Origin of the sequence: Mucilaginibacter glaciei, assembly GCF_014773245.1 — a bacterium.
Taxonomy (GTDB): Bacteria; Bacteroidota; Bacteroidia; order Sphingobacteriales; family Sphingobacteriaceae; genus Mucilaginibacter; species Mucilaginibacter glaciei.
The window spans coordinates 1-188,964 of sequence record NZ_JACWMX010000008.1; the positions used below are offsets into that span (position 1 = coordinate 1).

General features: G+C 43.9%; 177 protein-coding genes and 1 tRNA gene. 82 read left to right on the forward strand and 96 right to left on the reverse strand.

The window, feature by feature from the left end:
* Positions 1-169 precede the first annotated feature (169 nt).
* Positions 170-2,239, reverse strand: coding sequence for a M13 family metallopeptidase (locus tag IDJ76_RS17205; RefSeq protein ID WP_191164887.1), 2,070 nt, complete (start codon positions 2,237-2,239; stop codon positions 170-172).
* Positions 2,240-2,551: 312 nt separating this feature from the next.
* Between IDJ76_RS17205 and IDJ76_RS17210 the strand changes: the two genes are divergently transcribed.
* The 6 genes from IDJ76_RS17210 (at position 2,552) to IDJ76_RS17235 (ending at position 9,005) form a co-directional block, all read left to right on the forward strand.
* Complete coding sequence (locus tag IDJ76_RS17210) at positions 2,552-3,055, forward strand: hypothetical protein (protein ID WP_191164889.1); 504 nt, start codon at positions 2,552-2,554, stop codon at positions 3,053-3,055.
* A gap of 112 nt (positions 3,056-3,167) precedes the next feature.
* Complete coding sequence (gene gldG, locus IDJ76_RS17215) at positions 3,168-5,570, forward strand: gliding motility-associated ABC transporter substrate-binding protein GldG (RefSeq protein WP_191164891.1); 2,403 nt, start codon at positions 3,168-3,170, stop codon at positions 5,568-5,570.
* 35 nt (positions 5,571-5,605) lie between these two features.
* Positions 5,606-6,730 (forward strand): DNA polymerase III subunit beta, encoded by a 1,125-nt coding sequence (gene dnaN, locus IDJ76_RS17220; RefSeq protein WP_191164893.1) that lies wholly within the window; start codon positions 5,606-5,608, stop codon positions 6,728-6,730.
* A gap of 155 nt (positions 6,731-6,885) precedes the next feature.
* Positions 6,886-7,554 carry a DUF4397 domain-containing protein gene (locus tag IDJ76_RS17225; RefSeq protein WP_191164895.1) on the forward strand — a complete coding sequence of 223 codons (669 nt, stop codon included), beginning with the start codon at positions 6,886-6,888 and terminating at the stop codon, positions 7,552-7,554.
* Positions 7,555-7,559: 5 nt separating this feature from the next.
* Positions 7,560-8,312, forward strand: a complete 753-nt coding sequence (locus IDJ76_RS17230) for a DUF4397 domain-containing protein (protein WP_191164897.1) — start codon at positions 7,560-7,562, stop codon at positions 8,310-8,312.
* 45 nt (positions 8,313-8,357) lie between these two features.
* Positions 8,358-9,005: a DedA family protein gene (locus IDJ76_RS17235; RefSeq protein ID WP_191164899.1), complete on the forward strand. Its 648-nt coding sequence runs from the start codon at positions 8,358-8,360 to the stop codon at positions 9,003-9,005.
* A 7-nt stretch (positions 9,006-9,012) separates the two neighbouring features.
* On the opposite strand, the gene IDJ76_RS17240 is transcribed toward IDJ76_RS17235, so the two are convergent.
* Positions 9,013-9,987: a zinc dependent phospholipase C family protein gene (locus IDJ76_RS17240; protein ID WP_191164901.1), complete on the reverse strand. Its 975-nt coding sequence runs from the start codon at positions 9,985-9,987 to the stop codon at positions 9,013-9,015.
* 169 nt (positions 9,988-10,156) lie between these two features.
* On the opposite strand from IDJ76_RS17240, the gene IDJ76_RS17245 reads away from it, so the two are divergent.
* Positions 10,157-11,503, forward strand: coding sequence for a Gfo/Idh/MocA family protein (locus IDJ76_RS17245; protein ID WP_191164903.1), 1,347 nt, complete (start codon positions 10,157-10,159; stop codon positions 11,501-11,503).
* 113 nt (positions 11,504-11,616) lie between these two features.
* Here the strand turns inward: IDJ76_RS17245 and IDJ76_RS17250 are convergent, their stop codons facing one another.
* The 9 genes from IDJ76_RS17250 to IDJ76_RS17290 all read right to left on the reverse strand — a co-directional run bounded on the left by IDJ76_RS17250 (position 11,617) and on the right by IDJ76_RS17290 (position 21,015).
* Positions 11,617-12,153: an Mpo1 family 2-hydroxy fatty acid dioxygenase gene (locus IDJ76_RS17250; protein WP_191164905.1), complete on the reverse strand. Its 537-nt coding sequence runs from the start codon at positions 12,151-12,153 to the stop codon at positions 11,617-11,619.
* A 59-nt stretch (positions 12,154-12,212) separates the two neighbouring features.
* Positions 12,213-13,778 carry a ribonuclease Y gene (gene rny, locus IDJ76_RS17255; protein WP_191164907.1) on the reverse strand — a complete coding sequence of 522 codons (1,566 nt, stop codon included), beginning with the start codon at positions 13,776-13,778 and terminating at the stop codon, positions 12,213-12,215.
* Positions 13,779-14,072: 294 nt separating this feature from the next.
* Positions 14,073-14,366, reverse strand: a complete 294-nt coding sequence (locus IDJ76_RS17260; RefSeq protein WP_121246295.1) for a cell division protein ZapA — start codon at positions 14,364-14,366, stop codon at positions 14,073-14,075.
* Positions 14,367-14,387: 21 nt separating this feature from the next.
* Positions 14,388-14,678, reverse strand: coding sequence for a hypothetical protein (locus IDJ76_RS17265; RefSeq protein WP_191164909.1), 291 nt, complete (start codon positions 14,676-14,678; stop codon positions 14,388-14,390).
* 111 nt (positions 14,679-14,789) lie between these two features.
* Positions 14,790-17,189 carry a phenylalanine--tRNA ligase subunit beta gene (pheT, locus tag IDJ76_RS17270; RefSeq protein ID WP_191164911.1) on the reverse strand — a complete coding sequence of 800 codons (2,400 nt, stop codon included), beginning with the start codon at positions 17,187-17,189 and terminating at the stop codon, positions 14,790-14,792.
* 139 nt (positions 17,190-17,328) lie between these two features.
* Positions 17,329-17,568, reverse strand: a complete 240-nt coding sequence (locus tag IDJ76_RS17275) for a hypothetical protein (protein ID WP_191164913.1) — start codon at positions 17,566-17,568, stop codon at positions 17,329-17,331.
* A 256-nt stretch (positions 17,569-17,824) separates the two neighbouring features.
* Positions 17,825-18,523, reverse strand: a complete 699-nt coding sequence (gene radC, locus IDJ76_RS17280; RefSeq protein WP_191164916.1) for a RadC family protein — start codon at positions 18,521-18,523, stop codon at positions 17,825-17,827.
* 304 nt (positions 18,524-18,827) lie between these two features.
* Entirely contained in the window at positions 18,828-19,082 is a 255-nt protein-coding gene (gene rpsT, locus IDJ76_RS17285; protein WP_067190882.1) for a 30S ribosomal protein S20, read from the reverse strand.
* Between the two features lie 175 nt (positions 19,083-19,257).
* A complete protein-coding gene (locus IDJ76_RS17290; protein WP_191164918.1) occupies positions 19,258-21,015 on the reverse strand; it encodes a lysophospholipid acyltransferase family protein in 1,758 nt (585 codons plus the stop codon).
* Positions 21,016-21,079: 64 nt separating this feature from the next.
* On the opposite strand from IDJ76_RS17290, the gene IDJ76_RS17295 reads away from it, so the two are divergent.
* The 8 genes from IDJ76_RS17295 (at position 21,080) to IDJ76_RS17330 (ending at position 38,772) form a co-directional block, all read left to right on the forward strand.
* Positions 21,080-21,919: a ComEA family DNA-binding protein gene (locus tag IDJ76_RS17295; protein WP_191164920.1), complete on the forward strand. Its 840-nt coding sequence runs from the start codon at positions 21,080-21,082 to the stop codon at positions 21,917-21,919.
* Positions 21,916-22,443 carry an adenine phosphoribosyltransferase gene (locus tag IDJ76_RS17300; protein WP_191164922.1) on the forward strand — a complete coding sequence of 176 codons (528 nt, stop codon included), beginning with the start codon at positions 21,916-21,918 and terminating at the stop codon, positions 22,441-22,443. Before IDJ76_RS17295 ends, IDJ76_RS17300 begins: the two co-directional genes overlap by 4 nt.
* Before the next feature lie 222 nt (positions 22,444-22,665).
* Positions 22,666-25,125 carry a glycoside hydrolase family 31 protein gene (locus IDJ76_RS17305; RefSeq protein WP_191164924.1) on the forward strand — a complete coding sequence of 820 codons (2,460 nt, stop codon included), beginning with the start codon at positions 22,666-22,668 and terminating at the stop codon, positions 25,123-25,125.
* A gap of 268 nt (positions 25,126-25,393) precedes the next feature.
* The gene (locus IDJ76_RS17310) at positions 25,394-27,010 is read left to right on the forward strand and encodes a DUF6377 domain-containing protein (RefSeq protein ID WP_191164926.1); all 1,617 of its coding nucleotides are present in this window, start codon (positions 25,394-25,396) and stop codon (positions 27,008-27,010) included.
* A 498-nt stretch (positions 27,011-27,508) separates the two neighbouring features.
* Complete coding sequence (locus IDJ76_RS17315; RefSeq protein WP_224746389.1) at positions 27,509-30,493, forward strand: SusC/RagA family TonB-linked outer membrane protein; 2,985 nt, start codon at positions 27,509-27,511, stop codon at positions 30,491-30,493.
* Positions 30,494-30,506: 13 nt separating this feature from the next.
* Positions 30,507-32,051: a RagB/SusD family nutrient uptake outer membrane protein gene (locus tag IDJ76_RS17320; protein ID WP_191164930.1), complete on the forward strand. Its 1,545-nt coding sequence runs from the start codon at positions 30,507-30,509 to the stop codon at positions 32,049-32,051.
* Positions 32,052-32,135: 84 nt separating this feature from the next.
* Positions 32,136-35,429, forward strand: a complete 3,294-nt coding sequence (locus IDJ76_RS17325; RefSeq protein WP_191164932.1) for a VCBS repeat-containing protein — start codon at positions 32,136-32,138, stop codon at positions 35,427-35,429.
* A 7-nt stretch (positions 35,430-35,436) separates the two neighbouring features.
* Complete coding sequence (locus tag IDJ76_RS17330; RefSeq protein ID WP_191164934.1) at positions 35,437-38,772, forward strand: FG-GAP repeat domain-containing protein; 3,336 nt, start codon at positions 35,437-35,439, stop codon at positions 38,770-38,772.
* Positions 38,773-38,777: 5 nt separating this feature from the next.
* Here the strand turns inward: IDJ76_RS17330 and IDJ76_RS17335 are convergent, their stop codons facing one another.
* Entirely contained in the window at positions 38,778-39,716 is a 939-nt protein-coding gene (locus IDJ76_RS17335; RefSeq protein ID WP_191164936.1) for a hypothetical protein, read from the reverse strand.
* Positions 39,717-39,920: 204 nt separating this feature from the next.
* Here IDJ76_RS17335 and IDJ76_RS17340 point away from each other — a divergent pair, with 204 nt between their 5' ends.
* From IDJ76_RS17340 to IDJ76_RS17355, 4 genes are all read left to right on the forward strand, one after another.
* Positions 39,921-41,252, forward strand: a complete 1,332-nt coding sequence (locus IDJ76_RS17340) for a vanadium-dependent haloperoxidase (protein ID WP_224746390.1) — start codon at positions 39,921-39,923, stop codon at positions 41,250-41,252.
* A gap of 10 nt (positions 41,253-41,262) precedes the next feature.
* A complete protein-coding gene (locus IDJ76_RS17345; RefSeq protein WP_191164938.1) occupies positions 41,263-43,302 on the forward strand; it encodes a glycoside hydrolase family 65 protein in 2,040 nt (679 codons plus the stop codon).
* 500 nt (positions 43,303-43,802) lie between these two features.
* On the forward strand, positions 43,803-44,096 hold the full coding sequence (locus IDJ76_RS17350) for a TIGR03643 family protein (protein WP_191164940.1): 294 nt from the start codon (positions 43,803-43,805) through the stop codon (positions 44,094-44,096).
* 350 nt (positions 44,097-44,446) lie between these two features.
* Entirely contained in the window at positions 44,447-44,731 is a 285-nt protein-coding gene (locus IDJ76_RS17355) for a hypothetical protein (RefSeq protein ID WP_191164942.1), read from the forward strand.
* A gap of 41 nt (positions 44,732-44,772) precedes the next feature.
* Here the strand turns inward: IDJ76_RS17355 and IDJ76_RS17360 are convergent, their stop codons facing one another.
* The 3 genes from IDJ76_RS17360 to ychF form a co-directional block, all read right to left on the reverse strand.
* On the reverse strand, positions 44,773-45,132 hold the full coding sequence (locus IDJ76_RS17360) for a hypothetical protein (protein WP_191164944.1): 360 nt from the start codon (positions 45,130-45,132) through the stop codon (positions 44,773-44,775).
* 100 nt (positions 45,133-45,232) lie between these two features.
* Positions 45,233-45,304, reverse strand: a tRNA-Arg gene (locus tag IDJ76_RS17365).
* A gap of 114 nt (positions 45,305-45,418) precedes the next feature.
* Entirely contained in the window at positions 45,419-46,522 is a 1,104-nt protein-coding gene (gene ychF, locus IDJ76_RS17370; protein WP_191164946.1) for a redox-regulated ATPase YchF, read from the reverse strand.
* A gap of 199 nt (positions 46,523-46,721) precedes the next feature.
* On the opposite strand from ychF, the gene mgtE reads away from it, so the two are divergent.
* Together mgtE and IDJ76_RS17380 are read left to right on the forward strand one after the other, a co-directional pair.
* The gene (mgtE, locus tag IDJ76_RS17375) at positions 46,722-48,092 is read left to right on the forward strand and encodes a magnesium transporter (RefSeq protein WP_191164948.1); all 1,371 of its coding nucleotides are present in this window, start codon (positions 46,722-46,724) and stop codon (positions 48,090-48,092) included.
* Between the two features lie 77 nt (positions 48,093-48,169).
* The gene (locus IDJ76_RS17380; protein WP_191164950.1) at positions 48,170-48,670 is read left to right on the forward strand and encodes a DUF5362 family protein; all 501 of its coding nucleotides are present in this window, start codon (positions 48,170-48,172) and stop codon (positions 48,668-48,670) included.
* Positions 48,671-48,738: 68 nt separating this feature from the next.
* Here IDJ76_RS17380 and IDJ76_RS17385 read toward each other — a convergent pair whose 3' ends face one another.
* Both IDJ76_RS17385 and IDJ76_RS17390 read right to left on the reverse strand, forming a co-directional pair.
* Entirely contained in the window at positions 48,739-49,059 is a 321-nt protein-coding gene (locus tag IDJ76_RS17385) for a DUF3276 family protein (protein ID WP_191164952.1), read from the reverse strand.
* A 126-nt stretch (positions 49,060-49,185) separates the two neighbouring features.
* On the reverse strand, positions 49,186-50,973 hold the full coding sequence (locus IDJ76_RS17390; RefSeq protein WP_191164955.1) for an ABC transporter ATP-binding protein: 1,788 nt from the start codon (positions 50,971-50,973) through the stop codon (positions 49,186-49,188).
* A gap of 502 nt (positions 50,974-51,475) precedes the next feature.
* On the opposite strand from IDJ76_RS17390, the gene IDJ76_RS17395 reads away from it, so the two are divergent.
* From IDJ76_RS17395 to IDJ76_RS17435, 9 genes are all read left to right on the forward strand, one after another.
* Entirely contained in the window at positions 51,476-52,561 is a 1,086-nt protein-coding gene (locus IDJ76_RS17395; protein ID WP_191164957.1) for a Glu/Leu/Phe/Val family dehydrogenase, read from the forward strand.
* A 48-nt stretch (positions 52,562-52,609) separates the two neighbouring features.
* The gene (gene nusB, locus IDJ76_RS17400; RefSeq protein ID WP_191164959.1) at positions 52,610-53,560 is read left to right on the forward strand and encodes a transcription antitermination factor NusB; all 951 of its coding nucleotides are present in this window, start codon (positions 52,610-52,612) and stop codon (positions 53,558-53,560) included.
* 7 nt (positions 53,561-53,567) lie between these two features.
* Positions 53,568-54,005, forward strand: coding sequence for a DUF1573 domain-containing protein (locus IDJ76_RS17405; RefSeq protein WP_191164961.1), 438 nt, complete (start codon positions 53,568-53,570; stop codon positions 54,003-54,005).
* A 16-nt stretch (positions 54,006-54,021) separates the two neighbouring features.
* Positions 54,022-54,342, forward strand: a complete 321-nt coding sequence (gene yajC / locus IDJ76_RS17410; protein ID WP_191164963.1) for a preprotein translocase subunit YajC — start codon at positions 54,022-54,024, stop codon at positions 54,340-54,342.
* A gap of 100 nt (positions 54,343-54,442) precedes the next feature.
* Positions 54,443-55,390, forward strand: coding sequence for a CdaR family protein (locus tag IDJ76_RS17415; RefSeq protein ID WP_191164965.1), 948 nt, complete (start codon positions 54,443-54,445; stop codon positions 55,388-55,390).
* The gene (coaE, locus tag IDJ76_RS17420) at positions 55,391-55,993 is read left to right on the forward strand and encodes a dephospho-CoA kinase (protein ID WP_191164967.1); all 603 of its coding nucleotides are present in this window, start codon (positions 55,391-55,393) and stop codon (positions 55,991-55,993) included. It begins immediately after the preceding gene.
* Positions 55,990-56,928, forward strand: a complete 939-nt coding sequence (locus IDJ76_RS17425) for an MBL fold metallo-hydrolase (RefSeq protein ID WP_191164969.1) — start codon at positions 55,990-55,992, stop codon at positions 56,926-56,928. Before coaE ends, IDJ76_RS17425 begins: the two co-directional genes overlap by 4 nt.
* Positions 56,928-57,089 (forward strand): DUF5522 domain-containing protein, encoded by a 162-nt coding sequence (locus IDJ76_RS17430; RefSeq protein WP_191164971.1) that lies wholly within the window; start codon positions 56,928-56,930, stop codon positions 57,087-57,089. Before IDJ76_RS17425 ends, IDJ76_RS17430 begins: the two co-directional genes overlap by 1 nt.
* A 28-nt stretch (positions 57,090-57,117) precedes the next feature.
* Positions 57,118-57,567: a MarR family winged helix-turn-helix transcriptional regulator gene (locus IDJ76_RS17435; RefSeq protein WP_191164973.1), complete on the forward strand. Its 450-nt coding sequence runs from the start codon at positions 57,118-57,120 to the stop codon at positions 57,565-57,567.
* Positions 57,568-57,691: 124 nt separating this feature from the next.
* On the opposite strand, the gene IDJ76_RS17440 is transcribed toward IDJ76_RS17435, so the two are convergent.
* Positions 57,692-58,231 (reverse strand): hypothetical protein, encoded by a 540-nt coding sequence (locus IDJ76_RS17440; RefSeq protein ID WP_191164975.1) that lies wholly within the window; start codon positions 58,229-58,231, stop codon positions 57,692-57,694.
* Positions 58,232-58,421: 190 nt separating this feature from the next.
* Positions 58,422-58,991: a phosphatase PAP2 family protein gene (locus tag IDJ76_RS17445; RefSeq protein ID WP_191164977.1), complete on the reverse strand. Its 570-nt coding sequence runs from the start codon at positions 58,989-58,991 to the stop codon at positions 58,422-58,424.
* A 129-nt stretch (positions 58,992-59,120) separates the two neighbouring features.
* On the opposite strand from IDJ76_RS17445, the gene glmM reads away from it, so the two are divergent.
* From glmM to IDJ76_RS17465, 4 genes are all read left to right on the forward strand, one after another.
* The gene (gene glmM / locus IDJ76_RS17450; RefSeq protein ID WP_191164979.1) at positions 59,121-60,512 is read left to right on the forward strand and encodes a phosphoglucosamine mutase; all 1,392 of its coding nucleotides are present in this window, start codon (positions 59,121-59,123) and stop codon (positions 60,510-60,512) included.
* A gap of 79 nt (positions 60,513-60,591) precedes the next feature.
* Complete coding sequence (locus IDJ76_RS17455) at positions 60,592-61,728, forward strand: cysteine desulfurase family protein (protein ID WP_191164981.1); 1,137 nt, start codon at positions 60,592-60,594, stop codon at positions 61,726-61,728.
* Positions 61,729-61,809: 81 nt separating this feature from the next.
* Positions 61,810-62,178, forward strand: a complete 369-nt coding sequence (locus IDJ76_RS17460; RefSeq protein WP_191164983.1) for a hypothetical protein — start codon at positions 61,810-61,812, stop codon at positions 62,176-62,178.
* A gap of 245 nt (positions 62,179-62,423) precedes the next feature.
* A complete protein-coding gene (locus IDJ76_RS17465) occupies positions 62,424-62,717 on the forward strand; it encodes a hypothetical protein (RefSeq protein WP_191164984.1) in 294 nt (97 codons plus the stop codon).
* A 313-nt stretch (positions 62,718-63,030) separates the two neighbouring features.
* Here the strand turns inward: IDJ76_RS17465 and accD are convergent, their stop codons facing one another.
* Positions 63,031-63,915 carry an acetyl-CoA carboxylase, carboxyltransferase subunit beta gene (accD, locus tag IDJ76_RS17470; protein WP_191165223.1) on the reverse strand — a complete coding sequence of 295 codons (885 nt, stop codon included), beginning with the start codon at positions 63,913-63,915 and terminating at the stop codon, positions 63,031-63,033.
* Between the two features lie 327 nt (positions 63,916-64,242).
* Here accD and fbaA point away from each other — a divergent pair, with 327 nt between their 5' ends.
* The 3 genes from fbaA to IDJ76_RS17485 all read left to right on the forward strand — a co-directional run bounded on the left by fbaA (position 64,243) and on the right by IDJ76_RS17485 (position 66,300).
* Positions 64,243-65,322: a class II fructose-bisphosphate aldolase gene (gene fbaA, locus IDJ76_RS17475; protein WP_191164986.1), complete on the forward strand. Its 1,080-nt coding sequence runs from the start codon at positions 64,243-64,245 to the stop codon at positions 65,320-65,322.
* 89 nt (positions 65,323-65,411) lie between these two features.
* Entirely contained in the window at positions 65,412-65,909 is a 498-nt protein-coding gene (locus IDJ76_RS17480) for a low affinity iron permease family protein (RefSeq protein WP_191164987.1), read from the forward strand.
* Positions 65,878-66,300 (forward strand): GNAT family N-acetyltransferase, encoded by a 423-nt coding sequence (locus IDJ76_RS17485; RefSeq protein ID WP_191164989.1) that lies wholly within the window; start codon positions 65,878-65,880, stop codon positions 66,298-66,300. Before IDJ76_RS17480 ends, IDJ76_RS17485 begins: the two co-directional genes overlap by 32 nt.
* A gap of 13 nt (positions 66,301-66,313) precedes the next feature.
* Here IDJ76_RS17485 and IDJ76_RS17490 read toward each other — a convergent pair whose 3' ends face one another.
* The 8 genes from IDJ76_RS17490 to IDJ76_RS17525 all read right to left on the reverse strand — a co-directional run bounded on the left by IDJ76_RS17490 (position 66,314) and on the right by IDJ76_RS17525 (position 74,097).
* Positions 66,314-67,174, reverse strand: a complete 861-nt coding sequence (locus tag IDJ76_RS17490; RefSeq protein ID WP_191164991.1) for a hydroxymethylglutaryl-CoA lyase — start codon at positions 67,172-67,174, stop codon at positions 66,314-66,316.
* 3 nt (positions 67,175-67,177) lie between these two features.
* Positions 67,178-68,491, reverse strand: coding sequence for an NAD(P)/FAD-dependent oxidoreductase (locus tag IDJ76_RS17495; RefSeq protein WP_191164993.1), 1,314 nt, complete (start codon positions 68,489-68,491; stop codon positions 67,178-67,180).
* Positions 68,492-68,590: 99 nt separating this feature from the next.
* A complete protein-coding gene (gene secDF / locus IDJ76_RS17500) occupies positions 68,591-71,560 on the reverse strand; it encodes a protein translocase subunit SecDF (RefSeq protein WP_191164995.1) in 2,970 nt (989 codons plus the stop codon).
* Between the two features lie 114 nt (positions 71,561-71,674).
* A complete protein-coding gene (locus IDJ76_RS17505) occupies positions 71,675-72,157 on the reverse strand; it encodes a dihydrofolate reductase (protein ID WP_191164997.1) in 483 nt (160 codons plus the stop codon).
* An 8-nt stretch (positions 72,158-72,165) separates the two neighbouring features.
* Positions 72,166-72,552, reverse strand: coding sequence for a type II toxin-antitoxin system death-on-curing family toxin (locus tag IDJ76_RS17510; RefSeq protein ID WP_191164999.1), 387 nt, complete (start codon positions 72,550-72,552; stop codon positions 72,166-72,168).
* Positions 72,549-72,740, reverse strand: coding sequence for a hypothetical protein (locus tag IDJ76_RS17515; RefSeq protein WP_191165001.1), 192 nt, complete (start codon positions 72,738-72,740; stop codon positions 72,549-72,551). Before IDJ76_RS17515 ends, IDJ76_RS17510 begins: the two co-directional genes overlap by 4 nt.
* Before the next feature lie 22 nt (positions 72,741-72,762).
* On the reverse strand, positions 72,763-73,584 hold the full coding sequence (locus tag IDJ76_RS17520; protein WP_191165003.1) for a thymidylate synthase: 822 nt from the start codon (positions 73,582-73,584) through the stop codon (positions 72,763-72,765).
* Between the two features lie 93 nt (positions 73,585-73,677).
* Positions 73,678-74,097: a four helix bundle protein gene (locus IDJ76_RS17525; protein ID WP_224746391.1), complete on the reverse strand. Its 420-nt coding sequence runs from the start codon at positions 74,095-74,097 to the stop codon at positions 73,678-73,680.
* A 56-nt stretch (positions 74,098-74,153) separates the two neighbouring features.
* On the opposite strand from IDJ76_RS17525, the gene ispE reads away from it, so the two are divergent.
* Complete coding sequence (ispE, locus tag IDJ76_RS17530; RefSeq protein ID WP_317173976.1) at positions 74,154-74,978, forward strand: 4-(cytidine 5'-diphospho)-2-C-methyl-D-erythritol kinase; 825 nt, start codon at positions 74,154-74,156, stop codon at positions 74,976-74,978.
* 74 nt (positions 74,979-75,052) lie between these two features.
* Here ispE and IDJ76_RS17535 read toward each other — a convergent pair whose 3' ends face one another.
* From IDJ76_RS17535 to tgt, 4 genes are all read right to left on the reverse strand, one after another.
* Positions 75,053-75,331, reverse strand: a complete 279-nt coding sequence (locus tag IDJ76_RS17535; RefSeq protein ID WP_191165006.1) for a hypothetical protein — start codon at positions 75,329-75,331, stop codon at positions 75,053-75,055.
* A gap of 852 nt (positions 75,332-76,183) precedes the next feature.
* Positions 76,184-77,089, reverse strand: a complete 906-nt coding sequence (locus IDJ76_RS17540; protein WP_191165008.1) for a DMT family transporter — start codon at positions 77,087-77,089, stop codon at positions 76,184-76,186.
* Positions 77,089-78,204: an LptF/LptG family permease gene (locus tag IDJ76_RS17545; protein ID WP_191165010.1), complete on the reverse strand. Its 1,116-nt coding sequence runs from the start codon at positions 78,202-78,204 to the stop codon at positions 77,089-77,091. Before IDJ76_RS17545 ends, IDJ76_RS17540 begins: the two co-directional genes overlap by 1 nt.
* A complete protein-coding gene (tgt, locus tag IDJ76_RS17550; RefSeq protein WP_191165012.1) occupies positions 78,204-79,334 on the reverse strand; it encodes a tRNA guanosine(34) transglycosylase Tgt in 1,131 nt (376 codons plus the stop codon). Before tgt ends, IDJ76_RS17545 begins: the two co-directional genes overlap by 1 nt.
* Before the next feature lie 289 nt (positions 79,335-79,623).
* Between tgt and IDJ76_RS17555 the strand changes: the two genes are divergently transcribed.
* Genes IDJ76_RS17555 through rsmG form a run of 3 tightly spaced genes read left to right on the forward strand, consistent with a single transcriptional unit; the run spans position 79,624 to position 81,882 of the window.
* Positions 79,624-80,670: a glycosyltransferase gene (locus IDJ76_RS17555; RefSeq protein WP_224746392.1), complete on the forward strand. Its 1,047-nt coding sequence runs from the start codon at positions 79,624-79,626 to the stop codon at positions 80,668-80,670.
* A complete protein-coding gene (locus tag IDJ76_RS17560; RefSeq protein ID WP_191165016.1) occupies positions 80,661-81,266 on the forward strand; it encodes an RNA polymerase sigma factor in 606 nt (201 codons plus the stop codon). The genes IDJ76_RS17555 and IDJ76_RS17560 overlap by 10 nt, the downstream gene beginning before the upstream one ends.
* Positions 81,256-81,882, forward strand: a complete 627-nt coding sequence (gene rsmG, locus IDJ76_RS17565; RefSeq protein ID WP_191165018.1) for a 16S rRNA (guanine(527)-N(7))-methyltransferase RsmG — start codon at positions 81,256-81,258, stop codon at positions 81,880-81,882. Before IDJ76_RS17560 ends, rsmG begins: the two co-directional genes overlap by 11 nt.
* A gap of 12 nt (positions 81,883-81,894) precedes the next feature.
* Here rsmG and IDJ76_RS17570 read toward each other — a convergent pair whose 3' ends face one another.
* The 3 genes from IDJ76_RS17570 to IDJ76_RS17580 form a co-directional block, all read right to left on the reverse strand.
* Positions 81,895-82,242 (reverse strand): TonB family protein, encoded by a 348-nt coding sequence (locus IDJ76_RS17570; protein ID WP_191165020.1) that lies wholly within the window; start codon positions 82,240-82,242, stop codon positions 81,895-81,897.
* A gap of 335 nt (positions 82,243-82,577) precedes the next feature.
* Positions 82,578-85,148 (reverse strand): energy transducer TonB, encoded by a 2,571-nt coding sequence (locus IDJ76_RS17575; RefSeq protein ID WP_191165022.1) that lies wholly within the window; start codon positions 85,146-85,148, stop codon positions 82,578-82,580.
* Positions 85,145-85,522, reverse strand: coding sequence for a BlaI/MecI/CopY family transcriptional regulator (locus tag IDJ76_RS17580; RefSeq protein WP_191165024.1), 378 nt, complete (start codon positions 85,520-85,522; stop codon positions 85,145-85,147). The genes IDJ76_RS17575 and IDJ76_RS17580 overlap by 4 nt, the downstream gene beginning before the upstream one ends.
* Positions 85,523-85,689: 167 nt before the next feature.
* On the opposite strand from IDJ76_RS17580, the gene dprA reads away from it, so the two are divergent.
* Complete coding sequence (dprA, locus tag IDJ76_RS17585) at positions 85,690-86,790, forward strand: DNA-processing protein DprA (protein ID WP_191165026.1); 1,101 nt, start codon at positions 85,690-85,692, stop codon at positions 86,788-86,790.
* Here dprA and IDJ76_RS17590 read toward each other — a convergent pair.
* From IDJ76_RS17590 to IDJ76_RS17610, 5 genes are read right to left on the reverse strand one after another with little or no spacing between them, the layout of a single operon-like run.
* Positions 86,787-87,266, reverse strand: coding sequence for a SixA phosphatase family protein (locus IDJ76_RS17590; RefSeq protein ID WP_191165028.1), 480 nt, complete (start codon positions 87,264-87,266; stop codon positions 86,787-86,789). The two genes, dprA and IDJ76_RS17590, sit on opposite strands and share 4 nt — an antisense overlap.
* A gap of 16 nt (positions 87,267-87,282) precedes the next feature.
* Positions 87,283-88,254, reverse strand: coding sequence for a glycosyltransferase family 9 protein (locus tag IDJ76_RS17595; protein ID WP_224746393.1), 972 nt, complete (start codon positions 88,252-88,254; stop codon positions 87,283-87,285).
* 58 nt (positions 88,255-88,312) lie between these two features.
* A complete protein-coding gene (gene rfaE2 / locus IDJ76_RS17600) occupies positions 88,313-88,822 on the reverse strand; it encodes a D-glycero-beta-D-manno-heptose 1-phosphate adenylyltransferase (protein ID WP_191165030.1) in 510 nt (169 codons plus the stop codon).
* A 10-nt stretch (positions 88,823-88,832) separates the two neighbouring features.
* Positions 88,833-89,387 (reverse strand): D-sedoheptulose 7-phosphate isomerase, encoded by a 555-nt coding sequence (locus tag IDJ76_RS17605; protein WP_191165032.1) that lies wholly within the window; start codon positions 89,385-89,387, stop codon positions 88,833-88,835.
* Positions 89,388-89,400: 13 nt separating this feature from the next.
* Entirely contained in the window at positions 89,401-91,086 is a 1,686-nt protein-coding gene (locus IDJ76_RS17610) for a DNA polymerase/3'-5' exonuclease PolX (protein WP_191165035.1), read from the reverse strand.
* Between the two features lie 95 nt (positions 91,087-91,181).
* Here IDJ76_RS17610 and IDJ76_RS17615 point away from each other — a divergent pair, with 95 nt between their 5' ends.
* Complete coding sequence (locus IDJ76_RS17615; protein WP_191165037.1) at positions 91,182-91,823, forward strand: hypothetical protein; 642 nt, start codon at positions 91,182-91,184, stop codon at positions 91,821-91,823.
* A gap of 64 nt (positions 91,824-91,887) precedes the next feature.
* On the opposite strand, the gene sppA is transcribed toward IDJ76_RS17615, so the two are convergent.
* On the reverse strand, positions 91,888-93,660 hold the full coding sequence (sppA, locus tag IDJ76_RS17620; protein WP_191165039.1) for a signal peptide peptidase SppA: 1,773 nt from the start codon (positions 93,658-93,660) through the stop codon (positions 91,888-91,890).
* 86 nt (positions 93,661-93,746) lie between these two features.
* On the opposite strand from sppA, the gene folK reads away from it, so the two are divergent.
* Both folK and IDJ76_RS17630 read left to right on the forward strand, forming a co-directional pair.
* Positions 93,747-94,226: a 2-amino-4-hydroxy-6-hydroxymethyldihydropteridine diphosphokinase gene (gene folK / locus IDJ76_RS17625; protein ID WP_191165041.1), complete on the forward strand. Its 480-nt coding sequence runs from the start codon at positions 93,747-93,749 to the stop codon at positions 94,224-94,226.
* A 22-nt stretch (positions 94,227-94,248) separates the two neighbouring features.
* Entirely contained in the window at positions 94,249-94,626 is a 378-nt protein-coding gene (locus IDJ76_RS17630; protein ID WP_191165044.1) for an Hpt domain-containing protein, read from the forward strand.
* A 118-nt stretch (positions 94,627-94,744) separates the two neighbouring features.
* On the opposite strand, the gene purS is transcribed toward IDJ76_RS17630, so the two are convergent.
* The 3 genes from purS to rho all read right to left on the reverse strand — a co-directional run bounded on the left by purS (position 94,745) and on the right by rho (position 97,434).
* Positions 94,745-95,002 (reverse strand): phosphoribosylformylglycinamidine synthase subunit PurS, encoded by a 258-nt coding sequence (purS, locus tag IDJ76_RS17635; protein ID WP_191165046.1) that lies wholly within the window; start codon positions 95,000-95,002, stop codon positions 94,745-94,747.
* Positions 94,983-95,705, reverse strand: a complete 723-nt coding sequence (pssA, locus tag IDJ76_RS17640) for a CDP-diacylglycerol--serine O-phosphatidyltransferase (protein ID WP_191165048.1) — start codon at positions 95,703-95,705, stop codon at positions 94,983-94,985. Before pssA ends, purS begins: the two co-directional genes overlap by 20 nt.
* Positions 95,706-95,793: 88 nt before the next feature.
* The gene (rho, locus tag IDJ76_RS17645; protein WP_191165050.1) at positions 95,794-97,434 is read right to left on the reverse strand and encodes a transcription termination factor Rho; all 1,641 of its coding nucleotides are present in this window, start codon (positions 97,432-97,434) and stop codon (positions 95,794-95,796) included.
* A 253-nt stretch (positions 97,435-97,687) separates the two neighbouring features.
* On the opposite strand from rho, the gene pyrF reads away from it, so the two are divergent.
* The 3 genes from pyrF to IDJ76_RS17655 are packed head-to-tail and all read left to right on the forward strand — an operon-like array spanning position 97,688 to position 98,968.
* Positions 97,688-98,518: an orotidine-5'-phosphate decarboxylase gene (pyrF, locus tag IDJ76_RS17650; protein WP_191165232.1), complete on the forward strand. Its 831-nt coding sequence runs from the start codon at positions 97,688-97,690 to the stop codon at positions 98,516-98,518.
* Between the two features lie 7 nt (positions 98,519-98,525).
* Positions 98,526-98,720: a hypothetical protein gene (locus IDJ76_RS20870; protein WP_224746395.1), complete on the forward strand. Its 195-nt coding sequence runs from the start codon at positions 98,526-98,528 to the stop codon at positions 98,718-98,720.
* A gap of 11 nt (positions 98,721-98,731) precedes the next feature.
* Positions 98,732-98,968 carry a hypothetical protein gene (locus IDJ76_RS17655; protein ID WP_191165052.1) on the forward strand — a complete coding sequence of 79 codons (237 nt, stop codon included), beginning with the start codon at positions 98,732-98,734 and terminating at the stop codon, positions 98,966-98,968.
* 74 nt (positions 98,969-99,042) lie between these two features.
* Here IDJ76_RS17655 and IDJ76_RS17660 read toward each other — a convergent pair whose 3' ends face one another.
* From IDJ76_RS17660 to IDJ76_RS17675, 4 genes are all read right to left on the reverse strand, one after another.
* Complete coding sequence (locus IDJ76_RS17660; RefSeq protein WP_191165054.1) at positions 99,043-99,576, reverse strand: pyridoxamine 5'-phosphate oxidase family protein; 534 nt, start codon at positions 99,574-99,576, stop codon at positions 99,043-99,045.
* 190 nt (positions 99,577-99,766) lie between these two features.
* A complete protein-coding gene (locus tag IDJ76_RS17665; RefSeq protein WP_191165056.1) occupies positions 99,767-101,131 on the reverse strand; it encodes an exonuclease domain-containing protein in 1,365 nt (454 codons plus the stop codon).
* A gap of 253 nt (positions 101,132-101,384) precedes the next feature.
* Entirely contained in the window at positions 101,385-103,223 is a 1,839-nt protein-coding gene (yidC, locus tag IDJ76_RS17670; RefSeq protein WP_191165058.1) for a membrane protein insertase YidC, read from the reverse strand.
* A gap of 91 nt (positions 103,224-103,314) precedes the next feature.
* Entirely contained in the window at positions 103,315-104,925 is a 1,611-nt protein-coding gene (locus IDJ76_RS17675) for a CTP synthase (protein WP_191165060.1), read from the reverse strand.
* A gap of 294 nt (positions 104,926-105,219) precedes the next feature.
* Between IDJ76_RS17675 and IDJ76_RS17680 the strand changes: the two genes are divergently transcribed.
* The gene (locus IDJ76_RS17680; RefSeq protein ID WP_191165062.1) at positions 105,220-106,230 is read left to right on the forward strand and encodes an aldo/keto reductase; all 1,011 of its coding nucleotides are present in this window, start codon (positions 105,220-105,222) and stop codon (positions 106,228-106,230) included.
* A gap of 75 nt (positions 106,231-106,305) precedes the next feature.
* Complete coding sequence (locus IDJ76_RS17685; protein WP_191165064.1) at positions 106,306-107,220, forward strand: helix-turn-helix domain-containing protein; 915 nt, start codon at positions 106,306-106,308, stop codon at positions 107,218-107,220.
* 409 nt (positions 107,221-107,629) lie between these two features.
* Here IDJ76_RS17685 and IDJ76_RS17690 read toward each other — a convergent pair whose 3' ends face one another.
* The 4 genes from IDJ76_RS17690 to trpS all read right to left on the reverse strand — a co-directional run bounded on the left by IDJ76_RS17690 (position 107,630) and on the right by trpS (position 111,480).
* Positions 107,630-108,382 (reverse strand): HEPN domain-containing protein, encoded by a 753-nt coding sequence (locus IDJ76_RS17690; protein WP_191165066.1) that lies wholly within the window; start codon positions 108,380-108,382, stop codon positions 107,630-107,632.
* Positions 108,379-109,539, reverse strand: coding sequence for a DUF262 domain-containing protein (locus tag IDJ76_RS17695; RefSeq protein WP_191165068.1), 1,161 nt, complete (start codon positions 109,537-109,539; stop codon positions 108,379-108,381). The genes IDJ76_RS17690 and IDJ76_RS17695 overlap by 4 nt, the downstream gene beginning before the upstream one ends.
* Positions 109,540-109,753: 214 nt before the next feature.
* Entirely contained in the window at positions 109,754-110,368 is a 615-nt protein-coding gene (locus IDJ76_RS17700; RefSeq protein WP_191165070.1) for a deoxynucleoside kinase, read from the reverse strand.
* Between the two features lie 116 nt (positions 110,369-110,484).
* Positions 110,485-111,480 carry a tryptophan--tRNA ligase gene (trpS, locus tag IDJ76_RS17705; RefSeq protein ID WP_191165072.1) on the reverse strand — a complete coding sequence of 332 codons (996 nt, stop codon included), beginning with the start codon at positions 111,478-111,480 and terminating at the stop codon, positions 110,485-110,487.
* 47 nt (positions 111,481-111,527) lie between these two features.
* Between trpS and IDJ76_RS17710 the strand changes: the two genes are divergently transcribed.
* From IDJ76_RS17710 to IDJ76_RS17720, 3 genes are all read left to right on the forward strand, one after another.
* On the forward strand, positions 111,528-112,256 hold the full coding sequence (locus tag IDJ76_RS17710) for a lysophospholipid acyltransferase family protein (protein ID WP_224746396.1): 729 nt from the start codon (positions 111,528-111,530) through the stop codon (positions 112,254-112,256).
* Positions 112,253-112,540: an Asp-tRNA(Asn)/Glu-tRNA(Gln) amidotransferase subunit GatC gene (gene gatC, locus IDJ76_RS17715; RefSeq protein ID WP_191165076.1), complete on the forward strand. Its 288-nt coding sequence runs from the start codon at positions 112,253-112,255 to the stop codon at positions 112,538-112,540. The genes IDJ76_RS17710 and gatC overlap by 4 nt, the downstream gene beginning before the upstream one ends.
* Positions 112,541-112,684: 144 nt before the next feature.
* Complete coding sequence (locus IDJ76_RS17720) at positions 112,685-113,449, forward strand: ABC transporter ATP-binding protein (RefSeq protein WP_191165078.1); 765 nt, start codon at positions 112,685-112,687, stop codon at positions 113,447-113,449.
* Between the two features lie 479 nt (positions 113,450-113,928).
* On the opposite strand, the gene IDJ76_RS17725 is transcribed toward IDJ76_RS17720, so the two are convergent.
* Positions 113,929-114,549 carry a hypothetical protein gene (locus IDJ76_RS17725; RefSeq protein ID WP_191165080.1) on the reverse strand — a complete coding sequence of 207 codons (621 nt, stop codon included), beginning with the start codon at positions 114,547-114,549 and terminating at the stop codon, positions 113,929-113,931.
* A 94-nt stretch (positions 114,550-114,643) separates the two neighbouring features.
* Positions 114,644-115,654 (reverse strand): chitinase, encoded by a 1,011-nt coding sequence (locus IDJ76_RS17730; protein ID WP_191165082.1) that lies wholly within the window; start codon positions 115,652-115,654, stop codon positions 114,644-114,646.
* A 107-nt stretch (positions 115,655-115,761) separates the two neighbouring features.
* Between IDJ76_RS17730 and IDJ76_RS17735 the strand changes: the two genes are divergently transcribed.
* The 4 genes from IDJ76_RS17735 to IDJ76_RS17750 all read left to right on the forward strand — a co-directional run bounded on the left by IDJ76_RS17735 (position 115,762) and on the right by IDJ76_RS17750 (position 117,246).
* Positions 115,762-116,310 (forward strand): cob(I)yrinic acid a,c-diamide adenosyltransferase, encoded by a 549-nt coding sequence (locus tag IDJ76_RS17735; RefSeq protein WP_191165084.1) that lies wholly within the window; start codon positions 115,762-115,764, stop codon positions 116,308-116,310.
* 83 nt (positions 116,311-116,393) lie between these two features.
* The gene (locus IDJ76_RS17740; RefSeq protein WP_002996718.1) at positions 116,394-116,615 is read left to right on the forward strand and encodes a DUF2795 domain-containing protein; all 222 of its coding nucleotides are present in this window, start codon (positions 116,394-116,396) and stop codon (positions 116,613-116,615) included.
* A 205-nt stretch (positions 116,616-116,820) separates the two neighbouring features.
* A complete protein-coding gene (locus IDJ76_RS17745) occupies positions 116,821-116,970 on the forward strand; it encodes a lmo0937 family membrane protein (RefSeq protein WP_191165086.1) in 150 nt (49 codons plus the stop codon).
* A 129-nt stretch (positions 116,971-117,099) separates the two neighbouring features.
* Positions 117,100-117,246: a lmo0937 family membrane protein gene (locus IDJ76_RS17750; protein ID WP_191165088.1), complete on the forward strand. Its 147-nt coding sequence runs from the start codon at positions 117,100-117,102 to the stop codon at positions 117,244-117,246.
* A gap of 29 nt (positions 117,247-117,275) precedes the next feature.
* Here the strand turns inward: IDJ76_RS17750 and IDJ76_RS17755 are convergent, their stop codons facing one another.
* The gene (locus tag IDJ76_RS17755) at positions 117,276-117,995 is read right to left on the reverse strand and encodes a 2-C-methyl-D-erythritol 4-phosphate cytidylyltransferase (RefSeq protein ID WP_191165091.1); all 720 of its coding nucleotides are present in this window, start codon (positions 117,993-117,995) and stop codon (positions 117,276-117,278) included.
* Between the two features lie 98 nt (positions 117,996-118,093).
* Positions 118,094-119,143, reverse strand: a complete 1,050-nt coding sequence (queA, locus tag IDJ76_RS17760) for a tRNA preQ1(34) S-adenosylmethionine ribosyltransferase-isomerase QueA (protein WP_191165093.1) — start codon at positions 119,141-119,143, stop codon at positions 118,094-118,096.
* Positions 119,144-119,336: 193 nt separating this feature from the next.
* Between queA and IDJ76_RS17765 the strand changes: the two genes are divergently transcribed.
* Positions 119,337-120,584, forward strand: coding sequence for an ABC transporter permease (locus IDJ76_RS17765; RefSeq protein ID WP_191165095.1), 1,248 nt, complete (start codon positions 119,337-119,339; stop codon positions 120,582-120,584).
* Positions 120,585-120,590: 6 nt separating this feature from the next.
* On the opposite strand, the gene IDJ76_RS17770 is transcribed toward IDJ76_RS17765, so the two are convergent.
* Both IDJ76_RS17770 and IDJ76_RS17775 read right to left on the reverse strand, forming a co-directional pair.
* Positions 120,591-122,483, reverse strand: coding sequence for a RecQ family ATP-dependent DNA helicase (locus tag IDJ76_RS17770; protein ID WP_191165097.1), 1,893 nt, complete (start codon positions 122,481-122,483; stop codon positions 120,591-120,593).
* 180 nt (positions 122,484-122,663) lie between these two features.
* Complete coding sequence (locus IDJ76_RS17775; protein WP_191165099.1) at positions 122,664-123,950, reverse strand: citrate synthase; 1,287 nt, start codon at positions 123,948-123,950, stop codon at positions 122,664-122,666.
* A gap of 147 nt (positions 123,951-124,097) precedes the next feature.
* On the opposite strand from IDJ76_RS17775, the gene IDJ76_RS17780 reads away from it, so the two are divergent.
* From IDJ76_RS17780 to IDJ76_RS17825, 10 genes are all read left to right on the forward strand, one after another.
* A complete protein-coding gene (locus tag IDJ76_RS17780) occupies positions 124,098-127,352 on the forward strand; it encodes a PAS domain-containing hybrid sensor histidine kinase/response regulator (RefSeq protein ID WP_191165101.1) in 3,255 nt (1,084 codons plus the stop codon).
* 77 nt (positions 127,353-127,429) lie between these two features.
* Positions 127,430-127,606, forward strand: coding sequence for a hypothetical protein (locus IDJ76_RS17785; protein WP_191165103.1), 177 nt, complete (start codon positions 127,430-127,432; stop codon positions 127,604-127,606).
* 398 nt (positions 127,607-128,004) lie between these two features.
* Entirely contained in the window at positions 128,005-128,616 is a 612-nt protein-coding gene (locus IDJ76_RS17790; RefSeq protein ID WP_191165105.1) for a GIN domain-containing protein, read from the forward strand.
* A 640-nt stretch (positions 128,617-129,256) separates the two neighbouring features.
* Positions 129,257-129,862, forward strand: coding sequence for a GIN domain-containing protein (locus IDJ76_RS17795; protein WP_191165108.1), 606 nt, complete (start codon positions 129,257-129,259; stop codon positions 129,860-129,862).
* Positions 129,863-129,978: 116 nt separating this feature from the next.
* Positions 129,979-130,701 carry a head GIN domain-containing protein gene (locus IDJ76_RS17800; RefSeq protein WP_191165110.1) on the forward strand — a complete coding sequence of 241 codons (723 nt, stop codon included), beginning with the start codon at positions 129,979-129,981 and terminating at the stop codon, positions 130,699-130,701.
* Positions 130,702-130,904: 203 nt separating this feature from the next.
* Entirely contained in the window at positions 130,905-132,254 is a 1,350-nt protein-coding gene (gene tig, locus IDJ76_RS17805) for a trigger factor (protein WP_191165112.1), read from the forward strand.
* Positions 132,255-132,468: 214 nt separating this feature from the next.
* Entirely contained in the window at positions 132,469-133,191 is a 723-nt protein-coding gene (locus IDJ76_RS17810; protein ID WP_262892235.1) for an ATP-dependent Clp protease proteolytic subunit, read from the forward strand.
* Between the two features lie 90 nt (positions 133,192-133,281).
* The gene (gene clpX, locus IDJ76_RS17815) at positions 133,282-134,520 is read left to right on the forward strand and encodes an ATP-dependent Clp protease ATP-binding subunit ClpX (RefSeq protein ID WP_191165114.1); all 1,239 of its coding nucleotides are present in this window, start codon (positions 133,282-133,284) and stop codon (positions 134,518-134,520) included.
* Between the two features lie 129 nt (positions 134,521-134,649).
* Positions 134,650-135,510, forward strand: coding sequence for an AMP nucleosidase (locus tag IDJ76_RS17820; RefSeq protein WP_191165116.1), 861 nt, complete (start codon positions 134,650-134,652; stop codon positions 135,508-135,510).
* 250 nt (positions 135,511-135,760) lie between these two features.
* On the forward strand, positions 135,761-137,122 hold the full coding sequence (locus IDJ76_RS17825) for a pyridoxal-phosphate dependent enzyme (protein ID WP_191165118.1): 1,362 nt from the start codon (positions 135,761-135,763) through the stop codon (positions 137,120-137,122).
* A 134-nt stretch (positions 137,123-137,256) separates the two neighbouring features.
* Here the strand turns inward: IDJ76_RS17825 and IDJ76_RS17830 are convergent, their stop codons facing one another.
* From IDJ76_RS17830 to IDJ76_RS17840, 3 genes are all read right to left on the reverse strand, one after another.
* Entirely contained in the window at positions 137,257-138,813 is a 1,557-nt protein-coding gene (locus IDJ76_RS17830) for an ArnT family glycosyltransferase (RefSeq protein ID WP_191165121.1), read from the reverse strand.
* 123 nt (positions 138,814-138,936) lie between these two features.
* Positions 138,937-140,244 (reverse strand): UDP-N-acetylglucosamine 1-carboxyvinyltransferase, encoded by a 1,308-nt coding sequence (gene murA, locus IDJ76_RS17835; protein WP_191165123.1) that lies wholly within the window; start codon positions 140,242-140,244, stop codon positions 138,937-138,939.
* Between the two features lie 160 nt (positions 140,245-140,404).
* Positions 140,405-141,163 carry a DUF4290 domain-containing protein gene (locus tag IDJ76_RS17840; RefSeq protein WP_191165125.1) on the reverse strand — a complete coding sequence of 253 codons (759 nt, stop codon included), beginning with the start codon at positions 141,161-141,163 and terminating at the stop codon, positions 140,405-140,407.
* Positions 141,164-141,517: 354 nt separating this feature from the next.
* Here IDJ76_RS17840 and IDJ76_RS17845 point away from each other — a divergent pair, with 354 nt between their 5' ends.
* Positions 141,518-142,630, forward strand: coding sequence for a mandelate racemase/muconate lactonizing enzyme family protein (locus IDJ76_RS17845; protein WP_191165127.1), 1,113 nt, complete (start codon positions 141,518-141,520; stop codon positions 142,628-142,630).
* A gap of 124 nt (positions 142,631-142,754) precedes the next feature.
* Here the strand turns inward: IDJ76_RS17845 and IDJ76_RS17850 are convergent, their stop codons facing one another.
* The 3 genes from IDJ76_RS17850 to IDJ76_RS17860 form a co-directional block, all read right to left on the reverse strand.
* On the reverse strand, positions 142,755-144,125 hold the full coding sequence (locus IDJ76_RS17850; protein WP_191165129.1) for a dipeptidase: 1,371 nt from the start codon (positions 144,123-144,125) through the stop codon (positions 142,755-142,757).
* 186 nt (positions 144,126-144,311) lie between these two features.
* Positions 144,312-144,647: a YbjQ family protein gene (locus tag IDJ76_RS17855; RefSeq protein ID WP_191165131.1), complete on the reverse strand. Its 336-nt coding sequence runs from the start codon at positions 144,645-144,647 to the stop codon at positions 144,312-144,314.
* Positions 144,648-144,678: 31 nt separating this feature from the next.
* The gene (locus IDJ76_RS17860; RefSeq protein WP_191165133.1) at positions 144,679-145,599 is read right to left on the reverse strand and encodes an alpha/beta fold hydrolase; all 921 of its coding nucleotides are present in this window, start codon (positions 145,597-145,599) and stop codon (positions 144,679-144,681) included.
* An 83-nt stretch (positions 145,600-145,682) separates the two neighbouring features.
* On the opposite strand from IDJ76_RS17860, the gene IDJ76_RS17865 reads away from it, so the two are divergent.
* The 5 genes from IDJ76_RS17865 to IDJ76_RS17885 all read left to right on the forward strand — a co-directional run bounded on the left by IDJ76_RS17865 (position 145,683) and on the right by IDJ76_RS17885 (position 148,409).
* Complete coding sequence (locus tag IDJ76_RS17865; protein WP_191165135.1) at positions 145,683-146,465, forward strand: Rossmann-like and DUF2520 domain-containing protein; 783 nt, start codon at positions 145,683-145,685, stop codon at positions 146,463-146,465.
* 19 nt (positions 146,466-146,484) lie between these two features.
* Positions 146,485-146,817: a 2Fe-2S iron-sulfur cluster-binding protein gene (locus IDJ76_RS17870; RefSeq protein ID WP_191165136.1), complete on the forward strand. Its 333-nt coding sequence runs from the start codon at positions 146,485-146,487 to the stop codon at positions 146,815-146,817.
* Between the two features lie 84 nt (positions 146,818-146,901).
* Entirely contained in the window at positions 146,902-147,144 is a 243-nt protein-coding gene (gene iscX, locus IDJ76_RS17875; RefSeq protein ID WP_191165138.1) for a Fe-S cluster assembly protein IscX, read from the forward strand.
* Positions 147,145-147,229: 85 nt separating this feature from the next.
* Positions 147,230-147,751 (forward strand): KdsC family phosphatase, encoded by a 522-nt coding sequence (locus IDJ76_RS17880; RefSeq protein ID WP_191165140.1) that lies wholly within the window; start codon positions 147,230-147,232, stop codon positions 147,749-147,751.
* An 85-nt stretch (positions 147,752-147,836) separates the two neighbouring features.
* Positions 147,837-148,409, forward strand: coding sequence for a Maf family nucleotide pyrophosphatase (locus IDJ76_RS17885; RefSeq protein WP_191165236.1), 573 nt, complete (start codon positions 147,837-147,839; stop codon positions 148,407-148,409).
* A gap of 479 nt (positions 148,410-148,888) precedes the next feature.
* Here the strand turns inward: IDJ76_RS17885 and IDJ76_RS17890 are convergent, their stop codons facing one another.
* The 10 genes from IDJ76_RS17890 to IDJ76_RS17935 form a co-directional block, all read right to left on the reverse strand.
* A complete protein-coding gene (locus tag IDJ76_RS17890) occupies positions 148,889-150,868 on the reverse strand; it encodes a M1 family metallopeptidase (RefSeq protein WP_191165143.1) in 1,980 nt (659 codons plus the stop codon).
* 69 nt (positions 150,869-150,937) lie between these two features.
* Positions 150,938-151,888, reverse strand: a complete 951-nt coding sequence (locus tag IDJ76_RS17895; protein WP_191165145.1) for a Ppx/GppA phosphatase family protein — start codon at positions 151,886-151,888, stop codon at positions 150,938-150,940.
* 75 nt (positions 151,889-151,963) lie between these two features.
* Complete coding sequence (locus tag IDJ76_RS17900) at positions 151,964-153,217, reverse strand: ABC transporter permease (protein ID WP_191165147.1); 1,254 nt, start codon at positions 153,215-153,217, stop codon at positions 151,964-151,966.
* Positions 153,218-153,221: 4 nt separating this feature from the next.
* Positions 153,222-154,130 (reverse strand): ABC transporter ATP-binding protein, encoded by a 909-nt coding sequence (locus tag IDJ76_RS17905; protein WP_191165149.1) that lies wholly within the window; start codon positions 154,128-154,130, stop codon positions 153,222-153,224.
* Positions 154,131-154,189: 59 nt separating this feature from the next.
* Positions 154,190-155,335 (reverse strand): exo-alpha-sialidase, encoded by a 1,146-nt coding sequence (locus IDJ76_RS17910; RefSeq protein WP_191165151.1) that lies wholly within the window; start codon positions 155,333-155,335, stop codon positions 154,190-154,192.
* A gap of 118 nt (positions 155,336-155,453) precedes the next feature.
* Positions 155,454-156,620, reverse strand: coding sequence for a molecular chaperone DnaJ (gene dnaJ / locus IDJ76_RS17915; RefSeq protein ID WP_191165153.1), 1,167 nt, complete (start codon positions 156,618-156,620; stop codon positions 155,454-155,456).
* A gap of 119 nt (positions 156,621-156,739) precedes the next feature.
* Positions 156,740-157,330, reverse strand: coding sequence for a nucleotide exchange factor GrpE (locus IDJ76_RS17920; protein WP_224746397.1), 591 nt, complete (start codon positions 157,328-157,330; stop codon positions 156,740-156,742).
* A 165-nt stretch (positions 157,331-157,495) separates the two neighbouring features.
* A complete protein-coding gene (locus tag IDJ76_RS17925; protein WP_191165156.1) occupies positions 157,496-158,179 on the reverse strand; it encodes a cell division ATP-binding protein FtsE in 684 nt (227 codons plus the stop codon).
* Positions 158,180-158,183: 4 nt separating this feature from the next.
* Complete coding sequence (locus IDJ76_RS17930) at positions 158,184-158,387, reverse strand: fructose-6-phosphate aldolase (protein WP_191165158.1); 204 nt, start codon at positions 158,385-158,387, stop codon at positions 158,184-158,186.
* A gap of 86 nt (positions 158,388-158,473) precedes the next feature.
* Positions 158,474-159,499, reverse strand: coding sequence for an acyl-CoA reductase (locus IDJ76_RS17935; RefSeq protein ID WP_191165159.1), 1,026 nt, complete (start codon positions 159,497-159,499; stop codon positions 158,474-158,476).
* A 103-nt stretch (positions 159,500-159,602) separates the two neighbouring features.
* Between IDJ76_RS17935 and IDJ76_RS17940 the strand changes: the two genes are divergently transcribed.
* Together IDJ76_RS17940 and IDJ76_RS17945 are read left to right on the forward strand one after the other, a co-directional pair.
* Entirely contained in the window at positions 159,603-159,956 is a 354-nt protein-coding gene (locus tag IDJ76_RS17940) for a 4Fe-4S dicluster domain-containing protein (protein ID WP_191165161.1), read from the forward strand.
* Positions 159,957-160,057: 101 nt separating this feature from the next.
* Positions 160,058-160,819, forward strand: coding sequence for a C40 family peptidase (locus IDJ76_RS17945; protein ID WP_191165163.1), 762 nt, complete (start codon positions 160,058-160,060; stop codon positions 160,817-160,819).
* On the opposite strand, the gene IDJ76_RS17950 is transcribed toward IDJ76_RS17945, so the two are convergent.
* From IDJ76_RS17950 to IDJ76_RS17995, 10 genes are all read right to left on the reverse strand, one after another.
* Positions 160,816-161,721, reverse strand: coding sequence for a WD40 repeat domain-containing protein (locus tag IDJ76_RS17950; protein WP_191165165.1), 906 nt, complete (start codon positions 161,719-161,721; stop codon positions 160,816-160,818). The two genes, IDJ76_RS17945 and IDJ76_RS17950, sit on opposite strands and share 4 nt — an antisense overlap.
* A 56-nt stretch (positions 161,722-161,777) precedes the next feature.
* Entirely contained in the window at positions 161,778-162,368 is a 591-nt protein-coding gene (hisIE, locus tag IDJ76_RS17955; RefSeq protein WP_191165167.1) for a bifunctional phosphoribosyl-AMP cyclohydrolase/phosphoribosyl-ATP diphosphatase HisIE, read from the reverse strand.
* Between the two features lie 98 nt (positions 162,369-162,466).
* A complete protein-coding gene (hisF, locus tag IDJ76_RS17960; protein WP_191165169.1) occupies positions 162,467-163,222 on the reverse strand; it encodes an imidazole glycerol phosphate synthase subunit HisF in 756 nt (251 codons plus the stop codon).
* Positions 163,223-163,345: 123 nt separating this feature from the next.
* Positions 163,346-164,095: a 1-(5-phosphoribosyl)-5-[(5-phosphoribosylamino)methylideneamino]imidazole-4-carboxamide isomerase gene (locus IDJ76_RS17965; protein WP_191165171.1), complete on the reverse strand. Its 750-nt coding sequence runs from the start codon at positions 164,093-164,095 to the stop codon at positions 163,346-163,348.
* 5 nt (positions 164,096-164,100) lie between these two features.
* Complete coding sequence (gene hisH, locus IDJ76_RS17970; RefSeq protein WP_191165173.1) at positions 164,101-164,691, reverse strand: imidazole glycerol phosphate synthase subunit HisH; 591 nt, start codon at positions 164,689-164,691, stop codon at positions 164,101-164,103.
* Between the two features lie 78 nt (positions 164,692-164,769).
* Positions 164,770-165,918, reverse strand: a complete 1,149-nt coding sequence (gene hisB / locus IDJ76_RS17975) for a bifunctional histidinol-phosphatase/imidazoleglycerol-phosphate dehydratase HisB (RefSeq protein ID WP_224746398.1) — start codon at positions 165,916-165,918, stop codon at positions 164,770-164,772.
* Positions 165,918-166,964, reverse strand: a complete 1,047-nt coding sequence (hisC, locus tag IDJ76_RS17980; protein ID WP_191165176.1) for a histidinol-phosphate transaminase — start codon at positions 166,962-166,964, stop codon at positions 165,918-165,920. The genes hisB and hisC overlap by 1 nt, the downstream gene beginning before the upstream one ends.
* A gap of 143 nt (positions 166,965-167,107) precedes the next feature.
* Complete coding sequence (gene hisD / locus IDJ76_RS17985; RefSeq protein ID WP_191165178.1) at positions 167,108-168,403, reverse strand: histidinol dehydrogenase; 1,296 nt, start codon at positions 168,401-168,403, stop codon at positions 167,108-167,110.
* A 96-nt stretch (positions 168,404-168,499) separates the two neighbouring features.
* Entirely contained in the window at positions 168,500-169,351 is an 852-nt protein-coding gene (gene hisG, locus IDJ76_RS17990; protein WP_191165180.1) for an ATP phosphoribosyltransferase, read from the reverse strand.
* A gap of 273 nt (positions 169,352-169,624) precedes the next feature.
* On the reverse strand, positions 169,625-171,139 hold the full coding sequence (locus tag IDJ76_RS17995) for a hypothetical protein (protein ID WP_191165182.1): 1,515 nt from the start codon (positions 171,137-171,139) through the stop codon (positions 169,625-169,627).
* 83 nt (positions 171,140-171,222) lie between these two features.
* On the opposite strand from IDJ76_RS17995, the gene IDJ76_RS18000 reads away from it, so the two are divergent.
* Positions 171,223-171,582 (forward strand): hypothetical protein, encoded by a 360-nt coding sequence (locus IDJ76_RS18000; RefSeq protein WP_191165184.1) that lies wholly within the window; start codon positions 171,223-171,225, stop codon positions 171,580-171,582.
* A gap of 1 nt (position 171,583) precedes the next feature.
* On the opposite strand, the gene IDJ76_RS18005 is transcribed toward IDJ76_RS18000, so the two are convergent.
* The gene (locus tag IDJ76_RS18005) at positions 171,584-172,075 is read right to left on the reverse strand and encodes a D-glycero-alpha-D-manno-heptose-1,7-bisphosphate 7-phosphatase (protein ID WP_191165186.1); all 492 of its coding nucleotides are present in this window, start codon (positions 172,073-172,075) and stop codon (positions 171,584-171,586) included.
* Between the two features lie 248 nt (positions 172,076-172,323).
* Here IDJ76_RS18005 and gltB point away from each other — a divergent pair, with 248 nt between their 5' ends.
* Both gltB and IDJ76_RS18015 read left to right on the forward strand, forming a co-directional pair.
* Complete coding sequence (gltB, locus tag IDJ76_RS18010) at positions 172,324-176,850, forward strand: glutamate synthase large subunit (protein WP_191165187.1); 4,527 nt, start codon at positions 172,324-172,326, stop codon at positions 176,848-176,850.
* A 5-nt stretch (positions 176,851-176,855) separates the two neighbouring features.
* Positions 176,856-178,337 (forward strand): glutamate synthase subunit beta, encoded by a 1,482-nt coding sequence (locus IDJ76_RS18015; protein ID WP_191165189.1) that lies wholly within the window; start codon positions 176,856-176,858, stop codon positions 178,335-178,337.
* Positions 178,338-178,500: 163 nt separating this feature from the next.
* On the opposite strand, the gene IDJ76_RS18020 is transcribed toward IDJ76_RS18015, so the two are convergent.
* The 4 genes from IDJ76_RS18020 to IDJ76_RS18035 are packed head-to-tail and all read right to left on the reverse strand — an operon-like array spanning position 178,501 to position 181,153.
* Positions 178,501-179,160: a YdeI/OmpD-associated family protein gene (locus tag IDJ76_RS18020; protein ID WP_191165191.1), complete on the reverse strand. Its 660-nt coding sequence runs from the start codon at positions 179,158-179,160 to the stop codon at positions 178,501-178,503.
* A gap of 8 nt (positions 179,161-179,168) precedes the next feature.
* Entirely contained in the window at positions 179,169-179,702 is a 534-nt protein-coding gene (locus tag IDJ76_RS18025; RefSeq protein ID WP_191165194.1) for an RNA methyltransferase, read from the reverse strand.
* A 36-nt stretch (positions 179,703-179,738) separates the two neighbouring features.
* Positions 179,739-179,996, reverse strand: a complete 258-nt coding sequence (locus tag IDJ76_RS21285) for a DUF7683 domain-containing protein (protein WP_191165196.1) — start codon at positions 179,994-179,996, stop codon at positions 179,739-179,741.
* Positions 179,993-181,153, reverse strand: a complete 1,161-nt coding sequence (locus IDJ76_RS18035) for a galactokinase (RefSeq protein ID WP_191165198.1) — start codon at positions 181,151-181,153, stop codon at positions 179,993-179,995. The genes IDJ76_RS21285 and IDJ76_RS18035 overlap by 4 nt, the downstream gene beginning before the upstream one ends.
* Before the next feature lie 137 nt (positions 181,154-181,290).
* On the opposite strand from IDJ76_RS18035, the gene IDJ76_RS18040 reads away from it, so the two are divergent.
* A complete protein-coding gene (locus IDJ76_RS18040; protein ID WP_191165200.1) occupies positions 181,291-181,581 on the forward strand; it encodes a YciI family protein in 291 nt (96 codons plus the stop codon).
* 43 nt (positions 181,582-181,624) lie between these two features.
* Here IDJ76_RS18040 and IDJ76_RS18045 read toward each other — a convergent pair whose 3' ends face one another.
* The 4 genes from IDJ76_RS18045 to IDJ76_RS18060 all read right to left on the reverse strand — a co-directional run bounded on the left by IDJ76_RS18045 (position 181,625) and on the right by IDJ76_RS18060 (position 186,238).
* The gene (locus tag IDJ76_RS18045) at positions 181,625-182,011 is read right to left on the reverse strand and encodes a hypothetical protein (protein WP_191165202.1); all 387 of its coding nucleotides are present in this window, start codon (positions 182,009-182,011) and stop codon (positions 181,625-181,627) included.
* Between the two features lie 74 nt (positions 182,012-182,085).
* Positions 182,086-182,955, reverse strand: a complete 870-nt coding sequence (locus IDJ76_RS18050) for an aldo/keto reductase (RefSeq protein WP_191165204.1) — start codon at positions 182,953-182,955, stop codon at positions 182,086-182,088.
* 85 nt (positions 182,956-183,040) lie between these two features.
* Complete coding sequence (locus tag IDJ76_RS18055) at positions 183,041-183,445, reverse strand: DUF1761 domain-containing protein (RefSeq protein WP_191165206.1); 405 nt, start codon at positions 183,443-183,445, stop codon at positions 183,041-183,043.
* Between the two features lie 75 nt (positions 183,446-183,520).
* Positions 183,521-186,238, reverse strand: coding sequence for a carboxypeptidase regulatory-like domain-containing protein (locus tag IDJ76_RS18060; protein ID WP_191165208.1), 2,718 nt, complete (start codon positions 186,236-186,238; stop codon positions 183,521-183,523).
* A 104-nt stretch (positions 186,239-186,342) separates the two neighbouring features.
* On the opposite strand from IDJ76_RS18060, the gene IDJ76_RS18065 reads away from it, so the two are divergent.
* Positions 186,343-186,813: a CYTH domain-containing protein gene (locus tag IDJ76_RS18065; RefSeq protein ID WP_191165210.1), complete on the forward strand. Its 471-nt coding sequence runs from the start codon at positions 186,343-186,345 to the stop codon at positions 186,811-186,813.
* Positions 186,814-186,859: 46 nt separating this feature from the next.
* On the opposite strand, the gene IDJ76_RS18070 is transcribed toward IDJ76_RS18065, so the two are convergent.
* A complete protein-coding gene (locus IDJ76_RS18070; protein WP_191165212.1) occupies positions 186,860-187,075 on the reverse strand; it encodes a hypothetical protein in 216 nt (71 codons plus the stop codon).
* Positions 187,076-187,658: 583 nt separating this feature from the next.
* Between IDJ76_RS18070 and IDJ76_RS18075 the strand changes: the two genes are divergently transcribed.
* On the forward strand, positions 187,659-188,159 hold the full coding sequence (locus IDJ76_RS18075) for a hypothetical protein (RefSeq protein WP_191165214.1): 501 nt from the start codon (positions 187,659-187,661) through the stop codon (positions 188,157-188,159).
* Between the two features lie 131 nt (positions 188,160-188,290).
* On the opposite strand, the gene IDJ76_RS18080 is transcribed toward IDJ76_RS18075, so the two are convergent.
* On the reverse strand, positions 188,291-188,464 hold the full coding sequence (locus tag IDJ76_RS18080) for a hypothetical protein (protein WP_191165216.1): 174 nt from the start codon (positions 188,462-188,464) through the stop codon (positions 188,291-188,293).
* A gap of 61 nt (positions 188,465-188,525) precedes the next feature.
* Positions 188,526-188,732: a hypothetical protein gene (locus IDJ76_RS18085; protein WP_191159433.1), complete on the reverse strand. Its 207-nt coding sequence runs from the start codon at positions 188,730-188,732 to the stop codon at positions 188,526-188,528.
* Between the last annotated feature and the right edge of the window lie 232 nt (positions 188,733-188,964).

Sequence of the window (188,964 nt, forward strand, 5' to 3'; positions counted from 1 at the left end):
AGAGCGTCTGAATGCCTCGCTGTACCTTAACTGCGAGGCTTCACCCTTTACTTTAATTACCTTATAACTCATTTTGTTGACTATTTATTAGTCAACTTTTTTCAGGACAAGACACTTAACAAAAAAAGCCCCGGTCTCTCAACCGGGCTTTCGTTTCATATCTAAAAAATTACCACACCCTTATCCGGTCTTCAGGCTTTTTGTAAAGCTTGTCGCCGGGTTGAATATTGAAGGCGTTGTACCAGGCATCTATGTTGGTGATAGGCGCGTTGGTGCGAAATTCTTCAGGTGAGTGCGGGTCTGTCAGGATGCGTTGCGCAGCAGCCTCGGGGCGTTGCGATCCTCTCCAAACCTGTGCCCATGACAGGAAGAACCTTTGATCAGGCGTAAAGCCATCTATCTTTGTGGTCGATTGGCCTTGTTTGGTTTTCTTGAAGGCAGCGTAAGCTACGTTCAGCCCGCCTAAGTCTGCAAGGTTTTCACCCAGGGTTAATTTGCCATTTACGTGCACGGTATCTAAAACGGTAAAACCGTTGTATTGGTTTACAACCTGGTCCGCACGGCTTTTAAATTTGTCCGCATCATCTTTGGTCCACCAATCGCGCAGGGTGCCATCAGCATCATACTGACGGCCCTGGTCGTCAAAGCCGTGGGTCATTTCGTGACCGATAACAGCACCTATGCCGCCATAATTTACAGCATCATCTGCACCAAAATCAAAGAACGGGAACTGCAGGATGCCCGCAGGGAACATGATCTCGTTATTAGTTGGGCTGTAAGAGGCATTTACCGTTGGCGGGCTCATGCCAAAGCGGGTGCGATCTACCGGTTTGCCCAAACGGGTAACGTTAAAGTTGTATCTCCATTTCGAGATGCGTTTTACGTTACCGTAGTAATCGTTACGGTCAATAGTTAAACCACTATAGGTTTCCCATTTATCCGGGTAGCCGATCTTCACACTGAAGGCCGCCAGTTTTTTCAAAGCGCGTGCCTTGGTTACGTCGCTCATCCAGGTAAGATTCTTGATGCGGTCGCCCAGGGTGATCTTCAGGTTATTTACAAGATTGACCATATATTGCTTGGCTGCAGGGGTGAAGTACTTTTCCACATAAAGCTGGCCAAGCAATTCACCTAACGAACCATCTATCTGGCCGCTCAGGCGTTCGCTGCGCGGGGTTTGAGTTTGCTGGCCGCTTAATGCGCTGTTGTAAGCAAAGCTTGCCTTTACAAATGGTGAGCTTAACAATGAAGCCGACCCTTGCAAAATATTCCATTTTAAATAAGTTTTCCAGTCCTCAACCGGGGTTGCGGCTAATAAAGCATCAGCATCTTTAAAAAAGGCAGGCTGGCCAACCAACAAAGTGTCCTGGCCGGTTACCTGTAATGCAGGCAGCAATTTAACCCAGTTTAAATGCGGTGTTTGTTTGCTGAAATCGGCAACAGAGAATTTGTTATAGGTAGCATTCGGATCGCGTTGGGCTACACGGCTTAATTGCGATTTGGCTAACGATTTTTCCAGATTGTAAACCGTGGCAGCATTTTTTGCGGCGGCATCTGCGCTGGTACCCGTTAATGTAAACAACGTAGTAATGTAGTTTTTTAAGGCGTCCTGGATCTTTTTAGACCGGGCATCTTCCTTCAGGTAGTTATCCCTGTCGGGCAGGCTGGTGCCCCCTTGCCTTAGGCTTACAATATACTTATCAACGTGTTTAGAATCCTGGCCAACGCCAAAGCCAAACAATGGACCGCCGATGCCGTTTACACGCTCGTAAACCATTTCATTAATCACACCATCCAGTGTTGTGATCTTGTCAATGCGCTGCAGCTCTGGTAAAATAGGGGTGTACCCTTTTTTATCTATAGCAACACTGTCCATGCCGCTGGCATACATATCTCCAACGCGCTGTTTTAAGCTTCCTTTAGGCTGGCCGGCGGTTGCGCTTACGTCTTTCAGTAAACCTAAAAGTTTATCCGTATTGTTTTGGCGAAGGATGTTAAAGCTGCCCCAACGCGTTTCTTTCGCGGGGATGGCATTGGTTTTTATCCAGTTGCCGTTGGCGTAATCAAAAAAGTTATCGCCTGGCTTAACAGAGGGATTCATGTTGGCAGGGTCGATGTATTTTTTTGGGGGATCGTTTGGCGAAGTGCCTTTTGCAGGCTTGCCGCCTTCTGTTGCAAACGCGTTAGCCGATAAGCTTAGGGCGCCAATCAGCATTAAGTTAGTGAACTTTAGTTTCATGTAATGTAGTTAAAGCTTAAAGTTAACTAATTATACATGAAAAGGACAAGCGTCAGGCAGCGTGCAGGCTACTTGTTAAACCAATTGATAATAATGGTTAACCTCGATAACCGAAGCATTGTAGCTAAAAAGCGATTTATAGGCACCGTTTTCATAACCGTTTTGGGTGTTAATTTAATATAAACGCCCTATTGTAAAATTATTGTTGCCAAGTAGTTATGTTATTCTATTTATAACCATTCTGCGGAAATTGTATAGCTGTGTACACTATAAAGTAAATTGCAAAGGGTAATCTTGTATTTTAGCCGCATTATGAAAAAGCTGATCTTCATTATTTTCACCATAGCAACGTTCGCCGCACATGCCCAAACTGACCCAACTAAAACCCTTAGTCTGGGCTTTGACGTGGGCGCACCTTCCCAAAGTATCTACAGTATAGGCGTAGGTGGGTCGGCTAAGTTAGAGATCCCGATAGTAACGCCGGTAGTATTGAGTATTACGGCAGGCTATAATAGTTTTAGCTATAAAAGTTCATTAACAGGCAGCAATACATCGCAACCGGCGGCGGGCTTTATCCCGATAAAGGCTGGGGGTAAGTTTTATTTTGGCCCCGGCATATACTTGGAGGCCGAAGCAGGCAGCGCTATAGAAACCAATTACGCAAAAGACAAGCTATTTGCCTATGCGCTTGGCCCCGGGTTTATTTTCGCTACGGGTAAACATACCGGGATCGACCTCAGCATCAATTACGAAAACTGGGGCGGTGGCCGCTTGCGCCAAACTGCCATAAGGGTGGCGTATCGTTTAGGTTGGTAGCGGTTGGTTGATAGGTTAGAGGGCTTGTAATAGTTATAAAGGTTGGGAAAAGCAGCTTTGCTTTGGCACATTATTATCGTAATTTCGGCGTTTAACACACAAACTTTACACCGTGTTCCCCATCTTTAAAAAAGAAATTACAACTTACTTCAGCTCGTTGGTAGCCTATGTTACTATTGGTGTTTTTTTGCTTGTTTTAGGATTGTTTTTATGGGTATTCCCCTATACCAGTATCCTGGCCTACGGTTACGCCGGGTTGGACAGCTTGTTTAGCACCGCGCCTTACCTGTTTATGTTTTTGGTACCCGCCATCACTATGCGCTCGCTGGCCGAGGAGCGGAGGGAAGGCACCTTTGAAATTTTGCTTACCCGCCCGCTTACTCATTTGCAGATAGTTTTGGGCAAATACTTTGCCGGGGTAGCCATCGTGCTTTTCGCGCTGGTGCCTACACTGGTTTACTATTACTCAGTTTATACCCTGGGCACGCCGCAGGGTAATATAGATACAGGTGCGGTCATCGGTTCATACATCGGCTTGTTTTTATTAGGTGCGGCTTTTACCGCAATCGGGTTATTTGCATCGTCGGTAAGTAAAAACCAGGTTATCGCCTTTACCATCGCCGTTTTTCTGTGCTTTTTCTTTTATAGCGGGTTCAATTCGTTGAATAGTATTCTTTCCCTGCAAAGCTGGGGGCTGTCGTCATTAGGTATCACCGAGCATTACGAATCTATCAGTCGTGGGGTATTGGATACCCGCGATCTGGTTTATTTTATCGTCCTCTCCACCTTATTTATATGGCTTACACTTTTTGTGATCCATCGCCAGTTAAAAAAGAAATTTGTCAATACCGCGTTCCTAACCACGCTCGGGTTGATGCTATCTGTCAGCTTGATATCAGTTAAAATATTTACAAGGTTCGATTTCACTACCGAGAAGCGCTTTACCCTTTCGCCGGTTAGCCGCCATCTGGTAGATAACCTGCAGCAAAATGTGATTGTGACCGTTTATCTGCAAGGCGACAACTTCCCCGGCGGAATGAAGCGGCTGCAATCGGCCACTAAGGATATGCTGAGTGATTTGCAGGCTTACAGTCACAGCAAACTCACCTTCGCCTTTATAGATCCGCTGAAAGGCGTGGCCGAAGATCAGCAAAAACCGGTGTTTGACGACCTGGAAGCAAAGGGCATCCTGGCGCAAAACCTGAGTGTTAAAACGGACGACGGCGTATCGCAAAAGGTGATCTTCCCTTTCGCGCTGGTAAACTACGGCGATAAAAGCATCGCCGTAAAGCTATTGGAAACCCAAAGTAGCGTAAACGTAACGCCCGACGAAGTGCTGAACAATTCCATCCAAAACCTGGAATATGCCTTTGCATCGGCCATTAAAAAACTGACCCACGGGGGTAAAGAACGGATCGGTTTTACCGAAGGCCACGGCGAGTTGACCGATCTGCAACTGAACGATGCCATGCGGTCTTTAAGCGATGGTTTTTTGGTGGGCAGGGTTGATCTGAAAACTATTGCATTCGACAGCCTCAGAAAAATAAGCCTGCTGATTGTGCCCAAACCGGATAAGGCTTTTACCGAGTTAGAGAAGTTTAAGGTAGACCAGTTTCTGATGCGCGGCGGCAGGGTACTTTGGGCGCTTGACCAGGTAACTGCCGAGCTGGACAGCATGCATAATCACGGTAATGAACAGTTGGCATTTAACAAGCAATTGAACCTGGATGACCAGCTGTTTGGATACGGCGTACGCATTAACTACGACCTGATTGCCGATATGAACGCCATGCAGATCCCGGTAACTACGGGTGACGTGGGCGGCCAGCCGCAGATACAGCTGCTGCCCTGGTTATTTTACCCTGTTTATGTGCCCCTGGCCAAACACCCCATCGTTAAAAATCTGGATGGGATCAGCAGTCAGTTTGCCAGTACTATCGACCTGATAGATGTAAAGAATATTAAAAAGACGGTACTGCTTGCATCGTCGCCGTTTAATAAGGTGATCAAAACGCCTCATATGCTGTCGTTACAGGCCCTGCAGCAGCAACCCGACCCTAAGGAGTTTCAAAGCCAGCCAAAAAATACGGCCGTTTTGTTAGAAGGGCGGTTTGCATCAGATTATAAGGACCGTGCCGTGCCGGAAGGCCTGACCGATCAAGTGCCCATTATCGCTCAAAGCAAGCCTACAAAAATGGTAGTATTGAGTGACGGCGACATGTTAAAGAACCAGGTAAGCCCGGATGGGTCGCCCTTCCCGTTAGGGTATGACCGTTACAGCCGCCAAAGCTATGCCAACAAGAATTTTTTACTGAACATAGCCGACTACATGACGGATGATTCGGGACTGATCTCCCTGCGGTCGAAAGAGATCAAGATCCGCCTGCTGAGCCGCGCCCGCATCCGCAGCGAAAAGTTGTACTGGCAATTAGTTAATAACATTGTGCCGATAGGGATGGTGTTAATATTTGCTATTTTTCAACATTATATCCGCAAGCGAAAGTATGCTCATTAAATTTTATACTTTTGATAGATAAACGTTAAACACACATGAGATTTATAGTTTCCACTTCAACCTTACTAAAGCAATTGCAGTCTGTAAGCGGCGCGTTAAGCAATAGCACGGTATTGCCTATTCTGGAAAACTTTTTGTTCGAGATAAAAGACGGAAACCTAACCATTTCTGCAACCGACCTGCAAACCAGCATGACCACTTCTTTATCTGTAGAAGCTAAAGAAAATGGCCGCATAGCTATACCGTCACGGATCTTATTAGATACCTTGAAATCTTTACCGGAACAGCCTGTAGCCTTTTCTGTGGACGATAAAACGTTTGCTATTGAGATAAGCGCAGGCGATGGTAAATACAAACTGAGCGGCGAAAACGGCGAGGACTTCCCGAAGATCCCGGTGGTGGAGAATGCATCATCAGTAAACCTGCCGGCATCCGTACTGGGCGAGGCGATCAATAAAACCATTTTCGCGGTAAGTAACGATGAGTTGCGCCCCGCTATGACGGGTGTTTACTGCCAGTTAAGCAGCCAACATTTAACCTTTGTAGCTACCGATGCCCACAAGCTGGTACGCTACCGCCGTAAGGATGCCAAAGCCGATAGCACAACCTCATTCATATTACCTAAAAAGGCATTAACGCTGTTGAAGTCAGCCTTACCGGCCGACGATGTGAATGTTTCTGTTGAATACAACAGCACCAGTGCTTTTTTTAAATTTGGTAACATCAACCTGGTTTGTCGTTTAATTGACGAGCGCTACCCGGATTATGAGGCCGTGATCCCTAAAGAGAACCCGAACAAATTGGCTATCGACCGCTTATCGTTCTTAGGCTCATTAAGCCGTGTGGCTATCTACGCCAATAAAACCACGCACCAGGTAAGGTTAAAAATAACCGGCAGCGAGTTAAATATTTCATCAGAAGATATTGACTTTGCTAACGAAGCGCATGAGCGATTAAGCTGCCAGTACGAAGGTGAAGACCTGGAGATTGGTTTCAACGCCCGTTTCCTTATAGAGATGCTGAAGAATTTAAGCTGCGAAGAGGTGTCGTTAGAAATGTCGACCCCTAACCGTGCCGGCTTATTGCTGCCACAAGGCGGCGACGAGAACGAAGACGTACTAATGCTGGTGATGCCGGTAATGCTGAATAGCTACGCGTAATTAGTTTTGAGTGGTGAGTGATGAGTTAAATAGAACTAACTGACAACTTCGACACACATAACTTCACAAAAAAGTCCGGGATATTTCCCGGACTTTTTTGTTGACCGGATAACAAAACCTATAATTGCACAGTTATATAGCATCTGCCCGTTTATATGAATATGAAGTTACCCGTTTTAGTTGTTGTGCTATTGGCTGTTGCACTTGCATCCTGCAAAAAAACAGATGATGCCCCTACGGTGGTACAAACCACTAACTTAAACGTAGTGAATGCCTTTACAGATACCCTTAACTATTACGTGAATGGTACCAGGGTTAACGTGTCATCAAGCTTATATCCTTTAGGTTCATCGGGATATATAGGCGTGGCGGTAGGGCAGCAGAATTATGATTTTAAGCGACCGTTGAGCCCTGTAGTATTGTTTAATAGGTCGCTTGCATTAGATAGCGGTAAAACCTATACGCTTTACGTGGCCGGCCGCAGTACCGATCTTACTTTTACTACCTTAGATACTTTACAGGCGGATACTGCAAATAGGGCCCGCATCAGGTTTGTGAATGCTGCACCCGATGCCGGGAATTTGGATGTGATGGTTGGCGATACGGTTAAGTTTAAGGTGCGGGCTTTTAAAACGGCTACAGTATTTTTGCCGGTAAATGCCGGGCTCAAGCGGATAAGGGTTTACCAGTCGGGTAGTACAATAGCTAAAATCGACGAGACCCGCACATTAATTGCCGGGCGGGTTTATACTTTATTTACTAAAGGTAAATTAAACGGCGCGGGCGATGCCGTATTAGGTACCGGTTTAGTAGTTAACAGATAATTGAAATGACCAAAAATAACAGGAGCTATATATCGGTTTGCCTTTGCTTGTTTATCATCGGTGTAATGGTGTTGCCTATGCTATCATCGTGCGGTAAAAGCGGTGTGAGTGTGAGTACCGCCAATGCGCAGATCAACCTGATCAATGTAAGCCCGGACGTACGGCCTTTTAACCTGTATAGCCGCATCAACAATACGTATATTTTGTTCGGTACAACCAACTACACCTACCCAACTCCGTCGGGCTACTTTTTGTTAAATACAGTAGATTCGCCTTATCTGTTGCGCCCCACTGTAATTAACAATGTCGATATTACTAATTTACTACCCCCGCAAGGAGGCTTCAAGCCCAATGTAAGATACACCTGGTTGGTTACCGGTTTACGTTCTGACAGTTCTCTTACCTCATTGATAGTTGCTGATACAGGCAGTGCACCTGCAATTGGCCGGGGTAAGGTGCGGTTTATTAATGCATCTACCAATGCGCCGCTGCTTAATATGACATTGAATGATACAACCGCTTTTAGCCGGATAGGTTACAAAGGTGTAACCAAGTACTTAGAAGTTACTGCGGGTAACTATAATATTAATGTAAGCGCATCATCTGCCCCGGGCGTAGCTTTAAAAACGCTCACCAACGTAACCATATTGGATGGCAGCCTATATACCATTTATGCCTACGGCTTAACCGGCAGGGCTGATACCGCCGCCTTTAATACTAACGTTATCCTCAATACCATCCCGCTGAAATATAATTAAGGGTTTCCGCTTAATCTTTATATTTTTGGCTAAAATTTAAACACCTTGGAATTAATACACAGCCTGATAGATTTTATCCTGCATATTGATAAGCACCTTGCGCAGATAACCAGCCAATACCAAAGCTGGACATACCTTATCCTGTTCCTGATCATTTTTGCCGAGACCGGTTTTGTGGTTACCCCATTCCTGCCGGGCGATTCGTTACTGTTTGCGGCAGGTGCCCTTATCGCAGGTGGCAAAACCGGACTGGATATTTATGTGTTGGGGATTATTTTAGTGATAGCAGCTTTTACAGGCAACACGGTAAACTACCTATTAGGTAATTACCTTGGCCCCAAAGTTTTTAAACCCGAGAACAAGATTCTGAAACTGGAATATTACCTCAAAACCAAAGAGTTTTTTGATAAGTATGGCGGCAAAGCTGTTATCTTCAGCCGGTTTTTACCGATCATCCGTACCGTCGCACCTTTTGTTGCAGGGGTAGGGGCTATGCCTTTGGGCAAATATAGTTTGTACAATATTGTAGGTGGCTTGGCCTGGGTACTGAGCTTTTTAGTATTGGGATATTTCTTCGGTAATATCGAAGTGGTAAAACGCAATTTTACTTTGGTGGTAGTTGCTATAATTGTTCTGTCTATTATCCCGCCTATTTATGCTGCAATTACCAGTAAAAAAACTCAAAAATCTTAAATAATAACTAAAAATCAGTAATTTTTGGTGCGATGTACACTTTGCCGGCCCGGTAGAGCGCTTCTTCTTTATCTATTTGATGTTGTTGGTTTCTTGTCAGTTTTCGCTCAATCAGCTTATTCATATCGGGCTGCCCGGCATCCACCCATGCCGAAAACCAAAAGCTGCCCACGCTTAATATGGATGAGCGCATACGCCGTTGCACCATACCTTTCAACATTCTGTTATAGGCCCTGCTGTAAGCTACCGAGTAGACCTTCACCTTGCGGTTGCCACGCTGCTCCATCGCATATTTGGTGCTATCGGTAAACTGTTTGTTCAGCATCCGTTCGAAACGCAAAACGGTATCTACACTTTTATAGGAAGAGCGGCAGATGCGAAAAGCTTCCGCCAATGGGCTGGCTATGTAGCGTGCCTTACCCACATTGTAGTTATAATTATTACTGAACAGCTCCGGCAGGCGGCTTTCCCAAAGGGCATGCAGGCCGGTTTGGTTAGTCAGCTGACCATCGTAGTTTTGGGTGAGGTGTAACGGTACATGTGCGTCCGAAACATAATGCCCCAGGTTAGCCGATAGGGTGAGTATTGCCGTAGTATCATGGGCTTTAAAAGCCTTAACCAACCAGTAATAGTTACTTGTAATAGCCCATGGAACGGTGCCGTATTTATTTAATGTATCGCTGGAGTACTTGGCTGCCGCGTCTATCCAGTGCTGGGGGATATCGCGAAAGGGCTGCTTGCCGTAATGGTCGGCATCTAAAAAGTGGTGTGGAGCTTCAGTGCTATCTACGTACCGCTTTTTATCGGCACTGACGGCGTGTTCGGTGATGAATTCGATGTTACTTTTGTAGAACCCCGCTATCGCCTTTGGCAACGTGAAAACCGCCAGCCGGTGAATGCGGTAATGCGCAAAGAAACCCCATGATGAGCAAAAAGTGATGATTACAATGCCTGTTAACAGGATGAGGATGGAGCGCTTCATTTTAAAGGTAAATATATAAATTTTGTCCGCCTGCTCCCCGACATAGCATGACGGGCAAGCGCTTTTATGAAAAAATCCAACAATCTAATTAATCCGATTAATCATCGTGTCAGAATAATTCCCTTAATTTGAAAAGTAAACTTTTACACCACTTACATCAACATTAATTATGGATCGCAGAGAATTTATCACCTCGGGTACACTACTGGCTGCCGGTATTAGTATCCTGCCATCGGCAACAGTTTTTGGTAAAAACATGGATAAGGTTCGCCTTGGTTATATTGGCGTAGGCCTGCGTGGCCGCAACCATATAGACGAGGGTTTGCTGCGCGATGATGTAGAGATAGTGGCAATTTGCGATACGCAGGAGCAATCACTTGCAGAGTGCCGCAAACAGTTTGTTGAGAAAGGTAAAAAGCTTCCAGCCGAATACACCGGTGGGTTAGACGCTTATAAAAAACTATTGGCCCGCAAAGATATCGACGCGGTGATCATCGCTACGCCGTGGCAGTTTCATAAAGACCAGGCGGTGCATGCCATGCAAGCCGGTAAATATGTGGGCTGCGAGGTAATTGCAGGTTTAACGGTAGAAGATCACTGGGAAATAGTGCGTACATCAGAAGCGACCAAAATGCCTTACATGACCTTGGAGAATGTTTGCTATCGCCGCGATGTAATGGCCGTACTAAATATGACCCGCCAGGGCCTGCTCGGCGAAATGATCCATTTGGAAGGGGGCTATCAGCACAACCTACGCAGTGTGTTGTTTAACGATGGTAAGCAATATTACGGCGGCGGGGTTGAGTTTGGCCCCAAAGCCATTAGCGAGGCGCAATGGCGTACCCAATATAATATTGATACCAATGGCGATATATACCCCACACATGGTGTTGGCCCGCTGATGCACTATGCCGATATTAATTATGGCAACAGGTTTACCAACCTCGTTTCCTTCGCATCCAAAGCGCGCGGGTTGGCCGCTTATGTGGAAGATAAAGCACCGGGTAGCCCTAATGCGAAAATTAATTATAAAAACGGCGACGTGGTCACTACCATGATCAACTGTGCCAATGGCGAAACGGTGATGCTGTCGCACGATACGCATTTACCGCGACCATACTCGTTAGGTTTTAGGGTACAGGGGACTAAGGGCTTATGGATGGATGTGAACCACTCGGTTTACATTGAAGGGAAATCGAAAAAAGATGACGTTTGGGACCCGGCTAAAGACTGGCTGGATAAATATGACCACCCGCTTTGGCAAAAATATGCCAAGACAGCCGAAGGTGCCGGTCACGGCGGGATGGATTTCTTCGTGTTCCAGGCGTTTATAGAATCGGTTAAGCGGAAGGTACAAACACCTATCGATGTCTATGATTCGGTAACCATGAGCGTGATCTTGCCGCTATCGGGTAAATCTATCGCAGAAGGTAACATGCCGCAGCCGTTCCCCGATTTTACCAAAGGTAAATGGAAAGATAGAAAGAGCGCCTTTGCTTTGAACGACGATTATTAGTGGGGCAGCGCAGGGTTTTCTTTAAAAGATATTAAAACGATAGATTGGCTTTGGCAATTTTAAAAAGTTGTCAAAGCCATTTCTTTTATAGGAAGATGTGAGCAAACAGAATACTAATATTTCAAACCTATTCTTTTGGCTAAAAAGTGCAGTACCCAAATCGGGGTATAAAGCACCAATTTTTTATCTTCCTGAAAAGAAATTTCCCTGCCTTCTATTTTACCTCCGATGTACTGGCCAAACCAGGCAATGGCTAAAATAGCTGTACCTACCCATATTAACGGCGGGCCTCCGGCTATATCCCAGGCTGCCAGTTTCGATACGCCGTAGCTTAAGGCAAAAAGTACCAGCAATAGTGTATAAGACAGGTTCGGGGAGATCTTCAACGTGTAATAAACGCTGAAAGCGATAACAAACGATGCCCAGTTAAACATAACATTGTATCGGCCTAAAAACTTCAAATAGGGAAAGGGAATAGCCCAGGTTATGGCCAATATGCCTAATAACATTAGCGGTACACAAACAAAGTGCAGCAGCAAGTTAGTTGGATTTTGATGACTGGCGTTTAGCCTGCTAAAATAAACCTCGACCGGGCGCAGGTTTTCCGGTATGCGGATAGTTTTTTTAGTATTGAGATGTTGCTTCGCCATAATAAAAAAGCCCTCTCTCCTGATGAACACCGGGAAAAAGGGCTCAAATTTAAGGTTAATTATTTTGCGAATGCTACCGAACGGGTTTCCCTTATCACGGTAACTTTTATCTGACCCGGATAGGTCATTTCTGTCTGGATCCGGTTAGATATATCAGCAGCCAATACTTCTGATTGTGCATCTGAGATCTTTTCGCTCTCTACCACAACACGCAATTCACGGCCTGCCTGTATCGCAAATGTTTTCTCAACGCCAGGATATGATAATGCAAGCTCCTCCAGCTCTTTTAAACGCTTGATGTAACTTTCTACCACTTCGCGGCGTGCACCCGGCCTTGCGCCTGATATAGCATCACACACCTGAATGATAGGTGATAACATGGAGGTCATCTCTACCTCGTCGTGGTGGGCGCCAATAGCATTACACACTTCCGGGTGTTCTTTATATTTTTCGGCCAGTTGCATACCTAAAATTGCGTGTGGCAATTCCGGGTTATCATCAGGTACCTTACCAATATCATGCAGTAAGCCTGCGCGTTTCGCCATTTTTACATTCAGCCCAAGTTCTGCCGCCATCGTAGCGCAGAAGTTAGCAACCTCGCGTGAGTGCTGTAGCAGGTTTTGCCCATATGAAGAGCGGTAACGCATACGGCCCACCATTCTGATCAGTTCCGGGTGTAAGCCGGTAATACCTAAATCGATCACGGTACGCTCGCCTATCTCAACAATTTCTTCTTCTATCTGCTTTTTTGTTTTGGCAACAACTTCCTCAATACGTGCCGGGTGGATCCGTCCGTCAGTCACCAAACGGTGCATGGCCAGGCGGGCAATCTCCCTGCGTACCGGGTCGAAGCCTGATAGGATGATCGCCTCGGGGGTATCATCTACGATGATCTCGATACCGGTTGCCGCTTCCAGCGCACGGATATTACGACCTTCGCGACCGATGATACGACCCTTGATCTCATCATTTTCGATATTGAAGATCGATACCGTGTTCTCGATAGCACTTTCTGTAGCGGTACGTTGAATGGTTTGGATAACTATCTTTTTAGCTTCTTTGGTAGCGGTAAGCTTGGCTTCGTCAACAATATCCTTGATCTGGGCCATTGCCTTGCTGCGGGCCTCTTCGCGCAGGTTATCAATCAGCTGATTTTTGGCATCTTCTGCGCTTAAACCGGCAATGGTTTCTAACTGCTCCACGTGCTGGTTCTTCAACACTTCTACTTCTTCCTGTTTTTTGATAAGGTTATCGGTTTGGGCTTCCAGTTTTTTACGAACGCCATCTATTTCGTTTTCTTTACGGGTAAGGTTGTCCAGTTTCTGGTTAAACGATTGTTCTTTTTGTTTGATGCCGTTTTCGCGCTGGTTCAACACATTGTTTTTGGCATTTACTTCCTGCTCATGCTCGGCCTTGAGTTGTAAAAATTTCTCTTTTGCTTCTAACTGACGGTTCTTTTTCAAGATCTCGGCGTTGTTTTCCGCATCCTTTAAAATCTTCTTTACCTTATTCTGGGCATTTACTTCCTGGTCTTTGAAAAGTTTGCGTAACAGGAAACGGCCTATGACAATGCCGGTAGGGACCCCGATGAGGAGCCCGATTATTAAGTACAAAAATGTGTTCATTACTTTAGGTTATATAAATAAAAAAAACCGCAACTAAACTTCTAAGTGTCATGTATTGTAAAAACCTCTCTCAGGATGTTGTGAATCACGGGTTACCGTTAAATACACGATCAACGCATGCCTCTTTGATCCGTAGATATTGAAGCGTTAAGTTTTTAATAGTGAAACTTAAAATTTAACTGCGGTTAAATCTTAATGTGCTCGTTTTAGTTAAAAGCTTAAAGTTAAAAGCCGAAAGCCGTTTATCGCTTTGTACTTTACACTTTTTAACTTCTTACTTATTTTTAAAGAACGTTATTGTTTCGAAAAAAAATCGTTCAGCAAATGATCTAACTGGTAAACTTTCTCGGCTACTTCGGTATCATCCGTAGTAACTTTCTTATCCGCTTTTAATGACGATGTTGCGTAATGCAGCACACACATTGAAAGCAGATCCTGTTTATCCCTAACCGCGTAATTCTCCTGGTACTCTTTTATACGGTCGTTGATCAGCTTAGCTGCCCTTCTTATAATCTCTTCTTCTTCCATGTTTACCTTTAAGGGGTAAACTCTGTCAGCAATATTTATTTTTATTGAGATTTCTCCCATCTGAGCTTTTCACTTTCTGCGTTACTTTTTCAGCAACACAATACACTTATCTATTTCCTGCACAAAGTCGTTAATTTTTTGCTTAATGTCAACACTTTTTTCATTTGTTTCTGAAAAAGATTTTGCCAGTTTCAATACACGAAGCTTCTCTTCCAGGTCTTTTGTTTTATTAGTGCTGGCTTTTATCGCCACGTTTAACGCCTCGCTCTCCAATTTAAGCAGGTCATTCTCTTCCTGCAAAGCAGCACAAAGCTCAATTAACCGCTCTGTTTTTTCTACAACTTTATTTAATTGTTCTGCTACTGAGGCCATTTCTTAATTAGTGATTTATTGAATTAGCGAGTTGTTCAATTAGTGATTTAGCGAATTAGTGATTTAGTGAATATTCCAAATCACTAATTCATTCCCTCACTAATTCACTAATTATTTCCTTATTTCTGCTCCTGCTTCTTTGCCTAAATTATAAATTAATTTTTGCATCAGGGCATCAATCGCTTTATCTGTTAAAGTTTTCTCGGTGTCTTGCAGTACAAAGCTCAGCGCGTATGATTTTTTACCGGCAGGCAATTTATCGCCCTGGTAAACATCAAACACGTTCACTTCCTTCAGCAGTTTTTTGTCCGTCCGCGTTGCTATTTGCTTTAACTGTCCAAAGGTTATGGCTTTATCTATCAGCATGCTCAAATCCCTGCGTACTGCCGGGAATTTACTTACCTCCTGGTAAATAATCGCATTCTTACGCACCAGGTTCAACACCAGGTCAAAGTTAAAGTCGGCGTAAAACACTTCCTTATCCACATCAACCTTTTTTAAGGCCGCCGGTGCTACCGAACCTAATGCAACCAGTACTTTATTGCCGCGCAGGTATTGCAGGCCGTAGGCCAGATTATTTGCGGCGGTGTCTTCTACCGTAAAATCCGTAACGTTTAGCTTTTTAAGGATGCCGTCTACAATTGCCTTCAGGTTGTAAAAGCTGGCCGCAGTTTGTTTGCGGTTCCATTGCTCGCCTGTGTTGGCTCCCGTTAAAAAGATGCTGAAACGTTGTGCCTCCACATATTTTTCATCTACAAAGCTGTAGATCTTGCCAAACTCGTACAGTTTCAGATCGGCCACCCTGCGGTTTTGGTTGTACGCTACGGCCTCTAAGCCCGAGAACAGCATACTTTGGCGCATTACATCCAGGTCGCTGCTTAAGGGGTTCAATATCTTTACGGCATGCTCAATATCGTCCGAATAGCTTGATTTGGTGAGCGAGTTACCCATGATCTCGTTAAAACCGTTAGCGGTTAACAGGTCAGATATCGCATTCTGCACGGTATCACGCTCGGGCCTGTTAGAGGTGTTGAGCGATGCACGGATCTGTACAGGGATCTCAATATTGTTGTACCCGTAGATCCGTAAGATCTCTTCTACCACATCCACTTCGCGGGTTACATCCACACGGTAAGGGGGTACTTTAAGGGATAAGCCTTCGGCGGTTTCATTTACAATGGCTATATCCAGCGCAGTGATAATGCCTTTGATGGTATCATTACCAATGGCTTTGCCGATCAGCCGGTCGATATTCTTATAGCTCACCTCCACTTCAAACGGTGCTATAGGTGCAGGATAATGGTCAAAAATGTCCGTCGATACCTTACCACCCGCAACTTCCTGTATCAGCAGGGCTGCACGTTTGAGGGCAAACACCGTCATATCCGGATCGGTACCCCTTTCAAAACGGAACGAAGCATCGGTTTTTAAACCGAACCTTTTTGAGGTTTTACGTACCGCTACCGAATTGAAGTAAGCACTCTCTAAAAAGATGCTGGTGGTGCTTTCGCTTACGCCGCTTTTTGCACCGCCAAATACACCGGCAATACACATCGGCTCATCGGCGTTGCAGATCATCAGGTCATCGGCATGCAGCTTGCGCTCTACATCATCTAAAGTTTTAAAAACGGTGCCCTCTGTTACGTTTTTTACAATCACCTTATTACCGGTAATGGCAGCGGCATCAAAAGCATGCAGGGGCTGGCCCAGTTCATGCAGTACGTAATTAGTAACATCAACCACGTTGTTAATGCTGCGTACACCAATAACGGCCAAACGCTCTTTTAACCAAGCTGGCGAATCTTTTACCTCGACCCCCGTAATAGTCAAACCCGAGTAGCGCGGGGCCGATTGCTCGTTCTCTACAACTACCTCTATTTTGCTCGCTGTATTGTCTACTTTAAACGCAGATACATCAGGCTTTTTGATGCCCAGTTTCAGGAAGGCTGCAATATCGCGCGCCGTACCCAGGTGCGATGCCGCATCGGCACGATTGGGGGTAAGGCCAATCTCGTACATGTAGTCGTCGTTCAGCTTAAAGTAGTCTTTAGCTAACGTGCCTACGGCGGTATCGGCATCCAGCACCATAATACCGGCATGATCGGTACCCAGGCCTATCTCATCCTCGGCACATATCATCCCTTCAGATACTTCGCCGCGGATCTTTGATTTATTGATCTTAAAAGGCTCGCCAACAGTGGGGTATATCATGGTGCCCACAGTAGCTACAACTACCTTTTGGCCTGCGGCAACGTTATGCGCACCGCAAACTATCTGCAAAGGCTCCACACCGCCTACATCAACTTTTGTAATATGCAGGTGATCGCTGTTAGGGTGGTCAATACAATCCTGCACATAGCCGATAATGAGGCCCTCAAGCCCGCCTGGGATAGCCTGCACTTTCTCCAGGCTTTCTACCTCCAAACCGGTACCCGTTAGTATTTTAGATAATTCTTCGGGGCTTTTATCCGTCTCGATGAATTCTTTAAGCCAATTGTACGATATCTTCATTATAACGGCAAAGATACAATTTAGGCAGAAAGGTAAAAGGATGAAAGGTGAAAGGTTTTTGATGTGGAATGATTAGTAAACAAAACGCGTCATTGCTGTGAAGCAATGACGCGTAGGAATGTTTGATGACGATTATAGACTATTTGTCTTCGTCTTTTTCTGTTTTAATATCATCCAGGTTGAGGGTGTATGATGGTTCTGCTGCCTCGTACGCCTGGTTTGCCTGGTCGGTTTCATCCGTTTCGCCAATTGGTTCATTGGTTTCTTCAAAACCATTGCTATGAATATCCTGCTGGCTCATCTGGTCATCATTTTCTGTTTGCGCTAACTGATCGTCCTGTTGCAGCATATCGTCTTGTTCTTCGGGTTGGTTTATCATGGTGTGTTAGTTTTTGATTTGTTAAAGTAGAACGCTGTAATGTCTGCCTTGTTTGCGGTAGCCACGATTTAGGTGACGGTGGTTTCTTGTCCGGTCTGTTCGCAATGTCCGCACAGGGAGCGGACGGACAAGGTAGCAATACTTTACCAATATGTCATTGCGAGCGATAGCGTGGCAATCTCAGCATATCCGCATGTCCTATGAGATTGCCGCATCGCTGCGCTCTTCGCAATGACATAGTGGTTAAGATCTGACATCATAGCAACCCTTCGTCCCCAAAGCTAAAATACCCGCTATCTGTAATGATCAAATGATCGAGCACATTGATATCCAGCATGCGGCCTGCATCGGCAATCTTTTTGGTAAGTACCAAATCTTCGCGGCTGGGTTTAAGGTTGCCTGATGGGTGGTTGTGTACCATGATAATACCGCTTGCCTGGTGCTGCAACGCCATATGGAAGATGATCTTAGGGTCGGCAACGGTGCCGCTAAGGCCGCCCTTGCTTACCAGTTCTTTAGCCAGTACCTTGCTGGAGCGGCCTATTAGTAACAGCCAAAATTCCTCGTGGTTAAGATCGACCAAATGGCGGCGCATAATATTGTAACCGTCGCGACTGCTCTTAACCTCATCCAAAACCTTTATTTCGGTATCGCCCCGGCGGCGGCCAATTTCAAGCGCGGCAATAATAGAGATCGCTTTGGCTTCGCCGATGCCTTTAAATTTACATAACTCGCTGATAGAAGCCTTGCCCAGCTTGTTCAGGTCGTTCTCGTAATGGTGCAGGATGCGTTTGCTGAGTTCTACGGCACTTTCATCGCGGCTGCCGCTGCCTATCAGGATGGCGATCAATTCCGCATCAGTTAAGGCACGGCGGCCCTGCCCGCTTAACTTTTCGCGTGGGCGGTCTTCTTCGGCCCATGATTTTATGCTGATCTTGTTTTGGTACTCTTCCACAAGCGGTTAGGTTTATCAGCCTAAAATAGGAAAAAATTACTAAGCCTGCGGTACTGTGTAATAAGCAATGTCGGGGTGAGTTGGATGAGCGCCGAGCACTCACCCCGCGGCACTCTGTGCGCGACCCTCTCTTCGCCTGCGGTGGAAAGAGGGTGAGGAGTTAGATTTTTTTAACCTTCGTTTCGCTTTAGCGAAGAGAGGGTCGACGAGCGAAGCAATGTCGGGGTGAGTTGCAATCAGGCTCAAAACAAAAAAAGGGATAATGCTTACGCAATATCCCTTTTCAATATGATTAATTAAGCGGTTAGCTTAAAGCATTAACAAACTTGGTAAGCTTTGATTTGTTGTTCGAAGCTTTGTTTTTGTGAATCACGTTCTTTTTAGCTAAACGATCTAACATAGAGATCACTTTAGACAATAAAGGAGTAGCATCAACTTTAGTTGTAGTACCTCTTAATTTTTTAATAGCGTTTCTGGTTGTTTTAGCCTGATACCTATTGCGCAGACGCTTCGCAGCGTTTGACCTGATTCTTTTTAAGGATGATTTATGATTTGCCATCGTATAGCTTTGTTATTCTTTTTCTTTATTTTTAGAGGTGCAAATATAGGGTGATAAAATTTAATTTGCAAACCCTTTTTTAATTTTGTTAATAAATGATTATGTACACGTGCTGAACGAGGCAAGCTTGTCCGGCCTTGTCCGCAAGTTCCGCACAGGAAACGGACGGACAAACCTACAGGTTCTTGCCCAGTTTTTCCAGTATATCTGCCGGCACCTTCTCCAGATCAAGCACCAGGAAACCGTCCAGGCAATCGGCAAATTTAGGGTCGATGTTAAAGCTGATGATCTTGGCATTAAGCTGAATGTACTGGCGTAACAGCACCGGCACTTTCATATTGTGCGTTTCTACTTCCGATATCAGGTTATCCAGGCCCTTAAAGGTGTCCTCGTTTGCAGAGCGCAGCAGGTCGGTATCTATATTTTCGAAGTTTACCTTGAATTTCTTTCTTGGCTTAACAAATTGTGCCAGGTCGTGGTCAAAGTGGTTGCGGTTAATATAATCTACTATCAACGATTTAGAGAACTGCGAGAACGAATTGCTGATGCTTACCGGGCCAATCAGGTATCGGTACCGTGGGTTATCTATCAAAAACTTCAGGATGCCCTTCCATAGTAAAAAGAGGGGTAAGGGCTTGGTTTGGTATTCCTTACGGATAAACGAGCGGCCAAGCTCCAGGCTTTTTTTCAATATCGGGGTAAACTGCTCCCTGATCTTAAAAAGTTCGTTAATATAAAAACCCTGCTTGCCCACGCTATAAAAAATCTCGTCGCCCAGGCCAATGCGGTAAGCCCCTACAATTAACCTGGCTTCTATATCCCAAATAAACAGGTGGTGGTAGTAAATGTCATAGCCGTCAAGGTCGGTAGCTTTATTGGTGCCCTCGCCCACCTCACGGAAGGTGACCTCGCGCAGGCGGCCTATCTCCCGGATCACATTAGGGATCAGGTTAGTAGGGGTGATGAATACCTCGTAGTTCTTTTCTGTCCAAACCTTATAATGCTCGCGCAGTGGGGCTATCTCGTTTTCCAGCTTTTCGGCAGGTGTTTCTTCCACAATAGCTTCGGGCAGGCTTTTTACCTTAAACAGGTTACGTGGGTTAAATAATTTCTTTTCCTCGTCTAAGCCTGCGCCCAGGGCGTATGTTTTGGCACGCAGGTAATTAAGTAGTTTGGCGCTATTGGCATTATCGGGGATATCGGCCACCTTAATAGGTTTACCAATGCGTAGTTTAATGGTTTGGCCCTGCTTGTTAAACAGTTCAGACGGGAGCTTGGCTGTACGTAACGCAGGCGATATCATGCTCAGCAGGTTAAAGAGCAACCCGTTGTTACCGTGAAAATATATAGGCACCACCGGCACCTTAGCTTTGGCGATAATCTTACCTACTACCGGGTGCCAAAGGCGGTCAGTAACCTCTTTTTTCTCTATTTTAAAGGTGGATACCTCGCCAGCCGGGAAAATGCCTATCGGTGTGCCGTTGGCCAGCAATTCCAACGTGTTTTTTAACCCGCTGATGCTTGACGAATGCTCTACATTCTCAAAAGGGTTTACCGCAACAAAATAGTTGGCCAGGTTAGGGATCTTTTTGAGCAGAAAGTTAGCCATCAGCTTGGCATCGGGCCTTACGGTGCAAAGTATCTTTAATAGTATCATTCCTTCGATACCGCCGTAAGGGTGGTTGGCAATGGCAATAAATGCGCCTTCTTTGGGGATGTTCTTTAGTTCGGCTTCGTCAAAATCTATTTCTATACCACAACCTTTTAAAATGGCGTCAACAAAGTCGGGCCCTTCTTTGGGTTGTGCCTGGGCAAAGAGGTCGTTCACCTGGTTTATCTTCATTAATTCCATCAGCAGAGAGGCCAACCCGGGCATTTTAAGTGCATCCAGTTTTGTGGCTTTAGCGAACTCTTCGGTGGTGATAACTTTCATGGTAGGAAGTAGCGGAATAAATTTGTTGTAAGTTATTTAATTTAACCCTTATTTAGGCCATTGGATGAAAACGCACGTTAAAAATTACTTGTCCCTTACCAAACGGGACTGGAACGGCATTACCGTGCTGCTTGTATTGATAGCTGTGGCATTGGCTGCGCCGTTCGTTTATCAATGGTTTACCAAAGATAACACAATTAACCCAAACGAGTTTAACTTAGCGATAGCGCAGCTTAACAAAAGCAACCCGGCGTTTACATCAAAAGACAGTAAAACATCTGCAAACGTTGCACCTTTTAAATTCGACCCTAACACTATAACGGCAAGCCAATGGCAGCAGTTGGGGCTAACTGCGGGGCAGGCAAACACTATTATTAATTACAGAAGCAAAGGCGGCAAATTTTACAAGGATGACGATCTGAAAAAGATCTATGGCATTACACCCGTCGACTATAAACGGTTAGCGCCCTATATTAGCGTTAATAGCGAAACAATTAAACCAAAGATTATGGTCGAACTTAACTCGTCCGACTCGTCTAAACTAACCTCGGTAGAGGGGATCGGCCCTGCATTCGCCATGCGCATCATTAACTATCGCGAGCGGTTGGGCGGTTTTATAGCCAAAGAACAACTGAAAGAGGTTTTTGGGGTGAATGAGCTGAAATATAAAGAGATTGCCCCACAAGTTAGGGTAAATGTCCGGCGCATTCGCAAAATCGCTATCAATACGATCACTTTTGATAAGCTACGTTTAATGCCCTATTTAAACTATAAACAAGTGAATGCCCTGATAGAATACCGTAAGCAGCATGGCGACTATCAGTCGATGGACGATTTGAGGAATATTGCCATTATCGACGAACAAATTTTGCGTAAAATTGAACCATATATAATTTTTGAATGATACAACAGCAAATTAAGGCAGCTATCCGCGATATTCACGATTTCCCAAAACCAGGAATTATCTTTAAAGATATCACCCCGATATTAAAGGACCCCGTTTTATGCGAGGGAATAAGCGATGCCTTTTTAGAAAAATTAAAGGGCGCACAGATAGATGGCATTGCCGGGATAGAAAGCCGTGGCTTTTTATTCGGGTTAACGCTGGCAACTCAGTTGGGTGTGCCGTTCATCCCGGTGCGTAAAGCAGGCAAATTACCTTTTAAGGTTAACCAAAAGGTTTATGAACTGGAGTATGGCACCGCTACTATCGAGATCCATACGGACGCATTTACCCCCGGCGACCGCATCCTGATCCATGACGACCTGCTGGCGACCGGCGGCACGGTTACCGCAACCAGCCAACTGATACAAGAAATGGGCGGCACCGTTGCCGGTTTTAGCTTTGTAGTGGGCCTGAGTTTTTTAAACGGGATAGAGAAAATTACACCCATAAGCGATAATATCATTATTTTGGCAGATTATTAGCCAATATTCGGATATAAATAAAACTGCGAAAACCCTCTGATTTTAATAATTAGGGGGTTTTTTGTTATAAAATAATATCGGGGGGCTTAAACGGCGCGGCTTACCACAAATGTGTTTTAATTTCATCCCATAATTAAAAAGGTGCCGATTACCATTGAGCGCCGGTTTAAATGAAACCTAACCTCATTTAAATACCCATTAATAAACCGTTTAAGATAAAGAATGAAGATTTTTAATAGCTGTTTTGTGGCAGTAGCACTATTTGCTGCATGCGTGCAATCGACATCCGCCCAGAACCCTGTCAGGCAGGTGGGCAATGTAAAAAGTGTTACTATAGATAACCAAACCATAGATATTGGCACCGATGGCGCCTTTGTGCGTGTGATGGTTTATAGCCCCAACATCATTAGGGTGCGGATGGATAAGCAAAAGCTTGCCGAAGATTTCTCGTACGCGGTGATCTCTAAACCTGTTACCACGAAAGTAAACATCACCCAAAACGATACCGAGATCAACATCATTACCGATTCGTTAAAGGTAAATATCAAAAAAAGCCCATACAATATTACGTTCAGCAATGCAGCGGGAGAGGTAATCAATCAGGACGAAGCCGGCTTAAGCACCTCATGGGTGAACGAGAGCGTTACCACCTACAAAAAAATGCAGGAAGGCGAGCACTTCATCGGCCTGGGCGAAAAAACAGGCGGGTTGGACCGTAAGGGCAATGCCTACACTAACTGGAACAGCGATACCTACGCCTACAGCACCAGTCAGGATCCTATTTATAGCACTATACCTTTTTATATAGGTATACACCACAACGTTAACTACGGGATATTTTTTGATAATACCTGGCAAAGCGATTTCAACTTCGGTGCCAGCAATGACAGGTTCTCGTCGTTCGGTGCCAAGGGCGGCGAAATGAATTATTACTTTATCGCGCATACCAAAGTTGCCGATATAATTAAATCATACAGCAGCCTCACCGGTTTGATGAAGATGCCGCCACTGTGGAGCTTAGGTTATCAGCAAAACCGATACAGTTACTACCCTGAGGCAGAGGTAATGCGCATAGCCAATACCCTGCGCGAAAAGAAGATCCCAGCGGATGGTATCACGCTGGATATCCACTATATGGATAAATACAAAGTGTTTAGCTGGGATAAAGACCGTTTCCCTGACCCTGCCGCGATGATCAAAAAGCTAAAGGATATGGCTTTTAAAGTTACCCTGATTGTTGACCCGGGGATTAAGGCCGAAAAAGGCTACGGCGTTTACGACCGCGGATTAAAGGAAGATATATTTGCCAAATATCCCGACGGCAGCAACTACACGGGCCAGGTTTGGCCGGGTTGGTGCAACTTTCCCGATTTTACCAACCCTAAAGGGCGTGCCTGGTGGGGCAGCGAGTTAAAGAAATATGCCGACGAAGGCGTAAGCGGTATCTGGAATGATATGAACGAGTTTAGCACCTGGGGACAGAAGGCACCGGATAACATTTTGTTCAATTTTGAAGGGAGGATCGCTTCACACCCGCAGATACACAATGTATACGGGTTGGAGATGATCCGCTCCAGCTATGAGGGTTACAAAGCCGCGCGGGAAAACAAAAGGCCGTTTATTCTTACCAGATCGGGTTACGCAGGTTTGCAACGCTACGCCGCTATGTGGACGGGTGATAACCGCGCCGAGAACGACCACATGCTGTTAGGTGTTAGGTTGATGAACAGCCTGGGCTTAAGCGGTGTACCTTTTACAGGTATGGATGTGGGCGGTTTTACTGGTGGCGCGTCGCCATCATTATACGCCCGCTGGATGCAGATAGGCGCGTTTAACCCCTACTTTCGTAACCATACGGGTATCAACTCCAAATCATCGGAGCCCTGGGCTTATGGTGAGGAGGTGTTAGAGATCACCCGAAACTATATTAACCTGCGTTACCGTTTATTACCTTATTTATACTCCACGTTTTATGAGGCCAGCCAAACAGGTAAACCCGTTATGCGCTCGTTAACTATTGACTATACCCATGATGAGAACGTTTATAATGGTATGTATGAGAACCAGTATATGTTTGGTCACGGGTTTTTAGTGTTCCCTTTTGACGGGGTAACCAATTACGGTAAACTATATTTCCCGGCAGGGAAATGGTATAACCTGTACAACGGCGAAGTGCAGCAGGGTAATGCGAAGATCGCTTTAGACCTGGGCATATCTAAATTGCCGGTTTATGTGAAAGAGAGCAGCATTATCCCGATGCAAACACAGATCCAGAACACCACCGAAAAGCCGTCAGACACCCTTTATGTACATGTTTATAAAGGTGATGTAAATAACAAATTTGTTTATTACGAAGATGATGGTGAAACGTTCGACTATGAGAAAGGCGAATATTTCCGCAAAGCGATCACTTACGATGCCGCTAAAAAGACCATTACTTTTGCAAAGGCAGAAGGAGCGGGTAAATCAAAGTTTAGTATGATCAAGGTGATGCTGCACGGTTTCGGTACTACCGCCATTAAATTAAACGGAAAGGCATCCCAGGCTAAAGATGATTTCCAGGCACTGATGTTACCGATATCGCGATTTGACCCCACAGGTTTTTCAAACCCGGTAGAGGGTGAAAAGATAAGGAGCATGGTGTTTAAAAATGTTAATGACCAGTTTACAGTTAGCTACTAATAAACTCTTGAGTTCATCCTAAAAAGGGCCTGCAAAGATAGTTTGCAGGCCCTTTTTTAGGGTACATAGTGTATTTAAGTAACTGATCACACTACCCTAAATCCACATAAAAATTATCAAAAATGAATTTGTAACTAAATACTTAATGATAGTATCCAATTAAAAATAATGATTAGCTGTCATAATAGTAAAAACGTTTGATGTGCCTAAAAGCGTGTAGGGTTTAATTTTTAGTTATTAACTTTAATGTGTTTTGGCACCCAGTTGTATGAGGATATTTTTACGGATAGCTTTTGCCTTGTTTGTTGCGTTTCCTATGGTATCGTTTGCCGGTACGGATAGCCTGTTAAACGCGCTAAAAACAGAGATAAGCCGTAAAGATACCTATGACGCGGTAAAGCAAGCCCGCATACAAAAGCTCAAAAAATTTCAGCACAGTCTTTCGCCTTATAATTATGATGCGCAATATGACGTAAGCCTTAAACTATACGAAGAGTATAAATCCTACCAGTATGATTCGGCTTATGTTTATGTAAACAAGCTCAAAAACATCAGTATAGGTATGAATGATTTATCGCGCACCTATTACAGCCAGATTAAGCTTGGTTTTATACTGCTTTCATCGGGAATGTTTAAAGAGACCTTTGATTGTATGAAAGGCATCAATCCCAAACTGTTGGTAGACTCTATGAAGGTGGAGTATTATTTTATTATGTATCGCTGTAATACCGATCTGGCTAAGTACAACAACGATAAATATTTTAGTCCCGAGTACATGAAAGCGGGTTATGCCTATATAGATTCTGCTATAGCGCTTACCCCAAAAGGATCAATCAACTGGATGCATTATACCGGTTTAAAAGATGCCCAATTAAATAATGATATCAGCAGCACAAACGAACTGAGTAAATTATTATATTCGGGTAAGCCCATATCCATGCATTTACGGGCAATGATCAATTGCTCATTGGCAATCAAATATTTAAATTCCAATAGGCGCGATGAGGCTTTGATGCTGCTAACCCAATCCGCCATTGCCGATATTAAATCATCTACAAAGGAAACCGTTGCTCTATGGATGCTCGCCGAGCAGCTTTATAAAAACCAGAATATTAAGGATGCCTATAACTTTATACAATTAGCAAAGGCTGATGCCGATTTTTACGGAGCCAGGCAACGCAAAATCCAGATAGGGGCGATACTACCCCTCGTTGCTGCCGAGGAGCTTAACCACTCCGAAAAGGAAAAGAACAGGATACTGATGTACCTGCTTGCAATTACCGGCCTGGCATCGTTGGTTATTTTGTTTTTGTTTATGATTTACAAGCAGTTAGGTAAACTTAAGCATAAAGAACGCATTATTGAAGATCAAAATATCCAGCTGAAGGACATTAATCACAAACTGGAAGAAGACGCGCATATTAAAGAGGAGTACATCGGCCAGTTTTTTAAAATCATCTCCGGCTATATCTTAAAACTCGAAAAGCTAAAAATGTCGGTAGATACCAAGCTGTCGATCAAAAAGTACGATGATATCCGGTTGATCATCAATAACATCAACATCAAGAAGGAGCGTGAGGTGCTGTACTACAGCTTCGATCATATCTTTTTAAAGATCTTCCCGAATTTTATCCCCACGTTTAATTCCCTGTTCGAGGAAAAAGACCAGATATGGCCACAAGAACATGAAGTGCTTAATACCGATCTTCGCATTTTCGCGCTGATCCGGATGGGGATCAATGACAATGATACCATCGCTAAAATACTGGAGTATTCGGTAAATACCATTTACGTTTACAAAATGAGGATCAAAGCGAAGGCTAAAAATCCGGAGCAATTTGAGCAAAGGATAATGGACATCAAAGCAGTGGACTCGGTAGCTTAACGCCGGAAGGCGAATATGAGATAGGGAGTTTTAAAAACTATATAAAGCCTTTTTGAGCATTTAAAATGCTCAAAAACCTTAAAAATCAGTTATATTTTTCGATGGTTTTTATTTGTTAAATACTTTATAATGAGGTTTTTAATCTTTAAATTTCTTATAAATTTTTATAAATAAGCTAAAGCAGTAGTTAATTAGCAGTAAGACATACATCTTTGTATAGGTAAATAATACTTTAATAAGTTTACAAGCCAAAACCAATAGCCTGATGAGGGCTGAATTATAAACCAATTTAATACCGTTCAAGATTTTATTTTTTGTTAACTGATAGTGTTATTACGCTTGAAGTTTTGCAGGGCTTTTACGACTGACAGTTTTTAGTCGGCCTTTGCAACGAAATGGAAACCATGTACTAAAATTTTATATAACCAATTTTTAATTAAACCACAAACTATGCAATTTAAACAGTTACTCACATTATGTTTTTTTGCTTTAACCTGCTTGTTCGTACAGCCCGCTTTGGCGCAGAACAAGGTTGTTACAGGTAAAGTAACAGACAAGAAAGACGGATCGCCTTTAATAGGTGTATCTGTGGGTGCAGGTGCCGGCACAGGCACATTAACAAGCGTTGACGGTACCTTCAGATTATCTGTACCGGCAAGCACAACAAGCCTTTCATTAAGCTACATCGGCTATAAAGCAACAACTGTTGCGCTTAACGGCCAAACATCTGTAAACGTGTCAATGGAATCGTCCAGTACATCTTTAAACGAGGTTGTAGTAATTGGTTACGGTACCCAGCGTGTACGTGATGCGACGGGTTCTGTTGCTTCGATTGGTACAAAGGATTTTAATAAAGGTGTTATTGCAACACCCGATCAGTTATTACAGGGCCGTATTGCAGGTGTGCAGGTTACGCCTTCAAGTGGTGAGCCTGGCGCAGGTGCAACTATCGCCATCCGTGGTGCAGGTTCTATCCGCTCTGGCGACGGGCCGCTTTACGTTGTAGATGGTATCCCTATCGATAACGGTGGTGGTAGCTCTGGCGGTTATGGTGTAGGTGCAGGTAGCTCATCAGCACGTAACCCATTATCATTTATCAACCCTAACGATATCGAGAACATCTCTATATTAAAGGATGCATCATCTGCTGCTATCTACGGTTCACGTGGTGCAAACGGTGTTATCTTAATCACAACCCGTAAAGGCCGTAAGGGACAAGGTATCCAGTTCTCTGCTAATACAAGTGTTGCCAGCGTTGCAAAACGTTATGACATTTTAGGCCGCGATGAGTTTTTGAAAGCAGTTACAAGTGTTGGTGCAAATGCTGGCCCGGTAGCAGCCGGAGGTGTTGATTACGGAGGTAATACAGATTGGCAGAAAGAAATTTTCCGCACAGCGATATCTCAAAACTACAACTTAGGTTTTGGTGGTGCTAACAATTCGGGTGGTACTTACCGTGCAACCTTAGGTTATGATAACCAACAAGGTACTGTTAAAAATTCAGCGTTGAAACGTCTTAATGCACGTATCAACGCGTCTCAAACTTTCTTTAAGGATGTTGTGAGGTTCGATTTACAATCTTCCTACTCAAACGTGAAAGATCAGTTTGCGCCTATTACTAATAACGCCGGCTTTAACGGTAGTTTAGTAGGTGCTGCTATCCAGTTAAACCCAACTATCCCGGTGTTTGACGCTCAAGGCAGGTATTTTGATATCAATGGTTACAACAGCGATGGTTTCCCTAACGGTAACGGTTTCCGTAACCCAGTATCATTGTTAAATCAAATTGACGACCGTGATAACATCAACCGTTATTTGAACAACCTCTCATTAACTATCAAGTTATTTGAAGGCTTATCATACAAAGGCAACTTTGGCGCCGATATCTCAAGAGGCTTAAGAAAAACCTTCTACGATCCTAAAGTTGTTGGTTATACCGATGCGATCGGTATCAGGGAGCAAAACTTCCCATCGCCAACAGGTAATGGTACAGCAATTTTACAACACAGCGAGTTAACTAACTACACTACTGAGCATACCTTAAACTATGACAAGAAATGGGCCGATAACAGTTCATTAACTGTTTTAGCTGGTTACTCATACCAAACGTTCAAAAACTTTAACCGTAACGATTTCGGCTTCGGTACTTCACAGCCGGGTGTTTTGGTAAAAGATTATAACAATTTTAAAACACACTTAGCTTACCCTGTGGGTGATAGCTCGAGCTACAGGTTACAATCGTACTTTGCACGTGTTAACTACTCTTACAAAGATCGTTACATCTTGACAGGAACTATCCGTCGTGACGGTTCAACCCGTTTTGGTGCTAACAACAAATACGGTAACTTCCCTGCATTGGCAGCTAAATGGCGTATCAGCAATGAAAGCTTCATGCCAAAAGGTGGTTTCTTTGAAGACCTGAGCTTAAGGTTAAACTATGGCCAAACAGGTAACCAGGAGATCCCTTCATACGCTTCTCTGGCTATCAGACAGTTAAACTATAACGGTAACTCAAACCCGCAGCAATACTTACCTAACCCTGATTTGAAATGGCAAACCAACACCACTTACGGTGCAGGTTTAGATTTCACGGTACTTAAGGGCAGGTTAAGCGGTAGTGTTGATTACTTTAACAAATCAATTAAAGACCTTTTATTCTTCCAGGATATTGCGCAACCGGCGTTTTCATCAAGGATCTATGTTAACTTACCAGGTAACGTAAGGAGTACTGGTGTTGAGCTTGGTTTAAACTTTGCTGCTGTACAAGGCACCAAATTTACCTGGGACATTGCCTACAACATGACTTTGTTGAAAAACAAAGTTGAGAACTTTGTGGGCCGTAACATCGTAACCGGTAACATTGATGGCCAGGGCTTATCTGGTGCATACGCACAGATCATTGCTAACGGCTACCCGTTATACAGCTTTAACGTACCTAATTACGCTGGTTTAGATGCTAACGGTTTTGGTATTTACCCACAAGGTATTGATGCTTCAACCATTCAAGGCAGCCCTAACCCTAAATTTACTGCGGGTTTAACCAACAACTTTAATTACGGTAAATGGAATCTGAGCTTCTTCCTGAATGCTGCAACCGGTTTCCAGATCTACAACAATACTGCAAATGCTTTCTTCTACAAAGGCAACCTTGTAAGTGGTCGTAACGTAACTAAAGCAGTAGCTGCATCTAACGAGAATGCACTTAACTCTGGCGAGGTATCAACCCGTTTCTTAGAGAAAGGTGATTTCTTAAGATTAAGCAACGCATCATTGGGTTACACCTTTGGTTTAACTGGCAGCGTATTCAAATCATTAAGATTATCAGTTACAGGCCAAAACTTATTCCTGATCACCAGCTACACTGGCTTAGATCCGGAAGTTAACACAGATAAACAAAGAAACGACGTTGCATCAAGAGGTATAGATTATACATCTTATCCAAAGTCACGTATATTCACATTAGGATTAAATGCAAGTTTCTAAAAAAAATATTAGTATGAAAAAAATAGCTACAAGAGCGGTATTGTGCGGTATAGTATTGATGACTGCCGCCAGCTGCGCAAAATTAGATGAGAAGCTTTATGGCTCGAGATCGTTGGTTGATCCCAATGCAGCAGCCAGCAGCACAGACCTTGGTGGTGTTTACTCACAACTTTATGGTCAAACAGATCAGGCAAACACTTACGCTTTACAAGAGCACTCAACAGATGAAATGATGGGCCCGACACGCGGTACCGACTGGGGAGATTTTGGTACATGGCGCAAGCTGCACACCCATACATGGACAGCAACACACAATCAGGTAAATGATACCTGGGATCAGTTAAACATCGGTGTGTTTCGTGCAAGCCAGGTTATTTCAAAGGCAACTGATGCAAACATTAAGGGCCAGGCAAGTTTTTTACGTGCCTACTTTATGTTCCAGATCATTGATCTTTATGGCCAGGCCCCATTCCGTGACCCGGCAGGTGCAACAACGGCTATCCCTACGGTAATGAGCCGCAGCGAGGGTACTGATTTCATCATCAAAGATTTGGAATTTGCTGAAGCTAACTTGCCTGTAACGTCTGCAAACATTGGTATTGCCAATAAAGCAGCAGCACAAGCATTATTAGCTAAAGTTTATTTGAACAAAGCTGTTTACAAATCAACCGCAGTTGGTGGCCCGTTCACCTTTGTTAAGGCTGATATGGATAAGGTAATTGAGTATGCTAACAAAATTACGGCATCTGGTTACTCTTTAGAGCCTGCAGGTAAGTATTTTCAGGATTTTGCCTGGGATAACTCAACCCAATCAAAAGGTAACATTTTTGGTTTTTACAACACAACAACCAACGCGCCGGCATCAGCCAAAAACCGTTGGAGAATGGGCTTACACTACAACCAGACACCAGATGGCTGGAATGGCTTTACTACCCTTGCCGATTTCTACAAATCGTTTGAGGCTACAGATGAGCGCCGTGGTGTTGCATATCCGGGTTTAACTGATAAAATTGGTTTACGTGCCGGTTTTGCAGTAGGCCAGCAATTTGGTCCCGGTGGTAAGGCGTTAACACAACGCGGTGGTGCACCGTTGGTGTTCACACCAGAAGTTAACTTAAACTTTTCTACCGAAGCACAGGGTATCCGTGTATTCAAGTACTTCCCGCAGCCATCTGCAAACAATACCGTTAATGATGATAACTCTGATAACGATTACGTTATTTTACGTTACGCCGATGTATTGTTAATGAAAGCCGAAGCAATTATGCGTGGCGGTACAGATCCTAACGGCCAGAGCGCTTTAACAATTGTTAACTTAATACGTACCCTGCGTGGTGCAACTGCTGTTGGCAGTGTTGATGCGACAGTAATGTTGGCAGAACGCGGCCGCGAGTTGTACTGGGAAGGCTGGAGAAGAAATGACCAGATCCGTTTCGAGAAATTTAACGATCCGGTTGATCAGCGCCCATTGGCTTCTGCTAAAACTTACACCGTGTATCCAATTCCACAACGTGCAGTTGATACCAACCCTAACTTGAAACAAAACGCAGGTTATTAATTTTAACAACCTGTTTTTAATTAGTTATATTTGATTTAAACGTAGCGAAGAAATTCGCTACGTTTGTTTTTTCTGCACATTTCGATGTATAAAAAGTTAATCCTTCCCCTGATTTTTATCTTTGCGTCGTTGGCGTCATGCAAAAAAGGCGGTGTCGAAAACCCGTTGTTCTCCATCCAGGATAACAGCACGCTTGGTATCAATTTTACCAATACGTTAAATGAGCAAAGTAAAACCAATGTATTCACTTTTCGCAACTATTATAACGGCGGCGGGGTTGCCATTGGCGATATCAATAACGATGGGCTGAACGATGTTTACCTTACCTCTAACCAGGGGGGCAATAAGCTCTATCTGAATAAGGGCAACTGGAAATTTGATGACATTACCGACAAGGCCGGGGTAAAGGGCACTAAATATTGGAGCACCGGTGTAACCATGGTCGATATCGATGGCGATGGCTGGTTGGATATTTATGTTTGCCACAGCGGCAATATTATCGACCGCAAAGGGAACGAACTTTTCATCAATCAACATAATGGCACCTTTAAAGAAGAGGCCGCGAAATATGGGCTGGTTGATAATGGCCTGTCCACCCAATCCATTTTCTTTGACTATGATAATGACGGCGACCTGGATTGCTTTATCCTGAACAACTCTTTCCGCCCTATCGGCTCATTTGATTTTAGCAAAAACCTGCGCGCGGTGGTCGACGAGTTGGGCGGCGCACGCCTTTACCGCAACGATGGCGGGCATTTTACAAACGTTACCAAACAGGCTGGCATCTTCTCGAGCGATATCGGTTTTGGCCTGGGCGTATCTGTAGCCGATGTAAATAACGACGGCTACCCGGATATTTACGTATCTAACGATTTTTTTGAACGCGATTACTTATACATCAACCAAAAGAACGGAACTTTTAAAGAAGACATACAGGAAGAAACAGGCCACCTGAGCCTGGCTTCGATGGGATCAGACATTGCCGATATTAATAACGATGGCAATCTGGATATCTTTACCACAGAAATGCTGCCCGAGGGGGATAAGCGCTTAAAGAAAATGACCTCGTTCGAATCATTCGACGTGATCAAACTAAAACAGCACGATGGTTATTTTAACCAGTACATGCAAAACTGCCTGCAACTGAACAATGGCGACGGCACCTTCTCTGAGGTGGCCTTTAAAGCAGGCGTAAGCGCAACCGACTGGAGTTGGGGCGCTCTATTTTTTGATATGGATAACGACGGCTGGAAGGATATTTTTGTATCTAACGGCATCTATAAAGATTTGACCGACCAGGACTATATAGAGTTTTTGGGTAACAGGGAAAACATGGCGAAGATTGCCGAGAAGCGCAAATTCGATTATAAGAACTTTACGGATAAGATGGTCTCTACCCCGCTGGTCAATTACGCCTTCTCTAACAATCACGACCTTACCTTTACTAATAAGGTTAAAGAGTTCGGGTTAGATCAGCCATCATTCAGCAACGGTGCAGCCTACGGGGACCTGGATGGCGATGGGGATAATGACCTGATCGTAAATAATGTCAACATGCCATTATTCATTTATAAGAGCAATGCAGAAAAACTGCGTAATAATTTCGTTCAGATAAAGTTACAGGGCGAAGGGAAGAATACTTTCGCAGTGGGTACAACGATAAAAGCTTTTGCAAAGGGCAAAGAGTTTACTTATTACCACCAGCCAACACGGGGTTTTGAAAGCAGCACATCGCCTAATTTACTGACAATTGGTTTAGGCAAGGTAAAACAGGTAGACTCCCTGCAGATCATTTGGCCGGGCGGCAAATATCAGGTGGCTAAAAGCCTGCCAGCAAATAAGGTTTATACCTACAAAATGGCCGATGCACGGCTAACCTACAATTTTACCAAACCGTCGGTAAAGCAACTATTTGTAGAAACGGAGAAAACATTGTTTGATTCGGTGCCCAAACATACTGAAGATGGCTTTATCGACTTTGATAACGAGCGGCTGATGCTGCAAATGTTATCTACCGAAAACCCTTACATGGCTAAAGGTGATCTTAACAAAGATGGCCTGGCCGATTTTTATTTCGGCAGCTCGAAGGATAACCCGGCATCAATTTATATCCAGCAACAAAACGGGCGGTTTAAACTTTACCGGCCAAAAGACCTGGAAACCCAAACCTACCTGGAAAATGCAGGCGCTGTTTTTGGCGATTTTGATGGTGATGGGGATGAAGACCTGATCATTGGCGTTGGCGGTAACGAAGATGAGGCCGGCACCATCGTTTATTTCCCCCGGTTTTACGAGAACGACGGCAAGGGTAACCTGCATCGTAATCCGCAAAAGTCTGTGCACGCGGCAACTAATGCGTCGGTCATCACCGCGGTAGATTATGATAAAGACGGCTACCTGGATCTTTTCATCGGCGGGCGCAGTGTACCGGGCACGTACGGCGCATCGCCGGAGTCTTACGTGTTGCATAACGATGGGAAAGGCAACTTTACCGATGTTTCTAAGCAAGTATTGGGCAACAATAGGCCGGGTATGGTTACGGCAGCACAATGGGCTGATATTGACGGCAACGGTTACCCGGATTTAGTAATAGCCGGTAATTGGATGGGCATCAAGATCTTTAAAAACAACAAAGGCAAATTTACCGAAGATAAGCAGCTGGACAATTACAAAGGCTGGTGGGGGAGCCTGCAGGTAGCTGATATTAATGGTGATGGCAAGTTAGATATCCTTGCCGGCAATATTGGGCTCAACTCTAAATTCCACGCTACGGCTACCGAGCCGATGAAGATCTACATTAAGGATTTTGACAGCAATGGTACCAGAGAGTGTGTTACAGAAATGTACCGGAGCGACCATGTGCCGTATGTATTCCACATGAAACCCGACCTGGTTGGGCAGATGCCGCTGCTTAAAAAGAAGTATTTGAAATATGCCGATTACGCGGGTAAACCGTTCAGCGAGATCTTTAATGACGAGGCCCTGCAAGGTGCCGAAGTGCACGAAATGAATTACCTGGCATCGGCTGCATTTATTAACGAGGGCGGCAAGTTTGCTGTTAAACCGTTTCCGTACAATGCACAGCTATCAAACATAGGCACCATTTTAGTTGATGATATAGATAATAGCGGCGCGCCCGCTATTATGCTGGCCGGTAACTTTTATGGTTTTAAGCCCGAGGTTGGCCGTTTAGACGCCAGTTACGGCCAGATTTATAAATATACCAAAAGCGGTTTTCAGTATATTCCACCGGCCAAAAGTGGTATTAAATTAACCGGGCAGGTGCGGTCGTCATTAATGATCAAAAACAGCCGTGGCGAAAAATATTATTTGTTCGGTATTAATGATGATAAGCTAAAAGCATATAAATTACGTTAGTGTACCCATGCTGAAATCTAATCTATTCAGATCGTCTATTTACTTTGGCTTTACTTTACTGGCTGTGCTTTGTGCGTTTAGTTCGTGCAAAAAGAAGTCGGCAGGAGAGGGGATCTTTAAACTGGTTTCGGCTGATAAAAGCCATGTAGATTTTATAAACAAGAACATTGAGTCAGATTCGGTCAATATACTCGACTATCTGTATTTCTATAACGGCGCGGGCGTAGCATCTGCCGATTTTAATAACGACGGGCTGGAAGATCTTTACTTTTCATCCAATCAGGGCACTAGTAAACTCTACCTGAATAAAGGCGGGTTAAAGTTTGAAGATGTTACTGCCAAAGCAGGCTTGGCCGGTACCGGCAGCTGGAAAACGGGTGTAACGGTTGTAGATATCAACGGCGATGGGTTAAAGGATATTTACGTTTGCGTAGTAGCTAACTTCAAGAACTTTAAGGGTAAAAATCAACTTTACATCAATAACGGCGACATGACCTTCACCGAGTCGGCCGCTAAATACGGGCTTGATTTTGCAGGCTTTTCTACCCAGGCATCATTTTTTGATTACGATAAAGACGGCGACCTGGATATGTTCCTGCTAACCTCATCGGTGCATAGTAACGATACCTACGGCGATTCTACCCAGCGCTTAAAGGTGAGCCATGATGCCGGCGACCATTTGTTCAAAAATGATAACGGAAAATTTATCGATGTAACGGCAGGCTCCGGCATTTACTCAGCTCCCATTGGCTATGGCCTTGGGGTAAGCGTAGGCGACTTAAACAACGATGGTTGGGACGATATTTACGTGAGTAACGATTTTTTTGAACAGGATTATTACTACATCAACCAAAAAAACGGAGCGTTTAAAGAGGAGTTGAAAAATGCGTTCGGGCACACCAGTCTGTTCTCGATGGGGAACGCGCTAAGTGATGTGAACAAAGATGGCCACCTGGATGTGATCAGTACGGATATGCTGCCCGAAGAAATAAAGGCGCTCAAATCCACTATAAACGACGAGCCCCTTGATATTTATAACCAGGAGGTAAACGCGGGTTATTATTACCAGTATTCCAAAAATTCGTTACAGCTGAATGTAGGTAACGGCAAAAAGTTTGTCGATATCAGCCTGTACTCGGGCATGTCGGCAACCGACTGGACGTGGTCGCCGCTGGTGCAGGATTTTGATATGGACGGGCGCAAGGATATGTTTTTCTCTAACGGGATCAAAAAGCGCCTTAACGATATGGATTACCTGAAATACCTGGGCGACCCTAACGTGATCAAAGATTTTAAGACCAGCCGTTTCTTCGACCGCGAAAAGATCAACCTGATGCCCGACGGGCAGGTGCATAATTACCTGTACCATGGGGCCGATGAACTGAAATTTAACGATGTGAGTGCCGGCAACGATATGGAAAAGGCGTCTATCTCCTGCGGATCTGTAGCGGTTGATCTGGATAACGACGGCGACCTTGAACTGGTAACCAATAACATGGATGAGCCCGCTTCCATCTATCAGAACATGACGATGGAAAAGGCCGATAAAGACAAGAAGCCCGCATTCCTGAAATTGAGCGTAAAATATACTAAAGCCAACCCCGATGGTATTGGCGCCAAGTTATTCATGCGCTCCAAAACGCAGGTAGATCACCAGGAAATTCAAACAAGCACGGCTTACGAAAGTACACAAGGTAATAATTTGCTTTTCACCTTTTTACCCGGCGATAAACCGGCTGAGCTGATGATTTTGTGGCCCGATAACTCTTACCAGCTGATCAATAACTTCGGCCTGAATAAGAAAACTGTTATTACATACAACAAAGCACAAACGCAAACCGCTGCAGATGTGTCATTACTAATAGCAAATTATTTAAAGGCAGACGAGCAGTTTAACAGCGTGCCGGTAAATGCTAAAATACTGGCTAACCAGCAAACCTTTGAAACTCCCGATTTTAACTATTACAATCTTTTACCACATACCTATTTGCCTCATAACGCCGCGGTTGCCGTAGCCGATGCCAATAACGACGGGATAGATGATATTTACGTTGGCGGTATAGCCGGCGAAGAAAAGTATATTTTAGCCGGATCAAAAAGCGGGGCCTTTACTAAAGTGGCCATAACCGGGTTTGACGGATTTAAGCAATATGGCGATACCGGCGCACAATGGGTGGATGTTAATAACGACGGCCTGCCGGACTTAATCGTGCTGAGTGCTAACCACCCGTTCCTGGAACCGGGCAAGCGCATGCAACCGCGATTGTATATGAACAAGGGCAACTTTAAGTTCGAATATGAGGCCCTGCCCGTAGTGGCCGACCTGGTGTCAAAGATTTTTATGTATGATTTTGATGGCGACGGGCTTAAAGACATTTTATTGGCAGGTAGTATTTCTTTTACCAATTATACAGCACCTGCGGCTTCGGTCGTATTGCTGAATAAAAAGGATGGCAACTTTGCCATCGCGCCCAAGAACCAGTTTGCAGCAGTAACAAATATTCGTTTCATAACAGAAATTACCGCTGCCGATGTGGATAAGGATGGAGTGGCGGATGTTATCGTATCGTCGGAGTGGCAGCCCATCCAGATCTTCCTGAACAAGAACAAAAAACTGGTTAAATTTTCAACGCCTTTACTGGACGATGCGAAGGGCTGGTGGCAGTCTGCCGCTATTGCAGATCTTGATGGTGACGGCAAAGCCGATTTGATAGGCGGTAACTGGGGTACCAATAACAAGTATAACGTCACAGATAAGCAGCCGCTGTACGCCTACAATAACGATGTAGATAACGATGGCAAGAATGACCTAATCTTGTCTTATTTCTACAAGGGAAAATACTACCCCTTCCGCCCCAAGAATGATCTGGAGCAGGAATTGCCGTTCCTAAAAAAGGAGTTCTTAAGCTTCCAGAAAATGGCTGATAAGACAACTGAGGAGATCTTTAAGGATAAATTAACCGATAGCGGCCGCTTGGTAGCCAACCAGTTCAGGAGTGTTTACATCAGCGATATCATGAACGCGAAGAAGGTAAGCGAGCTGCCGTACCTGTATCAGCAGGCACCTATCCGCGCAATTATCCCGCTTAATAACAAGCAACGTGATGTATTATTGAGCGGTAATTTTTGGGGTGTGGTACCTTACGAGGGTAAATATGATGCGTTAGGCTTGGTTACCATGCACTACGATGCCAGCAGTAAACGCCTTGCTACACCGCAATACTGGCTCAATCCATTATTAAACGCTCAGGAGATCAATAGCCTGCAACCTATCAAAACAACTGCGGGGAGCGCATTTATAGCTACCACCTATGATGGTAAACTGGTATTGATCACAAAGTAATTAACCTAAAATATAGGATAATAAATTTTGGTGATCCATTTGGCGGTATCTGTTTGGGCCTGCCTGTCGGTTATGATCAATTCATAGGGCATTGCCGGTGGGGTAAGGTGATGGTCGCGGGTGTAGTTCTTTAGCTGCGCCATGGCGTTATCTATCGTTTTACGGCCCCCCTTAACCTCGGCCTCTAAAATATTCCCCCCCTTAAGCATGTGGTTTACCACATAACCGGCATCGGGCATAATCGCTTTGTTAATAGGGATAGCCACCATTACCTGGTATTCATTGTTATCAACCTTAAAAATATTCAGCATGGGCTGGTTGCTTTCTTTAACACCTTTGGCCGCTATCTGCTTTTTAACGTTGGCTATTAAGCTGTAAACGTTTGCTGTGGTAGGGTAGGTTTTGGTAGTGGTGTTGGTAGCCAGCATGGTCTCATCGGTCACCTTTTTCAAGTTAACCTTCATGCCGTATACGTTTACATCCTTTTGCATAAACTGTTTGAAATGGCTAAGCAAGCTGCTCATCTCCGTTTGGATCTCTTTTATCTTTACAAAACCGGCAATACGGCCAAAAATATTGAGGCTGCTTTGCTGCGACGCATACCAGGTAACCTGCGTTTCGCCATCGGCCACAGCAAGGTAGGTAATGTGGCTGTCTAAAATCTTGTCGCCTTTTTTTATCTGAACCTGGATATCGCCGTTGGTGCTTTTTAAAAGTTTATAGATGACGCCGTTGTTGGTATAAACGGTGCTGTCGTCGCCGTTATGGCTGCCCGGCCACCATTTTTTCCATGACCGCTGCTCAATAATGAATTTGGCAACGTTAGCATCTGTACCGTCTATATTCACCACACTTTTGGCGATAATATTTTGCGGGATGATGTAATAAATACTTATAAAAGCCAGTAACAGTAAACCCAATATAATCAGAGCCGGTTTTTTCATAGAAGTTGGTCGGTAAAAAGCAAATAGAAGGCGGGTTTATACGCCTTTAAGCAACGCAAAAGTAACTAAATAGCCCGGTTAAAATCAAACAGTTTTTATGGCCGCCATCTTCTATAAAAACCCTATATTAGCCTGTAAACAAAGAAAAAGCCAATAGATCCTTTACGTTAAAGTAAAGGGATTTCTTTAAACCAATTGATTGTTATGAACCGTTTCCTGTTTTTGATTGCGGGCATGTTGATACTTTTTGCATCCTGTAAGAAAGCTGATTACCAAAAGGTTACCCACGACCCAGAACTGTACCGCGTTACCGTTAAAAAGCTCAACGACGTAGTGTTAGAAAACAACTTTCCGCCCGTTATTGCTTCACGTAATTATGCCTATGCTAATATTGCCGCCTATGAGGTGATCGCCGCCGGCGACCCGAAGCATTTCCGCTCCTTAGCCGGGCAGATCAAACACCTCACCGCAACACCCAAACCGAATAAGGATAAAGAGATTGATTTTCAGTTTGCGTCGTTGCTATCCTTCTGTTTTGTAGGCAATGCGGTAACGTTTCCGGAAGGCAGCTTAACCACATACGTAGATGAGCTGAAACAAAAGGCGAAAGACGCGGGTATGCCATCAGACGTTTTCGAAAACTCTGTTGCTTATTCTGATGCTGTGGCCAAACACATAATGGCCTGGAGCAAAAAAGACAACTATGCGCAAACCCGCAGTGCCAGCAAATATACCGTAAACCGTACCGATGGCCGCTGGATCCCTACGCCGCCCATGTATGCACAGGCGCTGGAGCCACATTGGGGCGAGATCCGACCGATGGTGCTGGATTCGGCCTCGCAGATCCCGGCCCCCGAACCACCACCTTATAACATGACGGATAAGAACGGCAAATTTTATAAGGCCGTTATCGAGGTTGAAAAAATGGTCGACAGCCTCACTACAGATCAACGCCACATGGCCGATTTTTGGGATGATAACCCATTTAAGCTGAATGTTATCGGTCATGCATCGTTCGCAACTAAAAAGTTTTCGCCGGGGGGGCATTGGATGAATATAGCAGGCATAGGTACAAAAATAGCAAAGTCGGATTTTGGTTCGACCGTTGCCGCCTACACCGAAACTTCCATTGCCTTATTTGATGCCTTTATCAATTGTTGGTACGTAAAATACAAAGCCAACAGCGTGCGCCCCGAAACGGTGATCACCAAAATGATCAACCCGGATTGGCGGCCATATATCCAAACCCCGCCATTCCCGGAATATATTAGCGGACACGCGGTCATCTCAGCTGCCGCGGCAGAGGTTTTAACGCACGATTTTGGTAATGAAGTGGCCTATACCGATTCGTCCGAATCTGAATTCGGCATTGCGCCACGCAAGTTCCCATCCTTTAGGGCGGCGGCAGAAGAGGCGGCCCTGTCGCGTGTTTACGGCGGTATCCATTATAAAAATGCCTGTATTGTAGGCACCATGACGGGCCGAAAAATAGGTGTGTTAGTTAACCAAAAATTGCAGTTAAAGATCAAAAAATAAAGATTTATAAATGAAAAGGATCCTGTCCCTCACCACGATATTATCAATTTACGCAGTAGTAAGGCTATCGGCACAAACGGTTAGTCCCTGGGTTATCAAGGCTGATAAAATAGATCCCGCAAATTATTACGGTATTACCGCCGCCAACGGGATGATTGGGATCGTATCATCGCCCGAGCCTTTTAAAGTGAAGAATGTAGTACTGGCCGGTGCGTATGATCTGTACGGCCGTGGCCGCGTAAGCAACTTTCTAAACAGCTTCAACCTGCTTAACATGTACCTGGAGATAGATGGCAAACGCCTGGATGCTAAAATGGTAAGCAATATGCGCCAGGAACTGGATATGCACCATGCTGCGTTTACCACCACGTTTGATTACCAGGACAAGGCCACTATCAGCTATACCTATTATTCGCTGCGCCAGTTACCTTTTACGGTATTGATGGATGTGGCAGTTACCGCTAAAAAGCCGATCAACATAACTGCCGCCAGTGTAATGGAGGCCCCCGATGCCCTAAAACAGGTAGAGAATTATTATAACGAGATTGACAGGCCGCATGTAACCATCAGCCTGCTCACCTCCACGGCTAAAAGCCCTACGGGTAAATTACAGCTTTGTGCATCCACCTCGTTTTTGTTTAACGAAGAGCATGGTAAAGAGCCGCGCGTGATCCATGAGATGTGGGACAATAACATGCACCTCATGAAGTTTAGCCGGGCTATCGCTGCGGGCGAAACCTATAAATATGGAGTCACCGGATCTTCTATCACGTCAGCCCATCATGCCGACCCGCTGAATGAGGCCGAGCGTTTAACCATTTTTGCTAAACTGGAGGGCCGCGACAGGCTGATCCAATTTCATAATAAAGCCTGGGACGAGCTTTGGAAGAGCGATATACAGATAGAAGGCGACGCACAGGCACAGCAGGACGTACACAGTATGTTGTATCACCTTTATTCGTTTTCGCGAGAGGGTACTGCTCTCTCGCCATCGCCAATGGGTTTGTCGGGTCTGGGTTACAATGGCCACGTATTTTGGGATACCGATCTGTGGATGTTCCCGGCTATGCTGGTGCTGCACCCCGAGATCGCTAAATCTATGGTGGATTACCGTTTCGAAAGACTGGAAAACGCGCGCAAAAATGCCTTTTCGCATGGTTACAAAGGCGCAATGTTTCCCTGGGAAAGTGCCGATAGCGGGGTGGAAGAAACGCCTGTATGGGCTTTAAGCGGCCCGTTCGAGCATCATATCACCGCCGATGTGGCCAACGCCGCCTGGAGCTACTATTGCGTAACGCAGGACAAACAATGGCTGCGCGAACGTGGCTGGCCGATGCTGCAAGCCACTGCCGATTTTTGGGTGAGCCGTGTTGAACGCAATGGCCCCGGCCATTATGATATCAAAAACGTAGTAGCTGCCGATGAGTGGGCCGAAAATATTGACAACAATGCTTTCACCAACGCTGCCGCACAGGTTAACCTGCGCAATGCCACCGCCGCCGCCAGGATCCTTGGCATGACGGCGAACCCCGATTGGGAGTACGTGGCACAAAATATCCCGATATTAAAAATGGCCAACGGCGTAACCAGCGAGTTTGCCACCTATAAAGGTGAGGGTATTAAGCAAGCCGACGTTAACCTGTTGGCCTACCCGTTAAAAACCATTACCGACCCGGCGCAGATCAAAAAAGACCTGGAGTATTACGAAACCCGCGTACCTGATGAAGGCACACCTGCCATGACACAGGGTGTATTTGCCCTGCTATATGCCCGTTTAGGTAATGGCGAAAAGGCCTATCGTTGGTTTAAGGAAGCTTACGAGCCCAACCTGAACCCGCCGTTCCGGGTAATTGCAGAAACCAAGGGCGGTACCAACCCCTACTTTGCAACCGGGGCAGGTGGTATTATCCAGGCCATGCTTATGGGTTTCGGCGGGTTGGATATTACCCCAACCGGCATCACACAGATCAAAAGCAAGCTGCCTGCCAACTGGAAATCGTTAAAAATTACCGGCGCAGGTGTCAATAAAGTAACGTATACGGTCAAATAATTAAAGATTTTTAGAAGTTTTTCTGAAAAAATATGGTAATTCAAGACTTTCGCAGTCGCTCGGCTCCTGCCTTTTGAATTTTATTATTAGGCCTTTTTACAGTCGCTCGGCTCGTGCGGAGTGAAATTTCGCAGTCGCTCGGCTCCTGCCGAGTGACCGTTATTATGAGGCCTCCGGCCTACAATCCGGCGGCGGCACGCCGCAAAATAGTCGTCACTCGGCAGGAGCCGAGCGACTACAAAAAGGCCTCTTGGCAGTCGCTCGGCTCCTGCCGAGTGACATTTATTATTAGGCCTCCGGCCGACAACCCTGTGGCGGGACGCCGCAAAATAGTCATCACCCGGCAGGAGCCGAGCGACTGCATAAAAGGGAAAAAGTAGATAATCCTCTTTCCGCTTGCGGAGAGAGGGTGGTCGAGCGAAGCAACGACCGGATGAGTTGAATGCGACGAATGCTTCAAAACCCACTAACAAAATCGATCTTTAAGCGTTTAATAGCCAATGAGCATACCTGCAATTATTAAAAATCTTTCTGTTATAGATACTGACCGCATCATAGAAATGGCCTGGGAAGACCGTACACCGTTCGACGCGATAAAAGCGCAGTTTGGCCTTACCGAACAAAATGTAATTGACCTGATGCGCAGGCAGATGAAGCTATCCAGCTTTAAAATGTGGCGGGCAAGGGTGCAGGGCAGGCAAACCAAACACACCAAACTGCAGGTTGATGGTACCGATAGGTTTAAATGCAACCTGCAACGCCAAATAACGCTGAACAAGATCAGTAAACGGTAAATTGCCTTGTCGAGATGGCCGTCGCTTTGCAATTTGCGGGGTGCCAAATTACTGGTGTTAAACCGTAAAACACCCGTTGCCAATCAGTTATGATTATTACTCTACTGTAAACCGAGTAATTTCTTAATTGTCTTATTATTAGTTACTTATGTTTATATTTTATTGAATTATGTAAACCTTTGTAAACCCAATTAGAGTTAGCAGATCGCTTACTATCATCGCCACAGGCACCGCCCGGTAATTGCGCTATTTTTATTACCATTGTAAAAACATCCAAAAAAAATGTAAACGCTATCTATCTCGCGGTGGTCGCTTTTGTATTAAGCAGTTGCAGCTACACTGTTTATGACATGAACCGCGGCGAACTCAAAATCGCTAAAAAGGCAACCTATACAGTTAACTACACCACGCTGATTCCTAACGGTACGCCTGCCGAAATCAGTTATACCGATAAAGACGGCGCGCAACATACCGATAAGTATGCTACCGGCGGGCGTTGGGAAAAAGTGATAGAAATGCCTTCTGGCACGGCTATTAAATTCCATGTAGATGTAACCCTGCCAAAAACCGAACCGGCAGGCAGGTTAGTAACCACTATAAAAGTTGATAACAAAGTAGTATCAGAACAGATCTAAACCGGCAAAAAGGTTATGTACAGGTTTGCCTTTAAACTGCCTTAACCGGCAGTTTCTTCTGGCTTAAAAGATGATATGTGCGTAGTTTTAATGCTGAACACAAAAGATTTACCAACACTTATTTTGATGGCCTTATCCTGGATCATCGATTTGATAGTTTCGTCGGTTTTTAAGGCCTCGTATAGGTCGCGCGCAACGGCAGAGCCGCTAATGTTATTAATAACCTTACCATTTTCCATCTGCAGGCTAAAGGTATAGCCTGATTTACCGCGATCGCCGGCAGATTCAAAATCAGTGATATTCAATTTGAAACTTTGCTCTTCAGTAAGGCTTCTCTTCAGGTGAAGGCGAATAACCGGGATATATTTTCTCCAGGTTGTAAGGTATTTTCTTTCTTCCATGTGAGGGTAAAGGTATCAATATAATACGATTAGCCCGCTAAATTGGCAATAAAGCGCAAAAAAAAGCGGGTAACTGTGTAGTTACCCGCCATATAGATTGTGTTCACGATGAGATTCGAACTCATATCGACGGCTTCGGAGGCCATAATTCTATCCATTGAACTACGCGAACGGTTGCTGCTGCAAATATACTATTAGATTTAAGAGTTAAGAACCAAGATTCAAGCCGCAGCGAATAAATGAAGTTTTCTTTATTCTTTACTCTTGATTTCTTGCATCTCTTAACCTACACGTTAAACCTGAAGTGCATAATGTCGCCATCGGCCACTACATAGCTTTTGCCTTCTACAGACATTTTGCCGTTTTCTTTGATCACCGCTTCAGAACCGTTAAATTTTACAAAGTCATCATATTTGATCACTTCTGCACGGATAAAACCCTTTTCAAAGTCGGTGTGAATAACACCGGCTGCCTGCGGTGCTGTAAAACCCTGGGTGATGGTCCAGGCACGTACTTCCTGCACACCTGCCGTGAAGTAGGTGGCCAGATTAAGCAGGCGGTAAGCCGCTTTGATCAATTTATTTACGCCCGATTCTGTCAGGCCCAGGTCGCCTAAAAATTCCTGGCGCTCTTCGTATGATTCCAGTTCGGCTATCTCGGCCTCTATCTGTGCAGATATCACTAATACCTCGGCACCTTCTTCTTTAGCTACCGCTTTTACCTTTTCTACATAGGCATTCCCGGTAACTACAGAGCCTTCGTCCACATTACAAACGTACATTACCGGTTTAGCGGTAAGCAGCCAGATATCTTCAATGTATTCTTTATCTTCTTCTTCAACGGGGGCAGTACGCGCGCTTTTGCCTTGCAGCAAGTGATTTTTGTAGATGGTGAGCACGTCGTAAGTTTTTTTTGCTTCCTTATCGCCGCCTGTTTTGGCCATCTTCTCCACCTTCTGGATCTTCTTTTCAATCGATTCCAGGTCTTTCAGCTGCAATTCGGTGTCGATGATCTCCTTATCGCGGATAGGGTCTACAGAGCCATCCACGTGGATCACGTTATCGTTATCAAAGCAGCGTAAAACGTGCAAAATAGCATTAGTAGCGCGGATGTTGGCTAAAAACTGGTTACCTAATCCTTCGCCTTTGCTGGCTCCTTTTACTAAACCGGCAATGTCGACAATTTCAATAACATTGGGTACAATGCTCTTAGGGTTAACTATTTCGGTTAGTTTGGTCAGGCGCTCATCCGGCACGGTGATCACACCCACATTTGGTTCGATAGTACAAAACGGAAAGTTTGCAGCCTGTGCCTTTGCGTTTGATAAACAGTTAAAAAGTGTCGACTTACCTACGTTCGGCAAACCTACTATACCACATTGTAAACCCATATTGTTTTTAAATCAAGATTATAAGACGCAGGAATTAAGAAAAGAATCTTGTCTCTTGGATTCTTGTTTTCCTGCCTCTTTTAAAGCCGCAAAGATAACAGAAAAAACTACCTTGTAATTTGAAAAAATAAACGACTTTTGCCAGCAGTACCAATTGGTATAAAACAAGGCATAAACATGTAAATAAGAGGGTTTTTTTATGGAAGAAATGGTTGAGCAAATAGAATTGTTACTGGAGCAGGAGGATACCACACAGCTACAGGAATATCTGAATAACCTCAACATATCTGACGTAGAGGAACTTATAGATGAACTGCCCGAACATGGCCCTAAGTTTATAGAAATATTGTCTATCAACCGCGCGGTGAATGTTTTCCGTATCCTGGATTTCCCTACACAGGAGCGTATCATTAAAAAACTATCGGGTAAAAAGGTTAGCGAGATCATAAACGAGTTACCGCCGGATGACCGCACCGCTTTTTTTAGCGAATTACATGGCGATGCGGTTACTAAACTGATCCTGCACCTGTCGCCTGACGACCGCAAGGAGGCGCTTTCCCTATTAGGTTACAAAGAGGACAGCGTTGGCCGTTTAATGACACCCGATTATATTGCGGTGAAAAAAAGCTGGGACGTTACGAGGGTACTATCGCACATTAGGCGTTACGGCAAAAACTCCGAAACCATTGATGTTATTTATGTAATTGGCGATAATGGTATTTTGCTTGACGATATCCGGATCCGCGAGATACTGTTAGTTGCGCCCGAAACAAAGGTAAGCGACCTGATGGATGGCCGCCTGATAGCCCTAAGTGCTAATGACCCGCAGGAAGACGCTATAAATGTATTCAGGATGAATAACCGTACGGCCTTGCCGGTGACCGATGACGACGATATTTTATTAGGCATCGTAACGGTTGATGATATCCTGTGGATAGCCAACGAAGAATATACAGAAGATATCCAAAAGATAGGTGGTACCGAAGCTTTGGACGAGCCTTACCTGGATATTAACCTGTTCCGCCTTGTAAAAAAGCGGGTAGGCTGGCTTGTAGTTTTGTTTTTGGGCGAGATGCTTACCGCCACGGCAATGGGCTTTTTTGAGCATGCGATTGAACAGGCCGTTGTGCTGGCGTTGTTTATCCCGCTTATCATATCCAGCGGGGGTAACAGCGGTTCGCAGGCATCCACATTAATTATACAGGCCATGGCCTTGGGAGAGGTAACTATTGGCGATTGGTGGCGCGTAATGCGCCGCGAGATCTTATCCGGCTTGATGCTGGGCGTAACCTTAGGTTTGATCGGCTTTTTCCGTATCGCCATCTTCAGCGCGTTTAGTGATCTGTACGGGCCGCATTGGGCGTTGGTAGGTATCACCATCGGCTTCTCGCTTGTCGGTGTGGTGTTATGGGGATCTTTGGCGGGTTCCATGTTACCTTTATTGCTTAAAAAACTGGGTGCCGACCCTGCAACTTCCTCCGCACCATTTGTAGCTACATTGGTAGATGTTACCGGCCTTATCATCTATTTTAGCATAGCGGTGCTGATATTGAAGGGCACACTTTTATAAATTTATTTTACAGTTGATATTTTGTTTGTTTGAGCATATTTAGTTAGTTTTAAAGAAACTAAACTTTAACTCAACCAATGGAAACACCAGAACACCCATTCGAACACACAAAAGATCAAAACATCTTATTATCAGAAGAAGCGCAATACTATCTTCAAAAGGCCGGGCAATGGGCTAATTTTTTGTCAATTATTGGCTTTATTGTAACCGGTTTTACGGTAATAGGTGCGCTATTTGTGGGTACCGTATTCACCAATGCCGCTAAAATAAACCCGATGATGCCTTACCCTGCCATGATGGGGTCTATAATGAGTGGCTTTTATCTGTCATTTGCGGTATTCAACTTTTTCTTTTCGCTTTACCTTTACCAGTTTGGCAGCAAGGTAAAAGAGGGCATCCTTTACAGCAATACCGGGCAGATGACCGTTGCATTCGGTAAGCTTAAATCCTTTTTTAAGCTCTGGGGGATAGCTACTATCGTTATCATTATCTTATATATTCTCATATTTATAGGGGCTATCGTTTTCGCGGCCAGTATAGGGTCGGCTATGCACACAGGCGGAGGCAGCGCCCTATAAAACAAAACACCCTGCCTTTATGGGGCAGGGTGTTTTATATAATTTAAGGTGTTTGCTGTTGCGTTTATTTAGTACGAAAAATCTTCGCCGGCTTTAGCCACCTCCGGATTTTCGCCGTATTCATAGCGTTTTTCTACTACTTCCTGGTGGTCTCTAATATACTCAACCGTTTCTTTTAGGCCCTCGGCAAATTTTTCGAAATCCTCTTTATATAAAAAGATCTTATGCTTCACAAAAACGCCGTCTTCTAAACGTTTTTTACTTTCGGTAATGGTCACATAGTAATCGTTTGACCGGGTTGCCTTTACATCAAAAAAATAAGTTCTCTTGCCGGCTCTAACCTTCTTGGAGTGTACTTCTTCGCGCTCTCTGTTATCAAAATCTCCCATAAAATTCTGTATCGTAATAGTTTTGGTTGGCTAAATATAATTATTTTTTTAAATCGCAAGTGGCAAATGCGATATAATTAAGCAATTACATAAACTTTTACGCATTTAGATTGTAAATGTTGGAAATTAAATCTGCTCTTCTTCTTCCAATAATTGTTTTTCGTACAATTCAAAGTAGGCGGTCTTCAGGTCCATCAATTCGTTATGGGTGCCTTGTTCAATAATTTCACCATTATCCAGTACCAGTATCTTATCGGCATTTTTAATCGTGGAGATACGGTGCGATATGATCACACTCGTTTTGCCCTGCATCACGCGGCCCAGGTTGTTCAATATCTCTTCTTCGGTGCGGGTGTCGACTGCCGAGAGGCAATCGTCAAAGATCAATACCTGCGGTTGTTTTACAATGGCTCTTGCTATACTCACCCGCTGCTTTTGACCGCCGCTTAAGGTAACGCCACGCTCGCCTATCAAGGTATCGAAGCCTTTATCCAGTTCGATAATGTTATTGTACACGGCAGCATCCCTGGCGGCCTGCTCTACGCGCGGCATATCCAGTTTATCTGCACTAAAGGCGATGTTATGCGAAATGATATCCGAAAAAAGGAAAACCTCCTGCGGTACAAAGCCAATTTGCGCGCGGTAGCTATCCAGGTTTAGGCTGGTTAACGGTTCGTTGTCTATCAGGATCTGCCCGCCTGTAGTATCATACATGCGCATGATCAAATTACCCATGGTAGATTTTCCTGAACCTGTACGGCCGATAATGGCCACCATTTCGCCGGGGTTAGCTATAAACGACACATTCTTTAATGCCTCGATACCCGTGTCGGGGTAAACGAATGATACGTTTTTAAATTCAATCTTTCCGTTCAGATGTTTGGCAGGCACATCAGGTGATATGATCTCTGGCACCTCATGTAAAAACTCGTTGATCCGTTTTTGCGATGCTGCTGCACGTTGCACCAACGAGGTAACCCAGCCTAAAGATATCACCGGGAAGGCCAGCATATTCAGGTACACAATAAACTCGGCGATGTTACCCGCGGTAATGTTGCCCTTCATAACTTCTACGCCGCCAATGTATATCGTAATCACATTGCTTAGCCCGATCAGCAGCAGCATCGCCGGGAAAAACATGGCCTGTACTTTGGCTAAAGCCATGCTTTGGGTTTTATAGTCTTCGCTCTCATCGGCAAATTTACCGCGTACAAAGCCCTCGCGTACGTATGATTTGATGACCCTGATGCCCGAAAAGTTCTCCTGCACAAAGCTGGACAAGCCCGATAAGCGTTTTTGGATCTGCTCGCTCCTGAACTCGATAATCGTGTTCACGTAAAAAATGATCACCGCTAAAACGGGGAGTGGTAAAATAGAAAATACAGTCAACCGTACATTTACCGTAACCATGGCGTAGATCACCAATATAAAAAGTACCACGGTGTTAATGCTGTACATAATGCCTGGCCCCAGGTACATACGTACACGGCTTACATCTTCGGTAACGCGGTTCATCAGGTCGCCGGTGTTGTGGCGGCGGTAAAAGGCCAGCGAAAGGCGCTGGTAATGGCTGTAGATCTCGTTCTTTTGATCGTACTCGATATGGCGCGACATCAGGATAATGGTTTGCCGCATAAAAAACAGGAATAAGCCCCTCAGCAAGGCCAATATCAGCACCAGTACGCCAAATAGTAACAGGCTCGAGCCAAATATATCGTAGATCACTTCCTGGCGGTTAAAGCCCTCAAACAGTTGGTAAACGCCGATATTTTCGGTAACCAGGTCAAACGCTACGCGGATAACCTGCGCCGGGAGTACACCAAATATGTTAGAGATGACTACAAACAAGATCCCCGGGATGAGCCGCCAGCGGTATTTGTAAAAGAATTTATTGAGGTGTGCGAGTTCTTTCATGCTTGTTTTTGTCCGAAAGTCGGGACGACCGAAAGTCCGGAAGACGGACAACTGCTTTCAAACATTCAAAAGTACAGTAAGTGGAGTTGAAATCAAAGTTTGCCAACAACTCACTCCGACATTGCTTTGCTCGGTCGCCCTCTCTGCGCAAGCGCAAAGAGGGTGAAGAAATAAGTCTGACGCTTTGCGCTTTAGACGCGGGTGCAATTGGCCGCGTTAGGGATAGGAGCGGATACCGGCCTTGTAGCTAAAGCCTGCAGGCGTATGAGCGGATGAGCCCGGCCGCAGGCAACGCCACGATCAGTAAACGTTAAAGCCCTTCAAAATTTCTTATTGCATTGGTTGCTATCCGTCCATGATCTTTTTCATCTCCCTCTTGCTAAGTTTTTCTTTCCAACTTTCAGACATCCTTACTTTCCGACTACAACTAAACTTTGCCACAATAAAAAAAACTCCTACTTTTGCAGCACCAAGAGAAACATTATTACTTGTCGTTATTACAATGCCTGCCCAAACCAACACCGATAGTATTTTTAACCAGCTGGAAGCATATGGTCATAAAAAGGTTGTGTTTTGCAGCGACCCCGATACCGGCTTAAAGGCAATCATCGCTATTCATGACACTACATTGGGCCCCGCTTTGGGTGGTACCCGTATGTGGGCCTATAAAACCGAGAAGGAAGCCTTGCAGGATGTGTTGCGCTTATCTAAAAACATGACCTATAAAGCTGCTATTGCAGGCTTAAATATGGGCGGTGGTATGGCGGTGATCATCGGCGACTCCCGTAAGGACAAAACCGAAGCTTTATTACGCAAGTTTGGCCGTTTTATTAAAAACCAGAACGGCGAATTTATTACTGCCGAAGATGTTGGTACCAATCCGCGCGATATGGAATATATCCGTATGGAAACCCAGCATGTTGTTGGCGTACCCGAAACAATGGGTGGCAGCGGCGACCCGGGCCCCGTTGCGGCAATGGGCGTTTACATGGGCATGCGGGCCGCATTAAAAGAACTTTACGGATCTGACTCCATAACCGGCCGCAGCGTTATAGTACAGGGTATAGGCCATGTAGGCGAGCAATTGGTTAAACTATTGACAGAGGCTAACGCCAAAGTTTATGTAAGCGATATCAACGACGAGCGTAAGCGCCAGGTATCTAAAAAATACGGTGCCGAGGCCATATCCAACAATACCATTTTTGATATCAATGCCGATATCTACGCGCCATGTGCAATGGGTGCTACTGTTAATACGCAAACCATTAATAAGTTACAGTGTGCCATTATAGCCGGGTCGGCAAATAACCAACTGGCAGATGAGGCCGAACATGGCCAGATGCTGCTGGATAAAGGCATCCTGTTTGCGCCCGATTATGTGATCAGCGCGGGTGGTATCATCAACGGTTATTCGGAGCTGATGGGCTACAGTAAAAAACGTACCATGCAGCTTACCGAAAATATTTATGACGCAACACGAAATGTTTTAAAACTTTCTAAGGCCGAAAACATTTCTACTATTGACGCGGCGAATAAAATTGCTGAGAAACGCATTGCGGATATTAAAAAAGTAAAATCAACCTATTAGTAATTTATCAGGGCCGGGCATTGTAGCCCGCCATTATCGTTCTTACAAATGTTAAACAGAAGGCACCTTAGGGTAAAAGTGTTACAATCGCTGTATGCGTACCACCAATCGAATACCAAAGACGTTAAAGCATACGAAAAATTCCTGCTGGGTAGTATAGACCAGGTTTTTGAAATGTATATCTGGATGCTATCCTTAATTAACGAGGTAGCAGAATACACCTCTCGCGATGCAGAAGAACGCGCCAACAAGCACTTGCCCACGGCCGACGATCTGAACGCCAACCTGAAACTGTTGAGCAACAAATTTATTTTAACGCTTGCGCAAAGCAACGAATACTCAATCGCTGCAAAAAAGTATAAAGCAGAGTGGTCGTTTGACCCGGAACTGGCCAAATCACTTTTCGATACCTTAAAGGCTTCGCCCGAGTATGCCGAATACCTGGCTAAAGAGGACAACAGCATCCATTCAGACAAAGACATTATCAAGTTTATTTTTAAGAAGGTTATCCTTAAATCGTCATTAGCCGAACAGGTTTTTGAAGATAAGTTTATTTTTTGGCCGGTAGACCGTGAGGTGCTGCAGGCATTGATAGCCAAAACTTTCAAGAACTTTGCTGATGACGAAGATCTTAAAAAGAACAAATTGGCCGAAATAAGCGGCAACTGGGCCGAAGACAAGGAGTTTGTGGTGAATTTATTTGAGCAAACCATCCGCCATGATGCGGCTTACCAGGAGCTGATTGCTGAAAAAACCCAAAACTGGGAGCCCGACCGTATTGCGATGATGGATACTTTATTAATGAAGATGGCTATTGTAGAATTTATTAATTTCACCTCCATCCCGGTTAAGGTTACTATTAACGAGTATTTGGAGATCTCGAAGGAGTTTAGTACGCCAAAAAGTAATTCGTTTATAAACGGTATATTAGACAAGATTTTAGCTGAGCTGAAAGCCCAGAATAAAGTAAGAAAAATTGGCAGAGGATTAATAGAATAAAATAGAAATGAAAAGACTGATCTTAAGTGCAGTTATTGCCGGTATGTTATTTACAGCCTGCAATTCGGCAACATCTAACACAAACGCAACATCAGCTTCAACTACTGCTGATGCTACCAGTGCAACCAACGCACCGGCCATGAAATTTGAAAAGGAAACCCACGATTTTGGGAAGCTTAAAACCGGCGATAAGGTTACTTATGCCTTTAAGTTTACCAATACGGGTAAATCGCCGTTGATCATTAAGGATGCGGTTGCAACTTGTGGCTGTACCAAGCCCGAGTGGCCTACTACCCCCATAGCACCCGGTGCCGATGGTGAAATTAAAGTAACCTTTAACAGCGCAGGCAAAATGGGCCTGCAGGATAAACAAATTACCGTAACCGCCAATACCAACCCTGCACAAAACATGGTGCACTTAATTGGCGAGGTAACTACTAAATAATCATATAAATTAAAAAATGACAACAGCTATTTTATTGCAAGCCGGCGGAGGCTTAGGTTACCAGCAACTGATCATGTTCGGATTAATTGCCGTGGTATTTTATTTTTTCATGATCCGCCCGCAGATGAAGAAACAAAAGGATCAAAAGAAATATGCCGAAGAGCTTAAAAAAGGCGATAAAGTGGTAACCACTGCCGGCATCCACGGTAAGGTTTATGAAATAGCTGATACTACTTTTTTATTGGAAGTAGAGAATGGCGGCCGCATCCGTTTCAACAAATCGGCTATCTCTTTAGATGAATCAAAGGCACTGAATACACCCGTAGTTACTAAGTAATTTAAGGTTAAAGGCTAAGGGTAAAAGGCGAAAGGTTTTCTTTCGCTTTTTCTTTTATAACCATTTACCTTTAGCCTTTTAGCTTTTACCTCAAAATAAAATGGCCATCATCAAACTATCAGCAATCGAGCGCAGGCGCCTTTCGGCGTTTGTTACCTGTTTGGTAATTGCTGTATTTGCCTGGCTGTTCACTTCGCTGTCAAACCCTTACCGTTACACGGTTAAGCAGGTCATTACCTTCAGGAACGCGCCGTTAAGGCGGGCTTTTCATCCCCTGCAGTCAGACACCATAGATGCGGTGGTACAAGGCACCGGCTGGCAAATGCTGGTCAATAAAATGAATGATGAGCAAAGGCCCGTAAGCATTGATCTGCACACGCTGGATAATAAGAGCTTTATTGTATTAAACACGCAACTGAAGCAGATTAACCTGGCTAAAGACCTTAACCACCAAATCATCGCCTTTACGCCCGATACGCTTTTCTTCGACTTCTCTAACCGGATGACCAAGCGTGTGCCCGTACAGCTGGTGAGTAAGATCAACTATCAAAAGCAGTTTGCCCAGTCAGACAATGTAAAAATTCAACCCGATTACGTGACCATAAGCGGCCCTGCCGAAGTTTTAGCCCGGATCAATAGCTGGAAAACAGATTCGGTGAAGCTAACGGGCGTTAATGAAAGCTACAGCTCCCGGGTTGCCCTGCTGCCTGCCAGGGAGGGTAATTTGGATATACTGCCCAAAACCGTTATCGTAAACATCCCGATTGATGAGTTTACCGAAAAAACAATGGAAATTCCGGTACGGTTGATCAATAACCATAATTATTATGATGTGAAGGTGTTCCCCCAGAAAGTTAAGGTTACATTTACCACATCATTAACCAATTACCCCGATGCCAGCGAAGATGATTTTGAAGCCGTTGCCGATCTGGACAAATGGCGGATTAACGGTTACAATGCGCTGCCTGTTAAAATTACACGGTTACCATCGTACGGGAAAGTGGTTAAAATAGAGCCGCAGAATATTGACTTCATCGTTAAAAAATAAATGTTAAAAATAGGCATCACCGGTAACATCGGCAGCGGTAAAACCACCATTTGCAAAGTATTTGAAGTATTGGGCGTGCCTGTATTTTATGCTGATGACGAAGCCAAAAAAGTAATGACGGATGATACGGAATTGATAGCAGGCATCAAACAAACCTTTGGCGATACGTCATACCTGGAAGATGGAACCTTGAACCGTAAACATATTGCCGGCATTGTGTTTAATAACCCTGCCGAGCTCACCAAACTGAATGCCCTGGTACATCCCGCTGTTTTCCGTGCTTTTGATAAATGGGTGCTGCAGTTTGATACTACTGTACCTTATATTATGAAGGAGGCCGCCCTGCTTTTTGAAAGCGATTCGTACAAAATGTGCGATAGGTCGGTGATGGTATCGGCCCCGTTAGGCCTGAGGATTAAACGCGTTACCCGTCGCGACGGCATTACTGCCGCTGAAGTAAAAGGCCGTAACGACCGCCAGTTTAGCGAAGAGGAAAAACGCGAAATGGCTAATGACCTGATTATAAATGATGATACGCAACTGGTGATACCGCAGGTTTTAGCCTTGCATCAATTGTACCTATCCCTTGCCCATACTAAATGATAATTGACGATTTTGTTGTTATTGATGCCAACGGCCTGTACTGTAAATATGGCGACTTTTACCTCGACCCTAAACAACCCGTAAACCAGGCCGTAATAACCCATGCCCATGCAGATCATGCGGTAAGTGGCAACCACCAAATTTATACTACCGCCACCACTTGGGCCTTTATGCAATTGCGCTACGGTAAAAATGCGGGTAAAGTGATATACACGGCTCAATATAACGCGCCGTTCAGCATAGGCGATGTACAGTTGACCTTTATTCCGGCCGGCCACATGCCCGGCTCCGCACAAATCCTGATGGAGTACCTTGGCGTACGGTACCTGTACACCGGCGACTACAAGCTCCAACCCGATGCCACCTGCGAACCTTATCAGTTTGCAAAGGCCGACGTACTGATTACCGAAAGCACCTTTGCCGACCCTGCCGTGCTGCACCCCGACCCGGTAACAGAGATCAAAAAGCTGAATGATATAAAGATCAATATCCTTTTAGGGGCCTATAGTTTGGGTAAGAGCCAGCGGCTCATCCGGATGATAAACGACTACGCCCCGCGGAAGAAGATCCTGGTACATCACCGCATAATGCCCATAAATGCCATTTATCAGCAGATGGGCTTTGAGATAGGTAACCACCAGATCTATGGCCGTAAATTGATGAAAACACAGGAAGAGTGGGTGTACGTTGTACCGCCGTTTACCTTTGACAGTTACTTTAGGGCAACGGGGGTAAAGCGGCTGTTTGCTTCGGGCTGGAAAAACCTGCAGGTAAACGCACAGGATACCTTGTTTGTATCTGACCATGCCGACTGGAACGACATTATCGAAACCATTAAACAAAGCCAGCCTACACAGGTTTGGACTCTACACGGTAATGGCTCACACCTGAAAGAGCATTTTAAGGACGATATTTTCGTGAAATTATTAAACTAATGCTGCTGGAAGGGATAGACTATTATATCAACACGGATGGTAACTTTGTATTCACCGAAGCGTACCACCTTAAGCGCGGTTACTGCTGCAAAAACAAGTGCCTGCATTGCCCCTGGGGCTATGGCCGCGAAAAGCAGGACAATAAATCAAAAGATAAATAATTATATTTGCTGGCATTTCATTTCAATAATGGGGATAGAAGAAGATATCAGGAGCACTAATTTTGAAGATAATTACCATAAGGCGGTTATCAACCTCAGCTATACATACGGCTGGATCAATAATTACATGCGCCCTGAATTTGAAAAGTATAAACTAACCCAGCAGCAGTTTAACATCCTGCGCATCCTCCGCGGCCAGTACCCCAAACCAGCCACCGTAAACTTGCTTAAAGAACGGATGATAGATAAAATGTCTGATGCATCGCGCATTGTCGACAGGCTGGTGCAAAAGGGTTTGGTATCCCGCTGCACCAATAACCGCGACCGTCGGGCCGTAGATATCCGCATCAGCGAACAGGGTTTAGAGACCCTTACAAAAATGGATGTGAGCTTTAAAACCAAAGATCTGGTCAAGCAAAACCTTACCGAAAAAGAGGCCCTGCAATTAAGCGATCTGCTTGATAAAATGCGGGGATAATTAGAGATTTTTAGAGGTGGTGTTTAAATTTACACGTGGTGCTTGATGAGTGCCTTTTTTATTTCCAGGTAATTCCCTCGTCCGTGAGGGCTGGAAGGGTAAAACTGCAGCCCCATTGGCCAAATCAATTGATCTTAAATTTAATGGTTGGTAGTATCTCTGCCAATGCCCTTTGGGCCTCATCCTCGTAAGGCTTTTTAAATTGGATAATGCCATTAAAATTAACCCCATTTTCTTTTGTTTCTGATGAAAAGCGTAAAAAGACTTCGTCATCCATCTGATATTCCAATATAAGATATCTTGTGCCGTTAACGGTAATGATCTTTGATATCGTGATTTTAGTGCCTTTTAACGAAACCTCACTGTTGGTCAATAAATTAACCATGCTTTTTTGGATTTGCTCCAATGATTTTCTGAATTCCACATTTGTAAAAAGGTCCCAGTAAGAGATCAGTAAATGATTTGATTGGTAAACAAGTTCATTTTTTGAAATAATTTGCGAATGTTTATAATCGTTAGTTATAAAATTTGCTATTTCGGCTTTAGTTAGCTTTTTTGCTGCCTGCGGTGCAATAGTATAAACACCATGATTCAGTTTGAAATATTGACTTTTTGCCGTTAAACTAAAAAACAAAGCGAAGATGATTAAAAGGATAGTTTTCATATGTTAAATTAATTGGGGCAGATTATAATTTCAGAGGAAGTGTTATCACTGTTTATTTTTACGGGGATTTAGCAAACAAATAAAACAAACGGCATTCATTTATCGGTCTGTTCCGCTTAGTGTTCCGTTTTTATCAGCAAGTGTTCCGCTGTGTTCCGCACTGTTCCGTTTTAAACGGAACGCTAATTGTTTAAGCCACAAATCCGGGTTGCAACTTCCTGAACCCTAATGCAAATAACCATCCTATCAAACTCCCATATATTGCACCGCTTACCACATCTACCGGGAAATGTACCCCAACATAAACCTGCGCAAAACAAATCAGGGCTGCCCAAAACAATAGCACTGGCACCACCCGGGGCCATTTTTTATAGAACAGGCAGCTTAAAAATACGGCTATAGCAAAATGGTCGGTAGCGTGGGTGGAGGGGAAGCTATAACCCGTACCGCAGGGCACCCGGCTAATCACCGTGGCGCTGGTCACCGCATCCCGGCAGGGGCGTACCCGCTGCTCTTGTTTTTTGATAAGGGTGGCGCTGGTGAAATCGGCAAAACCGGCAGCTAAGGCCAGCATCGCTATAAGTAGGGCACCTTGTTTACGGTATCGCCAGATGCAGAAAATGATGATGAACAAATAAAGCGGGATCCAGAGTGCAGGGTTACGCATCTGCGGCATCAGCCAGTCGAAAATAGAATTGGACAGGCTATTGTTAATGTAGTGAAAGAGTTGCCTGTCTAAGTGTAAAAGCTGGTCGGGCATCGGGTTTTATCTGTACAAATCTGTGTAAAAGTGTAAAGATAGCTAATATCATCACCTTTAAACGATTGTAATTTTACATTGCTATCGCTTAAATATTTATATTTTTGTAGCCTAACAGCTATTTGAATTTTGACACTTATAAAATCAATTTCAGGAATCAGAGGGACCATTGGTGGCGCAGCCGACGAAGGTTTAACCCCTTTGGATATTGTAAAGTTCACCTCGGCCTTTGGTAGCTGGGCGGTAAAACGCTCCGGCTTAAAAAAGATCGTATTGGGCCGTGATGCGCGTTTATCGGGCACTATGGTCAACAACCTGGTTATCGGTACCTTACAGGGTTTGGGCATTGATGTGATAGACCTGGGTTTATCCACCACCCCAACTGTTGAAATAGCCGTTCCCGACGAGCAGGCAGCAGGGGGTATCATCCTCACAGCCAGCCACAATCCAAAGCAATGGAACGCCCTTAAATTGTTGAACGAGAAAGGCGAATTCATTAGCGATACCGATGGTAAAGAAGTTTTAGATATTGCCGAAAGCAGCGATTTTTTATATGCAGAAGTAAATGATCTGGGTAAGGTAACCAACGATGATACCTACCTGCAAAAACACATCGACAAGATATTGGCTTTGCCTTTAGTTGATGTTGATGCGATAAGAAAGGCTGATTTTAACGTAGTTATCGATTGCGTAAACTCTACAGGAGGCATTTTTGTACCTGCATTGCTGAAAGCAATGGGCGTTAACACCGTTCATGAACTGTATTGTGAGCCTGATGGTAATTTCCCGCATAACCCCGAGCCATTGCCCGAGAACTTGATCGCGTTATCGCAGGAAGTTTTGAAAAAGAAAGCCGATCTGGGTATAGCCGTCGACCCGGATGTTGACCGCCTTTGTTTTGTAAACGAAGATGGCAGCATGTTTGGCGAAGAATACACCTTAGTTGCCGTTGCAGATTATGTATTGAAAAATACAAAAGGCAACACGGTATCAAACCTATCGTCTACCCGTGCGCTGCGGGATGTTACCGAGAGCGCCGGTGGCGAATACCATGCAGCAGCCGTAGGTGAGGTAAACGTGGTAAACAAAATGAAGGAAGTTAACGCCATTATCGGCGGCGAAGGTAATGGCGGGGTGATCTATCCCGAACTGCACTATGGCCGTGATGCTTTGGTGGGTATCGCATTGTTCTTAACGCACCTGGCTAAATTTGGCAAGCCGGTATCGGTTTTAAAAAGCTCGTACCCTAATTATTTCATCTCAAAAAATAAGATCACGCTGACACCAGAAATGGATATCGACGCATTGTTATTGAAAGTAGAGGAGAAATATCAAAAGCAACCTCACTCTACCATCGACGGCCTCAAGATCGAGTTTGACAAAGAATGGGTACATTTGCGCAAATCGAATACCGAGCCCATTATCCGCATCTATTCTGAAGGTAATTCAGAAACTGTAGCGAATGGATTGGCTAATAAGATTATAACAGATATAAAAGAAATTTTGAATTTAAACGAATAGTTAAGCAGATGTCGGGACGACGGAAAGTCCGAAAGAAAGTAACTAATCTCTATTCAACTACTCACTAATAACTACCCCCATGCGTGTTTACTTAGATAATGCAGCCACTACCGCCCTTGATCCTGATGTTTTAAAGGAAATGTACAAAGTGATGGAAACCCAGTTTGGTAACCCGTCGTCTATACATGCTCATGGCCGCGAGGTACGCACGCTTATCGAGCGCTCACGCAAAACCATAGCAAACTTACTGCATACATCGCCTGCCGAGATCTTTTTTACAAGTGGTGGTACCGAGGCCGATAATATGGCTATCCGCTGCGGTATTATCGACCATAAACTTACCCACGCCATTACTTCTAAATTGGAGCATCATGCGGTGATCCATACCCTGCAATCGATGGAAAAGGCGGGCGTGATCAAGTTGAGCTATGTAAACGTTGATAAAAAGGGTAATATAGATTATGACCATTTAGAAACCTTGCTAAAGGATAACGAACGCAGCTTTGTCTCCCTCATGCACGCCAATAACGAATTAGGGACACTCACAGATATTGAACGTGTAGGAGAGCTTTGCGAGGCCCACAACGCGTTATTTCATAGCGATACGGTACAGACTGTCGGCCATTATAAACATGACTTGAGCAAGCTTAAAGTGCACTTTATGGTTTGCGCGGCGCATAAGCTGCACGGACCGAAGGGTGTAGGGTTTTTACACATCAACCACAAGGTAAAGATCAACCCGATGATCTATGGAGGATCGCAGGAGCGGAACATGCGCGGCGGTACCGAAAATATTTACGGTATTGTTGGTTTGGCTAAAGCCATTGAAGCAGCCTATGCTGAAATGGACGAGCATCAAGCCTACATCCAGGAGTTGAAATCATACATGAAAGCCCAGTTAGAGCAGGATGTGCCAGGCGTTCAGTTTAACGGCGAGACTGACCCGGCTAAAAGTTTATATACGGTACTGAACGTTTCTTTCCCGGAAATGGAAATGGCCGACATGCTTCTGTTTAATTTGGATATCGCCGGTATCTCGGCATCCGGCGGCAGCGCTTGCAGCTCGGGTACCGATATTGGGTCGCATGTGTTAACGGCAATAGGCGCCAGCCCCGACAGGCCGTCGGTGCGGTTCTCCTTTTCGAAACATAATACAAAGGAAGAGATCGATTTTACCGTGGCTAAACTGAAAAGCCTTTGCATGGTAAATGCATAGTAGTTAAATTATTCTCTTATTTTGAAAAACAATTGTGCCTCTTGGTAAGTTAACTTAGTAAACAAACAAAAAACTACTACCATGACAACTATTGCAGAAAACACACAAGAGAACGGTTTTGAAAATCAATCCCAGCCTAATGGTTCAACTTCGTTTGATTTATCGAATAATGGCAGCGCGACTACTACAGACGGAGCCGACGATGAATTGGGCACAGATGATGAATTAGCAACTACAGATGATGAGTTGGACACGGATGATGAATTAGCCGATACAGACGACGAATTGGGTACCGACGATGAATTGATTGTTGCTGACGATGAGCTGGACACAGATGACCAATCTACCGTTGCTGATACTGAACTGAACGAAGATTATGAAACAAACGCCGACGATACGGAAGGCGGTGGTAATGTAGACAACGGCGGCGGTGCCGAAACCCGGAATTAACGTTGCCGAGCACGGCCTGAATAGCAGGCATAAAAGCCACTTGTAAAACTAACAAGTGGCTTTTTTATGATACAATACCGGGTTTTGTCAACTATCATCGCTTTTAACGGCAATAGAGTTAATCTGCTAATTATTAATTAATTGAAACGTAACGCTACAATTTTAACAGAGGTTTATTTACAAAATAGTTAATTTTTGGCAGCATTTTTGATACTTTATTAAGTAACAATTAAAAACTAATAACGATGGAAAGCAACGAAAAAAATCCGGAATACACACCGAATAACAACCCGAATGAAAATCCTGAAGAACAACAGTCTCACAACGAGGACGGCGCGCAATACCACCGCCAGCCGGAGCAGGAGCAACAGCAGGAAGGCGCAGATACCTCATACAGTGAGTCTAACGATGTAACGCCACCAAACCAACATGAGTTCCCGTCAGTTGGTGTAGCTACAAAAACAGATTTTGCCAGCCGCCCGCATGGCCGTACAACCGGCAGGATGGTAGGGCACGAGCCGGGTACAGAAGGTATCTAAGATCTTTTTCAAATTTTAATTTACAGAAAAAGCCATTCGTTAAACTGACGAATGGCTTTTTTGGTTGTGGTGTCACCCTCAATATGTTTGTCGTCGACCTTTCCATTGGGGATCGCTTTGTCGCTATCGCTCCGTGCAATGACGTGTGGTATTAAAACTCATGTCCTTGCGAGCGATAGCGTGGCAATCTCAGAGGACAAGCGGATAGGCTGAGATTGCCGCGTTGCTATCACTCCTCGCAATGACAATAGTTTTTGAGCACAAAAAAAGCCATCCTCACAGACAGCTTCTTCATTATAAAATATTGTTTAATCTAACCCTTCGGCTCAATTACTTTTTCTTCTTTAGGTGTAACCGGTGTCAGCATTTTTAAGAATGAGGCCAGTTTTTCCTTCATTTCGCGGCGGTCTACGATAAAATCAAGGAAACCATGTTCCTGCACAAACTCTGCAGTCTGGAAGCCCTTAGGTAAATCTTTTTTGATGGTTTCTTTAATAACACGCGGGCCGGCAAAGCCGATAAGTGAACCCGGCTCGGCAATATTAATGTCGCCCAGCATCGCGTACGAAGCGGTTACACCACCTGTAGTAGGGTCGGTTAGTAAAGATACGTACGGTACCTTAGCCTGGCTCAATAAAGCCAGTTTAGCTGAAGTTTTAGCCATCTGCATGAGTGAAAACGCCGCTTCCATCATCCTGGCACCGCCTGATTTGGAGATCATGATGAAGGGTACTTTATTTGCGATGCTGTAATCTATCGAGCGGGCAATCTTTTCGCCTACTACAGACCCCATAGAACCACCTATAAAGTTAAAGTCCATACAGGCAATCATTACTTCCTGGCCGTTCATTTTACCATGTGCGGCGCGGATAGCATCCTGCAGGCCGGTCTTTTTTTGCGTTTCGGCAACGCGGTCGGTGTATTTTTTACTGTCGGTAAAGTTTAGGGGGTCGCCGCTGTGCAGGTTGTTAAACAGTTCGGTAAACTGGTTATCATCAAACAAAACAGAAAAATATTCTTTAGAGCCAATGCGCAAATGGAAACCGCAATAGTGGCAAACGTATTGGTTCTCTACCTGTTCTGAGTAATGCAACGGTTTTTTACAATTAGGGCATTTGTTCCAGATGCCGTCGGGCGCTTCCTTCTTTTCCTCAGTAGTCGTAATTATCCCTTTGATCTCTCTCTTAAACCAGGCCATATCTATTTCTAAGTCTTTCAAGTATTGCAAAGAAACGAAAAAAGGTTTGTAATTATTGGGAGTGGTTGTAAAAGTTTAAGGGTTAGAGCGGTTTATAAGGAGATAAAGGTTGGGGGTAAAGGAAAAGGTTTGCAAATGTAAAGCCGTTGATAGCGGCTTTACATAACTTATTATTACCGTCAAACTTATTTGGCAGCAATTCAAACCGTTACAAACGGTAAATTGGCGATAACCAAGGCAACTTTTATAACTTTTCCAACTTTTACCATCCTTTCCATCTTTAACTTTTCAACTATTTTTATAACTTCGAAGCCCAAACAAACGCACATGGATTTAAAAAATATAAAAGGCGTACTGCACGGCGATCAGGTGCAGGAGCTATTTGAAGCAGCTAAAAAACATCAGTTTGCATTGCCTGCCGTAAACGTGATCGGTACCAATACAATTAATGCCGTTATGGAAACAGCCGCGGCTGTTAACTCTCCTGTAATTATTCAATTATCAAATGGTGGCGCGCAATTTTATGCGGGTAAATCATTAGATAACTCAAAATTACAGGCCTGCATTTTGGGCGGTGTATCTGCCGCTAAACACGTTCATTTATTAGCCGAGCATTATGGTGTTGCGGTTATTTTACATACCGACCACGCCGCTAAAAAGTTGTTACCGTGGATTGACGGCTTATTAGAGCATGGCGAGAAATTCTTTGCCGAAACAGGCAAACCCTTATTCTCATCACACATGCTGGATCTTTCTGAAGAGCCGATTGAAGAGAATATTGAAATATCTGCCAAATACTTAGAGCGCATGGCCAAAATGGGCATGACCGTTGAAATTGAGTTAGGTGTTACAGGCGGTGAAGAGGACGGTGTTGATAACAGCGATGTTGACAGCTCACGTTTATATACCCAGCCAGAAGAGGTTGCTTATGCTTATGAAGAACTTTCTAAAGTGAGCCATCGTTTTACTATTGCAGCTGCATTTGGTAATGTGCACGGTGTATACAAACCGGGTAACGTTAAATTACAGCCGGTTATTTTGCATAACTCACAGGAGTTTTTGAAAGAGAAACACAGCCTAACTGCCGAAAAGCCGATCAACTTTGTATTCCACGGTGGGTCTGGTTCAAGCCAGGAAGAAATTCGCGAAGCGATCTCTTACGGTGCTATCAAAATGAACATCGATACCGATATGCAGTTTGCATTTTGGGAAGGTATAAGGGATTACTATCAGGCAAAAGAAGGCTATTTGCAAACACAAATTGGCAGCCCTGATGGTGACGATTCTCCAAACAAGAAATTTTACGACCCGCGCGTTTGGTTGCGTAAAGCCGAAGAAACCTTCGTAGCAAGGTTAAAAGTGGCTTTTGCCGATCTGAACTGTATAGACGTGAACAGCAAGCTATAAGCTTGTAGAGCCAATAAGAATAAAAAGCGCTAATGGATATAACATTAGCGCTTTTTTTAGGTTATAGATAATAATTTTACCCCACTGAAATGGCAAAAAAGAACAAGAATTTATTTGAGCGGTTTGCCAACTGGGCCACCGCTGCAACAGGCAGCTCGGCTGCGTTTATCATCGCCATTTTGACAATTGTTGTCTGGTTGATAACTGGTCCTATATTTAAATATTCTGATACCTGGCAGCTCATCATCAATACGGGCACTACTATTATTACCTTTTTAATGGTGTTCCTGATCCAAAAATCGCAAAACAAAGATTCAAAGGCTATCCACCTAAAGCTGAACGAATTGCTTGCCTCGCACCAGGGCGCCAGTAACCGAATGGTGGATATTGAAGACTTGACCGAAAAGGAATTGGATCAACTGCATAAATTTTATGTGAAGCTGTCCGACCTGGCCGAGAACGAAGATGATATCACCTGTACACACTCTATTGATGCTGCAGAAGAGAACCATAATAAAAAAATAACCAACTTTAAAACTCAAACGCATTACTCTAATGCCCTCAAAAATAGAAGTAAAAAAGGTTGATAACGCCGCCGATCTGCAAACGGCATTCGCTGTACGCCACCAGGTTTTTGTTATAGAGGGTATTTGCCCGCCCGAATTAGAGCGGGAGAACGAAGAGGTTTCCCATCACTTTTTAGCTACTGTTGATGGGCAGCCAGCCGGTGCTGCCCGCTGGCGCAAAACCGATAATGGCTACAAACTGGAGCGTTTTGCCGTATTGTCGCAATTTAGGGGTGGGGTAGGGTCGGCATTGGTTAAAGCCGTTTTGGATGATTTGCCCGCCGATGCCGGTTATGTTTACCTGCATGCCCAAACACCTGCTGTGGGTCTTTACAAAAAATTCGGATTTATAACGGAAGGAGCAGAATTTGAAGAGGCGGGTATAAAGCATTATAAAATGGTTATGAGTTAGCTCAATCCCAAACTTATTTCGTAAAAATCCTGCTCGAGTAATCCATCGCTTCCTGCAGTTTATCCAGATCAAGGCCTAATTCGATGTTTTGATGCAGCAGGTAGGCAATCACGTTTTCGGTAGCGATGTTGCCGGTCAAGTTATCTGCCGCCATCGGGCAGCCACCGTAACCCTTCAGGGCAGTATCAAACCTGGTGCAACCGCTTTCGTGTGCGGCGGCTATCTTATCCAGCCAGGTATCGGGTGTAGAATGCAGGTGAACACCAAACTGTACGCCTAAAAATTCTTTTGCCAGGGCAGGGTAGAGGCTGCTGATCTGTTCGGGTGTGGCAATGCCGATGGTATCTGAAAGGGCAATGTTGTAAATCCCCTCTTTCACCAGCTTTTCCGTCCATTCTTTTGCAATATCTGTGCTCCATATATCCCCATAAGGGTTGCCAAAACCCATGGACAGGTATATCAATGGTATTTTGTTTTTAGTAGCGCACAGGGCAGCGATTTGCTTTACATTGTCGAATGACTGGTCAATAGTTGTGTTGGTATTACGCAACTGGAAGGTTTCTGAAATAGAAAAAGGGTAACCCAGGTAGGTGATTTCTTCGTGGCTGGCAGCATCTTCGGCGCCGCGGTAATTAGCTACAATAGCTAATAGTTTTGACCTGGTCGCGCTTAGATCCAGTTTGCTTAACACCTCAGCAGTATCGCGCATTTGCGGTATTGCCTTTGGTGATACAAAGCTACCGAAATCGATCGTATCAAAACCTACCTGTAAAAGGAGATTTATGTAGGCAGCCTTTACATCGGTAGGCACAAAATCATGCAGGCCTTGCATGGCATCGCGCGGACACTCGGTTATCTTTAAAGCTTCGGCCATGATTTAATCGGGTTTGCTCACCTGTTCGTCTTTTTGAACCAGCTCTTCGCGTTTAAAGTTACGGATAATCAGCCTGCTGCCACCGTTATAGCTGATATAACTTGATACCCAGTTAATAAATACGATAACCCTGTTGCGACCGCCCATTAATGATATCAAGTGTACAAACATCCATATCAGCCAGGCAAAAAAGCCCTGAGTTTTAAACTTACCAATATCGGCAATGGCCTTATTGCGGCCAATGGTTGCTAACGAGCCCTTATCATTATACTTAAATGGTAAGGGTTGCTCTGCACGAAGCATCCGCACAATATTTTTACCCGTGGTTTCGCCCATCTGGATAGCTACCTGCGCAACACCCGGGTGTCCCTTTGGTGTTTCGTCTGTAATCATCGCAGCCACATCGCCAATAGCAAATATGTTTTCGGTGCCTATCATGCGGCAAATGGTATCCACCTTGATGCGGTTTCCGCGCTCAATGGCGTCTTTTGATACTCCCTCCGGCACAACACCCTGTACCCCTGCAGACCAGATCACGTTTTTGGTTTTGATACTTTTACCGCCCTCGAATTTGATCTCGTTGCCGTCATAGCTTTCCACCTTAACATTCAGCAACAGCTCGACTCCCATTTTATGCAAAAAATCGTCTGCGGCTTTAGATCCCTCGTCAGAAAACGGTCCCAAAACTTTCGGAAGGAAATCGACCAGGTAAACCTTCATTTCATCTTTAGACAGTTCGGCGTAATCCTTGTTCAACACGTGATTGCGCAGCTCGGCCAAGGCGCCTGCAAGCTCTACACCGGTAGGCCCTGCACCAACCAGTACAAATGATAAATAGGCTGCGCGTTCTTCCTTAGACGGCCTTAAAATAGCCTCTTCCAGGTTCTGTAATACCATGTACCGAAGGTTTAAAGCTTCCGGAATAGATTTCATTGGCATAGCGTAGTGCTCTATCTCTTTATTGCCAAAGAAATTGGTAGTTGAGCCCGTTGCGATAACCAGATAATCGTATTTGATGGGGCCAATGGTAGTTTCGACCGTATTGTTTTCCCTGTCTATCCGGGAAACTTCGGTATGGCGGAAACGTAAGTTCTTTTGTCCCTCAAAGTTTTTCCGGAGCGAGAATGCGATTGATTCTGACTCTAAACTACCGGTAGCTACTTGGTAAAGTAACGGCTGGAATGTGTGGTAGTTATGCTTGTCGATCAGGATAACTTCTACAGGCTTATCGGCCAGTTGTTTAGCCACCTGTATACCGCCGAAGCCGCCGCCTATGATCACTACTGTTGGAAATTTAGAACTATCTGTATTGCTCATTTGAGTACATTTTGGGTATTGAAACTTATGCGTTTGCATAGTAAACAAAAAAGGCTCCAAATGTTCTTTGGAGCCTTTTAAAATATATGAGATGGATTATTATCTCAGGTCTTTTTTTCCAAAGTCGATGATAACGGGTGTAGCCACGCAGATTGACGAGTACGTACCGAAGATAACGCCGATCAATAATGCGAATGAGAACCCACGGATCACATCACCACCGAATGCGAACAAGATCACCAAAATCATAATAACCGTTAAAGCAGTAATAATGGTACGGCTTAAAGTATTATTGATGGCATGGTTAATAACCTCTTTAGGGTCGTCAGTTTTGGAATGGTGCAGTTCCAGGAATTCACGGATCCGGTCAAATACAACTACGGTATCATTGATGGAGTAACCGATAACGGTAAGCAACGCAGCGATAAAGGCCTGGTCGATATCTAACGAAAACGGAAGTATATCCTTAAACAGTGAGAAGAACGATAATACTAACAGCGAATCATGCGCGGTAGCGATCATTGCGCCCAGGCTGAACTGCCATTTGCGGAAACGGATCAGTATGTAAGCCGAAATCACTAAAATAGCGATGATAATGGTCCACTTTGCAGAGGCTTTAACCTCGTTTGCAATGGTAGCCTCTACCTTTTGATGACTCAAGATCTGGCTCGCATTAATTTTAGTAGCTGGTGTTGATGATAACGCCTGCAACAATGCTGCCTGTACCTTATCGTCAGCATCGGCTTTGTTATCGTCTATTAAATAGTTGGTGTTAATACTGATCTTATCCGCGCCAAAAGTTTTCACTTCAGTACCGCGGCCTAAAGTAGCATCAACAGCATTGTGCACCTGCTCTGTAGTAACCTTGCCGTTAAACTTAATGATGTAAGTGTGGCCGCCACCAAAGTCAACACCGTAGTTAAAACCGCGTGTTACCATTGATATTAAACCGGCGATGATGAAAACACCAGAGAAGGCATAGAATTTAAAACGGTTTTTAACAAAGCCGTAGTTTGCGTTCTTGAAAGTATGTGAACTCCATGGACGTGAGAATTTGATATCCCAGCCTTTTTCTAACATAAATTCAAAGATCAACCTCGAGATCAGTAATGAACAGAACAAAGTAGTAACGATACCGATCATTAGCGTGGTTGCGAAACCCTGGATTGGGCCCGATCCGAACAAGAACAAGATAACACCTGTTAAAAAAGTACTGATGTTGGCATCTAAGATAGATGGTAGGGCATGTTTAAAACCATCGGCAATGGCAATCCGGATTGATTTGCCTAAAGCCAGCTCTTCACGCACGCGCTCATAAACCAATACGTTCGCATCGACCGCTACACCTAATATCAGGATGATACCTGCTATACCCGGTAAGGTTAATACGGCACGTAAGCTGATGAGGATACCCATCAAAAAGAATACGTTTACTAATACCGCAACAACGGCTACGGTGCCTGCACGGTTGTAGTAAGCGATCATAAAGATCAAAATCACTACTAAACCTAATACACATGACAGTAAACCTGCGCTGATTGCTTCCTGGCCTAATGACGGGCCAACAACATCCTCGCCAATGATACGGGCGGGAGCTGGTAAGCGGCCTGCTTTTAACACGTTGGCTAAATCCTTAGTATCCTCTAAAGTGAAGTTACCGCCAGATATGGAAGATACACCACCAGAAATTTCGTTCTGTACGTTTGGTGCCGAGTAAACGTTATCATCTAACACAATAGCAATTGCTCTTTTTTGTGCACCTGCAGAAGCTTCGGCAGTAACGGTTTTCCATTTCTGCGCGCCTTGCGAGTTCATGTACATGGTAACTTCGTAACCGCCCTTTGTCTGGTCGATATCGTTACGGGCATCATTGATCACATCACCTGTCAATACCGGTCCGTTTTCTGCACCCGATAATTTGATGGCGTATAATTCAAAAACCTTAGTTTTTTCGATCGGCTTAACGCCCCAAAGTAATTTAAGGTTTTGTGGCAATACTGCTTTAACATCAGCGCTGCGCAAATAAGCGTTAACCTTGGCGGTATCCTTTACAGCCGAGTAACCTACAATAGGGCCCGGGTTTAATTGCTGCTGACCGTTTGCATCTTGATAAGTAACTAAAGACATTACCGAGAATAGCGGGTTTTGCGAAGCCAACTGGCTTTTGTTTAAGCCAGATGAATCTTTACCGGTAGTGGTTTTTAATTTGGCAAGTAATGAATTAGCAGAATCTTTTACCGAGGTAGCAGTTTTACCTGCGGTTACAGCAGCCCTAGTGGTATCTTTAGGCGCAGCAGCTTTGTTTTTAGCGGCTAAAATGCCGTTAACATTTACAAAAAGCTGGTAAACCTCGCTGTTATCATAAGTTTGATAGAACTCTAACTTAGCGGATCCGGATAATAACTTGCGTACACGCTCCGGCTCTTTAACACCCGGTAACTCAATTAAAATACGGTTGGTGCTTTTTTGCAGTTGGATGTTTGGCTGCGTTACGCCAAACTGATCGATACGGGTATGCAATACCGTGTATGATTGTTGAACGGCAACATCTGCCTGATCCTTCAGGTATTTTTCAACATCACTGTTTGATGAGTTGAACTTTAGTTTTTCCTGGTTATTGCTGTTAGCAAATATCGATGCCAGTTTAGCGTTAGGTGCCAGTTTTTCATACTCATCAACAAAAAGGGTAATGTAATCCTTTTGCTCGGTAACGCTTCTCTTTTGCGCGTTGGCCAATGCCTGGTTGAAAACAACATCAGGGTTGTTATTGGCTAACGACTGTACCAACTCACGTAACGAAATTTGCATCGTAACGTTCATACCGCCTTTTAAGTCTAACCCAAGGGCGAGCTCTCTTTCTAAACAATACTGGTAGGTATGGTTAAAAAGCGGATATACCGGTTGAGTTGACATCGAATCCAAATAAGCCTTTTCCTTATCGGTATTGCCCTTTGAATACACTTTGGCATCATTCTCAACCTTATGGGCCACCCATGTAAAAGAAAGCTGGTATAAGCATACTACAGCCAGCAGAATGGCGAAAAATTTAATAACCCCTTTTCCTTGCATCGCGAATTAAAATATGTAATTAATTAGTTTATAAGCTTTTTAAATAAGACGGCAAATCTAATAAAATTTCAGTAGCATGAAATTTTTAATTGAAACAAAATAAATAGGGTTTTGTTAAGCGCGGTTTAGTGTGATAAACGAATAAGGGAGCGGGTTTTTCTCGTCCGGCTCAAAATCTTCGCGGCTTACTTCCGTCCATTGCAGATAGTCAATCTCCGGAAAAAAGGTATCGGCATCAAAATCTTTATGGATGATGGTTAGGTAGATTCTGTCGGTTTTAGCCATAGCTTGCCGGTAGATCTCGGCCCCGCCGACAATAAATACTTCTTCGTCATGCGCGCATAGCGATAAGCCCTCGTCAATAGATTTTACCACCTCGCATCCGGGGATTTGGATCTCCTGCCGGGTAACCACAATATTGCGGCGGTTAGGCAACGGTTTACCAACTGACTCATAGGTTTTGCGGCCCATGATGATGGTGCCGCCCGATGTTACCTGTTTAAAATGTTTAAGGTCGTTAGGCATGTGCCAAAGCAACTGGTTGTTTTTACCAATGGCGTGGTTTTGGGCAATGGCTACTATTATGGATATGGTCATTACTGGATTTATAGATTGCCGTTTTTTTTAGATTTAGCCTCGATCCAATTTTTGATCTCATCGAATCTAAATACCCCAGTGCTAGCGTTAATTACCAACTCATATTTTTCATCTTCGCTGGCCGCTAAAACCAAGCCCCCATGGCGTAGTACAACCTCCATAAGTGCATAAGCAATTCTTTTATTGCCATCCATGAAAGGATGATTAATAATTAAACTTTCAAATACGGCGGTAGCTTTTTCTGCAATGGTAGAATAGAGATCTATGCCATCGAAGGTGGCAAAAGGACGGTTTAAGGCAGATTCTAACAAACTATTGTCGCGTACCCCTTTACTACCTCCAAATTCATCAATTAACCTGCTGTGGATACGAACAACAGATTGCAAACCTATCATTGTGCTAATCTTTGAAGTAGACCCCGGTTTTCTGAGATAATAGCATCCATGTATTTATCTAATGTTTTATCATCGATGCTATTCTTGCCCTGTTTTTTATTGATCAGATCCCACACTTCTTTCAGATCGCTTTCCGGCATTTGGTTAATAGCCTTTTGTATTTCTTCTTTTAATTCAGCAGTGCTCATAATTTCAAATTTACAAAATTTATTAAACCGCAACAACTCCCTTAATGTGTGGATGCGGCTCGTAATTCTCCAGCGTAAAATCTTCAAACTTAAAACTGAAGATGTCTTTCACCGCAGGATTGATCTTCATCGTCGGTAGTGGCTTCGGCTCGCGGCTTAACTGTAGTTTGGTTTGCTCGATATGGTTGTTGTACAAATGTGCATCGCCAAAGGTGTGAATGAAGTCGCCGTAATCCAGGTCGCACACCTGCGCCATCATCATGGTAAGTAAAGCGTATGATGCAATGTTGAATGGTACGCCCAAAAATATATCGGCACTGCGCTGGTAAAGTTGGCAGGACAGCTTGCCCCGTATTTCGCCTTTTGCGGTATCTGCCGGCTGCACATAAAACTGGAACAGGCTATGGCAGGGGGGGAGCGCCATCTGGTTAACATCGGCTACGTTCCAGGCCGATACCATGATGCGGCGCGAATCCGGATTGTTCTTGAGTTGGTTTACCACTTGGGTGATCTGGTCGATGTGCCCGCCATCGGGCATTGGCCATGACCGCCATTGGTAGCCGTACACCGGGCCCAGGTTGCCGTTCTCGTCGGCCCAGTCGTCCCAAATGCGTACGCCATTATCTTTTAAATATTGGATATTAGTATCGCCGCTCAAAAACCAGATCAACTCGTGGATGATAGATTTTAAGTGCAGCTTTTTGGTGGTCACCATCGGGAACCCATCCTGCAGGTTAAAACGCATTTGGTAGCCAAACACGCTGATGGTACCGGTGCCGGTACGGTCATGCTTTTGCGCGCCGTTGTCAAGCACGTGCTGCATCAGGTCGAGGTATTGTTTCATGTGAGTTATTAAAAGTTTTAAAAGTTAGAGAGGTTATAAAAGTTAGAAAGCACTAATCATGACTTTTCTTAATTAACCTGTTGTTTGAGTCAATCATGTTTTTAAATAAGCTATGTAACCATTAAGCAGCCTAAAACAATTCTCGTAACTTAACCTAAATTCATTCAATTTATCCTGGGTGATTATATTTTCGTCGTGGGCGCAAATCAAATGATCCAGCGTTTCATTTAAAGAGCCACGCGCATTTCTGCAAAACTTTATATTGTCACCGTAATGATATCTGCCATGTCCCTCAGCAATGTTCGCCGTAACTGATCTTGAGCATCTTTTAAGTTGGTCAACCAATCGAAATTTTTCATCAGAAGGGAATTGTTTTAAGAGGTCGTTAATGCTTATTCGATAATCCCGGCACTGTTTCCAAACTTCAAGATCTTCAAAACTTTTCATCTGCCGGTTAACGCTTTTAACTTTTCCAACCCTTACAACTCCTCTAACCCTTACAACTACTTCCAAACACAAAGAAAAATAATCTAATTTTGGTATCCTACTGATGTGTATAAATACATACGGTGTTAATCAAAATCAAAATGATCGTATTCCCTAACGCTAAAATAAATATCGGACTAAATATCACTGCGCGCCGCCCGGATGGTTACCATGATTTGGAGACTGTTTTTTACCCGCTAAAAATTAATGACGTGCTGGAAGTGATAGAAGCGAACGAGCTGAGTTTTGAATCGACCGGCCTCGAGATCCCGGGCGACATGGACGACAACCTTTGCGTGGAAGGATACCACCTGCTGAAAAAGGATTTCCCCAAATTACCGCCGGTAAAAATTCACCTGCACAAAAATATCCCGATAGGTGCGGGGTTGGGGGGAGGCTCATCCGACGCGGCATTTTTTATCAAATTGATGAACGATAAATTTAGCCTTGAGTTATCGTCAGATGCAATGATGGAATATGCTCGCAAACTGGGTGCCGACTGCGCGTTCTTTATTGAGAACAAACCGGTGTTCGCATTTGAGAAGGGGGATGAGTTTGAAGAAGTGAAATTAGACCTCTCCGGCTATCATATTGCTTTGGTAATGCCTGATGAGCACGTATCGACCGCAGAGGCGTACAGAGGAGTAAAACCAGCCCCGGTTTCTGAAACTTTATACGACCTCATAAAAACGCCCATAGCTAATTGGAAACGCACTATTAAGAATGACTTTGAGGGCCATATCTTCCGTGACAGACCTGCTATACGTGGCGTAAAAGCAGAACTATATGAACATGGTGCGCTGTATGCCAGTATGAGCGGGTCTGGCGCATCGGTTTTTGGCATTTTTGAGGCCGAGCCGGATCTGAAGAACATGGAAGAAAACTACCAGGTTTTTTATAACGTCTAAAACAACAGACCTCTTTCACTAATTTTCACTACTCACTACTCACTACTCACTACTCACTACTCACTACTCACTACTCAGCTGATGTAATCCCGGTCTTCGTCACTTAGTGTTTTGGGATCTTCCTTCCCGTAGATGTCTTCATGATGTTTGGCGATATCGTATTTCTTGTTTTTTGGCCTGCCTACCAGCACACCCAGTACAAATGCAGACACGGCGATAGCTGTCATTACCGGCACTTTTGATAAATAGGTGGTGGTAAATAAAATGGTGAATTTCACCTCGTCGGTGTTTTGCATGATCACAATTGTGAGTAGCACAACGATCACCAGGGCAACGATATTTTTAAAGCTCATGAATTTCTTGTGGTTACAGTTTTTACAAGATGCGGATTTTTAATCTCTTTTAAAAATCAGGTTTGCCTCAACGCCGGCAGATGACAATAATTACGATTTCAAAAATAGGTGGGAGGCTGGGATTAGTCTGTCAAAACCTCCACATAGTTTTTCAAGGGGGTATTTGATTTTAAACTTCAGCGCGATCAAAGTCCATCCAGGTCGAAGGTGTATTTCCTTATTGCATTCTGGCACGGTTATAGTATTTTGTAATTAGTCAATGATTGAATTTTAAGCGATGATTTTCCGTTAAGAAGTTGAATCTGTATACGATTTCTCCTCTTCCCCTGATTTTTATAAATTCTCATATTTTAGTTTCGGTACACTTTGTACATCACATATCTCTGAAATCACAGTAGGTATATCTATCTTAATTAACTCATTGTAATATACTGACTTTTAATCATCTAAGCAAAAATTTTATAAGTTCATGAAGTCAATGCTAATATATTTAGTAATTTAATCTTTTCAAAATCGATTTTGTATAATTTATAATATTAGGTAAACTATATAAATATCTGATTTTCATAATAATATTTTAATTATTTAAACCGTGATATTTTCTTATTTTTTTGATTTATACTGAGTTTTTTCCGTTAAGATAGAGTAACGGCCAATCGAGGTGTAAATACACTATCTGAATCTTGGATTTGGCACCTGCTGATACTTAAAGTAATTGTTGAGGACAAGGGCTCACCCGAAAATATAATTGCTTACAGACGCTTAAAAGATGCTGTTTTGTGAGGCATACTTTGCCCCTACCCTGATAGAATCTTGGAGGAATAATTGAACGATCATGAAAAAACAGAATAATTAAACCTTTGTGCGGCGGCGCACCACCTGCTTTTGCACAAGCGGAAATAGAAAGATAGTGGAGAGAATGATGAGCGCCCCGGCCCAGAAACCGGCTGTCATTTTATTCATATCGCCGAAGAAAATAAACGCCATAATAATACCGTAAACCGGTTCAAGATTGGTGATCAGCGCTACCTTAAATGCAGACAGCTGTCGCATTACAGATACCCCGGCAACGTACGCAACCGATGTGCAGAGTGTTCCCAACACCAGTAGATAGGAAATGTCGGCGTGGTTAGGTACCTGGTCTTTACTAAAGCCATGTGTGGCTATAAGATATAAAGTGATCCAAACCAATGCGCCCGATAGCTCATAAAACGCGATAACCGGGGGAGTGATTTTTTGTACAAAACGTGCATTAATGATTGAAAAAAGGCTGGCAAGTACTGCGCTCGCAAGACCTGCAATAATACCCTTAGTGTATTGCGTTTCAAATTTGAAGATCAATGTAATGCCCGTAACTATTAAAATTCCGGCAATGATTTCCATTTTTGAAATGGATTTTTTGTTGATTAGGGGCTCCAGAATTGCTGTGAAAAGCGTGATAGAAGAGAGGCATACGAGAGTGACCGGAACGGTAGAAAGTTTGATGGAAGCGAAAAAAAGGATCCAGTGCCCGCCTACTAATGCCCCTGTTAAGGCCATTTTAAGGTAAGTTTTTGGTTCTATTTTTCTCTCATTTTTACTGAATATCACGTAAAAAAACAGGGAAATTACTGCAATTAGCACACGATACCATACCAGATTTACTGCAGAAATTGTAATCAACTGACCCAAAATCCCGGTGAAACCCCAAACAAAAACAGTTATATGAAGGATGATAAGGTTCTTGGTAAGGCCGGTATTTTCGGGTGTTTGGGTCATTATTTTGGAGCGCGAATGAGTAAAATATAACCCAATAAACCGAAGATAATGTTAGGTATAAACACAGCGATTAGCGGCGGGAAGCCCCCCTTTATGGCAAAAACCAGTGCGAATTTATTGACTACGATATAGGTAAAACAGATGAAAATCCCTATCCCCAGGGGTAAACCAACCCCCCCGCGAACCTTGCGCGACGAGATAGCAACCCCTATACAGCAGAGTACAAATGACGATAAAGGCTCTACAAAACGCCGGTATTTTTCGAATTGCATATCAACTATTACCCCCGTGCTTCGGATCTTTTCTTTCTCTATTCCCTCGTTTAAAAGGCGCAATGACATGGCGCCATATATGTTACTTGCAACGTTATCGTGGGCTTCAAAATCAACCGGGCGCATATCTAAAACGGTGTCAATCAAAGGGCCGCTGGTGATAAATTTTTCCTTTAACCCGTTCACATATCTGATAGAAGGACTAATGATTTTCCACCTGTTTTTAACGGTATCGTAAGCAATACTGGGGGCGGTCAGGCGCTCTTTTAACTCGTCGCCATCGTATTTTTCCATCATAAACTGGTAGCCCGTTTTTGCTTCTGTGTTGAAAGATTGCATAAAAACGTAGGTGTTTTTGTCAAGTTGGATGTGTACTTCGTTCTTTGAGGGGTCGTCGCTATTGAAAAAATGCTTACCCTCAAAGCTAACTTTTAGCTTATTTGTATAGGGTAAAAGGTACAAATTGGCAAATAACGACACGATAAATATGAGCGTTGCTGATAGCGCATAAGGCCTTAAATAACGGTAAAAGCTGGCGCGGCTGGTTAGTATAGGTACGATCTCGGTTTGGTTGGCCATTTTAGCAGTGAAGAAAATCACCGCTAAAAAGTTGATCAGCGGCGATAGCAGCATCATATAAAAGGGGACGAACCCGGCATAATAAACAAATACGATATCATGCAACGTACTTTCTTCACCCAAGAAATTATCCAGGTGTTCAGATATATCAAATACTACAGAGATCACCAGGAAGATACCGAGGGTGAACATAAACGTCCCCAAGTACTTTTTAATGATATACCGGTCAATAACCGTTAAAAATCTGTGGGTGAATTTCCTCATTATAGTCTGGTGCCCAGGCGCGTTACCATCTTGTTTTTCCAATCGTAAAACTCACCGGTAATTATCTTTTCGCGTGCTTCCTTAACCAGCCACAGGTAAAAATGGAGGTTGTGCAGCGTAGCAATTTGCGCGCCCAGCATCTCGCCGCTATGTATCAGGTGGCGTAAATAGGCCTTGGAATAGCACGTATCGGCAAAAAGGTCACTGTCGGCTTCAATAGGGCTAAAGTCGTTCTTCCACTTTTCGTTACGCATATTCATAATGCCGTTTTTGGTAAAAAGCATGCCATTACGGGCGTTACGGGTGGGCATCACGCAGTCAAACATATCAATACCTAAAGCAATGTTTTCCAAAATGTTAATAGGCGTACCTACGCCCATTAAGTAACGTGGTTTTTGCTCCGGTAATATATTGCACACAATTTCTGTCATTGCGTACATTTCTTCGGCAGGTTCACCTACCGATAAGCCGCCAATAGCATTCCCTTCACGCTCAAAAGAGGCAATAACTTCGGCCGAGCGCATTCGCAGATCTTTGTAAACAGAGCCTTGTACTATGGGGAAAAGCGTTTGGTTATACCCATACTTTGGCTCGGTAGTGTCAAATCGCTGGCAACACCGTTTAAGCCAGCGGTGTGTCATCTCTATAGAACGGCGGGCGTAATTATATTCGCAGGGGTAGGGGGTGCACTCATCAAAGGCCATAATGATATCGGCACCGATGGTACGCTGAATATCCATTACATTCTCGGGCGTAAACAAGTGTTTTGAGCCGTCCACATGGGAGCGGAAAGTAACGCCCTCCTCTTTAATTTTACGAACTTCACTTAGCGAGTATACCTGGTAACCGCCGCTATCTGTTAAGATAGGGCCGTCCCAGCCATTGAATTTATGCAGGCCGCCTGCCTGTTCAATGGTATCTAAACCGGGGCGAAGGTATAAATGGTAAGTGTTTCCCAGTATAATATCGGCTTTGATATCATCCTTCAGTTCGCGCTGGTGTACCGCTTTTACGGTACCTGCGGTGCCAACAGGCATAAAAATTGGCGTTTGTATAACCCCATGGTCTGTAACCAGTTCGCCTGCGCGGGCCTTTGAAAGGGGGTCTTGTGCTGTTAAAGTAAATTTCATTTAGTAGCGCAAAATTAGTGATTTAGGTTGAGAAAGGTTATAACGAATAGTCAATGATAAAGCCGCAATACCAGCTTAACTTTTATGGAATACGGTAATTATATATTAAAGGGAATTAAGCACCTGTTTTAAGCTTAATAACCTTTACAACTTCTATAACATTTCTACCATATTATCAACCTTTTTTAACAAATTTGCACCTTATATTATAGGGGCATTGGAAGTTTATATCAAAGACGCGTTATTTGTTTTATTACAGCTTTGTTTCATCGTTCAGCTGTATTATTTATTGAGTAACCACAGTAAACTGGCCGGCTACAAACCGGGTGAAACGCTACCCGGGCCGTCTGTACCTATATCCGTCATCATCAGTGCCCGCAACGAGGCGCGCAACCTTACCGCAAACCTACCTTATATATTACAGCAAAATTACCCGGATTATGAGGTAGTGGTGATCAATGATTGCTCGACAGATGGCTCGGCAGAGGTTTTACTGGAGATCCAGGAAGAATTTAAACACCTTAAAGTTGTTACCATTACCGAGCACGCCCGCTACAAAACAGGTAAAAAGTTTGCCCTTACCTTGGGGATCAAGGCTGCCAAACACGAGCATCTTTTATTCACCGATGCCGATTGTAAACCTGCAACTTTAAACTGGGTAACCCGGATGGCCGCAAATTTTACGGGTGCCACCCAGATAGTTTTGGGGTACTCGCCCTATACTAAAACCGGTAATTTTTTAAATCCTTTTATCAGGTTCGAGACGCTTAAAACAGGCATTAATTATCTTTCATTTGCCCTTAGCGGCGACCCATATATGGGTATTGGCCGTAACCTGGCCTATACCAAATCGCTGTTTTTTGGGGTAAAAGGCTTTGCCGCACATATGCACGTAATGGGCGGCGATGACGACCTTTTTGTGAACCAGAATGGAACCCGTGATAATACGGCCATAGAGATACACCCCGATACCTTTACCTATACTGATGCCAAAACAACCCTAAGTGGCTGGTACAGGCAAAAAAAGCGCCACATGGGGGTGGGGAAACTGTACAAAAACAACCACAGGCGCATGCTGAGTTTTGATGCGGTGAGCGGCTTTTTGTTTTATATTCTATTTATTTTGTGCCTTGTATTTAAGTTTGAACCGCTTTGGGCAGTCGGTTTAGTAGTTTTTAGGCTGATTTTACAAATTTTCATCTATTGTAAAGTATTTAAAAAATTGGATTGTAACGACTTGGTATGGTACTTGCCCTTTTTTGATATCATGTATTACACATACTTAAATGTGTTTGGATTGATTGGTACATTTATAAAAACCACCCGATGGAAGTAAACGCCAATTTTACCGAGAACGCCCGGAACGATTTTCACTTGGTGGTAAAGGCAAGGCAGGGTAACCAAAAGGCTTATGCCGATCTGATGCACCGCTATAAAGATTCGATATACTTTATGGTGCTAAAGATGGTGAACAATAAAGAAGATGCTAATGACCTTACGGTAGAAACCTTCGCCAAAGCTTTTGAAAAGTTAGATAAATACCAGCCCGAGTATGCCTTTAGTACCTGGCTTTTTAGGGTGGCCACCAATAACTGTATCGATTTTATTCGTAAGAAAAAACTGAATACTCAATCGATACATGGCATGATGGATGAGGATGGCGACGAAAAGCCATTGCAGATCAAATCTGACGGGTTGAATCCGGAAGAAACATCCATCAAAAAACAACAAACCGAAGAGCTAAAATTATTGATAGAAAGCCTGCCTATACGGTACCGTAATTTGATCACGCTGAGGTATTTCGACGAGCTATCATACGAAGAGATTGCTCAGCAGCTTGATTTGCCGTTGGGTACGGTTAAGGCTCAGCTATTTAGGGCACGATACCTTTTAGGTAACATTATTACCAGACATAATAAGGATGACATCTGATTTGCTCCTCAAATACTTCCCGGATATTACCCCACAGCAGCAGGAGCAATTTGCCCGCCTCCAGGAATTGTACACGTTTTGGAACAGCCAGATCAACGTGATCTCGCGTAAGGATATCGACCTGCTGTACGAGCGCCATGTGCTGCATTCTTTAGGCATAGCAAAAGTGATGGGATTTGTACCCGGTTCAAACGTGCTTGACGTGGGTACCGGTGGAGGCTTCCCGGGTATACCGCTGGCGATATTATTCCCGGATACCAACTTTCACCTAGTTGATTCTATCGGCAAAAAAATTAAGGTAGTTAATGAGGTGGCCTCGGCTTTGGGCTTGCCAAATGTAAAGGGCACCCATGCCCGCGCCGAAGATATTAAAGAGAAATTTGATTTTGTGGTGTCGCGCGCGGTAACGCAGTTGAAGGATTTTTACCCTTGGGTAAAAGGTAAGTTCAGCAAGACGAGTAATAATAAATTACCTAACGGGATCTTGTATTTAAAAGGCGGGGACCTTACACAAGAAATTGCCGACGCGGGTTTAACCGTTCAGCAATATCATCTCAAAGACTACTTTGAGGAGGAGTTTTTTGAAACCAAGCAAGTTATCTACGTAAAGGGATAATTACTTTTACTATTATCGTGAATACCCAGAGATAACAATTTGATTTAAAAATGTGGGGTCTTTTTTAAGCTCGGCGGGTAGCGGTTCATTAAACGCTTTTCCGGCCAAATCAAAATCAACGCATAATTTGTAATCTCCTGTTTTTAAATTATGTTTTTCGTCCCGGAAAGATAACAGTGCGTTTGTAACAGCTTCATCGCAGCCATCTGCTACGCTACTAATAATTGTAACATTGGTAATACGCCCAGTTGGTGAAAACATAAAGCCGACAATTACCCTCCCTGTTGTATACTTAGCGCGGGCGGCATTAGGGTAACGTACAGTCCGGGCCACAAATTTAGCCAATTCATTAAAAGCCATCTGGTCGCTTTTGGTAAGGCTATCTGCGGTCAGATGGTTGTTTGTGTAATTATTATACCGATGGTTTGCATAAGTAGAGTAGCTGCAACCAATTAGTAATAAGCATAATAACGCTAATTTTAATATAAGGGAATTGGTTGATCTGCCGGATCTTTTAATTGGTTGCATTTTTGTTGATGTTATAGCTAAAAGTACAAACCTTTTTTTAACATTAGCAACCTTATACAAGAAATTGCCGACGCGGGTTTAACCGTTCAGCAATATCATCTCAAACACTACTTTGAGGAGGAGTTTTTTGAAATCAGGCAGGTTATCTACGTAAAGGGATAAATGATTTAATTAAAGGAAACAGACGTTTCTCCGAATAACTCAATTACGCCATTTTTACTTTTATCGCCCCATTTATTCATTGCGAATATTTCGGTAGCAGTGTGCGTTATTGTTGAATCGGTTGCTGTAACAACAAGATGTTTTATGGTTAAAGGCTGGTTTTTGAAAACAGCTTCTTTTCCATTCACTATAATAAGAGGGAATTTCGGGAGGTTTTTTGCGTAATAGTAATCAAGCTTTTTAATACGCGGAGCTAACAACCTTACAGCCTTATCATTTGTTAAAGTTGCGTTCTTGCGATATGTTTCATTTTGAACTGACGCATTCGTTTTATTTATTGAGGGCAAACCAATTGTAGCTTTCTGTAATTTATTTGACGATACAATTTTTGGATATCCCATAATAATAATTGTGCCTGCATAATTGGGTTTAAACCTGATATCGCCTATCGGCTCAAACTTCTTGGTATAACCTTGTAAAGCAAAAATAGTGGTCATATAATATTGGCCGGGTGTTTTAGTTACCACACCCGTAAAAGACTTCATTGCACGGATGGTTTCCTCGTCGCATCCCGAACCGATTCCATTCAATACTTTTATATTAGTTATTTTATGGTTGGCATCTAATAAATATGATAGTATTACGTTGCCGGTTACCTGATATGCAAAGGCGGCTTGTGGGTATCGCACCGCCCGGGCCATGTAGTTGTATAAGGCTACATAAGCAGGGTCATACGGAGCGGGCGGGGTAAGTTTGGCTTCCTTATTACTACCCGGTAATGGCGGTGCGATTGCTAAGCCGCCTTGTGTTTTGTCGGATTTGAAAATAGACGTTACCCTTTTCTCAGCTTTAATTTTTGGCGGAGCTGGCGGCGAAGACGGCGGCCTTTTTGTTATTTGTTTTGGGGTAACAGGCGTATCGATCACAATATTTACGTCGCCAGATTTTTGATTGAAATTTTGCTTGGAAGATAAACGTTTAGCACTGGTTGCAATATATCCGGCAATTCTTACCTGTCCTACAAAGTCATTACGGCTTGCAATTTTGTACTCAATCTGTTTAGGCTCATTAATAGGGTGATCATCACCATCCACCAACATATAAGTCACCATCATTTTATAAGAGCCAGCAGCTTTTGGAAGTGCAGCTGCATAACTCTTAAGTGTTCTTACAGCTTCTTCGTCACAACCGGAGCCAATACCGTTTTCTACTTTTACGTCGGTTACTTTGTGCGTTTTATCTAATTTAAAGCTAAGCAAGATATTGCCGGTTACATTTTTATTACGGGCTACAGCCGGATAGCGGACATGTTTACCCATATAAGTAATCAGATTTAAATTATCCTGAGCTGTTGGTGGCGGGGGAAGCAACGGTACTTCTTTAACAACCGTTTTTGGTGGGGCTGGCGGTGGCGGAGGTAATTTATGTTTAATGGTATCAGGGAAAACCACCGATGGGTTAGCCCGGTTAGCTGCGCTATCTACTTCAATTATAACCACTATTAGTTTATGTTCTGTTAGCAGATAGCTGATATCCGTGGGTGTAATTGTGCCGACCAGATATTTTTTACGGCTCCCGTCTTTTTCTTTGACGGAAATATTATCTGAATAAAACGTCATATCTCCGTCTTTGATTTTCAGCCGTTTAACTTTGGGTTTTTCGGCGATGGCTTTCTTTGGCGTTAGGTCTACCCAGCCATAATCTTTAGCGAACGCGAGTGTGGACGCACAGAGCATCCCGCCGCAAAGCGGCAGCATTGCAAGGTATTTTAGCCTGGCTAACTTACCTGATCGGTTTTTGTTTAACATGATAATTCTCTTTTTTAAAAGGTTATAATTGAAAAATGAATGTGCAATTGTTGAACCTTGTATGCCATAGGCATTGTTCAATAAAAAAGAAGAGTAGGTGAGTGCATCACGCTCGTAGGCTGCCGTTTGCTCGTCGGCTATATATTCATGCACCGTTTTCAAGCTGCGTTGGGTAAGATAAATGAAAGGGTTAAACCAGTTGATCACCTTCAGCACCTCCAGCAGCATAATATCCCAGGAGTGCCTTTGACGGATGTGCACCAGTTCGTGCGCGATGATCGTATCCGACTGCGCAATATTGGTACCGATAAAAAGGTAATTAAAGAAAGAAAAGGCGGTGTTATCATTGGGCAGATGGATGATTTGACAGCTATTATCCAGCACTTGCTTGTCACTCCTCGATAGGCGGTAAAGTTGATATAATCTAAATGCGAATACTATTAATGCGATAGCCGCGCCAGCGAGGTACATATAAAACAAACCATCCTGCCAGGTAAAAGCGGGTGGTTCTGGCGGCGGCGGTGGTGGGGTAAGTCGCATCGTTGCAGCGGTATTAACATAAGCTGCCGACTGGTCAAATTCCAGATTTTCAGAAGGTTTTAGGACGCTCAGTTGCGTAACCGGAAGCACAAAAGCTATTACAGAGCTAAACAGCAAATAAATGCGGCTTAAGGTATAATGCGTTTCATTAGTTAAGAATAAGCAATAGCACAAATAAAATACCCCCAGGTAAATATTTGCCTCAGCAAGGTAGTGCAGCCAATTCATTTCTTTTTGTTTTTTAGTTTGTTGAGCAGCTCGGTCAGTTCGTCCAGTTCCTTTAGGCCCAGGTCCTTATCATCTGCAATGAACGATACCAGGCTTTTGTAAGAGTTATCAAAGTAATTGTTCATAAGCTTATCAAAAGTGAACTTCTTGTAGGCATCCTCGCTAACCAGCGGGAAGTACACGTGTGAGTTACCGTAGGCTTTGTGGTCGATAAAGCCTTTGCCTTCCAGCACCCGTACCACGGTCGATACCGTGTTGTAGGCGGGTTTTGGGTCAGGAATCTTGTCCAGGATATCCTTAACAATGGCTTCGTTCAATTGCCACAGTATCTGCATGATCTGCTCTTCGGCTTTGGTGAGTTCTTTAAGTGTCATAGCAAACTATTTTTATAGTTAGACTAGGGTAGAACTATTTTTATAGTTTGCAAACTATTTTTATAGTTTTTTTATTTTACATCAAACTCTATCCAAAAAAGTGGGAGCTTTTTAAATAAAATGCTAATTATTTTAGGATTATTTTTTACTTTAGGGCACACAATATCATGTCGTTACAACACCAACTTGCATTAACTTTTGTTCATAAAATAGGGCCTGTGCTGGCAAAATCGATGATCAGTCATTTCGGTGGCGAAGAAGCGATCTTCCGGCAATCTAAGGCAGTATTGGCGCAGGCACGCGGACTTGGCGCTAAACGGCTGGAACTTGCCGATTTTGATGAGGCTTTGCGCAGGGCCGAAACAGAAATGCAATTCATCGAAAAGAATAACATTGACGTTATTTACTATGCTGATGCCCGCTACCCCAAGCGCTTAAAAAATTGTAACGATTCGCCATTAGTGCTTTACGCTAAAGGGAACGCTAACCTAAACATGCACCGCGTTATTAGCATTGTAGGTACCCGCAATGCTACAGATTACGGACGAAACCTATGTAAGCAGCTGGTAGAGGAACTGCAGGAATATAATATACTGATAGTTAGCGGGCTGGCTTTAGGGATTGATACCGCCGCCCATCGCGAAAGTTTGCAAATGAACGTGCCTACTTTAGGTGTTTTAGGCCATGGTTACGATAAAATGTACCCGAGCCAAAACCGGGGTTTAGCACAAAAGATGCTGGAGAATGGCGGTTTGCTTACCGAATACCCATCCGGCACTGTTCCTAACCGCGAAAACTTTCCGGCCCGTAACCGGATTGTAGCCGGCATGGCTGATGCTACCGTGGTGGTTGAGGCCGGTTTGAAGGGTGGTGCTTTGATCACTGCAGAAATTGCTAACTCTTATAATCGGGATGTATTCGCATTCCCGGGCAGGTTGGGCGATGATTACTCGGAAGGGTGTAACTTCCTGATCCGTAATAATAAAGCTTCATTGCTTACCTGCGTAGCAGATCTGGCCTACAGCATGGGATGGGAAAAGAATAGTGATATGAAGGCCGCGCCTGAGCAATTGATGTTGCCAATAGACCTCTCGGCGCCCGAGAAAGCTATTTATGATATCATTCAGCAGCACAAAGCTCCTCTGGCTATTGATGACCTTTCGATAAAGGCGAATATGCCGGTTAGTCAGTTAGCGATGACCTTATTGGATATGGAGTTACAGGGTTTTATCCGGTCGTTGCCGGGTAAGGCGTATTGTATCAGTTAGCTGTTTTCGGGCGTGGAGTACCAGTCCAGGTCGCCGGTGTTGGCGCTGATGGTTTCCCACTCGTCAAACTCAAAGCTTATAGATGCGACGGTACAGGTGGGTACATCACGCATTTGCCCGGTAAGTAAAAGGAGCAGGTTGCTGATATCGGGGTTGTGACCAACCAGGGCAATATTGTCAAACCCGTCCGGGAATTTATTGATAATACGCAGTAGCTTTTGTTCGTTACCCTCATAAATAGCTGCGTTAGTCTTCGGTTTATCCAAGCCGAAAGTATCAGCGAAGATGGTGGCTGTAGTAAGCGCCCTTGCTGCTTCGCTACTGATGATCAGCTGCGGTACATGCCCCGTTTCCTTTACGGTAACAGCCATTTGTTTGGCTTCATCTAATCCTTTAGCACTTAAATGGCGGTAAAAATCGCCCTTTACAGATTCATGCAGGGCATTGGCGTGGCGTACAAGTAAAAGCGTTTTCATAATTGAATAAGGTAAATCAGGCGCGATTGTTTACAAATTCTGTTATCGGCCCCTCGGGAATTTCTTTCATACACTTAAAATGCCCCAGCGGGCACTTTTCCAACCCGAATTTTGAGCAGGGGCGGCAGCTCAGGTCAATCCCGGCAACAAAAACATCTTTTGCCATATAGGGTTGTACGCCCAATAATTCGGGCACGGTGCCTCCCCAAACAGATACGATGGGCTTCTTAAAAGCTTCGGCAATGTGGGTAAGCCCGGTATCAAAACCAATAATGGTTTGCGCTTTCGACACCAAAAACACCGACTCATCCAGCGAAGTTTTACCGCAGGCGTTAAAGATAGTTAGGCCGATAGCCGCCGCAATTTGATCGCCATTTGCTTTCACATCATCGCCACCCAGCAATACAACGGGCTGGTTAATTTCCTTGCAAATGCTAATGATTTTTTCATTAGGCATGCGCTTGGTAAAGTGGGTTGCCCCTATTACAAATGCTACAAAGCCGCTTTGGTGGGTGGTGGGGAGCAGGCTGGCCAGCTGATGATTGGCCTTGATATAGTAATCTATCGGTTGGCCATCGTTCGTAACGCCTAAAAACTTAACCGTTTCCATATAGCGATCGACCAAATGAGTAGGGGGCACCAGTTTTAAATGGAACTTTAAACTAAGCCATTTACGGATAGTTTGCTTTTTATAGGTGGACGATTCAATGCCTGTGCGTAATTTTATTAGGGTAGTGCGCAGGTTATTATGCAGATCGATTAGGTAATCGTAACCTTCCGCTTTGATTTCTGCAATCGTTTCTGCCAGTGTAGGTTTTAACAGCAGCAGTTTGTCAACGTAAGGGTTATTATCGTAAATGTATTTGAATGCAGGCTTGGTTATAAAATGTATTTCGGCATCAAGCAACTGCTTTTTAAGGCAACGTACAACGGGCGTTGTATAAATAATATCACCCATCGAACTGAAGCGGATAACCAGGATCTTCAAAATAATTAGTGAATTAGTGAGTTGGTGAATTAGTGAGTTAACCTTTGGCCCTTTACTTTTAACCTTCTTTTCTCTGTGCTTTGATCTTATTGATAATATTGGTTGAAGAGTGCCCTTCTACTAATGTTATGGTCTTCACCTCACCGCCGTTGGCTAAAACTTCTTTGGCTCCTGCTATATTTTCTACGGTATAATCAGCACCTTTTACCAACACATCGGGCAACACAGCAGTAATTAAATTCAGGGGAGTATCTTCTTCAAACACAACTACTGCATCTATAAAAAACATCGCGGCAAGCAGTGCCGCGCGGTTGGCCTGGTCATTTACCGGGCGGTTAGGTCCTTTCAATCGTTTTACAGATGAATCTGCATTTAAGCCGATGATCAGTTTATCACCTAATTCAGCCGCATTAGCCATGTAGGTGATGTGCCCCAAGTGTAACAAGTCAAACACGCCATTGGTAAACACTATTTTTTTACCCTCGTTTTTCCAGTCGCTTACTTTTGCAAGCAACGTGGGCAGGTCGGTAATTTTACTTAAAAGTGTTTGCTCCAGTTGGCTTTGCATCAATTGATTATTAAAATAAGTCGTCTACCGCCTTGCAAAGTATATGCCCAATCAGGATATGCATTTCCTGTATGCGCGCGGTAACATCAGAAGGGATAACGATATTCAGATGGCAAAGGCCGTTCATTTTGCCGCCATCGCGGCCACTTAAACCTAAGGTTTTGCAACCGATAACAGTTGCCGCTTCAAATGCATTTAATATACCCTGGCTGTTGCCGCTTGTAGAAATACCGATGAACAAGTCGCCGGGACGGGCCAAAGCCTCCACCTGGCGGGCAAATACGTGGTTATAGCCGTAATCATTCGCAATGGCCGTCAATGCAGATGTATCAACAGTTAACGCTATGCCCGGCAACGCTTTACGATCCTTTACAAAACGGCCGCTTAATTCGGCTGCGATGTGCTGTGCATCGGCAGCACTGCCGCCATTCCCCGCAGTAAGTACTTTGTTACCGCTGTTTATGGTGTCGGTAATCAATTTGCATGCCGCTTCTATATCGGCACCAAGTGTATCAATTACTTTTTGTATTAATTCCTGGTGTGCCTTTAATTCTTCAGTAACCATTAACCTTTTTGGTTTAAGCCTTCACTTTAGGCTTTTTAAATTCAAATACCTTTTTAATTTCATCCAAAGATAGCGCATTTAAGCACATTTCTTTATAAAGGCCGCCTTTACGCCCGGCAAGCACGCCAAACTTCATATCATGAAAGCCGCTTATCCGGTGGGCATCGGGGTTGATAGATAGTTTGACCCCTTTGCTTAGTGCATACGATTGCCAGCGCCAGTCCAGATCTAAACGTACCGGGTTAGCGTTTATTTCGATAACCACGTTATTGGCGGCACAGGCATCTATTACCTTTACGTAGTCAATATCGTATCCTTTGCGGCTTAATAATAACCTGCCGGTAGGATGGCCTAATATGGTAGTGTAAGGGTTTTCGATAGCTTTTATCAACCGCTCGGTAGCTTTGGCTTCGCTCATTTTAAGATTAGAGTGCACAGAGGCAACAATAAAATCAAAACGCTGCAGAATCTCTTCCGGATAATCCAGCGAGCCGTCATTTAAAATATCCGACTCGATACCTTTAAAGATATGAAACCCACTCAGCTTTTTATTCAGGTGGTCAATCTCCTCCTGTTGTTGTAATACGCGTTCGATACTCAAACCCTTTGCGTAAAATGCGCTTTTGCTATGGTCGCACATGCCCAGGTATTCCAGTTTCAGTACATCGCGACAGTATAGGGCCATTTCTTCGAGCGTGTTTACGCCGTCACTCCATGTACTGTGGTTGTGCAACGTTCCTTTCAGATCGTTTAAAACGATCAGGGTTGGGAGCGTATTGCTTTCGGCCTGTTCCATAAAGTTCTGGCCTTCACGTAATTCAGATGGCATCCATTGCAGGCCTGCCTTGTGGTATATCAATTCCTCGCTTTCAGGTTGCTCTAATCCGCCGGTAATTCTATCCATCACCAACGCAACATGCTCATCGCTGCCGGTGTTGATGAAAAGTTCTTTATAATACTCTGATTTATCTACGCAGATGATATCTACCAATAATCCGTTACTTAGTTCGCCGCCAATATGGTCGCCGTTTAAGGTTACGTTTTTTAAGATCTGTGATTTTGCCAGTGCATCGTACGCTATTTGCTGGTTAAGGCTACCCACTACGATCACCAATTCGCTGATGATCTCGCAACGCCTGCGCACCTCGCCAGCCACATGCTTTAATGCTTCCGGGAAGATGCCTTTAATCTCTTCTAACAACTGGTAAGCCTCAGCTTCTACCTGAGCGTATAAGAATTTGCCATTCCCGGCCATGCGGAATTCGATCACATTTTTGATCTCCTCCTGCGTTTTCAGGCCGAAGCCTTTGGCTTCGATCAGGCGGTTCTCATTACAGGCGTAGTAGAGTTCCCCTACATTTTCGATACCCAGGTCTTTCCAGATAATAGCCACCTTTTTAGCACCGATGCCCTTGATGCCCATCATTTCTACCACACCCTCCGGCGTTTGTGCAAGGATATCCTGCAACTCGGTCATGGTGCCGGTTTCCAGCAGTTCAGCTATTTTGGCCGCCAGGCTTTTGCCTATGCCATCAATTTTTTCCAGTTCTTCAACAGATTTACCGGCGATAGGGAAGGGCAGTTTATCTACCTTAAATGCAGCGTTTGCAATTGATTTGATCTTGAAAGGGTTTACCTCGTGCAATTCCATCAATTGCGACAGTAATCGAAGCGTACGCGCTATGGTTTTGTTTTCCATAATTTGGTTTGGCCGTAAAAATACAAATTGAGGTTTGAATAATTTTTTAATTATAAAAGCCGAATACAGTATATTTATAACAATTGACTGGCAAAATGTTAGATATCGACCAAAAAATATTCGACGAGAATTTATTGATAACAAAACAATATTGTGAGAAGCAATTACAGTTGCCTGTAAAAAATAACGCATCAGTGTTACGCTCTTTTAACCCGGAATATAATGGAAAGCCGCTTTTTTCTTTCGGCGTTGCAAGCCATAAACAGTATAGTTGGAATGAAACCGAATGGAGCATTGATCCGATTTTAGGTGGAAATGAGAATTTTTATGATGAACTTTTTAAAAAACAAAACGATTATAAGCGAACAGCTTTAAGCGAGAGCTTCAGCAATAAAGAAATATTAGGCAGGATATTGGTTGCTGAAATAGATAAGACTGTAATAGATGGAGCTTCGGAATCATGTTCAGATGGCTTTTTTGATGTTAACGATTGCCCTCCAATTGACACATGGTTTTACCTATTTAAAGATAAGAATGGGCTTGTTTTATTTGCATGGATCCCCTTACAGTTTATCGAATTAACGCAAAAAGCAATTGATGTAAATCCGATTGATTGCTTTAATTGGTTTGAAGGTGAGACTTATTTTTCGGAGCGAAATGCCGGTTATGAAAGAGCTTTAAATTATCGAAACGAAAATGCAGGGTGGTTTAAAAAATTAATTAAAAGGATTTTTTAGCTTTTGTTAGCTACAAAAAAAGCCACCCTAACAGGCAGCTTTTCCATTCAATATCTTACGAAACTTATTTGATCACCACATCATAAGGCATACGGGCCTGCGGGGTACGCATCATTTGGGTTACGCCTTTTATCTGCTCGTAGTAGCGGTAATTTTCGCCCAGTTCAGCCTTTACAAAATGGGCCTTTACTTCGGTACTTAAGCCTTCGCCAAATTTGTTAAGGATGCTTTTTTGCTCGGGGTAGGTTACCAGTTTGTATTCTTTCAGGTTAGCTTTTTTAGCTGCCGATTTTACAGCATCGTTAATATTGCCCAATTTATCTACGAGGCCAATCTTTAACGCCTGGCTGCCCGTCCATACGCGGCCTTGTCCAATACTGTTGATGTAGGCTTGTGTTTTGCCACGGCCGTCGGCTACTGCTTTGGTAAAGGCGTCATAACCGTGGTTAACGCTCTTTTGCAAAATAGCGCGCTCTTCAGGTGTTAACGGGCGACTCACATCTCCCAGGTCGGCAAATTTGCCGGTCTTTACACCATCAAAGGTGATACCCAGCTTATCGTTAAATAGTTTTTGCAGGTTAGGCAACACCGCGAAGATGCCGATAGAACCAGTAATGGTATTGGGCTCGGCGTAAATAGAATCGGCAGCACAGGCAATATAATAACCACCAGATGCAGCCACATCGCCCATAGAAACGATAACTGGTTTAACTTTTTTAGTGAGCATTACCTCGCGCCAGATCACATCTGATGCCAGCGAACTTCCTCCCGGCGAGTTTACGCGTAATACTACCGCTTTCACTTTATCATCAAGTCGCACTTTGCGGATCGCTTTTGAAATAGCTTCAGAGCCGATACTGTTATCGTCGCCGTCGCCACCATTGATCTCGCCCGATGCATAAACTACAGCGATGCGGTTTTTTGTGGTGCCCGCTTCTTCATTGTCTTTTTTTGCGTCACTTTTCATATAATCGGCCAGTTCAACACTGTGCAGATCTTTTTTTTCAGTTATGCCGGTACGGGTCTTCAGATCGGCTAGTATCTCATCCTTGTATTTAAGGCCGTCTACCAGTTTGTATTTTAAAGCGTCTTCCGGCTCCTGAATGGTGCCGTTGTTGGCTAAGTTGAATAACGAATCTTTGTTGATGTTACGGTTTTTGCTGATGCCGGTAAGGAAGTGATCATACATCGATCCTAAGTACGATGTTACCTGCAAACGGTTGGCATCGCTCATTTTGGTTAAAAAGTAAGGCTCGACCGCGCTTTTGTAGGTGCCTACTTTGATGATCTGCGCTTCGATGCCTAATTTATCCAGCGCGCCTTTCAAAAAGGTGATCTCGGAAGCAAAGCCGCGAAACTCGAAAATCCCTTTCGGGTTAATGTAAACTTTATCGGCAACGGATGCCAGGTAATAAAATCCCTGTGTATAAATTTCAGAATAGGCTACCACAAATTTACCCGACTTTTTGAAGTCGATAAGTCCATTACGGATCTCTTCGGTAGTGGCCTGGCCGCTCATCATGTAGCTTTCATCCAGGAAAATACCTTTTATATTATCGTCTTTTTTAGCTTTTTTGATCGAAGCAAGGATGTCATTCAGGCCGATAGCTTTCTCGCCGTCGAGCCCTAAAAAACTTAAACCGGCAAAAGGGTTATTGGGTGTGCGCTCGTTAACGGGGTAAGCGATCTTGATATGTAGGATGGAGTTGGCGTCTACCTCAACAGCTTTATCGCTGCTGGCAACAGATATGATGCCTATGATCACAATTATGGGGATAATGCTGGCTATGATGATACCAACAACGGTAGCGAATACAAATTTGAAGAATTGTTTCATTAACTATTATAAATCGTTATATATGCAAACTTAGTAATTACGCACGGGATAATGTTAAGAGCCTCATTCATAATATTTGTTACAACATGATTGATGTTTTTTTATTGTTGGGTAGTAACCTTGGCAACCGTATTGAATATCTTGAAAAGGCTGTTGAACTGATAGCGCGGGACGTAGCGCCCATAAGCAGATCATCGGCGTTATACGAAACGCAATCATGGGGTAAAACAGATGAACCCGACTATCTTAACCAGGTTGTTGAATTGCAAACCGGGCTATCAGCGCAAGCCTTACTGCAAAAGGTTTTAGCAATTGAGATAGCGATAGGCCGCACGCGCCACATCAAATGGGGCTCGCGGGTGATAGATATCGATATTTTGTTTTATGGCGATGCTGTTATTAACGAGCCGGGCCTGGTTGTACCGCACCCGGAACTGCACAACCGCCGGTTTACTTTAGAGCCATTAGTGGAGTTGGTGCCGCATTTAATACACCCTTTGTTAAAAAAGAATATTTTGCAGTTAAAAAGCGAACTAAAAGACGACTTGATTGTAAATAAATTATAATTTTGAATTATAAACCCTTACGATGTCTGATAGCTTACCAAACCCCGATCTTGATCTTTCATTCTTGTACGAAATTGCCGATGGAAGCGACGAATTCATCGTTGATTCTATCACCATGTTTTTAGATCAAACCCCACAATTGTTAGATACGATTAATAGTGCAATAGCTGCGCAAGATTGGGCTACGGCGGCTTCGGCATCACATAAATTAAAACCCAACCTGGGCTTTTTTGGTATGCCGCAAAGCCAGGCCAATATACAAGAGGTGGAAATACTTTGTAAAGCCGGCGGGGCAGATCCTACAGATATTACTGCAAAGTTTAACAATGTTAAAAGCGTGGTTACATCAAACCTGGGCGAATTGGAGAAGATAAAAGCAGAAAAAGAAGCGAACCTGTAGCATATAAAACACTGTTTGATAAAGGACAAAAGATAGAATTAAAAGAGAAAGGCAACCGTTTTGGTTGCCTTTCTCTTTTATATGAAAATGTCTTTATAAGTCTTTACTCGTAGTGCAATTAAACTAATGGCTCTAACTTAAAGCTATAGCTCTCCATAATAAGGTTGGCTAACAGGTTTTTGCAGGCCTCGTCAACTTTGGCAGTGGCAGCAGCTTCACTATCCGCCTCGATTTCTAACGTGATATGCTTGCCGATGCGGATGTTCTGAATTTCTGACAAGCCCAGGTTTTTCATGCTACCGGTAACTGCTTTTCCTTGCGGGTCAAGAATTTCTTTTTTAGGCATTACGTCTATTTCAGCCAGGAACTTTGTCATTTGCGAATTTTAGTTGAATTAAAGATAGGGTGATGTACATAATGATAACCACCGGAACTGCCGCAAATTTAAAAAATAGAATGAGTATTGCCGAAAATAACAGCAAGATATAGCGATAAAAGTTTTTGTTGAAATCGCGGTTCTTGAACTTGAGCGACATCAAGGGCAGTTCGGCAACTAACAGTGTACACATTACAACAATAAATACTGTTAAACCGTAGGGGTTTAAAATGTAGGGGGCCACGCTTTGGTGCTGTTCCAGGATGAGCGGGAAGGATGCGATCAATATGGCGTTAGCTGGCGTAGGCAAGCCGATAAAACTGTCGGACTGGCGTACATCTGTATTGAATTTAGCCAGCCTCAATGCCGAGAACACCGGCAGTAAAAAGGCAATGTAATTTAACCAGGGGCTAACGGCAGGGATCTGCGGACCCTGGCTAAGCAATTCATACATGATTACTGATGGTAAAACGCCGAAACTTACCATATCTGCCAGTGAATCCAGATCTTTACCAATGCCTGAGAAAGATTGCAGCACACGGGAGGCAAAGCCGTCAAAAAAATCAAATATGGCAGCTAAAAAGATGGCGTAAGCTGCAAAAATAAGGTTTTCCTGAAAGGCGAATACAATGCCTATACATCCGCTGAATAAGTTAGCACACGTTATGGCATTAGGAACATGTTTTCTTACACGTGTCTTCATCTGTTTATGAAGGTATCATATTTTCTTGAAAAATGCATGAAGTTATACATAACATCGTGTTAAATATAACTCCACATTCATTAAGATATTATGAATTCATCGATATCAAAAATTCCTCGTTTGTTTTGGTGCCCCTGATCTGCGCCTGTAAAAACTCCATTGATTCCTGCGAGTTCATATCTGCCAGGTGGTTACGCAATATCCAGATGCGTTGTAGCGTATCGCGGTCAAGTAACAAGTCGTCGCGACGGGTGCTCGATGCGGTAATATCAATAGCAGGGAAGATGCGTTTATTAGATAGTTTTCTATCCAGTTGCAGCTCCATGTTACCGGTACCTTTAAACTCTTCAAAGATAACTTCGTCCATTTTAGAGCCGGTTTCTGTTAACGCAGTTGCGATAATGGTTAACGAGCCGCCATCCTCAATGTTACGGGCAGCACCAAAGAAACGTTTAGGCTTGTGCAATGCATTTGCATCCACACCACCTGATAAGATCTTACCGGATGCCGGGGCAACGGTGTTATAAGCGCGGGCAAGGCGGGTGATGGAATCCAACAGGATAACCACATCATGACCACATTCTACCATACGTTTAGCTTTCTCTAAAACGATATTGGCAATTTTTACGTGGCGTTCTGCCGGCTCATCAAAAGTTGACGATACTACTTCGGCACGTACGCTGCGGGCCATATCGGTAACCTCTTCCGGGCGCTCATCTATCAAAAGGATAATAAGGTAAACTTCCGGGTGATTTTTAGCAATTGCGTTAGCCACATCTTTTAACAACATGGTTTTACCCGTTTTAGGCTGCGCTACGATCAAGCCACGCTGACCCTTACCAATAGGGGAGAACAGATCCATGATACGGGTAGAATAATTACCGGCGTCGGTGAACAGGTTCAACTTCTCTGACGGGAAAAGTGGCGTTAAGTGATCGAAGGGAACACGGTCGCGCACTTCGGCGGGTATGCGGCCGTTAATGGCCTCAACGCGTACCAACGGGAAATATTTTTCGCCTTCCTTTGGCGGGCGGATGCTGCCGCGAACGGTATCGCCGGTTTTTAAACCGAATAGCTTTATCTGGCTCTGTGATACGTAAATATCATCGGGAGAGGTTAAATAGTTATAATCTGAAGAGCGCAGGAAACCGTAACCATCGGGCATTATTTCTAACACGCCTTCGTTTACAATTACGTTATCAAAATCAAGGTTGATCGCTTCCTGGTTTTTTTGCTGGCCATTTGCACGGCGGTCAAATTTTTGAGGGCGGGTTTCTGTTGATGCGGGCTGGTCGGCCTGCTCTGTCCTAACCGGTTCAGTGCTCTCTGTGGTAGATTCCTGTGCAGCAACGGGTTGGGTAGCAAAATTCTGAGGCGGGTTATTCTGCAGCTCTTCTTCAGCATCTGCTTCCTGCTCAAAAAGGTTTGTGTCATTTAAAGGCACCTCTACACGGGGCTGGTCTTTAGTTTTTACAACGCGTGTTCTTTTACGGGTTTTTTCGCCGCTATCTTGTGTTTCGGCAGCAGGTGCGTCAGCAGTTTTTTCAGAGTAGTTATTATTAACAACATCGTTTTGATTTCTGGCGGCTTCTATGAGTTGTTGTTGTCCAACAATCGCGGTTATCAGTGCGGCTTTTCTCAGCTCGTCTGCTTCAGCAATTCCTAAACTTTTGGCAATATCACGCAACTCAGAAACGAGTTTGTCGTTCAATTCGATTGTATCAGACATGTTATGAAATGTAGTTCAAAAGGAAATTTAAATTTGAAAAAGAAATTGTTGTTGTCCCTGTAATGCAAAATTAGCCCAGGCAAGTATTAGAAATTGTAATAAAGTTGGATCAAATTGTTTCTTTAGTGCAAGAAATGCAAGGGAAAACATTGCAATTTTACATAAATATTCTTGAATTGCAAATTTATTAAAAAATAATAAGCTATTCGCCCTATTTTTTTGATTTTTGCCACCAACTAAAGTATACCTTATGATATCACGCCACCAGCTTATAGAACAGATCAAACTCAAGAAATCATTTTTGTGTGTGGGGCTGGATACCGACATAGATAAGATCCCTGAATTTTTAAAACAATACCCCGACCCGGTTTTTGAATTCAATAAGCGCATTATTGATGCTACAAAAGATCTTTGTATCTCCTACAAGCCAAACGCCGCCTTTTATGAAAGCCGTGGTTTAAAAGGTTTGCAAAGTTTGATCTCCACCTATGAATATTTGCCTAAAGATTGCCTTTCTATTATAGATGCCAAGCGGGGCGATATCGGCAATACATCTGATAATTATGCCAAGGCATTTTTTGATGAGGAGGCATCCGGTATGGGTTTTGATGCCATTACTGTTACGCCTTATATGGGTAATGATAGCGTAACGCCCTATTTAAAGTACGATGGTAAGTGGGTAATTATCCTGGCCCTTACCTCATCTGTAGGGAGTAAAGATTTCCAATACCTGCCAACCGAAGGGGGCTACCTTTTTGAGCAGGTAATTCAAAAGGCCAACACCTGGGCAGGTGCTGATAGGCTGATGTTTGTTGTTGGGGCAACCAAAAGCACAGAGTTTACTAATATCCGTAAGTACGCCCCTGATAATTTTTTACTGGTGCCTGGTGTAGGTGCACAGGGTGGCAGTTTAGAAGAGGTATGCAAATACGGCATGACCAAAGATTGCGGACTGATTGTAAATGCGTCCCGATCTATTATTTATGCAAGCGGTGGCGAAGATTTTGCCGATGCCGCAAGGGCTGAGGCTTTAAGTTTACAACAGCAAATGCAGGTGGAGTTGGAGAAAGCCGGAATAATTTAGATTACATATGATATCAGAAATTGAACAACAGTCATTTGATTTCGACTGGTTTTTTACCGACGGAACCAATATTGAATTTGCTGCCTCTGGTGGAGGCAAACTTCCATTGACCATATCAGTTTCACGACTAGATTTCGATATTGTTTCAACATATTTCAATACCAGAACTCGTATCTGCGATGCGGTTATCAATCCGAAATAAGTACATTATATATGGATGATGAAACGTATTTGAAGTGTTTTATTGAATTTGCAGAAAAAGGTTTGTTTGCTTTCGATAAAACAATGCTTAATAATTTTTCTGACACGGACTTTCATTTGGTGGCGATTCCAACGAATCCGTTGACAATTGAGGATCTTCCTATTGATATTCACAAAATCCTAATTAAAACTCATTTCAAACAGCCTATAAACTTAGATTTTGATCTTCGTCAGTTAGGCATGATTTAATAAAAAGTCGAAATAAAACACAAAGCCCTGCAAATTGTATGCAAGACTTTGTATATGAGTTTACTAATCACTATTTATGGCCTTAGCTTGCCTTCAATAGAATCATCTAAAGTTTTACCGAGGGCCGCACCTACTAATTGTTTAGCGAAGGCTACGGCGTTACCGTGTTTGTTATCCCAATAGTAACCTTCGGTAGGCGATACTTTAATAACCGAGATACGTGGATCATCTACACCTTCCGTAAACCAGGTTTTTAACAGGGGCTCCCATAACTCTTTGATTTTTTCTTTGTCCTCGCTAATTTCTGCTATGCCGTAAACGTTCAAAAAGTCGGAATACTTGGAGCCTTGAAATAATAACTGTACCATAGGGTCGCGTTTTATTTCTTCGTTCTTGTGGCTGTCATTAGCACTCAGGAACCATAAGTCGCCGTTATCATCTACCTTTTGCGGCGACATTGGGCGGGTAGAGAAAGGTAAACCCGTTTTGATGTTACTGCAAAAAAAGCAGCTTACGCCCTCGGCCATTTCCTTTAATTTTTTCCAGGCGGCGTTGCCTTCCAGGTTCTCGAAATTGTCTTCGGGTTGTTGTTGATTTATGCTGTCCATAATGGTTAGTTTATATTATTAAAATGATAATATATTAACCAGAAGGAAAAGGATTTGTTTTGGGTATGTTGAAAAGTTATAGAGGTTGGGAAGGTTGAAAAGGTTTGAAATGTTTGTGAGGTTAACGAATAGAGCGGTAATTTAATTTCTATAATTTCAACCTTTACACCCCCTCAAACCCTTACATAACTTAACAGAAACTTACCTTCCGCTCGGGGAAACGGGTGGCATAGCCGGTTACAATGTTTTTGATATAATCGTTGCCCGGATACGGGGTTAGGTAATTCTTTAACGCCTGTATGTTATCGGCATCGTAGTAGTGGGATATATAGCCCATACCATAAAAACGGCCTTCTTCTATCAGGATGCAGCTATGTTCATCATCGGTACGGCCCTCATCACGAATAGCGAATGTAGGAAGTGCTTTCTTCAATTCATCTATAGCGGCAGTTACTTTTTGGTTGTAATCATCAGGCGTTTTGTTGCCCTCGCAGGCACATGCGCCGGTATGGCTACCACTGCAGGGCCCATTGTTTTTTTGTATAAAACACAGCTTAGGGCAAAGTTCAAAAGTGTCGATCAGTTGCAGCAGCAGGTTATGCCCCTCCAGGAACGAGTTGCAGGCATATACCGCCGGCATATGTTTACGGTGCTTATCAACTGCTAAACGCAGGTATCCGCGCTGGTCTTCATAAGCATAAAGGCCAAAGGTGTTTTCGAAACGTTTGAGCGAACGGTTATATTTAGGCCACAGGCGTTTGATCTCTACCGCCTCCAGCACAAAGGCGATCAGCTCGGTACCGCATACCTGGTGGCTGATACGATAGATGTTCTTTAAAAACTCCTGCCGTTGCATGTTGGGGTTGTTACCCGTAAAATGGCTGCAAACTCTTTTGCGGATGTTTTTTGCTTTGCCTACGTAAACCACTTTACCTTTTTGGTCGTGGAAGTAATAAACACCCGGCGCGTTTGGTAATGCCTCTATATCTGTTTTGGGTAGGTTAGCAGGCAGCACCTGTTCTTTTGAGTTTTGCTTTAGCGCCTGGCCGATATGGTTGGCTGTATCACTTTTTAGATATAAGCCAAATAGCTGGGCAGTTGCTTCTGCATCGCCCATAGCACGGTGGCGGCTGTTGTTGGCAATGCCGAGGTGCGTACAGAGTTTACCCAGGCTGTAAGATAGCAGCCCCGGCATGATCTTTCTGCCCAACCTTACCGTACATAGCTTGTTGGCATTCAGTTCGTAACCTGCTGCGTTGAGGTGGTATCGTAGGAAAGAATAGTCGAAATTAACATTATGGGCTACAAAGATCTGTCCTTTAAGCATGTGGTAGATCTCGTGTGCAACATCTTCAAAAAGCGGAGCAGTCTGCACCATTTCGTTGGTGATGCCTGTTAAAGCACGGATATAAACGGGGATGTCGCGCTGCGGGTTCACCAAAGTCTCGAACCGGCGGGTGATCTTTTTACCGTCATAGATACATATAGCAATCTCTGTGATGCCATTAGCACTGGCATGCCCCCCCGTCGTCTCAATATCTACAATTGCATACATAGTTCTTATACGTATACAAATGTAAAATATTTTGCTAATTATTTTAGTTATACGACGGATTTATTTACGCCATTGATGTTGGTAATAAGAAATCTAACCACAGTCGACCATATAAATCATTTTTCGCGAGCGTAGACGCTCTCTGTGGCATATCGTAAAGCGTGGACGCTTTACGATGCACAATAGCAATAAAAAAACCCACAGCTAAAAGCTGTGGGTTTGATATTCTTTAGTCAACTAATCTCTAATCAACTTATTTCTTCTTCGCCTGTACTTGTTGTTGCTGGCGCATCATTTCTTCCAATTTAGCACCGAAGCCTGATTTTTTCTTTTTAGGGTCTTCCGGTTTCTTTTTGTTTTCCTGGATCTGAGCATGAATCTTTTTATCATCAACCATAAACTTAATTAAGTATTGCTGTAAAAAGGTAAGCATATTGGCCAGGAAGTAGTAATAGTTCAAACCTGCAGGGTAGCCGTTTAGCGCGCCAAAGAAAATGATAGGGGTGATGTAACCTATATATTTCATCTGGCCGGTAGCGCCTGAGATCTGGTTATTAAAGTACGTGTAGATCAGCGTCGAGATCGTCATCAATAAACACATTAAACTGATGTGTGTCCACCCGATGATCGGCAGCGGCGCAAAGGTTAGCAGCGAGTCGTAAGTCGACAGGTCATGCATCCACAAAAAGCTTTGGCCCCGTAGCTCAAATAAGCTTGGGAAAAAGCGGAAGAACGCGATCACGATAGGCATTTGTATAACCAGCGGCAAACAGCCTCCTAATGGATTTACACCAGCTTTTTTATAAAGTTTTAAATATTCCTGCTGTAAAAGGGTAGGGTTATCTTCACCAACTTTACCTTTAATCTCGTCCATCTCCGGCTTCAGTACGCGCATTTTAGCCATTGAGAGGTATGATTTATATGTAAGCGGCGATAATACCAACTTCAGTATAATGGTTAGTGCCAGGATGATGATACCGTAGTTCCAGCCAAATTGCTGCAAAAAGTTAAATACGGGCAATACCGCAAAACGGTTAATGTATTTTAACGGCCCCCAGCCCATGCCGATCTGTTTTTGCAGATCGTAATTGCCTTGGTCTTTTAACAGGCTGTATTTGTTAGGGCCAAAGTAAAAGGTAAGCGGGTAGCTGCCATCTGCACTGCGAGATAATGCCGCATTAACTTTCATGTGTTTAATTACGGCGTGCTCGCTGGTATCATGTGCAACAGATAAGTTAGCTTTGGTAAAACCTTCCTTGCTGATCAATACCGACGAGAAAAAGTGCTGTTTGAAGGATAACCACTGGGTTTTGCCCTCGGTTAATGATTTGTCCTGATCTTTGGTGTCCCCAATTTCGCCGTTCTCGCCATCAAAATTATTGTAATAGATGGATGAATACTGGCGCTCCAGGTTCATGTCTTTTTCTTGTTTCAAAGGCTCGCTGGCCCAGTTAACTGTAACAGCGCCATTGTTGGCCATTATTTGTTCTAAGCCAACTGGTTTTACAGTTAAGCCTACTTTATAGCCCGTGCCTTTTAACGAGTAAATATAATCTACATATTGGGTAGGGCTGTAGCTTAAACGCATAGTAACCGACGATGAATCGGCACCCGCAACTACTGCATTGGTAGTGCTTGGCGTAAAGAAAAGATCGTCAGTATTAATGTTTCGGCCTGCTGCGCTAAAGTTTAAACCAAAGTGGTTGTCTTCACCGTTAAAAAGTATCAGCGGTTTTTTATCCCATGTTTTAAATTCTTTAAGCTCGGCACTGTAAACACGCCCGCCTTTTGTAGAAAGTTTAAGGCGGAGATCCTTATTTTCTAACGTTACAAACTGCTCGCTGCCAGCAGTTGCAGCACCAAATGGTGTTTTTAAAATAGCAGAGTCGGTTACAACGGTTGCTTTTTTTGTGGTATCAAACTTGGCGGTATTGGCTGCTGCCGGGGCTGGTAAACCAGCTTTTTTAAGTGAATCGGCATGTGCCCTTTCCTGCTCTTTTTTTATGGCCGCCGCATCAGGCTTCATAAAGTATATCGAGGCGCCCATGATGAGCATGATCAGGAATAATCCTGTAAACGTATTTTTATCCATTATCTAATATATCGTATGACCACCTTTCGCCGCTTTTGTTACAGGCGCAGTACCAGCCAATACACTGTTTTACTTACTCTTTAAAAAACAATTACTTCTTGCGGGCATAAGCCAGCGAAGCGGCGACAAAGTTAATAAAAAGTGGATGCGGATTAGCAACTGTTGATTTTAATTCCGGGTGAAATTGTGCGCCTATAAAAAACGGGTGGTTTTTAAGCTCTACCACCTCTACCAGGTTGTTTTCGGGGTTAATGCCCGATGGGGTTAAACCGGCTGCTTCGTAGTCTTTCAGATATTTATTGTTAAACTCGTAACGGTGGCGGTGGCGTTCACTAATGTGCGTTGCGCCGTATGCCAGGGCCGCTTTACTACCTTTCTTTAAATCGCAGGGGTATGCGCCTAAACGCATGGTGCCACCTTTGTTTACAATAGTTTTCTGGTCTTCCATCATCGCGATGACCGGGTTAGGGGTATCGGGGTTCATTTCGGTACTGCTGGCATCTTTAAGGCCCAAAACGTGGCGGCCAAACTCAACAACAGCACATTGCATCCCTAAACAGATGCCGAAGAACGGGATATTGTTTTCGCGTACGTAACGGATGGCCTCAATCTTGCCTTCAAAACCACGCTCGCCAAAGCCCGGTGCGACCAATACACCATGCAGGCCGCGCAGCTTATCAACCGCGTTCTCGATAGTCAAATGTTCTGACGGGATGTATTGCACCTTTACCTTGCATTCGTTTTTAGCACCGGCATGGATGAACGATTCGATGATGGATTTATAGGCATCCGGCAGTTCCACATATTTACCTACCAGGCCAATCCTTACTTCAGATGTTGGGTTTTTGAGGCGGCCCAAAAATGCTTTCCAGTTATCCAGGTTAGGCTCGTTCTTTAACGACAGTTTCAACTTGGTCAGTACGGTTTTATCCAGTTGCTCTTTCAGCATCAGCAAAGGCACATCATAAATAGTTGATGCATCCATCGATTCGATAACGGCGTTTATATTTACGTTACAGAACAGGGCTATCTTTTTACGGATATCCATATTGATGTGGTGCTCGGTACGGCAAACTAATATATCCGGCTGGATGCCATACTCCAACAGCATTTTAACCGAGTGCTGTGTAGGCTTGGTTTTCAACTCGCCCGCAGCAGCCAGGAAGGGGATAAGTGTTAAGTGGATCACCAGGGCATTGCTGGAGCCTACTTCCCATTTAAACTGGCGCACGGCCTCAACAAATGGTAATGATTCGATATCGCCCACGGTACCGCCAATTTCGGTGATCACAATATCGTAGTCGCCGCTTTCGCCCAGTATACGCATGTTGCGTTTGATCTCGTCGGTAATGTGGGGTACCACCTGTACAGTTTTACCTAAAAAGGCACCTTCGCGTTCGCGGTTAATTACATTCTGGTAAATACGGCCGGTAGTAATATTGTTGGCTTTTGAGGTGGGCGTGTTTAGGAAACGCTCGTAGTGGCCCAGGTCAAGATCGGTTTCGGCACCATCTTCGGTCACATAGCATTCGCCATGCTCGTAAGGGTTTAAAGTACCCGGATCAATGTTAATATAAGGATCGAATTTTTGGATGGTTACGCGGTAGCCACGTGCCTGGAGTAGTTTAGCTAATGAGGCGGATATAATGCCTTTCCCTAATGACGAGGTAACGCCACCCGTAACAAAGATGTATTTAGTCATGATTTTTTTGAAATCCTGGCAGCAGAATTAAGCCTTTGCCAATTGTTTGTGTACGGGATACAAAATTAAGAAAATTTGCGGGATTGGGGCGCTAAAATTGCAATTGTTGGGAAGTTATAGGTTGTCGGCAGTAACGTATTGAAAATGTTTGCAGAAGGGAAATTGACGGTTGACGGATAGGTGCCCCGGTTGTTGTAAAAGCTAAAATCCTTTTTGTATACAAATACGTCCGCTTTGTATAATTTACTGCGTTAGGCGATCGGCACCTTTGTACTTCATTTAATAAACTAAACAATGGATATGATAAAAAAAGTAAAGTTAGGCAGTAAAGGTTTCATGGTGCCGGCCCAAGGGTTGGGCTGTATGGGTATGACCACACTTGCCGGGGCAGACGTTTATGGAAAAGCAGACGAAAAGGACGCCATAAAAACCATTCACCGGGCATTGGAATTGGGTATTAGCTTACTGGATACTGCCGACTTATACGGCCCGATATTAAATGAGCGATTGCTGGCAAAAGCTATAAGTGGTAACAGAAATGCTTACCAAATAGCAACTAAATTTGGTTATGAAATTGATGATAACGAACAACTGACCTGGGCAATTAACGGCAAACCAGATTACGTTCGTAAATCGATCGAGCGATCATTAAAAAATTTAAATACAGATCACATCGATCTTTATTATCTGCACCGTGTAGATCCAGCCACGCCTATTGAAGACACAGTTGGCGCTATGGCCGATCTGGTTAAGGAAGGTAAGATCAGCTATATCGGCTTGTCAGAAGCTTCGGCAGCAACTATAAGAAAAGCGCATGCTGTTCACGAGATAACGGCTGTACAGAGCGAGTATTCGCTATTTGAACGCGAGCCCGAGGTAAATGGTGTAATGGATACATTGGCCGAACTGGGGATAGGTTTTGTTGCTTACTCGCCATTAGGCAGAGGGTTTATTACCGGCGAGATCAAGAGCCCTGATGATTTTGCCGCGGACGATTTTCGCAGGCAGATCCCAAGGTACCAGGGAGAAAACTTTTATAAGAATATGGAGTTGCTTGAACAAATTCAACAAATGGCCGCGCAAAAAAACATAACGCCCTCGCAACTGGCTTTGGCATGGGTGCTTTCAAAAGGCGCAATAGCTATACCCGGTACAAAGCGTATCAAATACATAGAAGAAAATGCTGCGGCAACCAATCTCACGCTAAGTGCCGAAGAGCAAATTGCGTTGGAATCGATCATTCCGGCTGGTATCGCCGCCGGTAATAGGTATGATGAATATTCGATGAATGGTGTAAATATATAGCACAATTAACAATTACGGTACAATAAAGCAGCTACCTTTGAAACGGTAGCCGCTTTTAACAACGTATTGATTTTAATGATGAAAAAAGAATCAGAACCATTGGTTATTAATTCAATTACAGAATTTTGCAAGGTGTTAGGGCATCCAAAGCCCAAGAACCCGCTGCTTACTGTATTAGAGATTAAATGTAATTCAGACTACCCGGAGTTGGCCAGTAATAAACTCATTTATGATTTTTACAGCGTTTTTATTAAAAGAAATATAAAGAGGCCGATAAGATATGGCCGTCGGTTTTATGATTTTAGTGAAGGCACGATGGGCTTTTCGGCACCTAAACAGGTTTTTACACTGGATAGCCCCGAAGATGTTGCCGAGGTTACCGGCTGGTACCTTGTATTTCATGCCGATTTGATACGTAAATATCAGTTGGGGAAAAGGATCAACGATTATAACTTTTTTTCGTACAGTGCCAACGAAGCCCTCCACCTCTCTGATGATGAGGAGCAAACCATTGAGAAGATCATGAGGGATATCCGTAAAGAGTATGAGCAACCTATTGATCTTTTTAGCCAGGATGTTATCGTATCCTATCTGGAAGTATTACTTAATTACAGCAACCGTTTTTATAACCGCCAGTTTATAACGCGTAAACAGGCAGAGGAAGATTTGCTGGCTACTTTTACCACTTACATTCGTAACTATTTTGAACAGCCAAATATTGCACAACTGCCAAACGTGAATGATGTGGCTGCACAAATGAACGTGTCTGCTCATTATTTAAGCGATATGTTAAGATCGGTAACAGGCCAAAGTGCCCAGCAACATATTCACGATTTTTTGATTGAGAAGGCCAAACAGTTATTGCTAACTACCAACTTATCTGTCAACGAAACTGCGTACCGGCTTGGGTTTGAATATCCTCAATATTTTAACCGGCTGTTCAAAAATAAAACTGGGATAACACCTGCGACTTTTAGAGGAAACAACTAACCGTAATTTCCGCAAGTTATTGTAGAAGAGTTAGCATTAGCTTTGTTCCTTAATCCTTAAATAGACCTATTTAGCCTCTATCCATCCTATTTCCCCATCAGCATTTACCAATAAATAATTACGGTAAGCCGCCAGTAGATTTACCTTTTGCACTGATGCGATAGGCTTTTTACTTGGCGCATTACACTATCGGGCGCATTGTAAAGGGGCTGTTCTGTTTTCAGCGTAATGCTGCGCATGGAATTTGCTTCGCTAATATTTTTACTGCTGATGTAGCCGCTTTGCCCGTTGGGCAGCAATACTTTGTATCAGCCACCGGTTGCAGCTGCTACCGTGAGCGCTACAAATTTTGCCGGCCGATCAAACTGTTTTGAAAATGAATTTTATTATAACTGACACCAGTGCGTTATTACGCTATATAAGATTGAAATTTATTGATACTGCCGTCAATCAATTTACAAAGCTCAAATGCGTCGGCAACATATTTCACTATATCAGAAGCGCTTAATATTACGGTAACATCACCTTTAGTATGTGCGTAAGTACCTCGATATTTTGCTACCTTTTGCAGTGAATTTAGTAAAGATAAATCTTGTGGTATATCTATTCCAACAGGAATTAAAAGTTTAAGAAGATATTTTAACGATGCTCCATGATTGGCTTCAATGTTTCCTCTGAAAAACCTAACAACTTCTTTTAAAATTTCTTTTGTGTAAGAATCGGTTTTTTTTGTTAATTCAGAGATGTTTTCAAGAGTTAAATCAATGCCATTTTTTTGTAATTGAGATGCTAATTCAAGTTTTGATTTATGAGTCTTTAATGTATCTGAATTGCTGTTGGAAAATATAGTAAATGCGTTGGCAAGTATTAACGTTTTTAACAATTGAGATATATTGTCATTAAATTGATCCACCTCAGCCTGAGTTGAAGGAATACTTGTAACAAACGCCTTTGTTTTATATTTTTTGTAAGAGTTTTCAATGGTCTTAATAGTGAGTTTTTCGAAATATTCTTCAAAAGCTGCATGTGCTAAAACGCAAAAAGCTTTTACGCTGTCCTCTTCTTGGGCCGTAGGAAGTAGTGTTGTTGATTGAATATACGGCTTTAAAAATCCCCTGTACAATCTATAGCAGTGATTTTTTAACTCAGACAACTCCGTCATTCTAAAGGAAGGAGGTTTTTAAAATCTTTATTATAGGAGCTATTAATTAATTGCCTAAATAAATCAAACCGGATTGCAACACTTTTTTTAGTGTTTGTAGAAGAAACCATTGATTTCCTAAACGCATTATCTTGCTTTGATAATTCCTCAAATCCCTTTAAATATTTTGCGTTGTTAATTTGATTTATGTCGTTTTCGCTTAACTGAGAAAAAAAATGTATTTGAACATCAAATAGATTTCGATTAAATCTATTTTCGTTATAATATTTCCCGATATTATCCATACCCGTTATTTGGGAGAGAAGTTCGATCCCTAAATCTAATTCTAAATAAAGCCTGCTTACGATCGAATGAGTAGTCTCCCACTCTTTATTTAATACAACTAATGTATCATCTAAGAATTTTTTCAAATTACCATTATACTTACTTAAATACATTCTATAAGAAATAAACTTCAATAATATTTCTGCATCAAGAAGCCTTTTATCAGGCTGGTCTATTCCTAACACCCTGTGTAATGGGCCAATTTTTTCAGTAGACTCCATTAGGAAATCTGAAAACTCTCCTTTTCTTAAGGATTGTCTTAACTCTTGCATCGATAACGGTACTGCGCCGGAATTTAAACGGTAGAAAATTTCGTACAATATATCATCTGTTGTTTGATTAAAAACAACAGTACACCTAATATCTGAATTTTGAAAAGCTCTGTATGACTCTCTATTTATATCTTGAGATAAAAGTTCTATGCTCATATTATTGAGCTTAGGTTTAAGCTTTAAATCTCTTAAAATAGGTTTGTCCCAATATTTATAAGTTTCATGTTCAATGAATCCAGCTATTGTTAATAATCTTTGCTTTCCATCTAATACAATGAATTTATTCTTTTCTTCATGACTTTCGGCTAATACAATTTCTGGAACAGGAAGTTTAAGGATTAAAGATTCAATTAATCTACTTCGTTTCTCATCAGTCCAAGCATTTCTTCTTTGAAATTTTGGATTTAATTCAATATTCCCCTGTTTAATTTGATTATATATAGTTTCTACTGTCCAGTCTCTGGAATATGTTTTGATATTTTCTGATAAAATTAAAGTTATGTTATCGACAATCTCCTTATTCGATTCAATAATTTCTTCATCAATCTCGTTATATTCCATAGAGGTTCTTTTAAGTTTTAAATATATTATTTTTTTATACTTGCTGTAACACTCTATTTAACAATTAATGAAAAATAAACTTTGCAATATTTGTAGTTTCCTAACTGTTTACGGCAGATTCACAAGCAAATAATCGTGATACAAGTATTAGAAGTTATGCCTGACAACAAAGCCTCCCGAAATTCGACAGGCTTAAATAATTATTAAGTTATCATTAAAACAACCCGTTTATTTCGCGTTCTATCTGGTTAATGATGGTACCCATATCTTCGGGGTTGTTGGCAAAATCAAGGTTGTCTTTATCCAGTATCAGTAGTTTGCCCAGCTTATAGCCTTTGATCCACTTATCGTACTTCTCGTTCAGTTTGGACAGGTAATCTATCCGGATGCCTATTTCATACTCGCGGCCCCGGCGTTGGATGTTGTTTACCAGGGTAGGTACAGATGCTTTTAGGTACACCAGCAAATCGGGCGGTTTGATGAATTCGCAAATGTTATTGAACATAGCCTCGTAGTTCTCATAATCGCGGGTGGTCATCAGGCCCATATCGTGCAGGTTTTCTGCAAAAATGTAAGCATCCTCGTATATGGTGCGGTCCTGGATAATGTTGCGGCCACTTTTCTGGATCTCTACGATCTGGCGGTAACGGCTATTCAGGAAATAGATTTGCAGGTTAAAGCTCCAGCGTTTCATCTCGTTATAGAAATCTTCCAGGTAGGGATTGTTATCAACAGCCTCGTACATGGGCTCCCAACCGTAATTTTTCGCTAACATTTCGGTCAAAGTGGTTTTACCCGCGCCGATATTTCCTACAATAGCTATGTGCATATAATCTGAATCAGAATTTTCCGAATTTACTGAATTAAGATAATGTTTTTGTCCGGCTATATCTGAATTCTGAAAATTTTCTAATTCTGAAAATTCCGATTCAGACAGTGAACTACCTAGAACTTCCTGAAACCTATTATTTCGCGTACTTCCCTGATTGTTTTTGAAGCGCTTTCGCGTGCTTTGGCAGCACCGTATATGGCTACCTGCCTCAAATACGGGGCATCGCTTGCAATGTCATTAATTTTTTCGCGAATGGGTGCAGTAGCGATGATCATATCCTCGGCCAGTTGTTTCTTGAGGTCGCCGTAGCGGATGGCGCAGGTATTGTAAAGATTATCGAAGTGCTCCAGCGTATCGGGTGTAGAAACCACCTTCAGCAGGTCGAACAAATTCTGGATCTCCTGCGGTTTAGGCTGGTTATCTGCCGTAGGCCCGGCATCGGTAACGGCGCGCATCACTTTTTTGCGGATCGCTTCGGGCGTGTCTGATAAGAAAATGGCGTTGCCTTCGCTTTCGCTTTTGCCCATTTTGCCTTTACCATCCAACCCGGGGATCTTTACCAGGCTCTCGCCCATGCTAAAGGCATACGGCTCGGGGAAATACTCGTTATTATATAAACGGTTAAAGCGGTTACCAAACGTGCGCGACATCTCGAGGTGCTGCTCCTGGTCTTTACCCACGGGTACTTTGGTGGCTTTATGGATCAGGATATCCGCGGCCATTAAAACAGGGTAGGTCAATAAACCGGCGTTAACGTTATCGGGGTTAGCGCGTACTTTATCTTTAAAGGAAGTGCTGCGTTCCAGCTCGCCAGTGTAGGCGTTCATGTTCAGGTACAAGTATAGTTCCGACACCTCGGGCACATCACTTTGTACATATATAGTAGCCTTTTCCGGGTCGATTCCTGCAGCTAAATATTCTACCAGTACCTGTTTTACCGCGCCGTGTAAATTGGCAGGAGTAGGGTGGGTAGTTAACGAATGCAGATCGGCAATAAAAAAATAGCAATTATATTCATGCTGCATTTTTACGAAGTTTTGTATCGCTCCGTAATAGTTTCCTAAATGCAGGTTTCCGGTTGAGCGGATGCCACTAACAACAGTTTCCATATAGGGGGCGAAAGTAAGGATTTTTTCTATTTTTGAGGGCGATGAAAATGATATTGAAGAAAGTGCACCTATACCTTTACCAGGGCGCCGTTGCATTTTTTTATTTTTTGTTCTGGCCGTTTTTATACTATTTTTCGTTAAAGCCGGATAGGTACCGGCACATGAACAGCGTGCGCCGCGTGTGGGGTTATATCAGCTCGTTAACCGTTGGTATCCGCTATAAATTTACCTACGAGGTGCCTATCGACTGGACTAAAACCTATATCGTTGCCCCCAACCATACCTCAAACCTGGATATTACTGTGATGAGTTTGCTGGTAAAAAGCAATTGCTGCTTTATGGGTAAGCAGGAACTGGTAGACGGACTGGTGACCGGCCTGTTTTTCCGTACGGTGGATATCCCTGTTAACCGCGAAAGCAAGATGGCATCCTTTCGCGCGTTTAAAACGGCTATGGGCAGGCTGGAGCAGGGCATAACGGTGATCATCTTCCCGGAGGCTACTATACCGGATACTTATCCTCCGCAATTACACAGTTTTAAGAACGGGCCTTTCCGCATGGCCATCGAGCTGAAGATCCCCATAATCCCCGTTACTTCATTAAATACCTGGAAAGTTTTGTGGGATAATGGTAAAATGCACGGCTCAAAACCGGGGGTATGTGATATATTTGTACATAAGCCGATAGAAACGGCACATTTAACTATTGAAGATGCCGATGCCCTGCGCGACCAGGTATACGGCATCATCAGCAAAAAATTAGAAGAAGTAAAATGATCATAGACGAACAAACGGTTGATAAGGTAGCCCACTTGGCAAGGCTGGAACTGCGCGCAGACGAAAAGGCCGAAATGATAAAGGACATGAACAAAATACTGGGATTTATGGATAAGCTAAACGAAGTAGATACCACCGGTGTCGAGCCCCTGGTTTACATGATCTCCGAAAACAACCCGCTGCGCGAAGATGTAGTAAAACAGGTAATCACTACTGAAGGAGCCCTGCTCAACGCCCCCGATCATGATAGCAGCCATTTTTTGGTGCAGAAAGTGATTAAGTAGAGCGTCAAGACAATTAGAATCAAGAGTCAGGACAAAGAAGAAATTGCAGCGTTCTTGATTCTTGTATCTCATCTCTTGATTCTTTTTCAAATAGTGTAACATTTTGCACCCCCACGCTGTCCAAACACCAAAAAAAAACGGAACATGCCAGTATTGACCAAGCAAGAGCCTCTTATTACCATTAAAGATATCGGCCGTAAATATGTTATTGGTGCGGAGATTATCCATGCTATAAAGTCGGTTTCGTTAACTATCAATAAGGGCGAGTTTGTAGCACTGATGGGCCCGTCGGGTTCTGGAAAATCGACCCTGATGAATATCCTTGGTTGTTTAGATACCCCAACCAAAGGCGAATACATACTGAATGGCATCAACGTAAGCCACATGACGGATAATGATTTGGCCGAAGTTCGGAACACCGAGATCGGTTTCGTTTTCCAGACGTTTAACCTGCTGCCGCGTAACAGCGCTTTAGATAATGTGGCCCTGCCATTAGTTTACGCAGGCATCAGCAAAGAAAAACGGAACGAGCGTGCCCGCAAAGCTTTAGAAAATGTGGGACTGGGCAACCGTACAGATCACCGCCCTAACGAACTTTCGGGCGGGCAGCGCCAGCGTGTGGCGGTTGCCAGGGCGCTGATCAATGATCCGTCTATCATCCTGGCCGATGAGCCAACCGGTAACCTGGATACCAAAACGTCTATAGAAATTATGGGCCTGATGGAAGATATCCACGCCAAGGGCAACACCATTATATTAGTTACCCACGAAGAAGATATTGCCATGCACGCCCACCGTATTGTACGGATGCGCGATGGTTTGGTGGAGAAGGATTATATGAACGAAAATATCCAGACGGTGGACAGGCGCGTACCCGAGGCAGCTGAAGGAATCAAATTAGAAAAGTAAGTTAATAAGTGTTGAGTTTTCGGAAAGCCCTTTTGCAAAGCAGAGAGGGCTTTTTTGTATGACAAGTTTTTCTAAAATTTCAACTACTTTGTCATCCTGAGCGATAGCGAAGGATCTTACAGGTTGTAAACGAGCGGAAGGATACTTCACTCCGTTCAGTATGACAGATTTTTCTAAAAATTAAACCAGCTTGTCATCCTGAGCGATAGCGAAGGATCTTGCAGGTTGTAAACGAGCGGAAGGATACTTCACTTCATTCAGTATGACAAGTTTTTCTAAAATTAAACCACCATGTCACCCTGAGCGATAGCGAAGGATCTTGCAGATTGTGGACAGACGGAAGGATACTTCACTCCGTTTAGTATGACAAGTTTTTCTAAAATTTCAACCACTCTGTCATCCTGAGCGATAGCGAAGGATCTCCCCGGTTGTAAACGAGCGGAAGAATACTTCACTCCGTTCAGTATGACAAGTTATTTTTAGCTAAGATTCGCCAGCCGTGATACAAACTCCGCCAGATAACAGGCATGCTCCGGCGCTACCGGTTTGCGGTTGCCTATGATAAGGGTATGCTCAAAGATCTCTACCACAAAATCTGTCTCCTTGATCAGCATCATGGCATCACGGAACTGCTGCGTCATCGCCTTGTGCGCTTTTTCCTTGTCGTCGGTAAGTACATAAAAACGGTCACTGAAGGGTTTGTCTTCCCTGAAATCTAATTCAATGGGGAAGACGATCTCGCGGATCTTGTCTAGCAAGGTCTCCGTGCGGATAAACACCCGGCCAAAATCTTGTTTCAGATAAGTTAAGGCCCAGGGCTGATAGTTGTGATGGTGTTTCAACTCAGCCCTGGTGCTTTTTGCATTTGGGTTCATCTCTAAAAACAGCATGTAGCTATCGGCCCCGATATGTTTTATGGCGTAAGTATCCCTGATGTTCAGGTCTTTGTAATGATTAAAGGTTTCGAACTGTTCCAGCTGAAAATCGATATCGCCCGGTACCTCCACGCGGTAGTTTTCGCGCAGGTGGTTACACGTGGCGTCAAACGCATCTATATCAACAGGCGTTAACCCTGCGACATCAAAAGAAAGCTTATTCATAAATTGGGGACTAAACAGGCTAAATATAGCAATTCCCCAAAACTTTTATGAGTAAAGTAATTTTCCACACACCACACACCACACACCACTCACCTTACTGATACGGCTCCATCTTGCCACAACTACAAGCACAATTAGGGTCGGTAGTGCCCATTTTGGTCAGGAATGCCTGGTAAAATCCCATCCGGTCCTTCATATTATACATATCGTCGCCTTTGTTGCATTCCAGTTCGCCGTTCACAATGTTAATGGTCATGCCAAATCCCGGGGTGCGGCCTTTTGCCTTATCGGCGGCACTGGGCTGCCATTTACCAACCATCACATCATGTGCCGATGGTTTGTGCGTTTGCGGCGTCATCCAAAAATACACGGCGGTTTTAAAGGCAACTACCGGGTCAGTCTCTACCAGGCCGGGATTATTGAGCAAAATCTTTTCATCGCCAAAAATACAGTCAGATGCATAGCCGTAGTTACCGTTGTAACTGATCTGCATCGGCCCGCGGCCATAATACTTTTGCCCCTTAAATGGCGGGTATTCGTCGCTGTCGCCAAAATAGTTTAACGTAGTATTTTCTTCATGCAAAGCCATCAGGCCGTCGGTATAACTTCCGTTTTGGCCGTGGCGGGTTTCGTGGGCTATCTGGGCAAAAAAGGCAGCCAGCTCGCGTTTATTGGTGGCTGCATCTTTATCACTGCAAAAACCGCCGTAATCGATGCTGTAGGTGCTGTCGGGTTTTACTTTTGCCCAGGCCTCATTCCAGTCCTCGTCCTGGCGTACAATGGCGGGCTTGCCGGTACGTTTATCGGTACGGATGAGCTGGTATACCGAAACCGCCCTGCGTGTAACCTTCACGTTAATATTGGCCAACTCATCTACCGCTTTGATAAAGGCCTGATAGGTGTAAAATTTATTACGCTCGGGGAACAAGTCGTTAAACTGCTTTTGGGTTAAGAATTTAGCGAATGATGGTTTCGGGGCCGGGGCAGCCTCAGCTGATATAGTGGCAGTTTTTTTATCAGGCGTATCGCCGCAGCTAAAGCTTAGCAGCGATATGGTAAACAAAGTGGTAATAGCAAGCCAGGCCGATGATATAATGCGTTTCATAATTGCAGATGATATATATTTGGAACAAAACATGAAGTACACAATTAAGTTTAAAAACGTTTAGTTTTTACACAGTCTTAAAACGATACCAAGATAGTTTAATTGCTATGAAAATATACACCAAAACCGGGGATAAGGGCTACACATCATTAATTGGCGGTACGCGGGTACCCAAGCATCACCTGCGGATAGAAAGTTACGGAACAGTAGATGAGCTGAACTCTTACATCGGGCTGATTCGCGATCAGGAATTAACCGGGCACGATAAAGACATCTTAAAGCAGATACAAGACAGGCTGTTTACCATTGGATCATCGCTTGCCGCCGATCCGGAAAAGAGCAAAATGGTGATACCCGACCTGCACCCCGAAGACATTGAACTACTGGAGCAGGAAATGGACCGTATGAACGAAGTATTGCCGCAGTTGCGCCACTTTATTTTGCCGGGTGGTAATAATGCAGTATCTTACTGCCATATAGCGCGTTGTGTTTGCCGACGTGCCGAAAGATTAAGCGTGCATTTGGCAGAAGAAAGCACGGTTGATGAGAAAGTGAATATTTATTTAAACAGATTAAGCGACTACCTGTTTACCCTTGCAAGATTGATTGGGCATGATGCAAAAATCCCTGAAAACCAGTGGATACCGCGGCTTTAAAAAAATTACAAAAAAATATTGATAATCAATTTAAAAATATTATACTTTTGCGAAAAAGGAAATTTACCACATAATATAAAAACATGTATTGGACACTCGAATTAGCATCACACCTGGAAGATGCACCATGGCCTGCAACAAAGGATGAATTAATTGATTACGCTATACGCTCCGGAGCGCCGGTAGAGGTTATTGAAAACCTGCAGGCACTGGAAGATGATGGTGAGCCTTATGAGAACATTGAGGAGATTTGGCCGGATTACCCTACCAAAGACGATTTCTTTTTCAACGAAGACGAATATTAACATCTGTTTAATTACGATATAGAGCCCTTTTTACGAAGGGCTTTTTTCGTCAATGGTATTTTATTGGCAAATAATCACTTTATAACCTATTTGTTGGTGTATTTATGCTGCTATAAGGGCTTTTTTTCTTTTAGAGTATTTTGGAATAATATTTGGTAGGGTGTAAATACATTAAAACAAATATTAACACTTAAAAACATTTACCATGAGAAGTCTACTTTACCTTGTTGCTGTTATTTTAGTTATCGCCTGGATCTTTGGCGCATTCGTAACTCCGTTTGGCGGTAATATCATCCACGTATTATTAGTTATTGCTATTATAGCTGTAATATTAGGTGTGATCCGCAGGGCATAATCTTAGCCGATATAAATACAAAAAAAGCACCATATGGTGCTTTTTTTAGTTAACAGCCTTTTGGAATAGATTTTGGTATAACGAGGCGATATTCAACGTAAATCTTTAACATATAAAAACACACACACTATGAGAGGCTTATTATACATAATCGCTGTTATACTGGTAATAGGATGGTTATTCGGATTCTTTTTTATCCATGCCGGTGGCATCATTCACATCTTATTGGTAATTGCGGTTATCGCATTACTACTTGGCGTTATCAGGAGAGCCTGATCGTAGCAGATAAAAGCACAGCCATCAGCTCAACGCTGGTGGCTTTTTTTGTTTATAAGCGCTTCGGCAATGGTTATATCCTCGGGGAAAGTAATCTTTATATTGCTGTAACTACCTGCTATCAGTGTTATTTGCCCGCCAGCCTGCTCTACTACCGAGGCATCATCTGTAAAGTTTTCACTGTAAGGCTGCATGTAAGCCTCTTTCAATAAAGCCGATTTAAAGGTTTGAGGTGTTTGTACCAGGTAGATCTCGTCCCTATTTAAACAAGTGGAACCTTCACCATTTTGCTGACGGATCGAATCACGGCTTTTTACCGCGGTAACTGCCGTTCCATTTGCCTCCGCACAACGGAAACTCTCGTCAATTATTGCGCTGCTAATCAATGGGCGCACTGCATCATGTACAGCAATTAGCACATTAATGTCATAAATCAGGTCAACCGCATTTTTTACCGAGTGGAAACGGGTTTCGCCGCCTGCAATTAATTTATGATTTATGCTAAAATTATGCACATTGCATAACTCTTTCCACAAGTCGTGATAAGTTGCGTGTAACACCAGTATTATTTCTGGCGACGTTTGGCTGTTATGAAACGCCTCCATAGTGTGCATCAATACCGGCTTCCCGCAAAGCTCGATAAACTGCTTGGGCAATGCCGACTGCATCCGGCTGCCCGAGCCGCCGGCAACGATGATTGCGTAGGTTTTAGATTTTGGATTTAGGATTTCGGATTTCGGATGTAGCATGTGTGGCTAATTTACGATTTTGGAGAATTAAAAAAGCCATTCTGTAAGGAATGACTTTTTTAATGATAAATCCGAAATCAAAAGTTCGAAATCCGAAATTAGATGATCAGCATGGCATCGCCGTAGCTGTAGAAACGGTATTTTTCTTTCACAGCAACCTCGTAGGCATGCATTACGTGCTCGTAACCGCCAAAAGCACTTACCATCATCAATAAGGTCGACTCTGGTGTGTGGAAGTTAGTGATCATCGAATTAGCAATACTGAATTCGTATGGCGGGAAGATGAATTTGCTGGTCCAGTCGTTAGCCGATTTGAGGGTTTTCCCTGCAGATACAGCAGATTCGATTGTACGCATTGATGTGGTTCCTACCGCACAGATGCGTTTTTTGCGCTCGATACCGCGGTTTACTATCCGTGCTTGTTTCTCTTCGATAATGAATTGCTCAGAATCCATTTTGTGTTTAGTCAGATCCTCTACCTCAACCGGGCGGAAGGTACCTAAGCCAACGTGTAAAGTGACTTCGGCAAATTCAACGCCTTTCAGTTCAAGGCGTTTCATTAGTTCGCGGCTAAAGTGCAAGCCTGCAGTTGGTGCTGCAACAGCGCCTTCATGCTTGGCAAATATAGTTTGGTAACGTTCTTTATCTTCGGCAGTAGCCTTACGCTTAATGTATTTAGGCAGTGGTGTTTCGCCCAGGATCTCCACATTACGGCGGAACTCCTCGTCGGTACCATCAAAAAGGAAACGGATGGTACGGCCACGTGACGTAGTATTATCAACAACCTCGGCAATTAACAGGTCGTCATCACCAAAGTAAAGTTTGTTACCTACGCGGATCTTACGGGCAGGATCAACCAAAACATCCCAAAGGCGTAATTCTTTGTTCAATTCGCGTAGCAGGAAAACTTCGATGGTTGCACCGGTTTTTTCCTTATTACCATACATACGCGCAGGAAATACTTTGGTGTTATTCAGGATCATTACATCCTGATCGTCAAAATAATCCAAAACATCCTTAAATATTTTATGCTCAATCTTGCCAGAATCGCGATGTAAAACCATCAGGCGCGATTCGTCACGCGTATCTGAAGGGGTATGTGCAATTAATGATTCTGGTAAATCGAATTTAAATTGAGATAATTTCATGCTAATATATATGAATTTTCAGGGCGCAAATGTACGGAATTTTTGTTATTTTTTCGCGGTTATTCTGATTTAGCGGAATTTAGGTTCAAATACTTAAATCTAAATTAGGTGTAACTTAAGTGCATTAACACCGTCTAACAAATGTTGTTTTAAAACGCAAGGTTAAATACACCCGCCAATATTAATATTCGATATGATAATACTTAAACTTATCCGCGAAAGCTTTCTGTTTGCCTTTGATGCATTACGGCAAAATAAGCTGCGTACCATCTTATCATTACTGGGGGTAACCATTGGTATCTTTACCATTATCGCGGTGTTTTCGGGCGTGGATACGTTGCGTAACAACCTGCAAAAAAGCGTGAACAAGCTGGGAAGCAACAGTATTTACATTCAAAAATGGCCCTGGGTGGGCGAGGATAACTTCCCCTGGTGGAAATACATGCAGCGCCCGGTTCCAAAACTGCGCGATTTTGAGCAGCTGCGCCGCCGCAGTCAAACCGCCAAAGCAACATCATACGAGATCAGCATCGATAACCGCACCGTTAAATACGGCAGCAACACGGTTGATGGCGCGCAGATAGATGCCGTATCGCACGATCATGATAAGACCTGGAACTTTGATTTCCAGGACGGGCGTTACTTTACCGACATTGAATCGCGCACGGGCGCGCCGGTCACCATTATAGGTGCTGATATCGCTGATGCACTGTTCCCCGGTGGTACAGGAGTAGGCAAACAGATCAAAATAATGGGCCGTAAGGTTACCATTATAGGCGTTTTTACCAAAGAGGGTAAAGATATTTTGGGCATCAGCAGCGACAACGAGATATTGCTGCCGCTTAACTTCGCTAAAAACGTTATTGATATCGAAAACGAAAAATACAACCCGCAGATAGTGGTACGCGGCCAGGATAATTTAACCGATTTAGAGGTGGAGAGTGAAGTGCGCGGTTTAATGCGCTCTATCCGCAGCATTGCACCGGGTAAGGAAGACAATTTTGCGCTGAACAAATCAAACATCCTGTCTAACCAGTTAGATCAGCTTTTTGGTATCGTAAACATTGCCGGCTGGATCATAGGAGGGTTCTCGATATTAGTGGGCGGCTTTGGCATCGCCAACATCATGTTTGTATCGGTTAAAGAGCGTACCAATATCATAGGGATCCAGAAGTCACTCGGTGCCAAAAATTACTTTATTTTGCTACAGTTCCTGATAGAGTCTATCGTGCTTTGTTTGATGGGAGGGGGGATGGGGCTACTTTTGGTGTACCTTGGTACCCTTGGCGTAAAGGCCGCCGCCGACCTGGAGATCGTACTGGATATGAACAACATTATCTTCGGCTTGGGCATTTCGGTAACAATCGGCATCATATCGGGTATTGTACCGGCATGGTTCGCCTCCAAACTCGACCCTGTGGAAGCGATAAGGACGAATTAAAAACCGCTATAAATAATAATTCTCCCCATCGGTTTTAACTTTCCCCGCATCAAGCAGCAGGCGGATGGTGGCAATTTTTTCTTTTTCGGTGCCTATTTTAATACCCGCTATCAACGAGCCAATGTTTTGATTAGCCGCGGTAAGTAACTGTACGATCTCGTTAGTAATATCGTCAAAAATTTCATCGGCATTTTTTTGGCGGCGCTCTTCCAGGCAAATATCACATACGCCGCATTTTTGCGCATGGGGTTCATCAAAGTAGGCTAAAAGCATTTGGCTGCGGCAGCGTTTATGTTCGGCATAGGCAAACACGGCCTCCATTTTAATGCGGTAGTTTAGCTTACGCTGTTCGATGTAAGCCTTATTAATGTACAGGTTATTATTGTGCTGTCTTGCCTTTAGCCAGGTTATCTGTGGCTTGTCTGTTTGGGGCAGGTAACTTACCAGGTTAAAATCCTGCAATTGCTTTAGTCCGTCAATTACTTGCTGCGTGTTTAAGCCGGTACGGCGGGCCAGGTCAAATTCCTTTAAACGAACATAATTTTCAAACGAACCGCCATAACTGCGCAGCAGGGTTTTTATAAAAGCGTCCCAACCCGGGTTTTGGATCTGGAAATTGTAAAGCTCTTCATTCAATACCTCGAACCTGAACCGCGAGGGCAAATAAACACTTTCGTTGAATGACAGGTATTCGTCCTGCTCTAAAAACTTTAAGGCGTTCAGCGTTTTAATGGCATCCAGCTTATACCGGCTGCAAAATTCGCCCAGGTCAAGGTCAAAGCTGGTACCTTCGCCGGCATCATAGGCTACCTGGCAGTAATTGCCCAAATAATGATAGATCTGCTTGATCTCATTAACCGACGGGAAATTAAGCAGGAATTTCTTCTCCTCTTTAACCCTGTCTGCCTGATTGTAAAGCAATACGCCGTAAGCGCGTTTCTCATCCCGACCGCCACGGCCCGCTTCCTGATAGTAGGCCTCCAGGCTTTCGGGGATATCTTTATGGATCACAAACCTCACATCTGGTTTATCTATCCCCATCCCGAAGGCATTGGTAGCCACGATAATGCGTGTGCTGTTATTTTTCCATGCCTCCTGCTTGGCCGACCGTTCATCAACAGGCAGGCCCGCATGGTAATAATCGGCCTTAATAGCGTTATCGTTGTAAAACTTGGCAATCTCGAAGGTTTCTTTACGGCTGCGCACATACACGATACCACTACCGCTGATTCCGTTGGCTACATCGAGCAGTTTCTTGAGTTTATTCTCGCTGTTTTGCACTACATAACGCAGGTTACGGCGCTCGAAGCTCTTTTGATAAACTACCTGGTTTTTAAAAAGCAGTTTTTCCTGGATATCCTCCCGCACCTTGGCAGTTGCTGTAGCGGTAAGCGCGATAACAGGGACCATAGGGTGCAACTCCCGCAGATCGGCTATCTTTAAATATGATGGGCGGAAATCGTAACCCCATTGCGAGATACAGTGAGCTTCATCTACCGCGAAGAGGTTTACGTTCATGTATTTGATCCGTTCGCGCACCAGGTCAGACGCCAGCCGCTCGGGCGAAATATAAAGGAATTTGGTTACTCCGTAGACGCAATTGTCTAACGCGATATCCACCTCGCGCCGGCCCATGCCCGATACGATGGCCATCGCCTCGATACCTTTTGCCTTCAGGTTTTCTACCTGGTCTTTCATCAGGGCGATGAGCGGTGATACTACAACACAAATACCTTCTTTAACCAATGCCGGCACCTGGAAACAAACCGATTTGCCGCCGCCGGTAGGCAGCAAGGCCAGCACATCACAACCCTCCAATACGGATGTGATGATCTCCTCCTGCATCGGCCGGAAGTCGTCATGTCCCCAGTATTGTTTAAGTATTTCGCGTGGTGTCATTAGCGGTTATGAAAAAAGCCCGTGTTAGCGGGCTTTGGTTTTATTTGCTGGCGATTCGACTCACCCGGTCGTTGCTTCACTCGACCACCCTCTCTGCTTCGCAAAGAGGGTCAATTTCATGATTCACCCTCTTTCCGCTTGCGGAGAGAGGGTCGACCAGCGTAGCGTAGTCGGGGTGAGTTACCTACTCTTTATATCTGTATAATCCCTGTCAACTGCGCCTACGTATATTTGGCGCGGGCGGCCGATAGGCTCTTTGTTGGCTTTCATTTCTTTCCATTGCGCAATCCATCCCGGCAAACGGCCCAATGCAAACAGCACGGTAAACATTTCGGTAGGGAAGCCCAGGGCGGTGTAGATGATACCCGAGTAAAAATCTACGTTAGGGTAAAGCTTACGCTCCACAAAGTAAGGGTCGCTCAGGGCAACTTCTTCCAGTTTCTTAGCTATTTCTAAAGTTTCGTCGTTGATGCCTAATTTCTCCAGGATATCGTCGCAGGCCTTTTTAATAATCTTGGCACGCGGGTCGAAGTTCTTGTAAACACGGTGACCAAAGCCCATCAGGCGGAACGGGTCATTCTTATCCTTTGCTTTAGCAACCCATTTATCCACATCGCCGCCGTCTTCCTTGATCTGCTGTAGCATTTCTATCACCGCCTGGTTAGCGCCACCATGAAGCGGTCCCCATAAGGCAGAGATTCCTGCAGATATGGATGCATATAAGTTAGCATCAGACGAGCCTACGATACGCACGGTTGATGTAGAGCAGTTTTGCTCATGATCTGCATGCAGGATCAGTAATTTGTTCATCGCGTCAACAACAACCGGCTCTATAGTTATTTCTTCTGTACGCTGGCCAAACGTCATGTGCATAAAGTTGGTTACATAATCAAACCTGTTTTGCGGGTAAATAACCGGGTGGCCCAAAGACTTTTTATAGATCCATGATACGATGGTGCTCATCTTAGCGATCAGTTTAATGATCTCTAAATTCACCTCTTCGGCAGATAAGCCCGGTTTAAGGGATGCCGGGTTAAAGGCAGCCAACGCACCAATTAATGAAGATAACTGCCCCATCGGGTGCGAACCCGACGGGAAGCCGTCAAAAAACTTCTTCATGTCCTCGTGTACAAGGGTATGGCGGCTAATTTCCAGTTCAAAGTCTTTCAGTTGTTCTGCAGTAGGCAGTTCGCCGTATATTAATAGGTAAGCAACCTCTGTAAAGGTTGATTTTTCGGCCAGTTGCTCAATCGGGTAACCACGATATTTAAGGATGCCCACCTCACCGTCAAGAAACGTTATGGCACTTTTAGTTGCACCGGTATTTTTGTATCCAATGTCTAAAGTCACATAACCACTCTGGTCGCGCAGTTTCGAAATATCGATCGCTTTTTCGCCTTCGGTACCTTCTATTACAGGAAGTTCGTACGTGTTATCACCAATTTTTAATTGTGCAGTAGCAGCCATAGAAATAATACTATTTGCAACAAATGTAAATAAATCTGCGTATTAATGCTCTTTAAGATGTATTTACTATTTGTAAAATTCTTATTAACTCAAGATACTTTTTTACCGTATATTGTTTGGCGAAAATAAAAAAATACATTTTTAGGCATGTCATTTAAAGAGAAGGCCCTGCAGTTGATTGAGAATGACAATACTATTCACCGGTTGCTATTAATTGGCTTGTTTATAGCCGCCCCGTCGCTGCATTACCTGTGCAGCAATAATTCATCGTTCGATCCGCTTTGGCTGCGGGTTGTTACTTGCGCTTTATGCGCAATCACGTTGGGTGTCTCATTCGGCAGCAATAAAAACTTATATAATTACGCGTGTTACTTAACCATTGCAGCATACTCGCTCATTAATAACGGGGTCTTATTATCTGTAAATGGTTTTGCCCATGTGTACATATTTGGCGCCGTCACTATTTTTATAGCACTTACCTTATTTTGCAAAAAGAAATGGGAATTTATTGCGGTAACGCTTTTAAATTTAAGCGTAGTGCTTACCGCTTACTTTGCCGCGCCGGTTTTATTTATAGCGCCTAAAGTTTTGATAGTACTGTTGTTCGTGTTTGTGCTGATAGCCTATGTATCCTACCTGGTGATGACCAGTTACCAGGTGCAATTTAAAAAGGCTATTAACCGGGTGTTGCAACTTAACGAGTCGTTACGTAACAGCCAGGACCAGCTGCATGCGCTCATCAGCTCGGTAAACGATACCATTTTTGAATTTGATGAGAATCGTATTTGTGTAAACGTTTGGTTTGGCCCGCACACACCGGCCCACCTCACGCGAGAAACCTTTTTGAACAAAACGCTGATAGATGCCATAGGCCCTGACAGGGCTGCGCCATTTAATAAAGTATATGATTTTGTTTTAGCAAACAGGCAATCATCAACTATTGAGTTCCCCTCAATTTACGGCGAACCGGGATGGTTTTTGGCCAAGTCATCACCGGTGATTGATGTTAATGGAAACTATACAAAGCGTATTTCTGTAACCGTTACCGATATTACCCGGCAAAAGGCTTACGACGATGCGCTGATTGAAAATAAAAACCTTTTGCAGCAAGCGCAGGCAATTGCAAAAACGGGCAACTGGTGGTATGATAATATCACTAAGGAAACTTTTTGGTCAGATAACCTGTATTCTGTATTGGAGATAGACGCAGTGCCCGGGGGGATGTCGAAATTTGAATACTATCTGCAGCTGGTTCACCCCGATGATGCAGCGTTTACCGCCAGGTATTTCACCAATATTCAAAACGAGGCCGAGAACAGTATCGAGCATAAATTCATCACCCCAAAAGGCAACACTAAATATTTAAAGATATTACGCGGCGACCTGCATTTGAATGCCGACGGAAAGTTACAGCGGGTGGTAGGCATTACACAGGATGTTACCGACGCCCGCCTGGCCGAAAAGGCAGTAAAGAAAAGCCAGAAAGAACTGCTTGAGGCACAGGCAATAGCCAAAATTGGTAACTGGAAATGGGATAGCGGCACCAATATACTGAGCTGGAGTGATGAGATTAATTCGATATATGAGGTAGACAGTACGAATTCGGTACAATCGCGAAACGGTAAACTGCTGATCAAATACATTCATCCGGATGACCGGTACATTATCAAATACTTTTTGCACGGTCCCGAAGCGATGGGGCAGTCCTATGAATATCGGATCATCACCCCCCTGGGTAATGTAAAGCACATCAGTGTAATATGGGGGAAAATAATGAAACGCGAGGATGGATCGGTGCGTAGAATTATAGGTACCCTGCAGGATATCACCCAGCGTAAACAGGCCGAAATTGATTATAAAACTACCGAAAATAAATACCGGTTGGTTTTAGAGACCATTAAACTTGCGGCGGTATCGTTAGATGCCACTGGGAATGTGATCTTCTGTAATAAATACCTGGCCAATTTGTTGGGTTATAGCCAATTGGAGATACTGGGGATGAACTGGATGCAAAACTTTGTACCAAAAGATTTGCGCGAGTTTTTGAAAAGCTGGTTTGTTGATAATACCGTGGAGGCCCATTATATTAACCCGGTAATATGCCGTAACGGCGACCTCCGCACCATCAGCTGGCAAAATACCATCACTTACGATGATTATGGCAACCTTAAAGGTACTACCAGCATTGGAGAAGACATTACACTGCAGCAGAAAGCCCGCCAGGAACTGATTACAGCTAAGGAAAAAGCAGAGCGTTCGTCGCACTTTAAATCGGAGTTCCTATCCATCATGAGCCACGAGATCCGTACGCCAATGAATGCAGTTATCGGCACCACCAATTTGCTCTTGTCGGAAAACCCGCGCCCGGAGCAACTGGAATACCTGAACACGCTAAAATTCAGCAGCGAGAACCTACTGGCTATCATCAACGATATTTTAGATTATAATAAGATAGAAGCTGGCAAGCTGCTGTTAAATCATGCGCCCTTCAACATCCACCAATTGGTGCAGAATGTGCGCCAGTCGTTTTACGCTAAAGCGCTGGAAAAAAACCTGGAGATAGAGCTGCATACAGACAGTAGCATCCCCGAGTATGTAATGGGCGACCAAACCCGTTTGGGACAGATACTCATCAACCTGGTGAATAATGCTGTTAAGTTCACGTCGGTGGGTAAGGTTAGCATTGTGCTGGAACAGGAACAAATTAACGACGCAGAAGTACTGATCAATTTTAAGGTGATCGATACAGGTATTGGGATCTCCGCCGAGAGCCTGGAAGTGATATTTGATCCCTTTATACAGGAAGAACAGGTAATTAATCATGAATACGGCGGCACCGGCCTGGGCCTTGCTATTACCAAACGCTTGATTGAGTTGTACCAAAGCAGCATTAAGGTAATAAGCGATTTGGGCAAAGGCACGCAGTTTAGCTTCGCGATATTGTTTGACCTGGCCGAGGTAGCCCTGCCGGCAACGATGAACCCAATTATAGTTAATGTGCCGATGAACTTATCGGGCATGAATATTTTGGTGGTTGATGATAACCGGATGAATATTATGATAGCCTCCAAATTCCTAAAAAAATGGCAGGCTAATGTTGATGAAGCACTTAACGGGCAAATAGCGGTGAACATGGCCACCAATAAGGTGTATGATATGATTATTATGGACCTGCAAATGCCGGTGATGGATGGCTTTGAAGCATCGAGGCAGATAAAGAAACTTTATCCCGATATGCCGATCATCGCTTTTACCGCCGATGCCATGCCCGAAACGCATAACAAGGCTTTTGAGGCGGGCATGTGCGACTATCTGACCAAACCCTTTGTACCCGAGGCCCTTTTTGAAAAAATTACTCAACATCGTAAGGAGGCCAATCCGCTTGGTAAACTGGGTGTGTAGCTGTGAATCAACTCACCCCGGATTCGCTACGCTATCCGCCCCTCTCTTTGCTAAAGCGAAAAGAGGGGAGAAATAAGATGAAAAGAATGCAGCTGCACCCTCTTTCCGCCGCAGGCGAAGAGAAGGTGCAGCACGGAGTGCCGCGGGGTGAGTTATTTGCGCTATTTCAACTCACCCCGGATTCGCTACGCTTTCCGGCCCTCGCTTTGATGAAGAGAAATGAGGGGAGACGTAAAAAAGAACAAAGCAGTTAAACCGCTTTACTCTTAGCTGGTTGCTTTACAAATCAACTCACCCCGACGACGCTACGCTGGTGGACTCTCTCTGCTCCGCGGCAGCCGGTGAGGAAAGTAATCTCCCCTCTTTACACATAGTGTAGAGAGGGTGGTCGAGCGAAGCAATGACCGAGTGAGTTACAAGCGCGACGGCACTACTGAACCTTCTGAACACCCGCTAATTGTCTGTCAATACGCGCTGTTACAAAAAAATATTCCCTTTTCGCCGACGTATTTTCGCCGTTCGCCGATGTAAACCCGCCATACATCTATTTGCCCTAAATCTGCTGTAACGTTTTGAATTTGAAGCTGTCATATAGGTGTATTTAAAAACAATAAAAAAACACAAACAACTCAAATTCAAAATAATAAATATCATGAAAACTCAATTCTTAACAATAGCAACCATCTTTACATTAGCATTAGGCACTGTAACTTCATCATTTGCTGCCGATAAAAAAAACACTGCCGACGACAACAACAGCACTATATTGACTAACGTAAGCAAGATAAACAAGATAGAAATTCACGGAAACGTGGAACTGTTCGTATCTGACGGTACTGCCGACCAGGTAAAGGTTTATAATAAATACTACGAGCAAAGCGCTTTGGTGCAAAGCCAAAACGGCGTGTTACGCATCTCCTCATACGCCGACCAGAAATTAGTGGTGTGGGTAACCGCAAATGATTTGAACGCCATTACAGCTTATGACAATGCCGAGGTAAAATCATTCGGTAACTTGTCAAAGATTAACCTTGACGTTATCTTAAACAATAACGCATCAGCTAAATTAAACCTGGATGCCTATAAAGCCAGCATCACCGTGAACGACCGTGCTAAAGCCGACCTGACCGGTAATGTAACCGACTATACCATGGTTAAGGAGCAATCTGCAACCGTTAACCACAGCACTTTGGTTGCCGAAAACGTAAGCACCAAGACCAACCCGATAGCTGTTCAGCCTAAAACTGAATTAGCCAACTTGTAAGCACTACTTTTGCAAAAGTTCAATATATATTTTGAAAGCCTCCCGGTAACGGGGGGCTTTTTTGTGATTATGCGCCGGGTGAGCAACGGTTAATAATTTGTCATGCTGAACGATAGTGAAGCATCTTTTCGCTTGGTCACTACCCGGAAGATCCTTCGCTATCGCTCAGGATGACAAGGTTACAATGAAGCGTTTTTATATTCATGCTTCCGTGAGCGTGGACGCTCACACAGCATGTCGTGAAAGCGTCCACGCTTTACGATGCGGAACATTACTGACAATGTCTTGTCAGTACCCCAAAAATCAAATAACTGATTATCAATTGATAACGAAATGTTCACGGCGTTCACGGTGTTCATGAACACGCGTGAACAGTAATTTTTAGAAATTATTAAAGATCTGCTTTATCGGTATGCCAGGATTTTTATGTCTTGCTTCTTGATCCCTGCTACTTATTTCTCGCCCTTCTGGTTCTATTCCTAACCCTTTTCGCCGACTGTTTTCTGCCATTTACCGAGGTTATCCCGCCATACATCTAATACACCCAAAACTGCTGTAACGTTTCCCTTTTGGGGAGGTCTTATAGATGTATTTAAAAATAACAACTTACAATTACTTGAAAATCAAAATATTAATCATCATGAAAACATCAATCATCACCATGTTCGCTATCGTAGCCTTAGCAGTGGTAACCGGCAATTCAGCATCAGCAACTACAACCAACAACGGTAAAGAAGTAAGCACCGTTTTAACCAACATCAGTAAGATCAACAAAATAGAGATCCACGGAAACGTTGAACTTTATGTATCGGACGGCAGCGCAGAACAGGTTAAGGTTTACAACAAATATTATTCAGAAAGTGCATTGGTGCAAAGCAAAGATGGCGTTCTACGCATCACTTCCTATACCGACAAAAAATTAGTGGTTTGGGTTACTGCAAATGATCTGCGCGCCATCGACGCATATGATAATGCCGAAGTAAAATCGTTTGGTAACTTATCTAAAATAGAGTTTGATGTTAACCTTTACAACAATGCAACTGCTACCTTAAATTTAGATGCTTACCGAGCTAATGTAAATGTTAACGATAGTGCAAAGGCCACCTTAACCGGCACGGCTAACGATTATACCTTAAAATACGCGTCACAGGCTAACATAAACATTAAAGATTTCGCAGCGGTTAATTCAACAACAACCCTCATCAGCAGCCCAGAATATAAAGTTACAGCGTTAGCTAACTTATAATTGCAACCTTACCAACCCTATCATAATTCAAAAGCCGCCAAAAGTTTGACGGCTTTTTTCATTTTAAGTGTAACTTCATAACTTTAATAGTAGTCAAACAAAAAAACAACCTCATCATGAAAAAATCCTACCTACTCTTATCAATAATAGCATTGCTCAGTATCGGCACGTTATCGTCATGCAGACGTTTTAGATGCGTGCATGGGTCCGGCAAAGTGATATCCAAAAGCCAAAAAATGCCCGATTTCAGTAAGATCGATATCTCTGGCGGGTTTAAAGTAAAACTGGTGCAGGATAGCTCGTTGAATGTTACTATCAAAATGGACGATAATCTATTTAAATACATCAACACGGATGTAGAAGGGGATAAGCTGGTTATTAAAAGCCGCCGTAACCTATGCGCAAGCGGCGAGATTATGATCGTTATCGGTGTAAAAAACCTGGAAGAAGTTGATGCCTCCGGAGCGATAGATGTGAGCTCGAGCGGGCGTATTGTTACTAAGGACCTGCATTTCGACCTTTCAGGCTCAACCAGTATCGATATGGATATTGCTGCGGCTAATGTACATACCGAGGGAAGTGGCTCTACCGATATGATCTTGAAGGGCCAGGCAGCATCACATAATGTGGATATGAGTGGCAGCAGCAAGATTGATGCCTTTGACTTTGTGGTAGGCAAATACAATATCGAAACATCGGGCGCAAGCGAAGCAAAAATAAACGTTTTGAACAGCTTGAGTGTACACAGCAGCGGGGCATCGGATATAGAGTATCGCGGCACGCCAGGCAACGTGAATATTGATAAATCGGGCGCATCATCAGTAAAAAAGGTAAATTAAATAAGCCTGATACAGGCAATACAAAAGCACCGGTGTTAAAACACCGGTGCTTTTGTATTTACAGATACACCACTTTGGAGTTAAATTTCAAAAGGACGTAACTGTAAAATAAATAAAAAAAGATTTTGTACTTTTGCCCCTCCAAAATGCTCGGTATGTGTGTACATACCGGGCATTGTTACAATTAAAATACGCGGTAAAAAATGAATATATCACAGGAAAAAATTGATAACCTGAATTCAGTTGTTAAGATCAATATCAGCCCGGAGGATTATCAGCCTAAGGTTGAAAAAGCAATGAAAGACCAAGCCAAGAAGGCTAAAATACCGGGGTTTCGCCCGGGCATGGTTCCGGTTGCGCATATCAAGAAAATGTATGGTAAAAGCATCCTGGTTGACGAGATCAACCATATGTTATCAGATACGCTTACAAAATATTTGGAAGAGCAAAAGCTGGAAATTTTAGGTCAGCCTTTACCTAAGCATGATGACAAACCGGAATTTAACTGGGATTTTACCGACAACTTTGAGTTTAATTACGAAGTTGGACTGGCGCCTGAGTTTGATATCGAGTTTACTTCAAAAGATAAACTGACCCAATATGAGATTAAGGTTGATGACGAAACGTTAGCCTCTCGGATCAAAAACATCCGCAGGAGCTATGGCAAGATGACAAATCCTGACGTATCGGCAGATGACGATGTGCTTTACGCCGAATTAACCCAGCTTTCGCCTGATGGTTCTGTTTTTGAGGACGGTATCAGTAATACAACATCTGTACGTTTAGATCAGATCCAGGATGAAACCGTGAAGGCTTCATTGATCGGATTGAAAAAGGGTGATGAGTTAGTTTTTGATATTAACAAAGCTTTTAATAACGATGCAGCTAAAGTTGCCGGTTTATTAAAAGTTGAAGAATCGGAAGCGGCTGATTTAAAATCTAACTTCAAATTAACGGTTAAAAATGTTAACCGCTTAGAAGAAGGTGATTTGAACGAGGAGTTCTTTGACAAATTATTTGGTGAAGGTGTAGTTACTACTGAAGAAGGTTTCAGGGAGAAGATTACCGAAGAGCTGGAAACCATGATGAAACAGGATGCAGAACGTAAACTGCAGAACGACATCTACAACTACAGCTTAAGCAAGGTTGATTTTCAATTACCTGATGAATTTCTAAAACGTTGGTTAAAGGCAACTAACGAGAAACTGACTGAAGAAGAGTTAGCCGGCGGTTATGCCGATTTTGCTAAAAACCTTAAATGGACTTTGATCGAGAACAAACTGATCAAACAAGCAAATATCGATATTAAGTATGACGAAGTATTTGCTTATGCAAAAATGAGCTTAGACCAGCAGTTTAAAATGTACAGCCAGCAGGCGCTTAGCGATGAGCAACTGGGCCAGTACACCGTGCAATACCTGCAAAATAAAGAGAACGCAAACAAGATCTTTGAAGAAGTAAAAGCCGTTAAGGTGTTTGATTATGTTAAAAGCGTTGTTACTTTAGATAAAAAAGAGATCCTGTTTACAGACTTTAATAAACTGGAAGACTAAGTCCGGTTTTTTTAAAAATATCTTTTACCAAAAGCACCCGCCCCGTGGGTGCTTTTGTTTTATAATAACTTCACCAAATACGGGCTGTTGGGCTGGGCTGCCCGGTAGTTCTTTTTTTACTTTAGGCAAACTAAATAGTTAAAAAACTATTCAACTTAAAACTATATTAGTTGCCGTTACCTGAATGCATTACACATTATAAAAAACACATATCATGAGTAGTAATATCGATAAAAATGAATTCCGTAAATATGCCGTTAAGCATCACCGCTTAAACAGCTTACATGTAGATAAATACCTTTCAAACTTTGATCGTAGCCGTATGCCAAATGGTATTTATACCCCAACAACTGGTATGACGCCTTACATCATCGAAGAGCGCCAGTTAAACGTGGCCCAGATGGACGTGTTCTCGCGTTTGATGATGGACCGTATCATCTTTTTAGGTGATGCCATTTATGAAAATATAGCTAACATTATCCAGGCGCAATTGCTTTTCCTGCAATCGGCCGATGCCAAACGCGATATCCAGATCTATATCAACTCGCCTGGTGGTTCTGTATATGCAGGTTTAGGGATCTATGATACCATGCAGTTCATATCTAACGATGTAGCAACAATCTGTACCGGTATGGCAGCATCAATGGGTGCCGTTTTGTTGGTAGCAGGAGCAAAGGGTAAACGCGCTGCATTGCCACACTCACGTGTGATGATCCACCAGCCATCGGGCGGTGCGCAGGGCCAGCAATCTGATATCGAGATCACTTATCACGAGATTACTAAGCTGAAAAAAGAGCTTTACCAGATCATTGCAGACCATAGCGGTACCGATTACCAGCGCGTTTGGGATGCATCAGACCGTGACCATTGGATGATTGCTGAAGAAGCAAAAGAATTTGGTATGGTTGACGAAATTTTAAGAGGAAACAAACAATAAATAGTTATGGTGTTATACCATGGTACGGTAAACAGTTGAGGTACTTTGTTATATCCCGGTAAATAATTATTTTAGACAAACAATAAGCAGATGAACAAAAACAGCAAGGAGATCAGGTGCTCATTTTGTGGGGCAGGTAAACAGGATTCCCTGATGTTGATAGCAGGGCTTGATGCGCACATTTGTGATAAATGTGTAAACCAGGCCAATGAAATACTTGCCGAAGAACTGAAGGTACGTAAAGTAAAGGCAGCCCCGGCTACGCCTGCTATGCTTAAACCGTCGGAAATTAAGACCCACCTGGATCAATATATTATTGGCCAGGATGACGCAAAAAAGGTGCTTGCTGTTGCAGTATACAATCACTATAAACGTTTAAACCAACGGGTTGACAAAGACGAAGTAGAGATTGAAAAATCGAACATCATTATGGTGGGCGAAACGGGTACAGGTAAAACCTTACTGGCTAAAACTTTAGCAAAAGTGCTTAACGTTCCGTTTTGTATTTGCGATGCCACCGTTTTAACCGAGGCTGGTTACGTAGGCGAAGATGTGGAAAGCATCCTGACCCGCTTGTTGCAATCTGCAGATTACGATGTGAACACCGCCGAGCGCGGTATTGTGTATATAGACGAGGTTGACAAAATTGCCCGTAAAAGCGATAATGCATCTATCACTCGTGATGTGAGCGGCGAAGGTGTACAGCAGGCTTTGTTGAAGATCTTAGAGGGTACAATGGTTAACGTACCACCTCAGGGTGGCCGTAAACATCCTGATCAAAAAATGATCACGGTGAATACCAGCAATATCCTGTTTATATGCGGTGGCGCGTTTGACGGTATCGACCGGAAGATAGCAAACCGTTTACGTACGCAGACAGTTGGTTACAAGCTTAAGGGCAACGACGGCGAGGTTGATATGAAAAACCTTTACAAATACATTACCCCGCAGGATCTGAAATCTTTTGGTTTGATCCCGGAGCTGATTGGCCGTTTGCCGGTTTTAACTTACCTGAACCCCCTGGATAGAGAGGCTTTACACAACATCCTAACCGAGCCTAAAAATTCTCTGTTAAAGCAATACAAAAAACTCTTTGAATACGAGGGGGTAAAGCTCGACTTTGATAACGATGTTTTAGATTTTATAGTTGATAAGGCCATGGAGTTTAAATTGGGCGCGCGTGGTCTGCGTTCAATCTGCGAAGCGATCATGATCGATGCGATGTTTGAGTTCCCGTCTCAAAAAGATGTGAAGCGTTTAACCGTAAATTTAGATTACGCGCAAGAGAAATTTGAAAAGAGCGATCTTAAAAAATTAAAGGTGGCTTAACATTAATTTGGTACTTTAAATTTATTTTTGCATATTACATCCTAACCCTGGTGAAACGCTCACCGGGGTTTGCTGTATAAAAGGGTTTTTATAATCACACGCGGCGAAAGCTGCTTAAATAACAAGCATATGAACGAACAATTAGATATAAAAAAAGACGACAACGTCAATGAAGGAAAAAAAGTAAAAGAAGTAACATCACCTGTAAAATCGGGTTTGAAAACAAAGGAAGCTATTGTAGCCAACTGGCTGCCGCGTTACACAGGCCGCCCGCTTGATGATTTTGGCGAGTACATTATCCTCACCAATTTCTCCAAATACCTGCAATTATTTTCGGACTGGAATGATGGCGCCCCCATCATGGGTTTAGACAAGCCGATGCAAAGTGTTACGGCTAATGGCATCACCATTATCAACTTTGGTATGGGTAGCTCGGTAGCGGCAACGGTAATGGATCTGCTTACGGCAATCCACCCAAAGGCAGTGATATTTTTAGGTAAATGCGGCGGCTTAAAAAAGAAAAACCAGGTAGGCGACCTGATCCTGCCGATAGCCGCCATAAGGGGAGAGGGTACATCTAACGATTACCTGCCTGCCGAAGTGCCTGCACTGCCATCATTCGCGCTGCAGAAGGCCATCTCGACAACTATCCGCGAGCAGGCAAGGGATTACTGGACAGGTACCTGTTACACCACCAACCGCCGCGTTTGGGAGCATGATAAGGAATTCAAAAAATATTTAAAGGAATTGCGTGCCATGGCCGTAGATATGGAAACAGCAACCATCTTTACTACCGGTTTTGCCAACAAGATCCCTACCGGTGCATTGCTGCTGGTATCAGACCAGCCAATGATCCCTGAAGGTGTGAAGACTGCCGAGAGTGACTCGAATGTGACCTCCCAATATGTGGAGACCCACCTGCGTGTAGGTATCGAATCGCTAAAGCAATTGATCAACAATGGCTTAACGGTTAAGCATTTGAAATTTTAAGGAGCGGATATCGATTTCATTTAGTCGTCCCGAATTTATTTCGGGATCTCAACTGCTAAGTCCACTACCTTGTTTGTGAATTACTGAAACAAGTTCAGCACGACAGCATTTATAAAAAGCGCCCGGTTATTCCGGGCGCTTTTCTTTTTTCCTGACAATTCTTAAATGTTTTAACATCAGCTACTCAAATAATAATTACTAATTTTGACCCGTACCCTGTTTTATATACAGGCTTAGTAGATTATAAACTATGTGGCATAATAACATACTGGATACCATTGGCAATACGCCTATGGTAAAGCTAAATAAGATCGTAAAAGACATCCCGGCAACAGTGCTGGCTAAGATAGAAACTACCAATCCCGGTAACTCTATTAAAGACCGCATGGCCCTTAAAATGATAGAGGATGCGGAGAAAAGTGGCAAGCTTAAACCCGGCGGTACCATCATTGAAGGTACATCCGGTAACACCGGTATGGGCCTGGCTATTGCTGCTGTTATTAAGGGTTACAAATGTATTTTCACCAGTACGGATAAGCAGTCGAAAGAAAAATTTGATGCCCTGCGCGCCTTTGGTGCCGAGGTAATCGTTTGTCCAACCAACATAGAGCCGGAAGACCCACGGTCATACTATTCAGTTTCTTCGCGGTTGGAGAAAGAGGTTCCCAATTCATGGAAACCTAACCAATACGATAACCTGTCTAACTCGCAGGCACATTATGAATCTACCGGTCCCGAAATTTGGGAGCAAACCGAAGGTAAGATCACGCATTTAGTAGTTGGTGTAGGTACGGGCGGCACCATATCAGGCACGGCACGTTTTCTAAAAGAACAAAACCCCTCCATTAAAGTATTGGGTATAGATACCTATGGATCTGTATTTAAAAAGTATAAGGAAACCGGCGAGTTCGATAAAAACGAGATCTATCCTTACATCACTGAAGGTATTGGCGAAGACTTTTTACCGCAAAACGTTGATTTTAGCCTGATAGACCACTTTGAAAAGGTAACTGACGAAGCGGCGGCGTTGATGACCCGCGAAATTGCACGTAAAGAAGGTATTTTTGCCGGTAATTCAACAGGCTCTGCCGTGGCGGGTGTGCTGCAGATGAAGGATATGTTTAAAGAGGGCGACGTGGTGGTGATCATCTTCCCTGATCATGGTACACGTTACTTAGGCAAAATGTACAACGACGATTGGCTGCGCGACCGCGGTTTCCTGAAGGAAGAAAAATTGACGGCGCGCCACATCATCAGCAAGAAGGAAAGCCAGGAAATTGTTACGATCGACTGCGAGAAAACTGTACTGGAAGCTATCAATACTATTAAATCGCTAAACATCAGCCAGATCCCTGTTACGCAAAAGGGCATGGTGATTGGTAAGATAACGGAGAGCGATATCCTGGATTCGTTAATGGAAAACCCGGGCATTAAATCGCAGCCGGTAAAAAGTATCTCTACCGCGCCATTCCCGTTTATCGATCTGAATACGCCAATTGATAAGATCTCTGGCATGATCAACAGGGATAACATTGCGGTATTAGTAGAGGATGATAATGGTAATATCGAGATCATTACTCAGTACGATATCATTAATGCGATATCGGCTTAGTTTTTAGCTAAAGGACAAAAGATAAAATGATATTTAGAGACGCGATAGTTCGCGTCTCTTTTTTTTGAAATGTTCTAATACGGGCGCGAGCATGCAGCGTTGGGTTTGAGGTTAGTGTACTCAGTTCTGACAGTCTACTCCAGCCTCTTCTTTGCTAATTCCGCCTTGTAAACCTCATTGAGCTTAGGCGATGGGTTAGTTAAGATATAGATCCTCGTGCCTTTTTCACGGGCCAGTGGGGTTAACACTTCGCCTGTTTGGCGATAACTTTCTATTAAGGGTTTTAAGCGGGCCTCTACATTAACATCGTCATCTACGTAGACAATGTATTTACCGTCGAGGTTATCAGGGGCCCAAAGTGCAAAACTGCTGTTCAGGCTCACAACATCCGGCATATTGTATTTATTATGAAAATGATGCAGGGCACCGGCCTCGCCGTAATTATCCGCAAAGATCTGCGCGTGTTTCTGCTGTTCGGGTGTCAGGCTATGGTAGGCCTGCGCAGCCTTTTGGGCCATTTCTTCCCAGCCCAGCATGTCGGCATAATCCTGCGTTAAAGAGTGCTGTTTTTGGTCTTCCCAACGGGTTACAAAGTTAAAAAGCGAAAGGTGCTCTTTTGTGTAGGCAAAAAACCTAATAGTCGTATCAAAAGGTAGGATAGGGAGCAATAACGGGAGCAATAAAATATTAGGCAGAATAAAAAGCAGTATCACCGCGGTACGCAGCACGTAGTAACTCCTTTTCAGCATCCGCTCAAAGGCAAAACCGCCCGCGGCAAAAAGCATAGGGTAAGCGCCAAATAAGTAATAACTCTTACCGTTCATTTCTAATAAGAACAGAAAAATAAGGATATAAGCGATAGCTAAATATCTAAACCGGCGCAGCTTGAACGACAATAGCAGCCAGGCAAAGCCCATCAGCCATATAAAAATGGTAAGGCCATTAACCAAGAACTGCTGTTTAATAAAATCTAAAGGCTTTACATGATCCAGCTGGGTTTCGCGCAATTCCTTCATGTGCGTAATAAAGGGCAGGTGGTGCGCAAATTGCCAGATGATGTTGGGCAAAAATATGATCACGGCTATTAAAGCGGAGATAATTACATGGCGATTAAACAGTAATTTACGTTCTTTACTGATCAGGATGCCGATGATGAGCGAGAAGGTGAAGAACGCCATGGTATACTTAGTCAGCATACCCAGGCCAACAGTTGCGCCTAACCAGTACAGGTAGCGCACATCTGCAGTGTTGAGATACTTAGTGAATAGCCAAACGGTTAATACCCACCATAACTGATCAAACACCACCGGCTGGAAAAGATAGTCGCTTGCGGCAAAGGCAGGGGAGAAGATCATGGCCAAACACGCCACAGTAATGGCAAACCTGCGCCCACCCAACTCGACAGTTATACGCCCGGTAAGCCAGATAATAATGCCCGCTGCTATGGTAGGGAAAACTCTTGCCGCTGCAACAGAATCGCCAAAAACAGATAGTGTGACTTTGGCCAGTATGGCGATAAAGGGCGGCACTTCTTTATAACCCCAGTCTAAATGATCGGCCAGTACCAGGTGTAAAAACTCGTCCCGGTGAAATCCGAACCGGCTGATAGCCAAAGCGTTTAACAAAACCTTTAGCGCAACAAATATCAATATAAACGTAGAATACGAAGATCTGCGGTTTTTATAGGGCATTTATTGGTTTAAGTTTGGTTAAAGCAGGAGGGAGCTTAAGCACAACGTAAAGCTATTGAAAATAGGTTAAAGGTCAAAGGCAAAAGGTTTTTAACCTTTTACCTACAACCTTTCCCTTAAAAGTTATACTCTCGTAATATCGGCACCCAATGCCTTGAGGCGCTCGTCGATATTTTGATAACCGCGTTCTATTTGTTCGATGTTGTAAATGGTTGATTTGCCTTGCGCGGATAAAGCCGCTATGAGTAAGGAAACCCCTGCACGGATATCCGGCGAGGTCATGGAGATACCACGCAGCTGCACTTGCTTATCCAAACCGATAACAGTAGCGCGGTGCGGATCGCAAAGAATGATGTTTGCGCCCATATCCAGCAACTTATCTACGAAGAACAACCGGCTCTCAAACATTTTTTGATGGATCAATACCGAGCCTTTTGCTTGTGTGGCCACTACTAATACAATGCTCAACAGATCGGGCGTAAAGCCCGGCCATGGCGAATCGGCAACGGTTAATAAAGATCCGTCGATAAACGTATCTATCTCGTAATGATCTTGTGACGGGATGTAAATATCGTCACCGCGGCGCTCCAGCTGGATGCCCAGGCGTTTGAATACATCAGGGATCATACCAAGTTCATCATACATTACATCCTTGATAGTGATCTCTGATCCGGTCATGGCAGCAAGGCCAATGAATGAGCCTATCTCTATCATATCCGGCAGCATCCGGTGCTCGGTACCGCCTAATTCGGTTACACCTTCAATAGTTAACCTGTTTGATGCGATGCCGCTGATTTTGGCACCCATGCGGTTAAGCATCTTACATAATTGCTGTAAGTAAGGCTCACAGGCTGCGTTGTAAATAGTAGTAGTGCCTTTTGCCAATACAGCTGCCATCACAATGTTAGCGGTGCCGGTAACAGATGCTTCATCAAGCAGGATATAAGTTCCCTGCAGGTTGGATGCATCTACGTTGTAAAAGCCGTTATCTGGGTTGTAATCAAAGCGTGCGCCTAATTTTTCAAAGCCGAGGAAATGGGTATCTAAACGGCGGCGGCCAATTTTATCGCCACCCGGTTTGGGAATAGATGCTTTGCCGAAACGGGCCAATAGCGGGCCCAGTATCATGATAGAGCCGCGTAACCCGCCGCCCTTTGTTTTAAAAGCTTCGGATGTAAAGAAATCCTGATCGATCTCCTTTGCCTCGAAAGTGCAGGTATCGCGTGAGATACGGTCAATCACTACCCCCATATCGCCCAACAGCTCTATTAACTTATTTACATCCTGTATATCGGGGATGTTGGTGATTGTCATTTTTTCGCTGGTAAGCAATACAGCGGATATGATCTGTAAGGCTTCGTTCTTGGCCCCCTGCGGGATGATCTCGCCCTTCAATTTTTTTCCGCCCTGTATCTCGAATGCGTTTCTCATATAGTGTGTGTTCGTGGGTTGATGGTCTGTAATAACAGTTCAAGCTTCAATGTTTAAAATTGTTCATGAACTACGGCAAAGATTAAAAAATAAATGGAAATATCGCAGGCGGCTGCCTTTACATATTTCCATTGCACTGTAAACCATTGGCAAACGCCGGTTAGTATTTTTTTGCGCCGCCATTGGTACGGCCGCGGTTATTTTGGTTATTGTTATTACGCGGGTTGTTGTTATTATTGGTACGGCCACCGCCTGCACCACCGCCGCTGCCTCCGCGGCTGTTTTGGTTGTTATTAGTACGGCCGCCACGGTTATTGTTATTGTTTTGCGTGCCAAAGTTAGCCGGGCGGAATTCAACCTTGTTCAGGTTAATGTTCTCTTCAATCCTCAACTCGCCGTTGCTCATGGCGTATAGGTCGGCCAGGATGGTTTCGTCGGCAACAGAATCTTTGTTCCACTGCACGTAGGCCATTTTCATAAAGTTGGCAACAGCCTGCACCATATGGCGACGGCGATCAGGCTCTTCTATGCTCTTGGCCTTTTCTATCATCATTTCGATAGTTTTACCGTAGTGCTTGTACTTGATACGCTGATGCGGGTATTTAAGCGGCTCGGGTTTCATGTGTATAGCCTCGGGGCTGGGCTTAGGGTACGGCGAATCAACATCCAGCTGAAAATCTGAGATCATGTGCAGGTGATCCCAAAGCTTGTGTTTAAAATCGGCCACATCGCGCAGGTGCGGGTTTAAAAAGCCCATCAGGTCAATCACCACCTGTGCATATTTGTTGCGCTCGTCTTTAGTAGGTAACGCCACAATGTATTTCACCATGTTTTGCACGTTACGGCCGTATTCGGTAAGTAAAAGTTTATTCCTGGTTGAGTTATAATCAAACCCACCAGGCAAATTTGTTAATGCCATGTATATTTTTTAATTAAATAAGATCTCTTGAAGTGGTTTTCGGCTCATGGACAGTTTCTGATACCACAAGGGCGAGAAACCGGAGAACAGAAATGAAGTAGTACGATGTACTAATGCAAATATAAGGTAAATGTGTTAGGATGCAAATTATAAAGAGGCAATTATGGCCGATCTAAAAATGCTTTGAAGGAGATTTGTATGGTGACAAAGTGTAAACCCTGCTTTTTTGCAACTAATTGATTTTTTGTTATTTAAGCGATTTTTTAACTGAAACGTGTAAACTTTTGTAAACCCATTTTATCATTTTTAGGTATTGGGACTACTATCAAACGGTAATATGCTATTTTAGCAATTATGAGTGTAAAACCAGTTACCATCACCTCCGTAGATATTTACCGCTTCAGCATACCGATGGAACCGTTTACCATTGCCACGGGTACTATGCACCATGCACAGAACGTGTTCATCCGTATACATACCGATGTCGGCTTTTATGGCGTGGGCGAGTGCTCGGCCTTCCCGATGATTGTTGGCGAAACCCAGGATACCTGCCTGGTGATGGCGCGCTACTTTGCTAAGCTTTGGAAAGAGCAGGATGCATTGGACATACCTGCCCGGATGCAGCAGCTTCATGATGCGGCAGCAGGTAATACCACCATTAAAAGCGCTTTCGATATGGCCCTTTATGACATTGCCGCCAAACATGCCCGTTTGCCGCTTTACCAATTTTTAGGGGGAGCCAAACGCGTGGTAGAAAGCGATATCACGATAGGTATAGGCACGCCTGAGGCAATGGCGGCGAAGGCAATCGAATTCAAAAAATCAGGAGCAAACATCCTGAAGGTAAAACTGGGTAAAGATGCCAAAAGCGATGTGGAACGGATCAGACAGATTCGCCAGGCGGTAGGCCCGGAAATGAGGATAAGGGTAGATGCCAACCAGGGCTGGAGTTTTGACGACGCTGTTTTTACATTGCAGGCAATCGGCCCGTACGATATTGAATTTTGTGAACAACCGATGCGGACATGGTATGACGACCGCTTGCCCGCGTTGATGAAACTATCGCCGGCAAAGATCATGGCCGACGAGAGCGTGTATAACCACCATGATGCCCGCAAGCAAATTGAAAGCAATAGCTGCCATTACATCAATATCAAAATGGCCAAATCGGGCGGGCTACTGGAAGCTAAAAAGATTCATGACATTGCTGCCCAACACGGCATCCCCTGTATGATGGGTGGGATGCTGGAAAGCCGGATTGCCCTAAGTGCCAAGTTGCATTTTGTATATGCCAGCCCCAATATTCAATTTTATGATATGGATACCTGCATGTTAGGCCACCTGGCCGACCCCTGCGTTGGCGGCGTAACCTACGACGGTTACAAACTGAATATCAGCGATGCTGTTGGGATAGGAGCGGATGCGGATGAAGCGTTTTTGGAAGGGTGCGAGAAGTGGAGTGTGTAGCCAAAGCAACCCTGTCATTTCGAAAGAGCGATAGCGAGGAGAAATCTTCTAAAAGCTTCAGGCGCACTTACATGGTCGCGATGCAGTTGTAGAAGATTTCTCACTATCGTTCGAAATGACAACGCTATCTACTCAACTCCGCAAAGTATTTATGAAACAATGGAATAGTTTCAATCCCTTTGTAATAGTTAAATATATCGTATTTTTCGTTTGGCGAATGCAGGGCATCGCTGTCTAAACCAAAACCCATTAACACCGTTTTTAATCCCAGCTCGGCTTCAAATAAGGCTACGATAGGGATGCTGCCGCCGCCACGTGTTGGTATAGGATCTCTACCGAAAGATTCTGCAATGGCCTTTTGGGCGGCCTTGTAAGCCACGCTATCTGTAGGAGTAACTACCGGTTCGCCGCCATGGTGCGGGGTTACCTTCACTTTTACAGCTTTCGGGGCAATTTTCAGAAAATGATCTGTAAACAATTGCGTAATCTTTTCTGAAGTTTGGTTAGGCACCAGTCGCATCGAGATCTTCGCATTAGCTTTTGAAGGCAACACCGTTTTGGCACCTTCGCCAATGTAACCACCCCAGATGCCATTTACCTCTAAGGTTGGGCGGGTGCCGGTGCGCTCAAATGTGGTGTAACCCTTTTCGCCCCAAACTTCGGCAATATCCAGGTCGGTTTTATATTCAGCTTCGTCATACGGCGCGGCGTTTAGTTCGTTGCGTTCGGTTTCTGTCAGTTCGGTAACGTCGTCATAAAAACCGGGGATGGTGATGTGGTTGTTCTCGTCGTGCAATGAAGCGATCATCTTAGCCAGAATAGTTGCCGGGTTAGCCACTGCACCACCATAAACGCCGGAGTGCAGGTCGCGGTTAGGGCCGGTAACTTCCACTTCCAGGTATGATAAACCACGCAGGCCTGTTTCCAGCGACGGGTTCTCCATACTGATCATCGAGGTGTCGGAGATTAACACCACATCGGCCTTTAAACGTTCCTTATTTGCTTTTACAAATACGCCCAGGTTGTTTGATCCTACCTCTTCCTCGCCCTCAATCATAAATTTGATATTGCAAGGCAGGGTGTTGGTTTGCATCATCAGCTCGAAAGCCTTTACGTGCATATAAAATTGACCCTTATCGTCGCAGGCGCCACGGGCATAAATCTTTCCGTCGCGTACGGTTGGCTCAAACGGCGGGGTTTTCCAAAGCTCTAAGGGGTCTGGTGGTTGTACATCGTAGTGGCCGTAAGTTAAAACGGTAGGCAAGGCAGGGTCAATTATCTTTTCGCCGTACACGATAGGGTAGCCAGCGGTTTGGCAAACTTCCACATTATCGGCACCGGCCTCGGTTAGTTTTTTGGCTACGTAATCGGCAGCGTTTAAAACATCCGTTTTATATTTGGGGTCGGCACTAACGGATGGGAAACGCAGCAGCTCAAATAATTCGTCAAGCAGGCGTTGTTTATTATCGTCTATATATTGCTTTATTACTTGCATAGTAAATGTAATTTGAAGCAAATATAGTGTAGATTATTTGGAGCGGGTAGTGGCAGGCGTGTTTTATCAAAGAGATTGTCATTTCGACGAAAGGAGAAATCCTGTTCGATTTGCACAGTTGCGGCTATGCATCTTGAACAGGATAACTCCTCGCTATCGCTCGTTCGATATGACAGTTATTATTCTTTACTCCGCTACCTTCTCTACAACTACCGCTGTACCGTAAGCCAAAACTTCTGTTATGCCCTGCATCACTTCGTTGGCATCGTAACGCATACCGATGATAGCATTGGCGCCAATGGCCTGAGCGTGTTGGATCATCAGGTGGAAGGCTTCCTGGCGGGCGTTCTCGCAAAGCTCTACATAAACAGAAAGCCTGCCGCCGAACAGTGATTGTATGCCACCGGCAAAATTGCCCACAACGCTGCGGCTGCGTACCGTAATGCCGCGGATAACGCCTAAATGTTTAACAACTTTATAGCCATCTAAGGCGTTGCTGGTGGTGATGAGTGAAATATCCATGGTTTGTGTTTGTTGATGTATGGTTTAGAGACTATTTCTTCAAAAATGTTACTATCGCAGGGTTAACAATGCTGGTTTTATCTAAATGCGGCAGGTGCGCTGCATCTTCTACAGGTAAAAAATCGGTTTTTAAAACACTGCGTACCGAATCGCTGTAGTTGAACGGAACGGTTTTATCTTCTTTACCCCATATCAGCAACACCGGTTTTTTTACTGCATTCAGTCCTGCGTAAGTTACCCGGCCGTTGTAAGTGTAATTATAATTGGTAGATACCAGCGCATTCCGGAAGCCTTTATACTCCATCTGCGGTAAATAAAGCTTAACCCAGTCCGGGTGTAGCTCCGGATATAAAAAATCATCCATTTGGCCGTTGGCGCGGTCGGTAGATGTGATCGCTTCTTTAACATCAATTAAAAACTGTGGCATTTTCGATTTTTTGTTGACGTATGCCGGGTCTATCAACACTACTTTATTCACCAGGTCGGGGTAGGTGGCAGCAAAATCTGCAGCAACTATCCCACCGAAAGATACGCCTGCCATGCTTATCGGTTTTTTTAGATGTAGTGCCTCTATCAATTCAGATAGCTGGTCCATGTAGAGTTTCTGATTGTATAAAACGTCGGGCCTGTCGCTAAACCCGCGGCCATACATATCATAACGCACTACCCGGAAGCCATTCTCTACCAAGTTTTCAAATGTACCATCCCAAATGTAATACGGTACGCTAAAGCCATGTATCAGTATCACCACCTTGCCCGTGTCCTGCCCGTCAATCTCGTAATGGGTTTGGCCAAGGTTTAAGGTGACATAACTGCCATTAGTGTTTTTTCTGACCAGTGGCGAGATTTCCTTATGTTCTTTATTTTTTACAAAATATAAAAGGGCTATAGCGGCTACAGCAAAGATGAGCAACGCGATAACAGTTACGATTAAATTCTTAAGAAACTTCATTCAAGGGGCGTAAAATTGGTAATAGGTTTAAAAAATAAAAGTAACAGAAATATTTAATTTAGCCCTCTAAAGTTACAGTTAATATGCGCATCACTATCATCGGTTCGGGTAATGTGGCTACCCACTTATCGGCGGCCTTTAAAAATGCCGGGCACCGGATAGTGCAGGTATACAGCCGCGACATGCACAATGCTGCATTGCTGGCTTACCATGTAGGCGCCACGGCGATTGATACACTGGATGATATTTCGCAAGATACCGATATATTCATTGTAGCTATAAAGGACGATGTGATAGGCGATACCAGCAGCAGGTTAGCAAAGTACGATAAACTAATTGCCCATACATCCGGCGCGGTACATTTGGAAGCTATCAGGCATTATACAGAGCGTGCCGGGGTGTTTTACCCGTTACAAACATTTAGTAAAAGCAAAGAGTTGAATTTTAGAGAAGTGCCTTTATGTATTGAAGGAGCCGATGAGCGTATTACTAAAGAATTAGAAAAACTTGCCCGAACGGTAAGTAATAATGTTTACCGGGTAAGTTCGGCACAGCGAAAGGTTTTGCACCTGGCGGCGGTTTTCGCCTGTAATTTCACCAATCATTTGTACGCTATTTCCAAACAATTACTGGCTAATAGCGACATGAGCTTTGATATGCTGCGCCCGCTCATAGCCGAAACTGCCGACAAAATAAAAGCACATGCGCCCGAGACGGTACAAACCGGGCCGGCTATACGTAATGATGTGCAAACAATGGATACTCATTTGCAAATGTTGGATAACGAGCCCGACCTACGGGTGCTGTATACATTGTTAAGTCAGGATATTATCAAAAACCATAACAAGGCGGGCGGGGATAAGTAATTTTATTACTTTTGCCAAAATGAATATTTTTAAAGTAACGATAAACTTTGAGGAAGCCGACCACGAAACCGTGGAACTGGCGATAGCTGAAGGGGAGTCTGTTTTGGACGTATGCCTGGAAAACGGCATCGATTTACAACACAACTGCGGTGGTGTTTGTGGTTGCAGCACCTGCCATGTATATGTTAATAAGGGAATGGATTATATCCAGGAGATATCTGATAAAGAAGAAGACTTTATTGACAGGGCCGTTAACCCGCGCATTACATCGCGCCTGGGTTGCCAGTGTATTATAATTGATGGCGATATCGAGGTCACTTTGCCCGATCAGTCGTCTTTTATGGGCCATTAATTAGGTTTTACGTAGAACGTTTTACGTTTTACGTATTTAAATAGTAAAAACGTATAACTTCATACGTGTAACGTACAACATAACATGACAGACAACAAATTCGCGCTTCCGATACACTGGAATGACCACGAGGACATAGCCATGAGCCTTTACGAAAAGTTTGGCGATGATTTTGGCGAATCTAAAATATACCGTATCCGTTTTACAGAGTTGTTGGATTGGGTGCTATCCCTGCCAAACTTTGCGGGCACGCGCGAGGAATCGACCGAAGGCCACCTGGAGCAGATCCAAAGCGCCTGGGTTTACGAATGGCGCGATAACCAATAGTATCTATGTGCAGATGTGCAAATTTCAGATATGCAGATGCTTTGAAACCGGTAAAATCATTCTTTAATGGGTGTAATATAATTTAATGGAATCCTTTTTAAACAAGCTTAAAGATATCACCACTTTAATTTTTGATGTGGATGGCGTACTAACCGATGGGTCGATTTTTGTGGCCGAGGATGGGGTGCAAAGCCGTGCTTTTAATATTAAAGATGGTTATGCTTTGCAATTGGCTGTTAAATGCGGTTACAATGTGGCGGCTATATCGGGCAGCAGGTCAAAAAGTGCATTATTCCGTTTAAATAGCCTGGGTATTAGCGATGTTTACATGGGTGCCCATACCAAAACCGAAAGGTTCAAGATCTACATTGAAGAGAAAAGCATCAACCCTGCCAATATCCTGTACATGGCCGATGATATCCCTGATCTGGGGGTGATGAAATTAGTAGGCCTGCCCGTTTGCCCGGCTGATGCCGCAGAAGAGATCAAAGCGATTTGCACCTATGTTTCGCCATTTGCAGGTGGTAAGGGCTGTGCGCGCGACATTATTGAAAAGGTAATGAAGATACAGGGTAAGTGGATGAGTGCCGAAGCGTATAGCTGGTAATTAAGACCATGGTCAATAGTTGATAGACTACAGCAAAATATAATATGAATTCCATGGACTATTAGCCATGGGCCATCGACCAAATATGAGTAGCTTTCCAAAAATCATTCTCGCATCCAAATCGCCGCGCAGGCAGGAACTGTTACGATTAATGGATCTCGATTTCAGGGTGGTATTAAAGGAAGTAGACGAAAGCTACCCCGAAGGACTATCACCCGCCGAAATTGCCCTATATATTGCTGCCAAAAAAGCCGAAGCCTTTGATGAAGATATTAACGAGGAGGTTGTTTTAACGGCTGATACCATTGTGGCTATTGACGGTTTGATACTGGGTAAACCCGAATCATCTGAACATGCGGTGGAAATGCTTCAACGTTTATCCGGCAAGGTACATGAGGTGTACACCGGTGTTTGTTTACTGCACAATCACCAATACAATAAATTTTACGACAGGAGCGAAGTATTTTTCCGCAAATTGACCGATCACGAGATCCGTAGTTATGTGGACGAATATCAGCCGATGGATAAAGCCGGCTCCTACGGCATCCAGCAGCGCATCGGTTTGATTGGCATCGAACGCATTAATGGCTCTTATACTAACGTAGTAGGTTTGCCTACCGAAAAGGTTTATCAGCAATTGGTAAGGTTAAAGAATTAAAACCCTTCTCACTCGCTCGGCTCCTGCCGAGTGAGATTTATTATGAGGCCTCCGGCCGCAGCTTTTGTAGGTTTCGGCGGCCGGAGGCCGTACAACAGTCGTCACGCGGCTGGAGCCGCGCGACTGCATATCTTTTCGCTAATCGCTTCGCAAAATGCCGTGCTTGTATAATAGACTTCCTCACTCGCCCGGCTCCAGCCGAGTGAGGTTTATTATAAGGCCTCCGGCCGCAGCTTTTGTTTCGGTGGCCGGAGACCGGAAAATAGTCGTCGCGCGGCTGGAGCCGCGCGACTGCATATCTTTTCGCTATCGCTCGCGCAATGATGCACTTGGATGATAAATTTTCGCATCCGCTCGGCTCCTGCCGAGTGAGGTTTATTATGAGGCCTCCGGCCGCAGCTTTTGTAGGTTTCGGCGGCCAGAGGCCGTAAAATAGTCGTCACGCGGCTGGAGCCGCGCGACTGCCAAATAAATTCACTCTAAAACTTCTTCATATTATTCTTTCTATTCACATCAGGTAAAGCGTTATCCGGATCTACAGTTAAGCTTTCTACATCCTGCTTAGTCGGTAAAAAAAAAGTGGTCACCTTGTTTTGCAGCCAGGTTTCTACCGGGAAGTAAGTACGCTGTTTAGAGCCGTCTTTTAATTTTGCCTCAACGATAAAGGGCATCGCCATCAACTCTTTATTAGCGATGGTGAGTACTACGCCTTTGCTGTGATCCTTGCCCACATATTTGGCATCTATTAGCGCAATATCCAGCTTGTAATTATTGTAGTACCATCCTTTCCAAAACCAGTTCAGGTCCTCGCCTGCGCCGTTCTCCATCGAGCGGAAAAAATCATCGGGCGTGGGGTGTTTGTAGGCCCATTTATGAATATAGTTCGTAAAGGCATAGTCAAAGCGGTCTTTACCCAGTATCTGTTCACGCAACAGGATCAGCCCAAACGCCGGTTTATAATAAGTGTACGGGTGGCGGTACTTTTCAGCAATAGCATCGGGTTGTGTCATGATGGTTGGCGCATCCGGGTCGGTAATAAATGGAATGATCTCGTCCGCCGGGTTGCCACCGTTTTCGGCGTACTCGCTATCGCGCTTAGGGGCGTACTCGCCTTTATTGAACACGTCAGATGCGTAAACATCAATAAAAGTGTTAAAGCCTTCATCCATCCAGGCAAAACGCCGCTCATTGCTGCCTACAATCATCGGGAACCAGTTGTGGCCAATCTCGTGCGCGGTGACCCAAAAAAGCTCTTTGCCTTTATCGGTAATGCCGTCAAACACAATGCCCGGGTATTCCATCCCCCCGGCTATTCCGGCTTCGTTAACGGCAACAGGATAGGGGTAAACAAACCATTTGCTTGAAAAATATTCTATTGAGCCTTTCAGGTATTCCGTCGCGCGGCCCCAGGCGTCGTTTCCGTTGCTCTCCACCGGGTAAACCGACATAGCCATGCATTTTTTACCGTTGGGCAGGTTAACCCTTGCGGCATCCCATATATACGCCTTTGAAGCACTAAAGGCCACATCGCGGGTATTCAGCATTTTAAAATGCCAGGTCAGGTTGCCTTTGTTAGTTGGCCTTGATGCCGGGTTGGTAACCTCGGCAGCGGTACGGATCATGATGGTTTTATCGCTGTTGCGGGCTGCCTCCATGCGGGCAACTCGTTTGGCTGTCAATACCTCGGTTGTGTTCAATAACTCGCCTGAGCCGGCTACGATCATATCTGCAGGCAGGGTTACCGTGTAATCAATATCGCCATACTCTAAATAAAACTCGCCGCTGCCCAAAAATGGGGCGGTGTCCCAACCGCGACTATCGTCATAAACACACATACGCGGGTAAAACTGGGCTATTTCGTAGATCTTGCCATTTTTGGTTTCCACGTAATCCGTCCGGTTACCAAAGTTGCCGGGGATGGTGTAATGATATTTGATCACCAGGCTTATCTTGGCTCCCCCGCCCGCCAGTGCTACGGGCATCCGTACCTGCATGCGGGTATCGGTTACGGTGTAAGGAACGGTGGCTGTTTTGCCGTTGGTTACTATCGAAACTGATTCTATAATATAACCCGCGGTATGTTGCGTGGCCTGCGCGGCTGTCACAAAGTTAGAGCGGGCATCTTTCTTGTAAGTATTTTGGTCCACGTGCAGCCATAGGTATTGCAAAGCATCGGGGCTATTGTTGGTGTAAGTGATGTTATCTACACCGCTGATGGTTTTGGCAACGGTATCAAGGGTTACTTTTAATTGGTAATCCGCACGGTTTTGCCAGTACTTAGGCCCGGGATCGCCATTGGGCGAATGTACCTCGTCGCCATTTTTAGTATAAGGCAGGGGTGAAAATAACAGCGAAGGCTGATAATTGGAAGCAATAGTATCGTTGCTGTTTTTCTTTTGGGCCAAGGCTGTAAAAGTTGACAGGATGAGTAAAGCGGGAATAAAACAGATCTTTTTCATGCGGTGGGCTAAGTGCGGGCAATATACAAAGGATATGTTATTTGCAATGTGCTGACTGTAAAATGATGGTTAACCCAGCATCTGTGCCAGTACACCCTCTTTAAGCGAATAAGTACTCATAGCTACATCGGCAACACCTATCTTTTGCATGATATAGATAGTAAGCAAACTGGCTACTACGATCATATCTACCCGCACGGGGATAATACCTTTGATAGCTGCGCGTTGCGCGTGGTTAGATTTTGCCAGTCGTTCTATCAGGTCGAGCAGGTCATCGGTATCAAACTCATAATTGCGCGTTTTTTTTAGGTCGAATTTGCGGCCAGCTTCTAATTCAATTACCTCGGCAAAGCTTTCAAACGCGCCTGATGAGCCGATGAGGATACGGGGGCGGTATTTAAGCGCCGCGGCAAAAAGATCGGCCAGTTGCCCATTCAAATAGCTGGTCATGGCTTTGATGGAAATTACGGGGATGGGATCTACCTTGTGAAACATATCCATCAGCCTTGCTGCACCTATTTCAAAACTTTGTTTCCATAGTATCTCATCTTCGTTGCCAATGATGAACTCTACGCTGCCGCCGCCAATGTCTATTATCAAGGCGTTCCTGTCCGTAAGGCAGCCGCTGGCATCAATGCCATTATAAATATAAGCCGCTTCCTGGTCGCCGCTAATCAATTCTATTTGGATGCCTGCCTTTTCATTCACGGCAGTAATAAAGTCCTGTCCGTTTTTTGCATTACGCAGGGCCGATGTACCGATAGCCCTTAGCTCTGTAACATGATGATCCAGCAGATGATCGCGAAAGCGTTGCATTGTTGCTATCCCACGCTCGAAAGCCGCGGGTTGGATCAGGCCCTCGTTAATGCCGCCTTCGCCAAGCTTTACACCTTCCTGCGTATGAAAAATCTCGGTAAAGTTATTTGCCGGGCCTTCTGCTATCAGTAAATGGAAGGTATTTGTACCCAGGTCCATCACCGCTACACGTTTATTTTTGCCGGGCATACTTTCATTTTGCATAGGTACTAAAGTAAAAAATCCCTTTAAAAGTTTTTGGCCTTCAAGGGATTTTGGAATTATGATAGGGTGAAGGGTTTACTCTTTATAAAAGAACCATTTAGCCAGTTCTTTAAAGCTTGCCTTTTTACCGTACATTAAAATGCCCACACGGTAAATGCGCGCGGCAACGTAGGTGGTGAACAAAAAGCCGAGAATCATCAGGCTCATGGATAAGGCCAATTGCCAGGTAGCAACTCCGCCAAACGGGATGCGAACCATCATCGCAACAGGTGCGGTAAATGGTATAATGGATAACCAAACCGCCAGCGGACTATCAGGCGCCTGGAACAATACCGATACCGATAAGATGTACGTAAATAGCAGCGGTAAAGTTATCGGGAACATAAACTGCTGCGTTTCGGTCTCACTATCAACCGCCGAACCTACTGCTGCGAATAACGCGCTGTACAATAAATATCCCGTCAGGAAATAGAATAAGAAGCAGCCTAAGATATAGCCAAAAGGGATAGTCGCTAATACGGCGATGGCACCTGCCATTGGGCTGCCCGGCCCCGAAAATGCATGCCCTGCTATTTTTGAGGTAACTACGGATAGTAAGATCCAGGCACCAAATTGTGTTAAACCAACCAGGCCAACACCGATGATCTTACCCAGCATCAACTGAAACGGTTTTACCGACGAGATCACTACCTCGATAATCCGGCTTGTTTTTTCTTCAATAACGCCACGCATTACCTGCGCACCATAAATAAATAGGGAAAGATAAATAAATATGGCACAAGCAATGCCAACACCCATAGATGCACCGACGTTGGCATCTTTTGTGCCTGCATCGGTTACTTCCATCGCGCTGATGTTAATGCGGCTCTTTTTGATCGAGTTAAGATAAGCGGTATCGATGTGATGTTCTACCAGGCTTTTATTAGACGCGATGGTGTTCATCTGGTTTTCTACCTCGCTAACTAATTTGAAGGAAGGTTTCTTTTTAGAGAAGATCTGCACCGGCGTTTTTTCATACCCTGCGGGGATAAGCAGTACAGAAAGATCTTCGTTATCCTTTAATTCTTTCTTTGCTTCATCTAAAGATTTTGCGGATGCCTGGAATTTGATGTGCTTTCGGTTATGTAATTTACCGATGAACATCTTGCTCTCGTCAATCACGTTAACCACCTGCTCGCTGCTTAGTTCCTGGCTGTTTTTGGCTACTAAACCAATAATGGCCGACATGCCCAAGATCAACAGTGGCACTACGAATATCATCACGATAAAGGCCTTTTTGCGTACGCGGGTAATGTATTCGCGTTGTATAATGAGTAATACTTTATTCATGGCGTTAGGCTATTTGGTTTACTTTTTCAATGAAGATCTCGTTCATGCTCGGGATGATCTCCTGCAGCATATTTACCCTTGTTTTAGGGATCAGGTATTGCAGCACATCGTTAGAGTTGGCCCCGCTGTTTAGTTTTAGCCTTATAACGTGGTTATTCTCATCGCCGGTTGTCGCGCTGATCACTTCAAATGGCTGCGCGCCATCAAAGCCTAACTGCTCACCGTTATACTCCACCAGGTAGGTATCATTACGGTATGAACGGCGGATGGCCTTCACCTTGCCATCTAAAATTTTGTGCGATTTGTGGATCAACGCGATGGCATCGCAAAGCTCCTCTACGGATTCCATACGGTGGGTACTGAACAGGATAGTGGCACCTTTTTTATTCAACTCCAGGATCTCATCTTTAATTATCTCTGCATTTACCGGGTCAAACCCGCTGAAGGGTTCATCCAAAATGATCAGATCAGGCTCGTGTAAAACTGTAGCCACAAACTGCGCTTTTTGCTGCATGCCTTTAGAGAGTTCCTCGATCTTCTTTTTCCACCAGGTTTGCATCCCCAGTTTATCGAACCAGAACTTTAAACGGGTAGTGGCATCAGCGCGGCTCAAGCCTTTTAAGCGGGCCAGGTAGATCATCTGCTCACCAATCTCCATTTTTTTGTACAAGCCGCGTTCTTCGGGCAGGTAGCCGATGCGTTCGATATGGCTTTGATTGAGCTTTTGCCCGTCAAAGTACACCTCTCCTGAATCGGGTGCGGTGATCTGGTTAATAATACGGATGAGTGAAGTTTTACCGGCACCGTTAGGGCCAAGCAGCCCGTAGATCTGGCCGCGTTCAACTTCTAAACTTACATCGCTTAACGCGCGGTGGCCGGCGTATTGCTTAACAATGTGACGAATGCTTAGCATATCAGGGTTTAGTTTGTTTGATTTAGATAACCAACCCTAGGCTTTGTTACAACCGTAAGCTATTTTAACTGATCTAACTTAAACCGCAAAACTTCAATGGATTCTTTTTGGCGGGAAATGATCACATACATTTCGCCCTGGTAGATCATAGTAACCGGATAACCATATTGCCCGCCCTTCCACAAGCCTTCCTGCTTTAAATGGTAAAGCTCATTAGCGATAATGTAATCCTTATTAAACTGCTTACCATCATTTGATAAGGAAAGTATCAGCGGGTTGCGGTCGTAATGATGCAGTGTATCGGGGATGCCTACGTAAAAAAAGCGTTTATCTGCCAGCCTGCCGAAGTGGAACTTACTATCATTATCAGAAAATTCTGTTTCAACAGGCCTTGACCAGCTTGTGCCATTGTTCTTGCTTTCTGTTAGCCATAGTTTACCTTTCCATCCCTTGCCCGTTACGCGTAACAGCATATGCAGTGCGTTATCATCCGTTTGGTAAAAAGAACCCTCACATAAGGGCGGCAACCCAAGTTTGGCAGCCGGTGCGTAGAATGCAGATGAGTTATCCTGCTTGTAGAGGAAATCGGGGTAAAAGCTGCTCCATTTCCACCCGGAGATGCCCCGCTTATCATCTGTGTAAGGGAACATAAAGTTACCGCTGATGATGAGCCTGCCGCTTTTGGTAAGCTGCGGGCCGTGGTTGGGTATCAGCGGCACATGCATATCGATAGGTGCGCTCCAGTGGACGCCATCGGCGCTGGTTTTTGCCCAAAGGTGGGTGTTCTCGCGGTGTTTGGTGTATTCGCCATAATAGGCTACTAAAGTGCCATTGTATTGGTAAAGACCGGCTGCGGTCAGTACCGTTAGCGTATCGTTTACTTTGCCCGGCGCTGCCAGTACCTTAACAGGCGACCAGCACTTAAAATCTTTAGAAGTGGAATAAACTACCCGCTGCCCCGGCGAATCCTCATCCTTAAAACCGTTCGACCAGATCGCCAAAAACTGATCTTTAAACCGAATGATGGACGGGTGATGATTATACAACCATTCCTTATCCGGCGAGTAGATCATCGACCGCTCGATCTTCAAATGGGTCAGCCCTGCATCTGTTTGGTAATTATTTTTAATGGCAGGCTTTTGGCCAAAAGCGATGCTGCAGATAAAAAGAAAAGGCAGGGAAAGAAACCAGCGTAGATTTGGCATAGTGGTATGTAAGCCCTAAAGATACTTTTGCCAAGCCATAAACACAAAAAAAGCCCCAAATCATAACTGATTCGGGGCTTCCTATTATCTTTCGGTCATCCGACTTTTCGTCTATTCCTTACTCGAAATATTCCTTCATCCGTTCAAAGAAACTTTTCTCGTTCTTGCCCGGGTTGGGTTTAAAGTTTGGTGAGCTTTGCAGTTTTTCTAAAATGTCGCGTTCTTCGCGGCTTAGTGCCTTTGGTGTCCAAATGTTGATGTGGATCAGCTGGTCGCCGCGGTGATAAGAGTTTACCTCCGGTACGCCTTTGCCCTTTAAACGCAGTATTTTACCACCTTGCGTACCCGGCTCAATTTTTATCTTAGCTTTGCCATCAATGGTGGGCACTTCTATACTGGTACCCAAGGTTGCGTCAACAAAGTTTACGTGCAGGTCATAAATCACATTATTACCGTCGCGTTTTAAAGTTTCGTGCGGGATCTCTTCTATCAGGATGATCAGGTCGCCGGGCATACCACCGCGCGGTGCAGCGTTACCTTTGCCACTCATGCTCAATTGCATGCCTTCACTTACACCTGCAGGTACGTTGATAGTAATGGTTTCTTCTCCGCGTGTAACACCTTCGCCATGGCAAACGTTACATTTAGCCGTAATAGTCGATCCTTCTCCGTTACAGGTAGGGCAGGTGCTGGTAGTTTGCATCTGGCCCAAAATTGTATTGGTTACCCTGCGTACAGAACCCTGGCCAGCACACGTTTTACAGGTTTGGAAAGACGATTTATCTTTTGCGCCCGTGCCATCACAGGTTTTACACAGGATCTGTTTATTTACCTTGATCTTCTTTTCGGCGCCGTTGGCAATTTCTTCAATGGTTAGCCTTACTTTAATACGCAGGTTGCTGCCACGGGCTACACGGCGGCCATCGCCACCTTGCCTGCCGCCACCGCCGAAGAAGCCTTCAAACGGTGAGCCGCCTCCGCCAAAAATGTCACCAAACTGGCTAAATATGTCGTCCATATTCATACTGCCGCCGCCGTAACCACCACCATTTGGCGATGACGCATTGGCAGCATGGCCAAACTGATCGTACCGCTGGCGTTTTTCGGGCGAGCTCAGTACTTCGTAAGCTTCGGCAGCTTCCTTAAACTTTTCTTCGGCCTCTTTATCACCCTCGTTTTTATCCGGGTGATATTTGATAGCCATTTTACGGTACGCTTTTTTTACTTCGTCAGCATCGGCACCTTTGCTAACGCCAAGCACATCGTAATAATCTCTCTTAGCCATATCTTTAATTATTTCGGATTTCGAAATTTCGATTTCGGAATTTTACTTTTTTGCAACTCGATCAATCGATTTTTAATTTTGGATTTAATCAATCCGAAATCGAAAATCCGACATCAACTTTACGCTCCAACAATTACCTTAGCAAAGCGGATCACTTTCTCATTAAGTTCGTACCCTTTTTCCATTTCATCAATTACTTTTCCCTTCAAATCGTCTGTTGGGGCAGGGATGTTGGTAATGGCTTCGTGCAGGTCGGCATCAAAAGGAGTACCTATCGATTGCATTTCCTTCAGGCCTTTTTGTGCCAGGATGTTTTTCATCTTGTTCTGGATCAATGCAACACCTTCTTTCACGGCAACAATATCAGTTGCATTTTCCATAGAGCGGATAGCGCGTTCAAAATCATCCAATACCGGCAATAAGGCAACGATAACATCTTTACCTTCAGTTTTGCGGGCATCCTCACGCTCTTTAATAGTGCGACGGCGGAAATTGTCAAACTCTGCATATAAGCGTAAAAACTTATCATTTGCTTGTGTTAACTCTTCTTTATGCTTTTCTTCCAAAGATATCTCAGGTTCGGCCTGCTCTATTTGCTGGGCTTGTTCCTGACCGTCAGTCTGTCCGTTTTCGTTTGCCATTTCAGCGGTGTTTTCAGGATTCTCTGAATCTTCCTTCTTCTTTTTCTTTAACATGTCATTAAAATTCATAGCGAGTATTGCTAATCAAGTATCCTGCCATCGGGATAAACCCGACAAGCTGTCAGTTAAGTTTTGTTGTTTGTGACTTGTTATCTGGTATTGTGTTAAAAGTGTTAGTACTCGCGACATAAGGCCGCCTCAACTAACTAATTTACCATTAACAAATAACGCGGGCTACGCTATCTGCACATCCTCTAACACTTTACCATTCTCGCATTTAATAATGCGAGAAGGGAAGGTGCGGATGATATGATAATCATGCGTGGCGATCAATACGGCGGTACCCGACTGGCTGATCTGCTTGAGCAGTAATACGATCTCTTCAGATGTATCGGGGTCAAGGTTGCCCGTTGGCTCATCGGCCAGTATGATCTCGGGATTATTTAAAAGCGCACGAGCTACAACTACACGTTGCTGCTCACCGCCCGAAAGCTCATGAGGCATTTTTTTGAGTTTAGAACGCAGGCCGACTTTTTCTAAAACATCCAGTATCCGGTCGCTGATTTGTTGCTTATCATCCCAGCCTGTAGCGCGTAAAACAAATTGCAGGTTTTGCTCAACCGTACGGTCCGTAAGTAATTGAAAATCCTGAAAAACAATACCCAGTTTACGGCGCAGGTAAGGTACATCCTTACCTGTTAATTTACTTAATTCATAACCACAGGCATGGCCGGTGCCGCTTGCCACATGCAGGTCGCCGTAGATGATTTTCAGCAAACTACTTTTGCCTGATCCTGTTTGGCCGATAAGCCAAACAAAATCGCCTTTATCAATGTGTAAATTAACGTTTGACAACACCAGGTGCTTTTGCTGAAAAACATCAATGTTATTTAATTTTATAATAGAGTTTCCTATCATTTTCTTATAGGTCTAATTTTAATATTTTACCAAAGGGAAGGTCTTTAACCACCCCCATAATATAATCGTGCTTATCTTTAAGGCCGATCTTATCTAATGATTTCTCAGGCCTGTCTACCCTGAAATAAGCCAGCAGTGTAAACTTATCGTCTCTTAGCTGTACATAGTCGGGTATTTTGGCAACGCCTTTTACTTTTATAATATACATTTTATAAGCTAGAACCTTTAAGTTCCAAATTTATCGTTTTTAGCTGACATTGACGGGATAAGCTTTCAGCTTTCTTCTATTCGCTTTTAGCTTAAGGCACACAAGAACTGCATGGTGTCAACGCCGTCGGCATAATCCCATAATTGCGGGTGCTGGCTTTGGCCGAAACCTACAATTTGGTTAGGTAGTTGGATATCTGCTTTTGTAACAACGCATTGCAATTGTTCGCTTTGCCCGGCTAACATTTGCTGAGCCGATGGCAGGGTGGTGTAAGTGTCATAAAATAATACGGCCAATGGTGATACCAGTCGATCATCCTGCTTAACCAGTAAAAAGCCGTTATCCAAATGCTTATCGCCGTTTACCAGGTAAATAGATTTGTTATAATCGTAATTGTTATTGTATTTATGGTGGTTGATAATGTCGGAATGCGCCTCTATAGACTCAAAAAAGAAGTTGAAATCATAACCTCCGGGCACTAATAGCTTAGATACGTTACGGCAGCCCAGGCCGTAATAATCAAAAATATCGTGGCCCAGGTTAAAAAGGTCTTCGGCAGACTCATTGCCGGTTAATAAAGCTATACTGTTGCGGTTTTTGCGGATAATATTGGGCACTTTACCAAAATAGTATTCGAAATAGCGCGAGGTGTTATTGCTGCCGGTAGCGATAATGGCTTCAAAGCATTCCAGCCGTTCAACAAAGCTAAACTGCTCTTTATAGCTCGTTTGCAAATCTACCAGTTTGCTTAATACATATTTGATCAGCCTGGAGTCTTGCGATGATGCTTTGATCAGCGCGTGGTTGCCGGTTAGCATTACACACAGTACATCATGAAAGCCTACCAGCGGGATGTTGCCGGCCAGTACCAAGCCTACTTTTTTACTTTCGCCGTTTTTTAGATTGTACCGGTTTAGCCATTGTTCTAAATCGGTAGGGTTTAACATTTTACCGGTGGCGATTACTGCCCTCAAAACACTTTCGGGGGTAAACCAGGCGTTGTACTGCCTTTCAGACGCTATCAGGTTCATCAGTTGCGCATCGGGCGAGGCTAACTGTTCACCTAACTCAGCAAAAGTGTTTATAGCGGTTGTAATATCTAATTTTGACATATATATGTTAAGCGGGTAAACCCTTGAAATCTTTTTTTGTTATATTTGCATCCCCTGCAATGGCGGGCAAAGTTAAATCAGAAAATAAGAATATTTAAACAATATGGCGATTATAATCACCGATGAATGCATAAACTGCGGAGCCTGCGAACCAGAGTGCCCCAATAATGCTATTTATGATGCCGGCGCGGGTTGGAGATTCTCTGACGGTACCGGTTTAAAAGGAGTTATTGATTTTGGCGATGGTAATACCTTAAATGCAGAAGAAACCCAAGCTGCTTTAAGCGATGATATCTACTACATAGTACCTGATAAATGTACAGAGTGTGTAGGCTTTCATGACGAGCCACAGTGTGCCGCGGTTTGCCCGGTAGATTGCTGTGTTGATGACGAGGATGTACGCGAAACTCAAGAAGAACTGCTGGCCAAGAAAGATTGGCTGCACATAAACGAATAGTCAAAAAATATGATAATTTAGAGGGGAATGCGGTTATCGTATTCCCCTTTTTTGTAAACGAAACTTTATGCACACTCATGCGTAATAAGTGGTACTAAATTATGGAATACGGAATTTGTAACCTTGCTGTTGTGCCCTTACGTGCAGAGCCAAGTGACAGAAGCGAACAGGTTTCGCAATTGTTGTTTGGCGAAGCCTTTGAGGTAATAGAATGGAAGGAAAAGTGGGTTCAAATAACCACTGCAACAGATAACTATAGCGGTTGGATAGATCGCCTTCAATTTACAACTTTAGGCCACATGGCTTACAAGCGCCTGGTGCAGTATCCCGCACCTTTAACTTTTAAACCGGTAACGCAGGCCTGGAAAATTTCCGATAATACCGTGATCTATTTACCGGCGGGCAGTTCATTAGCTTTTTTGGAGGGCACGACAAGTTATATTGGCAGCCAGAAATTTGAGATAATAGGCGAGATAGGTGAAAAAGAGCACATCACCAATATTGCCCGCTCTTACCTGAATGTACCTTATTTATGGGGTGGCCGTACGCATTTTGGTATCGATTGCTCGGGCTACACGCAGATCGTCTTTAAATTATTGGGTATCAACCTGCGCAGGGATGCATCGTTACAGGCACGTGAAGGTACAGCGATAGACGCCCTGAGCCAGACTAAATTGGGCGATTTGGCATTTTTTGGTGCCGATGAGGGGAAGATAACGCATGTTGGGATCTTATTAGGAAATGGCGAGATCATCCATGCATCAGGCAAGGTTAAGATAGATAAAATAGAAACCGAAGGAATTTACTCTGAAGAATTAAAACGTTACACTCACAAGTTACGCAGCATAAGGCGTTATTTTTAGAAAGCGACATCCCAAATAATTACCTTTTTATCATCGCTTACAGATAGGAGTTGATCGCCATTCCAGGCCATTTTATTAACAGACAGGGCGTGGCTTGCATATCCTTTTTCCCGACTGATGATCTTACGTAGTTTGAAATCATTGCTATCCCAAATTTTAATACTTTTATCCATACTCGCCGTGGCAAAATAGGATTGGGTAGGGTGAAAGGCAATGTGATTTACGGCGAATAAATGTGCCGGTATATTTTGAATAAGTGCGTAGGTTTTATTGTCCCAGATCTTTACTTGCGCATCCCTTGCGCCTGATACAAGGTAATCGCCGTTAGGCGAGTATTGCAAAGCAAACACCGCCATGGTGTGCCCTATCAGTGCTTTTACAGGGCTGTAATCATCCAGGTCGTAAATGATAATTCTGTCGTCCCTGCAACCAAAAGCTACACGGTCTTCAGTTGGGTTGATGGTGATACAGCGCACGGTATCGTCAGAGACCTTAATACTGTGCACCAGTTCCAGACTTTTTAAGCTCCAGACCGATACCGTGCCATCCTCTGATGCGATCAGCAACTCATCCTTTTTTGCAGAGGACTTGATATCGAAAATGGGTTTAATGTGCTGCCTTAGCCGATGCGTTACCTTCTGCTCGGCAAAATTAAAAACCAATACTTCGCCGCTGCGCAGGCCTGCAAACATCAGCGGGTATGCAACCGGGCAATGGATAGCGTATATAGATGCAGGCACCGGGAACATTACTTTGATAAAAGACTTATCAGCCAGGTTCCATTCTACCAGCCCTTTGTCGTTGCCACCGGTAAACAATATGCCCGGCTTTTGCGAAAGCTCCACCGTGAATATCGGGTTGCTATGGCCGGTAAGTTCAGCAATTTTATTGACAGTGATCATCTTTATAAGTTGCGTTAAGCGGCAAAGAATTTGATAGCTAATTTTAGCTGAAAAGCTTATTTTTTATGTCTTTCCTCTAAATTCTTAGCGATCTGTTCCAGATTTAAGCCTTTTTCTCTCAATAAAACCAATAAATGAAAAACCAGGTCTGACGACTCATTGATCAGGTCGGTTTCAGTTTCGGCCAAGGCGGCTATCACGGTTTCTACTCCTTCTTCGCCAACTTTCTGGGCTATTTTGTTAAGCCCCTTCTTGCGTAACTTATCCACGTATGATCCCTCCTGCGGGTTCTCATACCTGTCGGCAATGATATGCTCCAGCGCCAGTATAAAGTTTTGATTGTAAGCTGTTTTGAAACAGTTGCGTGAGCCTGTATGGCAGGTGGGGCCGTCGGCTTTAACTTTTATCAATAGGGTATCATTATCGCAATCAATATCTATACTCTTTACATGCAGATAGTTCTGGCTAGTTTCGCCTTTGGTCCATAAGCGATTTTTTGAGCGGGAAAAAAAAGTTACAATGTTCTGCTGCACCGTTTTATCATAAGCCTCCCGGTTCATATAACCGAGCATCAGCACCTCAAGCGTTTGCTCGTCTTGTATAATAACCGGCACTAAGCCGTCTGTTTTGTTGAAATCTATGTTCATAAGTTAAAATATATGTCATTGCGAGCGATAGAGTGGCAATCTCATCAGAAAAGTCCGGAGATTGCTTCGTCCCTCGCAAAGACGCGGGGAGATAATGGCTATATCCTTACCTCAATATTGTTCTGTTTTAAAATACCCTTCAAATCGGGTATTAGTATTTCGCCATAGTGAAACACTGATGCAGCTAAAGCGGCATCTACATTGGTATGCTTAAATACATCAACAAAGTGCTGTACAGAACCTGCGCCGCCGGATGCTATCACCGGGATATTTACCGCATCATTTACTTTCTTTAGCAAGCCATTGTCAAAACCGACTTTTGTGCCGTCGTGATCCATGGAGGTCAGTAGTATTTCCCCTGCACCGCGGCTCTCAGCCTCTTTTATCCAGTCTAAGGTTTGTTTCTCAGTTGGTAAGCGGCCCCCGTTTAAATGGACAATGTTTTTATCGCCCATTACCCTTGTATCTACAGCCACGATCACAAACTGAACGCCGAAGGTTTTTGCCAGTTCGTCTATCAAAGCCGGGTTACGCACCGCAGCTGAGTTGATCGAAATTTTATCGGCACCGGCGTTTAAAAGCGCATCTGCATCAGCAATTTCGTTAATACCGCCGCCTATAGTAAACGGGATATTGATTTGCCGGGCTACTGATTTTACCAGCTCAACCAGTGTTTTCCTTTTCTCTACGGTAGCGGTAATATCTAAGAATACCAATTCGTCTGCACCCTGTTGCGAATAGTTCCAGGCCAGTTCTACCGGGTCGCCGGCATCGCGCAGGTCAACAAAGTTCACACCCTTTACAGTGCGGCCGTTTTTAACATCAAGGCAGGGTATGATTCTTTTTGCGAGCATATTATTGAAGGGTCATTACGAGGTACGAAGCAATCTCTTGATCGTCAAGGCGGATAGGCAAAGTTTTGAGATTGCTTTGTACCTCGCAATGACGCGTTGGAGAAAACGCTGCGCGTTTTTAACTTAAATGGACATCAAACTTTCCAAATTCCAGTTTTTAATTTCTTCGATGCTGATGTGGTTTTCATAGATAGCTTTGCCAACGACGCACGATTCAACCTTTATTTTATTCAACTCCTCAATATCTTTCATTGAACTTACACCGCCTGAAGCGATCAGTTTGATGAATGGCGAATGATCCAGCAGTTTTTCATACAGTTGCACGCCTGCACCACCTAACTTACCGTCCTTATTAATATCGGTACAAAGAAAACGAAAAAAGCCTAATGCCAAACACTTATCTACGTAGTCCATTAGTTTGATAGGCGAGCTCTCCATCCAGCCTGAATATTTGATTACTTCATCCAGCACGTCTATAGCTATCACTACCTGGTCGCTACATTTATCGCGGCCACAGATGGCTTTGCTTAGGTCTTCTAAAAAAGACGGGTTGGTAAGCGCCTGGGTACCTACGATAACGCGGTGAACGCCCGAATCTATCAGTTCTTTTACCTTATCTATGCTGCGGATGCCACCGCCATATTGCACCTGCATGTCTGTTTTACGGATTACATCAAAAAGATATTGCTGGTTACTAAAATCGTTTTTGGCGCCGTTAAGGTCAATGATGTGGATGAAGTTTGTACCGTTAGATTGGTACCGTTCTATCATCTCTTCTAACGTAACATCATACTCTGTTACCTGCTGATAATCGCCTTCGCGCAGCCTTACAACCTTTTTATTCAGAATATCTATAGCGGGGATTATATACATCGGGGTTAAATTTTTGAGAAGTTTTTTAATAACGTTTCGCCATGAATGCCAGACTTTTCGGGGTGGAATTGAACACCGTAAAAATTGTCGTGCCAAATTGATGCCGAAAATTTATTAATGTAACTTGTTGATGATAAAGTGTATAATGGGTCGTACTCAATAAAGTATGAATGTACGAAGTAAAAGTGTGATCCGAGTGGTATACTCTTAAATAGAGGATTTTCTTTTTCGGCAAATACCTGGTTCCAGCCAGTATGCGGAACCTTGAAATTTGCAGTTTGCGGGAATTTTAAGGTTTTTACAGGGAATAAATCTAATAGATCAGCATTACCTTCTTCACTGTACGACGTAAGTAATTGCATGCCCACACAGATACCTAAGGTTGGTTTATTAAGAGCTTTTATGGCAGGTACTAATCCTGTATTTACTAATTTGTCCATAGCAGCACCTGCGTGGCCTACACCCGGTATAATGTAGCGGTCGTACAGTTCAAAATCTGCCTCGGTATTGATCATCCCATACGGAATACCCAGCCGCTCTAAAGTAGCAGTGAGTGAAAAGATGTTCCCGGCGCCGTATCGTATTATTCCGATCATGTTTTTTATGAGATGCAGGAATTAAGAGTTCAATAGTCAGGAAAAATCTTGCTTCCTGCATCTTGATTTCTTTTGTCCCTACAATAGTCCTTTTGTACTTGGTAAGACCATTTTATTAACGTCCCGCTTTACCGCCATTTTTATGGCTTTGGCAAAGGCCTTAAATATAGCTTCTATTTTGTGATGTTCGTTCTGTCCCTCTGCCTTAATGTTCAGGTTGCTTTTTGAAGCATCGCTGAAAGATTTAAAGAAGTGATAAAACATCTCTGTTGGCACATCGCCAACTTTCTCCCGTTTAAATTCTGCATCCCAAACTATCCAGTTACGCCCGCCAAAATCAATGGCTACCTGCGCCAGGCAATCATCCATAGGCAGGCAAAAACCATAACGCTCAATCCCCATTTTATTACCCAATGCTGTAGCGAATACTTCGCCTAAGGCAATCCCGGTATCTTCAATGGTATGATGCTCATCGATATGTAAGTCGCCTTTAGCAGTTACCGTCAAATCGATGCCACCATGGCGGGCTATCTGATCCAGCATGTGGTCGAAGAAATTCAACCCTGTTGATATTTTCGATTCGCCCGTACCATCAAGGTTTAGTTTGATGTAAATATCGGTTTCTTTAGTAACGCGGCTATGCTCGATAACCCGCTCGCCTAATTTCAGGAACTCGTAGATAGCTTTCCATTCAATGGTTTGCAAGGCAACAACACCCGCAATATCCGCATCAACTTCAGGCTGAAATTCATTATCACCCAGGCCCGATTTGTTATTTAACCAGATGGCTTTTGCGCCTAAGTTCTTAGCTAACAGTACATCGTTCTTGCGGTCGCCTATGGTAAATGAATTCGCCAGATCATATTGGGTAGTGTCTAAATATTTAGTCAGTAAGCCTGTAGCGGGTTTACGGGTAGGGGCGTTGTCTTTAGCGAAGGTGCGGTCAATAGCCTGATCTATAAAATGCACACCCTCATTTTCAAATGTTTTGATCACAAAGTTATGAACCGGGTAAAAGGTATCTTCCGGATAAACCGATGTGCCTAAACCGTCCTGATTAGTTACCATCACCAACTCATAATCCAGCTCGGCAGCAATTTTAGGCAGATATTGTAAAGCGCCGGGATAAAATGTCAGTTTGGCGAACGAGTCTATCTGTTCATCAGGGGTTTCGTTGATGAGTGTGCCGTCGCGGTCTATAAAAAGTATTTTTTGCAGCTTATCCATTATTTGTATTGCTGTAAGGTTGATAGCAGTATTTTGTTTTCCTGAGGCGTACCGATGGTAATGCGCAGGCAACCTTCGCAAAGCTCTACTTTTGAGCGGTCGCGGATGATGATACCGTGCTGCACTAAAAAGTTATAGATTCCTTTAGCATCGGTAGTTTTTACGAGGATAAAGTTGGCATCAGATGGGTAAATATCTGTAACGAAAGGCAGTTCTTTTAAAGTGAGTACCAGCTTATCGCGTTCATCTAAAGTTTCTTTTATCCAGCCGTTAACTTGCTGCACATTATTTAAAGCTTCTAAAGCCAACTGCTGCGATGCCTCATTTACATTGTACGGCGGTTTTACTTTGTTCATTACCTCAATAATCTCTTCGCTGGCGAAGGCCATGCCCACACGCAGTCCCGCAAGCCCCCAGGCTTTAGACAGGGTTTGCATCACAACCAGGTTGGCATATTCGGTCAGTTCCTGTATAAAGGTTTTTTGGCGGCTAAAATTGATGTAAGCCTCATCAATTACGATGATGCCGTTAAAATTGGCCAGCAAGGTTTCGATATCATCACGGTTGAGCGAATTGCCTGTTGGATTATTGGGCGAGCAGATAAAGATCAGTTTGGTACGCTCATCTATCGCCTCAGCAATGCCTTCCAGGTTTAGTTGATACTCTTCTGTCAGCAATACTTTGCGCGCTTCTAAATCATTTATATTGGCCGATACTTGGTACATACCGTAAGTAGGCGGACAGATAATGACATTATCTACCCCCGGGTTGCAAAAGCTGCGAAACAGAATATCGATAGCCTCGTCGCTGCCATTGCCTACAAATATGTTACGGGCAGGTACACCTTTAATTTCGCTCAGGCGTATTTTAACCTTATACTGCATCGGATCCGGGTAACGGTTGTAAGCCGTATCCAACGGTGAGCCGAATGCATTCTCGTTGGCATCTAAAAATACGCTTGCCTCTCCTGTATACTCGTCACGCGCGGAGGAGTAGGGGGTTAGGTTTTTAATATTTTTGCGTAGCAGGTTATTGATATCGTACATGGTATTGGTATTCTTTCATTAGTCAGTTATATCCATCGCGTCATTGCGAGGAACGAAGCAATCTCCAGATTGGACAAGTCGGCGATTCGCAAATCCGCCCTGCTTATGTAGAGATTGCTTCGTGCCTCGCGATGACGCAGTGGTTAGTTTTGCGGTTTGGCCATTCTTACACTTACCGCATTCCTGTGCGCGTGCAGGCCTTCCATGTCTGCCAGTATCTCTACCGATGGACCTATATTTTCAATCCCTTCGGCCGTTAAGTGCTGAAAGGTGATTTTCTTCACAAATGAATCTACCGATACACCAGAATATGCCCTTGCGTAACTGCTGGTAGGCAGGGTATGATTAGTGCCTGATGCGTAGTCGCCAGCGCTCTCCGGTGTTAAATTACCCAGGAAAACTGAACCTGCATTTTTAATGCTACCGGTAATTTTTTGCCAGCTATCTGTAGCCAGGATCAAATGCTCGGGCGCATAATGGTTGCTAAAATCCATAGCCTCATCTAAATTATTTGTGATGATGATGTATGAATTATCCAACGCCTGCCTGGCGATTTCGGCACGTGGCAGAACAGCTAATTGTTTATCCACCTCGGCCAACGTGGCTTGTGCGATGCTTTCAGATGTGCAAACCAACACCGACTGGCTGTCTATCCCGTGCTCGGCCTGCGCCAGTAGATCGGCCGCAACATAAGCGGGTTTGGCTGTCCTGTCGGCTATCACCAACACTTCCGATGGCCCGGCAGGCATGTCAATCGCAGTTGTAGTGGTCGACTGGATAATGGTTTTAGCCTTGGTTACAAATTGGTTGCCCGGGCCAAAGATCTTATCAACTTTAGTGATCGTTTCCGTCCCGTAGGCCATAGCGGCTACGGCTTGTGAACCGCCAACTAGATAGACTTTGTCAATATTCAGCATCAAAGCTACATAGGCGATAAAGGCATTCACCTTACCGTTCTTTTGCGGCGGCGAACAAACTACAATTTCATCGCAGCCTGCTATACGTGCCGGGATACCCAGCATCAAAAAGGTGGATGGCAGTACAGCAGTGCCGCCGGGAATGTAAAGGCCAACTTTTTCAATCGCCCTCAATTCGCGCCAGCAAGTTACGCCGGGCATGGTTTCTACCTTATCCTCGGGTTTTAGCTGTGCTTTGTGGAATTTGTAGATGTTGGCATAAGCTATCTGCAAAGCTTCCTGCTGCTCCGGCAACACCGCCGAAGCGATCTTGGTAAGCTCTTCCTTATTAAGAAAAAGCTTCTCCAGTTCAACTTTATCAAACTTGGTGGCATAATCCAGCAAGGCGCTGTCGCCGTGTTGTTTAACGTTTTCTATCACATCCTCAACCAACGCACGGATCTCGTTAGCCGGGTCAACATTACGCTGCACCAGTTTCTGGATATCTACTTTTGAAAGGTCCGAATAATTAAATATTTCCATTTGCCTTATCCCAGCCCTCTCCAAATGAGAGGGAGTTTATTTTGACTAACCTACTTTCTAAGTCTTCTCCTTGGGAGAGGATTTAGATGAGGCTTCTTATAATATGATTTTCTCTATCGGCATTACTACAATGCCTTGTGCGCCGGCTTGTTTTAACTGGCTTATACTGTCCCAAAAGTCACGCTCTGGGATTACAGTGTGCACTGCCACCCAATCTGCCTCGGCTAATGGCACTACCGACGGGCTTTTTACCCCCGGCAATAACGCAGTAACGGCATCCAGGTTTTCGCGCTTCACATTCAACACTACGTACTTTGTTTCTTTAGCCCGCAATACTGATTGGATCCGCTGGATCAATTCTTTGATCAGGTCGTCGTTCTCGCTGCCTTTGCTGCCTATCAGTACCGCCTCGCTGCTCATCACATCGGCAAATGGTTTTAAGCCATTGCTTTTTAACGTGCCGCCGGTTGATACCAGGTCACAGATGGCATCACTTAAACCTAAACCGGGAGAGATCTCTACCGAACCGGAAATGGTACGGATATCTGAACTAATACCTTGCGCTTTCAGGTATTTACCCAATATAACAGGGTAGGTGGTGGCAATGGCTTTCCCGTTCAGTTGTTTAAGATCGGTAATGGTATTATTGTTGGGTACCGCTATTTTCAACGAACATTTGCCGAAGCCTAATTTTTGCAGGTAGGCAACTTCTACTTCGGTCTCTTCTATTACATTTTCGCCCACAATACCTAAGTCGGCAATACCATCCTGAACATATTCGGGGATGTCATCATCGCGCAGGAAAAGGATCTCTAACGGGAAATTAGATACAGGGGAAATAAGCGAACTTTTGTAGTTTTCGAAGTTTAAGCCGCAATTTTTTAACAGTTCAACAGACTTTTCGTTGAGCCGACCCGATTTTTGGATCGCTATTTTTAATGTTTTCACAAGTTGAGTTTAAGGGTACTATAAAATAAAAAAAACGGAGGGTTGTTATTTCGCGTAGAAACATACATTATCTATTCACCACCGGGTGGTGATGCAGATGAAGATGATGTAGTTTGAACTTTTCCATTTTTTGTTACAGTACTTATAGATAAGTGGTGCAAATATAGGGAGTAGATTAGCAAATCAAAATAAAATCTAAATTTGATTGTCAAAAATTTAATTTAGGGTCTCGTTTTTTGAAAAAATGGCAATATGTATAAGTGCTTATGTAATTTAATCAGCCTTATACTCATATATCGCGCCATCCTCCAGCTTCTTTAATAGCTTTAGGTTTTTTACCTTTTCTATATCCTTTATATTGATCAGCTCCGGATTTTCCAGATTGTTGAACCAGATGAGGTAGAAATGCTTGATCTCGTAAAATTTCTTCACATCCTTTTTAAAGAATTTGTGGGGTACCAGGTAGGAGGATATGCCAGAGAAAAAGTAAACCGCCTCATGCGCATCGGTGTAAATGGTCACCTTCGGGTCGAACATTGTTTTGTCTATCGTACGCAGATAATTGGCGAACGGTGATTCCTGCCAGCCGCTGTCTGTGTAACCTGGGTTGCCATAATCGTCGGCCACCTGGTCTTTATAGCGGTCGTAATCTATTAAAAAATCTTTGGTGGTGAAGCCCAGCATGAGTATGGTCATTATGGTGCCGATGATCAACCGGGTACGTTTAACGCTGATGCTTTTGAGCCACAGCAGCCCCCAGCTGGTATATCCCCATAATGAGGTGATGAACAGAGGCGATAGCAAACGATGATTGATCCGTTCGTATCGTGAAAAGGTGGAAGACAGGATGATGAACAAGCCGTACACCAATGAAAACGTAATAGCCAGATTCTCGTAACTATTTAAATGCCTGCGGTAATAGTTATAGGCCAACGCGATGATAAAGCCCAGCAACATTACAATGGCGATAGGGGTAGCCAAAAAATATTGAGCAGGAGTGAAGCCCATCCAGTCGCACATAACGGTGCCAAAATAATAAAGATTTTTGCCGAATGAGGTGATAGAAGGTTCGCGCGGCCCTGTGCCGGTTCCTGTATGCAGCGCATTGAATACCAGATTGGTTACCAGTAATGAGATGCAAACAAACCCATAGATCAGGATATGGACGATCTTCTTTTTCCAGATCAGTGTTCTGTCCAGCAACAACAGCAATCCGCCCGTGCCTACAATGGTAACAGCCGCATAACGGGTAACACAACTTAAAGCTGCTATAGCTGCCGCGATGATCAATGCTTTAACGGTATGCTTTAAAAGGTACTCGCGGAAGGCAACGATAAAAAATAGCACCTCCAGTATAAACAAGGTCTCCGACCATAAATAGGTATAAACCTGCAGCAAAGCCGGACTAAAAGCGATTGCGATTAGCATAAGCCATTTATAGAGTTGCAACGCCGGTAGAAAGCGATTCATGATCCACCCGCAGGTAAAAAGGAGAGAGGCGAATAGCATAGCATCCAGTATAGCCCCGAAAACTACCGGGTCAATCTGGCTGATGAACATGATTGCACCCAAAAAAATGGGGTAAAATACCGGGAAATCCACAATGGGTATGTGGTTAAAGGTTTGCAAAGTTCCATTTGCATTTAAACTCCTGGCGGCACTGGTGTACATGATCGAGTCCGGAGAAATGCCGATGCCGCTGTAACTGCAAAAAAGGCATATTAAGTAAAAGCCTATACCACAGGCTAATAAAGTATCATAGTTTTTTATGGATCGGGAGAAAACCATTAAGAGGATAAGGATGTTAGGCGCTTTTTGTTTGCAAGTTTAATTGTTGTGCGGATGAGAAATGAAATCTTATGTTAGTTTATATGAATAAGTTGTTTAGAGAATGTTTTGCAGCGAGGAAGTCTCTTGCCGAAAAACTCAAATTAGTTTACAGCGATAATATGCAGGATTGGGAATACGAAGTGTCGGATCCGGATAGAATAGTAGACTTTATAAATGAATACAAAAAAACGGATACGAATAATGCAGAGAAAATAAGCTTGATGGAAATAATGTTAGATAGTTTAAATACCACTTTATATACAAATGGCGGATTCAAAAAAATGAATCAAAATAATAAAGAGATTATTAGCCTGTTAAAATCTAACAAGTCCCTGCATTCGACAACACTTGAATATTGGCAAAACGGATGGCCAATATCCATTTTATTAAAAGATATCTAATCTATGCTATCAAATCCAGCACAGTACTTATTGGCTGGTCGCTGTCTATCAAGATCCCCTTAACCCCCGCTGCGGTGCCTGCCTCTACATCGCGCTCGCGGTCGCCTATGAAGTACGACTGGCTTGGGTCGATGTTATATTTCTCTATCCCTTGCAGCAGCAAGCCAGGCTTAGGTTTGCGGCAATCGCAGTCGCCGGTAAAGTTGGGGTGGTGCGGGCAATAAAAAAAGTCGGTTATCTCAACCCCGTGCTCGTGGTAAACCTCTTTTAAGTGGTTATGCATTTTGTTTAACTCCGGCACGTCGTACCAGCCTTTGGCCAGGCCGCCCTGGTTGGTGGCTACCAACAGCATATAGCCGCGGTCCTGCAATTCCTTTAGCGCATCAAAATTATCCAGTACATGAAAATCTTCCAATTTGCATACGTAGTCGCCCATTTCGCGGTTTAGTACTCCATCCCTGTCTAAGAAAACTGCTTTAATTTTATCGGCCATTATTTTACAAATTACGATTTAACGGCAAAAGTACGGTAATAAGCCAAATTACTATGTGTGCATATAATCCAAACATTTAAAATTGCAAATTTGATATATAAACTACTCTTTTTATGTTTCAATGTTAATTTAATACCAGATTAAGGGGTGTGTTTTAAAAATGTCTAAAAAATACAGTCAATTATTATTAAAGTATTAAAAATCGTTAATTTCGTTATTACCCGTATCTCAAAAAAACGGATAAAAAAATGGATCAAACCAATGGCGACCAGCAAGGCCTTTACAGGCCGGAATTTGAACACGATTCCTGCGGAACAGGTTTTATAACCAATATTAACGGTCATAAATCGCACCATATTATTGACGATGCATTAACCATGCTGGAGAACATGGAGCACCGCGGCGCTTGCGGCTGTGACCCCGAAACCGGCGATGGTGCAGGTATCCTGATTCAACTCCCCCACGAGTTTTTAATGGAGGAATGCTCTAATTTAGAGATCAGCCTGCCGGAGCCAGGCGAGTATGGCGTAGGGATGATCTTCTTCCCTAAAGACCCGGTGCTTAAAAAGGCATCACGCACAATCATCACCAATGCGATAGAAAAATTAGGGCTTACCAAGTTAGGTTACCGCAAGTTGACGGTGGATTCGACCGCGATAGGCGAAACTGCCCGCCAGGCCGAACCGGATTGCGAACAATTATTTATTGCAAGGCCACAACATATTACCAATACAGATGATTTTGAGCGTAAGTTATATGTACTGCGCCGTTATATCACCAAAACAGTAACCGAAACAGTGCCCGCGGCTGCCGAGTATTTTTACTTTACATCCCTAAGCTGCCGTACTATTATATACAAGGGTCAGGTTACTACCTATCAACTGCGTAAATACTTTACAGACCTGGTAGACCCGCGTATGGCTTCGGGTTTTGCGGTTATCCACTCCAGGTTTTCTACCAATACCTTCCCGTCGTGGAAATTGGCCCAGCCGTTCCGTTTGATCGCGCACAATGGCGAAATCAATACCCTTACAGGTAATCTCAACTGGTTCTATTCGGGCATCCGCTCATATGCGTCTACTTATTTTACCAATGAGGAGATGGATATGTTGCTGCCGGTGATAGACAATAACCAGTCGGATTCAGCTTGTCTGGATAACATTATCGAGATCCTGCTACACACTGGCCGCTCGTTACCGCACGTAATGATGATGCTGATCCCTGAAGCCTGGGATGGTAACGAACAGATGGACCCGGTTAAAAAGGCATTCTACGAGTACCATGCCACCTTGATGGAACCATGGGACGGCCCCGCGGCTATCTCGTTTACCGATGGTAAAATTGTAGGCGCCCTGCTTGATCGTAACGGCCTGCGCCCGTTGCGTTATGTGATCACCAACGATGGCCGCGTAATTGCCGCGTCTGAAGCAGGTACACTTATTATCGACGAAAGCACGGTTATCCGTAAAGGAAGATTGCAGCCCGGTAAAATGTTATTGATCGATACCGAAAAGGGCAGGATCATTACCGACGAAGAAATTAAGAAAGAAATATCTGGCCAGCAGCCTTACGGTGCGTGGTTAGAAAATTATAAGATCCGTTTGGGCGAATTGTCCGAGCCGCGTTTATCGTTCGCAAGCCTGTCTGCCGATGCGGTTTACCGTTATCAGCAGGTATTTGGTTACAGCCGCGAGGATATCGATACCATTATTAAGCCAATGGCCTTAGATGGTAAAGAGCCTATCGGATCAATGGGTACAGACGTGCCGCTGGCGATCTTGTCTGATAAGCCACAGCACCTTTCCAGCTATTTTAAACAATTTTTTGCCCAGGTTACCAACCCGCCGATAGATCCTATCCGCGAGCGTTTGGTAATGAGTTTGGCTACCTTTATCGGTAATAACGGTAATTTGCTTGATGAAGATAAAATGCACTGCCATTGCGTAGTGCTGGATCACCCTATATTAAAGAACCACCAGTTAGAAAAACTGCGCAGTATTGATACAGGGCTATTCCACGCCAAAACATTGCAAACCTATTTTATGGGCGATGGTATGCCCGGCTCGTTAGAAAAGGGTATTGCCAGACTATGCCGTTATGCCGAGGATGCGGTTGATGATGGTTTTGAAGTACTGATCCTTTCAGATCGCGCGATAGATTCTGAACACGCCCCCATCCCGATGCTGCTGGCGGTATCAGCCGTGCACCACCATCTGATCCGGAAAGGCCGCCGTGGCGCGGTTGGTTTGGTTGCCGAAACCGGCGACAGTTGGGAAGTACACCACTTTGCTACTTTGCTGGCATTTGGTGCAACGGCTATTAATCCTTACTTAGCATTATCAACCATTGAGACTTTAAAGAATAACGGCAGTTTAGAAACAGATCTTGAGCTTAAATATCTGTATAAAAACTACGTAAAATCGGTCAACGATGGCCTATTAAAGATTTTCTCCAAAATGGGGATCTCTACCTTACAGTCATACCATGGTTCGCAGGTGTTCGAGATCTTGGGGATCAACCAGCAAGTGGTCGATAAATACTTCTCCGGTGCGGTTACCCGTATTGGTGGCTTAGGTTTGGATGAGATTGCTAAAGAAGCGCTTTGCAAACATAAAATAGGTTTTAACGCGCCTAAAACAGAGAATCATTTATTGCCCGAGGGTGGTATTTACCAATGGAAACGCCGTGGCGAAGCCCACTTGTTTAACCCTACTACTGTTCACCTACTGCAGCATGCAACACGCAGCAACAGTTACCAGGTATATAAAAATTATGCTGCCGTTATTAACGAGCAGACCGAAAAGCATTTCACCATTCGTGGATTGTTAGATTTTGCGCATCACCGCGAGGCGATAAGCATAGACGAGGTTGAACCGATTGAGAACATCATGAAGCGTTTTGCAACAGGTGCCATGTCGTTCGGGTCCATCTCGCACGAGGCGCACAGCACAATGGCTATCGCCATGAACCGCATTGGCGGCAAAAGCAATACCGGCGAAGGTGGTGAGGACGAAATGCGCTACGAAAAAATGGCCAATGGCGATTCTATGCGCTCGGCTATTAAACAGGTGGCATCTGCACGTTTTGGAGTAACCTCTAACTACCTGAGCAACGCCGATGAATTACAGATAAAAATGGCGCAGGGTGCCAAGCCAGGGGAAGGCGGGCAGCTACCTGGTCATAAGGTAGATGAGTGGATCGCAAAAACCCGTCACTCAACACCGGGTGTAGGTTTGATCTCGCCGCCGCCGCACCATGATATTTATTCTATTGAGGATTTGGCCCAGCTTATCTTTGATTTAAAGAATGCCAATCGTGCTGCGCGTATCAACGTTAAGTTAGTTTCAAAGGCAGGCGTAGGCACAATTGCCGCGGGTGTGGCCAAAGCACACGCCGATGTTATTTTAATAGCCGGTTATGACGGCGGTACGGGCGCATCGCCTATAAGCTCGGTGAAACATGCCGGCTTACCGTGGGAACTTGGTTTGGCCGAAGCACACCAAACGCTGGTGCGCAACAAACTGCGCAGCCGTGTGGTGCTGCAAACAGATGGCCAGCTAAAAACCGGGCGCGATTTGGCTATTGCTACGCTTATGGGTGCCGAAGAATGGGGCGTTGCAACCGCAGCCCTTGTTGCAGGCGGCTGTATCATGATGCGTAAATGCCATCTGAATACCTGCCCGGTGGGAGTTGCCACGCAAGATCCTGAATTAAGGAAACTGTTCAGCGGCAGCCCGGACCATGTGGTAAACCTGTTCCGCTTTATGGCAGAGGAGCTACGCGAGATAATGGCCGAATTAGGCTTCCGTACCATTAACGAGATGGTGGGCCGCGTACAATTCCTGAAAGTAAAAGACGGAATAAAAAGCTGGAAAGCTAAAAAGGTTGACCTCAGCGGCATACTGCACCCGGTAACCATCACCAAAGGTATGACGCTTTATAACAGCGAAAAACAAGACCACGGTATGGACGCGATATTGGATTGGGAATTATTGCGCAACGCTAAGCAAGCATTAGAAGATAAAACCCCGGTATTTGCCACCTTTGATGTGAAAAACGTCGACCGCACTATTGGTACCTTGTTATCTAACGAGATCTCAAAAATATATGGCTCTACAGGCTTGCCTGATAATACCATCAATTATAAATTCAAAGGATCTGCCGGGCAAAGTTTTGGCGCATTCACCACAAAAGGTATCTCTTTTGAACTGGAAGGTGAAGCTAACGATTATGTAGGCAAGGGTTTATCCGGAGCGCAACTGGCTATCTATCCTGCTGCTAATGCAACGTTTAAGCCCGAGGATAACATCATTATCGGTAATGTGGCGCTTTATGGTGCTACGTCGGGCGAGATGTTTATCCGCGGTATGGCAGGCGAACGTTTCGCGGTACGTAACTCGGGTGCAACAACAGTTGTTGAGGGTATCGGCGATCATGGTTGCGAATACATGACCGGCGGCCGCGCGTTGATACTGGGCGAAACCGGGCGCAACTTCGCAGCGGGTATGAGCGGCGGTCTCGCTTGGATCTATAACCCTAACGGCACGTTCGCGGCAAACTGTAATACTGAAATGGTTGACCTTGACCCGCTATCGCTAAAAGACGAGGAGCAGATCCAGGCGCTGCTTAAAAAGCATATTAACCTTACCGGGAGTAAGGTGGCCCAAACCATCATCAAAAACTGGGGCAAAGCATCCGGTAATTTTGTAAAGGTTTATCCAAAAGAATATAAAAAAGTTATCGAGAAATTAGAATTACAAACTGTTAGTCAATAAGTATTATGGGAAAAGTTACAGGATTTCAGGAATTTAACAGGGAACTCCCCCAAAAAACACCTGTTGCCGAAAGGGTAAAAAACTATAATGAATTTGTCGGTTTGTATTCTGACGAGAAGCTGAACCAGCAATCCGCGCGTTGCATGAATTGCGGCATCCCATTCTGCCATTCGGGTTGCCCGCTGGGTAATGTGATACCCGAGTTTAACGATGCCGTATACCGCAAAAACTGGGATGAGGCTTATCAAATCCTCTCATCAACAAATAATTTCCCGGAGTTTACGGGCCGGATTTGCCCTGCGCCGTGCGAATCGGCATGTGTGTTAGGTATCAATAAGCCGCCTGTTGCTATTGAGGAAATTGAAAAGCACATCATTGAGGTAGCTTATTCAAAAAATATGGTTAAACCAGTTGCGCCGCTCATCAAAACAGGTAAAAAAGTAGCCGTAGTTGGCTCGGGCCCGGCTGGTTTAGCCGCTGCGGCACAATTGAGCAAAGCGGGCCATACGGTAACCGTTTACGAGCGCGATGACCGTGCAGGTGGTTTACTGCGTTACGGCATCCCCGATTTTAAATTAGAGAAATGGGTGATTGACCGCCGCATCCAGGTAATGGAAGAGGATGGTATCGTATTTAAATACAATATAGAGGTAGGTAAAACTATCCCCGCCGATGAGCTGGTACGTGCAAACGATGCAGTTGTATTGGCAGGTGGCTCCACCATCCCGCGCGATTTGCCTATCCCGGGCAGGCATTTTAAAGGTGTGCATTTTGCGATGGACTTTTTAAAGCAGCAGAATAAACGCGTGAGCAGTACCTCTTTCGAGATGGAAGAGATCATCGCAAATGGTAAAGATGTGATCGTGATTGGTGGTGGTGATACAGGCAGTGACTGCGTAGGTACATCAAACCGCCAGGGTGCCGCATCTGTAAAGCAGTTTGAGGTAATGGTACAACCGCCTGAAAAGCGTACCGCCCACATGCCGTGGCCAACTTACCCAATGGTGCTGAAGACAACCAGCTCGCACGAGGAAGGGGTAGACCGTTTTTGGGGGATCAATACCAAGGAATTTTTAGGGGACGAGAACGGCGAGCTAAGGGCAATTAAAGTAGCCGATGTAAGCTGGGAAATAGATGTAATGGGCCGCCCGATGAAATTTAGCGAGGTAGAAGGCAGCGAGCGCGAAATACCCTGCCAGCGTGTTTTCCTGGCGATGGGCTTTGTTAACCCGCAGTTTGAAGGCGCTTTACAACAATTGAATGTAGCCCTTGACGAGCGCAAGAACGTGAAAGCTATTGAAGGTAAGTATCGTACCAATGTAAGCAAAGTGTTTGCCGCAGGCGATATGCGCCGGGGGCAGTCGTTAGTGGTATGGGCGATATCTGAAGGCCGCGAGGCTGCCCGTAAGGTAGATGAGTTTTTAATGGGCCACTCTAACCTGGAAAGCAAAGATGCCGTTAACCAGTTTGAGCAGGTATTTTATTAAGCATGTTAATTAATCAGTTATAAACCGGGCCCTTGTCAGTTAGTTCTGCAAGGGCTTTTTTTATAATAGAGATGTCATGGTGAGCTTGTCGAACCATAAGCCGGTAAGTCTTCGACAAACTCAGACTGACACAGGTCATTACAAGTTCATACTAACAGTTGGGCTATTTTTCGGATGGGTTCTTTTTCCCGGCTAACAGCATATCGATCATTTTGCTGATCCTGCCTGCGCGGGTTTGTTCTTGTTTGGCGCTCAGGATCCAAACCATGTATTCTTTACGGTGCGACCAGGCAAGATTACTATAAATGGATAATGTCGCCGGGGTGTTGCCTAAAGCATCGGCCACATCGGGCGGCAGTGTGATCTGTTTGTTATCCGTATCTATAAAGGCAGAATAATCGTTTTTTTTAATAGATTCTTGGCTGAAATCTGAATGTTTAACTAGGTTTTCCGGGCGGAAACGGAGGGTGGTCCAGGTGTTATCGATAGCGGCAGAAGCAACCGGGCGCAAGCCGTATTGTTTGGCAGCTTCCCATCCGCTCATCATTTCCAGATCGCTCTCGATGCCCGAGTTCTTTTTAGGGTAAATCACCCATAATATCGTGTCAGACTTTAATAGGGATTTGAGGTGTGCTAAAATATCGCCCAGTTCGGCCGCTGTTTTTACAAAAAGCTGTATGCCGTTTACAGTGTCAGTTGCGTCAAATTGTAAATGTATCCCATCCGGCAAAGGTTCCAAAAGGGCTAAGTAGCCCGGTACGGCGTTTAATATGAGCCAGGTTTGGCGGGGTTTCATCAACAATTTTTTGGCGAGCGGGCTCATTGGCTTGGTTATTTCAGGTTCAATTTAGCAAAGAAATCCCATAAAACGATACCTGCCGATACCACAATGTTAAACGAGTGCTTGGTGCCGAACTGCGGGATCTCTATACATACATCTATCACCTCCATCACCTCATCGCTTACGCCGTTAACTTCGTTGCCGAATATCAGTGCGTATTTTTGGGATGGGGCAGGGGTAAAGGTGTTCAGCATTGTGCTGTCTGCCGCTTGCTCAATAGCAATGATCTGGTAGCCCTCATTGCGCAGCTTCTGCACGGCTTGTAACGGCGTTTCGTAATATTCCCAGTTTACGGATTGTGTGGCGCCCAACGCGGTTTTTTCTATCTCGCGATGCGGTGGCTGGGCGGTTATGCCGCACAAACAAACTTTTTCAACCGCAAACCCGTCGGATGTGCGGAAGATGGAGCCGATATTATGCATACTGCGTACGTTATCCAGTACCACCGCAACAGGTAATTTGTCCTGTGCCTTAAATTCATCTACCGTGGCACGGTTCAGTTCATCGAGTTTTAGTTTGCGCATGATAAAAGAAAAAGGACAAAGCTATTAATTATGCGACTAATAAATTCCGTTACACTCCAGAACATATGTGTAAGTTTTTGTTTCAACCAGTAGCTCAATCCCTAATCTTTTAATTAAGCTCTTTGCCTGTGATTGGTTTAATATATAAGGTAAATAAAGAAGTTCGTCACCTTTTCGTTGTTTTACGATTTCTTTCAAGTCTGTCACTTCAAGTTTTATCGGGTATTCACTAACTAAGTCGGAATTTTTCCTGTCAAACAGTGTCAAAGTCCGTTCGACGGCCAATAATTTCATAGAAAATTAATCTCTTTAACCCCATCTCCAATCATCGATTTGTAAACCGATGGTGCGTACCCTATCTTCTCTGTATAATAGTCAATAACTCCTTTGCTAAAATTATCAAAATCATTTGCCTTAACCAGTGCTATGGCGCATCCTCCAAAGCCGGCGCCAGTCATCCGGGCACCGGCGACGGAAGGATTTGTTCTGGCATATTCTACAACGGTATCCAGTTCAATACCGCTTACCTCATAAAGGTCACGCAGCGAATCGTGCGACGCATACATCAGGCGGCCAAATTCCTCCAGGTTATTATCGCTTAAAGCTTTGGCTGCCAATTTAACCCGGTCGTTTTCGGCGATAACGTGGGTGGCACGTTTAAGTACAGTAGGATTTGTAATGAGGTGTTTATACTGATCGAACTTTTTAGTGTCAATATCGCACAGATAGCTAATATCCAGTTCCTGCTGCAGGGCTTTTAAAGCCGACTGGCATTCCTGTACACGTTCGTTATATTTTGATTCGGCCAGTTTACGGGGCTTATTCGTGTTGATGATAGCCAGTACGTTATCGCCCAGGTTACTATCTACTGCCTGGTATTCCAGCGTATCGCAGTTAAGCATCAGGGCTTTATCCTTCTCGCCAAATGCTACCGAAAACTGGTCCATAATGCCGCTGTTTAACCCTATAAAAACATTCTCTACCCATTTGGATAATTTCACCAACTCTAATTTAGTGAAGCCGATATTGAACAGCTCGTTCAATGCAAAAGCGGTTACTACCTCGATAGATGCCGACGACGACAATCCCGAACCAATAGGGATATCGCCATAATAAAGGATATCCAGGCCCTGTAATTTTTTGTCCTGCTGCAAAAAATATGCTATCACGCCAATAGGGTAATTGTACCAGTCAGTACCGTGCTTGATGTAACTTTCCTGCAAAGGGATCTCGGCTGTTTCGTCAAAATTCAGGCTTTTGAAACGGAATACATTATCATTATTTGGCGACACCAACATATAAGTACCAAAGGTGATGGCACATGGCATTACAAGCCCTCCGTTATAATCTATATGCTCGCCTATAAGGTTTACCCTTCCCGGCGAAAAAAATGTCCTGGTAGCTTCTTTATGATATATTTTACTGAATTCCTGTTGCAGCTGCGGTTTCATTAGCTTTTAAAATTGGAAAGCAAATATTGTAAAACTTACCCTGATTAAGGTGTAGTTGTAGTAGGTTTGTCAATTAAATTTCGATAGTAAACAGAACAGCTTTATACTTGTTGCGCAAGTATAAATAAACCAACCATATGAACCAATATATTGTAACTGGGTACGACCATAAAGACGAAGGCGCTCTGGAACGCCGTATGAGTATCCGCCCGCACCATTTGGATGGCGCTAAGGCCCTAAAAGAAAGCGGCAACTATGTTTTAGGAGGCGCCGTTTTGAACGACGAGGGCAAAATGATAGGATCAGTAATGGTATTGCAGTTTGAGAGCGAAGACGGATTAGAAGCCTGGAAACAAAGCGAACCCTACATTACCCAGGGTATTTGGGAAACGGTTGATGTAAAACCATTTAAAGTGGCAGTGGTTTAATTTAAAGCTTTAAAGTCAAAATTTAAAAACAGGGGACGGATAATTACCGCTGGCTGTGCTTTTCAAATTCCCAATATCCCTGCGGGGCTTTTTTGTAATGAACGGTGTAGATGATGCCATTTGTTTTAATATCGAAAGAAAAGCTTTTGGCATTTGGGTCATCAGGAATAAACTGTTCTAAAATGCTTTGTGCGATGAGTTTGATTTTGTCGGTCAAGCTTTGTGCACTCTCTGCTACTTTTTCAATTTCGGCTTTATAAGCTGTAAAAGTGGTGTATTTATGTTCTGTTGGGGTAGTTGCTCTGGCGGCATTAAAAGCTTGTTCGGCGTATTCGTCCATTGCTTTTAATAGACCTTCGGCCGATATCTCGGGCATACCGTCTGCACCGTGAGAATAATAACTGTCCAGAATCTGCTCTTTGCGTTTCATTACCGGCAAAAATACATATAACAAAAAAGGATACTATTGATGTAGTATCCTTTTTTTGCTAAGTAATATTGTGATTAGCTCACCGGCGGCGCAATACCATCCAGTTCGTCAATATCTTCGGCATCTAAAATAACCTCTGTTGTTTTCATGTTTTCTTCCAGGTGATCAACACTTGAGGTGCCAGGTATCAGTAAAATATTTGGCGAATGCTGTAATAACCAACTCAATGCTACCTGGTGTACTGTCGCATCGTGCTTTTGCGCTACTTTCTGCAGTTTTTCCTGTACAGCAACGTTACCTGCATTAAGCGGATACCACGGAATAAAAGCGATGTCGTTTTCTTCACAAAACTCTAAAACGCCTTCCCATTTACGGTTATCAACGCTGTACATATTCTGTACCGATACCACTTCAAAATAATCCTGTGCCTTGCGGATATCGTCAATACCAACTTCAGATAAGCCAATGTGCCTGATCTTCCCTTCGGCCTGCGCCTGTTTTAAAAATTCAAAGGTTTTTTCAACAGGCACAGTAGGGTCTATCCGGTGCAATTGGTATAAGTCAATCTGATCAAGTTTAAGGCGTTTTAAACTACCATCCAGTGCCTCCTTTAAATGCTCCGGGCTTGCATCAACGGGCCACTCATCTGGGCCGGTACGCAGTAAGCCACCTTTTGTTCCAATTACCAATCCCTCCGGATAAGGATAAAGTGCTTCTGCAATTAATTCCTCAGAAACGTTAGGTCCGTAGCTATCTGCCGTGTCAATAAAATTAATGCCCAGTTCAACTGTACGTTTTAAAACACGTATAGATTCGTTGTGATCTTTTGGCGGGCCCCATATCCCTTTGCCGGTAATACGCATAGCACCATAACCTACACGGTTTACAGTAAGGTCGCCACCTATATTAAATGTTTTTGCTGATGTTTCAGTTTCGTTACTCATGGTAATTTTGTTTTATATCAAAAGAGTAACGTTAACCCTAGGAAGTTTGTTTAAGCAACATCACCACCAAAATGTCATAAAAGAATTACCGCCATGCGCCAATTGTTGTACCCATTAAAGTAAGAGATACCAAGCTGTAGCCGCCGTTGATAAATACGTACCGCCAGCCCTTCAACTCAAACAAGCCGTTAATGGCAATGGCACTAAACGTCCAGATCCCGGCCAGTAAACCGGCTGTGGCACCCCATATTACGTCTGTTTTGGCTTCGGCCAAAAACATACCGAGGTTTACGGCCATTAGCATAGAGAAAATGAATGCAAAGCCGAAAATTTTGCCTTTATTGCTGTGCTTAAGGGCATCTTCGGTAAGGTTGCTATCGGCAAGCCAGGCGTTGGCGAATAAAGGTTTGGAATACCATACGCCGCCCAAGGCGAAGGCCGAGACGCCTGCAACCACAATTGCCGGCCAGTCAATTAATGAAAAATCCATACGTTTGGGTTTAAGGTTGCCTAAATGTATGGATTAATAAATGAATTAAAGTGTTTGTAATCTATTGTCTTTAAGTTATTTAACAGTATATCGTAAAACGTACCTGCCCAGGTTACCGTCGGCATCAATTCCTTCAATAGTTGCACGGTAAGTGCCGCGCCCGTCGGCGTTAAAAAAGTCGAACGTTGCCGCGCCTGTTTTATCGGTCAATACTTTAGGGTTCCAATAAATAGTCGATCTTAAGTCCGGGCCGCCCATCGGTTTGCCAACCAAATACCTTGGCGAGTAAAATTCTTTGGTAACCGCAAAGCCGTTCGCTGTGTAAGTTACTTCATAAGGCTTGGGGATAAGATCCTGCATTTGAGCAAAAGAGATCTTTGTTTTGTTGATCTTTCTCATGTTTACCAATATCAAACCCGCAGTACCGGTTTGTTTATTGGCCCCGCTAAAACCGTCGGTTTTGTAAACTTCCACACTTTCTACGTCATCGCCTCTTACTGTTGATAGGGCTGTAGCATCAACTGGTTTGCCATCCAGATATATTTGTATGGGCAGTTTGTCACTGCTGTTATAGTTGCGTATAAAATAAAATAAACCATTATCAGCTGTGATGCCCAGCACCATTGATGGCAGGCAGTTAAAAAGTGAGGGACAGCCCTTAAAAACTTCAGCTCCAACAGTTTGATCTGGAATGGTAGGCAATCCCGTCAATCCGGGCCAGTCGCGGTGTAACGGTTTTTTGTATACGGTGGCCTTGATCACTACTTCCTTTAAAATATGCTGGCTATCATAAACTTTCTTACTGTTGGCCAGGTAGGGTTTAAAGGTGCTGTCGATGTTTGGTATCTCGTCATAAACATAATTATTTTTTGACGCAGGCTGGTAAGACTCGCCGTTGATGCTTACAGCCATATTTTTGCTTAATGGATTGTTACGGGCTGTGATCGTTACCTGTGCGGAATCTTTAAAAGTTAATTTGGAGAATTTAAAATTACCTACCATGTCGGTATAGGTTTCTTCAGATGCCTTCCCCGGCATTTGCAATAATAAGTTACCTTTAGAGACAGGCATCCCGGTGTTGGTTCTTAATATCCCGCTTATCTCCAGCCCCTGTTGTTCGGGATATAGGTAAATCTGCGGATATTTGCCAACCAGTATATTTGAGTAAGAGATGCGGCGATAACCCTGTGTAAGCATCAGCACATCCAGATCGTCGGCGGCATTTGTATTTTTAGCCAGAAAGTAGTAGTTAGGTTTTTCTACGTACCCCTTTAGCTCAGATGAAAGCAACAGGTTAGATAATATGGTGGTTTCATTATTCTCGTCAAACGGTACTTTACCCTCATCGATAACAGCTACCGAGAAGTTACCCATAACGGGCAAGGTTTTGCTTTTTGCATTAACTACCATTTTAACATTCTGGCGTGTGTTGTAGATTTTTTTATCGGCCGTTACAGTAAGGTTCATGGCATCGTTATTTTGTATAAACACAATGCGTTCGCTTACCGGTACGCCTGTGGCGGTAAACAAGGTGAACTGGACAATGCCGGTAGGAAATTTGCTTTTTTGAATTGCAGAACTATAAACGGCGGCATCCAGTTTGGTTTGTGCAGCAAATAAAATTGTGCCGCCTGTTTGTGCGATAATATAGTATTGCTTGTTTTGGTTATTAGTAAAGTATGGCGCGTTAGCCGATATTTTAAGCGTGACAGTTGCCGGGTCGGTGTTAAAAAGGGCCATGGTAATACCTGCGGGCCTTATCCTTGGCAAATCATAAGTGGTTTTGGTGCCATCAGCAAAGGTAATGTTGGCTTTGTAACTCTTGCCGTCTTCCGGCGATAGGGCAAAAACGCCCATGCCTAAATGCTGGGTGCTAATAGCGGCAACTTCCGCACCTGTATTGTCTGTAATGTTACCCTTAACGTTCAGGCCCAATCCGTTTGTGCCTATCGCCTTAAAAGCCACTTTAGAGCGCACGCCTACCAAAAGATCGCCGCCTTCCGGAAAAAACTGAACGTCTTTTATACCGGCGGCTGTTTTTAACGGAAACATTTTAAGAACCGGCTTACGCGAGCCGGTATCTATAATAGTGGTAAGTATTGCTGATTGCAAAACCGAAGCATTATCACCTGTAAAATCCAGGTTAAAAAGGCCGTTTGCATCGGTATTGCCTTTGCCTTTACCAAGCTCATCACCATTAACTGCAGTTGCAGTCCAGGTTATCTTTTTATTGGCCAGGGGGGCTTCGCCGGGGTCTTTGTAGCTAATGCTTGCATTTATCCTGATACGCTTGTTAACCATAGCGGTATTAAAGGATATATTGGTACTTACAGCATTATCTACCGGATTGCCTATTACCAAATTCTTGTTGAAAAAGTATTCCGGGTCGGAGTTGCGCATCCAGCCGGTGTAAGCCCTTAAATGGTAATTGCCTTCGGGATAAGCACCCGGGGTAAGGACAATGCTGCCCATTGCAAAACCGTTTACTACAGACAGTTTAACTTCTTTAACAATTGTATCCTGGCTATTGGCAATATCTATGTAAACAATTTTACTTAAGGCCGATGGTAAATGCTTCTCAATAGTTACATAAGCTTTAAACCAAATTGTATCAGTAGCGGCATAATATGGCTTATCAAAGTGTAAATACACCTTTTCTATTGGGAAAGCCGCTGCGTATTTTGTTGTTTTGTCTAATATGGTAGTAAGGCCTACTGTATCCCGTTGTGCAAATGCCGAAGTAAAACAAGACGCGATAAAAAAGAATAGGAATGCGGGTTTTTTGAAGTTCATTTTAGTTAAAAGTAGCGTTGGCTAATATAAACATTTAGCTTTATAGCATGTTGAATGCGTAGGCTTTTAACTTTATTTAACAGCTAATCGGTTATATATATTATATGGGTATTGAAATTGAAAGAAAGTTTTTGGTCGACCATGAAAAATGGGATGAGGAAATCAAACCCACGGGTACGGTTTACAGGCAAGGTTATATATTAAGTGATGAGAAACGCACGGTAAGGATAAGAGTGGCCGACGATGTAGCCTATATCACTTTTAAAGGCGGCAGTACCGGCATCAGCCGCAGCGAATTTGAGTACACCATACCTGTTGAAGATGGTAACCAGATTTTACAGGAAATGGCCATATCTTCTGTCGAAAAGATGCGGTACAATATGGAATACGCCGGCAATACCTGGGAGGTTGACGTTTTTACAGGTAACAACGAAGGACTAATAATTGCCGAGATTGAACTGAGTAGTGAAGACCAACAATTTGACCGCCCTAAATGGGTTAGAGAGGAGGTTAGCGACGAGAGCCGGTATACCAATGCCTTACTTTCTGTAAATCCTTTTAAAAATTGGATATAAAAAAACCTGCTTTAAGCAGGTTTTTTTATGTATGTGAAGTTATTGACTACCAGCCAGTACCTTTTTTAGCATTGCCATTTTTAACGTGCTCTTCTGCGGTAGCTTTACCCATAATAGCTGCCATTTTGTTGCCTTCAGCGTCTTTGCCTGTTGCAATGTAACGACCTGATTTGATGTCGATAACAGGATCAATCATCGGGACGTTTTTAGTTTTTGTTTTTACCGAGTAGGCGGTAATTCCACCTTTAGCTTCTGCTGCCATGATAGTTTTGTTTAGTGTTTTTTTAAGTTTAACTGTAAATTGCAATAATTGTTTTATTACCTGTTTGCTAAATTGTTAATTCCATAGGTAATAATCGCAATATGATTGGCAATATATGTATTTATACTTAACTAACAAACCTTTAAAAAGGTTCTCAACTTTTAAGAGTTATTAAAGGCTACGTAGCTTAATCTAAAAACTTGCCCTCACGGTAATAATTCTCTTAAAAGTAGCTTTCCTGTTCGAAAATGCGCTTTTCGGGCAAATTTATAAGGATTTGCTTAGCAGGGTACGCTTATACTTTTATTTAGTGTAATTCGATTGTTACAAAGCCAGGTTCAGTTATGTTTTTAATGCTTGAGGTACTCTTATATTAGTGCGCTATTATATATGGTGCCTTATTACTTAAGGCCGCCACACGAAAACAAACAGCGCGGTAAATTAGTGCCAGAATATTGGCGGGGTTGATATAAACTTTCAGTTGGGGTGGGGCACCATTCATCAATACTTATCAAGACCGATCGCGCACTACTAACCTTTTGCAATTATAATTGTATTATAAATAACACTAAACTTTATACTTATGAAACCATACCTTATTATATGTGCATTAGCATTAGCCTCGTGCGCAGGCAGCGGATCAAAAAACGGCGGCGATAATTTACAGGCAGACAGCGGCAAAAAAGATACATCGGCTGCTACAAAACTTAATACCCCGGCGCAAAATATGGAGTATTGCTTTATACATACGGATGGTAAAAGTGCCAAAGATATTACGGCTATACACCTTGTAATTAATGCGAATAAGGTTAGTGGTGATATGAACTGGTTACCCAAGGAAAAGGACAGGCGTAAAGGCACACTATCAGGTAGCCTTGAAGGGGATAATATTAAGGCGGTTTGGAGCTTTATGCAGGAAGGAACGAAAGACACTCTCGCTGTCGAGTTTAAACTGTCGGCCCAGCAACTTGCCCAGAAGCCAATGATCCTAAGCACTAAAACAGGCCGAGAGCAGGTGAATACAAAGGCAGATTATTCAGTTATCTATAAACTGGATAACTGCGAAAAATTCAGGTCTAAATAATACCCTGCTATATTATTGCAGGGTTGTGCCGGATATTTTCTCATGCTATGAAACCTATTTGTGTACGTAGCAGTTTACAAATCTGTTTTGTAAGTGGCAGCAGGCTATTATTGCAACTGCTGGATATTGAATTAGTCGGCAGTTGCGATATCTGATTTCGGTCTTGACGATTCTTTAATAGCCATTGAAGCTTTCTCAGATTTTACTTTCTCGTTTATATCGTTATTAGTATTGCTGTTAGTTAATGAAAAAGCGGTAACGCCAGATACTAATACTAATGCTGCTGCTATGATGAATTTTTTCATGATGGTAATTTAAAATGATGTTTGTTTTACGGGTTGATGATTTATTGAACGTTTATAATTATTAATCAGCAGTGCCTACATCTTTTTTGGTATCAGCAGTGCCAACATCTTTTTTAGTATCAGCGGTGCCTACGTCTTTTTTAGTATCGGCAGTGCCAACATCTTTCTTAGTAGTTTGTGCTTTTTTAGGAGCAGGTGCAGCAGCGTTAACGTTGATAGATAAACCTGTAGTAAGGATAAGAGCGATTGCTATGATTGATTTTTTCATGATTATATTATATATGTGTTTGGGTCTGTATAGTAGTTGAATTTTTTTTATTGCAATTATTAATCGGCAGTGCCTACATCTTTTTTGGTATCAGCAGTACCTACATCTTTTTTAGTATCAGCGGTGCCTACGTCTTTTTTAGTATCGGCAGTGCCAACATCTTTCTTAGTAGTTTGTGCTTTTTTAGGAGCAGGTGCAGCAGCGTTAACGTTGATAGATAAACCTGTAGTAA

Coding starts and splice junctions, on each gene's coding strand:
- IDJ76_RS17495 (WP_191164993.1), bottom strand. CDS start 68,491: ATGAGCAATACAGATAGTTCTAAATTTCCAACAGTAGTGATCATAGGC.
- IDJ76_RS17940 (WP_191165161.1), top strand. CDS start 159,603: ATGGCGATTATAATCACCGATGAATGCATAAACTGCGGAGCCTGCGAA.
- mgtE (WP_191164948.1), top strand. CDS start 46,722: ATGGAAGAAATGGTTGAGCAAATAGAATTGTTACTGGAGCAGGAGGAT.
- IDJ76_RS17790 (WP_191165105.1), top strand. CDS start 128,005: ATGAAAACTCAATTCTTAACAATAGCAACCATCTTTACATTAGCATTA.
- IDJ76_RS17710 (WP_224746396.1), top strand. CDS start 111,528: ATGATATTGAAGAAAGTGCACCTATACCTTTACCAGGGCGCCGTTGCA.
- IDJ76_RS18040 (WP_191165200.1), top strand. CDS start 181,291: ATGAACCAATATATTGTAACTGGGTACGACCATAAAGACGAAGGCGCT.
- IDJ76_RS17320 (WP_191164930.1), top strand. CDS start 30,507: ATGAAAAAAATAGCTACAAGAGCGGTATTGTGCGGTATAGTATTGATG.
- yidC (WP_191165058.1), bottom strand. CDS start 103,223: ATGGATAAAAATACGTTTACAGGATTATTCCTGATCATGCTCATCATG.
- IDJ76_RS17465 (WP_191164984.1), top strand. CDS start 62,424: ATGGAAAGCAACGAAAAAAATCCGGAATACACACCGAATAACAACCCG.
- IDJ76_RS17700 (WP_191165070.1), bottom strand. CDS start 110,368: ATGCACATAGCTATTGTAGGAAATATCGGCGCGGGTAAAACCACTTTG.
- yajC (WP_191164963.1), top strand. CDS start 54,022: ATGACAACAGCTATTTTATTGCAAGCCGGCGGAGGCTTAGGTTACCAG.
- IDJ76_RS17455 (WP_191164981.1), top strand. CDS start 60,592: ATGCGTGTTTACTTAGATAATGCAGCCACTACCGCCCTTGATCCTGAT.
- IDJ76_RS18085 (WP_191159433.1), bottom strand. CDS start 188,732: ATGAAAAAATCAATCATAGCAATCGCTCTTATCCTTACTACAGGTTTA.
- dnaJ (WP_191165153.1), bottom strand. CDS start 156,620: ATGGCTAAGAGAGATTATTACGATGTGCTTGGCGTTAGCAAAGGTGCC.
- IDJ76_RS17245 (WP_191164903.1), top strand. CDS start 10,157: ATGGATCGCAGAGAATTTATCACCTCGGGTACACTACTGGCTGCCGGT.
- IDJ76_RS17675 (WP_191165060.1), bottom strand. CDS start 104,925: ATGACTAAATACATCTTTGTTACGGGTGGCGTTACCTCGTCATTAGGG.
- IDJ76_RS17730 (WP_191165082.1), bottom strand. CDS start 115,654: ATGAAACGCATTATATCATCGGCCTGGCTTGCTATTACCACTTTGTTT.
- IDJ76_RS17395 (WP_191164957.1), top strand. CDS start 51,476: ATGCCTGCCCAAACCAACACCGATAGTATTTTTAACCAGCTGGAAGCA.
- IDJ76_RS17725 (WP_191165080.1), bottom strand. CDS start 114,549: ATGAATAAGCTTTCTTTTGATGTCGCAGGGTTAACGCCTGTTGATATA.
- IDJ76_RS17685 (WP_191165064.1), top strand. CDS start 106,306: ATGATGAAAAAAGAATCAGAACCATTGGTTATTAATTCAATTACAGAA.
- coaE (WP_191164967.1), top strand. CDS start 55,391: ATGTTAAAAATAGGCATCACCGGTAACATCGGCAGCGGTAAAACCACC.
- IDJ76_RS18000 (WP_191165184.1), top strand. CDS start 171,223: ATGAATAAGTTGTTTAGAGAATGTTTTGCAGCGAGGAAGTCTCTTGCC.
- gatC (WP_191165076.1), top strand. CDS start 112,253: ATGATCATAGACGAACAAACGGTTGATAAGGTAGCCCACTTGGCAAGG.
- IDJ76_RS17260 (WP_121246295.1), bottom strand. CDS start 14,366: ATGGGAGAAATCTCAATAAAAATAAATATTGCTGACAGAGTTTACCCC.
- IDJ76_RS18005 (WP_191165186.1), bottom strand. CDS start 172,075: ATGGCCGATAAAATTAAAGCAGTTTTCTTAGACAGGGATGGAGTACTA.
- IDJ76_RS18080 (WP_191165216.1), bottom strand. CDS start 188,464: ATGAAAAAATTCATCATAGCAGCAGCATTAGTATTAGTATCTGGCGTT.
- IDJ76_RS17630 (WP_191165044.1), top strand. CDS start 94,249: ATGTCTGATAGCTTACCAAACCCCGATCTTGATCTTTCATTCTTGTAC.
- IDJ76_RS17580 (WP_191165024.1), bottom strand. CDS start 85,522: ATGACACTTAAAGAACTCACCAAAGCCGAAGAGCAGATCATGCAGATA.
- IDJ76_RS17900 (WP_191165147.1), bottom strand. CDS start 153,217: ATGAATAAAGTATTACTCATTATACAACGCGAATACATTACCCGCGTA.
- IDJ76_RS17305 (WP_191164924.1), top strand. CDS start 22,666: ATGAAGATTTTTAATAGCTGTTTTGTGGCAGTAGCACTATTTGCTGCA.
- IDJ76_RS17590 (WP_191165028.1), bottom strand. CDS start 87,266: ATGAAAACGCTTTTACTTGTACGCCACGCCAATGCCCTGCATGAATCT.
- hisH (WP_191165173.1), bottom strand. CDS start 164,691: ATGATCGGAATAATACGATACGGCGCCGGGAACATCTTTTCACTCACT.
- IDJ76_RS17240 (WP_191164901.1), bottom strand. CDS start 9,987: ATGAAGCGCTCCATCCTCATCCTGTTAACAGGCATTGTAATCATCACT.
- IDJ76_RS17920 (WP_224746397.1), bottom strand. CDS start 157,330: ATGAATTTTAATGACATGTTAAAGAAAAAGAAGAAGGAAGATTCAGAG.
- hisB (WP_224746398.1), bottom strand. CDS start 165,918: ATGGATAAGCTGCAAAAAATACTTTTTATAGACCGCGACGGCACACTC.
- IDJ76_RS17865 (WP_191165135.1), top strand. CDS start 145,683: ATGCGCATCACTATCATCGGTTCGGGTAATGTGGCTACCCACTTATCG.
- hisD (WP_191165178.1), bottom strand. CDS start 168,403: ATGGAAATATTTAATTATTCGGACCTTTCAAAAGTAGATATCCAGAAA.
- IDJ76_RS17800 (WP_191165110.1), top strand. CDS start 129,979: ATGAAAAAATCCTACCTACTCTTATCAATAATAGCATTGCTCAGTATC.
- IDJ76_RS17350 (WP_191164940.1), top strand. CDS start 43,803: ATGAGCATACCTGCAATTATTAAAAATCTTTCTGTTATAGATACTGAC.
- IDJ76_RS17695 (WP_191165068.1), bottom strand. CDS start 109,539: ATGGAATATAACGAGATTGATGAAGAAATTATTGAATCGAATAAGGAG.
- IDJ76_RS17750 (WP_191165088.1), top strand. CDS start 117,100: ATGAGAGGCTTATTATACATAATCGCTGTTATACTGGTAATAGGATGG.
- IDJ76_RS17485 (WP_191164989.1), top strand. CDS start 65,878: ATGCCCTCAAAAATAGAAGTAAAAAAGGTTGATAACGCCGCCGATCTG.
- IDJ76_RS17510 (WP_191164999.1), bottom strand. CDS start 72,552: ATGATAGGTTTGCAATCTGTTGTTCGTATCCACAGCAGGTTAATTGAT.
- folK (WP_191165041.1), top strand. CDS start 93,747: ATGATTGATGTTTTTTTATTGTTGGGTAGTAACCTTGGCAACCGTATT.
- IDJ76_RS18060 (WP_191165208.1), bottom strand. CDS start 186,238: ATGAACTTCAAAAAACCCGCATTCCTATTCTTTTTTATCGCGTCTTGT.
- IDJ76_RS21285 (WP_191165196.1), bottom strand. CDS start 179,996: ATGAAATTATTGGCCGTCGAACGGACTTTGACACTGTTTGACAGGAAA.
- accD (WP_191165223.1), bottom strand. CDS start 63,915: ATGGCCTGGTTTAAGAGAGAGATCAAAGGGATAATTACGACTACTGAG.
- IDJ76_RS17505 (WP_191164997.1), bottom strand. CDS start 72,157: ATGACCATATCCATAATAGTAGCCATTGCCCAAAACCACGCCATTGGT.
- IDJ76_RS18075 (WP_191165214.1), top strand. CDS start 187,659: ATGAAACCATACCTTATTATATGTGCATTAGCATTAGCCTCGTGCGCA.
- IDJ76_RS17605 (WP_191165032.1), bottom strand. CDS start 89,387: ATGGTTACTGAAGAATTAAAGGCACACCAGGAATTAATACAAAAAGTA.
- IDJ76_RS17845 (WP_191165127.1), top strand. CDS start 141,518: ATGAGTGTAAAACCAGTTACCATCACCTCCGTAGATATTTACCGCTTC.
- IDJ76_RS17250 (WP_191164905.1), bottom strand. CDS start 12,153: ATGGCGAAGCAACATCTCAATACTAAAAAAACTATCCGCATACCGGAA.
- IDJ76_RS17355 (WP_191164942.1), top strand. CDS start 44,447: ATGAACCGCGGCGAACTCAAAATCGCTAAAAAGGCAACCTATACAGTT.
- IDJ76_RS17820 (WP_191165116.1), top strand. CDS start 134,650: ATGAACGAACAATTAGATATAAAAAAAGACGACAACGTCAATGAAGGA.
- IDJ76_RS17385 (WP_191164952.1), bottom strand. CDS start 49,059: ATGGGAGATTTTGATAACAGAGAGCGCGAAGAAGTACACTCCAAGAAG.
- IDJ76_RS17850 (WP_191165129.1), bottom strand. CDS start 144,125: ATGCAAGTAATAAAGCAATATATAGACGATAATAAACAACGCCTGCTT.
- IDJ76_RS17615 (WP_191165037.1), top strand. CDS start 91,182: ATGTTAGATATCGACCAAAAAATATTCGACGAGAATTTATTGATAACA.
- IDJ76_RS17925 (WP_191165156.1), bottom strand. CDS start 158,179: ATGATAGGAAACTCTATTATAAAATTAAATAACATTGATGTTTTTCAG.
- IDJ76_RS17690 (WP_191165066.1), bottom strand. CDS start 108,382: ATGACGGAGTTGTCTGAGTTAAAAAATCACTGCTATAGATTGTACAGG.
- IDJ76_RS17830 (WP_191165121.1), bottom strand. CDS start 138,813: ATGCCCTATAAAAACCGCAGATCTTCGTATTCTACGTTTATATTGATA.
- IDJ76_RS18070 (WP_191165212.1), bottom strand. CDS start 187,075: ATGGCAGCAGAAGCTAAAGGTGGAATTACCGCCTACTCGGTAAAAACA.
- IDJ76_RS17775 (WP_191165099.1), bottom strand. CDS start 123,950: ATGGCTGCTACTGCACAATTAAAAATTGGTGATAACACGTACGAACTT.
- IDJ76_RS17325 (WP_191164932.1), top strand. CDS start 32,136: ATGTATAAAAAGTTAATCCTTCCCCTGATTTTTATCTTTGCGTCGTTG.
- IDJ76_RS17300 (WP_191164922.1), top strand. CDS start 21,916: ATGATACAACAGCAAATTAAGGCAGCTATCCGCGATATTCACGATTTC.
- hisC (WP_191165176.1), bottom strand. CDS start 166,964: ATGTACGATATCAATAACCTGCTACGCAAAAATATTAAAAACCTAACC.
- IDJ76_RS17545 (WP_191165010.1), bottom strand. CDS start 78,204: ATGAGGAAATTCACCCACAGATTTTTAACGGTTATTGACCGGTATATC.
- IDJ76_RS17380 (WP_191164950.1), top strand. CDS start 48,170: ATGGAAACACCAGAACACCCATTCGAACACACAAAAGATCAAAACATC.
- IDJ76_RS17330 (WP_191164934.1), top strand. CDS start 35,437: ATGCTGAAATCTAATCTATTCAGATCGTCTATTTACTTTGGCTTTACT.
- IDJ76_RS17460 (WP_191164983.1), top strand. CDS start 61,810: ATGACAACTATTGCAGAAAACACACAAGAGAACGGTTTTGAAAATCAA.
- IDJ76_RS17390 (WP_191164955.1), bottom strand. CDS start 50,973: ATGAAAGAACTCGCACACCTCAATAAATTCTTTTACAAATACCGCTGG.
- IDJ76_RS17735 (WP_191165084.1), top strand. CDS start 115,762: ATGAAAATATACACCAAAACCGGGGATAAGGGCTACACATCATTAATT.
- iscX (WP_191165138.1), top strand. CDS start 146,902: ATGACAGACAACAAATTCGCGCTTCCGATACACTGGAATGACCACGAG.
- IDJ76_RS17210 (WP_191164889.1), top strand. CDS start 2,552: ATGAAAAAGCTGATCTTCATTATTTTCACCATAGCAACGTTCGCCGCA.
- fbaA (WP_191164986.1), top strand. CDS start 64,243: ATGGATTTAAAAAATATAAAAGGCGTACTGCACGGCGATCAGGTGCAG.
- IDJ76_RS17405 (WP_191164961.1), top strand. CDS start 53,568: ATGAAAAGACTGATCTTAAGTGCAGTTATTGCCGGTATGTTATTTACA.
- IDJ76_RS17310 (WP_191164926.1), top strand. CDS start 25,394: ATGAGGATATTTTTACGGATAGCTTTTGCCTTGTTTGTTGCGTTTCCT.
- IDJ76_RS17230 (WP_191164897.1), top strand. CDS start 7,560: ATGACCAAAAATAACAGGAGCTATATATCGGTTTGCCTTTGCTTGTTT.
- IDJ76_RS17275 (WP_191164913.1), bottom strand. CDS start 17,568: ATGATAAACCAACCCGAAGAACAAGACGATATGCTGCAACAGGACGAT.
- hisF (WP_191165169.1), bottom strand. CDS start 163,222: ATGCTCGCAAAAAGAATCATACCCTGCCTTGATGTTAAAAACGGCCGC.
- IDJ76_RS17810 (WP_262892235.1), top strand. CDS start 132,469: ATGAGTAGTAATATCGATAAAAATGAATTCCGTAAATATGCCGTTAAG.
- IDJ76_RS18050 (WP_191165204.1), bottom strand. CDS start 182,955: ATGAGTAACGAAACTGAAACATCAGCAAAAACATTTAATATAGGTGGC.
- tgt (WP_191165012.1), bottom strand. CDS start 79,334: ATGAAATTTACTTTAACAGCACAAGACCCCCTTTCAAAGGCCCGCGCA.
- IDJ76_RS17795 (WP_191165108.1), top strand. CDS start 129,257: ATGAAAACATCAATCATCACCATGTTCGCTATCGTAGCCTTAGCAGTG.
- IDJ76_RS17780 (WP_191165101.1), top strand. CDS start 124,098: ATGTCATTTAAAGAGAAGGCCCTGCAGTTGATTGAGAATGACAATACT.
- IDJ76_RS17855 (WP_191165131.1), bottom strand. CDS start 144,647: ATGGATATTTCACTCATCACCACCAGCAACGCCTTAGATGGCTATAAA.
- rny (WP_191164907.1), bottom strand. CDS start 13,778: ATGAACACATTTTTGTACTTAATAATCGGGCTCCTCATCGGGGTCCCT.
- pheT (WP_191164911.1), bottom strand. CDS start 17,189: ATGAAGATATCGTACAATTGGCTTAAAGAATTCATCGAGACGGATAAA.
- IDJ76_RS17890 (WP_191165143.1), bottom strand. CDS start 150,868: ATGAAAAAGATCTGTTTTATTCCCGCTTTACTCATCCTGTCAACTTTT.
- IDJ76_RS17225 (WP_191164895.1), top strand. CDS start 6,886: ATGAATATGAAGTTACCCGTTTTAGTTGTTGTGCTATTGGCTGTTGCA.
- IDJ76_RS17905 (WP_191165149.1), bottom strand. CDS start 154,130: ATGCTAAGCATTCGTCACATTGTTAAGCAATACGCCGGCCACCGCGCG.
- IDJ76_RS17665 (WP_191165056.1), bottom strand. CDS start 101,131: ATGTATGCAATTGTAGATATTGAGACGACGGGGGGGCATGCCAGTGCT.
- IDJ76_RS17415 (WP_191164965.1), top strand. CDS start 54,443: ATGGCCATCATCAAACTATCAGCAATCGAGCGCAGGCGCCTTTCGGCG.
- IDJ76_RS17435 (WP_191164973.1), top strand. CDS start 57,118: ATGGGGATAGAAGAAGATATCAGGAGCACTAATTTTGAAGATAATTAC.
- IDJ76_RS17930 (WP_191165158.1), bottom strand. CDS start 158,387: ATGTATATTATAAAAGTAAAAGGCGTTGCCAAAATACCCGACTATGTA.
- IDJ76_RS18025 (WP_191165194.1), bottom strand. CDS start 179,702: ATGCGCAAACTAAAACTCGATGAACTGAACCGTGCCACGGTAGATGAA.
- IDJ76_RS17535 (WP_191165006.1), bottom strand. CDS start 75,331: ATGAGCTTTAAAAATATCGTTGCCCTGGTGATCGTTGTGCTACTCACA.
- IDJ76_RS17575 (WP_191165022.1), bottom strand. CDS start 85,148: ATGAATTGGCTGCACTACCTTGCTGAGGCAAATATTTACCTGGGGGTA.
- IDJ76_RS18045 (WP_191165202.1), bottom strand. CDS start 182,011: ATGAAACGCAAAGAGCAGATTCTGGACAGTTATTATTCTCACGGTGCA.
- IDJ76_RS17205 (WP_191164887.1), bottom strand. CDS start 2,239: ATGAAACTAAAGTTCACTAACTTAATGCTGATTGGCGCCCTAAGCTTA.
- rho (WP_191165050.1), bottom strand. CDS start 97,434: ATGTCTGATACAATCGAATTGAACGACAAACTCGTTTCTGAGTTGCGT.
- IDJ76_RS17265 (WP_191164909.1), bottom strand. CDS start 14,678: ATGGCCTCAGTAGCAGAACAATTAAATAAAGTTGTAGAAAAAACAGAG.
- IDJ76_RS17995 (WP_191165182.1), bottom strand. CDS start 171,139: ATGGTTTTCTCCCGATCCATAAAAAACTATGATACTTTATTAGCCTGT.
- IDJ76_RS17425 (WP_191164969.1), top strand. CDS start 55,990: ATGATAATTGACGATTTTGTTGTTATTGATGCCAACGGCCTGTACTGT.
- IDJ76_RS17880 (WP_191165140.1), top strand. CDS start 147,230: ATGGAATCCTTTTTAAACAAGCTTAAAGATATCACCACTTTAATTTTT.
- dnaN (WP_191164893.1), top strand. CDS start 5,606: ATGAGATTTATAGTTTCCACTTCAACCTTACTAAAGCAATTGCAGTCT.
- IDJ76_RS18065 (WP_191165210.1), top strand. CDS start 186,343: ATGGGTATTGAAATTGAAAGAAAGTTTTTGGTCGACCATGAAAAATGG.
- hisIE (WP_191165167.1), bottom strand. CDS start 162,368: ATGAACATAGATTTCAACAAAACAGACGGCTTAGTGCCGGTTATTATA.
- queA (WP_191165093.1), bottom strand. CDS start 119,143: ATGAAATTATCTCAATTTAAATTCGATTTACCAGAATCATTAATTGCA.
- rfaE2 (WP_191165030.1), bottom strand. CDS start 88,822: ATGCAAAGCCAACTGGAGCAAACACTTTTAAGTAAAATTACCGACCTG.
- gltB (WP_191165187.1), top strand. CDS start 172,324: ATGGATCAAACCAATGGCGACCAGCAAGGCCTTTACAGGCCGGAATTT.
- IDJ76_RS17935 (WP_191165159.1), bottom strand. CDS start 159,499: ATGTCAAAATTAGATATTACAACCGCTATAAACACTTTTGCTGAGTTA.
- IDJ76_RS17840 (WP_191165125.1), bottom strand. CDS start 141,163: ATGGCATTAACAAATTTGCCTGGTGGGTTTGATTATAACTCAACCAGG.
- secDF (WP_191164995.1), bottom strand. CDS start 71,560: ATGCAAGGAAAAGGGGTTATTAAATTTTTCGCCATTCTGCTGGCTGTA.
- purS (WP_191165046.1), bottom strand. CDS start 95,002: ATGACAAAGTTCCTGGCTGAAATAGACGTAATGCCTAAAAAAGAAATT.
- tig (WP_191165112.1), top strand. CDS start 130,905: ATGAATATATCACAGGAAAAAATTGATAACCTGAATTCAGTTGTTAAG.
- IDJ76_RS17755 (WP_191165091.1), bottom strand. CDS start 117,995: ATGCTACATCCGAAATCCGAAATCCTAAATCCAAAATCTAAAACCTAC.
- IDJ76_RS17720 (WP_191165078.1), top strand. CDS start 112,685: ATGCCAGTATTGACCAAGCAAGAGCCTCTTATTACCATTAAAGATATC.
- IDJ76_RS17490 (WP_191164991.1), bottom strand. CDS start 67,174: ATGGCCGAAGCTTTAAAGATAACCGAGTGTCCGCGCGATGCCATGCAA.
- IDJ76_RS17515 (WP_191165001.1), bottom strand. CDS start 72,740: ATGAGCACTGCTGAATTAAAAGAAGAAATACAAAAGGCTATTAACCAA.
- IDJ76_RS17655 (WP_191165052.1), top strand. CDS start 98,732: ATGGATGATGAAACGTATTTGAAGTGTTTTATTGAATTTGCAGAAAAA.
- pssA (WP_191165048.1), bottom strand. CDS start 95,705: ATGAAGACACGTGTAAGAAAACATGTTCCTAATGCCATAACGTGTGCT.
- IDJ76_RS17770 (WP_191165097.1), bottom strand. CDS start 122,483: ATGACACCACGCGAAATACTTAAACAATACTGGGGACATGACGACTTC.
- IDJ76_RS17430 (WP_191164971.1), top strand. CDS start 56,928: ATGCTGCTGGAAGGGATAGACTATTATATCAACACGGATGGTAACTTT.
- IDJ76_RS18020 (WP_191165191.1), bottom strand. CDS start 179,160: ATGAGCCCGCTCGCCAAAAAATTGTTGATGAAACCCCGCCAAACCTGG.
- IDJ76_RS18035 (WP_191165198.1), bottom strand. CDS start 181,153: ATGAAACCGCAGCTGCAACAGGAATTCAGTAAAATATATCATAAAGAA.
- IDJ76_RS17740 (WP_002996718.1), top strand. CDS start 116,394: ATGTATTGGACACTCGAATTAGCATCACACCTGGAAGATGCACCATGG.
- ychF (WP_191164946.1), bottom strand. CDS start 46,522: ATGGGTTTACAATGTGGTATAGTAGGTTTGCCGAACGTAGGTAAGTCG.
- IDJ76_RS17785 (WP_191165103.1), top strand. CDS start 127,430: ATGAAAAGAATGCAGCTGCACCCTCTTTCCGCCGCAGGCGAAGAGAAG.
- IDJ76_RS17660 (WP_191165054.1), bottom strand. CDS start 99,576: ATGGACAGCATAAATCAACAACAACCCGAAGACAATTTCGAGAACCTG.
- IDJ76_RS17680 (WP_191165062.1), top strand. CDS start 105,220: ATGGATATGATAAAAAAAGTAAAGTTAGGCAGTAAAGGTTTCATGGTG.
- trpS (WP_191165072.1), bottom strand. CDS start 111,480: ATGGAAACTGTTGTTAGTGGCATCCGCTCAACCGGAAACCTGCATTTA.
- IDJ76_RS17360 (WP_191164944.1), bottom strand. CDS start 45,132: ATGGAAGAAAGAAAATACCTTACAACCTGGAGAAAATATATCCCGGTT.
- IDJ76_RS17885 (WP_191165236.1), top strand. CDS start 147,837: ATGAGTAGCTTTCCAAAAATCATTCTCGCATCCAAATCGCCGCGCAGG.
- IDJ76_RS17860 (WP_191165133.1), bottom strand. CDS start 145,599: ATGAAGTTTCTTAAGAATTTAATCGTAACTGTTATCGCGTTGCTCATC.
- IDJ76_RS17765 (WP_191165095.1), top strand. CDS start 119,337: ATGATAATACTTAAACTTATCCGCGAAAGCTTTCTGTTTGCCTTTGAT.
- IDJ76_RS17340 (WP_224746390.1), top strand. CDS start 39,921: ATGAACCGTTTCCTGTTTTTGATTGCGGGCATGTTGATACTTTTTGCA.
- nusB (WP_191164959.1), top strand. CDS start 52,610: ATGTTAAACAGAAGGCACCTTAGGGTAAAAGTGTTACAATCGCTGTAT.
- dprA (WP_191165026.1), top strand. CDS start 85,690: ATGTCGTTACAACACCAACTTGCATTAACTTTTGTTCATAAAATAGGG.
- IDJ76_RS17345 (WP_191164938.1), top strand. CDS start 41,263: ATGAAAAGGATCCTGTCCCTCACCACGATATTATCAATTTACGCAGTA.
- IDJ76_RS17945 (WP_191165163.1), top strand. CDS start 160,058: ATGGAATACGGAATTTGTAACCTTGCTGTTGTGCCCTTACGTGCAGAG.
- rpsT (WP_067190882.1), bottom strand. CDS start 19,082: ATGGCAAATCATAAATCATCCTTAAAAAGAATCAGGTCAAACGCTGCG.
- IDJ76_RS17290 (WP_191164918.1), bottom strand. CDS start 21,015: ATGAAAGTTATCACCACCGAAGAGTTCGCTAAAGCCACAAAACTGGAT.
- IDJ76_RS17480 (WP_191164987.1), top strand. CDS start 65,412: ATGGCAAAAAAGAACAAGAATTTATTTGAGCGGTTTGCCAACTGGGCC.
- IDJ76_RS17540 (WP_191165008.1), bottom strand. CDS start 77,089: ATGACCCAAACACCCGAAAATACCGGCCTTACCAAGAACCTTATCATC.
- IDJ76_RS17570 (WP_191165020.1), bottom strand. CDS start 82,242: ATGGCTTTTAATGAATTGGCTAAATTTGTGGCCCGGACTGTACGTTAC.
- IDJ76_RS17560 (WP_191165016.1), top strand. CDS start 80,661: ATGGAAGTAAACGCCAATTTTACCGAGAACGCCCGGAACGATTTTCAC.
- IDJ76_RS17610 (WP_191165035.1), bottom strand. CDS start 91,086: ATGGAAAACAAAACCATAGCGCGTACGCTTCGATTACTGTCGCAATTG.
- IDJ76_RS17440 (WP_191164975.1), bottom strand. CDS start 58,231: ATGAAAACTATCCTTTTAATCATCTTCGCTTTGTTTTTTAGTTTAACG.
- IDJ76_RS17295 (WP_191164920.1), top strand. CDS start 21,080: ATGAAAACGCACGTTAAAAATTACTTGTCCCTTACCAAACGGGACTGG.
- IDJ76_RS17870 (WP_191165136.1), top strand. CDS start 146,485: ATGAATATTTTTAAAGTAACGATAAACTTTGAGGAAGCCGACCACGAA.
- rsmG (WP_191165018.1), top strand. CDS start 81,256: ATGACATCTGATTTGCTCCTCAAATACTTCCCGGATATTACCCCACAG.
- IDJ76_RS17895 (WP_191165145.1), bottom strand. CDS start 151,888: ATGCAAAATGAAAGTATGCCCGGCAAAAATAAACGTGTAGCGGTGATG.
- murA (WP_191165123.1), bottom strand. CDS start 140,244: ATGAGAAACGCATTCGAGATACAGGGCGGAAAAAAATTGAAGGGCGAG.
- IDJ76_RS17910 (WP_191165151.1), bottom strand. CDS start 155,335: ATGCCAAATCTACGCTGGTTTCTTTCCCTGCCTTTTCTTTTTATCTGC.
- IDJ76_RS17335 (WP_191164936.1), bottom strand. CDS start 39,716: ATGAAAAAACCGGCTCTGATTATATTGGGTTTACTGTTACTGGCTTTT.
- IDJ76_RS17520 (WP_191165003.1), bottom strand. CDS start 73,584: ATGAAACAATACCTCGACCTGATGCAGCACGTGCTTGACAACGGCGCG.
- IDJ76_RS17445 (WP_191164977.1), bottom strand. CDS start 58,991: ATGCCCGACCAGCTTTTACACTTAGACAGGCAACTCTTTCACTACATT.
- IDJ76_RS18055 (WP_191165206.1), bottom strand. CDS start 183,445: ATGGATTTTTCATTAATTGACTGGCCGGCAATTGTGGTTGCAGGCGTC.
- IDJ76_RS18015 (WP_191165189.1), top strand. CDS start 176,856: ATGGGAAAAGTTACAGGATTTCAGGAATTTAACAGGGAACTCCCCCAA.
- IDJ76_RS20870 (WP_224746395.1), top strand. CDS start 98,526: ATGATATCAGAAATTGAACAACAGTCATTTGATTTCGACTGGTTTTTT.
- IDJ76_RS17745 (WP_191165086.1), top strand. CDS start 116,821: ATGAGAAGTCTACTTTACCTTGTTGCTGTTATTTTAGTTATCGCCTGG.
- IDJ76_RS17825 (WP_191165118.1), top strand. CDS start 135,761: ATGTGGCATAATAACATACTGGATACCATTGGCAATACGCCTATGGTA.
- IDJ76_RS17965 (WP_191165171.1), bottom strand. CDS start 164,095: ATGTATATAATCCCCGCTATAGATATTCTGAATAAAAAGGTTGTAAGG.
- sppA (WP_191165039.1), bottom strand. CDS start 93,660: ATGAAACAATTCTTCAAATTTGTATTCGCTACCGTTGTTGGTATCATC.
- IDJ76_RS17950 (WP_191165165.1), bottom strand. CDS start 161,721: ATGATCACTGTCAATAAAATTGCTGAACTTACCGGCCATAGCAACCCG.
- clpX (WP_191165114.1), top strand. CDS start 133,282: ATGAACAAAAACAGCAAGGAGATCAGGTGCTCATTTTGTGGGGCAGGT.